Source organism: Enterobacter sp. MG-EB028 (assembly GCF_056673305.1).
Window position 1 is genome coordinate 857,787 of sequence record NZ_CP195079.1, and the last position, 229,452, is coordinate 1,087,238.

Genomic DNA, 229,452 nt, shown 5'->3' on the forward strand with positions numbered 1-229,452 from the left:
CGGATGCGTGCCGAAACCTGCGTCGGCCCGTCCACGCGTCTTGAGGTGGTCACCGAGGGCATTCTCACCCGCATGCTGCAAAACGATCCGGAGCTGACCGGCGTCGGGCTGGTGATTCTGGATGAGTTTCACGAGCGCAGCCTGCAGGCGGATCTGGCCCTGGCGCTGTTGCTGGATGTACAACAGGGACTGCGCGACGATCTCCGGCTGCTGATTATGTCGGCGACGCTGGACAACGAGCGGCTGCAGCAGACGCTGCCCGATGCGCCGGTTGTCGCCTCCGAAGGTCGAGCGTTCCCTGTTGAGCGCCGCTATCTGCCGCTTCCTGCCCATCAGCGCTTTGACGAAGCGGTGGCTGTTGCCACTGCTGACCTGCTTCGCCAGGAGCCCGGTTCGCTGCTGCTGTTTTTGCCCGGCGTGGGGGAGATTCAGCGCGTGCAGGAGCGGCTGGCCTCCAGGGTGGGCACTGACGTTATGCTTTGCCCGCTCTATGGTGCCTTGTCGTTGACCGAGCAGCGTAAAGCCATCCTTCCCGCCCCGGCGGGGCAGCGTAAAGTGGTGCTGGCAACCAACATTGCCGAAACCAGTTTGACCATCGAAGGCATTCGCCTGGTGGTGGATAGCGCGCAGGAGAGGGTGGCGAGCTTTGATCCGCGCACCGGGCTGACGAAATTGCTGACGCAGCGCATCAGCCAGGCGTCAATGGTGCAGCGCGCGGGCCGTGCGGGGCGTCTTGAGCCGGGGATTTGCCTGCACTTGACCAGCGCGGAGCACGCTGAACGCGCGGCACAGCAAAGCACGCCGGAGATTTTACAAAGCGATCTCTCAGGGCTGGTGATGGATCTTCTGCAGTGGGGCTGCCCGGACCCTGAACAGCTCACCTGGCTCAATCCGCCGCCCGTCGTGAACCTCGCCGCCGCGCGCAGCCTGCTGACTCAGCTTGGCGCGCTGGAAGGTGAACGTCTGACGGCGCGCGGTCAGAAAATGGCGGCGCTGGGCAACGATCCGCGTCTGGCGGCGATGCTGGTGGCCGCGCAGGGAGAAGATGAAATTGCCACGGCGGCGAAACTGGCGGCTATTCTCGAGGAACCGCCGCGCGGAGGCAGCAGCGATCTGGGGCAGGCGTTTTCGCGCAATCAGGGAAACTGGCAGCAGCGGGCGCAGCAGCTGTGCAAACGCTTGAACTGCCGGGGCGGTTCACCTGACGGCGATAAGATTGCCTCCCTGCTGGCGCTGGCCTTCCCGGACAGGATTGCGCGCCGCCGCGGGCTTGACGGTCGCTATCAGCTGGCAAACGGTATGGGGGCGATGCTGGACAGCGATGATGCCCTGACGCGTCACGAGTGGCTGATCGCCCCGCTGTTGCTTCAGGGCAGCCAGTCTCCGGATGCGCGTATCCTGCAGGCGATTGCCGTGGACGTAGACGCCCTGACGCGCACCTGCCCGCAGCTGCTCCAGCAATCGGACATCGTGGAATGGGATGACGCCCAGGGGACGCTGAAGGCGTTTCGGCGTAGCCAGATTGGCAAACTGATCCTCGGGACGAAACCGCTGGCGAAGCCGTCGGAAGAAGAGTTACACCAGGCAATGCTGAACGGCATCCGGGAAAAAGGGCTGGGCGTGCTGAACTGGACGCCGGAGGTCGAACAGTACCGTATTCGTCTGCACTGCGCCGCGAAGTGGCTACCGGAATACGGCTGGCCAGCGGTGGATGATGAGACGCTGCTGGCCACGCTTGAGCACTGGTTATTGCCACAAATGAGCGGCGTGCACTCTCTGCGCGCCCTTAAGGCGCTTGATGTTAAGACCGCGTTACAGAATTTACTGGACTGGTCATTACGTCAACGTCTGGATAGTGAGCTTCCAGGGCATTACACTGTGCCCACCGGGAGCCGGATTGCCATTCGTTATCATGAGGATAATCCTCCGGCGCTGGCGGTTCGGATGCAGGAGATGTTTGGTGAAGCCACCACGCCGTCTATTGCTGAAGGGCGTGTGCTGTTGGTACTTGAGCTGCTCTCGCCTGCGCATCGTCCGTTGCAGATCACCCGCGATTTGGGGGCGTTCTGGGCGGGAAGCTACCGTGAAGTGCAGAAAGAGATGAAAGGGCGCTATCCCAAACACGTCTGGCCGGACGATCCGGCGAATACGGCGCCGACGCGGCGCACGAAGAAGTATTCATGAGTTAGGTGAAAGAGGGGAGTGCGGCCTGATGAGTGCTGCACTGATGAGTGCGGCCTGATGCCCTCACCCCGGCCCTCTCCCACAGGGAGAGGGAGAAAACACTAAAGACTTTCCTGACAGGAAAGTCTTGCTGTTTATTTTGAGAGATTTCTTCTTTCACAGGCCTGTGGAAGAAAAGAAAATCTGGCCTTTGCGCCTGAAAGTTGCGGAGAAAAAGCATGGCGGGGAATGACCGCGAGCCAATTGGACGTAAGGGAAAACCCGCGCGTCCGGCGAAAGAAAAGATAAGCCGTCGTCGCCTCAGAGATGAGGACTATGACGATGACTATGAAGACGATTATGAGGATGAAGAACCTATGCCGCGTAAAGGGAAAGGCAAAGGGCGTAAGCCTCGGGGCAAGCGTGGCTGGTTCTGGCTGCTGCTGAAGCTGTTTATTGTTTTTGTGGTGCTGATCGCAATTTACGGCGTCTATCTGGATCAGAAGATCCGCAGCCGCATTGACGGGAAAGTCTGGCAGCTGCCTGCGGCAGTGTATGGTCGCATGGTGAACCTTGAGCCGGATATGTCCATCAGCAAGAACGAGATGGTGAAACTGCTGCAGGCCACACAGTATCGTCAGGTCACGAAGATGACGCGCCCGGGCGAGTTTACGGTGCAGGCGAAAAGCATTGAGATGATCCGTCGTCCGTTCGACTTCCCGGACAGCAAAGAAGGGCAGGTGCGCGCGCGTCTGACCTTTGACGGCGATCGGCTGGAAACCATCGAGAACATGGACAACAACCGCCAGTTCGGTTTCTTCCGTCTCGATCCGCGTCTGATCACCATGCTTTCGTCGGCGAACGGCGAGCAGCGTCTGTTCGTGGCGCGTAACGGCTTCCCGGACCTGCTGGTGGATACTCTGCTGGCAACCGAAGACCGCCACTTCTACGAGCACGACGGTATCAGCCTTTACTCCATCGGCCGTGCGGTGCTGGCGAACCTGACTGCTGGCCGTACCGTGCAGGGAGCGAGTACGCTGACCCAGCAGCTGGTGAAGAACCTGTTCCTCTCCAGCGAGCGTTCTTACTGGCGTAAAGCCAACGAAGCATACATGGCCGTGCTGATGGATGCGCGCTACAGCAAGGATCGTATCCTTGAGCTGTACATGAACGAGGTGTACCTCGGCCAGAGCGGCGATAACGAGATCCGCGGCTTCCCGCTGGCGAGCCTGTACTACTTTGGCCGCCCGGTGGAAGAGCTCAGCCTGGACCAGCAGGCGCTACTGGTGGGCATGGTGAAAGGGGCGTCCATTTACAACCCGTGGCGCAACCCTAAACTGGCGCTGGAGCGTCGTAACCTGGTGCTGCGCCTGCTGCAACAGCAGCAGGTCATTGACCAGGAGCTGTACGACATGCTGAGTGCACGTCCGCTGGGCGTGCAGCCGCGCGGTGGGGTGATCTCTCCACAGCCTGCCTTCATGCAGATGGTGCGTCAGGAGTTGCAGTCTAAGCTCGGGGATAAAGTCAAAGATCTCTCCGGCGTGAAGATCTTCACGACCTTTGATTCCGTGGCGCAGGACGCGGCAGAAAAAGCGGCGGTTGAAGGGATCCCGGCGCTGAAGAAACAGCGCAAGCTGAGCGATCTTGAAACCGCGATGGTGGTCGTTGACCGTAACACTGGCGAAGTGCGTGCGATGGTGGGCGGCGCCGAGCCGCAGTATGCGGGCTACAACCGTGCAATGCAGGCGCGTCGTTCGATTGGTTCTCTGGCTAAACCGGCGACCTATCTCACCGCGCTGAGCCAGCCGAATATGTATCGCCTGAACACCTGGATTGCCGATGCGCCAATCTCCCTGCGTCAGCCTAACGGCCAGGTATGGTCACCGCAGAACGATGATAAACAGTTCAGCGGCCAGGTGATGCTGGTGGATGCGTTAACCCGCTCCATGAACGTACCAACGGTTAACCTCGGTATGGCGCTGGGTCTGCCGGCCATTGTCGATACCTGGCAGAAGCTGGGCGTACCGAAAGATCAGCTGCACCCTGTTCCGGCGATGATTCTGGGGGCGCTTAACCTGACGCCGATCGAAGTAGCGCAGGCGTTCCAGACCATTGCCAGCGGGGGGAACCGCGCACCGCTCTCTGCCCTGCGTTCGGTGATTGCCGAAGATGGCTCCGTGCTGTATCAGAGCTTCCCGCAGGCGGAACGTGCCGTTCCCGCGCAGGCGGCCTATATGACGTTGTGGACGATGCAGCAGGTTGTGCAGCGCGGTACCGGTCGTCAGCTGGGGGCGAAGTATCCTGGTCTGCATCTGGCGGGTAAAACCGGGACCACCAACAACAACGTCGATACCTGGTTTGCCGGTATTGATGGCCGTGAAGTGGTGATTACCTGGGTAGGCCGTGACAACAACCAGCCGACCAAACTGTACGGGGCGAGCGGGGCGATGTCGATTTACCAGCGCTACCTGGCGAACCAGTCACCTGTGCCGCTAAATCTGGTTGCGCCGGAAGATATCGTCGATATGGGCGTGGATGGTTCCGGGAACTTTGTCTGCGGCGGGGGGATGCGTACCCTGCCGGTCTGGACGACCAACCCGGACTCGCTGTGCCAGCAGAGCCAGCCTGAACAGCCAACGGGCAACCCGTTCGATCAATCTTCTCAGCCGCAGCAGCCGCAGCAACAACCGGCTCAGCAGCAGAACGAGAAGAAAGACAGTGATGGCGTGGCCGGCTGGATCAAGGACATGTTTGGTGGAAACTAATTAATTTCCTGAATAAAAAAGCCGCTTTATATTAAAGCGGCTTTTTTTGTGATTTACACTTTGTAATTATTAAAAAAATTAAATCTTAAATTAAGTATTTTTAAGTTCATGTATTTTTCATTTAAAACATGCGGTTGTGGCTAACTGTATGTCTCGCCTCATTGTCCGCTCTGGACATAATGAAGAAAAATCTGATGTAATCTCCTCAAGAAATTCACTTTCTCTAAGGATATTTCTAAAGAGTTAGTGGCGTAACTGTCGGAGAACATTCTAACGCGAAATATTCGTAGCGAGAATGGATGCCTCTATCATCAAATATAAGGATATTATTATGAATAAGTATGTTGTTTCTTCGTTATTAGCCGGAAGCATAATGGCCGCGCTGTCTTTGCCTGTATTTGCATCGAACGATTCCGGTACGGTGAACTTTGCCGGAAAAATTGTTGCTGATACCTGCGAAATTAACGTGGATGGATCCGGAACTAACGCTTCCACCGTCACTTTCGCCGATACCTATCCTTCGGATTTTGGCGCTGATGGTACGGTTGGCACCTCAAAAGCCTTTAAGATTGAAGTGAAAAAATGTGACCCTCTGGTCGCTAAACTGAACCTCAAGTTCAGCGGCACGACGACAGACGCCGCGTACAAGCGTTTGAAGAACGATCTGACAGGCGCAGGTAATGCGACCAACGTAGGTATTATCGTCAGCAATGATAACGGCTCAAAAGGCGATGTTATTTTCGACGGTTCAGTACCGGATGCGGGTACCGATGTGAATAACGACGCGACCGGGGCAACGGCTTCTGTCTTTAACTACACCGCGAAAGTGATTCAGGTGGGGGATACCGCGCCAACTGCAGGCCATTACTCCTCCTCTGCAACATTCGAGGTTGTCTACCGCTAAGCAATGACTGGCAGCCTGAACGGCTGCCTTTTTGGAACATTGTATGAAGACTTTCTTTAAATTGTTATGTGGTTGTTTAATTGTTTCCTGCTGTTCAGTACAGGCAAGTGTTGTTCTCGGCGGTACGCGAATTATTTATCCATCGAATAAATCTGAAGTTCAAATAGCACTTAAAAATAAAGATCCTCATACGCGTTATCTGGTGCAAAGCTGGGTCAGTTATCCCAATGATGCAAAAGCGCCTTTCATTATTACGCCTCCTGTTTACAAATTGCAGGAAAATCGTCAAACCCTTTTGCACGTTATTTTTACCGGCGATAAAAAAAGCCTGCCCGCAGACCGGGAATCACTGTTTCTGGCGAACGTTAAATCGGTATCGGCACTTTCACCTGAGCTGAAAGAGAAAAATACGCTGCAGTTTGCGATGAAAACGCGCCTCAAACTGTTCTGGCGCCCCGCTCAGTTGAAAGAAACCGATGCGCTGAGTGCCTATGAAAAAATCACTTTCCATCGCCAGGGTGACACGCTTATCGCAAACAACCCGACACCGTTTTACGTCTCGTTTGGCGAGCTTGCCGTTGGCGGGAAAAGCGTGCCGGTGAAAGAGACCAAAACCACGCCTGGAGCCATTTCCATGATGGTGGCACCGTTCAGCGAGCAGCGTTTCGCGTTACCGAATTCAGCAAAGGGCGCGGTGACCTGGACGGCAATCAACGATTTCGGTGGACAGACCCCGCAACGCAAACAGGCTCTTTAAATAATCATGTTGGTATTTTATGTCGTCATCTCTGCTCCACAAACAGGTACTATCCGGGATCGCGCTGGCGCTGCTCGCCGCGATCCAGCCTGCAAGTGCCGATGACGAATTTAACCTGCGGATCCTTGAACTGGATACGCCGCTCGAAAATACCTCTACGCTACAAAACTTCATCAACGATAACGGGTTACTAGCCGGAAGCTACCTCACGACAGTTATGTGGGATCGGGACGTTGTGGATAAACGTCCCATCGCCTTCGTGCTCTCTGACGATAAACAGCGCCTGCTGCCGGAGCTAACGAAAGCGGACCTGCGTGATTACGGCGTGAAAGTCGACGCGATCCCGGACTTAAAAGATCTGGATGACGGCGCTTACGTTCGCGATATCTCCCATTTTATTGAAAATGCGCGTTACGAATACAATCAGGATGACCAGACCCTGAAGCTGATCATCCCGCAGGCGTATCGCGACCACACTGCCGCTGGCGCGATACATCCAAAATTCTGGGATGACGGCGCACCTGCCGCCTGGACAAGCTATCAACTCAGCGGTTCTCAGCAGCACTACAGCACGGGCAAAACTTCTTCGACCTGGCTTGGCCTGGAGTCGGGGATTAACCTTGGAGCGTGGCGGCTGCGTAATAACAGCACCTGGAGCGACGCTTCCGGCTGGGAGGCCATTGCCAGCACGTTACAACGCGACATCAAAACGCTAAAAAGCCAGCTTGAGATTGGCCAGACGTATACCAACGGCGAGCTTTTTGACAGCGTCCAGATGACCGGCGTGAAGCTGGAAACGGACTCCTCTATGCTGCCCGTCAGCCAGCAGGGCTTTGCGCCTGTCGTGCGCGGTATTGCCAATAGCGATGCGAAAGTCACTATTAAGCAAAACGGCTACATCATTTATCAAACGAACGTCTCGCCGGGGCCGTTTGAGATCCGCGATTTAAGCCAGGTAACATCCGGCGCCGATCTGGAAGTGACTGTCGAAGAGGCGGACGGCAGCGAGCATAGCTTCATCCAGGCCAGCGCCTCGGTGCCGGTGTTGCAGCGGGAAGGTGGTTTTAAGTATTCACTGGCAGCTGGGCGCTATCGCGGTAATGAAGGTGAAGATGAACCGATCTTTGCGCAAGGCACGGCCATCTATGGTCTGCCTTACGGCGTTACGGCGTATACCGGCGCGATGGGGGCGTCCCTGTATCATGCTTTGCTGTTGGGGCTCGGCGCCGACCTGGGACACTTCGGCTCGGCATCTGTCGATCTCACCGCCGCGCGTACCGCGTTTGATGACGGACGTGACGATGCCAGCGGTTTATCCTGGCGGGCTCAGTATTCGAAAGATATTCCTGACACGGATACGACCGTGACGCTTGCCAGCTATCGCTACTCCACCTCGGGTTTTTATACCTTTCAGGAAGCTCTCGATCAGCGTGACAGCGAGATCGATGACGGCATTTATACCTACCGCAGAACCAACAACCGCCGTAGCCGCATGCAGCTCAACCTTTCCCAGCGTATTTCAGACTGGGGCTCGGCCTATCTCAACGGCTATCAGCAGGATTACTGGGACATGGACGGCCACGAACGTAGCGTCAGCGCGGGGCTGAGCTCCAGCTGGCGCAATATCACCTGGTCGATAAGCTACAACCTGACCCGCACGCCAGATGCCGATACCGACCGGCAAATGGCGTTGACGGTCAATATTCCCTTATCGAAATGGCTGCCTGATGCCTGGGTAACCTACAGCGCTAACACCGCCAGCGGTGGGTTTGTTTCGCATCAGGTCGGGCTCGGCGGTACTGCTCTTGAGGACAATAAGCTGAGCTATAACCTCCAGCAGACCTACGCCAGCCAGGATACGGGCTACGGTGGCAGCCTGTCCGGGCGTTACCGCGGCGCTTCCGGTGAAGTGGGGATGGGGTACAGCTACGGCGGCGACAATCGACAGTGGAATTACAGCGCTCAGGGGTCAATCGTTGCTCACGAGCATGGCGTGACGCTGGGGCAACCCGTGCGCGACGCCTTCGCCATTGTGCACATTAAAGATGGCGATAACGTCAAAGTGCAAAACGGACGCGGCATTTCAACCGATCGTTTTGGTAACGCGATCGTTCCCTCCCTGACCGCCTATCGACACAACGTCATTACGGTCAACACTCAGGATCGGGAAGATATTGATATCGACGCGGCGACGAAGGATCTCGTCCCGACGAAAGGCGCCGCGCTGCACGCCACCTTCGATGCCCGCGTTGGACGACGCGCGCTGGTGACTTTGCTTTATGCGGGCAAACCCGTGCCGTTTGGTGCCGTCGTAGCGCTGGATAACACCACTGCCATCGTGGGTGATGACGGTGAGGTTTACCTGACGGGGCTGTCCGGCAAAACCATGTTTAGTGTGCAGTGGGGGGAAGAGCGCGATCGGCAGTGTCAGGGGACGCTGGATATTCCTTCAGAGAGCCCGGCAGGGATCGTCAAAGCAACGGTCAACTGCCATTAACAGAGGTATTTCATGATTCTCCACCGTTCAGTCAATACGTTTCTCTCGCCCGTGCTGCTTTTGCTGGCGGGCCTTTTTTTCCATTCAGCCCGGGCTGAATGTACCTTTAACGGCAGCGCTGGCGTGGATGCTGTCGTAACGTTTCAACTTCCTCCGGTGATTATTGTCCAGCCCGATACGCCCGTCGGCACCGTGATTTATGATGCCAGCGTTGAAAGTAAAGAGGTGCTGGTGGACTGTAGCGGTGAAGCGCAAATTCGGCGCGGATATCTGTATCTGACCGATACCGACGCGCGGGAGGATGTGATGACCGGGGTTTACCAGACCAACGTGCCGGGTATTGGCATCCGTGCGGCATCGTCGAACGAGCAGTTCCCCAGCTACAACGAGGAAGATATCCTCAGGCCGATGCACTATCTGGGATCGACACATGGAAGCTCGCAAAGCAAATCGGTATTTCGTGCCGCCGCACAGCTGGTGGTCACGGGCGATATCCAGGAAGGGTATCTCGATACCTCACGATTAACCTCAATGGACATTCTGGGCAACGCGGTGATAGGTGAGATGCGTTTTTCTCCTGCCAGCGTTCGCATTACAACCAACACCTGTAACCTGGTTGACCGAAACATTTATGTGCCGCTGAAAACGGTCAACACCCAGGACTTTAACGGCCAGTACTCAGACATACTCACGGACAGCAGCTTCAGGATTGAAATCACCGACTGTGCGACGGGCACAAAGGTTGATTATCAGTTTACCAGCGCGGGTTCAACGGGGGTCACGAACGGCAATATTCTCGGCATTGCTGCCGGAGACTCTGCCGCCGATGGCGTCGGCATACAGATCCTTGACCAGAATAATACGGTGCTGCACTTTGATCAGAACTACACGGCCATAACCAGTACGCAGGACAAAGTCCCTGTCGAGATCCCGCTCAAGGCCCGCTACATCAAGACGGGAGAGATTAAAGCCGGCAAAGTCGACTCTGTCGCGACGTTCGAAGTCTTTTACCGATAATCCATCCTGCCCGCTCCGGCGGGCTTAAACGATCATTTCACTACACTTATTAACCCCCTGTTTTCATCTGGTTAATTCTTAAACCCTTAAATCTTGTAGGGCCGCTTACTGCTTGCTATGCAACCAGCGTTTCGCATATTATTCTGCGGTCATAATAATAATTCTCGTTTACGTTATCATTCACTTTTCCATCAGAGATAAACATGGCGCTTTCCAATACTGCTCAGCCAATTACCACGTCGCTGCGTAAAGTCGCGGCGGTCGTAGCCACAGCGGTTGCCGGCATGTCGACTTACGCACATGCTGCCGAAACCCAGAAAAAAGAAGAAACCATTACGGTAACCGCAGCACCTGCTGCCCAGGAAAGTGCCTGGGGGCCCGCTGCGACTATCGCTGCAAGGCAATCCGCCACCGGCACGAAAACGGATACGCCAATCCAGAAGGTTCCGCAGTCTATTTCTGTGGTGACGGCCGAAGAGATGGCGCTGCACCAGCCGCGCTCGGTGAAAGAAGCCCTGAGCTACACGCCGGGCGTTGCGGTAGGCACGCGCGGTGCGTCTAATACCTATGACTATTTGATCATTCGCGGCTTCGCGGCGGATGGGCAGTCGCAGAATAACTACCTCGACGGCATGAAAATGCAGGGGAATTTCTACAACGACGCGGTAATTGACCCTTACATGCTGGAGCGCGCCGAGATCATGCGCGGTCCGGTTTCCGTTCTGTACGGCAAAAGCAGCCCTGGCGGTTTGCTGAACATGGTCAGTAAGCGCCCGACAACCGAACCGCTGAAAGAGATCCAGTTCAAGGTGGGTACGGACAGCCTGTTCCAGACCGGCTTTGATTTTAGCGATGCGATCGATGATGACGGTGTTTACTCGTACCGTCTGACGGGCGTTGCGCGTTCGAACAATTCGCAGCAGGAAGGTAAAGGCGAACAGCGTTATGCCATCGCGCCATCGTTCTCCTGGCGTCCGGATGAGAAGACCACCTTCACATTCCTCTCTTACTTCCAGAACGAGCCTGAAACGGGCTACTACGGTTGGTTGCCAAAAGAGGGGACGGTTGATCCGCTGCCTGACGGCGATCGTCTGCCAACGAACTTCAACGAAGGCGCGAAGAACAACACCTATTCCCGTAACCAGAAGATGGTGGGATACAGCTTCGACCACGAATTCAACGATACCTTTACCGTGCGTCAGAACCTGCGTTATGCGCAGAATAAAACCTCGCAAAACAGCGTCTACGGCTACGGTATGTGTTCTGACCCGCTCTATTCGAGTAATCCGGCATCCAGCCCTTGCGCCAGCATTCCTCAATCGCAGTGGGGTCATACGTTGACTCGCCAGTATGTGATCGATAACGAGAAGCTGGAAAACTTCACTGTCGACACGCAGTTGCAGAGCAAGTTCGCGACGGGTTCGCTCGATCATACGCTTCTGACCGGCGTTGATTTTATGCGCATGCGTAATGACATCGATTCGTGGTTTGGTTATGCCGGTTCCGTAGCTCCCTCTGATATCTATAACCTCGATCGTAGCGATTTCGATTTCGGTTCACATCCCGGGCCGTCAGGTGCTTATCAGGTGCTGAACAAGCAAAAGCAGACCGGTATTTATGCTCAGGATCAGATCGAGTGGGATAAAGTGCTGGTAACGCTGGGTGGTCGATATGACTGGGCCAATCAAGAATCTTACAACCGCGTGACAAATACGACTTCCGAGCGTAATGACACCCAGTTCACCTGGCGTGGCGGTGTTAACTACCTGTTCGATAACGGCGTCACCCCGTACTTTAGCTACAGCGAATCGTTCGAACCGGCTTCTCAGACCGGAGCGAACGGCAACGTCTTTGCACCGTCTAAAGGCAAACAGTACGAAGCGGGCGTGAAATACGTGCCGAACGATCGTCCGATCGTTGTCACCGGTGCGTTGTACCAACTGACTAAAACCAACAACCTGATGGCCGACCCTGCGGGTTCCTTCTTCTCCGTTGAAGGCGGCGAGATCCGCGCCCGTGGCGTAGAGCTGGAAGCGAAAGCGGCCCTGTCTGCGAGCGTGAACGTTGTCGGTTCTTATACCTACACCGATGCCGAGTACACCACGGACACCAACTACAAAGGCAACACGCCTGCTCAGGTGCCAAAACACATGGCGTCGCTGTGGGGCGACTACACGCTGTTTGATGGTGCACTGTCCGGTCTGACGCTGGGTACCGGCGTGCGTTATACGGGCTCCAGCTATGGCGATCCGGCGAACTCCTTCAAAGTAGGCAGCTACACCGTGGTGGATGCGCTGGTCAGATACGATCTTGCTCGCGTTGGCATGGCAGGCTCTAACGTTGCGCTTCACGTGAACAACCTGTTCGATCGTGAATACGTCGCCAGCTGCTTCAATACCTACGGCTGCTTCTGGGGTGCCGAACGTCAGGTTGTTGCCACCGCGACCTTCCGCTTCTAATCGCTTTTTGGGCACGGTTCGCCGTGCCCTTTTTATTTAAGTTGGCTGACATGCAGGATAATAAAACGCAATCCGACACCACCTTTACGCTCAATCAACTCTCCTTTCGCGTACCCGGGCGCACGCTGCTGCATCCGCTCTCTCTGACGTTTCCGGCCGGTAAAGTGACGGGCCTGATTGGCCACAACGGCTCCGGTAAATCCACGCTGCTCAAGATGCTGGGGCGCCATCAGCCGCCTTCAGAAGGCGCTATTCTGCTGGATGACCAGCCGCTGGAGAGCTGGAGCAGCAAAGCTTTTGCTCGCAAAGTGGCCTATCTGCCGCAGCAGTTGCCTCAGGCGGAAGGGATGACGGTGCGTGAGCTGGTGGCGATTGGGCGTTATCCGTGGCACGGTGCGCTTGGGCGCTTCGGCGTCGCCGACAGAGAAAAAGTGGAAGAGGCGATTGCGCTGGTGGGGCTAAAACCGCTGGCGCACCGTCTGGTGGACAGCCTGTCCGGCGGTGAACGTCAGCGGGCGTGGATTGCGATGCTGGTGGCGCAGGACAGCCGCTGCCTGCTGCTGGATGAACCGACCTCTGCGCTGGATATTGCCCATCAGGTGGACGTGCTGGCGCTGGTGCATCGCTTAAGTCAGCAACGTGGCCTGACGGTGATCGCGGTCCTGCACGATATCAACATGGCGGCACGCTACTGTGACTACCTCGTCGCGCTGCGTGGCGGCGAAATGATTGCCCAGGGCACGCCGTCTGAACTGATGCGCAGCGAAACGCTGGAACATATTTACGGTATTCCGATGGGGATTTTGCCTCACCCGGCCGGGGCTGCACCGGTGAGCTTCGTATACTGATGCTGGATAACATTTCCCTTAGCCGCCGTCGTCTTCTGACGTCAATGGCGCTCTCACCGCTGCTGTTTAAAATGAATGCGGCGCGCGCTGCCGCCGTCGATCCGCACCGCATTGTGGCTCTGGAGTGGCTGCCGGTCGAACTGATGATGGCGCTGGGCGTCACACCGTATGGCGTGGCGGATATTCCAAACTATAACCTCTGGGTGAACGAGCCTAAGCTGCCGGACTCGGTGATCGACATCGGCCTGCGCACGGAGCCAAACCTCGAACTGCTCACTCAGATGAAACCGTCGTTCCTGTTCTGGTCTGCGGGCTACGGTCCGTCAGAAGAGACCATGGCGCGGATTGCGCCCGGGCGCGGTTTTTCCTTCAGCGACGGTAAAAAACCGCTGACCGTGGCGAAAAACTCCATTAACGAGATGGCGCATTTCCTCAACCGCGAGGCGGAGGCCAAAAAGCATCTCGATGACTTCGATGCCCTGATTGCCGCCCTGAAGCCGCGTTTTGCCAACCGGGGAGATCGCCCGCTGCTGATGGTGACGCTGCTGGATGCCCGCCATATGCTGGTCTTCGGTAAAAACTGCCTGTTCCAGGAGGTGCTGGACAGCTTCGGCATTAGCAATGCCTGGGAAGGGGAGATGACCTTCTGGGGCAGCACCGCCGTCGGTATCGATCGTCTGGCGGCGTTTCGCGATGTGGACGTGCTGTGCTTCGACCACGGCAACGAACGCGAGATGCAAACGCTGATGGCGACGCCGCTCTGGCAGGCGATGCCGTTTGTGCGCGAGAAGCGCTTCCAGCGCGCACCTGCAGTATGGTTCTACGGCGCGACGCTGTCGGCCATGCATTTTGCCCGCGTGCTGGATAACGCGCTGGGAGGCAAATCATGAGTACGCGTATCGCCCGTTTCCCGGTGCTGCTGTTGTTCCTGCTTTTCCTGGTTGCGCTGGCTCTCACCGGGTTCAATCTCTCGACGGCATTACCGCGCGCACAGTGGGGCGCCGCGCTGGCCTCGCCGGATATCGACAATATTCAGCAGATGCTGTTCCACTACAGCCTGCTGCCGCGTCTGGCGATTTCACTGCTGGTCGGGGCCGGTTTAGGGCTGGTGGGCGTGTTGTTCCAGCAGGTGTTGCGTAACCCGCTGGCAGAGCCGACAACCCTGGGCGTCGCGACGGGGGCTCAGCTTGGGATCACGATAACCACGCTCTGGGCGTTACCCGGGGCGTTAACCGCGCAGTTTGCCGCTCTCGCGGGAGCGTGCGTGGTGGGGGCGCTGGTCTTTGGCGTCGCCTGGGGCAAGCGCCTTTCCCCGGTAACGCTGATCCTGGCCGGGCTGGTCGTCAGCCTCTACTGCGGCGCGATTAATCAGCTGCTGGTGCTGTTCCATCACGATCAGCTGCAAAGCATGTTCCTGTGGAGTACCGGTACGCTCACCCAGACCGACTGGAGCGTTGTGCAGCGCCTGTGGCCGCAGCTGGCGGGCGGCGTCGTGCTGACGCTGCTGCTGCTGCGTCCGCTGACGCTCATGGGGCTGGATGATGGCGTGGCGCGCAACCTGGGGCTGGCGCTGTCGCTGGCTCGCCTGGCGGCGCTCACCCTGGCGATTGTGCTCAGTGCTCTGCTGGTTAACGCGGTCGGCATCATCGGGTTTATTGGCCTTTTTGCGCCCCTGCTGGCGAAAATGCTCGGGGCGCGTCGCCTGCTGGCGCGTCTGCTGCTGGCGCCGCTGATTGGCGCGCTGATCCTCTGGCTTTCCGATCAGATCATTCTCTGGCTGGCGCGCGTCTGGATGGAAATGTCTACGGGGTCGGCAACGGCGCTTATCGGGGCGCCTCTGCTGCTGTGGCTGCTCCCGCGCCTGCGCAGTATCAGCGCGCCGGCGATGGACGCCGGTGATAAGGTCTATGCTGAACGTCAGTCGGTGCTGTGGTTCAGCCTTGCCGGTCTGGCGGTGTTGCTTATCGCCTCGTTTGCCGCCCTCGCGTTTGGGCGCGATGCCGCAGGCTGGCACTGGGCAACGGGTGACTTACTCAACGAACTATTACAGTGGCGCTGGCCGCGTATTCTCTCTGCGTTGTTTGCTGGCGTAATGCTGGCGGTCGCTGGCTGTATTATTCAGCGTCTCACCGGCAACCCGATGGCAAGCCCTGAAGTGCTGGGGATCAGCTCCGGCGCTGCCTTTGGCGTGGTGCTGATGCTGTTCCTGGTGCCGGGCAATGCGTTTGGCTGGCTGATGCCTGCCGGAAGTATCGGTGCGGCGGTCACGCTGATGATTATTCTGGTTGCCTCGGGCCGCGGCGGATTTTCTCCACACCGCATGCTGCTGGCCGGTATGGCCCTCAGCACCGCCTTTACCATGCTGCTGATGATGCTGCAGGCGAGCGGCGATCCGCGCATGGCGAAGATCCTGACCTGGATTTCCGGCTCAACGTACAACGCCACCGCCAGCCAGGTTGCCTGGTCAGGAAGCGTTATGATCGTGCTGCTGGCAATTGTGCCGCTGTGTCGTCGCTGGATGACCATTTTGCCGTTGGGGGGCGAAACCGCGCGTGCGGTTGGCTTAGCGCTGACGCCAACGCGCGTCGCGCTTCTGCTGCTGGCGGCGTGTCTGACGGCAACCGCCACCATGACCATCGGTCCGCTGAGCTTTGTAGGGTTGATGGCACCGCATATCGCCAGAATGATGGGTTTCCGCCGAACGATGCCGCATATTGTGATGTCGGCCCTGACGGGCGGGGTCATTCTGGTGTTTGCCGATTGGTGCGGAAGGATGGTGCTGTTCCCGTATCAGATCCCGGCGGGCCTGCTGTCGACCTTTATCGGTGCGCCGTACTTCATCTATCTGTTGAGAAAGCAGAGTCGGTAATAAAAGTAAACGGCAATCCTTGGATTGCCGTTTTAGTGTTTGCTCCCTCTCCCCGTGGGAGAGGGTTGGGGTGAGGGCACCAGGCCGCACATCTTACAACTTCGCAAACACCTTACGCGCAGCGTCGATGGTGTTATTGATATCTTCTTCGCTGTGCGCCACGGACATAAAGCCCGCTTCGAACGCGGACGGTGCCAGGTACACGCCTTCTTCCAGCATCAGGTGGAAGAAGCGCTTGAAGCGTTCAACGTCGCACTTCACCACGTCCTGGTAGCAGGTCACGGTTTTCGCATCGGTGAAGAAAATCCCGAACATGCCGCCGACGTGGTTAACAACCAGCGGAACCCCCGCTTCTTCTGCGGCTTCCAGCAGACCGTTTGCCAACTGCGTGGTGCGGTCCGTCAGGGTTTCATGAATACCCGGCTGCGCCACTTCGGTCAGACAGGCGAAGCCCGCAGTCATGGCAATTGGGTTACCGGAGAGCGTACCCGCCTGGTAAACCGGGCCGGTTGGCGCCAGGGCCTCCATCACGTCCTTACGACCACCGAAAGCACCGACCGGCATGCCGCCGCCGATGATTTTGCCGAGGCAGGTCAGGTCCGGCTCAACGCCGTAGTAAGACTGGGCACCCGCCAGCGCCACGCGGAAGCCGGTCATGACTTCATCGATGATCAGCAGCGCGCCGAACTCGTCGCACAGGGCGCGCAGGCCCGGCAGGAAGTCAGGCTGCGGAGGGATGCAGTTCATGTTGCCCGCAACCGGCTCAACGATAATGCAGGCGATCTCCTGCGGATACTGCTCGAACGCCGCGCGAACGGTGTTCAGATCGTTGTAGGTGCAGGTCAGGGTGTGCTTCGCGAAATCCGCAGGTACGCCAGGCGAGTTTGGCTGGCCGAGCGTCAGCGCGCCGGAGCCCGCTTTCACCAGCAGGCAGTCCGCATGGCCGTGGTAGCAGCCTTCGAACTTGATGATTTTGTCGCGACCGGTAAAACCGCGCGCCAGGCGGATGGCGCTCATGGTGGCTTCAGTACCGGAGTTCACCATACGCACCATGTCCATGGTAGGCACCAGTTCGGTCACCAACTCCGCCATTTTCACTTCCATCTCGGTTGGCGCACCGAAGCTCAGGCCGCGCTGCGCGGCTTCGATGACCGCGTTACGAATGGCAGGGTGGTTATGTCCGAGAACCATCGGCCCCCAGGAACCGACGTAATCGATATAGGCTTTGCCATCGACATCATACATATACGCGCCGTCAGCACGTTCAATAAACAGCGGCGTTCCGCCCACGCCGGTAAAGGCGCGAACAGGTGAGTTCACGCCACCTGGGATAAGCTCGCGGGCTGCACTGTAGAGGTTTTCAGACTTGCTCATGGCGTCGTTCCTGGTTCGTATAAAATGATTAAGCACACTATTCTAAGTGATTCGTGGAAGGTTATGAAATTTTTAGCCGGGTAATGCTTTAAGATTTGTTAAGTATTTTTCAGGCGACGCAGGGAAGGTCTCTGGTAAAATCTGCGCGGCTTTTTGTATGACGAATAAGAACAGGACATGAAATCAGATTCTCCGTCTTTTGAAGAACAACAGTTTACGCGCGCCCAGCACCGAATCAGCATTCGGCGGCTGCTCAATCGCGATAAAACGCCGCTGGCGATCCTGCTGGCCGCTGCCGTGGTGGGTACCCTTGCAGGTCTGGTTGGCGTGGCGTTTGAAAAAGCGGTTAATGCCGTACTCAACTGGCGAGTGGGAACCGTAGCCGGTTTCGCCGAGAGCGAATGGCTGGTATGGGTAGCGGCATTCGGCCTGTCTGCGCTGTTTGCCATGGTGGGGTATTTTCTGGTGCGTAAATTCGCTCCGGAAGCGGGCGGGTCTGGCATTCCGGAAATTGAAGGCGCGCTGGAGGAGCTGCGTCCGGTGCGCTGGTGGAGGGTGATCCCGGTTAAATTCATCGGCGGCATGGGGACGCTGGGCGCGGGGATGGTGCTAGGCCGGGAGGGGCCAACGGTGCAGCTGGGGGGGAACGTCGGCCGCATGGTGGGCGATCTGTTCCGTATGCGTAGCGCCGAGGCGCGCCATACGCTGCTGGCCACCGGTGCAGCGGCGGGGCTTTCTGCGGCATTTAACGCGCCGCTTGCGGGTATTTTGTTCATCATCGAAGAGATGCGCGCGCAGTTCCGCTACAACCTGATCTCCATTAAAGCGGTGTTTACTGGCGTCATTATGTCGAGCATTGTCTTTCGCATCTTTAATGGCGAAGGGGCGGTGATTGAAGTCGGTAAACTGACCAACGCACCGGTGAACACCTTGTGGCTATATCTGATCCTCGGCATGATTTTTGGCGTGGTGGGGCCGCTGTTCAATGCCTTTATCTTACGCGCTCAGGATATGTTTCAGCGCGTTCACGGCGGCAATACCACGAAATGGGTGCTGATGGGCGGCCTGCTGGGTGGCATTTGCGGCGTGCTCGGCTTTATCGAACCGAATGCCGCGGGCGGTGGCTTCGGGCTTATTCCCATTGCTGCAGCCGGAAACTTCAGCGTGGGTTTGCTGCTGTTTATGTTTATCTCCCGGGTTATCACGACGGTATTGTGCTTCTCCTCCGGCGCTCCCGGCGGGATTTTTGCCCCGATGCTGGCGCTGGGAACGCTGCTCGGCACCGCGTTTGGTATGGCGGCTGAGGCGGGTTTCCCCGCTTACCATCTGGACGCTGGCACCTTTGCCGTGGCCGGGATGGGGGCACTGCTGGCCGCGTCCCTGCGTGCGCCGTTAACCGGCATAGTGCTGGTGCTGGAGATGACGGATAATTACCAGCTCATTTTGCCAATGATCATTACCTGTCTCGGGGCGACACTATTAGCCCAATTCCTGGGTGGAAAACCGCTATACTCCACCATCCTCGCGCGTACCCTGGCAAAACAAGAGGCGGAGCGGGCCACCACGCAGAATACTTGAATGAATTACCAGGGTATTAGATAATGACGAAAAGAATTGGGTGAATTTTACCCAATAGCAGTATTCATGGGAGCATAAGATGAGTGATGACGTAGCTGTGCCGCTGGAATTTACCGAAGCAGCAGCCAACAAAGTGAAAACCCTGATTGCCGACGAAGACAATCCGGATCTGAAACTGCGTGTCTATATTACCGGTGGCGGCTGCAGCGGCTTCCAGTACGGTTTTACCTTTGACGATCAGGTGAACGACGGCGATATGACCATTGAGAAGCAGGGCGTCGCGCTGGTGGTTGACCCGATGAGCCTGCAGTATCTGGTAGGCGGCTCGGTGGATTATACCGAAGGTCTGGAAGGCTCGCGCTTTGTGGTGACCAACCCGAACGCAACAAGCACCTGCGGGTGTGGTTCTTCATTTAGCATTTAAGCCTGAATGCGGATTGTAGGCCCGGTAAGCGAAGCGCCACCGGGCTTATAAACGACGACTATCTTGAAGTTTCATCCAGCGCAAACGTCGGCAGCTTCAGGTGCCAGCGTATCGCCGCTAAACGTATCACCAGCGTAACGACCATCCCCAGCATGGCCGCATTTTCCAGCGGTATCGCGAAGGTGTAGTACGCCGTGGCGTGCACAATCCCGCCAATTATACAGGCCGTGGCGTAGATTTCAGTCCGCAGGATCATCGGTACTTCGCGCGCCAGGATGTCGCGAATGATCCCGCCGCCTACGCCGGTCAACACCCCCATGCAGATCGCCACCATCGGCCCTGTTCCGGCATTGAAGGCTTTATTCACCCCGATCCCCACAAACACGGCCAGACCCACGGCATCCAGCACCGGCAGGATCCATTTCGGTAATCTGCGGGGCTGGCGAACCAGTACAATGGTTAACAGACAGGTCACCATCGCCACCACCAGGTCGGTAGGATCTTTCACCCAAAACACCGGGCCATTATCCAGCGCCATATCGCGGATTGTCCCGCCGCCCACGGCGGTCACCACGCCCAGCACCAGCACGCCAAACGGATCCATGCGTAGTTTTCCGGCGAGCAGGACGCCGGAGATAGCAAAAACGGCTGTACCAAGAATATCCAGCCAATAAACGAGCATCGCTAAATCCTCGAACGTATGTTAGTGGCTCTCTGCCAGGGCGGCACAGAGCTGTTTTGCGGCGAGGATAATACGCGGGCTGGCGCGTTCAAACCAGTCGCTGTTAAGCGGGATCACCGGAATTTTTAGCTGGCTCTGCCAGAATTGTTTAATTTTAGGAATCTCGCTCGCATTTCCGACCACTACGATGGCCTGCGGCTGGCGCGCCAGAACCTGCTCACGGCTCACCTGAGGCCACGGTACCCGGCTGGCAGCAAAGATATTTTCACCGCCACAGACTTCAAGTACCTGGTTCTGAATCGAGCCTTTTCCGGTGGTGAACAGCGGCTGGCTGCCAAACTGCAGGAAGATGCGTTTTTTGGCTGGCGTATTGTATTGGGCTTTCAGCGCGGCATAGTCGCTGAGCATTTGGTTCGCCGCACTCTCGGCTTTTTGAGGCGCAGGGCTATAAGGGGTCAGGGCGCGGAGTGCCTGGGCGACTTGCTCAATACTTACCGCGTCAACCCACATGACTTTGATGCCAAGCGAGGTGAGCTGGTTAACCTGCCGCTCGGCGTTACCACCACGCCAGGCCAGCACGAGATCCGGTTTAAGCGCCACGATGCGCTCAAGGTTCATCCCTTGCCAGGTTGCCACTTGCTCAATGCCGGACGCCTGTGGGGGGTAATCCGAAAAGCTGCTGACGCCAACGGGCGTGATCCCGGCGGCAAACGCCAGTTCGGTATTGGCGGGGGAGAGGGTAATCACACGCGGCGCGGCGAAAAGCCACGCCGGTGCGAGCAGAAGCAGGGCGACCAGCGCCCTGAGGGACTGTTTAACCACGTGCCAGGTTCTGCACCAGGCGTTCCACCATCACGGTAGACTGTTTCGCTGCAACGGTCAGGAACTCGTCGAAGCTGATGTGAGACTGCTGGTCTGCCACGTCAGAGATGGCGCGAACCACTACGAACGGTACGCTGAAGTTGTAGCAAACGTGCGCAATCGCGGTCGCTTCCATCTCAACGGCAACCGCCTGCGGGAAGTTGTGGCGGATTTTCGCCAGACCGACGGAGCCATTGATGAACGCATCACCGCTGACAATCAGGCCGCGCACCGCGTTGAGGTTGAGCTCAGCAATACAGGTCTCTGCCGCCGCAATCAGTTTGTCGTCAGCTTTAAACCCTGCCGGGCAGCCCGGAAGCTGGCCGTATTCGTAGCCGAACGCGGTGACGTCAGCATCGTGGTAACGCGCTTCGTCGGAGACAACGATATCACCCACTTTCAGCGTCGGTGCCAGGCCGCCTGCCGAGCCGGTGTTAATGATGACGTCCGGCTTGCAGCGCTCAAGCAGCAGGGTCGCACCCAGCGCAGCAGCCACTTTACCGATGCCTGATTTCAGCAGAGCCACCTCAACACCGTTCAGCTGGCCGGTGTAGATCTCACAACCCCCGAGAGAGAGGGTCTGACGGTTCTCAATTTTGTCACGCAGGAGCGTAACTTCTTCTTCCATTGCACCAATAATGCCGATTTTCATAGATTTACTCGCGATGTGCCTTGTTAAGAGGCATAGTCTATCATGCGGTTAAGGGGAAACGCATTCTCACGCGGGGGAGCACATGTCACCAATCGATTTTCGTACCAAAATTAACTGGCACCGACGTTTCCGTTCGCCGCAGGGCGAAAAGAGCGAACATGAGATCCTGCGTATCTTCGAAAGCGATCGCGGCAGGATCATTAACTCACCCGCCATCCGGCGTTTGCAGCAAAAGACCCAGGTGTTCCCGCTGGAGCGTAACGCCGCGGTGCGCACGCGCTTAACCCACTCAATGGAAGTGCAGCAGGTCGGGCGTTATATTGCCAAAGAGATTTTAAGCCGCCTCAAAGAGCAACGTTTACTGGAAACCTATGGCCTGGATGAGCTGACGGGGCCCTTCGAGAGCATCGTTGAGATGGCCTGCCTGATGCACGATATCGGCAACCCGCCTTTTGGCCACTTTGGCGAGGCGGCTATTAATGACTGGTTTAAACAGCGGCTTCATCCGTCGGATGCGGTAAGCCAGCCACTCAGCGATGACCGCTGCATCGTGCGTGATTTACGCCTGCGTGAGGGCGAAGAAGGGCTAAACGATCTGCGCCGCAAAGTGCGCCAGGACCTTTGTCACTTTGAGGGCAATGCGCAGGGGATCCGGCTGGTGCACTCTCTGATGCGCATGAACCTGACCTGGGCGCAGGTCGGCTGCATTCTGAAATATACGCGTCCCGCCTGGTGGATGGGGGAAACGCCCGCGTCCCACAGTTATTTAATGAAAAAACCGGGCTATTACCTTTCCGAAGAGGCCTATATAGAACGGCTCCGTAAAGAACTTTCCCTGACGCCAAACGGCCGCTTCCCATTGACGTGGATTATGGAAGCCGCCGACGATATTTCCTATTGCGTGGCCGACCTGGAAGATGCCGTCGAGAAAAGAATATTCAGCGTCGAGGAGCTTTATCAGCATCTTTATGCAGCATGGGGAACCCATGAAAAAGGATCGCTGTTCGCGCAGGTTGTCGAAAATGCCTGGGAAAAATCGCGCTCAAATACGTTAAGCCGCAGTACGGAAGATCAGTTCTTTATGTATTTACGGGTCAATACATTAAATAAACTGGTGCCGTATGCCGCCTCTCGCTTTATAGATAATTTGCCGCAAATCTTCAGCGGGGAATTCAACCACGCGCTGCTGGAGGATGACAGCAGTTTCAGCCAACTCCTTGAGCTTTATAAGCATGTGGCGATGCGGCATGTATTTAGCCATCCGGATGTCGAGCAGTTAGAGCTGCAGGGCTATCGGGTAATCAGTGGGTTACTGGAAATTTATTCCCCGTTGCTCCAGCTGTCGGTGGACGATTTCAGCGAGCTGGTGGAGCACGAGCGCGTGCGCAGAATACCCATCGAATCGCGGCTTTATCAGAAACTCTCTACCCGGCATCGCCTGGCCTATGTCGAGGCGATCGGTAAGCTGGATCGCCATTCTCCCCAATGGCCGGTGATGGAATATTATTATCGCTGCCGTCTTATCCAGGACTATATCAGCGGCATGACGGATTTGTATGCCTGGGATGAATACCGCAAGCTCATGGCGGTGGAATAACCACGGAGTTTTGTAAAGACGGCCAATAAATTTTTACCTTTTCCATAAACTTATGGCCGGAACTAAGCGGTATAAAATGAATCTGAGTTACACAGCAATTTTGCGTTACCTGTAAATCGAGATTGAGAAACATGAAAAAAACCACATTAGCAATGAGTGCACTGGCTCTGAGTTTAGGTTTAGCGCTGTCTCCTCTGACTGCTACTGCAGCTGAGACCGCGTCGTCGGCAGCAACCGCGCAGCAGATGCCAAGCCTGGCACCGATGCTCGAAAAAGTGATGCCATCGGTGGTGAGTATTAACGTTGAGGGTAGCACGACCGTCAATACGCCGCGTATGCCGCGTAACTTCCAGCAGTTCTTCGGTGACAATTCACCGTTCTGCCAGGACGGTTCGCCATTCCAGAGCTCTCCGTTCTGTCAGGGCGGTGGCGCAGGGGATGACAGCCAGGGCGGCGGCCAGCAACAGAAATTCATGGCGCTTGGCTCGGGGGTGATTATTGATGCGGCGAAAGGCTACGTCGTCACCAACAACCACGTTGTGGATAACGCTAACAGCATCAAGGTTCAGCTGAGCGATGGCCGCAAGTTCGATGCGAAAGTGGTGGGTAAAGACCCGCGCTCCGATATCGCGCTGATCCAGATTCAGGATCCGAAAAACCTGACGGCGATTAAGATTGCCGACTCCGACGCACTGCGCGTGGGCGATTACACCGTCGCTATCGGTAACCCGTTCGGTCTGGGTGAAACCGTGACCTCCGGTATCGTCTCTGCGCTGGGCCGTAGCGGCCTGAATGCGGAAAACTATGAAAACTTCATCCAGACGGATGCGGCCATTAACCGCGGTAACTCCGGTGGTGCGCTGGTGAACCTGAACGGCGAGCTGATCGGTATCAACACCGCTATTCTGGCACCGGACGGCGGCAACATCGGGATTGGCTTTGCTATCCCGAGCAACATGGTGAAAAACCTGACTGCTCAGATGGTGCAGTACGGCCAGGTGAAACGCGGCGAGCTGGGTATTATGGGTACCGAGCTGAACTCTGAACTGGCGAAAGCGATGAAGGTGGATGCGCAGCGCGGCGCGTTCGTGAGCCAGGTTATGCCGAACTCCTCTGCGGCGAAGGCGGGCATTAAAGCGGGTGATGTGATTACCTCCCTGAACGGTAAACCGATCAGCAGCTTTGCCGCCCTGCGTGCGGAAGTGGGCTCGATGCCGATTGGCAGCAAAGTGACCCTTGGCCTGCTGCGTGACGGCAAACCGGTTAACGTGAGCCTTGAGCTGCAGCAGAGCAGCCAGAATCAGGTAGATTCCAGCACTATCTTCAGCGGTATTGAAGGTGCCGAGATGAGCAATAAAGGCGCAGATAAAGGCGTGGCGGTGAACAACGTGAAGGCGAATTCACCTGCTGCCCGTATCGGCCTGAAAAAAGGTGATGTGATTATTGGGGCTAACCAGCAGCCGGTGAAAAACATCGCTGAATTGCGCAAAATCCTCGACAGCAAACCGTCTGTGCTGGCGCTGAATATCCAGCGCGGTGACACCTCAATCTACCTGCTGATGCAGTAATCCCTTTAAGCCCCTGCGTGCAGGGGCTTTCTCGTTTCTGTGACGCCTACCGCAACTCCATACTTCCCCCTCTCACTTTGTGCATTCGCACAATGCAGCCGTCGCTGAACTTCCCTATGCTTGAGCTCTGCTCACAGGAGGGTTACATGGCTGGCTGGCATCTTGATACCAAAATGGCGCAGGATATCGTGGCGCGCACCATGCGCATCATTGATACCAATATCAACGTAATGGATGCCCGCGGGCGCATTATTGGCAGCGGCGATCGCGAGCGTATTGGGGAATTGCACGAAGGTGCGCTTCTGGTGCTCTCTCAGGGCCGCGTGGTTGATATCGACGATGCGGTAGCGAAACACCTGCACGGCGTGCGTCAGGGGATTAATCTGCCGCTGCGTCTGGAAGGGGAAATTGTTGGCGTCATTGGTCTGACGGGCGAACCGGAATCTCTGCGTAAATACGGCGAGCTGGTCTGTATGACGGCGGAAATGATGCTGGAGCAGTCGCGTCTGATGTATCTGCTTGCCCAGGACAGCCGTTTACGCGAAGAGCTGGTAATGAACCTGATTCAGGCGGAAGAGCATACCCCTGCTCTCAGCGAATGGGCGCAGCGTCTGGGGATCGATCTGAACCAGCCGCGCGTGGTGGCGGTGATTGAGGTCGATAGCGGACAGCTTGGCGTAGACAGCGCGATGGCTGAACTTCAGCAGTTGCAAAATGCACTGGCGACGCCGGAGCGCGACAACCTGGTGGCGATAGTCTCGCTGACGGAAATGGTGGTACTCAAACCTGCGCTCAATCCGTTCGGCCGCTGGGATGCTGAGGATCATCGTCGTCGCGTGGAACTGCTGATCTCCCGTATGCAGGAGAACGGCCAGCTGCGTTTTCGCGTTGCCCTGGGCAATTACTTTACCGGGCCCGGCAGCATCGCCCGGTCCTGGCGTACTGCGCGCACCACCATGATGGTGGGCAAGCAGCGAATGCCGGAGAGCCGCAGTTATTTTTATCAGGATCTGATGCTGCCGGTGCTGCTCGACAGCCTGCGCGGTGGCTGGCAGGCCAACGAGCTGGCGCGGCCGTTAGTGCGCCTGAAGGCAATGGACAATAACGGCTTGCTGCGCCGGACCCTGCAGGCGTGGTTCCGCCATAACGTGCAGCCGCTGGCGACCTCAAAAGCGCTGTTTATTCATCGCAACACCCTGGAGTACCGGCTTAACCGGATTTCGGAGCTGACCGGGCTGGATTTGGGAAACTTTGACGACAGGCTACTGCTGTACGTGGCGCTGCAGCTGGACGAGCAGAGATGATGCAGTGTGCGTTTTCACCCTCTCCCTGTGGGAGAGGGCCGGGGTGAGGGAATCAGACCGCACCTGACTTATTTATTGCGAGTTAATTTCTCAAGATCCGCTTCAATCTCGCTGATCTTGTTGGTGACAACGCTTTCAAGGTGACGCAGATCGTCGAGGATCTTACGCTTGAGATCGACTTCAGTGCGATCGCGCTGGCAAATCTGATCGAGTTCATCGATCACATAGCGCAGATTAGGGCTGATTTCCTGAACTTCTTTATAGCCTTGTCCTACGCCGTCGGCGACGACGGTCTTACGCTGGCGTGGATATTTAAACTTCACGCTCTTGGCGAAAAACTCTCCTTTATCCTTGTGAAAATAGATTTTTAAAATGTCGTTGTTGGCTTCCTGGCGAAGGCTGTAACGATCAATTTCATCAGGATTGGTAATGCCCAGACTTTTCAGATTATCGTACATAGCGGTACCCTTATCTCAACATAACCTTTGAATAATTAACGAAAAAATTCCTTTTTGCCACCCTCACATACAAAAAAAGCGGGGTCGATCCTGATTACATTTCACTGAAATTACCGGGCAGGGAAGGTGCATTGCCCCCACTCGTTTATTGTTGTTTTTAACGACTACGTCAAGTGGAAATCAATTTTATACCTTAATCGGCATTCTCAAGGCTTACGCAGCATAGCGATAGCCGCGAGAAAAGGAGGGCGAGACGGGTATTCAAAAGCGGGGAAATGAGGCAAAGTTATCGCACAAAAGCGTAGCCCGCGGGGATAATGACATGTCAGGACGCATTGATTATCAAATCGAAAAATACAGCTTTGGCGCCGTAGAGGAGAGCCCAAGGCTCACGCACCAGTGGGCAGAAGTTGCCGCTGAGTGCCGCCAACTGAAGGCGGGTGCGGAAGAGCGTTTACGCATTGCCTTACTGAACGTGGATTATGTCACCAGCTTCGAACTGCCATTCCGACTGGTGCTGACCCGTGCCCCTCAGCTCATCGCCGGGCTGCGCGATGAGTTTCAGCTAAGCCAGAAGAACGTTATCTTTAACGGCAAGCGCTTTGGCTGCGTGTATAGCCTGAAAGCCGATCTCAATGCGATTCCCGAGGCTTTTCAGTACCGCATGAGCACCCGCATTCGGCGGATCGATCCCACCGGACTTACGGCAGAGCCTTTCCGGCAGATTGCCAAAGAGGTAAAAGCGCCGCGTGAGCGACTGAAACTGGCGCTGGAGTCGGGGCTGGCGGTGACGGCTCTCGACGGGCTGTTCTGGCTGGGGAGCCAGCGTATGGCGGCGGATATCGCAGGGTTGCGAAAAAAGGGAATGGCAATCGCGACAGCGGAAACGGACGTTTTTGATGATTATACCGGGACGCACAGGCGGGTCCCGGTTTATCAACGCGTTGGGGATTAGTCGATGGTGCGCAGCAGTTCGTTGATGCCCACTTTACCGCGGGTTTTCGCATCCACTTTCTTCACGATAACCGCACAGTACAGGCTGTATTTACCGTCTTTTGACGGCAGGTTACCGGAAACCACCACGGAGCCCGCAGGAACGCGACCGTAGTGCACTTCGCCGGTTTCACGGTCGTAAATACGGGTGCTCTGACCGATGTAAACGCCCATGGAGATCACGGAGCCTTCTTCCACGATCACGCCTTCTACCACTTCTGAACGCGCGCCGATGAAGCAGTTGTCTTCAATGATGGTTGGGTTAGCCTGCAGTGGCTCCAGAACGCCACCGATGCCGACGCCGCCAGACAGGTGGACGTTTTTACCGATCTGCGCGCAGGAACCGACTGTCGCCCAGGTATCGACCATGGTGCCTTCGTCAACGTACGCACCGATGTTCACATAGGATGGCATCAGCACGGTGTTACGTGCGATGAATGCACCCTGACGTACTGCTGCCGGTGGTACCACGCGGAAACCTTCTTTCTGGAAACGCGCTTCGTCGTAATCCGCGAATTTCATTGGCACTTTATCGAAGTAGCGGCTTTCTGCTCCGTCGATAACCTGGTTATCGTTGATGCGGAAAGAGAGCAGCACGGCTTTCTTCAGCCATTGATGAGTGACCCACTGACCGTCGATTTTTTCTGCCACGCGCAGCGCGCCGGAATCCAGCAGGGAAATAACCTGGTTTACCGCTTCACGGGTCACGGTATCCACATTTGCCGGAGTGATCTCGGCGCGACGCTCAAAAGCGGACTCAATAACGTTCTGTAACTGCTGCATTGTTTACTCTTTCCATTTCACTAAAAAACACGTCACCCTTTATCGTTTGGATTGAGGGCTGCTGTCAACCGTTGTTGCACTTCAAGCTGCAGGTCATTATTAAGGGCACGCCGGTCGGCGGTGGCGATTATAAATAAATCTTCTACTCGCTCGCCAATGGTTGTAATTCGGGCCCCATGGAGCGAAATTCCCAGATCGGCAAAAACCTGGCCGACGCGGGCGAGCAACCCTGGCTGGTCGAGCGCGATCAGCTCCAGGAACGATTTACGGTCGGTATGGGTCGGCAGGAAGTTGACCTCGGTATCGACGGTAAAATGACGCAGTTTCGCCGGCTGACGGCGCGGCTGCGGTGGCTGCCAGCTGCGCTGGGTAATCGCCTGCTCCAGACCAAAGCGTATCCCTTCATGCCTGTCCGAGGACAGCGGGCTGCCATCCGGCTCCAGCACAATAAAGGTATCCATCGCCATGCCGTCGCGGGTGGTAAAAATCTGCGCGTCGTGAACGCTCAGGTTACGCCTGTCCAGCTCGGCGCAGACGGCAGCAAACAGATAAGGCCGGTCCGGGCTCCAGATGAATATCTCCGTTCCGCCGCGCGTGGCCTGCGGGCTCAGCAGGATCATCGGCTGAGACAGATCATGCTTCAGCAGGTGCCGCGCGTGCCAGGCAAGCTGGTTTGGGCTATGGCGCACAAAATAGTTGGCACGGCAGCGGGCCCAAATCTGATGCAGCGCTTCTTCATCAATGTTATCCATCCGCAGCAGCGCCAGCGCCTGCAGCTGGTGATGACGCACGCGCTCGCGCATGTCCGGGGTGTTTTGCATCCCGCGACGCAGCTGTTTTTCGGTGGCGAAGTACAGTTCGCGCAGCAGGCTCTGCTTCCAGCTGTTCCACAGGGTTTCGTTGGTGGCGCAAATATCGGCCACCGTCAGGCAGACCAGGTAGCGCAGGCGATTTTCCGTCTGGACTTCTTCGGCGAACTGCTTGATCACTTCCGGATCCTGAATATCACGACGCTGGGCGGTAACCGACATCAGCAGGTGATGGCGCACCAGCCAGGCGACCAGCTGCGTTTCACGCGAGTTGAGACCGTGCAGTTCGGCAAATTTCAGCACGTCCTGCGCGCCCAGCACCGAGTGATCGCCGCCGCGGCCCTTGGCGATGTCGTGGAACAGGGCGGCAATCAGGATCAGTTCAGGGTGGGTCAGGCGCGGCCACAGCTCCACGCACAGCGGGTGGCGGGGCCGCGTCTCTTCTTTCGCAAAGCTTTCCAGCTTGAGCATGACGCGGATCGTATGTTCATCCACCGTATAGGCGTGGAACAGATCAAACTGCATCTGCCCGACGATGTGCGACCACTGCGGCATATAGGCCCACAGCACGCTGTGGCGGTGCATCGGTAGCAGACCGCGGCTGACGGCGCCCGGGTGGCGGAGCATGCTCAGGAACAGCGACCGCGCTTCCGGGATATAGCACAGCGGCTGCGTCAGATGACGGCGCGCGTGGCGCAGATGGCGCAGGGTGGTGGAGTAGATCCCGGTGATGGTGCTGTTGCGCACCATGGTGTAGAACATCCGCAGGATTGCTTCCGGCTCGCGGATAAACAGCGTTTCGTCGCGCAGATCGATCAATGTGCCGCGCAGCTGGAATTCGTCATCAATCGGGCGCGGCTTTTCGTCCGCCGTCAGGGCGAGGATTGCTTCATCAAACAGCTGCAACAGCATCTGGTTCAGCTCGGTGACCCGGCGGGTGACGCGGAAGAAATCCTTCATCATCTGCTCAACCGGCTCGTTACCTTCGCCCTGATAATTCAGCCGCTGTGCCACGCTGAGCTGGCGGTCGAACAGCAGGCGGTTATCGTAGCGGGTAACTTCCAGATGCAGGGCAAAACGGATGCGCCACAGCAGGTGCAGACACTCGTTTAGCTCGTTACGTTCGGCCTCGGTCAGGAAGCCAAAGCCGACCATCTCGTCCATTGAGGTGGCGCCAAAGTGGCGACGGGCGACCCACTGTAACGTGTGGATGTCGCGCAGGCCGCCGGGGCTGCTTTTAATATCGGGTTCAAGATTATAGCTGGTGCCGTGGTAGCGCTGGTGGCGCTGGTTTTGCTCCTCGACCTTAGCGGCGAAGAATTTCTCAGATGGCCAGAAGCCGTCGCTGAAAATATGCTTTTGCAGCTCCAGGAACAGCGCGACGTCGCCAATCAGCAGACGGGTTTCAATCAGGTTGGTGGCGACGGTCAGGTCAGATAACCCCTCCAGCAGGCACTCTTCCAGGGTGCGCACGCTGTGGCCCACTTCAAGCTTGACGTCCCAGAGCAGGGTCAGCAGTTCGCCAATTTTTTGCGCCTGTTCGTCCGGCAACTTTTTGCGGCTTAAGATCAGGAGATCGATATCGGAGAGCGGATGAAGCTCTCCGCGGCCATAGCCCCCGACGGCAACCAGCGCAACATCACTGATTTGCCCAAATCCGTAATCGATCCACAAACGCTGCAGCAGCTGGTCGATAAATTCGGTGCGCGCTTCAATGAGCTGCTCGGCAGATACGCCCGCGTCGAACGCGCTGCCCAGCCAGCGATGGAAAACGTCCATATGGGCTTTTATGTGCGCGCAGGTCAGCTCGTGCGGCGGCCAGACGCCCGGGTTATCGGGCTGGTCGGGGAGGGTGGGAAGTGCTGTGTTAGCATACTGTTCGGGTAATAGATTACTCATCGTGCGCCACCCATAAGAAAAAGCTATCGCCATTAAAAAAGCCGGCATTTGCCGGCTTCTTATCACTCAATGTTCGTCAGTATCGCCGGGATGGTGTCATCCTTGCGCAACGTCATAATTTCGCAGCCGTTGTCCGTTACCACAATAGTATGCTCGTACTGGGCAGACAAGCTTCTGTCTTTGGTTTTCACCGTCCAGCCGTCTTTCATGGTGCGAATGCGGTAGTCACCGGCGTTGACCATCGGTTCGATGGTGAAGGTCATCCCTTTTTGCAGTACCACGCCGCCGTCATCGGCATCATAGTGCAGAACCTGCGGTTCTTCATGGAAGACGCGGCCAATGCCGTGACCGCAGTACTCGCGCACCACGGAGAAACCTTCCGCTTCCACAAATTTCTGAATTGCGGCACCGAGGGTGCGCAGGCGAATACCCGGTTTAACCATTTTCAACGCCAGGTAAAGGCTCTCTTGCGTCACTTTGCACAGACGCTCGCCCAGAATCGTTGGTTTGCCAACGATGAACATTTTTGAGGTGTCACCGTGGTACTCGTCTTTAATGACGGTCACGTCGATGTTGACGATGTCGCCATCTTTCAGCAGTTTTTCGTCGTCAGGAATACCGTGGCAAACCACTTCATTAATAGAGATGCAGACGGATTTCGGGAAACCGTGGTAGCCGAGACAGGCGGAAACCGCGTGCTGCTCGTTAACGATATAGTCATTACAGATGCGATCCAGTTCGCCGGTGCTGACGCCCGGCTTCACGAACGGCTCGATCATTTCCAGCACTTCCGCGGCCAGACGACCGGCGACGCGCATCTTTTCAATTTCTTCAGGTGTCTTAATAGAGATAGCCATGTAATCTGTCCATCGGTGTCGATTTTTTCGACAATACTAGTCTAAGTGTCGTCAATGGTATCAGTCAGGCACGCTCCGTGCCAAATTGAGAATCATTAACAGCACACTCCGCCAACAACTGTTGGTTTCTGGTCGTGTTTTGTGGTATAAAGCGCGCCGGACTTCCGATCCATCTCAGATACACAGGCTGGACGGAAGCGACAAATCTCACTTTGTGTAACAACACACACGTATCGGCACATATTCCGGGGTGCCCTTCGGGGTCGGTAATATGGGATACGTGGAGGCATAACCCCAACTTTCAATATAGAGGTTTTAAAACATGGCAACTGTTTCCATGCGCGACATGCTCAAGGCTGGTGTTCACTTCGGTCACCAGACCCGTTACTGGAACCCGAAAATGAAGCCTTTCATCTTCGGCGCGCGTAACAAAGTTCACATCATCAACCTTGAGAAAACTGTACCAATGTTCAACGAAGCCCTGGCTGAGCTGAACAAGATCTCTTCCCGTAAAGGTAAGATTCTGTTCGTTGGTACTAAGCGCGCTGCAAGCGAAGCTGTGAAAGATGCTGCTAACAGCTGCGACCAGTTCTTCGTGAACCATCGCTGGTTGGGCGGCATGCTGACCAACTGGAAAACTGTTCGTCAGTCCATCAAGCGCCTGAAAGATCTGGAAACCCAGTCTCAGGACGGTACTTTCGACAAGCTGACTAAGAAAGAAGCGCTGATGCGCACTCGTGAACTGGACAAGCTGGAAAACAGCCTGGGCGGTATCAAAGATATGGGCGGCCTGCCAGACGCGCTGTTCGTAATCGATGCAGACCACGAGCACATCGCTATCAAAGAAGCTAACAACCTGGGTATCCCGGTATTCGCTATCGTTGATACCAACTCCGATCCGGACGGTGTTGACTTCGTTATCCCGGGTAACGACGACGCAATCCGTGCTGTTAGCCTGTACCTGAGCGCTGTAGCTGCTACCGTTCGTGAAGGCCGTTCCCAGGATCTGGCTTCTCAGGCGGAAGAAAACTTCGTAGAAGCTGAATAATAAGGTTTTACCCCTTATTAGTACCGTGTATGAATAGGGGCCCATTATCGGCCCCTTTTTTCAATTTACACTGTTTGGCCTCCGGCCGGGCAGTTCACATCTCCCGAGGATTTAAGAATGGCTGAAATTACCGCATCCCTGGTAAAAGAGCTGCGCGAGCGTACTGGCGCAGGCATGATGGATTGCAAAAAAGCGCTGACTGAAGCGAACGGCGACATCGAGCTGGCAATCGAAAACATGCGTAAATCCGGTGCGATCAAAGCAGCTAAGAAAGCAGGCAACGTTGCTGCTGACGGCGTGATCATCACTAAAATCGACGGCACCTACGGCATCATTCTGGAAGTTAACTGCCAGACTGACTTCGTTGCTAAAGATGGCGGTTTCCAGGCATTTGCGAACAAAGTTCTGGACGCAGCTGTTGCTGGCAAAATCACTGACGTTGAAGTTCTGAAAGCACAGTTCGAAGAAGAACGTGTTGCGCTGGTTGCTAAAATCGGTGAGAACATCAACATCCGTCGCGTATCTTCCCTGGAAGGCGAAGTACTGGGTTCTTACCAGCACGGCGCACGTATCGGTGTTCTGGTTGCGGCTAAAGGCGCTGACGAAGAGCTGGTTAAACAGCTGGCTATGCACATCGCTGCAAGCAAACCAGAATTCGTTAAGCCAGAAGACGTGTCTGCTGAAGTGGTAGAGAAAGAGTACCAGGTTCAGCTGGACATCGCGATGCAGTCTGGTAAGCCAAAAGAAATCGCAGAGAAAATGGTTGAAGGCCGCATGAAGAAATTCACCGGCGAAGTTTCTCTGACTGGCCAGCCTTTCGTTATGGATCCAAGCAAGTCTGTTGCTCAGCTGCTGAAAGAGCACAACGCTGACGTAACTGGCTTCATCCGCTTCGAAGTGGGCGAAGGCATCGAGAAAGTTGAGACTGACTTCGCAGCAGAAGTTGCTGCAATGTCCAAGCAGTCTTAATGATTGAAAAGGAGCCGCCTGAGGGCGGCTTCTTTTTGTCACCCGTCACAGGAAATCAGACAGGCTCCAGTATCGCCGTGCTGATTTGCGGCATATTATGTCGCCAGAATTAACTCCCATCTTAATCGTTGACAGTCTCAGGAAAGAAACATGGCTACCAATGCAAAACCCGTGTACAAACGCATTCTGCTTAAGCTGAGTGGCGAAGCGCTGCAGGGATCGGAAGGCTTCGGTATTGACGCAAGCATCCTTGATCGCATGGCACAGGAAATCAAAGAACTGGTCGAACTGGGTATCCAGGTTGGCGTGGTCATTGGCGGTGGCAACCTTTTCCGTGGTGCTGGTCTGGCGAAAGCGGGGATGAACCGCGTTGTGGGCGACCACATGGGTATGCTGGCAACCGTGATGAATGGCCTGGCAATGCGTGACGCGCTCCATCGCGCTTATGTGAACGCCCGCCTGATGTCCGCGATTCCACTGAATGGCGTATGCGATAATTACAGCTGGGCAGAGGCCATCAGCCTGCTGCGCAACAACCGCGTGGTGATCCTCTCCGCCGGTACGGGTAACCCGTTCTTTACGACCGATTCCGCTGCCTGCCTGCGCGGTATCGAGATCGAAGCTGATGTGGTACTGAAAGCGACCAAAGTCGATGGCGTGTTTACTGCCGACCCGGCAAAAGATCCTTCTGCCACCATGTACGATCAGCTGAGCTACAGCGAAGTGCTGGATAAAGAGCTGAAAGTGATGGATCTTGCCGCCTTCACGCTGGCTCGCGACCACAAATTGCCGATCCGCGTCTTCAACATGAACAAACCTGGCGCACTGCGTCGCGTGGTCATGGGCGAAAAAGAAGGCACTTTGATCACGGAATAATTTCCGTTGACGATAAATACAGGTAAGATTCCGCTTTACTTTGTAGTGGTATCTTACCTGGACGCGCCTTTGGCGTTGTCATGAATTAAACGCGACTATACTTAGCACACCTGTAGCGCTGTGCTGGCGGATAGTCTGCCTGAGACAAGTTTTCAAGGATTCGTAACGTGATTAACGACATCAGAAAAGATGCTGAAGTACGCATGGACAAATGCGTAGAAGCGTTCAAAAACCAAATCAGCAAAATCCGTACTGGCCGTGCTTCCCCAAGCCTGCTGGATGGCATCATCGTAGAATACTACGGTACGCCAACGCCTCTGCGCCAGCTGGCGAGCGTGACGGTTGAAGATACCCGTACGCTGAAAATCAACGTCTTCGATCGCTCTATGAGCCCGGCCGTTGAGAAAGCGATCATGGCCTCTGACCTGGGTCTGAACCCAAGTTCTGCGGGCGCTGACATCCGCGTTCCGCTGCCTCCGCTGACGGAAGAACGTCGTAAAGACCTGATCAAAGTGGTTCGCGGTGAAGCTGAGCAGGGTCGTGTTTCCGTGCGTAACGTGCGCCGTGATGCGAACGATAAAGTGAAAGCACTGCTGAAAGAAAAAGAGATCAGCGAAGATGACGATCGTCGTTCTCAGGACGACATTCAGAAAATGACCGACGCTGCCATCAAGAAAATTGATGCGGCGCTGGCAGAAAAAGAAGCGGAACTGATGCAGTTCTGATTTCTGTCGTACACTGATAAACGCCGTTCAGAGGGACTTCGGGTCTTGCTGGCGGCGTTTTGCTTTTATCTGGTCTAACTTTTTTCGGGCATCTCATGAAGCATTTAACACTCCTCGGCTCAACCGGCTCCATCGGTTGCAGTACTCTCGACGTCGTCCGCCATAATCCTGAACTTTACACCGTGACAGCGCTGGTGGCCGGTAAGAATGTGCAGCGTATGGTCGAGCAGTGCCTGGAGTTTATGCCCCGCTACGCGGTGATGGATGACGAAGAGAGCGCGCGTCTGCTGAAAGCCCAGCTGCGGGAGAAGGGCAGCCGAACCGAGGTGCTGAGCGGCCAGCAGGCGGCCTGCGAGATGGCTGAGCTGGATGAAGTTGACCAGGTTATGGCGGCCATCGTCGGAGCGGCCGGGCTGCTGCCGACACTTGCTGCGATCGATGCCGGTAAAGACGTTTTGCTCGCCAATAAAGAGTCGCTTGTTACCTGCGGCCGCCTGTTTATGGACGCGGTAAAACAGCGTGGGGCGCGCCTTTTGCCGGTTGACAGCGAGCACAACGCCATTTTTCAGAGTTTACCGCAACCTTTTCAACAGAACCTGGGGTACGCTGACCTGGAGCAGAATGGCGTCGTGTCGATTCTGCTTACCGGGTCTGGTGGCCCGTTCCGTGAAACGCCACTGTCTGAACTGCGCGCAATGACGCCGGACCAGGCATGCCGTCATCCGAACTGGTCAATGGGGCGTAAAATCTCCGTTGACTCAGCCACCATGATGAACAAAGGTCTGGAATACATTGAAGCGCGCTGGCTGTTTAATGCGTCAGCGAAGCAGATGGAAGTACTGATCCACCCGCAGTCGGTGATTCACTCGATGGTGCGCTATCAGGATGGCAGCGTGCTGGCACAGCTCGGCGAGCCGGATATGCGTACGCCTATTGCCCATTCAATGGCGTGGCCAAACCGGGTGAAATCCGGCGTTAAGCCGCTTGATTTCTGTAAGCTCAGTTCCCTGACGTTCAGTGAACCAGACTACGATCGTTATCCTTGTCTGAAGCTTGCAATGAATGCCTTTGACCAGGGGCAGGCGGCGACGACGGCACTGAATGCAGCCAATGAAATTACCGTTGACGCATTTCTGAATCAGCAGATCCGTTTTACCGATATTGCGACGTTAAATTTATCGGTACTGGAGATGATGGATTTGCGCGAGCCACAAAGCGTGGAAGAGGTGCTGGCAGTGGATACAGCTGCTCGTGATATTGCGCGTAAACAGGTGACACGTCTTGCAAGCTGGTGATAAAGCAAGCACTAGTGGTCGTGCTATTTGTTAGCGTTGGGCTTCAGTGATATAGTCTGCGCCACCTGATCGCAGGAATTTGACTTTATGTGGTCAGGTAAGCCGTGGTTTGACACGGCTTTTTTATGTACAGGCTTAAGTATTCCTGAGTACCGTTAAATCCTTTTCAGGGACAAAAAACGCGTTATGTTGTCTGCGAATCAACCAATAAGCGAAAACTTGCCAGCTCATGGCTGCCGTCATGTAGCAATCATCATGGATGGCAACGGGCGCTGGGCGAAAAGACAAGGGAAAATACGAGCCTTTGGGCATAAAGCGGGAGCGAAATCTGTTCGCCGTGCCGTTTCTTTTGCCGCTAATAACGGCATTGATGCGTTAACGCTCTATGCTTTTAGCAGTGAAAACTGGAATCGACCTCCGCAGGAAGTGACTGCGTTGATGGAATTGTTTGTGTGGGCGCTAGACAGCGAAGTAAAAAGCCTGCACCGCCACAACGTTCGCCTGCGCATCATTGGCGATACCAGTCGTTTTAACTCACGTTTGCAGGAGCGGATTCGTAAAGCAGAAGCGCTGACTGAAAATAATACCGGTCTGACGCTCAACGTTGCGGCGAATTACGGTGGACGCTGGGATATTATCCAGGGCGTTCGGCATCTGGCCGAACAGGTTCAGGAAGGGCTGTTGAGACCCGACCAGATTGATGAAGAGGCGCTGAGCAAGCAAATCTGCATGAATGAACTGGCACCTGTGGATTTGGTAATTAGGACAGGGGGGGAACATCGCATAAGTAACTTTTTGATATGGCAAATTGCCTATGCTGAACTTTACTTTACGGATGTTCTTTGGCCCGATTTTGATGAACAAGACTTTGAAGGTGCGCTGCATGCCTTTGCCAATCGAGAGCGTCGTTTCGGCGGCACCGAGCCAGGTGGCGACAAAGCCTGATGGGGGTAGCTTTTGCTGAAGTATCGCCTGATTTCCGCTTTTGTTTTAATACCCATTGTCATTGCGGCGCTGTTTTTACTGCCCCCGGTGGGATTCGCCATTGTTACGCTGGTGGTGTGCATGCTCGCCGCGTGGGAATGGGGACAGTTTAGCGGCTTTACCTCGCGCAGCCAGCGAGTATGGCTTGCGGTACTCTGTGGCTTTATCCTGGCCATAATGCTGTTTACGTTGCCTGAATATCACCATGATATTCATCAACCGCTGGTTGCCGGCTCCTTGTGGATATCGTTGGCCTGGTGGGTTGCCGCGCTGTTGCTGGTTCTTTTTTATCCAGGCTCCGCGGCATTATGGCGTCATTCAAAAGTGCTGCGACTGATTTTTGGTTTGCTCACCATTGTTCCGTTTTTCTGGGGCATGGTCGCGCTGCGAGCCTGGCACTATGACGAAAACCATTACAGCGGTGCGATCTGGCTGCTTTATGTGATGATTCTCGTCTGGGGGGCTGACTCCGGGGCCTATATGTTTGGTAAACTGTTTGGCAAACATAAGCTGGCACCAAAAGTTTCTCCGGGTAAAACCTGGCAAGGCTTCATCGGCGGCTTGTTTACGGCAGCGATCATCTCCTGGGGCTATGGCGTCTGGGCAGATCTGGCCGTAGCACCGTCAATACTGCTGGTGTGCTCGATTTTTGCTGCACTTGCCTCAGTGCTCGGTGATTTAACCGAAAGTATGTTTAAGCGTGAAGCAGGGATTAAGGACAGCGGACATCTTATTCCAGGGCATGGCGGTATACTGGATCGCATTGACAGCCTGACAGCGGCTGTTCCAGTATTTGCTTGCCTGCTTTTACTGGTATTCGGGACGATTTAACGGAAGGTTTTATGCTGAGCATTCTCTGGAATCTGGCGGCGTTCATTGTTGCACTGGGTGTACTGATTACCGTGCATGAATTTGGCCATTTCTGGGTTGCTCGCCGTTGTGGTGTGCGGGTAGAGCGATTCTCCATTGGTTTTGGCAAATCACTCTGGACGCGCACCGACCGTCACGGCACGGAATTTGTCATCGCCCTTATCCCGCTTGGCGGCTACGTCAAAATGCTCGACGAACGCGTTGAGCCTGTCGCTCCTGAACTGCGACACAGTGCGTTTAACAACAAAACCGTTGGACAACGCGCCGCCATCATTGCTGCCGGACCGGTAGCCAACTTCATCTTTGCGATTTTCGCTTACTGGCTGGTGTTTATCATCGGCGTCCCTGGCGTGCGTCCGGTAGTGGGGGAGATTGCCCCTGACTCCATCGCGGCGAGTGCGCAAATTACGTCCGGGATGGAACTTAAAGCGATTGATGGCATCGAAACCCCTGATTGGGATGCCGTGCGACTGCAGCTGGTAGCCAAAATTGGCGATCCGCAGACAACCATCAGCGTATCGCCGTTTGGGTCAGACGCGCGTCAGGACAAAGTACTGGATTTACGCCACTGGCGTTTCGAGCCAGACAAAGAGGATCCCGTCGCTGCGCTGGGCATTCGTCCCCGCGGCCCGCAGATTGAGCCGGTGTTAGCCGAAGTACAGGCAAATTCGGCGGCGAGTAAAGCGGGTTTGCAAGCTGGCGACAGGATCGTTAAAGTCGATGGTCAACCATTAACAGAGTGGATGACCTTTGTTACTCTGGTGCGCGATAATCCGGGGACGTCCCTCGCGCTGGAAGTTGAAAGGCAAGGTAGTCCGCTTTCGCTGACGCTGATCCCGGATACGAAGTCGGTCGGCAAAAAGGCAGAAGGGTTTGCAGGCGTTGTGCCAAAAGTGATCCCGCTGCCAGATGAGTACAAGACAATACGCCAGTATGGGCCGTTCAGCGCCATTCTTGAAGCCACGGATAAAACATGGCAACTGATGAAGCTGACGGTCAACATGTTGGGGAAATTGATAACCGGTGATGTGAAACTGAACAACCTCAGTGGGCCAATCTCGATTGCTCAGGGGGCTGGGATGTCAGCGGAGTTCGGGGTGATTTACTATCTCATGTTCCTCGCGCTTATTAGCGTGAACCTTGGGATTATCAACCTGTTCCCGCTTCCCGTTTTAGACGGGGGTCATCTGCTGTTTTTAGCGATTGAAAAGCTAAAAGGCGGACCGGTATCCGAGCGAGTTCAAGACTTTAGTTATCGCATTGGCTCGATTTTGCTGGTGCTGTTAATGGGGCTTGCACTTTTCAATGATTTCTCTCGGTTGTAAGAGAGTTAGTTAGGAAGAACGCATAATAACGATGGCGATGAAAAAGTTGCTCATAGCGTCGCTGCTGTTTAGCAGCGCCACCGTATACGGTGCTGACGGGTTCGTAGTGAAAGACATTCATTTCGAAGGCCTTCAGCGTGTCGCCGTTGGTGCGGCCCTCCTCAGTATGCCTGTGCGCCCCGGCGATACGGTTAATGATGATGATATCAGTAACACCATCCGTGCTCTGTTTGCCACCGGCAACTTTGAGGACGTCCGCGTCCTGCGCGATGGTGATACGCTGCTGGTACAGGTAAAAGAACGTCCAACGATCGCCAGTATCACTTTCTCCGGTAACAAGTCGGTGAAAGATGACATGCTCAAGCAAAACCTTGAAGCATCGGGTGTTCGTGTGGGTGAATCTCTGGACCGCACAACCCTTTCAGACATTGAAAAAGGTCTGGAAGACTTCTACTACAGCGTCGGTAAATACAGCGCCAGCGTGAAAGCGGTTGTCACTCCGCTGCCACGTAACCGTGTTGACCTGAAATTGGTCTTCCAGGAAGGTGTTTCTGCGAAGATCCAGCAGATCAACATTGTGGGTAACCACGCGTTCAGCACCGACGAACTGATCTCGACCTTCCAGCTGCGCGATGAAGTGCCGTGGTGGAACGTAGTTGGCGATCGTAAATACCAGAAGCAGAAACTGGCGGGCGACCTTGAAACCCTGCGCAGCTACTATCTGGATCGCGGTTATGCCCGCTTCAACATCGACTCGACTCAGGTCAGTCTGACTCCGGACAAGAAAGGTATCTACATTACGGTTAACATCACTGAAGGCGATCAGTACAAGCTTTCCGGTGTTGAAGTGAGTGGTAACCTGGCGGGGCATTCTGCTGAGATCGAATCGCTGACCAAAATTCAGCCGGGCGATCTGTATAGCGGCTCCAAAGTCACCAAAATGGAAGACAGTATTAAGAAGCTGCTCGGCCGCTATGGTTACGCCTATCCGCGCGTACAGACTCAACCAGAAATCAACGACGCAGATAAAACCGTTAAGCTGCACGTTAACGTTGATGCGGGCAACCGTTTCTACGTGCGTAAGATCCGCTTCGTCGGTAACGACACCTCCAAAGACTCCGTTTTGCGCCGCGAAATGCGCCAGATGGAAGGTGCGTGGCTGGGCAGCGACCTGGTCGACCAGGGTAAAGAGCGTCTGAACCGTCTGGGCTATTTTGAAACTGTAGACACTGAAACCCAGCGTGTACCGGGGAGCCCGGATCAGGTTGATGTCGTTTATAAAGTGAAAGAGCGTAACACCGGTAGCTTTAACTTCGGCGTGGGCTACGGCACGGAAAGCGGCGTGAGTTTCCAGGTGGGCGTCCAGCAGGATAACTGGCTGGGTACGGGTTACTCTGTTGGTATTAACGGTACCAAAAACGACTACCAGACCTACTCTGAGTTCTCCGTTACTAACCCATACTTCACCGTTGACGGTGTGAGCCTGGGCGGTCGTATCTTCTATAACGACTTTAAAGCGGATGATGCAGATCTGTCTTCCTACACCAATAAAAGTTACGGTGTGGACGGAACGCTTGGCTTCCCGGTTAACGAATACAACACCCTGCGCGCGGGCTTAGGTTACGTGCATAACGACCTGTCCAACATGCAGCCGCAGGTGGCGATGTGGCGTTATCTGGACTCTATCGGCCAGTCTGCAAGCACGTCCAGCGATGACAACGGTTTTGCTGCAGATGACTTCACCTTCAACTACGGCTGGACTTACAACCGTCTTGACCGCGGTTACTTCCCAACGGAAGGCTCTCGCGTCAACCTGAACGGTAAGGTGACCATTCCTGGTTCCGATAACGAATTCTACAAGGTGACGCTGGATACCGCGTCCTACTTCCCAATTGATGACGATCACAAGTGGGTGGTTCTGGGTCGTACCCGTTGGGGCTATGGTGACGGTATCGGCAGTAAAGAGTTGCCGTTCTATGAGAACTTCTACGCGGGTGGTTCAAGTACCGTGCGTGGCTTCCAGTCCAACAACATTGGTCCGAAAGCGGTTTATTACGGCGGTAATGATGAAGATAACTGCGCAAGCCGTGATCCAAAACAAGTATGTAGCTCTGATGATGCGGTAGGCGGTAACGCCATGGCCGTGGCCAGCCTGGAGTTCATCACCCCAACGCCATTTATCAGTGATAAATACGCGAACTCCGTACGTACATCCTTCTTCTGGGATGCGGGTACGGTGTGGGATACCAACTGGCAGAATACTGAGCAGATGCGTCTGGCTGGCGTTCCAGACTACAGCGATCCGAGCAATATTCGCATGTCTGCCGGTATCGCATTACAATGGATGTCACCGCTGGGGCCGTTGGTCTTCTCCTACGCCCAGCCGTTTAAGAAATACGATGGAGACAAAGCGGAGCAATTCCAGTTTAACATTGGTAAAACCTGGTAATAATCCGCTGCAACGGAATGCGTTGGCAGTGTAGCGCTGACAACCGGCGATCGGTCAAACGGTCGCCTTGCCACGCAAAGAACGGTACCTTCTGGTGCCAATGGGATGGTAAGGAGTTAATTGTGAAAAAGTGGTTATTAGCTGCAGGTCTCGGTTTAGCGATGGCAACTTCTGCTCAGGCAGCAGACAAAATCGCAATCGTCAACATGGGTAATTTGTTCCAGCAGGTTGCACAGAAAACGGGTGTTTCTGCGACGCTGGAAAACGAATTCAAAGGCCGTGCGAGCGAACTGCAGCGTATGGAAGGCGATCTTCAGTCCAAAATGCAGCGTCTGCAGCGTGATGGTTCTACCATGAAAGCAAGCGATCGCAGCAAACTGGAAAAAGACGTTATGGCTCAGCGCCAGACCTTCTCCCAGAAAGCGCAGGCTTTCGAGCAGGATCGTCAGCGTCGTTCTAACGAAGAGCGTGGCAAGCTGGTGACTCGCATTCAGACTGCTGTTAAAGCAGTTGCTGCCGATCAGAGCATCGATCTGGTTGTTGATGCGAACGCCGTTGCTTTCAACAGCAGCGATGTTAAAGACATCACCGCTGATGTTCTGAAACAGGTTAAATAAGTAATGCCTTCAATTCGACTGGCTGATTTAGCTCAGCAGTTGGATGCAGAATTACACGGTGATGGCGATATCGTCATCACCGCTGTTGCGTCCATGCAATCTGCTAAAGCTGGCACGATTACCTTCATGGTAAGCCCTAAGTACCGTGAACAACTGGCTCAATGCCAGGCGTCAGCTGTTGTTCTGACGCAGGACGATCTTCCCTTTGCCACTGGAAGCGCGCTGGTAGTGAAAAATCCCTACCTGACGTATGCACGCATGGCTCAAATTCTTGATACCACGCCGCAGCCGGCGCAGAACATTGCTGCCAGCGCAGCGATTGATCCGACGGCTAAGCTGGGTAACAACGTGGCCGTTGGCGCGAGTGCGGTTATTGAATCTGGCGTTGAGCTGGGCGATAACGTCGTCATTGGCCCTGGATGCTTTGTTGGGAAAAATACGAAAATCGGCGCTGGAACCCGTTTATGGGCCAATGTGTCCGTTTATCATGAAGTTGAAATCGGCGAAAATTGCCTCGTCCAGTCCAGTACCGTGATTGGTTCTGATGGCTTTGGCTACGCGAACGATCGCGGTAACTGGGTTAAGATCCCGCAGCTTGGTCGCGTTATTATTGGCGATCGCGTGGAGATCGGGGCCTGTACAACGATCGACCGTGGTGCACTCGACGACACGATCATTGGTAATGGTGTTATCATCGATAACCAGTGCCAGATTGCGCATAACGTTGTGATTGGCGACAATACCGCGGTTGCGGGGGGCGTCATCATGGCGGGCAGCCTGAAAATTGGTCGTTACTGCATGATTGGCGGCGCGAGCGTGATTAATGGCCATATGGAAATATGCGACAAGGTGACGGTGACGGGTATGGGCATGGTAATGCGTCCTATCACTGAACCTGGCGTCTATTCCTCCGGTATTCCGCTGCAACCCAACAAGGTATGGCGTAAAACAGCAGCTCTGGTGATGAACATTGATGATATGAGCAAGCGACTCAAGTCTCTTGAGCGTAAGATCGATCAACAAGACTAAACGTCACCCGTTTAACGCTATCTTTCCCGGCCTGTCGGCTTTCTAATAAACCGGCAGGCCGTGTTATTATTGTTATCAGTACATTTTGACAGGAAGAGTATTTTGACTACTGACACTCATACTCTGCATATTGAAGAGATTTTAGAACTTCTGCCGCACCGCTACCCGTTTCTGCTGGTAGACCGCGTGCTGGATTTTGAAGAAGGTCGTTTTCTGCGCGCAGTGAAAAATGTTTCCGTGAATGAACCATTCTTCCAGGGACACTTCCCGGGTAAGCCTATCTTCCCGGGTGTGTTGATTCTGGAAGCGATGGCTCAGGCTACCGGTATTCTGGCGTTTAAAAGCGTCGGTAAGCTGGAGCCGGGTGAACTGTATTACTTCGCAGGTATTGATGAAGCGCGCTTCAAGCGTCCTGTCGTGCCTGGCGATCAGATGATCATGGAAGTCACTTTTGAAAAAACGCGTCGTGGCCTGACTCGCTTCAAAGGCGTAGCGCTGGTTGACGGCAAAGTTGTTTGCGAAGCGACGATGATGTGTGCTCGTAGCCGGGAGTCCTGATACGTGATTGATAAATCCGCCTTTATTCATCCTACCGCTATTGTGGAAACCGGTGCCATCATTGGTGCTAACGTCCACATTGGCCCGTTCTGTATTGTTGGACCCCATGTCGAAATTGGTGAGGGTACAGTACTGAAATCTCACGTTGTCGTGAATGGTCACACGACCATTGGCTGCAATAACGAGATCTATCAGTTCGCTTCCATCGGCGAAGTTAACCAGGATCTGAAATATGCTGGTGAGTCGACCCGTCTGGAAATTGGCGATCGTAACCGCATTCGCGAAAGCGTCACCATTCATCGTGGAACCGTGCAGGGTGGTGGGTTGACGAAGGTGGGCAGCGACAACCTGTTTATGGTTAATGCGCATATCGCGCACGACTGTACCGTGGGTGACCGCTGTATTCTTGCCAACAACGCAACGCTGGCAGGACACGTTTCGGTTGATGACTTCGCAATTATTGGCGGCATGACCGCAGTCCATCAGTTCTGCATCATTGGTGCACACGTGATGGTCGGCGGATGCTCCGGTGTGGCGCAGGACGTCCCACCGTATGTGATTGCGCAGGGCAACCATGCCACGCCGTTTGGCGTGAACATCGAAGGCCTCAAGCGTCGTGGTTTTAGCCGCGAAGCGATTACCGCCATCCGCAACGCGTACAAATTGCTGTACCGTAGTGGTAAAACGCTGGAAGAGGCGAAGCCGGAAATTGCCGAACTGGCGAACAAGCATCCTGAAGTGAACGCGTTCATGGAGTTCTTTGACCGTTCAACAAGGGGCCTGATTCGTTAATGGTCGACAGTCGTCCGCTTACGATAGCCCTGGTCGCCGGAGAAACCTCCGGCGATATTCTTGGTGCAGGTCTCATCCGTGCGCTTAAGGCGCGTGTACCCAATGCTCGCTTTGTGGGCGTAGCGGGCCCGCTGATGCAGGCCGAAGGCTGTGAAGCCTGGTATGAAATGGAAGAGCTGGCCGTTATGGGCATCGTTGAGGTGCTGGGGCGCCTGCGACGCTTGCTGCATATTCGTGCCGATCTCACCCGCCGCTTTACCGAACTCAAACCCGATGTGTTCGTCGGTATCGATGCACCCGATTTCAACATTACCCTCGAAGGTAATCTGAAAAAGCAGGGCATCAAAACCATTCACTATGTCAGTCCGTCCGTGTGGGCGTGGCGACAGAAACGCGTTTTCAAAATCGGACGGTCCACCAACCTGGTGCTGGCTTTCCTGCCTTTCGAAAAAGCGTTTTACGACAGATTTAATGTTCCGTGCCGTTTTATCGGTCATACCATGGCGGATGCGATGCCGTTGGATCCGGATAAAAACGCGGCGCGCGACGCGCTGGGCATCCCGCACGATGTGCACTGTCTGGCGCTGCTGCCGGGCAGCCGTGGCGCAGAGGTAGAGATGCTGAGCGCTGATTTCCTGAAGACCGCGCAGATTCTTCGCCAGACCTATCCCGATCTTGAAGTGGTTGTGCCGCTGGTGAATGCCAAACGCCGCGAGCAGTTTGAGCGCATCAAAGCCGAAGTCGCCCCCGGTCTTCACGTCCGTCTTCTCGACGGAAAAGGACGGGAAGCCATGTACGCGAGCGATGCCGCTCTGCTGGCCTCTGGTACGGCGGCGCTGGAGTGTATGCTGGCGAAATGCCCGATGGTGGTCGGTTATCGTATGAAGCCGTTTACCTTCTGGCTGGCAAAACGTCTGGTGAAAACGGATTATGTCTCCCTGCCAAATCTGCTTGCCGGGCGCGAGCTGGTAAAAGAGCTGCTGCAGGATGAGTGCCAGCCGCAGGCGCTGGCGGATGCCCTGCTGCCGCTGCTGGCCAACGGCAAGACCAGCCACCAGATGCACGATACCTTCCGTGAACTGCACCAGCTGATCCGCTGTAATGCTGATGAGCAAGCGGCTGATGCAGTGCTGGAGTTAGCAAAATGATGGAATTTATTTATCCCCACACGCACCTCGTTGCCGGAGTGGATGAGGTCGGACGCGGCCCGCTGGTGGGGGCCGTGGTGACCGCGGCGGTGATCCTCGATCCAACGCGCCCGATTATTGGTCTGAATGACTCAAAAAAACTGAGTGAGAAGCGCCGCCTGGCACTGTTCGATGAAATTAAAGAGAAGGCGCTGGCCTGGAGCGTTGGGCGCGCAGAGCCGAATGAGATTGACGATCTGAATATTCTCCACGCCACGATGCTGGCAATGCAGCGAGCTGTTGCTGGCCTGAAGGTTGTGCCTGAATATGTGCTGATCGACGGTAACCGTTGCCCGGCGCTGCCTATGCCTTCTATGGCCGTCGTTAAAGGCGACAGTCGCGTCGCAGAGATCAGTGCAGCTTCTATTATTGCCAAAGTGACGCGCGATGCCGAAATGGCCGCGCTGGACCTTACTTATCCTCAGTATGGTTTCGGCCAGCATAAGGGGTATCCAACGGCTTTCCATCTGGAAAAGCTGGCTGAACATGGCGCAACCGAACATCATCGGCGCAGTTTTGGCCCGGTGAAGCGCGCGCTGGGACTGGTGTCCTGAATCAATACGCAAGCAATTAAGTAACGCGGAATCTGAAGATGGCTGAACCACGTTTCGTACACCTGCGGGTGCATAGCGACTATTCCATGATCGATGGGCTGGCGAAGACCGGGCCGCTGGTAAAAAAGGCGGCCTCTCTGGGCATGCCCGCGCTGGCGATCACCGATTTTACCAACCTGTGTGGCCTGGTGAAGTTCTACGGAACGGCGCATGGCGCGGGAATGAAGCCTATCGTCGGTGCGGATTTTCATGTGCAGAGCGATCTCATCGGCGATGAGCTGACGCAAATCTCCGTGTTAGCCATGAACAATTCGGGCTACCAAAACCTTACCCTGCTTATCTCAAAAGCCTATCAGCGCGGTTACGGCGCACTGGGCCCGTGGATTGACAGGGAATGGCTGGCTGAACTGAACGAAGGGCTGCTGTTGATCTCCGGTGGCCGCATGGGCGATGTCGGTAAATCACTGCTGCGCGGTAACAGCGCGCTGGTGGATCAATGCGTCTCGTTCTATGAAGAGTACTTCCCGAATCGTTACTATCTGGAACTGATTCGAACCGGTCGGCAGGATGAAGAGAACTATCTGCACGCTGCTGTCGCGCTGGCAGAAGAGCGCGGCTTGCCCGTTGTGGCGACGAATGACGTGCGTTTCCTGGAGTCCGGTGATTTTGACGCGCACGAAATTCGCGTTGCTATCCACGATGGCTTCACCCTCGACGATCCGAAACGTCCACGCAACTACTCATCGCAGCAGTACATGCGCAGCGAAGAGGAGATGTGCGAGCTCTTCTCCGACATTCCGGAAGCGCTGGAAAACAGCGTGGAGATTGCCAAGCGCTGTAACGTGACCGTGCGCCTCGGCGAATATTTCCTGCCGCAGTTCCCGACGGGGGACATGACCACGGAAGATTTCCTGGTCATGAAATCGAAAGAAGGTCTGGAAGAGCGTCTCGAATTCCTGTTCCCGGATGAAGAAGAGCGTAAAAAACGTCGTCCGGAGTATGACGAACGCCTGGATATTGAACTTCAGGTGATTAACCAGATGGGCTTCCCCGGCTACTTCCTGATCGTAATGGAGTTTATCCAGTGGTCGAAGGATAACGGCGTTCCGGTTGGTCCGGGCCGTGGCTCGGGGGCGGGCTCGCTGGTGGCGTATGCGCTGAAAATCACCGACCTCGATCCGCTGGAATTTGACCTGCTGTTCGAACGCTTCCTCAACCCGGAACGTGTTTCCATGCCCGACTTTGACGTCGACTTCTGCATGGAAAAACGCGACCAGGTTATCGAGCACGTAGCCGATATGTACGGCCGTGACGCGGTTTCGCAGATCATTACCTTCGGCACCATGGCGGCGAAAGCGGTTATCCGCGACGTGGGCCGCGTGCTGGGTCACCCGTACGGTTTTGTCGATCGTATTTCTAAGCTGGTACCGCCCGATCCGGGCATGACGCTGGCAAAAGCGTTTGAAGCCGAGCCGCAGCTGCCGGAAATCTACGAAGCTGACGAAGAAGTCAAAGCGCTGATCGACATGGCGCGTAAGCTTGAAGGCGTGACGCGTAACGCCGGTAAGCACGCGGGGGGCGTGGTTATCGCCCCGACCAAAATCACCGACTTTGCACCGCTCTACTGCGACGAAGCGGGCCAGCACCCGGTCACCCAGTTCGATAAGAACGACGTGGAATACGCCGGGCTGGTGAAGTTCGACTTCCTCGGCCTGCGCACGCTGACCATCATTAACTGGGCGCTGGAAATGATCAACGCCCGCCGCGAGAAGAACGGCGAGCCGCCGCTGGATATCGCGGCCATCCCGCTGGATGACAAGAAAAGCTTCGACATGCTGCAGCGCTCGGAGACGACAGCCGTCTTCCAGCTTGAATCCCGCGGCATGAAAGACCTGATTAAACGCCTGCAGCCCGACTGCTTCGAAGATATGATCGCACTGGTGGCCCTGTTCCGTCCGGGCCCGCTGCAGTCAGGGATGGTAGATAACTTCATCGACCGTAAGCACGGACGCGAAGAGATTTCCTACCCGGATGTGCAGTGGCAGCACGAAAGCCTGAAGCCGGTACTGGAGCCAACCTACGGCATCATCCTGTATCAGGAACAGGTCATGCAGATTGCCCAGGTGCTTTCCGGCTATACCCTCGGCGGCGCGGACATGCTGCGTCGTGCTATGGGTAAGAAAAAACCGGAAGAGATGGCCAAGCAGCGCTCTATTTTTGAAGACGGTGCGAAGAAAAACGGCGTTGACGGCGAACTGGCGATGAAAATCTTCGACCTGGTGGAGAAATTCGCCGGGTACGGGTTTAACAAATCCCACTCCGCTGCCTATGCTTTGGTTTCGTACCAGACGCTGTGGCTGAAAGCGCACTATCCCGCTGAGTTTATGGCGGCGGTGATGACCGCCGATATGGACAACACCGAGAAGGTGGTTGGCCTCGTGGATGAGTGCTGGCGTATGGGTCTGAAGATCCTGCCGCCGGATATTAACTCCGGGCTTTACCATTTCCACGTCAACGATGACGGAGAGATCGTCTACGGGATCGGCGCGATCAAAGGCGTGGGTGAGGGGCCGATCGAGGCGATCATCGAAGCGCGTAACAACGGCGGCTACTTCCGCGAGCTATTCGATCTCTGCGCCCGTACCGATACCAAAAAACTGAACCGCCGCGTGCTGGAAAAGCTGATCATGTCCGGCGCGTTCGACAGGCTGGGGCCGCACCGCGCCGCGCTGATGAACTCTCTCGGCGATGCGCTGAAAGCAGCCGATCAGCACGCGAAAGCGGAAGCCATTGGCCAGGCGGATATGTTTGGCGTACTGGCGGAAGAGCCAGAGCAGATTGAGCAGTCTTACTCCAACTGTCAGCCCTGGCCAGAACAGGTGGTGCTGGATGGTGAACGTGAAACGTTAGGTTTGTACCTGACGGGACACCCGATCAACCAGTACATCAAAGAAATTGAGCGCTATGTCGGAGGCAACAGGCTAAAAGACATGCATCCGACAGATCGTGGTAAAATCACCACGGCTGCGGGGCTCGTGATTGCTGCAAGGGTTATGGTCACCAAGCGCGGCAATCGTATCGGCATCTGTACGTTAGATGACCGTTCCGGGCGTCTGGAGGTGATGCTGTTCACCGACGCGCTGGATAAATACCAGCAATTGCTGGAAAAAGACCGCATACTTATCGTCAGCGGACAGGTCAGCTTTGATGACTTCAGTGGGGGGCTTAAAATGACCGCCCGCGAAGTGATGGACATTGACGAAGCCCGGGAAAAATATGCTCGCGGGCTTGCTATCTCGCTGACGGACAGGCAAATTGATGACCAGCTTTTAAACCGACTCCGTCAGTCTCTGGAACCCCACCGCTCGGGGACCATTCCAGTACATCTCTACTATCAGAGGGCGGATGCACGTGCGCGGTTGCGCTTTGGCGCAACGTGGCGTGTCTCTCCGAGCGATCGTTTACTGAACGATTTGCGTGGCCTCATTGGTTCGGAGCAGGTGGAACTGGAGTTTGACTAATACAGGAATACTATGAGTCTGAATTTCCTTGATTTCGAACAGCCGATTGCTGAGCTGGAAGCGAAAATCGATTCTCTGACAGCGGTAAGCCGTCAGGATGAAAAACTGGATATTAACATCGACGAAGAAGTGCATCGTCTGCGCGAAAAAAGCGTAGAACTGACGCGCAAAATCTTTGCCGATCTCGGCGCATGGCAGATCGCCCAGCTGGCGCGTCACCCACAGCGTCCGTACACCCTGGATTATGTCCGCCTGGCGTTTGACGAATTTGACGAACTGGCAGGCGATCGCGCATACGCTGACGACAAAGCTATCGTCGGCGGTATCGCGCGTCTGGACGGACGCCCGGTGATGATCATTGGTCATCAGAAAGGCCGTGAAACCAAAGAGAAAATCCGTCGTAACTTCGGTATGCCAGCACCAGAAGGCTACCGTAAAGCCCTGCGACTGATGGAGATGGCCGAGCGTTTCAATATGCCTATCATCACCTTCATCGATACTCCGGGTGCATACCCTGGCGTGGGCGCGGAAGAGCGTGGCCAGTCTGAAGCCATCGCACGTAACCTGCGGGAGATGTCTCGCCTGAAGGTTCCGGTCATCTGCACCGTTATCGGTGAGGGTGGTTCCGGCGGTGCGCTGGCGATTGGCGTGGGTGATAAAGTGAATATGCTGCAGTACAGCACCTATTCCGTTATCTCTCCGGAAGGCTGTGCGTCCATTCTGTGGAAAAGCGCCGACAAAGCGCCGCTGGCCGCTGAAGCGATGGGCATCATTGCGCCACGTCTGAAAGAGCTGAAGCTGATCGACACCGTTATCCCGGAACCTCTGGGCGGCGCGCATCGTAAGCCGGAAGTGATGGCTGCTTCCCTGAAAGCACAGCTGCTGGCCGACCTGGCCGATCTGGACGTCCTGAGCAAAGAAGATCTGCTCAACCGTCGTTACCAGCGTCTGATGACCTACGGTTACGCATAAGCTTCACAATTATCTGAAAAGCCGCACGATGTTGCGGCTTTTTTTATACCTGCCGTTTACCTTAACTATGCTTATCTGATGTTTTTCAAGGAGGTAAACCATGAACATCATTGCCATCATGGGGCCACACGGCGTCTTTTATAAAGACGAGCCCATCAAGGAGCTGGAGCAAGCCCTTAAAGCACGCGGATATCAGCTAATCTGGCCGCAGAACAGCGCCGATCTGCTGAAATTCATCGAACATAATCCGCGCATCTGTGGCGTGATATTCGACTGGGACGAATACGACATGGAGCTGTGCAGCGAGATCAACAGGCTGAATGAATATCTTCCGCTCTACGCCTTTATCAACACTCACTCCACCATGGACGTCAGCGCTCACGATATGCGCATGGCGCTGTGGTTCTTTGAATACTCGCTCGGCGTGGCGGAAGATATTGCGACCCGCATTCAGCAATACACTGGCGAATATCTTGATAACATCACACCGCCGTTTACGCGCGCGCTATTCACCTATGTGAAAGAGGGGAAATACACCTTCTGTACGCCGGGACACATGGCCGGAACGGCCTATCAAAAAAGCCCGGTGGGGTGCCTGTTCTACGATTTCTTCGGCGGCAACACCCTGAAAGCAGACGTGTCGATTTCAGTGACCGAGTTAGGCTCTCTTCTGGATCACACCGGCCCGCATCTTGAAGCTGAAGAGTATATCGCCCGCACCTTTGGCGCCGAGCAGAGCTATATGGTGACCAACGGCACCTCGACCTCGAACAAAATCGTCGGAATGTACGCCGCGCCAGCCGGAAGCACGTTGCTGATTGACCGTAACTGCCATAAATCGCTGGCGCACCTGCTGATGATGAGCGACGTCGTCCCGATCTGGCTGTCACCCACGCGTAACGCGCTCGGTATCCTCGGCGGCATTCCGCGCCGGGAGTTCACTCATGACGCCATTGAAAGTAAGGTCGCGGCAACTCCTGGCGCAAGCTGGCCTGTTCATGCGGTGATTACCAACTCCACCTATGATGGTCTGCTCTACAATACGAACTGGATCAAGCAGACGCTGGACGTACCGTCGATCCACTTCGATTCCGCGTGGGTGCCGTACACCAATTTCCACCCGATTTATTCGGGTAAAAGTGGGATGAGCGGCGAGCGCGTGCCGGGCAAAGTGTTTTTCGAAACGCAGTCGACGCACAAAATGCTGGCCGCATTTTCGCAGGCGTCTCTTATTCATATCAAAGGCGAGTACGACGAGGATACGTTTAACGAAGCCTTTATGATGCACACCACCACCTCACCGAGCTATCCGCTGGTGGCGTCTATTGAAACGGCCGCGGCGATGCTGCGCGGTAATCCGGGTAAACGCCTGATTAACCGCTCGGTGGAACGGGCGCTGCATTTCCGTAAAGAGGTCCAGCGGCTGAAGGATGAGGTCGACGGCTGGTTCTTCGATATCTGGCAGCCGGAAGCGATCGACGAGGCGGAGTGCTGGGCCGTCGCGCCGGGAGAGAGCTGGCACGGCTTCCGGGATGCCGATGCGGACCACATGTTCCTCGATCCGGTTAAGGTAACGATCCTGACGCCGGGGATGGACGAGCAGGGTGTGATGGGAGATGAAGGGATCCCCGCCGCGCTGGTGGCGAAGTTCCTTGACGAGCGCGGCGTGGTGGTGGAGAAGACCGGCCCCTACAACTTGCTGTTCCTGTTCAGTATCGGGATCGATAAAACTCGGGCAATGGGGCTGCTGCGCGGGCTGATGGAGTTTAAGCGCGCCTACGATCTCAACCTGCGGGTGAAGAACATGCTGCCGGATCTCTACGCGGAAGATCCTGACTTCTACCGCACGATGCGCATTCAGGATCTGGCCCAGGGGATCCACAGGCTGATCCGCCAGCACGATCTGCCGCGCCTGATGCTCCAGGCGTTTGATGTCCTGCCTGATATGAAACTGACGCCTCACAAGGCCTGGCAACGGCAGGTGAAAGGTGAAATCGAAACCATTGAGCTGGAAAACCTGGTCGGGCGGATATCGGCCAACATGATCCTGCCGTATCCACCAGGCGTGCCGCTGCTGATGCCGGGTGAGATGATCACCGAGGAGAGCCGGGCAGTGCTCGATTTCCTGCTGATGCTCTGTTCGGTAGGACGCCACTATCCGGGCTTTGAAACGGATATCCACGGCGCGAAACGCGATGAAAACGGCGTGTACTGGGTGAGAGTCCTAAAATAAATGTGACCGCTTGCCAGGTGTGGGTTTTCGGTTGTAACGTTCAGGCATCATAAAAAGGAGAAGCTATGCTGGGTTTAAAAGCGGTTCACCATATTGCGATCATTGCCACCGATTATGCGAAAAGTAAGGCCTTCTACTGCGACATTCTTGGCTTTACGCTCATGAGCGAAGCCTACCGCGAGGAGCGCGACTCCTGGAAGGGCGATCTCGCGTTAAACGGGCAGTATGTGATTGAGCTGTTCTCTTTTCCTTTTCCGCCTTCGCGTCCGTCCCGCCCGGAAGCCTGCGGCCTGCGTCATCTGGCCTTCAGCGTTGATGACCTTGATAGCGCAGTAAAACATCTGGAAGCGCACGGCGTGACGTGCGAGGCGATTCGTGTCGATCCGTTTACCGACAAGCGCTTTACCTTTTTTAACGACCCGGATGGCCTGCCGCTGGAGCTTTACCAGCAGTAATGTTTGTCCTGTGTGATAATGCCCGCTCAGTTCGGGCATTTTTTATGTGTAATTTCCTATGACCTTACCCGCTATCGCACAAGCCGTTTCACCGTACCGCCAGCTGCTGGTGGGGTTTAGCGGTGGCCTGGATTCCACCGTGTTGCTGCATCGCCTTAGGCTCTGGCGCGACCGGGACCCTGACGTTCAGCTTCGGGCTATACACATCCATCACGGGTTAAGCCCACACGCGGAGGAGTGGGTGGCGCACTGTGAAGCCTTGTGTGAGGCGTGGGCTATCCCGCTCGTCGTTGAGCGCGTCACGCTTGCGGATGAAGGACTGGGTATTGAGGCGCAGGCGCGTAAAGTTCGCTACGCCGCGTTTGCCGGGGCATTACGTACTGGAGAAGCGCTGGTCACGGCGCAGCATCTGGACGATCAGTGCGAAACTTTTTTGCTGGCGCTTAAGCGGGGCAGCGGACCCGCTGGGCTTTCCGCCATGCCGGCGCTTTCTGAGTTTGCCGGGACGCAATTATTGCGTCCGCTGCTTGGCGAGACCCGCGCATCGCTGGAATCCTGGGCGCGGGAACATCGGCTGAGCTGGATCGAAGATGAGAGCAACCAGGACGACAGCTACGATCGTAACTTCCTGCGTCTGCGCGTCCTCCCGCTTTTAAGCGAGCGCTGGCCGCATTTTGCCGACGCGACAGCAAGAAGCGCCATGCTGTGCGCCGAACAGGAAAGCCTGCTGGATGAGTTACTCAGCGAAGAGCTGGCTGATCTGATCTCTGAAGACGGTGCGCTGGCGATCGCGCCGCTGGAGGCGGCAAGCCCGGTGCGTCGGGCCGCGCTGTTACGCCGCTGGCTCGCCTCTCATCATGCTGTGATGCCGTCGCGGGCAATGCTGAGCCGCATCTGGGACGAAGTCGCACAGGCGCGGGAAGATGCGTCCCCTTGCGTACACCTGAATGGCTTCGAGGTCAGACGCTATAAAGGAAAACTCTGGTGGGTAAAATCCTTCCCCCCGCTGACCAATGTGGTGCTCCACTGGCCGTCACCGGAGGCTCCGTTAATATTGCCCCAGGATGCGGGGAGTGTCTCTCTGATGCCGACGGGTCATGTGCGTCTGCCAAACCCCGGTGAACCGGTCAGCGTGCGCTTTAAGGCTGGCGGCTTGCTGCATATCGTCGGACGCAACGGGGGACGGAAACTGAAAAAGATATGGCAGGAATGCAACGTGCCGCCGTGGCTGCGCGACACCACGCCGCTGCTGTTCTACGGTGAAACGCTGATTGCTGCTGCAGGGGTGTTCATCACGGAAGCGGGGTGGACAGAAGAAGGGGCATGCTTCGAGTGGCGGAAAGCGTAACGGGCAGCCCGGCTGCCCGTTAGTGTCATCAGGATTCGCTCACCACGACGGTGCCGATTTGCGGGTGGCTGAAGCTGGCTATTTTGTCCAGACGCAGCTCACGCGTCGCACCGGCGTCTTCCACGACCAGGTATTCCACATTCTTGCGTGAAACCAGATCGCTGGCCTTCGCCTTCAACACTTCGCCATCTTTTAGCTCCAGCGTCAGTATTAAATGATGCTGGCAGGCGAGTTCGAGGTTGTCATAGTCATCACAATTGATGGGTTGATAAGTATCATTCATCGACATAATCGCTCACCAGTAAATTCGCCGCAGCATACGCTGCTTTTTCCCTGACCGACTCTGAAAGGCTCTCATCAGAGGCCACTTCATTAAGCACTTTCAATACACAGCCCAACGCGTCCGGGACATACCCCAGATCTCCGCTGGCGATTTCCGCATACCGTTTGCGAATTAACTCACAATAATTATTCACATCCCCTCCCGCCAGCGCACTGACTTACTGTGAGATATCATTAAGCCTACGAAGATAAACTCGGTTTAGCAAGGTGACTATACCATACTCATTTAAGCAATATCAGCGCCTTGATAGTGGTGTATTTATTACTCCGTAACAGCCTTTTGCCTCTGTTTTCGCTACAATGTGCGGCTGATTCGAATGGAGTTCTCTCATGGCGCTGAAAGCGACAATTTATAAAGCAGTGGTCAACGTGGCCGATCTTGATCGCAACCAGTTTCTGGACGCGTCGCTTACTCTGGCACGCCACCCCTCCGAAACTCAGGAGCGCATGATGCTGCGCCTGCTGGCGTGGATTAAATACGCCAACGAGCGGCTGCAGTTTACCCGCGGCTTAAGCGCGGAAGACGAGCCTGAAGCCTGGCTGCGCAACGATCATCTTGGGATCGATTTATGGATTGAACTCGGTCTGCCGGACGAGCGCAGGATTAAAAAGGCGTGTACTCAGTCCGCGGAAGTGGCCTTATTCGCCTATAACCAGCGCGCGGCGGAAATCTGGTGGCAACAAAATAAGAATAAATGCGCGCAGTTTAAAAATCTCGCCGTCTGGTATCTGGATGATGAACAGCTGGCGCAGCTGAGCGAGTTCGCCAGCCGAACGATGGCGTTGCAGGCAACGATTCAGGACGGCGCCATCTGGCTTTCTGATTCTCAGAATAATCTGGAAATTCATCTGACGGCCTGGCAGCCTGCGCCATGATCGTTTTGTCCCGAAACGTCAGCATCCCTGATAACGAGCTGGAGATCACCGCCATCCGTGCTCAGGGTGCGGGTGGACAGCACGTCAATAAGGCTTCAACGGCTATCCATTTGCGTTTTGACATTCGGGCATCAAGCCTGCCAGAGTATTATAAGGAAAGTCTGCTCGCTGCCAGCCATCACCTGATCACCAGCGAAGGTGTGATCGTGATTAAAGCCCAGGAGTACCGCAGCCAGGAATTAAACCGGGAAGCGGCGGTAGCCAGGCTGGTGGCGGTCATCAAAGAGTTAACGGCAGTACAAAAAAGCCGCCGGGCAACGCGGCCAACCCGCGCATCGAAAGAGCGTCGGCTGTCCTCGAAAGCTCAAAAATCCACAGTGAAAGCACTACGCGGTAAAGTTCGTCGCCCGATGGAGTGACGAAAGGGAACACAATTTTCATAAGGAATTCATTGTGAAAAAAGCATTATTTTCAGCGCTGGCAGTGAGTACGCTGTTTGCGCTTTTCGGGTGTAACAACCGTTCTGAAACGCAGGTTTTGCAGCCAGCGCAGAATGAAGAGTTAAAGCCAATGCAGCAGAGCTGGCGGGGCGTATTGCCTTGCGCGGATTGCGAAGGCATTGAAACGTCACTGTTCCTGCAAAAAGACGGTACCTGGGTGATGAACCAGCGCTATCAGGGCGCAAAAGAACCCTCTTCATTTGCGACTTACGGGACATGGGCGCGTACGGCTGAGAAGCTGGTGCTGACGGATACTTCCGGTGACAAAACCTGGTTCCGCCCTAAAGGCGAGAACATGGAAATGCTCGACCGGGAAGGCAATCCGATTGAATCCCAGTTCAACTACACGCTGACACCGGTGAAAGCGGCGCTGCCTGCCACGCCGATGGCGATGCGGGGGATGTATTTCTATATGGCGGATGTGGCGATCTTTACCGACTGCGCTACCGGTAAGAAAGTCAGCGTGGCAAACAATGCACAGCTTGAACGTGATTACGCCGTGGCGCGCGGCAATGACAGCAAGCCGATATTGTTGACGGTTGACGGTCACTTTACGCTGGAGCCAAACCCGGATAGCGGGGAGATGGTGAAAACGCTGGTGGCAGATAAAGACGCGAAATTTATTGCGGGCAAAGACTGTAGCAGCAAATAAGCTGACGTTGAGCCATTAAAAAACCCCGCCTGAGCGGGGTTTTTTGTTTAGCCTTTGATGGCTTTCACCAGGTAATCAAGAATGTCGCCGGTCTTGATCATCTGTTTTTCGCCGCTGCGACGGTATTTGTATTCAATCTCATCGCTGTCGAGGTTACGGTCGCCAATGACGACGGTGTGCGGGATACCGATCAGTTCCATATCGGCAAACATCACGCCCGGACGCTCTTTACGGTCATCCATCAGCACTTCAATACCCTGAGCGCGCAGCTCGGCGTACAGCTTCTCGGCCAGCTCCTGCACGCGGTAAGATTTGTGCATGTTCATTGGCAGAATAGCCACCTGGAACGGCGCAATGTTGTCCGGCCAGACGATGCCGCGCTCGTCGTAGTTCTGCTCGATGGCCGCAGCCACCACGCGCGTCACCCCGATACCGTAGCAGCCCATGGTCAGGATCTGGTTACGGCCATCTTCACCCTGAACGGCGGCGTTCAGCGCGCGAGAGTATTTATCACCCAGCTGGAAGATGTGGCCAACTTCGATGCCGCGCTTAATCATCAGGGTACCCTGACCATCCGGGCTTGGATCGCCTGCAACCACGTTACGGATGTCAGCCACTTCTGGCGTCGCCACGTCGCGATCCCAGTTGATGCCGAAGTAATGTTTACCGTCGATGTTCGCACCTGCAGAGAAGTCGCTCATTGCAGCAACCGTGCGGTCAATAACAACCGGCACAGGCAGGTTGACTGGACCCAGTGAACCTGGACCCGCATTCACTACGGCACGGATTTCCGCTTCCGTTGCGAACGTCAGCGGGCTGGCTACCTGCGGCAGCTTCTCGGCTTTTACTTCGTTCAGTTCATGATCGCCACGCACCAGCAGGGCAACCAGCGGGTAAGCGCTGCCTTCGGTGGATTTCACCAGCAGCGTTTTCACTGTTTTTTCGATCGGCAGACTGAACTGCTCAACCAGCTCGGCGATGGTTTTCGCGTTTGGTGTATCAACCAGCGTCATCTCTTGCGTGGCCGCGCCGCGTGGTTCTTTTGGTGCCAGCGCTTCTGCAAATTCGATGTTCGCCGCGTAGTCTGAAGAGTCAGAGAAGATCACATCGTCTTCACCGCTCTGTGCCAGTACCTGAAACTCATGGGACGCGCTGCCGCCGATGGAGCCGGTATCAGCCTGCACAGCACGGAAATCCAGACCCATGCGAGAGAAAATTTTGCTGTAAGCCTCGTACATTTTGTCGTAGGTCTCTTGCAGCGATTCCTGTGACGTATGGAAAGAGTAGGCATCTTTCATCAGGAATTCACGAGAGCGCATCACGCCGAAACGTGGGCGCACTTCGTCACGGAACTTGGTCTGGATCTGGAAGAAGTTCAGCGGCAGCTGTTTGTAAGAGCTCAGCTCATTACGAATCAGGTCGGTGATCACTTCTTCGTGCGTTGGGCCGAGAACGAACGGACGCTCGCCGCGATCGACGAAGCGCAGCAGTTCTGGGCCATATTGCTCCCAACGGCCGCTCTCCTGCCACAGGTCAGCGGGCTGAACCACGGGCATGGACACCTCGATAGCACCGGCGTTGTTCATCTCTTCACGCACGATGTTTTCGACTTTTTTCAGGACGCGCACGCCGGTCGGCAGCCAGGTGTATAACCCGGAGGCCAGCTTGCGGATCATCCCGGCGCGCAGCATCAGCTGATGGCTGATCACTTCGGCGTCGGCAGGCGTCTCCTTCAGAGTGGAGAGCAGATATTGGCTAGTACGCATGTTGTTACGGTTCCATTTCGACGATTGGAACAGGCTGAAACACCAGCCTGACACAAAAAAAGTGGTTTAGTTTACCAGTGTGGCAAAGATGCCAAAAGAGAGGAGAACAAAATTACCTGGGTTCAAGGGCAAACACTTCGAAACCTGCCCCGGTGACGCGCCAGCGCACGTTAAAATCCAGCAGCCAGACGGCGTACGTTTTTCCTGCTTCCTCTTCTTTACGGTAGGCCGGACGGGGGTCCTGTGCCAGAACTTCAGTGATGAAATCCCGTAAGCGAGGATAGCGTTTCTCCAGTTGACCAAGCTGCGCGGTTATCTCAGGCGTAAAATAAACAGGCATATCCGCCTGCGGTGCGTCCTGAGCATAGCTTGCACGCGCGTCCGGGAGGGCTTCGGCGAAGGGCAAATAGGGTTTGATGTCGATAACCGGCGTGCCGTCGACCAGGTCCAGACTGCCCAGCTCAAGTATGACCTGTTCCTTCTGGCAACGTATGCCCTTCAGTTCAACCAGCGACATCCCGATCGGATTTGGACGGAAGGTCGAGCGAGTCGCAAACACGCCCATTCTCGCATTTCCGCCCAGGCGCGGGGGACGCACGGTGGGACGCCAGCCGCCTTCCATTGTCTGGTGAAAGACAAATACCACCCATAAGTGGCTGAACGCCTCAAGCCCGCGTACTGCATCGGCCTGGTTATAAGGCGCCTGAAGATGAAGCTCGCCGCTGCCGCTGGTGACCAGACCAGGCTGGCGGGGTACGGCAAACTTCTCTTTATACGGAGAGTGGATAACGCCTATCTGCTCAAAATGAAATGCACTCATTTCGCCGTGATGTTCAGCGCAGAACCGATGCAAACCGCCTGACGGTAGCAGCCCGGCGTGCCGCTGGTGACTTCGCAGCTGTGCAGCAGCACCGCGTTAGCTTTCATTTTTGCGGCGTTAATCTGCATACGTTTGCGCGCTGTCGGGATATTCGGTGGAGAGTCCTGATTGGTTGCCTGACAGGATTCACCGCTCACTTCACCCAGTTCACGGAACGGTTTGCCGACCAGTTCGTCAGCTTTGGTGATAATGCGAACCGGCGCAGGGCGAACCACTTTCGGTTTCGCAGGCTCAGTTTTTGGCGGGGTTGCCGTGCTTTGAACAGGTTCAACAGGAGATCTGCTTAGCATAGAACAGCCGCTCAGCATGAGTGCTAAAAGACAGATCGGTAAAGCACGCATAATAATTCCTCAATGGATAATCAAAACGTCAGATATTGAATCAGGTGACTGCACAAATGACAAGACGGGCATAAGCCCGTCCTGATGATATTACACTGAGGTGAGATTACCAGCCTTTAACAGCGCCGCCGTTAAACACTTTGTTGGCTTCCTGGTAAACTTCATCAGACTGATAGGCCTGAACGAACTTCTTCACGTTTTCCGCGTCTTTGTTATCTTCGCGAGTCACGATCAGGTTAACGTACGGGGAGTCTTTATCTTCAACGAAGATACCGTCTTTTGCTGGCGTCAGGCCAATCTGGCTGGCGTAAGTGGTGTTGATAACGGCCAGGGCAATCTGTGCATCGTCCAGAGAACGCGGCAGCTGCGGTGCTTCCAGTTCAACAATTTTCAGATTTTTCGGGTTCTCGGTGACGTCCAGAACGGTTGGCAGCAGGCCAACACCGTCTTTCAGTTTGATCAGGCCCACTTTCTGCAGCAGCAGCAGGGAACGACCAAGGTTGGTTGGATCGTTAGGTACGGCAACCTGAGAGCCCGGCTGCAGTTCGTCCAGCGATTTAATTTTCTTAGAGTAACCGGCAATCGGGTAAACGAAGGTGTTACCCACACCCACCAGTTTATAACCGCGATCTTTGATCTGCTGATCCAGGTATGGCTTATGCTGGAAGGCGTTGGCGTCGATATCGCCCTTGCTCAGCGCTTCGTTCGGCAGAACGTAATCATTGAAGGTCACCAGCTCAACGTCCAGACCATATTTCTCTTTCGCCACTTTCTGAGCAACTTCAGCAACCTGCTGTTCGGCACCCACGATAACGCCCACCTTAATGTGGTTTGGATCTTTTTCGTCCTGACCGCAACCCACCAGTGCCAGAGAGCCAATCAGCGCGCCTACTGCTGCAAGGGTCTTTAATTTAAACGCCATGTTTTATCCTTAACTCGTCGAGTTTGTGTTGTGTGTAACGTTATTTGTGAGTAACGGTCCGGACGATGCGATCGCCGGAGAACTGGATTAAGTAAACCAGAACAACCAGCAATACCAGAACGGTATTCATCACGGTAGCGTTATATCCAATATAGCCGTACTGGTAACCAATCTGTCCTAAACCGCCAGCACCAACTGCACCGCCCATTGCGGAATAACCGACCAGGGTGATGAGCGTGATGGTTGCCGCGTTCACCAGGCCCGGCAGTGCTTCAGGCAGCAGAACCTTGCGGACGATCTGCATCGGCGTGGCACCCATCGCGCGGGAAGCTTCGATTAAACCGGTTGGGATCTCCAGCAGGGCGTTTTCCACCATACGGGCGATAAACGGCGCTGCGCCTACGGTCAGCGGAACGATAGCCGCCTGCAGACCGATAGAGGTTCCGACGATCACGCGGGTAAATGGAATCATCCACACCAGCAGAATAATGAACGGGATAGAACGGAAGATGTTCACCAGCGCAGAGAGCGTACGGTAAAGTTTCGCGTTCTCAATGATTTGACCTGGACGCGTCACGTACAGCAGTACGCCCACCGGCAGGCCAATTACAAAACCAAAGAAACCCGATACGAAGGTCATTGCCAGCGTTTCCCAAACGCCGCGAACCAGCAGCCACATCATCGGCTCAGACATAACCCAGTACCTCTACTTTTACGTGGTGTTCTTGCAGCCAGGCGATTGCTGCCTGGGTTTCTTCTTGGGTGCCGTGCATTTCCGTCAGCATGATGCCGAACTTCACGCCACCGGCGTAATCCATCTGCGCGCTAATAATGTTGTTGTTCACGTTAAAGCGACGCGCAGTTTCGGAAAGAAGGGGAGCGTCAACGGACTGACCGGTAAACTCCATGCGCAGCATCGGGACGCTGTCTGCTGTGGATTCGGTTTTCAAACGCTCCAGATAATCTTCCGGAATATCCAGATGCAGCGTGGACTGAATGAACTGCTGCGCCAGCGGCGTCTTCGGATGGGAGAACACTTCGCTTACCGTATCCTGCTCGATCAGCTCGCCGTTGCTGATGACCGCCACGCAGTCGCAGATGCGTTTCACCACGTCCATCTCGTGCGTAATAAGGAGGATCGTCAGGCCCAGGCGACGGTTAATGTCTTTCAGCAGTTCCAGAATAGAACGCGTGGTGGCCGGATCCAGCGCGCTGGTGGCTTCGTCGCACAGCAGTACTTTTGGGTTGCTGGCCAGCGCGCGGGCAATGGCGACACGCTGCTTCTGCCCACCGGACAGATTTGCCGGGTAGCTATCATGCTTATCGCCCAGACCCACGAGGTCGAGCAGTTCGGTAACGCGACGCTTCACTTCTTCTTTCGGCGTGTTATCCAGCTCCAGCGGCAAGGCGACGTTGCCGAACACGGTGCGGGACGCCAGCAGGTTAAAGTGCTGGAAGATCATGCCAATCTGACGCCGCGCTTTGGTGAGTTCTTTTTCTGAAAGGGCGGTAAGTTCCTGACCGCCAACTTCTACGCTGCCCTGGGTTGGGCGCTCAAGCAGGTTAACACAACGGATCAGCGTGCTTTTACCTGCACCCGATGCGCCAATGACGCCATAAATTTGACCAGCAGGAACATGCAGGCTGACGTTGTTCAGCGCCTGAATGGTTCGGTTCCCCTGCTGGAACACTTTGGTGATATTGGAAAGTTTAATCATTAGATTATTTTTATCGTATGTAAGTTAGCCGTGGCATTTTCTTCTGCCAGATACGGGTGATGACCGTAAACAAAACGGATGTTAAGGCATCCAGACGTCTAAATCAATCCAACTCTGTACGATGAGCACTTTATTGCGCTGCGATTCATGAGATACTAGCTCAACAGGCCTTTTTCAGGAGCAAACCGGTGGCAAAATCAGTACCCGCAATTTTTCTCGATCGTGATGGCACTATTAATGTGGATCACGGTTATGTGCATGAGATCGATGAGTTCGAATTTATCGACGGCGTTATAGAGGCAATGCGCCAGCTGAAAGAGATGGGCTATGCGCTGGTGGTGGTCACCAATCAGTCTGGTATTGCGCGCGGTAAATTCACTGAAGCACAGTTCGAGACGCTGACCGAATGGATGGACTGGTCGCTGGCCGATCGCGGCGTGGATCTCGACGGCATCTACTATTGTCCGCATCACCCGCAGGGTACGGTAGAAGAGTATCGCCAGACCTGTGACTGCCGTAAACCGCATCCGGGGATGTTCATCTCTGCGCAGGAGTTTCTGCACATTGATATGTCTGCTTCTTATATGGTGGGCGATAAACTGGAAGATATGCAGGCAGCAACAGCAGCGGGTGTAGGGACCAAAATATTAGTTCGCACCGGTAAGCCAGTGACGCCAGAAGCGGAAAATGCAGCGGATTGGGTGATTAATAGCCTGGCTGAGCTGCCGAATGAGATAAAAAAGCATCAAAAATAGCCTTTCTGGCGAAAAGGTGAGCGGTCGAAATAAAAATGTATATTTCCCCTTGTCATTCCTCGGCAGCTCCCTATAATGCGCCTCCATCGACACGGCGGATGTGAATCACTTCACAGACAACCCGGTCGGTTGAAGAGAAAAAATCCTGAAATAACGGGTTGACTCTGAAAGAGGAAAGCGTAATATACGCCACCTCGCAACGGTGAGCTGAAAGCCGCGTTGCAACTGCTCTTTAACAATTTATCAGACAATCTGTGTGGGCACTCAAAGTGACATGGATTCTTAACGTCGCAAGACGAAAAATGAATACCAAGTCTCTGAGTGAACATACGTAATTCATTACGAAGTTTAATTCACGAGCATCAAACTTAAATTGAAGAGTTTGATCATGGCTCAGATTGAACGCTGGCGGCAGGCCTAACACATGCAAGTCGAACGGTAGCACAGAGAGCTTGCTCTCGGGTGACGAGTGGCGGACGGGTGAGTAATGTCTGGGAAACTGCCTGATGGAGGGGGATAACTACTGGAAACGGTAGCTAATACCGCATAACGTCGCAAGACCAAAGAGGGGGACCTTCGGGCCTCTTGCCATCAGATGTGCCCAGATGGGATTAGCTAGTAGGTGGGGTAACGGCTCACCTAGGCGACGATCCCTAGCTGGTCTGAGAGGATGACCAGCCACACTGGAACTGAGACACGGTCCAGACTCCTACGGGAGGCAGCAGTGGGGAATATTGCACAATGGGCGCAAGCCTGATGCAGCCATGCCGCGTGTATGAAGAAGGCCTTCGGGTTGTAAAGTACTTTCAGCGGGGAGGAAGGCGATAAGGTTAATAACCTTGTCGATTGACGTTACCCGCAGAAGAAGCACCGGCTAACTCCGTGCCAGCAGCCGCGGTAATACGGAGGGTGCAAGCGTTAATCGGAATTACTGGGCGTAAAGCGCACGCAGGCGGTCTGTCAAGTCGGATGTGAAATCCCCGGGCTCAACCTGGGAACTGCATTCGAAACTGGCAGGCTAGAGTCTTGTAGAGGGGGGTAGAATTCCAGGTGTAGCGGTGAAATGCGTAGAGATCTGGAGGAATACCGGTGGCGAAGGCGGCCCCCTGGACAAAGACTGACGCTCAGGTGCGAAAGCGTGGGGAGCAAACAGGATTAGATACCCTGGTAGTCCACGCCGTAAACGATGTCGACTTGGAGGTTGTGCCCTTGAGGCGTGGCTTCCGGAGCTAACGCGTTAAGTCGACCGCCTGGGGAGTACGGCCGCAAGGTTAAAACTCAAATGAATTGACGGGGGCCCGCACAAGCGGTGGAGCATGTGGTTTAATTCGATGCAACGCGAAGAACCTTACCTACTCTTGACATCCAGAGAACTTTCCAGAGATGGATTGGTGCCTTCGGGAACTCTGAGACAGGTGCTGCATGGCTGTCGTCAGCTCGTGTTGTGAAATGTTGGGTTAAGTCCCGCAACGAGCGCAACCCTTATCCTTTGTTGCCAGCGGTTAGGCCGGGAACTCAAAGGAGACTGCCAGTGATAAACTGGAGGAAGGTGGGGATGACGTCAAGTCATCATGGCCCTTACGAGTAGGGCTACACACGTGCTACAATGGCGCATACAAAGAGAAGCGACCTCGCGAGAGCAAGCGGACCTCATAAAGTGCGTCGTAGTCCGGATTGGAGTCTGCAACTCGACTCCATGAAGTCGGAATCGCTAGTAATCGTGGATCAGAATGCCACGGTGAATACGTTCCCGGGCCTTGTACACACCGCCCGTCACACCATGGGAGTGGGTTGCAAAAGAAGTAGGTAGCTTAACCTTCGGGAGGGCGCTTACCACTTTGTGATTCATGACTGGGGTGAAGTCGTAACAAGGTAACCGTAGGGGAACCTGCGGTTGGATCACCTCCTTACCTTAAAGAACCTGCCTTTGCAGTGCTCACACAGATTGTCTGATGAAAAACAGCAGTAAAAATCTCTGCAGGCTTGTAGCTCAGGTGGTTAGAGCGCACCCCTGATAAGGGTGAGGTCGGTGGTTCAAGTCCACTCAGGCCTACCAAATTTTCCCTGATACTGCGTTGCGGCAACGCTCACATACTGATGTATGCTTCGCGTTTCCACGCCTTGTCTCAGGAAAAATTACCGGTACAGAGATTTGTAATACGATGGGGCTATAGCTCAGCTGGGAGAGCGCCTGCTTTGCACGCAGGAGGTCTGCGGTTCGATCCCGCATAGCTCCACCATCTTTTACTGCGAACACAAGAAAACTTCAGAGTGAACCTGAAAAGGTGCACTGCGAAGTTTTGCTCTTTAAAAATCTGGATCAAGCTGAAAATTGAAACGACACACAGTTAATGTGTGTTCGAGTCTCTCAAATTTTCGCAATCAGAAGTGAAACATCTTCGGGTTGTGAGGTTAAGCGACTAAGCGTACACGGTGGATGCCCTGGCAGTCAGAGGCGATGAAGGACGTGCTAATCTGCGAAAAGCGCCGGCGAGGTGATATGAACCTTTGACCCGGCGATGTCCGAATGGGGAAACCCAGTGCAATTCGTTGCACTATCGTTAACTGAATACATAGGTTAACGAGGCGAACCGGGGGAACTGAAACATCTAAGTACCCCGAGGAAAAGAAATCAACCGAGATTCCCCCAGTAGCGGCGAGCGAACGGGGAGCAGCCCGGAGTCTGAATCAGCTTGTGTGTTAGTGGAAGCGTCTGGAAAGTCGCAGGGTACAGGGTGATACTCCCGTACACGAAAGCACACAGGCTGTGAACTCGAAGAGTAGGGCGGGACACGTGGTATCCTGTCTGAATATGGGGGGACCATCCTCCAAGGCTAAATACTCCTGACTGACCGATAGTGAACCAGTACCGTGAGGGAAAGGCGAAAAGAACCCCGGCGAGGGGAGTGAAAAAGAACCTGAAACCGTGTACGTACAAGCAGTGGGAGCACCTTCGTGGTGTGACTGCGTACCTTTTGTATAATGGGTCAGCGACTTATATTCTGTAGCAAGGTTAACCGTATAGGGGAGCCGTAGGGAAACCGAGTCTTAACTGGGCGTTAAGTTGCAGGGTATAGACCCGAAACCCGGTGATCTAGCCATGGGCAGGTTGAAGGTTGGGTAACACTAACTGGAGGACCGAACCGACTAATGTTGAAAAATTAGCGGATGACCTGTGGCTGGGGGTGAAAGGCCAATCAAACCGGGAGATAGCTGGTTCTCCCCGAAAGCTATTTAGGTAGCGCCTCGTGAACTCATCTTCGGGGGTAGAGCACTGTTTCGGCTAGGGGGCCATCCCGGCTTACCAACCCGATGCAAACTACGAATACCGAAGAATGTTATCACGGGAGACACACGGCGGGTGCTAACGTCCGTCGTGAAGAGGGAAACAACCCAGACCGCCAGCTAAGGTCCCAAAGTCATGGTTAAGTGGGAAACGATGTGGGAAGGCACAGACAGCCAGGATGTTGGCTTAGAAGCAGCCATCATTTAAAGAAAGCGTAATAGCTCACTGGTCGAGTCGGCCTGCGCGGAAGATGTAACGGGGCTAAACCATGCACCGAAGCTGCGGCAGCGACGCTTATGCGTTGTTGGGTAGGGGAGCGTTCTGTAAGCCGTCGAAGGTGGCCTGTGAGGGCTGCTGGAGGTATCAGAAGTGCGAATGCTGACATAAGTAACGATAAAGCGGGTGAAAAGCCCGCTCGCCGGAAGACCAAGGGTTCCTGTCCAACGTTAATCGGGGCAGGGTGAGTCGACCCCTAAGGCGAGGCCGAAAGGCGTAGTCGATGGGAAACAGGTTAATATTCCTGTACTTGGTGTTACTGCGAAGGGGGGACGGAGAAGGCTATGTCAGCCGGGCGACGGTTGTCCCGGTTTAAGCGTGTAGGTGTGTGTTCCAGGCAAATCCGGTTCACTCTAACACTGAGGCGTGATGACGAGGCACTACGGTGCTGAAGTGATAAATGCCCTGCTTCCAGGAAAAGCCTCTAAGCATCAGGTAACACGAAATCGTACCCCAAACCGACACAGGTGGTCAGGTAGAGAATACCAAGGCGCTTGAGAGAACTCGGGTGAAGGAACTAGGCAAAATGGTGCCGTAACTTCGGGAGAAGGCACGCTGATATGTAGGTGAAGCCCCTGCGGGTGGAGCTGAAATCAGTCGAAGATACCAGCTGGCTGCAACTGTTTATTAAAAACACAGCACTGTGCAAACACGAAAGTGGACGTATACGGTGTGACGCCTGCCCGGTGCCGGAAGGTTAATTGATGGGGTTAGCGGCAACGCGAAGCTCTTGATCGAAGCCCCGGTAAACGGCGGCCGTAACTATAACGGTCCTAAGGTAGCGAAATTCCTTGTCGGGTAAGTTCCGACCTGCACGAATGGCGTAATGATGGCCAGGCTGTCTCCACCCGAGACTCAGTGAAATTGAACTCGCTGTGAAGATGCAGTGTACCCGCGGCAAGACGGAAAGACCCCGTGAACCTTTACTATAGCTTGACACTGAACACTGGTCCTTGATGTGTAGGATAGGTGGGAGGCTTTGAAGCGTGGACGCCAGTCTGCGTGGAGCCGTCCTTGAAATACCACCCTTTAATGGCTGGTGTTCTAACGTGGACCCGTAATCCGGGTTGCGGACAGTGTCTGGTGGGTAGTTTGACTGGGGCGGTCTCCTCCCAAAGAGTAACGGAGGAGCACGAAGGTTAGCTAATCCTGGTCGGACATCAGGAGGTTAGTGCAATGGCATAAGCTAGCTTGACTGCGAGAGTGACGGCTCGAGCAGGTGCGAAAGCAGGTCATAGTGATCCGGTGGTTCTGAATGGAAGGGCCATCGCTCAACGGATAAAAGGTACTCCGGGGATAACAGGCTGATACCGCCCAAGAGTTCATATCGACGGCGGTGTTTGGCACCTCGATGTCGGCTCATCACATCCTGGGGCTGAAGTAGGTCCCAAGGGTATGGCTGTTCGCCATTTAAAGTGGTACGCGAGCTGGGTTTAGAACGTCGTGAGACAGTTCGGTCCCTATCTGCCGTGGGCGCTGGAGAATTGAGGGGGGCTGCTCCTAGTACGAGAGGACCGGAGTGGACGCATCACTGGTGTTCGGGTTGTCATGCCAATGGCACTGCCCGGTAGCTAAATGCGGAAGAGATAAGTGCTGAAAGCATCTAAGCACGAAACTTGCCCCGAGATGAGTTCTCCCTGAGACTTTAAGTCTCCTGAAGGAACGTTGAAGACGACGACGTTGATAGGTCGGATGTGTAAGCGCAGCGATGCGTTGAGCTAACCGATACTAATGAACCGTGAGGCTTAACCTTACAACGCCGAAGGTGTTTTGGCGGTGAGAGACACAAACAATATTCAGCCTGATACAGATTAACAGAATTTGCCTGGCGGCTTTAGCGCGGTGGTCCCACCTGACCCCATGCCGAACTCAGAAGTGAAACGCCGTAGCGCCGATGGTAGTGTGGGGTCTCCCCATGTGAGAGTAGGGAACTGCCAGGCATCAAATTTAGTAGTAAGCCGGTGCATTAATCCGGTGGTTACAAGCAGTCTTCGGTGGAGCGGTAGTTCAGTCGGTTAGAATACCTGCCTGTCACGCAGGGGGTCGCGGGTTCGAGTCCCGTCCGTTCCGCCACTTATTAAAAGCCCTGAGCTAACGCTCAGGGCTTTTTTCTTATCTATCGTTTAATTATTGCTAAATTAGCAAAAATCCTCTGCATTTTGCGATCTTTTTCTCCATAACAGCGCCAGCGATAATCCTCCTCACTTTACGAACATAATGATTGAGGAATAGTATGACTCTCCCTGCATTTGGTCTGGGCACCTTCCGCCTGAAAGACGACGTTGTTATCGCATCAGTTAAAACCGCTCTTGAACTTGGCTATCGCGCAATTGATACGGCACAGATCTATGAAAACGAAGCTGCTGTTGGACAGGCTCTCGAAGAGAGCGGTGTACCGCGCAATGAGCTGTTCATCACCACCAAAATCTGGATAGAAAATCTCAGCAAAGACAAGCTCATCCCAAGCCTGATAGAGAGCCTGAAGAAACTGCGCACCGATTATGTCGATCTGACGTTAATTCACTGGCCATCGCCGAACGATGCCGTTTCAGTGGAGGAGTTCATGCAGGCGCTGCTGGAAGCGAAAAAGCAGGGCTTAACCCGCGAAATTGGGATCTCGAACTTCACCATTCCGCTGATGGAAAAGGCGATTACCGCTGTTGGCGCTGAGAATATTGCGACCAACCAGATTGAGCTCTCCCCCTATCTGCAAAACCGCAAAGTCGTTGACTGGGCAAAACAGCATGGGATCCACATCACCTCATACATGACGCTGGCCTACGGTAAGGCACTGAAAGATGAAGTGATTACGCGTATCGCAGAGAAACATAACGCCACTGCTGCGCAGGTGATTCTGGCATGGGCAATGAGTGAAGGTTATGCCGTGATCCCATCATCAACTAAGCGTGAAAACCTGGCCAGCAACCTGTTAGCAATGGATCTTCATCTGGATGCTGACGATAAAAAAGCGATCGCAGCTTTGGAGTGCAACGATCGCCTGGTCAGTCCGGAAGGTTTAGCTCCTGACTGGGATTAAGTTTGGCCCACCCTCTGTCACCTGAACCCTCACACAGCTCCTCCGGGAGCTGTTTTTATATGCTCGCTCAGAAAATCAATAAAGGCACGAATGCGCGTACTCACCGCTCTGTCGCTGTAATACACTGCGCTAAAAGGCATCTCTACCGGCAGACGTTTATCGGCCATCAGCTCTACCAGTTCACCCCGCGCTATCTCCTTATCAATCATATAGTCTGACAGGCAGGCGATCCCATTTCCTTCCAGGCAAAGCTGCTTCAGCGTTTCTCCGCTGTTAGACGATAATCCGCAGGTAATTTCATGAAGCTGACCATCGTGACAGGCAACAGGCCAGGTGTTCAGCGACACCGGCTCCGTAAAGCCCAGGCACAGGTGCTGCTTCAGTTCTTCAACCGTCTCCGGTTTACCATGTTCAGCAATATACTGTGGCGACGCGATAATTTTGCGGTAGCTGGCAAATAGCGGACGGGCCCGCAGGCTGGAATCCGTTAGCGTTCCTGCGCGAATAGCTACATCCACTTTTCGCTCGATGAGGTTAATAAACGTCTCGGACGAGACCAGAGAAAGCGTCATCTCCGGATAGCGTTCACGGAAAGGTTTGATTAGCGGCATCAGGAAATGAAGCACAACCGGCGTGGCCGCATCAATGCGCAGCAATCCACGCGGCGTGCTGCGGGTTTCCATAATCTCCGTCTCCGCTGCGGCCATCTCCTGCAGCACCGACTGCACGCGGCGGAAATAACGTTCTCCTTCTTCCGTCAGGCTCAGCTGCCGCGTCGTTCGGTTGAGCAGACTCACGCCAAGCTTCATCTCCAGCTTTTTCACTGAACGGCTAATGGCCGAGTTAGCCTGTCCCAGTTGCTCGGCTGCGCGGCTAAAGCTGCCGCTTTCGACGACGGCGACAAAGATTGTCAGCTCTTCCGACGTTGCTTTCATTGTTGCACCATCCGCAAAATTCTATTGATATTTTGACCATTTTTGTTATTTAAACACTGGCGCATACTGCCTGTCATCTTAATCCTGATGATACGGAGTATTTTATGCCACTGGCGCTACTTGCCCTGACGATCAGTGCCTTTGCAATTGGCACGACCGAATTTGTTATCGTGGGACTGGTTCCCACCATCGCTAACCAGCTTGCGATCTCGCTACCCTCAGCCGGGTTACTGGTGTCTATCTACGCCCTTGGTGTTGCCGTCGGCGCGCCGGTGCTGACGGCCCTGACCGGACGTTTTCCGCGTAAGCAGCTGTTAGTTGCGCTGATGGTGCTGTTTACCGCCGGCAACATTCTGGCCTGGCAGGCGCCGGACTACACTACGCTGGTGATTGCCCGTCTGCTGACCGGCCTGGCACACGGTGTGTTCTTCTCGATTGGCTCCACCATTGCAACCAGCCTGGTTCCCAAAGAGAAAGCGGCCTCGGCTATCGCAATCATGTTCGGTGGGTTGACCGTCGCACTGGTCACGGGCGTACCGTTGGGAACGTTTATCGGACAGCATTTCGGTTGGCGTGAAACGTTCCTGGCCGTCTCCTTACTGGGTGTTATTGCCCTCGTGGCTAGCCTGCTGCTGGTACCGTCGAATATCCCGGGCCGGGCAAGCGCAAGCCTGAGCGATCAGTTGAAGGTGCTTACCCATCCGCGTTTGCTGATCATCTACGCGGTCACGGCTCTGGGCTATGGTGGCGTATTCACCGCCTTCACCTTCCTGGCACCAATGATGCAGGACCTGGCGGGCTTCTCCCCCAATGCCGTGAGCTGGATTTTGCTGGGATACGGCATTTCTGTGGCCATTGGCAATATCTGGGGCGGCAAGCTTGCGGATAAGCATGGTGCGGTACCGGCGCTGAAGTTTATCTTCGCCGCCCTGGTCGTTCTGCTGATGATTTTCCAGTTCACGGCTTCAATGCAATACGCCGCGCTGATCACCGTACTGGTCATGGGGATCTTCGCCTTCGGTAATGTGCCCGGGCTTCAGGTTTACGTTGTCCAGAAAGCCGAACTCTATACGCCAAATGCGGTGGATGTTGCATCGGGTCTGAATATTGCCGCTTTCAATATCGGTATCGCGCTGGGCTCCATTATCGGCGGACAAACCGTCGAACACTTCGGATTAACCCAGACCCCATGGATTGGCGCGGTGATTGTCCTGGTGGCCTTCCTGCTGATTGGCCTGAGTGGACGCCTCGATAAGCCAGCCCGCGTCGCGCTGGGATAACATCAGTAAGTGCTTGCTTACAAAACTGGAAAGCGGTTTCTCAGAAATTGCGTTGAAAGTGTGACCTAAAGTCCCTATAACATTAGAACCAGTCCGTTTTCAGGGCTGGTTCATGTTACAGGGGCTGTTTCCAAAAGTGCGAAAAAATACCTATGCCATGCGTTATGTTGCCGGAATGCCCGCGGAGAGGATCTTGCCTCCGGGGTCGTTTGCGAGCATAAGCCAGGCATTACCCGCCGGCACACCGTTAAGCAGCGATGATAAAATCCGGGTGCTGGTCTGGAATATCTTCAAGCAGCAGCGTGCTGAATGGTTATCGGTACTCAAAAATTTTGGAAAAGATGCCCATCTGGTTTTGCTCCAGGAGGCGCAAACTACCCCTGAACTGGTACGGTTTGCCACCACTAACTACCTTGCCGCCGATCAGGTGCCGGCATTTGTCCTGCCGCAGCATCCCTCTGGCGTAATGACGCTTTCTGCTGCACATCCGGTCTACTGTTGCCCGCTCCGCGAGCGCGAACCTATCCTGCGTCTGGCAAAATCAGCCCTGGTGACGGTCTACCCGCTGCCGGATACCCGTATGCTGATGGTCGTGAATATCCACGCGGTAAACTTTAGCCTGGGCGTGGATGTCTACAGTAAGCAGTTACTTCCGATTGGCGATCAAATTGCCCATCACAGCGGCCCCATCATTATGGCAGGCGATTTTAACGCCTGGAGCCGTCCGCGCATGAATGCGCTGTATCGCTTTGCGCGCGAAATGTCGCTGCGTGAAGTTCGTTTTAGCGACGATCAGCGCAAAAAAGCGTTCGGTCGTCCTCTCGATTTTGTCTTCTATCGCGGTTTGAACGTGCACGATGCCTCTGTTCTGGTGACGCGCGCTTCGGATCACAACCCTCTACTAGTTGAATTCAGTCCCGGCAAACCTGATAAATAACGGTGTGTCAGGTCTGCCGTGGGGCAGGCCTGCGCGGGTGCTGCCCTTTTATTTTTAACCAACAAAGGACAGTACGATGACAACGACACACTCCCATCATGACAACGTAGAAAAACAGTTTGGTTCTCAGGCAAGTGCCTATCTGAGCAGCGCCGTGCATGCCTCAGGACGCGATCTGGTGCGTCTCGGTGAACGCCTGGCGGCGTTCCCTCAGGCCCACGTGCTGGATTTGGGCTGTGGGGCAGGGCACGCCAGCTTCACGGCTGCGCAGCAGGTGGCCCGCGTTACCGCGTATGATTTATCCAGCCAGATGCTGGACGTTGTTGCCGAGGCGGCGAAAGCGAAGGGGCTGGACAATATTGATACGCGCCAGGGCTACGCCGAATCCTTACCTTTTGATGATGCGTCGTTTGAGGTGGTTATCAGCCGTTACTCCGCGCACCACTGGCATGATGTCGGCCAGGCATTACGCGAAGTCAAACGTGTTCTTAAGCCGGGTGGCATCTTCATTATTATGGATGTGATGTCCCCTGGACATCCGGTGCGCAATATCTGGCTGCAGACGGTCGAAGCGCTGCGCGATACCTCCCACGTGCAAAACTACGCCAGCGGTGAGTGGTTATCGTTTATCACTGAAGCCGGGCTGATTGCGCGCTCGTTAATAACAGACCGTTTACCGCTGGAGTTCAGCTCGTGGATCGCGCGTATGCGTACCCCGGAAGCGTTAAGCCAGGCGATCAGGCTGTATCAGGAGAGTGCGTCCGCAGAGGTAAAGGCATACTTTGAACTGCAGGACGATGGCTCGTTTACCAGCGATACCATCATGGCTGAAGCGCAAAAAGCGGGATAAGCAAAAAGGCACCGAGGGGAATCGGTGCCTTTTTATCTTTCGAACGTGCTATCAGGAGTCTGGCGTGGCGCTGTTCTTCACAAACAGCGTCAGCTGGTCGCCCGGTTTCAGATTGTCAGTATCATTATTCCAGCGCATCACATCTTTGATGTTCACGCCGTGTCGTTTTGCGATACTGGACAGTGAATCACCTTTGCGCACGCGATAGGTAATGCTATCGCTGTTGCTGGCGAGACGCTGTGCGCTGCTACCTGCACCCACGGTCAAAGTCTGACCCACTTTCAGCCCTGAACTACGCAGATTATTCCACTGCTGCAGATCTTTCGCCGTCACGCCAAGACGTGAAGCAATGCCTGAAAGCGTATCACCTGAACGCACCTTATAGCTGCGGCTGCTAACGGATGAGGCATCGGCGATCAGCGTTGACTGAACGGCGGCAATCTCACCCGATGCTAAAGACTCACGTAACTGCGCAGCATGTTTCTGCGGAACCATTACATACTGCGGGCCGCTTGCCCCCAGCGTCGAGCCTTTAACGCCTGCATTAAAGGTTTTCAATTTACTTACCGACATACCCGTCATATCAGCAACCTGTTGGATATCAACCGGATTGCTGAGGCGAACGCGCGCCAGTGCACGACTTTCGTCTGGTGTTGGCAGTTGTACACCGTAACGCTTGCTGTTCTTGAGAATATCGCTCAAGGCCAGCATCTTCGGTACGTAAATCTTCGTTTCCTGTGGCAGTGAGAGCGACCAAAAATCGGTGGATTTACCCCGTGCTTTATTCGCTTTCATTGCCTTCAGTACACGACCTTCGCCACTGTTATACGCTGCGACCGTTAACAGCCAGTCGCCGTCAAACATCTTGTTCAGACGTTGCATCATGTCGAGAGCGGCTGTCGTTGAAGCGACAACATCGCGACGCGCATCATAGTTGCGGGTCTGTTTCAGACCATAGTTTCGCCCGGTGCTCGGAATGATCTGCCAAATACCTGCGGCATTGGCGCCAGACGTCGCGTGTGGGTCAAAAGCGCTCTCCACTATGGGTAGGAGTACCAGCTCCATAGGCATGTTACGTTTCTTAACTTGCCCGGCTATCCAGTACATATACGGCTCTGCCCGTAACGTTACATCGTGGAGATAGCTCTTATTTCTTAAATACTTCTGTTTCTGTTCGCGAATCCGGCTGTTTTCCGGAATTCCCATCTTTAGCTCGTCGCCAATAGAGGTCCACAAGTCTTGCTCCTGCGCGAAAGATGTCCCATCGTCCATCCAGCGCGCCGAACTTGTAAACTTCCCTGCTTCCCCTTGACCAGCTGCAGAAAGGCTCTGTGCGTGCTGTTGTACGTTGCTGCCGTTCTGCGACTGGCAACCTACAAGCAGGACAGAGGCGAGTAATATCGCTTTTGCCTTCATGTGTGTGTCAATAGTTGCTTAAAAGACGAGCGATGATAACGGCGAAATTTTGAAAAGGCAACCCGCATTTATCTGAAGTTATCTTTCTTTGACCTTAACCATGCAAATCGTTGTTCTGGTTGTTGCAAATTTGTTTCTTGGTTAATTTTATTAATTAAATCAATATCATCTGTTCGTAAAAATAAATTAATCTGGCGCTCATTTTTCAGAGTTACGGGCAGTGTATTTTGGTTTTTTGCACGTAACTCCTTCACTTTGTGATAATAATCCTGAATCGCTCGATCCTCGGGTAAGAGGCTCACAGCAAACTTCATATTCCCTAATGTATACTCATGGGCGCAACAAATAAGAGTATCGTCGGGTAATGCGCTAATTTTTTGTAAAGACTGGTACATTTGTTCTGGCGTGCCTTCAAACAGTCTTCCGCAGCCGCCAGAGAACAAGGTGTCGCCACAAAAAAGATAAGGTTTGCTGTAGAAACACAGATGTCCCAAAGTGTGACCCGGTGTAGCAAATACGGAAAACTCCCACTCGCGGATGAGGATATTTTCGCCCTCTTCGACTACTTGCGTCGTTCCTTTATTTTGTGTCTCAGCCGGTCCGTAAACCACAAGATGCGGGAAATGGGCGCAGAGTTCCTGCACGCCGCCGGTATGATCGTTATGGTGATGCGTCAACAGAATGGCTTCTGGCAGCCAGCCGTTCTCATTTATAGCGCGCAGTACAGGGGCGGATTCGCCGGGATCGACAATGACGCATCGGCGAGCGTCGTCGACTAAAACCCAGATGTAATTGTCCTCAAAAGCGGGAATACTGATAAGATTCATACATTACCTCTTATAGCGTGGCGGGTGTTTTGATGAAACCGGCAAGGATACCTCAGACTGTCGCAGCACCGGAACGTTGGGCCGAATTGCCCTGGGGTGAATACTATCGCGAGGCACTGGAGCAACAGCTGAAGCCCTGGCTCGCGAAAATGTATGGCTTTCACCTGCTTAAGATTGGCAATCTCAGCGCGGAAATCAATACCGAAAGCTGCGCTATCTCACATCAGGTTAATGTCTCGCTCGGCGGATCGCCGGTTCAGGTGAAGGCAGACCCGTTGCATCTGCCGTTTGCTGAGAAATCCGTGGATGCGTGCCTTCTTGCACACGCGTTACCCTGGTGCAGCGATCCTCACCGTATGCTGCGTGAAGCCGATCGCGTGCTGATTGACGACGGCTGGCTGATCCTCAGCGGATTCAATCCGCTGAGCCTGATGGGGCTGCGCAAGCTGGTGCCGGTGCTGCGCCGAACGCCACCCTATAACAGCCGGATGTTCACCATGATGCGCCAGCTCGACTGGCTTTCGCTGCTGAACTTTGAAGTGCTCTGCTACGGCGGTTTTCAGGTACTGCCGTGGGCGCGGCAGGGGGGAGTCTTGTTGAGCACGCATTTGCCCGCCTTAGGCTGCATGCAGTTTATCGTCGCGCGTAAGCGAACCATCCCCCTTACGCTTAACCCAATGAAGCAGAGCAAGTCGAAAACGCCTATCCGGCAGACCGTTGGCGCAACGCGACAGTACAGAAAACCCTGATCAGGATTCAGGCTGGTAGCCTGCATCCTCATGGGCCGGGTTCAAAGCCGCCGCGCGCGCCAGCTCGTCGCAGCGTTCGTTTTCCGGGTGGCCTGCATGTCCTTTTACCCATTCCCATTTGATTTGGTGCTGACCTAATGCCGCATCCAGACGCTTCCAGAGGTCGACATTTTTAACCGGTTTTTTATCTGCTGTTTTCCAGCCGCGTTTTTTCCAGTTATGGATCCACTGGGTAATGCCCTGGCGAACGTACTGGCTGTCGGTACTGAGCACCACGTCGCAGTGTTCTTTCAGGGCTTCCAGCGCCACAATGGCTGCCATCAACTCCATACGGTTGTTGGTGGTCAGGAAATAGCCTTCGCTAAAAGTTTTTTCATGCTGGCGATAGCGCATAATCGCGCCGTAGCCGCCGGGCCCTGGGTTGCCGAGACAAGATCCATCGGTGAAAATTTCTACCTGTTTACGCATCTCTGGTAGACTTCCTGTATTTGAAACGTTCAGTTAAACGATAAGTCTGACATAAATGACCGCTATGAGCACTGCAATTACTCGCCAGATTGTCCTCGATACCGAAACCACCGGTATGAACCAGATCGGCGCGCACTACGAAGGGCACAAGATCATTGAGATCGGCGCCGTTGAAGTGGTGAACCGTCGTCTCACGGGGAACAACTTCCACGTGTACCTCAAACCCGATCGATTGGTGGATCCAGAAGCGTTCGGCGTTCACGGTATTGCCGATGAGTTCTTGCTGGATAAACCGACCTTTGGTGAGGTGGCAGACGAGTTTCTGGAATACATCAGAGGCGCCGAGCTCATCATCCATAACGCCTCGTTCGATATCGGCTTTATGGACTATGAGTTTAGTAAGCTCCATCGCGATATTCCGAAAACAAACACCTTTTGCAAAGTAACCGATAGCCTGGCGCTGGCGAGGAAGATGTTTCCCGGCAAGCGTAACAGTCTCGATGCACTCTGTTCACGTTACGAAATAGATAACACCAAGCGAACGCTGCACGGGGCATTGCTCGATGCCCAGATCCTGGCCGATGTCTATCTGGCAATGACCGGCGGTCAAACGTCGATGAAGTTCAGCATGGAAAATGAGTCACAGCAGACGCAGGGTGAAGCGGGCATTCAGCGCGTTGTCCGCCAGGCAAGCCGCTTGCGGGTGGTTTTAGCCAGTGATGAAGAACTGCTTAATCATGAATCTCGTCTCGACCTGGTGCAAAAGAAGGGCGGAAGCTGCATGTGGCGCGCCTGAAAAAACGCCACAATGCCTGTAAAATCATCGGTTGGGTGAATTTTGCAGCAAACGATTCAAAACGTGAGAAAAAGCGTTGACGAGATCGGAGGCACACCGTAATATGCGCCTCGTTCCCCAAGCGGGAACAGTGGAGCGGTAGTTCAGTCGGTTAGAATACCTGCCTGTCACGCAGGGGGTCGCGGGTTCGAGTCCCGTCCGTTCCGCCACTATTCAGGCCCACGTTATTTATAACGTGGGCCTTTTTCATATCTGTACGTTTTCGTCTACGCGTTCAATCTTCACGACTTTCCTTTGCGAGGCGCGAGAGCAGAGTGCTATACCACACAGAATCAGTACCGTGCTGACCAGATGATACGAATGCAACGTAACGTGCAGGAACATCACGCTGAACAGACCGCCGCTCAGTGGAATGAGGTGTGAATAAATTTCCCCGCGGGTTGCACCGATAGCCGCAATGCCTTTATTCCACAGCAGGTAAGAGAGCCAGGAAGGAAAGACCACCAGGTACAGCAGTCCGCTTAAAAAGCCCGGCGCGGTATAGGCCGTCCAGTCTGGTAATCCTGTCTTTATCAACGATATCGCCAGTACCGGTAACAACACCAATGCACCGAAGATCGCGCTCACGGCCACAAAGGCATTCCCACCGACGTTATGCGGCTTCATCCGCAAGAAGGCACAATAAACGGCCCAGCTGGCGGCAGAACCCATGGTCCAGATATCGCCGCGATTAAGATTTTTAAGCGTATCCAGATGCAGCAGATCGCCCTGCATGACCAGCCAGACGACGCCCAATGAACTGAGAACAACGCCTGCAATATTCTGCACTGATATTTTCTCTTTAAATACCAGCTTATTTATCAATAAAACCAGGGCTGGCGTTGTAGATAAATAAATAGCTGCATTAAGAGATGAAGTATATTGCAGGCCGATATACAGCGTGAGTGGGAACATAACCTGTCCGCACAGCGCAAGAAATATAATCGTACCTCTCGCCTTTTTCATCATTGGCCACTGGGCGCGAATCTGTCTGATATAAAGCATAGATAAGAGAAGAGCCGTCAGTATCCAGCGTGCGGCGGATAATATAATCGGGTCTGCATGCGCCACCAGTAAATGACCGACGACATAATTTCCGCCCCAAAAACAGGCCGCGAGACTGAGTAAAAAATAGGGCATAGAGGCTCCTGAAAATAAACATTTTGTCTGCCTTAAGAGTACTGCCGGTGCAGAATTAAATGCTAATATAATATTTTCATCTTCCGGTATTGGCTGAAACTATGAAGTTTACTCTCAGGCAACTTGAGTTCTACATTGCGTTAGCGGAAACACTACAAATTTCCAAAGCGGCCAGCCGTTGTCATATATCGCAATCTTCCATGACGGTCTCCATGCGTAACCTGGAGGAGGCGGTAAATGCCCCCCTTTTTATCCGCCATGCAAAAGGGATCCAGTTGACGCCCGTGGGCGAGCGATTTCTTAACCATGCCCGCAAGATCCTCCACGATAGCCGCGCGGCGGTGGAGGATCTCCATCAGCAGCCAGAGGCGATCAACGGCGTCGTGCGCATTGGTATTGCCGAAACCCTTTCCGCTTATCTGCTGCCCAATCTCTGGGGCGATATCGCGCAGCGTTTTCCGCTGCTGGAGACGGCGTTCCATGAGGCGCCCGCATCACAGCTGCTTCAGGGTTTGCGTCAGGGAGAGCTCGATTTTTGTCTTTTGCTGACCTCTAATATTAGCCACGATAGTACGCTTGAGGTAGAAACGTGGATCCGTTCGCCGCGCCGGTTATGGACCGCCATCGGTCATCCTCTCCTCAGCGTGCCGGAGCTTCGGTTAAAAGAGGTGGAAAAGGTGCCATTCTTGTTGCTGGTGACGGACGACTATCCCGATGTAATATCCGACTACTGGCAAAGCCGGGGCTGCCATCCTGATATTCATTTTCGCACCAACTCCTTTGAGGCGATTCGAAGCCTGGTTGCACAGGGTAAGGGCGTTACGATTTTATCCGATCTGGTCTATCGCCCATGGGCGCTCAGTGGCCAGCGCGTGATCCGGCGAACCATTGATGACTGTATTACCTATATGGATGTGGGGATCGTCAAAAACGCCGGGCAGCCGCTCTCTCCGGCCTGCTTGCGGTTAATGGATTTTTTACGACAGCAAACGGCCCGCCTGGGCGAAGAGCTCTGAACAGCGCCCCTGAGATTTCCGTTAGACGCCAGATATTTCCTGATTTCCCTGAGGGCCTTCTTGCCCACAGGTCGTGTATTCCGTTACAGGGGATGAAGACAATAAGCGCCTTGCTTATTTTCTTTACCGAAACGGAATTGTGTTATGTCTGGTATCACCGCGAGCGGTATTCGCTCCCTGATCGCCTCCCGTCCACTATTATTGGCCCTCAGCTGTGCGGCCGCTTTGCCGGTATATGCTGAAGAGTCGATGACCGTTGAGGGGCACTATCGCGATCCCGCGTCATTTATCGCTCCGGCTCATACTCCAGCACAACAATTGCCAGCCAGCGACGGTGCGGGCGCGCTAAAAAACATACCAGGTTTTTCCGTGCTGCGCAGCGGCGGCAGTAACGGCGATCCGGTGCTGCGCGGGATGTTCGGCTCCCGTCTGACGTTGCTTGCGGATGGCGTCAGCACTCAGGGGGGCTGCGGTTCGCGCATGGATACCCCAACCGCCTATATCACCCCGCAAAGCTACGACACGATAACCGTCATTAAAGGCCCCCAGAGCGTACTGTGGGGGCCAATGGGCTCCGCCGGAACGCTGCTCTTTGAGCGTCAGCCGGACTATTTCAGCGCACCAGAGCTGGAAGGCAGCGCTGAGCTGCTGCAGGGCGCTAACGGACGCGCGGATCAAAACCTTAATCTTGCGTTTGGCGACCCGCGCGGCTATGTCCGCCTTGACGGTAATCATTCGGTGGCGGATGACTACCGGGATGGTCACGGCAACCGCGTGCCGGGCCTGTGGCGCAGATGGAACAGCGGCGTCACAGTAGGGCTCACGCCTGATGAGGACACGCTGGCGGAACTAAGCGTGGGGGCCAGCGACGGTAAAGCCCGCTATGCTGGTCGGATGATGGATGGTAGCCGCTTTACCCGCAAAAGCGCAGCGCTAAAACTGGAGAAGTATCACCTGAGCGAGCACGTCAGCAAACTTAGCTGGCAGCTCTATGCCAATGATACCGATCACATCATGGATAACTACAGCCTGCGTCAGCCCGTTGGACCGAAGCGTAAGTCTGAAGTGGGCGGCGTGGTAATGGGCAGTCGCCTTACCGGCGTGTGGGAAGATGAAGCCACCACGCTTACCGCTGGCGCAGACGTAATGCGCAAAAGCCACCGTAAAAAAAGCGCCGGAACGTGGCGTGACGATGCCCGTTTTACCCAGATGGGTTTGTTTAGCGAATGGCGCCAGTCCGTCACGGCGGATGATACGGTCATCGTGGGCGCGAGGCTGGACAGCCTCCGCGCGGACGATCGGCGCAGCGCGCAAAATACCTCCCGGCGCGATCTTCTGCCTGGGGTGTTCACCCGCTATGAGTATCGCGTGCCGGACGCACCCGTCATGCTTTATAGCGGTATCGGTTACACCGAACGTTTTCCTGATTACTGGGAGCTTTTTTCCGGTAAGGCCGGAGAACAAAGCTTTCGTCAGCTGAAAACAGAAAAGACCCTGCAATGGGATAGCGGCGTACAGTTTCACGGCGACAAGGTCAGCGCCTGGGCATCGGCCTATGTCGGGCGGACTGCCGATTACATTTTGTTTGATTATAGCCGCACGCCGTCGCAGGCCAGCAATATCAATGCCGCCGTAATGGGCGCGGAGACGGGCGCAAGCTGGAGCCTGACGCCCAACTGGGCAATGACGGGAAGCCTGAGCTACGCCTGGGGCGAGAATCGTAGCGATAAACAGCCGCTGCCGCAGATGCCCCCGCTCGAAGGGCGGCTGGCGCTGGACTATACCGGGCAAAAATGGCGTACCGGATTACAGTGGCGTGTGGTGGCGCCGCAGCATCGCGTGGCGCAGAACAAAGGTAACGTCACCGGCCAGGATCTTGGCCCGAGTGCGGGGTTTGGCGTGCTTTCGTGGAGCGCGGGCTACACATTTAACGACCATTTCGAGTCCCGCGTGGGTATTGAGAATCTGTTCAATAAATACTACAGCGAGCACCTCAATCTGGCGGGGGCCAGCCAGTTTGGATACGCCTCAGATCAGCAAATCCCTGAGCCGGGGCGCGTCTGGTGGCTGGCTGCGACATACCATTTCTGACCCTGAGTGTCATTGCTGAGAGCGACCGTTGAGGCGTTTGTTTGCCTCTACCGCCTGTTTACAGGCGGTTTTTTTATTTCAGATAGCAATATCGAACATCTGCGTTTTGGCAAGCAGGCAATAGAGCTGACAGTCGCTGTTTACCCCCAGTTTTTCCATCGCGCGCAGCTTATGGGCGCTGACGGTTTTATTACTCAAATGCAGCTGTCTGGCGATCTCTGTCAGACTCATCCCTTTGCAGAGCATCCGCAACACATCAATTTCACGGGGCGAGAGCTCCTGCTCCGTTTGCGCGCCGGTCTGGAACAGGGAATGCATCAGCTCGCGCTCAATATAGACTTCTCCATTGATCACTGACGTCAGCGTTCTGCTCAGGGTTTTCTCACAGGTATCCCGGCTAATATAGGCTTTGGCGCCTGCCTCCAGCGACATGCGGATAAGCTGCGTGTTTTTGTAGGGCGAAAGCACAATGATCTTAAGCTGCGGATATTTACGGCTGAGCCATTTAATCAGTAATACGCCGTCCATTCCGTTGAGCGGGTTAACGGTTTGGCTGGTGGCCAGAGAAAAGCCAAGAAACAGAATGTCGACAGGATGTTGGGACAGCAGTGAAAGCAGCTCAGATGGCGACGCCGTATCGCCCTGAATGCAAAACTCCGGGCGGGGGGAACCGTCGCTGAAAAGAGACGGCATATTGGTAATCATGGATAAGACGCCACGACGAATAATGGTGTGCTCATCGGCAATAGCGATACGAACTTTCATGGTTTCTCCTTCGAAAATGTGGGCGACGCCAGGGATAACGCCGCCGGATGACCAGAAAGATACAGATCCTATGCAGAGCATTCTTTAGTACTTGTCAGATAATTCCTTCAGTGCGGTATCGAGTTGCTGCAGATTGGCTTCCATGCGCGCGCAGAATCGCGATGTCAGCGCAGGCAGGGCTTCAGGCTCTATCATCCCTGCCGCCAGCATCTCCGGCAACACTTCCATCGCCTGACAGGTGCGGGTAGCGTCGTGCATGGCAAAGAGGCTCCACGAGGCCTTCAGACGATGCGCGAGCTGGCTTAGCGTTTGCGGTGACGGGGTGTTTTCCTCTAAATGACGAATATCAAGAGTAATGGCATCGCGCATTTGCTGGCGCATCAGGGTCATGATCTCCGGTTGACCATTGGCCAGACGCCGGAGTTCGCTGAGGTCAGGCACCTGATTGCGCAGGCTGTGATGCTGCGCCAGCGCCTGGTGCAGGGCGTTGAGGGAGAGCGGTTTTCGCAATAGCGCGTCCATCCCGGCATGTTTTGCCCGATCGTCCTCACTCTGCAGTGCGCTGGCGGTGTAGCCGAGGATAGCGGGCGGTGCGGTGATACTGCCGGCAATATCGCGCAAAAGTATCAACGAGGTGAGCTGATAGCCGTCCATGAGGGCCATCTGGCAGTCGGTTATCAGAATATCAACCGGCTCGTTTTCAAGGCGCGCAAGCGCTTCGCTTGCGCTAGCGCAAGGAATAACCTCCTGGCCCAACTCCTGCAGCTGAAGTGCTAACACCGTCAGGTTAGCCGGAAAATCGTCAACAATCATAATGCGATGCTGTGGCAGCGGGGTAATAACGGGTGTCTCATCGACCGTTGTCGCAGCGCTGGTAGCATGAAGCGGTATGCTGACCGTCACCTGCGTACCGCTTCCCGCTTCGCTGGCTATCGTCAGCTTCCCTCCCATCAGCTCGACTAGCTGATAACAAATCGCCAGGCCGAGTCCGCTGCTTTGCGGCGTGCTGCTGTCAGTCTGAAACCATGGCTGGCCGAGGTGTGGAAGGGCATCGGCCGGGATACCAATGCCTGTGTCACGAATCAACAGCTGCAAATGTTCACCGTGGAGCCGGGCGTGGAAGTCAATTTCTCCCTGCGGCGTATATTTAATGGCGTTGCCTAACAGATTGGCGATGACCTGATTCAGCCGGGCTTTATCGAACAGGAACCAGCCGTCGCGCGGCACGTTCAACTCGCTGCGCCAGTGGAGCCCTTTAGCGTTTGCGCTGCTGGCAAAAATCTCCGCGCTGGCGTTGAGCGTCTGCCACAGGGGCCAGGCCTGTGGCTCCAGCCTTAACTCGCCTGCTTCAATGCGCGACAAATCCAGTACGCCGCCAATCACGTCGCGCAATGACCCTGCTGCCTGCCAGGCGATGTTGAGAGATTCGCTTTTGTCGCGCTCCATCTCCAGCAGGCCCAGCATGGCGTTGAGCGGGGTACGAATGTCATGGCTCATGCGGGCGAGGAAGTTCGATTTTTCAGTGCTGGCCTGCTCCGCCTGTGCCAGTGCCCGATTGAGCGCAGCGGTCAGCGCGGCTTTTTCAGTGATGTCGATCCAGCCCCCGACCACGCCCTGAGGCCGCCCCCGCGTATCGGTATAGCGGCAAAGCCACCAGTAGAGGGTGGTGTTGTTCTGGGTGGTTTCACCCGTTAACGGTGTCGCGGCATGGAGCAGCGAGAGGCGATGCGGCAACGTAAACTGTTGGGCAAGCTCGCCCAGAGGCAGGCTGGAAAAGGGAGAGCCCTCTTCGGGCAATGCCGTGAGTAACGGTGAGTGAATAAAGGAGTCGTTATAGCGCGTCAGCCGCCCGGCCGGATCGCAGACGAACAGCGGCACCGGGACGTTGTTCATCAGGGTTTGCCAGAGAGAGAGCGCGTTGTGCAATTCAGCCGTGTCCCGCTCGCGCTGGCGCCGCTGGCTCTGCGCGGCGCTAAAGGTCAGCAGGGCGACTAATGCCGCACAAATCGCCACTACGGCGAGCATGACCAGCCATAGCGATTGCGCCGGGGCAGCGGCTGTCGTCTGTGCGGGCTTCGACAGGTTAAGGCTCGCGTAGATATCAGCCTGCGTGACGGACGCCATGACCGCATTCACCCTTTTGGCATCCGCCGGATCAGGCATATTCGGTACAAACCATAGCGGTACTTCCGGCAGCGCCAGCGGCGTCAGCGACAGGTTACTGGCGTTATGCTGGCGCAGCAGGTGATGGAGTATAAACGCGTCGCCCGCAAGCCCGTCCGCGCCTCCGGCTTTGAGCAACTCAAACCCCTGATCGAGTGAGTTAACCAGCACCAGGTTATCTGCCGGTAACACCTGACGCAGTAACGTGACGAGAGGTGAGATGCGCATGACGGCAATCCGCTTATGCCGTAATGCGGACAAGGCGCCGGAAAGCGGGTTGCTGTCTTCACTGAGCAGGGCCCAGCTCAGTGAGTCAAACGTGATGGCACTCTTTGACGGTGGCGTCGCGCTGGCGACAATGCGCAACGTGTTCTCCGCATACTGAAGCGGAGGCGCATCAAGGTTGAAGGTCAGGCTATACAGGTTGGACGGAAACAGGTTGAGCAGCAGATCGCGCCATACGCCCTGGATATGCCCGTCAGACGTGATCGTGACCATTGGCGGTGAAATGGCGGGAAGCAAAACGTGCAGCGTGATTTTGGGCGCATTTTCCTTCACGGGGGAATGGCGAGCGTCAAAGACGCTACCGTCCGGCAGAAGCCATTTTTGTTCCAGCCATTCAGCGTCTTCCGGGTTAACGGTGTGAATACGCTCGTTGAATATTTCCAGCGTGTTTGCCTGCTCAGGCAGAGCCCATGCGCGAAAATGCAGCGGCGGAGCGTCGCCCAGCGGCGTCAGGGTCAGCGTGGTGGCGGGAGAGTGGGTCAGCCAGTTACGCAAAACAAATTCCGGGGCAATGAATTCCCGCGCTTTCCCTGCTGCCAGCTGCCTGACGCTTTCACCCGGTGAAGCTGAACCTGTCGCAGAGCAGCGGGTCGCGACCTCTGGCGGTAATTCTGGAAAGCACAGCGTTCCGCCTTGACCCTCTTTTATGCTCAGAGAGGCCAGCGGGAAAGCGAGCATTGGCTCGCTGGCGACCAGATCGGCAGCAGGACGCTGGGCGGCAATTAACACATCGATGCGCTTTCGCTTCAACGCATCCAGCGCCGATGCCGGGTCGCTAAAGCGCTGAACGTCCGGCAGCGGCGTATTGCTAAACAATATGCTGAGCTCGTCATCCAGAATTCCCGGCGGCCGGTCGATGACGAGAAAAGGCGGCGCGGCGCTCAGCAGGCCTACACGCAGCACGCTACCCGCCGCGTGCCCGCTTATCAGCAAGAGGATAAATAATGTTGCCAGCCATCCTCTGCGCATGCTTAGCTAACCAGCCCCAGACTTTGCGCGCACTGGAGCAGCTCGAAATCATTTCTTGCGTTGAGTTTGCTCATGGCACTCTTTTTTTGCGTACTAATGGTCTGCTTTGTCCGGTTAAGCTGGGCACTGATCTCGTTCACGGTGAAACCACGGACCAGCAGGCGCAGCACTTCAGTTTCCCGTTCGGTCAATTGTGCATGGGGTTTCACCGGTTCAACATGCCCCTGTAGAGTGCTGCGCAGTGTCTGTAGCAGATTGTTGGACAAGCTGGCTTTGTTGAGAACGGCATGCACCCCGCTGCGACGCAGCGAGTCCAGAAGCTCAGGATTGGTGATCATGGTGACCACCACAATCATGCTCTGAGGATAATGGCGAATCAGCGAGCGGATCATGATGAGCCCGTCCGGGCTTCGCGTGCCGGGCATACTCAGGTCGGTGATAATGATATCGACAGGCTCGCGCGCCAGTTTACTCATAAGTTCATCAGCACTGAGCGCTTCATGAACGACCCGATAAAGGTCCGGGCGCGTCTGCAGCAATGTGCGCAAGCCTAATAAATAGACAGGGTGGTCGTCGGCAATCAGAACGGTTTTTTGCATGACATCCGATCCGGTTAGGAAAAGACAGGTGTTCACCGCACATCTTAGCGAATGGCGCTTTAGCATCACTCTTACAGTGTAGAGCAGAGTAAGGTGAAAAAGAGTAGCTAAAAAGTGGGGGGCTGTATAGCTGCTGGTGGGCATCAGCCGATCCTGATGGAAAACCGAAAGGTAAAGTAACGAAGCTTTCACATTCTACGAAATAGATTTTTTTCTGAGCAGCCGAATGGTTTGTTATTTATCACGAAATAGCGGCATGGAGGGCGATATTTCTCAGGTACGGAAAGGAATTCCTTATTGTTCAGGTTGAATATCAGGTATTGCTCAGGCGTTACTCAGAATAAACTTTCTGAAATCATGAATGGGCCGCGAAAAAATCAGGACGGGAAATAGCGCAAATGGCGAAGGTACTATCATTTATAGGGATATGTTGTTAATTTGTGCCTGAATTAGATAACAGACATGTAACTGTTAATACCTGCGCTTTTTCGTCATAACAATGTAAACGCTGTAATTTTAATATCCAGGACCTACCCGTGAATAACGAAGAAATATCTCTTTCAGCGTCAGTAACGTTCGTACCGGAAAAATCATCTCTGGCAACCGTGGAGCATGGTGATATACACCTGACGCCCAACGAGCGTCGTTTGCTGGAGTTGATCCTCAGCGGCAAATGTAAAAAAGAGACCATATTTGAAGAGATCTGGCTCAACCAGGGCATGATTGTTAGCGAATCCAGTTATCACCAGCTTATAAAAATGCTGCGCCGCAAGCTGCAAAATGCCGGCTTGCCGGGCTCGATCATTAAAACCATTCCCCGTTATGGTGTGGTACTGGCACCCTGCGAAACGCAGGGCAGTGAGGCAGCTTGCCCGCCAGAAGTGCCTGATAACGCGCCTTCTCCCACTCCCGTTGATTGCCCGTCGCTGCCTGCTATCACGGCGGAGCCAATGAAAACGCCGTCACGTCAATACGGGGCTTTGCTGACGGTGTTGTGCAGCTTGTTGATTATCCTTCCCACGCTGGTGGTGGTCTGCACGGCGGACACGCCGCAGGCCTTTCAGGAAAATATCTACGTGGATGGCGTCATGTTTCATCTCTCTTCGCTGCGCAGTGTCGATCGCCAGGCGCTGGCGCGAAAGCGGCATGACCTGCCGGCGGGTATCAATAATGTTTACATCGCGTCGAACGGCCCGAAAGTGTTTGTTGCGCAATGTGAAGGCGAACTATCTAAGGAGGGAAAATGCGGTTACGAATACTATTCGTCATATTAAGCGTTTGCATCAGCGTTTCGCTGGGTGGCGTGCTGGCTTACCTGACCAGCGGCTACCTGGAGAGCAGAATGGTGCCTGTCGAGCCCTGCAGCAGCGTCATTCGTAACGGCAAGTTTATCGATGAAAGCCTGGAACATTACCAGTTTAATGGTGTTATCACCTGGTGGCCTAAACTGCACAGGCTAACGTTATTTGGTGTAAAAACCGATGAGGCCGGAAATCGGGTATTCAACCGAACCCTGCAGTTAAAATCGGTGACACAGAAAGGAAACGTCATCAATGGTCGGGTGGCAGAATTAAAAATTGCCGTTGGCGATCAACTTCCGCAGAAGACTTTTCTGATAAGTGAAGATGATCAGTATATTAATCTGTTATTCAAGCCGATTAATAAAAATAGCTGGCTAATGAAAATTAACGATAACTGGGTAGCAATGTGTGAGTATAAGTAATCTCACGTGAATCTTATTATAAGACATATCCAGGCTGGCGAGTTTTAAATCTGCTGCTGCGGTTAGCTGTTCTCCTGTTTTCAGGGAGATGAATATCCTATCTTGCGGGACAGGATTTCATTATTAAACCTGGAGCAGGATATCTCCCATGTTAAAGAAAAATAAAATATCTCTGAGCGCTATTGCCGCAGGCCTGGCGTTAAGCGGAATGCTGTTCAGCACGTTTAGCCATGCGGCCGCAACCGACGCCGCCTCACAGATGCCGGATATCAGTCAGAAAAAAATTCTCGTCGGTTATTGGCACAACTGGGGAATTAACCCGGAAGAGATAGACAAAGCGCGCGGCTATCAGGGAGGCTTACCTTCTGATATGTCGCTGCGTGAAGTGCCGAGAGGCTACAACGTCGTCAACGTCTCCTTCATGAAAGTCATGGATGGGCAGAGCGGGAATATCCCCACCTTCAAACCCTACAACGCGAGCGATGAGGAGTTCCGCGCTCAGGTTGCAGAGCTGAACGAGCAGGGGCGCGCGGTGTTGATTTCACTGGGCGGCGCTGACGCGCACATTGCACTGAACAAAGACCAGACTGAAGCGCTTGCGGCGGAGATTATTCGCCTGACCGATCGCTATGGTTTTGATGGTCTTGATATCGACCTGGAGCAGACGGCCATTACTGCGGCTGACAACAGTACGGTGATCCCGGCGGCGCTGAAAATGGTGCGCGACCATTATCAGCAGCAGGGCAAACACTTCATCATCAGCATGGCACCAGAGTTCCCTTATCTTCAGTCCGATCGCGGGGTGAACTACAAAGCCTACCTGCAAAATCTTGAGGGCGTGTATGACTTTATCGCTCCACAGTATTACAACCAGGCGGGCGACGGCGTGAATATGATGACGCAGGAGGAGAAGGACGAAGTCGGTGAATGGTGGCTGCCGCAGGAATGGGGGAAGGGCTATAGCGATCGTCAAAAAGAGCTTTTCCTTTACTATCTCACCGACAGCCTGGCAAACGGGACGCGCGGGTATGTGAAGATCCCGGCGAACAAGCTGGTGATTGGTCTTCCGGCCAACCCGGATGCGGCAGGAACCGGCTATGTGCGAGACGCGCAGAGTGTCTTTAACGCACTTTCGCGACTGGAAGCGAAAAATGAAGCGGTAAAAGGGCTCATGACCTGGTCAGTGAACTGGGACAATGGCAACACTATAAATGGTCAACATTACGGCTATGAATTCCTGAACCGCTACCAGAGCATCCTTGACGGCAGTCTGCCGGATGGGGGCGACGAAACGGATACTCAGGCGCCAACACAGGTGCAGGGCGTGCAGGCCACGCTGAGGGGGCAGGATGTTTCGCTCAGCTGGCTGCCGGCTAAGGATAATACTGGCGTGGCGGGGTATGCCATCTGGCGCGGTCTGGAAAAGATCGGTGATACCCGTGAACTCAACTTTACCGACAGCCAAACCACGCCGGGTGTGACCTACCGCTACACGGTTATCGCCTATGACGCCGCCGATAACTACGCCGCCCCGAGCCAGGCGGTGACCGTTACCGTGCCTGAAGGTGACGAAGGCACTGGCGAAGAGGGCGGTCAGGGTGGCAACGCCACAGCGTTCACACCGGGAACCGTCTATGCGGTGGGGGATAAAGTGCTCTATGAGGGCAAGGTTTACCGCTGTCAGATTGGCCACACAGGTGCCAGCCATTGGTCGCCGGATCGGGCCCGCAACTTGTGGGTAGCTGAATAACCTCTTTTATAAACAGCATGGCTTCTCAGGGAGCCGTGCTGTTATGTTTTACAGGACAACGACTATGCAAACTTCTCTGGTTATTGCCAAACGTTACGATCGGTTTTCTCGCCTTCTGCACTGGGTGGTCGCAGCCGTCATTATCTACGCGATGTGCATGGGCTATATTCTGCACGCGCTGGAAGGAACCCGCTGGTTTACCTTCTTTTCCGTGCTGAATATGTCGCTTGGTACCATCGCCACGCCCATCATGATGGTGCGTTTCGTCTGGCGCTTCTTCCGCCCTTCGGTGCCCTATCCGGCCACGGTGGCCGGACGTAAAAAACAGCTGGTCGTATTTATTCATGAGCTGTTTTATCTGACCATAATGGTGGTGCTGGTTAGCGGTTTTCTGATGCTGCAAAAAGATTACAACCTGTTTGGTCTGGTGCCGGTTTCCCGCCCGATTGCCATCGCCGAAGTGAATGCGTTTTTCTTCCAGGTGCATCGCTATAGCTGCATTCTGCTGGGCGTAATTCTGCTTGGGCATGTCGCGGCGGTGTTGAAATACACCTTTAGCGGGCAGCGGGAGATCCTGCAGCGGATGCTGTGAGAAAGAGGCTCACTCCCCCCATCAGATGCGCGGTGTTATCGATCCTTTGAAACATCACCATCCCGCGCATCTGCCTTCCCTGCAGCGTTTGCAGAACAACTTCCCGGGCAAAGCTGTTTTCACCCTGTCGTGAGTACCAGGCGCGAAAATCGGGCAGGAACGACGTATCGCAGTGTGCGTCCAGAAGCGTCAGGGTGCTTAGCGTCTTTTCCTCATCCGGGAAGAGCGCTTCCGTGCTGCCTTGCCAGTGGATCTCCTCCTCCGGCATCGAAAGGCGAAACACGACGCATGAACCCGTTTGTGACAGGCGGATCATGATGGCACTGGCGCTGGTCGCGAGCGCCTGCTGCTGTTGGATCCAGCGGCGATACTGAAATAAGCAGTTCGCAAAAATCGCCGAAAATACCAGATACCACTGCGCCTGCCAGATTGCCGGGATGAGATCGGGCGTTAGCGTGTAAAAAATCCCTTCTCGCTGCTGGGTCGCCAGCACCACAATCAGGTACTGGATAAGCAGCAGAGCGCCGACACCGCGTCCGGAGAGCGCAAACACGCTCAGTAAAACCACCGTTGTTTGCACCAGCAGCAGGTTTAGCCCTTGCCAGAGCGGGGGCAGGAGAAAGTAGCCCGTAATCAGCGCAAGCGTATTCGCGGCAAGGATCAGAGCTTCCCGCCCGTTAACGTGCTGGCGCGACGGCATCTTGTTCTCCCGCAACAGCGGCAGAATGGCGAGAATGCCGGTTAACGCCGCCAGCACCCAGGAAAAAAAATGCAGTGGCGCAATCGGGTACCCTGACAGTAACAGCGCCAGATTAAGCAGCAGGCTGCCGCAAAAAATGCTGAGTATTAACTGCAGGGGATAGACCAGCTCACCAATAATCGGCCTGCGCGCAAAACGCAGCGCAGGCAGCTGCGCATTCAGACGAAAGACGGCGACGCAAAGCGGAAAAATCGCAACGTCGAAAAGGGCGAACAGGCACGCCAGTGCGAGCGGACGGCCTATCCAGACCCCAACAAACACATGCAGCAGGCCAGCGGTAGCCAGCCACAGCGGCCACTCGCGCGGGGCTGTTAGCCATAACGCGGCAAAAAGCAACGGCGCCGGGAACCAGAGCGTGGTGGAGAGGCTCCAGCTATCCCGCGTGTGAAAGCTCAGGAATGCCAGCAGGATATAGAGACCTGAAAAGGCCAGCCAGCGGATGATATTGGTAATCAGCGTTGTTCTCCCACTGAGGCGTTCAGCGTTAATCAGGTATTTATCATTTTAATCTCAATTATTTTATCGTCGCTATTGATACGCTGGGATTTTTTCAAAAGGAATTAACAATGGACTGGCAAAGCGACAAACACGATCCTGCTACCGTTTGGTTTTCACTTTCTTCCCGTGCGGCAGAGCATGAGCAGGGAAAGCAGTGGCATATCGCGGCATTATTGTGGAAAGAGGCGGCGCAATATGCAAAAGTGCATCTGAATATCGAGTGGGCAAACCTGCGCGGTGAATTTTGTGCTTTACGTGCAAACAGGATGCCTAAATATAACGAGTAGGCTCTGCTATTATCGGATATCGCATGTTCCTCAGAGTGTTGAACCATGGTAGAGAGTGTAATACTCGTTTTTAGTGTTTTACTGGGTGCCGTTATCGGCAGCTTTTGCAACGTCATTATTTATCGGCTCCCCTTGATTCTCCACGGTGAAGCACTTTCTTTATCGTGGCCTGCTTCCCATTGCCCCCGCTGTAAAAACCCCATTAAATTTCGTCACAATGTACCTCTGATTGGCTGGCTGCTGTTGCGTGGACGCTGCGCCAGCTGTGGTCAGGCGATATCGTGGCGCTATCCGCTGGTTGAAGCGCTTATGGCGCTGCTGTACGGGGTGATTATCTGGCAGCAGGGCGTCACGCCGCAAAGCCTGTTCGACGTGTTGGCGGTGACGTTTTTGCTGCCGCTGCTGTTTATCGACCTGCGCACCATGCTCCTGCCCGATCGTCTGACGTTCCCGCTGCTGGCGTTGTCGTTGGCGTTTGCCGCCAGCGGCTATAGCCATGTCGAGCCGATGCAGGCATTAATCGCCGCTCTGCTGGGCTTTGGTGTGCCCTGGACGCTCTCTTTACTGTTCCGTTTGTTGCGCGGTCATGAAGGTATGGGGATGGGGGATATGAAACTGCTGGCGGCGCTCGGGGCGTGGCTTGGCCCGCTGGCGCTGCTGGATGTTTTTGTTGCCTCTACGCTGCTGGCGCTGGTCACGGCGCTGATTCTGTTGCGGATCAAGCCCGGTCAACCGTTTCCCTTCGGCCCGTATCCGATTATCGCCGCGATAGGGTGGGTGGTGTTATACCGATAAAAAAGCGCCGGAAGGAAGGGGCGATTTCCGGCGCAAAAATGATAACGAAAGTGTAGGCAGGGAATGATAATGTGAGGCACGGGTCAGTGAAGACCCGGCCAGAGTTAACTTACAGTATTATTTGCAATCTTTAGGCATGTTGGATGCACCTTCTTTCTTCCAGACGCCCCATTCGCCATCGGAGCCAGGCTTAACGCCTCGGGTTTCCCAGCTGTTCAGCCAGATGTTGCCTTCATAGCTCACTTTTTCACAAGGTGTCTTATAAGTCTTGCTGTGGTCCCAGGCTTTGACATCGGTTTGTGCCGGGCGCAGTTTAATCACCTTCGTTGCCGTGGAGACTTTACCGGTATCAGGCGTCGTCACTTTCACCTGCAGCGTCACGTCCACATTGTCGGTATACGGATGTTTACCCATGAGGTTGGTGCTGAAGTTATTCGGTGACGAGATCTGAATCTTATCGGCGTGATTCAGTGCGGACCATTCAATTTTTGCCCCCTTTAACGAGTCATTATTTTTGGACACGACTGCGGCAGCAATAACGTCACTGCCAACGATGGTGTCCTGGTTGTTGCCCGTATTGATCTGCACATCAGAAGCCTGCTGCGCTTCCTTCACGGTCACCGTGATATCGTCGGAGCTGGTTTTGCCATTTTTGGCCGTAACCGTCAGGCGATAGGTCACTTTACCGATTTTGCCGGGCTTAATCAGCGCACGGGCTTTTGCCGCGTGGACGGTTGAAACCCATTCGCCACCGTTAGCGACCTGCAACGCACCAATGTCCTGACCAGAGACGATAGTCCATTGATATTTTTCAGCATTGACGCTTGCGGAACCGTTGAGGTCATAACCACGAGAATCACTGTTGCTGGTCACGGTGAAGTCACTGCCTGCCTTCGCCTCCGGTGCCGTGTTACCCGCGTCCGCTTTGGCATTCAGGGTCACGGTTTTTGAATCACTCTCGTTTTTGGCGTTGGTGACGGTCAGCTTCACATTTACGCTAAAATCGTTCTCAGGTTTAGCCTTCAGGCGAATGCTGGCCTTAGCACTGGTGCTGTTCTCCAGAATGACCTTGTCGGCATTGCTGGTGACGGCCCAGCTGTACTTCAGCTCTTTCCCCGTAGAGGCGCTACCGTCCAGCGACAGCGCGCTGGTTGACAGGTTATGGCTGGATGGCGTGACGTTGGCCACCGGTTTGCTAATGACTTCACCGCCGAAATCGACGTCGATCATCTGATAAAATGCGTTATCGGTATCACGCACGCGCCAGACGGCATAAATTTTCTGTTTACCTTCACGCTCCGGTACATCACAGGTGTGGGTTTCGAAGCCTGTCGGGATAGAAATATCGGCAGAAGGGTTGCCTGGTGCGTAGGTATAAACCTTGTGGCAGAAAGGTTTATCTTCAAACATCGCTCTGGTCAGGCGCGAATCCGCTCCCGGCATAGAGTGCCAGTCCGGCTTCGTAATGTAATAGGTAAAATAGGTGGTACGGTGCTTAGCCGGTAAATGCCATTTAAACTGGTGCGGGCCCGCAGACATCGGGTTGTTATAGGTATTCTGCTTTTCGTCATCCAGCTTGCTGAAGGCAGGAGTAGCCGTGGAGCCACCGCTTGCGAGTTTTCCATCCTGCGGGAACTGGAACAGCTGTTCGTTAGCGATCGGGGTTGGGCTCATATCGTTGCCAGCCGGGAGCTTTGGCGCTTCCACGGCGTCAGCAGGCCAGACGTTACTATGTTCACCTTTATCATTCATCGGCGGGAAATGAATCACCGAACGGGATTTTGGTTCAAAAACATAGCCATGTGCCAGCGCGCTCGTGGAATACATGCCAATCAATGCCACGGCTAACGCCGACGTAATATTATTCATCTTGAGTAGTTTCAAAATAATCTTCCCTGAATTAATTGAAGGACACTTCTACGTGAGTGAGGGGATTGTTCCCTTTGGCATACACCTTATTCGGCTGAGACTCATCGGGCGTAATCTCGCCGTTGCTGTGCTGGAAACCGGCACGCAGATCGGGATGCTGCTGGTTGATGGCCTGGGCAAGAGCGTAGGACCAGTGTGCCTCTTCGCCAGCAAGAATGGTGACGCGGGTTTCCAGGGCGGGCAGTTCGGTTGCGTCGTTAAAGAAGCGCGCGCGAATCGTTTGCCCTTCAACGACCTTCACTTTCGCACCGTTGACGGCGCGTTCCAGTGAACCAAGTTCTTTCATGCAGTTCTGGTGACCCTGTTCGCAGTTTGCCGCTGGCGAGGTCGTGGCGGCGTTGGCTGAAACGCTGACGCCCGCCCCTGCCAGTAATGAGGCAAGGACAAAAGCAGATCCTGTTAATTTCATAAGTTCCCTTATTAATGACTGAACAATAACGAAAGGTAAATCTCACCTGCAGAGCAGGTAAAAAATGGCGTTATTACCGTGTGATAACAGGGACAAATAGTACCGGGAGGAGACAACTGGCTTGAATAAGAGACTTCTCTGGGCCATTAAGAGTCGGGGAGTTTCGGCAGAGAAGAGCGGCCGGTCATGCTGTTAAGAGGCTTGAGAGCGATATGGGGGGAAATGGCCAATATCAATCCTTTACTCTTTATATTCAAATATGAGCGTATATCGTTTTTTTAAATGTCTTTTTTACGAATTTCCTGCGTGTTGAGTTAATAAAATAAAGCCTGGCTTACATCCAGGCTTTACAATTATGTTAACCAAACAGGTATTTAAGGGCAGCTATTATTGGCTGCATCCGACGCTCGCCATGCCCCCCACTCACCGCCGCGTCCCGGCTCCTCTTGTCCGGCATTGACATACCACTGATTCAGCCAGATTTTGCCGTTATGCGATACGCGGGTACATTTCACCGGGTAGGCTATGCGTGGGTTATACGCTTCTACGTTGTCGTCAGGAATATCAGGTAATTGCGGTTTTTTCACCGTTACGGTGATCTTCTCAGCGCTCACGCTTCCGTCTTTGCCCGTAACGGTTAACCAGTAGGTCGCTTCCCCGTCTGTATTGGCGGGTATAAGCGCCCGGGCGGCAGGGCCTGAAACTTCACGTACCCAGCCTCCGGCCTGTTTCTCCTGTAGCCAGAATTTGCCTGTACTGTTTTTGTCGATGGTCCATTTCCAGGAGACGGCATTCTTGCTGGCGCTGCCGTCTAACTGATACGCCCGTGAGGAATCGGTCGTGCCGGTAACGGTAAAGCTTTCTCCAGGCACAGCCTTTACTTCCTCCTTATCTTCCTCTTTAAGTTCCATAATCCTGGCCACCGCTTTCGCCATATTTGGGTGAGTACCCACTTTCGCTGAATCGCCTGCCGCTAAAGATGTACCGGTTTCCTGCAGGATGGTACGCATCTGTTGAGGCGTGACGGTGATATTGTGAGCTTTTGCAATGGCCGACAGGCTGGCGACCACGCCTGCGATAATCGGGTTCGCGGAGGAGGTGCCGGAGAAACTTGAGGTGTATTCCGCGTTTTTTATGCTATGCAAACCGCCATAACCCGTAGTAACCACATCCCAGCATCCCCAGCTGGCGCTGGTCACGCGTGAACCATAGGTACTGAAAGAGGCTTTTTTGCCATTGTCAGCGCAGAATGCACCCGCGATGATCGCACCGGAATCCCGTTTTTTAACGTCAAATTTTCCGTTAAATCCAGCATGATCGAGGTTGATATTGCCATTGCCTGCTGCCTCGATAACGTGCACGCCTTTGTCCGTCAGCGCTTTAATCACGTCATAATAGGCAGGGGCGTTTTCCTGGGGGACGTAGCAAGAGGAGGTACAGCCTGTCACATCCCCTCCGCCGGTCTGCATGCCAATTTGCACCACATCTCCTGCCTGGAGTCTGGGGATCATGTTGTAGAGGTGATTGGCCTGCCATTTGACGTATCCCATACGAGCGTTCCACGTCAGGCCTTTGATGCCCGCATTGATATCTTTCGCCGCCATAATCCCGACGGAGCTGGTGTCGTGATCTTCGCCCGGCGTATAGCGCGTATCACCTTCATGGAAATCGATCGGCGGCAAATTCACATGGCTGGTATTCCACGCATTGTTTTCCATTGAGACCAGCGAAATGCCGCTTCCATCGTGTCCTGAATACTGGCTCACGCTGTCGCGATTTACGCCACCCATGTAATAGCCGGGCCGTTTTTCATCTGGTGATTTGGTGTAATCCTGCAGTCCACGAAAATCCGGGACGGTGGTCCGGTTGGGACTATTCAGGGCATAGCTCAGTCCGGAATAGGGCGGCACGTCAGGAATGTTGGCACCCTTCTCCAGCGACACCGGCATGGATTCCGGGTAAGCCAGCTCAATATCTTGTCGCGTCGCCAGTTCATTAATTACGTTATTGATATATGCCGTGTCATGTTGCTTATTGGCTGGCAGCGCTATACGTAAGTAACGATTAAAGCCATAGCGTTCATTAAGCGCATCCATCTCGCTTAATTCACTGCTGCGCAAATTATTTGCCGTAAATAACGGACTCACAGACAGGGTGCTGTCGCGTAATGAAAAGGGCGATGACTTATTGAGCGTCGTCCCGGGTTTTAATTTCACGATAACGGAGAGATACGAAGTGCCTTCCCAGGCTTGCTCATGCGTGACGGAGTTCTGCGCAAAAGAGGGGGCACTCAGTAGTGCACAAATTAGCAGGGCCAGTCCAGTTTTATTCATGTCAACGATCGTCCTTATAAAATGCCATCCAGAGTATTGCGGGAACCATCCTGCCATGCGGGGAAATTCCCCTTAAGAAGAAGGTCAGCGATGAAATTGCGAGATGTCTGGCCCGTGTAGAGAATTTCCTGCTCCGGAAAATATAAGGCTGAAATTTGGCTGATGGATTTATGAGGTGGGCTGAAAAAGTTGTTAATCATCAATGCATAAGTATTGAATTTAATGAGGAACGGAAAATCTCATGAACATCTCCTGAGTGCTGTATGGAGTTTAAGAATTATCTGGAACTTAATATCACTAACCAGGGAGTTTAATTAATAAGGGATGCGTCACAATGCCCGGTGTTTCATATTGTTCTTTACGTCAAAAATTATCCGTGTGGGTAATCCTCTTACATTATTTATTTTCCATCTTTTTGCTTACGGTCCCTCCCGTCGCGCGGGCGCAAAATGAAACCCGTGCGACCGTTGAAAGCGAAAGCAATCAACCCCTGCGGGATAAAATGGCCGGTATATGGGGAAGCGCCCAACAAAACGGCGCGGGTGATGCCTTGCGCGGCGCGGCAAACAGCGAGGTAAATGCCGCATTAACGCAGGAGGTGGAAGCGTGGTTAAACCATACCGGCGGGAAAGCCCGCGTTACGGCAGATGTCGGTATTGGCGGGAGCGATAGTCGCGATTTTGGGCTGGACTATCTGTGGCCGGTTAAAATCTGGCAACACGACATTCTGTTCACTCAGATGAGCGCACACCGCTGGAACGAGCGCGATATCCTTAACGTTGGCCTGGGCTGGCGACATACCTTTAACCCGCATTTGATGGCGGGTGGAAACCTCTTTTTCGATCAGGATGTCACGCGCCACCATAACCGAATGGGGGCGGGCGCCGAGCTGTGGAGCGATGGGATTCGTGCGTCAGCGAACTACTACCTGCCCCTGAGCGGCTGGCGTCATTCTGACGACAGCATGTTTAATGACGATCCCGACCGCTATGAACTGTATGAACGTGCCGCCCGCGGCTGGGATCTCAATCTTGAGACGGCGCTTTCACAGCACGTCGCGCTCAAAATGGGCTGGTTCCAGTGGTATGGCGACAAAGTAGACGTTAACGGCAGCCGCAGCGAGGCCAGCCGCAATCCTCACGGGCTTAACCTCGGGCTTAAGTGGCAACCTGTGCCGCTGGTAGGGGTCAGCGCGGAGCAGAGCATGATTAGCGGGCAGCGGGATAACTTCTCTGTGGGACTCAATTTCCACTGGGAGTTTGGCCGCAAACTCTCCGAAATGCTGGCAAGTGAAAATGCGGCGGCTTTACCATCGCTGATGCAGTCCCGCACAGAGTTCGTTACCCGTAATAACAACATCGTTCTTGCCTATAAGCAGGAAGAAAAAGACAGACGCCTCTATTTCACCCCTACGGAAAAAACCACGCAGGCTGGCGTGCCGCTGCTTCATGTGGTGAAAGGTGGGCAGGGGGGCGTCATTCGCTACATCTCCTCCAACACGACGATCGCGACCGTGGAGCCGGGCAGCGGTCTGGTGAACCCAACGCATCGGGGCGATGTCACCATCACCGCGACGGAAACGTCACCTGTCGATCCGGAGCACGTGCTAAGTTCCGCCAGCTATCACCTGACCGTAACGCCGGGGGATTTTGCCCCTTCCGTTGAAGGCGTTGCCATTAAAGGGGACATGTCACCCGGCAAGATCCTGGAGGGAAGTTACCTCTATAAATCCAATGAAGGGGAAGATGAAGATCCCGAGCAAACCCGGCTGCGCTGGTATGACGCAGATTCAGGCGAGACGCTGAAGGAAGGGAGTGCCACGTATGAGGTGCAAACGCGTGATATGGCCCGAAGCGTGATCTTCGAAGTCACGCCGGTCAACAAAAAAGGGATCGCGGGGGAGAGTGGGGCGGCGAAAGTTTCCGGTAGCGCAACGATAACCGCCCTGCGTATCGATCATCTGCTTTCACCGGGCGAGATCCGTCGTGACGGCAGCGTGAAGTTCTTCGAAGAAAGTCACGGTGCGTTGCTGCTATTAGCCGAGGTAAAAGACGGTCAGGGCTCTCCGCTGACCGATCAGATGGTGTACTGGCAGAGCAGGAACTCGCTTGGCTCGTTGTCACAAAACAGCGTACGCACCGATGAGCACGGTCAGGCGCTGGTCAAAATAGAAAACATCATGGCGGATGGCGAGGATGAAATCACGGCCTCGTTGATCCCGCCTGCCGGGATCCAGAGCAAAGCCAGTGATAACAGTGTTCAGCAGGAGAAGATGGCGCTGGTTGTCGATTTTGCCCACCCGCTTGCCATCCGCTTCGTGGCGTCTCCCGGGCGTGCAGAAGTTGCCACGGAAAATACGTTCACTATTGAAGTTACCGATCAGGATGGTAAGCCTCTGACGGTTGAAAAAAACGTTACGTGGAGCAGCAACGGTGAAACCCTGAGCGGCAAAACGGATAGCGAGGGAAGAGCGTCCATCGCGCTCACCGCGCCGCAAAAAACAGCAGATAAGTGGGTGGTGAATGCCACGGTGGATACCGTGAGTAGCCCGTCCGATCCCGTAAGCCTTGAGCCGGGGTCGGTGGCAAAAGTGGTGCTGGAAGTCCCGGAAAACGCGGTTGCTGGCAGCGCGGATCAAACCGTCAGCGCGCAACTGTATGACCGGTTTGATAACGCGGTTATCAGCCGTAAACAGGCTATCGCCTGGCGGATTGAAGGGAGCCAGTTCCGGGAAGCGCCCACCGGAGACAGCGATGAGCGCGGTATTGTCAGTGCAACCGTCGTGGTGCCTGAAAAAGCGCCATCGCAGGTGAAAGTCTACGCCGGTGATGAGCATAAGACTATCAATGTGAATGTCGGGAAGGTGGATCATGTCGAGCTGAAAGGCACGCCAGATACGCTGAATGCCAATGGCAGCAGTACCTCTACTCTAACCGCCATCGCGCTGGATGAGCACAACAATAGCGTGTCGGAGGTTCCCGTGAAGTGGACCCTCATCACGCAGCAGTTTGGCGCGCTGAGTAAAACGATTGAAAAAACGGATGCGGATGGCAAAGCGACGGCCACGTTTACGACCGCATCAGCGGGGGGCAATGCGCTAATTGAGGTCGACATCGACGGCAAAAAACAAACGACGCAGCTGACGCTCAACGGTTACCCGATTATCCGCAGCATCACCCTGAATAAAACCGCCGGGCTGAAGGTCGGCGACACGGTAAGCGTGGAAAAGGTGGACGTGGAGCAAAACGGCGGTGGCGAGGTGACGCTGAGCTACCAGTGGCATCGTGACGGTGGCGCGATCGATGCCGCCACGTCGGACAGTTATCGCCTGACGGAGCAGGACACGGGGGCGACCCTCTTTGTGGCGGTAACTGCCACCAACGCGGCCAAAAATGAAGGGTATAAGGCGTCGTCGAAAACGGAGCCGGTGGTCGGGAAGGCATCGACCGTGACGGTGAGCGCCAGCGCGGACAGCGTGGACGCGAACGGGCTTAACACCATCACCTACACCACCACGGCGAAGGACACCTTCGGCCGTGCGGTCGTGGGCGAGGCGATTACCTGGGATATCGACAAGCCGGAGCTGGTGAGCCGGGGAGAAGCCAGCGCTGTTACCGATCCGGAAGGCACGGGAACGATGACCGTCACCACGAAAAAGACCGGCGGAACCGTCACGGTGAGCGCCACGGTCAATGGTAAAAAAGGCGAGTCCGGCGCGGTGCTGAAAGGGATTCCAACAATTAAAAGCATCACCCTGAACAAAACCGCCGGGCTGAAGGTCGGCGACACGGTAAGCGTGGAAAAGGTGGACGTGGAGCAAAACGGCGGCGGCGAGGTGACGCTGAGCTACCAGTGGCATCGTGACGGTGGCGCGATCGACGGTGCCACGTCGGACAGTTATCACCTGACGGAGCAGGACGCGGGGGCAACCCTCTTTGTGGCGGTAACCGCCACCAACGCGGACAAAAATGAGGGGTATAAGGCGTCGTCGAAAACGGAGCCGGTGGTCGGGAAGGCATCGACCGTGACGGTGAGCGCCAGCGCGGACAGCGTAGAGGCGAACGGGCTGAACACCATTACCTACACCGCCACGGCGAAGGACCGCTTTGGCCGTGCGGTAGTCGGCGAGGCGATTGTCTGGGATATCGACAAACCGGAGCTGGTAAGCCGGGGAGAGGCCAGCGCTGCTACCGGCGCGGAAGGCGCGGGAACGATGACCGTCACCACGAAAAAGACCGGTGGAACCGTCACCGTGAGCGCCACGGTTAACGGGAAAAAAGGTGAGTCCGACGTTGAGGTTTATGGCACACCGTGGGTGACAGACCTGCATATCTCCGGCACACCGGAGGTGGGGCAGACCCTGAGGGCGGAATACACCTTCACGGCAAACGGGGCCGGTACGGATGCCTCCACCTGGCAGTGGCAGTGGAAGGAGGGGGAAGCATGGAAAAATGCTGAAGACGGAACGGCAAAAACCTTCACGCTACCGGACAGCTATGCGGGTTACAGCGTGCGGGTGGTGGTGACGCCGAAGGGCAGCAGTCACCCGTCGCTGACCGGGACGGTACAGGAGAGCCAGGCGGTGGCGGCGTACGGCGCCCCAGCGGTGGAGGGCCTGCGTATCTCCGGCACGCCGGAGGTGGGGCAGAACCTGAGAGCGGATTATACCTTTATGGCGAACGGAACCGGTGCGGATGCCTCAACCTATATCTGGGCGAGGTACGAGAAAACCAGCTGGATGCCGATCGAGGGGGCCACCGATCGGGAATATACCCTCCGGGCCGAAGATGCGGGTTACAGCATTAAAGTGACGGTAATACCGAAGGGCAGCAGCCAGCCGACGCTGGCCGGCGCGGTCCAGCATAGCTCCGCACAGGATGTTTATGGCGCGCCCTCGGTGACAGATCTGCGTCTATCGGGCACGCCGGAGGTGGGTCAGGCCTTAAGGGCAGAATACACCTTCATAGCGAACGGAACCGGTGCGGATGCCTCAACCTATATCTGGGCGAGGTACGAGAAAACCAGCTGGATGCCGATTGAGGGGGCCACCGATCGGGAATACACCCTTCGGGCCGAAGATGCGGGTTACAGCATTAAAGTGACGGTAATACCGAAGGGCAGCAGCCAGCCGACGCTGACCGGGACGGTTCAGAGCAGCCCGGAGGTGAACGCTTTTGGGGCGCCTTCGGTGACGAATCTGAGGATTTCCGGCACGCCGGAGGTGGGTCAGGCCTTAAGGGCAGAATACACCTTCACGGCGAACGGAACCGGTACAGATGCCTCAACTTATATCTGGGCGAGGTACGAGAAAACCAGCTGGATGCCGATCGAGGGGGCAACGGGTCGGGAATATACCCTCCGGGCCGGAGATGCGGGTTACAGCATTAAAGTGACGGTAATACCGAAGGGCAGCAGCCAGCCGATGCTGACCGGGACGGTACAGAGCAGCCCGGAGGTGAACGCTTTTGGGGCGCCTTCGGTGACGAATCTGAGGATTTCCGGCGCGCCGGAGGTGGGTAAGGTCCTCAGGGCTGAATACACCTATACGGCAAACGGAAGCGGTACGGATAACTCTACCTATATCTGGGGGAGGTACGAGAAAACCAGCTGGATGCCGATCGAGGGGGCAACCGGCCGGGAATATACTCTGCGGGCCGGAGATGCAGGTTACAGCATTAAAGTGACGGTAATACCGCAGGGCAGCAGTCAGCCACAGCTGCAGGGCGAGACACAACATAGCCCGGCGGTAGATGCGTATGGCGCGCCGACGGTGACGAACCTGAGTATTTCCGGTACGCCGGAGGTGGGGCAGACCCTGAGAGCGGATTACACCTTTACGGCGAACGGTACCGGTGCAGATGCGTCTACCTACATCTGGGGGAGATACGAGAAAACCAGCTGGATGCCGATTGAGGGGGCAACGGATCGGGAATATACCCTTCAGGCCGGGGATGCTGGGCACAGCATTAAAGTGACGGTAGTACCGGGAGGCAGTACTCAGCCGTCGCTGCCCGGCGCGGTGCAGAACAGCCCGGCGGTAGACGTTTATGGTGCGCCTTCGGTAACTGATCTGCACATCTCCGGGACGCCGAAGGTGGGGCAGACCCTGAGGGCAGAATACACCTTCAAGGCAAATGGGGCCGGGACGGATGCGTCCACCTTCCAGTGGCAATGGCAGGACGGTGCTGCATGGAGGAATGCGGCAGGCGGCACGGCAAGTACGTTCACGCTGCCGGACAGCTATGCGGGCTATAGCGTGCGCGTGGTGGTAACGCCGAAGGGAAGCAGTCACCCGTTGCTGACCGGTGTGGCACAGGAAAGTCCGCCGATGGCAGCCTATGGTGCGCCAGTAGTAACGGGGCTACGTATTTCCGGCACGCCGAAGGTGGGGCAGACCCTGAGGGCGGAATACACCTTCAAGGAAAACGGGGCCGGTACGGACGCCTCCGGCTTCCAGTGGCAGTGGCAGGACGGGGCAACATGGAAGAACGCCGCAGGCGGCACGGCAAGCACGTTCACGCTGCCGGACAGCTATGCGGGTTACAGCGTGCGGGTCGTCGTAACGCCGAAGGGCGCTGGCCAGCCGTTGCTGCCCGGAACGGTACAGAATAGCCCGGCGGTAGCGGTATATGGCGTGCCGTCTGTGGTGGGGCTGAGGATCTCCGGCACGCCGGAGGTGGGGCAGACGCTGAGCGCGGAATATACCTTCACGGCAAACGGATCGGGTTCGGATGCCTCCACCAGGCAGTGGCAGTGGAGGGATGGTCAAACGTGGAGAAATGTTGCAGGCGGCACGGCAAAAACGTTTACGCTGCCGGACAGCTATGCGGGCTATGACGTGCGGGTAGCCGTAAAGCCTAAAGGTTCAGGGCAACCTGAGTCCGGCAATGAGGTCTTTAGTAATGCTGTTACCATAAGATCTAAGCCCGTGCCTTTCGTTACAAATTTGGGATACAGCGGCAAAACCGGGGCCTGTAACAGAATAACGGCAACCTACACTTATAATGCTAATGGCGGAGCATCTGAAGGCAACACTATATTTCAGTGGAAATGGGGAAGCACCGTCGTTTCCAACGTACAAGGCGTTACTTTAGGCTATTGGGGTGAGGTCACACTGTATGTGACGCCAGTAAATAAAGACGGTATCAGAGGTAAGACGGAATCAAAAACGTTTAAAAACACGGGATCAAGTACCTGTGATTGGTAAGTAGGTTAATTCTTTCTGAGGTACTTTTGTAAACAGGGGGGCATAAGCCCCCCTGAATCCTACCTGTCGAATATTTGTTTACGGAGCACAGGGATAAAATTCATGAATAATGTTTATCCTGAAAAGCAAGCATCACTACTCATCGGTGATGCAGCCACGCATTTATCCTTGCAGGGTATTAATATTGATCATGTTTCGCTCAGTCATTACCTGAGTAAAAAACTTGAGTATGCCAGGCGTATTGATGATTGCCTGTATGCTGAGGTGATTTATCTGGCACTTTCAATGTTGAAGGAAAACGCTCAGCCCTGCGGGCAATGCTGTTGTCAATATTATGAGTGGCTTGATACATCTAACGGTTAAAGGCATGGCTTTTAATTCGCTTTCAAAGCTGATTATTACTGCTTCGGGCAATTTTCACTTCTTCAGCAAAATCCAACGCTTCTTTGTAATCAAAACGACGCGTCTTTGCGTTATGCCTGCCGGGTAACGGTGCCGGTATTTTCACGCCGAATAGCTCACCTGTCGTCATCAGCGCATAAACTAATTCAGCTTCAGTGACATCGGCCATCTTCGCCATAATATTCGTCCTGATACAAAAACTTAACTTCACGTTTAGTCCTCCGTTTGCAAAAGCGTTTCAGTCATGTTGCCTTCTGTAAAAATCGATAATGCTGTCGAGATTGGGTCGCATAAAGTTCATGGCGTCGATGGTTTCACACCAGCCCGAAAGGGATTCATTTGCTTTTACATACCATGCATGCTGTTCGCTTCGGGGGTGATGACCTGTAATCAAAACAAGCATGTCGGGTTTAATTCTTCTGATGAACTCCAGATACTTCACCAGATGCACCTTCGTGCCAAACGTGTCGGCATCAATAATGCAAAGTATTTTATCTCTGGCGATAAAGTAATAACGTGCAATTTCTGCAAGCCCTTTTTCAAATAAAAAAGAGTTTGTTCGCACGCAAACCCGAATTTTTTCAGGGGGTTGTTTAACTGAATGATCCATCTTTTGTCTCGCTCATCATGGTACAAAATATGAGATGGCTTTCAAGGCTACTATTCCAGACTAAAGGCTGGCAAGGCATTATATTCATTACTCAGAACAAAATAAGATGGGATTGGTATTGTGATTATTAAGAATCCTCTCTTTGTCTATGAGCTAATAATAAATAACTGCTGATATTATTCAGAGCCATGTTCTACTGACTGGCACATTAAGATATGGTCAGTGTTGTGCAAAGTTGTAATTTTTATTTTTTTCAAAGAGGATTTTTTCATGACAAAGGACATCGAAAGTCTTAGCATTAGCAATGCTTAGCATTTTTTTTCACAGCATCAGGATGTGCCAGTGATTACGCGCGTATGATCAACATTGAAAATCCTGACCATCTGAAAATCAGGATTTATAATGCTATCTATGAAGAGGGTAACAATAATGATTTTATTACCCATGTCTGGTTTGGTAACGAAGAAAACGGCGTCAACTTACAGGCAAACGGTAAAAACTGTAGTTATAAGAAAAAGAATTACCGTTTCGTTAACTCTCCCGTGGTCACCATTATTAATGATTCATCTTTAAATCTGCGACCCTATTTTTCTGTTAACGGGAGCGATTTTTTTGCTGCCGGCAGCTCGATCATCCCCAACGGGATCCGAATGTTTACCGGGGACAGTGGCACATGGAAAAAACAGGGCGTTCGCCACGGTGATAACCTGAAAGTGAAGTTTAGCTACGCGCTGGCTGAGCCGGGTTCACAAAAAGAGGTCATCTGTCCCTCGCTGGACTCCTTAACAGAAAACCAGCTTTATCGTCTTCAGGGTGGGGAGCAAAATGCGCTCTGCGTCCTTGAGAGTAACGAGATTCAGATAAAAAACGATCGTATTCAAAAAGCTAACAAAGCCGTCAGGCAACATCTCAAAAGCGTGTTGCCTGACGCGTCATAGTCTTATGGAATGGCGGTCATCACCCATTGTGGTCGATATTTTTGCTCCCCACCTTTGATATCACACCAGGCCATTAGCGGGTCGGTAACAGCGCCAGTTTTTTCATAGAGTAACATTGTACTGCTCTCCGGGTTGGGTTCGGATGCTTTAACCCCTGCGGGTAGCCACCATTTGCATGCAAACTGGGAAACATCGGGTATGGAGCCCGGATCCGGAATGACCTGCGCCACATTGACGCTCGCATAACCTTTCAATGATTTCTGGACGGCAGCCACCTGGTCATTGATGATAAAAGACGTATCGGGAATCGCGCCGTCAGGAAAGAATGCTTTAATCTGCGGCCAGATCCGGGCAATCGGCATTGCCTGGTTATAACCATTCACCAGCTCACCGCTGGTACTGAGCGCCAGAACGCGCTGCGTGTAGTTATCGATCAACGGCGCACCTACGCCCGGCTTCATAGGGTTGTTCTTATTACCCATATCGTTGTTGTATGTGCTACAACGATGCCGGAACTGACCCGCTTCGCGGTCGTATAGCTCAATAGCACAGTGGGTGCCATCTGACTTATTCACTGCAGCATACAAACGCGCATTATCTTTTTTAAACTGCGCCTGCGGCAGATAAAATTCGGTTTTTTGGGTGGCAATGTCGTTAGCCTTCGTCTCATCTCTTGGATCAATTCCTAAATAACCCAGTGATTTGACGAAATCTTCCTGCGCTTTATCCCCCGCAAAATCTAACGACAATAAACGATATTTACCGTCTCTGCTGGATGACTTGCCAAACGCTTTCACTTTGGCCGTTTTCTTTATCTGATAACTGGTGCAATCATTTGGATTGACCTCAACCTCCTGAACAAACCAGACCTCTGTGGTTCTCACCTTTTTATCTTCTTTTAACGGGAAACTGCTCAATACCAGCAGGTCACCATCAACCCCTTTTTCGCCGATGCGCCATCCGGTATTGTAATGCGGTTTTTCTCGGTCATAGGTATCGCGGATCACCGCGACGGGTTTTGTATAGTTATAGATAAAAGGTGAGTCTTTAAAGCAGGAGTGCGGGAGCGGGTTTTTGTCACCCGGAATGATATTAAACAATGACATATCCTGAAGCGCTGGCTCGCCCCTGACCTGGAAGGCAATTTCGGCCTGTCGGGAAGAGGGAAGTGCAGAACCATCGGCAGCTAACAACCGTACCGTTACGCTATCACCAAAGATGGATAATGCATCGAAACTGACATGGTGCTCATCTGAGCCGCTCAGAATTTTCTCAGCCGCATAACGGTAAACTTCGTTGTTATTTTTACCTGCAATTTCCACTATCGCATCGGCGGGCAGGTTAGCATACGAGATATGGACATCAAGCAGCGCCGCATCTTCTATAACAACCGTCTCCTGCGTTTTATTTTGATTAAGATAATTATCAGCGACCTCCAGTGGGGTATTCGTTGCATGATTATTTACCGTTATTGCCTGCTCGCCTGCAAATACAGGAAGGATGCTTTGAGATCCCACGGCCAGTGAAATAAGAAGGTAAGCCAGTCGTTTTTTTGGCATATACGCACTCTCCAGTTTGTGTATTTCCGCACGTCCAGAGTGACGATCAATAACATGCCCGCCATGGCCCCGCTGGTAAGAAAAAGATATATTTTTATGATATTGTGTCTAACACCGTATTATTCCATTAGCGACCACAGGACGCAGGCAGCGGGGCCTGCGGATCGCTCTCTACCTGAAATTTCCAGTCGTAATACGTTTTGGCTTTGGCAAACTGTTTTGGATCGTGACGAAAGCCGGTTTTTTTCCGTGGTGTACCTTTTCCGAGACTGCGCACGCCAATCCATCGCCCCTGAGGGTCGAGGATCATTCCCCAGTTTTTACTCCCGGTTAGCGGGTCGGCGTATTGCTGGCGCAGGTGATAAAGCGGTTTTCGCCCGCGTTTATCAATAAGTAGCTGTTCAAAACGCACGGGAAAACAGCCATCACCGTTGCCGCGGTAGGCTTGTATTGCTGCGCGGATTTGATCGCCGCGAAATAAAAGCTCAGCCTCCTGCTGCGCCTGATAACGCATCTGCACCTCGTCGCGGCTTTTCAGCAGCGACAACGCCAGCGTGGAGAGCGCAATCAGCAGCAAAAGATAGGTAAAGCCTCCCTGTTGTTTAATCGAACGCATCGGGATGATCCTGCCCGGGTTTAGGTGGCGTCTCGACGTCAATAATTTGCCCTTCGTCATCGGTCTTCGCTTCCCAGATATCGCGGCGGTTGGTGATCGGATCCAGCGGCATCTGGCGCAGGTAACCGGCCTCGATCAGATCCTCCAGGCTGTACGGCCCCGCCAGGCGATCGCGGCGGTAGTGATCGATCGCGCTGCGCAGCGCATGCAGGTTATGCTCGCGCACCACCTCTTTGGCTCTGTCCGCGTGCTGGAAAAATCGTGGGGCGACAAGGGTCATCAATGTCGCGATGATTGCCATCACCACCAGCAGCTCGATGAGCGTAAAACCTTTTTCACCATTGCGCATAGGGCACTCCATTCAAACCGCTGGCCGTACTGGTGCTGCTGACATCAAACACGTCTTTCCCTCCGCCGCTGAAATCGCCGGGTGGCTGTGTGGATGCGCGTAACCGCCAGGTCTCTTCATCATTTTTTCCCTCGCAATCGCACATCGGATCGCGCGGAATATGGCGCAGAAAGTAGATCATCGCGCCTGTGGGCGACGTCTTATCCCGCACGCCTTCCACCAGGCTTTTTAGCGACGGCGGGTATCCGGATTCGCTGGTTTTTTTCTCAATGATGCCGTCCACGCTTGCCTGGTGATAACGGTCAATGGCATCGCGCAGCGTGCGCAGCGACTCGCGTAGCTGCGTCTCCTGCTGCCGCTGGTGATAGTTACGCATCAGCGGCGCAGCGGCAGCGGCAAGCGTGGCGAGTAGCGCCAGCGTGACGATCATCTCAATCAAGGTAAAACCGCGCTGGCGCTGCATTACGATGCTCCGTTTTCCGTTTCAGACTCATCGAGGATCGGTGGCGGCAGGGTTGCCGCGCGGTCAGGGAAATGAGCCGGCGGCGCAAGCGCCGGTGCGGTAAACCCGCTGCCAGGCTCGTCGCGCTGCAGGTCGCGCAGCTGGATGCTGTCGCCCGTTAAATCGTCGCTACCCATCTCAATGGTACTGACGTGGCTTCCCGGTAAATCGAGGTTGCGTTCGATGGTCGGCGTAATTAACAGCACGACCTCCGTGCGCTCTTTATTGTCGGAATTGCTGCTAAACAGGCGGCCCAGCCCTGGGATGTCACTTAATAATGGCGTTCCTTTTTGGGTCGTGGTTTCATCCTGCTTGATCAGCCCTGCCAGCATCTGGGTCTCGCCGTTCATACTGCTGAGCGTGGTATTGGCTTCGCGTTTCGTGGTGCGGTAATACTTTGCGCCGTTCTCACCGGGTTCCTCGGCACCCAGGGCACTGAGCGTGAACTTCACCTCCATTGAGATATTGTCATCCATACTGACTTCCGGAGTGACTTCCAGCTTCAGGCCGACATCCTGATAATCCACTTTCTGTTGCGAAATACCGTCGTTGACGGTTGTGGTCAGTACCGGGATAGTTTGACCAATATCGACCAATGCTTTTTTATTGTTTTTCACCCGGATCCGCGGGTTTGCCAGCACTCTGGCGTTGCTCAACACCTTTTTCATGTCAATGGTCATATTGTCGACATCGACCATGATATTTTTGGCGCTCAGGTCGCCCAGCGGGATCCCACTTCCCTTTAAATCACCGTCTTTACTTTTGGCAAAACCCGCGCTGATGGTTTGCGGCAGCTTCACGCCAAGCGCTTCAAGATCGTTGGTATTCACCTCCAGCACCTCAACGGCCAGCGTGACCTCCGCTTCAGGCCGGTCGAGCGTCACTAACAGGCGCTCCGCTTTTTCCACGCTCTCTTTTGGTCCGCGCAGGGTGACGGAGTTGGTTCGCTCATCAACGTGCACATCCTTCAGCTTGACCATGTTGCGCAGGGCGACATTGACATCTTTCGCTTTCGCGTAGCCCAGGAAGATGGTTTTGACGACCACGTCACGATAGATCTTCTCTTTTTGCGCGGTAGCGGGGTAGATCAGCAACGTATTGCTGTTCAGCACTTTTTTCCGCAGGTTATTCGACAACAGCAGCACGTTGATGGCATCTTCCGCAGTGGTGCGTTTGGCGATAAGGCTGCCGGTGGTGCTGGAAGAAATATCTTTGTCGAAGATGATATTGACCCCGGTCATCTGGCTGATGGTGTTAAAGATGGCCATCAGGCTGTGCTCGCGAAAATTAAGCGCAATCGTTTTTTGCAGCTCCCGGTTCAGACGCTGCTCCGGCTGGTTGATCCGTGAAACCTCACGCATCAGATGATCGCGCAGGGCGCGCGCCTGTGGCCAGTTAGGGTCCTCTTCCAGCACCTGCTGGATTTTGTGCAGCGCGCGTGCCGGGTCGCGGGTGCTGTTAGCCACCGCCTCCTTATACAACGCGTCCAGCGCCCGACGGGCATCGAGTTTACGTAGCCCCTGCAGGGCGCGCAGATTGCCGGGCTCATAGGTAAGCGCATCGCGCCACATTTGCGTCGCCAGGGTGTAGTTGTTCTGACGCACCGCGAGATCGGCATTTTTCAGGTAGTCATTTACCAGCTTTTTGCTGATATCAGCCTGCTCGGCGCGAAGCGCAATATCCTGCGGACTGGCGATGCGCTGTTGGTCTATTTCCTTCAGCCGCTTAACCAGTACCTGTGGCGAGGCGGTCACCGATTCCCGGGCCGGAGGCGCCGCACGTTGTGCACAGCCGCTCAGTAGCGCGCATGACAACAAAAAAGTGAGAGCAATTGTTTTTTTCATGATTAATGTGTCGGTTCCGATTGCAGTTCATCCAGTTCCAGCCGCTGCTGGGTATGGGTGGGCTGCCATTCAAACAGGAGGTGGTCGTTCGCCACCGCTTTTAAAATCCAGTTGTTGACCGGCGAGCTACCGATCCAGATCCTGCCGTCCGCTCTGCAGCGCTCGCAGACCGGCCAGGTCTCTTTGCCATCCGTCAGCACAACGATCCTCTGACGGTTTTCCCACCAGGCGCCGAGAAGCTGGAACGGTAGCGGCGGTGCGGTCGGTATCGCCTCTTCAGGCCGATCGCTGTCCGGCTGCTCTTCTGCCGCGTCTTGCGCCCTGCTGTGTGGGGTTGAAAAGAGATCGACGCGCGTTGGGTGAGCCGTCTCAGGCTTTGCCGGCGCGGGGCGCGGGCGTGAGACCGGCTGCACCTCAGGCGGCGCTTGCGATATCTCTTCATCGGCAAACTGGCTCCAGAACACAGCACCGGCTGTCAGCACCAGTGCGAGCTGTAAATAGCGCGGCAGTTTCATGGCGACTCCTTCAACAGACGAAGCTGCACGGTGGCACTGAGCTGGCTTTCCGATGGCCCGGCGCGCCGCAGGCTTAGCTGCTCAATGCGTAACGGCAGGGTGCGGCTCAGCGTTTCCAGCGCGTCCACCAGCGGCAGATATTCACCGCGCAGCGGAATATCCAGCCGTAGCGCGGTTTTACCGTCGTCGTTTTCCAGCTGGTAGCGGCTGGCGTCCACCTTCATTCCCCGGCTCCTGAGCTGCTCAAAAATGAGCCTGACCTGCTGATATTCTCCGAGGCTGATGCGGTTCTGGAGTTCCGGCTGCTGTTTATCCAGCGGCAGCGCGGTTTGTAGCTGCGTCTGGATCCGGGCAAGGTTCTCCTGCAAATGAATGGTGTGCGGCCGCACGCCGCCAAGCCATAACACCAGCAGCCCAGCGGGAAGCCCGGCGAGCACGAGCGGAAGCGTTCCGATGCGTCCGGCAAACAACGCCGCCTGCCAGCGCAGCACGGCGGATTTATTCTGAAGCCGCATGGTGCTCCTCCGTCGTCACCTTGACGTCAAGTACCGCGTTAATCGGCCAGGCAGGATCGCCCTGCGCCGACTGGCGATGGTTCTCCAGCACCACATGCGCGGGCAACTGCTGTAGCCGCTCGCTAAAGGCGAGCAGGGCGTCAAGATTGCTTGCATTCACCGTCAGTCGCGCATCGCCTTTACTGGCAATGACGTCAATGCTCAGTAGCGCAATATCAGGAGTTAGCACGCTGCCGATGTTGTCCAGCAATTTGATAGCTGGTGGGACGGCCTGTAGCTGCTGAGACATGCGCAACCGGCGCTGCTCTGCTTCACGCAGCTGGCGCAGAGCCTGCTGCCGTTGGGCGAGCTGCTGCTGTACCTTCGACGTCTCCAGCTCAATGCGCTGGTGCTCAAACAGGCCATACACTACGGCGCTGGCGAGCGGTAAACAGAGGAGTCCGGTTAACAGCAGCGTGCGTGCGGCCCACGGGGTGCTACGCGTAAACAGCGGTGCCATGTGGACTCTCCTGTAGCGCGACTTCCTGGTGATGCTCGCCGTCGGTATGAATGACGTAGCCTGGACATTCCTGCATTCCGCTTAGCCGGGCGATAACCCGCAGCTGGGCGTCCATCTCCTGCTGTGGAAGAGTCAGTGTCCAGACGTCACGCCAGCTGTGATGCTGACGGCTGGCAATCCGGCTATGGTGGGGACTCATCGCCACAAACAGGCCGTTTTCCGGCAGGGCGCGGGCGAAGTGGCTTAACAGCTTTTGAAACGGCGTGACAACCCCGCGAAAACGCAGCCGCTCCCGACGCGCCAGCGCGCCAAGCAGATGCCAGCAAGGTTGCTTCAGGCACGCGGCCAGCGCCGACTGCTGCCAGTTCAGGGTCTCGAAGCGCACCAGCCAGTCGACGGGCGGACTCGCGCGATGAACCGCCTGTTGTCGGGCGAGTTGGAGCAGCTCCTGCGGTGTGGTCACGCCGTCATGCCAGGGCTGGATTAAAAACGTCAGATCGTCGGTATCGAGGTGAAATTCCACCGCGTCACGCCACGGTAAGGCGGCGGGGCGCAGGCGCAGCAGCGTTTCGAGCGCGGCCTCCAGAGGCTGATCGGGCTGGCGTTCATGCGTGGCAAGTACCACATTGTTGCGGCGCAACCGCACGGCATGAGGCCAGATGTCGCACTGCCAGGTGTTAGTGAGTGATAACACGGTTCACCTCCTCCCAGGTGGTTTTGCCTTCGACCACGGCGCGCAGCGCGATGGTTGAGAGCGGAACAAAACCGTCATTCAGCGCCACCTCCTTTAACTTGCGCCGGGGCGAGCGCGCCAGCATTGCTTCTTTCATCGCATCACTGAAATGCAGCACTTCCGCCAGCGCCAGCCTGCCGCGAAAGCCGCTGTCGCGGCAGGTATCGCAGCCCCGCCCTCGACGCCAGCGGGGCGTAAGCTGCTGTAGCGGGCCGGATTGCCACGCCGCGAGAAGGTCATCCGTGGGCGTGGTGTCATCAATACAGTCCGGGCAAATCTGGCGAACCAGCCGCTGCGCCACGACGCCGTTAAGGGCGGTGATCAGGCTGGCGGGCTCGACCTGCATATATAAAAAACGTTCCAGTACGCTAAAGACGTCATTGGCGTGAACCGAGGAGAGCACCACGTGGCCGGTGAGCGCCGCCTGCACGGCAATGCCGGCGGTTTCGCCATCGCGGATCTCACCCACCAGGATGATGTCCGGGTCGTGACGCAAAATGGCGCGCAGGCCTCGGGCGAAGGTGAGCCCTTTTTTATCGTTGACCGGAATTTGCAGCACGCTGTTGAGCTGGTACTCCACGGGATCTTCAATGGTGATGATTTTGCATTCACCGCTGTTGAGTTCGCTGAGTGCCGAATAGAGGGTGGTGGACTTCCCGCTCCCAGTAGGTCCGGTGACGAGCACCATACCGTGGGGCAGATGGGTTAACTGACGAATGGCGCCCAGCGTGTGCTCATCAAAGCCGAGCGTCTCCAGGCGCAGGTTTTGATCGTGTGATTTATCCAGCACGCGCAGTACGGCATCCTCGCCGTACACGCCCGGCATAATGGACACGCGAAAATCGACGGGACGCTGGAGAATTAACGCCTTAAAGCGTCCGTCCTGAGGCGTGCGCCGTTCGGAAATGTCCATACAGCTCAATACCTTGAGACGGGATATCACCTGTTCCGCCTGCTGAAGCCCGGCGCAGTGGCGAATGCTGTGCAGGACGCCATCGATGCGGTACTTCACCATCAATCCATCCGCTACGGCGCAAAGGTGAATATCGCTGGCCCGGCTTTGCAGGGCATCAAACAGCGTGGCGTTAACCAGCTTAATGACGGCATGGGGTTCACTGGCAATGGCCGCAGGGGTGATCTCCAGCCACCGGGCCTCTTTATTCTCTTCACTCTGCTGCTGTTCCAGCTGATCGAGCGTGCGCTGCTGTTTGGCGAGCTCATCAAGCCGGGCATTAAGCTGAGAAAGCGGAGCCAGCGCGGGTAACGCATTCACGTTATAGGCCCACTGGCGCAGCGCCAGCGAAAACGGATCGCCCAGCGCAACGTGGAGCTGACCGTTCACGCGCAGCGGCAATGCCCGCTGGCTGAGTGATTCGGTCAACGGTACGGCTTCGAAATCCTCTTCGCTGTCGGCGAGCTGTGTGGGTGAGAGCGGCGTGAGCCCCAGGGAACCGGCGGCTTCTTCTAACGCGCCGGGGAAACTGTCCAGCAGTTCCGCCAGGGCCTGACAGCGCTGCTCGTCCGGCAGGTCGAAAAGGGGGTCTACAGACGGTGAGTGAGACATTATTGCAATCCTCCTGCCAGTTCAAAAATGGGCATGTACAGTAAAAACACGACGAGCCCAACGATGCCGCCAACGACCATCATCAGAATCGGTTCAAAAATTTTGCTAAAGGTTTCAATCGCGCGTTCCAGCGATTCATCATAAAAAGCGGCGATCCGCTCGCACATGGCAGGCAGTTCGCCGCTGCGCTCGCCGACCTGCAGCAGACGGCTGGCGACAGGAGTCGTCATCTGCTGGGCTTCCAGCATGCGGGAGAGCGACTCGCCGGCGGCGACGTCGCGGATAACCTGTTCAACCTGCTGACGATGCGTGGCGGGCAGGATCTCCCGGCTCAGCATTAACGCATCAGGCGCGGGGAGGCCGCCCTGCAGCAGCAGGCCCAGCGTGCGGTAGAAACGCACCAGCACAGAAAGCTGATGCTGCTGGCGTAAGGCGGGAATGCGCAGCAACAAACCGAGCGCACGCTGGCGCAGGCGCGGGCTACGCACCGCCATCACGATGCCTGCAACCGCTGCCGCACAACCGGCCAGCAGCAGTGAACCATGGGTTTGCGTCAGACGTCCCCACCAGAGGATAAGCTGTGCGCTGGCGGACGGGTTCTTCATCCCGTCAAACACCACGGAAAAACGCGGAATAATAAAGCCGAGCAGAAAGAACAGAATTATCCCGCCGGCGGCGATCACAATCGTCGGATAGAGCAGGGTTGATTTAATCCGCTTGCGCAGAATTTCCATTCTTGATTCGTAAAACTGAAAACGCTTTAGCGCTTCGGGTAAGTGTCCGGTTTGCTCAGAAGAGGCGACGGTATTAATCAGCAGAGGCGGAAAGAGCGCCGGTAGCGCCATCATCGCCTGGGATAGCTGTGCTCCTTCATAGAGCTTTTTAACCAGCGTATCCAGAACCAGCGAGGTGCCACCGTCGCGGCTGCTTTCGCGCAGCGCTTCGACGGCCTCGACCACGACCAGCCCGGCCTCCAGCAGGGCGATAAGCTCCTGCAAGAACAGATTCAATGGAAAGCGTTTCTCCTTGCGGGCAGGGCGTTCCTGTACCTGCAAAACGATGCCGCCGGCGGCAATAATGCGGGCGCTGGCATCATCAGGCGACGCGGCAAGCACGGTTTGATTGACGCGCTTCCCCCCCTGAAGGATGGTGACGATATATGGTTTCATTTTGGCGACAGTGTATGGCTCTGCCTTTTAAGGCGGGCATAATGCGGAGCCACTTTTTTTATATATTGTTGACGAAGCGCGCGGCGCTGCGGCGTATTTGCCGTTCCGGCGTTATATGCGCCCACCGCGTCCCAGGTATAACCAAAGCGCTGGATTTGACCAGCCAGGATCCAGGCGCCGGTCATGACACTTTGGCAAGGGTCGGTCAGCAGATCTTTTTGACTAATACGAAATTTACGCAGCGCATCGAAGTGAATGCTATTGATCTGCATCAGCCCGACATCCAGTGAGCCATCACGGTTTTTGTTGATGGCCCGCGTGTTGCCGTTGGATTCCACTATCGCTATCGCCTGTAATAGCTCTGGCTCAATACCGTAACGTTCTCCCGCCAGCTGCCAGCAATCGGCATGGCAGGAAAATACGCTGAAGATAAACAGCGAATATAAGGACAGGCGCAGCATGTTCAGAACCCGTACGTGACAGGCTTACCGTCTTTACCGCCGGAGGTAATTTCGACTTCATTAATAGCGTCTTTTGTCCGGGCGGGGTTATGCCACTGGTACGGATTGCCCCAGGGATCTAACGGCACATGCTGGCTGAGATAAGGGCCATTCCAGTTTTGTACGTTGGACGGTTTTTCAGTCAGGGCTTTCAGCCCTTGCGTTTCACTTGGATAACTGCCGGTGTCGAGGCGATATTGCCCTAGCGCCTCCGCAAGTGAGCGCATCTGTCGGGCGGCGGTTTTCTCTTTAGCCGAGTCGACATTGGAGAAGACCTTAGGTCCGACGAACCCTGCCAGCAGCGCAATAATCATCAGTACGACCAGCAATTCAAGCAGGGTGAAACCACCCTGTTTTCGCATCACGTTTGTTGCGTATTTCATTGAGAGCGTCCTTATTGGATATAAGTTGTGATTAATTTCTGAATTTTCCCTGAAAAAAGAGAGGGCACACAGGTATGCCATCTTTTTTAATTAGTGAAGATGGGAAAACTAAATAAAGAAGCGTCTTACAGGATGCGAGAATTTTCCCGGGCTGTCGTTGAGGTATTTATTATAAATACGAGAGATATTTCTGAGTGAAGCCGTAGGTTTTTGATGGTGTTCGATATACATCGAGCAAATAAATATGAATAACGCGATTTTTTTTGGCAAAAGAAATTTCTTATTTAACGCGGATGGATTCCTGATTCGCCACTCTTTAATCCCCAACGATCTCAGCGCTAAAAAAAAAGACAATTTGAGAGGTAATCCACAGGACTATCATCACAAAGCAATAAGGAACTTTGATGAAAAAACTTACATTATCTCTGTTAATTGGTAGCGCATTAATGGCGCAGTCGGCTTTCGCGGCGCAGGCACCGCGAGCGGTCACCTATCTGACCTCCTGGGGGGTTCCGGTTGAGTCCGTTGAGGATATGAAAGAGGTGAAAGCGGATACGTTCCTGCTTTCATTTGGTGGCTGGGATGCAAGCGGTAAGCTGTCCAGTTCAGATAATATTGTTGCAGTACCACAATATGATCCCTGGTACATTAATGCGCCAGCCTATGTCGTGTGGAGTCAGTTGAAGCTGGCGCATCCGGAGAAAAAAATGATGCTGGCGCTCGGCGGTGAGACTTATTCCTCCATGTGGTCTTATCTGAATAACGCGCAAACGCGAGAAACGCTGGCGCAGAACCTGGTGAATCTGCTGAACACCAACTTCCCGGTGTATAAAAAGAACCTGAAGCCGGAAGAGATGGTCGGCGAATGCCTGAGCGCCGACTGGCAAGGCAAATGTAATATGGCGAACTACCAGAAGGCGGGTACCGTTCAGCTTGACGGCATCGATTTTGACTTTGAAAAACCCGAGCGCGTCACGCCAGAGGAAAACGCAAACCTGTTGGATCTGGCTGAACGGGTTCGTAGCAAGCTCAATGCGTCCGGCAGCAAAAAGCTGCTGAGCCTGACCACCTATCACGTTGGTGCTGACCCGGAGAACTGCGCAAACAGCGCGGTAACCGAGAATTGTTCCTTCGTTGAGGCGGCTCGCTCTTCACACCACGGCGAAGTTCTGCCGCTGCTGACGCAGGGGAAAAACGTTTTCGATTTCTTCAACGTCATGGCCTATGACGCCGGCCCGCGCTTTAAGTATGACGTGGCGATGGCCAACTACGCCCGGGCGGTGGGTGATAAGAGTAAAATCGTTCTCGGCCAGACTATCAATTCCCAGTGGGGGCCAGAAGGCCGCTTTGTTGAGAGCCGGCAGAACAACGTAAATCGTGCGGGATGGCAGGCGCAGAACGGCTATGGCGGTTTCTTTATCTGGACATTGGGTTCAAACGATCAGCAGCTTTCCATGTCGCAGCAGGTTGACTACTTCAATGAAATGAAAGAGCGCGCGGACCTGATGTCGCCCGAACGCCCGCAAGACACCGTCGCGCCAACTGCACCAACAGGACTGAAGGTGCTGAACAATGGCTTGACGATCACCCTTGCCTGGCAGCCCTCCACCGATGACCATGGCGTGGTGGGATATGACATCTACCGTAATGACAAAAAAGTCGGAACTTCAACGGACACCCAGTGGACCGATAGTGCGGTTGAAACCGGTGGTGTGGTGTACCGCTACAGCGTGAAAGCACATGATGCAGCGAACAATATTTCCGAAAGCAGCAACGTGGTTGAGGTTGAAACCGTCCAGGTCGAAGAGGGACGCCCGGGCGCGCCAACCGGTCTGACCCTGGTTTCTTCGACGGAAAACAGCCTGACGGTGAAATGGAATGCGGTAGATAAGGCGGTGAAATATCGCGTACTGCGCGATGGTGCGGAGTTGCTTACCGTGAGCGAAACGCAGATTTCCGACAGCGGCCTGCGCGCGGGAACAACTTACAGCTACCAGGTAATCGCCGAAAATGCCAAAGGTCATCAGTCTCTTGCGAGTGCGCCGCTTAAAGCCACGACGAAAGAGGGTTCAGTGACGCCTGAGCCGGAAGGCGAGTGGAAAGTCGGTACGAGCTATAAGACCGGAGAAATCGTTACCTATAACGGCACACAGTATCGCTGCGTGCAGGGTCATACGTCTCAGTCCGACTGGACTCCTTCAGCGGTTGCGACGCTTTGGCAGCCTGTACCTTAATCTTTCCCGGCCCTCGCAAGGGGGCCTTTTTCAGGCGTGAGCGCGACTTACCAATTACTTTTTGTTAACTAATTGTTATCATTTATAGTGCAATAAATTAACATAAGCGCTATTTTGGTGCAATAATTGCACTGTTTTTGTGCGTTTTGTGTTCTTTTCTGGTCTCTGCCGTCTTCGGAACCCGCCTGCATCTGTAACAATACGTTGCTGTAACCCCTTCATTTCCTGTCGTTTTTCAAAATCTATTTTGAACCAATTCAAAATTGGTTCGTTTATTGCTTAATCATTAGCACGATAAGTAGCACCTCATATCAATAACTTATCGTTCATAACAAGAAAATAATGATGATAGTGAGCGAACCAATATGGAAAAACCGTCACGGTTTCTGGCCAATTCCAGCACCGCGCTTGAGCAGCTGCGCGGGCTAATCAACCAGCATGAGTCAACACCAGGCATTCCGCTGCCCACGGAACGTGAGCTGTCGGAAACACTCGGCGTAGGACGACGCGAAGTGCGTCGCGCGCTGGACGTGCTGGAAGAAGAGGGGCGGATCTGGCGTAAACAGGGGAAAGGCACCTTTATTGGTCCGGCTGCCCCGGTTGAACCGCTGGCCCTTCAGGGATTGGTTCAGCAGACCAATCTGCTGGAAGTGATGGAAGCTCGTATACAGATCGAACCCGGCTTAGCCCGGCTTGCGGCACTGCGTGCCACCAGGGAAAACCTCGCGCTCATGCAGCGCATGCTGGAACGCATCGACAAGGTCAGCCCGGATGACCGCGATCTCAACGAACTGTGGGATAGCGCCTTTCACCGCGCTATTGCCGAGGCGGCGGGTAATCGCCTGATGCTCGGTCTGTTTGATGCCATTGATGCCGTGCGGCGCGAACCCGGCTGGCAGCATCTGCGTGAATTGGCCCGCACGCCCGAACGTGTCGACAGCTACAACGACCACCATCACAAGATCATGTTCGCGATTATCCATCGCCAGCCTAATGAAGCAGCGGCCGCCATGCGCGAACACCTGCTCAGCCTGCAAACCGCCCTGATTCAGGCGATCCATCTTGAGGACGACTTCACGCTATGACGACGATCCCGTTTAAGGACTCCGCGCCTGTACTCCGGCTGAATAATCTCAACGTTAAATTTTCCGGCTCGCCGGTCAGCGTCCTGGACGGCATTTCCCTGACGGTCAAAGCGGGCGAAACGCTGGCGCTGGTGGGCGAGTCCGGCTGCGGAAAAAGTATCACCTCACTGGCGCTGATGGGGCTACTGCCCGCCAGTGCGCAGATCGTCAGCGGCGAGATGCAGTTTCGCCGCCACGACCTGCGCAAGCTCTCGCCGCGGGAGTATGCCGACCTGCGCGGCAGCGAGCTGGCGATGATATTCCAGGAGCCGATGACCTCACTCAATCCGGCGTTTACCCTGGGGGATCAGCTGAGCGAAGCGGTGATGCGGCACCAGAACGTTTCGCGCGCCGAGGCGATGAAGGTCGCGCTGCAGATCCTCGAGAAGGTACAGATCCCGGCGGCGGAGATGCGCCTCAAGGCGTATCCGCACCAGCTTTCCGGCGGCATGCGCCAGCGCGTGATGATTGCGATGGCGCTGATCAACCATCCTAAACTGCTGATTGCCGATGAACCGACCACCGCGCTGGACGTCACCATTCAGGCGCAAATCCTGACCCTGCTGAACACCCTTAAAGAAGAAACTGGCACGGCGGTGCTGATGATCACCCACGATTTGGGCGTGGTGGCGGAAGTCGCCCAGCAGGTGGCGGTGATGTACGCCGGGCAGGTGGTGGAGCAGGGAAGCGTGGAGGCCATCTTTGCCGACCCGCAGCACCCGTACACCATCGGCCTGATGGGCTCGATCCCCTCGCTGGGGGCACGCAAAGGCCAGCTCTCCACCATTCCCGGATCGGTTCCGCTCCCGGAGTCCATGCCGAAAGGCTGTCGTTTCGCGACGCGCTGCCCGTTTGCGCAGTCGCGCTGCCATGATGAAAAACCGCAGCTCACCACGCTCGGCGCGGGCCATCAGGTTGCCTGCTTCCGCGTGCCGCTCGAACACCACATTGCCCTGGGAGAGACCGCATGACCACGCCCATCCTTGAAGCCCGGGACCTCAGCAAGCTTTTCCCCGGCCCGAAAAAACTCTTTTCTCCGGCCCGGTCTGTCACGGCGGTCGATCGCGTTTCGCTTGCCGTGATGCCGGGCGAAACGCTGGCGATTGTCGGCGAGTCCGGCTCCGGGAAATCCACCCTCGGTCGTCTGCTGCTGCGCCTTCTGGCCGCCAGCGAAGGGCGCGTGTTTTATCAGGGGGAGGATATCACCGACGCCTCCGGCGCCCGTTTGAACCAGCTCCGGCGCGAGCTGCAGATTATCTTCCAGGACCCTTTTGCCTCGCTGAACCCGCGCATGACGGTGGAGCAGATCGTCGGCGAGCCGCTGTGGCTGCACCAGAACATGAAGAAAGCGGATCGTCAGTATCGCGTCGCGGAGCTCCTCAAGACCGTTGGCCTGCCTGCCGCCTGGGCCGGGCGCTATCCGCACGAGTTTTCCGGCGGGCAGCGCCAGCGTATCGGCATTGCGCGCGCGCTGGCCTCGGGGCCAAAGCTGCTGCTGGGCGACGAGCCGGTTTCCGCGCTGGATGTGTCGGTGCAGGCGCAGGTGGTCAACCTGCTGGAGAGCCTGAAGCACCAACTGGGGCTGACGATGGTGATTGTCGCCCACGGTCTGGCGGTGATCCGCCACATGAGCGACCGCGTGGCGGTCATGTATCTTGGGCAAATCGTTGAGCTTGCTACCGTTGACGAGATCTTTGACGCACCGCTGCACCCTTACACGCAGGCGCTGATCGCCTCGGCTCCCCAGATGCAGCCCGGCGTGGAACGCGACGCGCCGCTGCTGCAGGGGGATCTGCCGAACCCGGCTAACCCGCCGTCCGGCTGTCGCTTCCACACCCGCTGCCCGTACGTCACCGATGAATGCCGGCAGGTCGAGCCGATTAATCAGGTGCTCGACGGCGGGCGTCAGGTTGCCTGCCACCGCTGGCAGGACATTAATCGCGATCGCAGCGTTATCCAGATCGCACCGCCATCCGCAGCCTTTCTGCGCCGCCGCGCGCTGTTTGAACACGCGGCTACTCACTCCTCCCTTCCTTCAAGGAACTCATGATAATGACAATGCGTAATTCTCTTTTGACCGTACTGGGAAGTGTTATGTTGCTTGGCGCGGCGCTGCCCGCCCATTCTGAAAGTGTGCTGCGGATCGGTCTGGGGGCAGACCCGGACATGCTCGACCCACATCTGGCGCGCACCTACTATGGCCGCTTCGTGTTTGCCTCCCTGTGCGACAGGCTGGTGGACGTCGACGAGCGCCTTAAGGTGGTGCCGGGTCTGGCGAAATCCTGGGCCTGGAGCGAAGACGGAAAAACCCTGACCATGGATCTGCGTGAAGGCGTGACCTTCCACGACGGTGAAAAATTTGATGCCGCCGCCGCGAAATACAACCTCGACCGCGCCCTGACCCTCAAAGGCTCCCTGCGTAAAAGCGAGATCTCTTCCGTGGAGTCGATAGAGGTCACCGGCCCGATGCAGATTGCGCTGCACCTGAAAACCCCTGACGCCGCGCTGCTGATGCAGCTTACCGACCGTGCGGGCGCGATGATGGCACCCGAAGCCGCGAAGAAGCCTGACTTTGCCGCCCATCCGGTCTGTTCCGGCCCGTATAAGTTCGACAGCCGCGTGTCGCAGGACCGCATTGTTCTGACCCGCTTCGACAATTACTGGAATAAAGACGCCTACCACTTCGACAAAATTATCTATCTGCCGATCCCGGACGCCTCCGTGCGCCTCGCGAACCTGCGCGCGGGCGATCTCGATCTGACCGAAGGCATCGCCGCCAGCGACGTTAAAACCGTCGAAGCCGACAGCAAGCTGGCGCTGGCGAAGATAACCGGTCTGGGCTATCAGGGCATCACCTTCAACATCAACAATGGCAAGGTGCCGGCGAACGATCCGTTCAGGGATGCCCGCGTGCGCGAGGCGTTTTCTCAGGCCATCGACCGTGAGGCGTTAAATCAGGTGGTCTTTGAAGGCCTCTACACCCCGGCAAACCAGGCGTTTTCTACGGTGAGCCCGTATCACGTCAACCTGCCGGTGCCACCTCGTGACGTCGAGAAGGCCAAAGCGCTGCTGAAAGCCGCAGGCGTCACCGCGCCGCTGACCGTCAACCTGCTGGTGCCGAACAACCCAACCTCGCAGCAGGTGGGACAGGTGCTGCAGGCGATGGTTGCTGAGGCGGGCTTCACGCTGAACCTGCAGATGACCGAATTCGCCACGCTGCTGGATCGCCAGCAGAGCGGTGACTATCAGCTGAGCTTCTCCGGCTGGTCGGGACGCCCGGACCCGGACGGCAGCATCTACGGCTTTATCCACAGCAAAGGTACCCTGAACGACGGCCGCTACAGCAACGCTCAGGTCGACGAGTGGCTGACCCAGGCGCGTCAGAGCACCGACCAGGCCGCGCGCCAGCCGCTGTACGACAAGGTGGTGAAGCAGCTGCAAACCGACATGCCGATTGCCTACCTCTACTTCGAGCCGCGCATTTTTGGCCTGAACAAAAGCGTGCAGGGCTTTAAGCCGTACCCGGACGGCATCGTGCGTCTGGCCGGTTTGACGCTGGCGAAATAAAGGTCCTGAGGAGAACCCATGCTGGAACTGATTTGCAAACGTCTGCTGCTGGCCGTCCCGACGCTGTTGCTGGTGAGCATGATGGTGTTCGGCCTGCAAAAGCTGCTGCCCGGCGATCCGCTGATCGCCATGGCCGGGGAAGAGCGCGATCCGGCGGTGATCGCCCAGCTGCGCGCGGAGCTGAACCTGGATGCGCCGATCCCTGTGCAGTATTTCCACTGGCTGACGCGGGCGCTGCAGGGCGATCTGGGCGTCTCCTTACGCACGCACGAACCGGTGACTGAGCTTATCGCCAGCAAGCTGCCGGTTACGCTGGAGCTGTCCCTGCTGGCGATGATTATCGCGCTGGTGTTTGGTATTAGCATGGGGATCCTCGCGGCGGTGAATAAAAACAGCTGGGTGGATCACGGGGCGAACTTCGTGGCGATCTCGGGGATCTCGATCCCCCACTTCTGGCTGGGGATCCTGCTGATTCTGGTCTTTTCGGTGAACCTGCAGTGGCTGCCCGCATCCGGCTACGTGCCGTTCAGTGAAGATCCGCTCCAGAACCTGCGCACGCTGCTGTTGCCCGCGTCCGTGCTCGGAACCGGCCTCGCGGCGACGCTGATGCGCCACACCCGCGCGTCGATGATTGCGGTGCTGAAGGCAGATTATATCCGCACCGCCCGGGCCAAGGGGCTGCTGCCGAAAGCGGTGATCCTGAAGCACGCGTTTCGCAACGCGCTGGTACCGGTGATCACCCTCACCACGCTGCTGTTTGGCGAGCTGCTGGGCGGCGCGGTGCTGACCGAGCAGGTCTTCACCATTCCGGGCTTTGGCAAGATGATCGTCGATTCGGTGTTCAACCGTGACTACGCGGTGGTGCAGGGCGTGGTGCTGATCGTGGCGATCGGCTTTCTGCTGCTCAACCTGCTGGCCGACGTGCTCTACGTCCTTATCAACCCGAAAATGCGAGGTTAACGATGGCGGAACTGACGACGCAAACCGTTGCGCCCGCGCTGCCGCGCGCGGAAAACCGGGTGCTGAAGAAATTCCTCGCCAACAAAAGCGCGGTGATTGGCGCGCTTGTGGTGGGCTTCTTTGTGCTGGTGGCGCTGCTGGCTCCGTGGATTGCCCCGTTCGATCCGGTCAAAGCCAACTTCCTGGCGGTGCGTAAAGCGCCGTCGGCGATGTACTGGTTCGGCACCGACGAGCTGGGACGCGACATTTTGTCCCGCATTATCTGGGGGGCTCGCACCTCGCTGATGGCGGGCTGTATGTCGGTGGTTATCGCCGTGGTCATCGGCGTGCCGCTGGGGCTGGTGGCGGGCTACTTCCAGAAGATGTGGGACGGCGTGATATCGCGCTTTATCGAGGCGCTGCTGGCCTGTCCGTTCCTGATCATGGCGATCGCGCTGGGGGCATTTTTGGGCCCAAGCCTGACCAATGCCATGATCGCCATCGGTCTTTCGGCAATGCCGATCTTTGCCCGCCTGACGCGCGGGCAGGTGATCGCCATCCGCAACGAAGAGTACATCGACGGCGCGCGGGCGATTGGCCTGCCGGATCGCTGGATCATCATTAAATACGTTTTGCCAAACGTGATGTCGCCGATCCTGGTGCAGGCCACGCTGGCCATCGCCTCGGCGATTATCGCCGAAGCCAGCCTGTCGTTTTTGGGGCTAGGGCAGCAGCCGCCCAATCCGTCCTGGGGCTCCATGCTCAACACCGCGAAAGGGTTTCTTGAGCAGGCACCGTGGATGTCTGTTTTCCCCGGCGTGGCGATTTTTCTTGCCGTGCAGGGCTTTAATTTACTTGGCGACGGGCTGCGCGATGCGCTCGATCCGCGCCATGACTAAGGAGTCATGATGACCAAAGCGCTTGATTTTACGTCCGGTTACGATTCACGACGCCCACCGATGATGGGCCATAATGCCGTTGCCACGTCGCAGCCGCTGGCGGCGCAGGCGGGAATGAAAATGCTGCAGCTGGGTGGCAACGCCGTCGATGCGGCCATTGCTGCCGCGATGGCGCTGACGGTGGTTGAGCCGACCGGCAACGGGATCGGCAGCGACGCCTTTGCCATCGTCTGGGACGGTGAAAAACTTCACGGCCTGAACGCGTCCGGGCGCTCGCCGGCCAGCTGGCATGCGGATCTGTTTGCCGGCAAAAAGGCGGTACCGGAAATCGGCTGGGACGCGGTGACGGTGCCCGGAGCTGTGTCCGGCTGGGTTGCCCTGGCGGAACGTTTTGGCACGCTGCCGCTGACCACGCTGGCGCAGCCTGCGATTGACTACGCGCGCGACGGTTTCCCGGTCTCACCGCTGATTGGTCATCTCTGGCAGCGTGGCTATAACAAGCTGAAAGATCAGCCGGGCTTTAGCGCCTGCTTTGCGCCGGAAGGCCGCGCTCCGCGCGTGGGAGAGATCTTCCGTAACCCGGCGCAGGCTAATTCGCTGGAGCTGATTGCCAAAACCAACGGCGACGCGTTTTACCGCGGCGAGCTGGCGCAGAGAATTGCCGACTTCGCCCGGGAGCACGGCGCGCACCTGACGGCTGAAGATCTGGCAAACCACCGCGTGGACTGGGTTGACCTGCTATCGCGCGACTTCGCGGGCGGCTCGGTACAGGAGCTGCCGCCAAACGGGCAGGGGATCGCCACGCTGATTGCGCTCGGTATTCTGGAGCAGTGCGGCATTGAGAAGCATCATCCGGACTCCGTGCAGTCCCTTCACCTGTCCATCGAGGCGATGAAGCTGGCGCTGGCGGATCTCGACCGCTACGTGGCGGATGAAGAACACATGGAGTTCGCCGCAAAAGAGCTGCTGAGTGACCATTATCTGAAGTCGCGCGCGGCGCTTATCGACCACGATAAAGCCTCTGATTTTGTCTACGGCTCCCCGACGCAGAGCGGCACGGTCTACATCAGCACCGCCGACGCCAGCGGGATGATGGTTTCGTTTATCCAGTCCAACTTTATGGGCTTTGGATCAGGCATCGTGGTGCCGGACACCGGGATCAGCCTGCAAAACCGGGGCTGTGGATTTGTGCTGGATCCGAATCACCCGAACGCGCTGGCGGGCAGCAAGCGTCCGTTCCACACCATCATTCCGGGCTTTGCGATGGACGGCAGCGGCAAGCCGCTGATGTCCTTCGGCGTGATGGGCGGCCCGATGCAGGCGCAGGGGCACATGCAGATGGCGCTGCGCATTATGCTGCACGGGCAAAACCCGCAGGCGGCCATCGACGCGCCGCGCTGGCGCGTGGTGCAGGGCAGGGAGGTGATCGTCGAATCGACGTTCGATCGCAATACGATTGCGGCGCTGCGCGAGCGCGGGCATCAGATCGTAGTGGAAGATCCGCTCCAGGATTACAACTTCGGCGGAGCGCAGGTGATTTACCGCATGCCGGAAGGGCACTACGTGGCCGCGACGGAAAGCCGCAAAGACGGGCAGGCGTTAGTGAGTTAATGTTTTATCCCCCTAATGCGAGCAGCGAACAATCCCCTCTCCCCTTTGGGGAGAGGGTCAGGGTGAGGGGAAAATTTCACCCAATGCTAAACGGATCCGCATCCTGCCACGCCGGAAACTTCTCCCGATACTCCTTCAGCGCCGTTAACGACAGCTCGGCATCAATGCGCGTCGCCTGATGCGGCTCGGCGGTGGCAATAATCTCGCCCTGCGGATTCACCACCCGGCTGTCGCCGCGGTAGTGATGCCCGTTGCCGTCCGTTCCCACGCGGTTACAGCCCACCACGTACGCCTGGTTCTCAATCGCGCGGGCCACCAGCAGCGCCTGCCAGTGCAGCGAGCGCGGCGCGGGCCAGTTGGCGACGTACAGCGCCAGGTCGTAATCGTTGCGGTTGCGCGACCACACCGGGAAGCGCAGGTCGTAGCAGACCAGCGGCAGGATGCGCCAGCCGCGCCACTCGAACACCACGCGTTCGTTACCGGCTTCATAGTGATGATGTTCATCGGCCATGCGGAACAGGTGGCGTTTATCGTAAAAATGCACTTTTCCTTCCGGCTCCACCAGCAGGAAGCGGTTCACCGGTCCGCGCTCCGTCTGCAGGGCGGCGCTACCGGCGATCAGCGCGTTGGTCTGCTGCGCTTTGGCATGCATCCAGGCGACCACCTCTTCCTGCGGCATCGACTGTTTAGCCGCTTCCATCGCGAAGCCGGTGGTAAACATCTCCGGCAGGACAATCACATCTCGCCCGGTAATTTCTTCCAGTTGACGATCAAAGTGGCGCAGGTTGGCAGGGCCATCCATCCACACTAAAGGCTGCTGCAAAATCGAAATCTTCAAACCAGGCACGATACAGACTCCTCAAACGACCCCTTTTTGACACTGTAGCACGTCATTACGAGAAAATGTGGCAATAAAAAACCCCGCACCGGGCGGGGTTTGTCAGAGCGAAGCGGGTTATGCCGCTTCAGGTTTGCGGTGCTTCTCCGGCAGCTTTACCGGCTGCGTCGCCAGCTCTTCCGGTTCGAAATCATCCACGTTAATACTGCGCAGACGGCTCTCTTCGGCTTTCACCAGCAGCGCAGCTTCGTCGTTATTGATAATGCCACCGGCCAGCGCCTGTTTCGCCAGTTCGTCCAGACGGGTAAACGGCAGGTTTTTACCCAGCTGTTTACAAATTTTCTGGTGAATCGGATCGGCGGCCATCACGTCCAGCAGCGCCTCTTCCAGCAGGCCCACCGGGTTATGCGGCGTTGGCGCCAGATACTGACCGCGGCCGATACGGGAGCGGGTTGCGCTCGGAACCTGCAGGATCTTCGCCACCTTGTGGTCCAGTTTGTCCGACGGCGCCAGATGATGGCGACCGGTCGGGAAGATCACCGCGCGCAGGGCGCCCGCCACGAAGCGGTTCGGGAAGTTGGCCAGCAGGTCGTCAATCGCCTGTTCCGCCTGATACATTGCATCTTGTACGCCCCAATGCACCAGCGGCAGATCCGCTTCCTGACGGCCTTCGTCGTCGTAGCGCTTCAGGACCGCAGAGGCCAGGAAGATCTGGCTCAGCACATCACCCAGACGGGCAGAGATACGTTCGCGACGCTTCAGGCTACCGCCCAGCACCGCCATAGAGACGTCAGACAGCAGAGCCAGGTTGGCGCTCAGTCGGTTCAGATGCTGGTAGTAACGTTTGGTCGCATCCCCGGTTGGCGTTGCGCTGGTCAGGCCGCGCGTCAGGCCGAGCCAGAAGCTGCGCACCTTGTTGCTGCCCACGTGACCGATATGTTTGAACAGCAGCTTGTCGAAGGCATCCACGTCGTTGTTCTGCGCGGCGGCCATCTCTTCCAGCACGTATGGATGGCAGCGAATCGCCCCCTGGCCGAAGATCATCATGCTGCGGGTCAGGATGTTTGCCCCTTCCACGGTGATAGCAATCGGTGCGCCCTGATAGCCACGCGCCAGGAAGTTGCCTTCGCCGAGCATAATGCCTTTACCGCCTGCGATATCCATCGCGTCAATAATCGACTGCTGCGCGCGGTGGGTACAGTGGTACTTCACAATCGCGGACAGCACGGCCGGTTTTTCGCCCAGCATAATGCCGTAGGTAATCAGGGATGCAGCGGCGTCCATCACGTAGGCGTTGCCTGCGATACGCGCCAGCGGCTCTTCGATACCTTCCATCTTGCCGATGGAGATTTTGAACTGACGGCGAATGTGGGCGTACGCGCCAATCCCCATTGCCACCGACTTCAGACCGCCGGTTGAGTTCGACGGCAGGGTGATCCCGCGGCCCACCGACAGACATTCAACCAGCATGCGCCAGCCCTGACCGGCCATTTTCGGGCCGCCGATGATGTAGTCAATCGGCACGAAGATATCCTGACCGCGGGTCGGACCGTTCTGGAACGGCACGTTCAGCGGGAAGTGACGACGACCAATTTCAACGCCCGGAGTAGAGGTTGGGATCAGCGCACAGGTAATGCCCAGATCTTCTTCTCCGCCCAGCAGTTTTTCCGGGTCGGAGAGCTTAAACGCCAGGCCGAGCACCGTGGCGATAGGCGCCAGGGTGATATAACGTTTGTTCCAGGTCAGGCGCATGCCCAGTACCTGCTGGCCCTGCCATTCGCCCATGCACACTACGCCGGTATCCGGGATTGCGCCTGCATCGGAGCCCGCTTCCGGGCTGGTCAGCGCGAAGCAAGGGATTTCCTGACCGCGCGCCAGGCGCGGCAGGTAGTGATCTTTCTGCTCTTCCGTACCGTAGTGCTGCAGCAGCTCGCCCGGCCCTAAGGAGTTCGGCACGCCGACGGTAATCGCCAGGATCCCGGAGACGCCCGCCAGCTTTTGCAGGACGCGAGCCTGAGCGTAAGCGGAGAATTCCAGACCGCCGTACTCTTTCTTAATGATCATCGCGAAGAAGCGATGCTCTTTCAGGTACGCCCACAGCTCCGGCGGCAGGTCGGCCATCTCGTGGGTGATAGCGAAGTCGTTTGCCATGCGGCACGCTTCTTCCACCGGGCCGTCGATAAAGGCCTGCTCTTCGGCGGTCAGACGCGGCTGTGGATAGTTGTGCAGCTTTTTCCAGTCCGGGTTGCCCTGGAACAGATCGCCTTCCCACCAGGTGGTACCGGCGTCAATCGCTTCTTTCTCCGTGCGCGACATCGGCGGCATCACTTTACGGAAGCCCTTGAACACCGGCGCGGAGATCATCGACTTGCGCATCGGGGCCAGGTTAAACGGCAGAAGAATGATGGCAAGAGGGACTAAAATCCAGATATTCCAGAGGCCTGCGACGCCAAGCGCAGCCGTCCAGGCCAGAAGAATCAGGCTGCTCAGGAATAAACTGACGCGGTGATAGAACAACACACCGAGCAGTACAACGGTTGCGAGAATGCTCAAAATCATCATAAAGAAAAGCTCCCTTGCTTGTAGGAGGTCTGACCACTTGTGATGATATGGTTGTAGTTGATGTGAATTCCTTTAGCAATGTGTTTACAAAATAATTACAACCTGGTTCACATTGTTCGTGTTTTCGCCGGCACAAAAAATCAAAACGCCGGACGATTCGCATGGCTTTAGCTTCTCGCTTTTCCCGCTATCCGGTACACTCCCCTATGTTATTTCATCAATACTGAAGGATTATCCTCATGTACCAGGATCTTATTCGTAACGAACTGAACGAAGCGGCGGAAACGCTGGCGAACTTTCTGAAAGATGATGCCAATATTCACGCTATTCAGCGCGCAGCGGTCCTGCTGGCCGACAGCTTCAAAGCCGGTGGCAAAGTACTCTCCTGCGGTAACGGCGGTTCCCACTGTGACGCCATGCACTTCGCCGAAGAGCTGACCGGACGCTATCGCGAAAACCGTCCGGGCTACCCGGCGATTGCGATTTCCGACGTGAGCCACATCTCCTGCGTAGGCAACGACTTCGGTTACGACCACATCTTTTCCCGCTACGTTGAGGCAGTAGGCCGTGAAGGCGACGTGCTGCTGGGTATCTCTACCTCCGGTAACTCCGCGAACGTGATCAAAGCGATCGCCGCCGCGCGTGAAAAAGGGATGAAGGTCATCACCCTGACCGGTAAAGATGGCGGTAAGATGGACGGTACGGCGGATATCGAAATTCGCGTTCCGCACTTCGGCTATGCAGACCGCGTTCAGGAAATTCACATCAAAGTGATCCACATCCTGATCCAGTTGATCGAAAAAGAGATGGTTAAGTAAGGCTTCGCTGGGGGGCACCAGCGCCCCCCGCAGTTGTGGAGTGGAGGTAATCTATGTGCGAACTGCTCGGGATGAGCGCCAATGTGCCAACCGATATCTGCTTTAGTTTCACCGGGCTGGTTCAGCGCGGTGGAGGAACCGGGCCGCACAAAGACGGCTGGGGCATCACCTTCTACGAAGGCAAAGGGTGTCGCACGTTCAAAGATCCGCAGCCCAGCTTTAACTCACCGATTGCCAAACTGGTGCAGGATTACCCCATTAAATCCTGTTCGGTGATCGCGCATATTCGTCAGGCAAACCGCGGCGAAGTGGCACTGGAAAATACCCATCCCTTTACCCGTGAGCTGTGGGGCCGTAACTGGACCTACGCGCACAACGGGCAGCTTACGGGCTATAAGTCGCTGGAGACGGGGAACTTCCGACCGGTTGGCGAAACGGACAGTGAAAAGGCCTTCTGCTGGCTGCTGCATAAGCTGACGGAACGTTATCCGCGTACGCCCGGCAACATGGCCGCCGTATTCAAATACATCGCGACGCTGGCCGCTGAACTGCGAGAAAAAGGCGTGTTTAACATGCTGCTGTCTGACGGGCGCTACGTGATGGCGTTCTGCTCGACGAATCTCTTCTGGATCACGCGCCGCGCGCCGTTTGGCGTCGCTACGCTGCTCGATCAGGATGTGGAGATAGATTTTCAGAAAGAGACCACACCCAACGATGTGGTCACAGTCATTGCAACGCAGCCGCTGACGGGCAACGAAACCTGGCAAAAGATTATGCCAGGCGAGTGGGTGCTATTTTGTCTCGGGGACCGTGTAATTTGACGCCAGCTGTGGATGGACAACTTCGTGGCTCAGCGGTTTGCTGACCACGTAACGGCCATCGACGATAGAGACCACTGGTGGTTTGTGGGTCTGCTCAAAGTAGTCATAACCTGGCTTCAGCTGTTTCCAGAAATCGGCGTAGTAAGAGTACTTATGGCGCGCCATGTTGGCATCCGTCATGCGGAACGGGTAGATGCTGACCTGAACGTTAGGCTGCCCAAAGACCAGTGCGCCGGTCACGAACTGGAAAATCTCATCAATGCCGGAATCGGTCATCGCGTAGCAGCCGACAGACACGCAGGCACCGTGGATCATCAGGTATTTCCCTTCATAACCGTGAGCACGGTCATAGGCGTTCGGGAAACCGATGTTGATCGCTTTATAGAAGCGGCTATCCGGCTTTAACTGGTTGCGCTGAACGTTGTAAAACCCTTCCGGACTCTTGAAATCGCCCTGACGCTGTTTCGGGCCCAGCCCGCCGGAATAGTTACAAATCTTGTAGCTATCAAGCAGCTGATACGTCTCGCCCATTTTTACAAACAGATCGAGCGTGCGCTCTTCCTTGAAGATTTGAATATAAACCGGGGATCCCATTAACTGCTGTTTATATTCTTTGCTGATCGGCGTCGTGGAGCTGTTGCTGCTGAGCAGCCCGGCAAACGACATGCACGGAATCAGAAGCATCGCAATGAACAATGCGATTTTACGCATACTACTAGTTCCTTGATAAAACCATGACCAACTTGCCAGGACGGCAAAAGAGACCCGAAATCAGATTATTCTGTTAGGAGCGCTCACATTAGCACCGCTATAGATTTTCGCAAGAGCCGGGCGGTGAGTTTACAAATTAGTTTTACTTTATAAACCATCAAATACCCGCTGGCTCCAGGAACTTTGCGTAATAGCTCGCATTTTGGCGCGCCCGACGGCGGATTACCTGCCCGTCAGAAGGGGAAAATGTTACACTTCGCGCCCACTGGATTGTTGTTTATGGAAACCTGCTAACCACATGTTTAAAATAAAAAAAGGACTTAATCTGCCGATTGCAGGCGTGCCTGAGCAGCACGTCTCGTCTGGCGTAAGCGTCCGTCATGTCGCAATTTTAGGTGACGATTATCTGGGAATGCGTCCTTCAATGCTGGTGCAGGAGGGCGATCGCGTGCTCAAAGGGCAGGCGCTCTTTGAGGACAAAAAAAATCCCGGCGTCATGTTCACGGCCCCCGCCAGCGGCACCGTTGTGGCGATCAACCGCGGCGAGCGTCGCGTGTTGCAGTCGGTGGTTATCCGCATCGAAGGCGATGAACAGCGTGAGTTTGCTCGTTATGATGCGGCAGACCTCGCGACGCTTAGCCGCGAAGATGTGCAGGCTCAGCTGCTCGCGTCCGGCCTGTGGACGGCGCTGCGTACGCGTCCTTTCAGCAAATCGCCCGTTCCTGATACCGCCCCGGCCGCTATTTTCGTTACGGCCATCGACACCAACCCGCTCAGCGCGGATCCGCAGCCCATTATTCTGGCGCAGCGTAAAGCCTTTGATGCCGGGCTGACCGTTCTGACTCGCCTGACGCCCGGAAAAGTGCACGTTTGCCAGGCCGGGGGCGGCAAGCTTGGCGGCCATCCTCAGGGGCAGGTCACGTTTAATGAATTTTCCGGTCCGCATCCGGCGGGGCTGGTCGGGACCCATATCCACTTCCTTGAGCCGGTGAGCCTGAAGAAACAGGTCTGGCACCTTAATTATCAGGACGTCATTGCCATCGGTAAGCTCTTTACCACGGGTGAACTCTGCGCTGAACGGATCGTCGCTATCGGCGGGCCTCAGGCCGCCAACCCGCGTCTGGTTAAAACGCTTCTGGGAGCAGACATTAATGAACTGCTTGCGGGGGAAACGAAAGAGGGTGAAAACCGCCTGATTTCCGGTTCGGTACTCAGCGGCCGCCGCGCTGTAAATGCGTACGCGTACCTGGGACGTTTCCATCTTCAGGTGAGCGTAGTTATGGAAGGGCGCGAGAAAGAGCTGTTCGGCTGGGTTCTGCCAGGTGCAGAAAAATACTCCGTCACCCGCACCACGCTGGGCCACTTCCTGCGGCACAAGCTGTTTAACTTCTCTACCAGCACGAACGGCGGCGAGCGCGCGATGGTCCCGATTGGCAACTACGAACGTGTAATGCCGCTGGATATTCTACCCACCGTGCTGCTGCGCGATCTCCTGGCCGGCGACACCGACGGCGCGCAGGCGCTCGGTTGTCTTGAACTGGATGAAGAAGATCTGGCGCTCTGTACCTATGTGTGTCCAGGTAAATACGAATATGGACCCGTATTGCGCGAGGTGTTAACCCGCATTGAGCAGGAAGGATAACCATGGGATTAAAACACCTCTTCGAAAAAATTGAGCCGCACTTTACCGAAGGGAAGCTCAAAAAGTACTACCCGCTGTATGAAGCAACGACGACCATTTTCTACACCCCGGGTCTGGTAACGAAAGGGGCAGCGCACGTTCGCGATGCCATCGATCTGAAACGCATGATGATCCTGGTGTGGTTTGCGGTCTTCCCGGCCATGTTCTGGGGCATGTACAACGTCGGCCTGCAGACCATTCCGGCGCTGCACCATATGTACGACGCCCAGCAGCTGGCGCAGGTGATCCAGTCCGACTGGCACTATCGTCTGGCCCAGTCGCTGGGGGTAAGCTTTGCTGCAGACGCGGGCTGGCTGAGTATGATGACGCTGGGCGCGGTCTTCTTCCTGCCGATCTACATGACCGTCTTTATCGTGGGCGGCTTCTGGGAAGTGCTGTTCGCCATCATCCGTAAACACGAGATCAACGAAGGTTTCTTTGTTACCTCCATTCTGTTTGCCCTGATTGTTCCGCCTACGCTGCCGCTCTGGCAGGCGGCAATGGGAATCAGCTTTGGCGTGGTGATTGCCAAGGAGATCTTCGGCGGGACCGGACGGAACTTCCTCAACCCGGCGCTGGCGGGGCGTGCGTTCTTGTTCTTTGCTTACCCGGCGCAGATTTCGGGCGACCTGGTATGGACGGCGGCGGACGGTTTCTCCGGCGCGACGCCGCTTTCTCAGTGGGCGGCAGGCGGCGGTGAAACGCTGGTCAACAATGCTACCGGCCAGCCTGTGACCTGGTTCGACGCGTTTATTGGCAACATTCCGGGCTCCATTGGTGAAGTGTCTACCCTGATGATTTTGATCGGCGGGGCCATCATCCTCTTTGGCCGCGTGGCGTCCTGGCGCATCGTCGCGGGCGTCATGCTCGGCATGGTGCTTACCGCCACGCTGTTCAATCTCATTGGTTCAAACACGAACCCGATGTTCTCCATGCCGTGGTACTGGCACCTCGTGCTGGGAGGCTTTGCGTTTGGCATGATGTTCATGGCCACCGATCCCGTCTCGGCCTCCTTTACCGACAGAGGTAAATGGTGTTACGGGGCGCTCATTGGCGTGATGTGTGTACTGATTCGCGTGGTCAACCCGGCCTATCCGGAAGGGATGATGTTGGCCATTCTGTTTGCCAACCTGTTTGCGCCGCTGTTCGACTACCTGGTCGTGCGCGCCAACATTAAGCGGAGGAAGGCGCGTGGCTGAGGTTAAAAATAACGACAGCATCAGCAAAACGCTGCTGGTGGTTTTGGTACTGTGTCTGGTTTGTTCCATCGTGGTTGCCGGTTCTGCCGTAGGGTTGAAACCGCTGCAGCAGGAACAGCGCGCGCTGGATAAACAGCGCAACATCCTGGCCGTAGCCGGGCTGATGCAGAAAGGCATGACGAAGGACGACGTCGCGGCCGTGTTTGCTGAACGTATTACCGCAAGGTTGGTGGATTTAAAAACCGGCGAGCTGATGGATAAAGACCCGGCGAAATACAACCAGGCGCTGGCGCTGAAAGATCCGCAGATGAGCACCGCGCTTGACGCCTCGCAGGATCCGGCAGGTATTAAGCGCCGCAGCAACATCGCGGAGATTTACCTGGTGCGTGACGAGCAAAAGCGTGTGCAGGAAGTGGTTTTGCCCATCTACGGCAACGGCTTGTGGTCAATGATGTACGCCTTTGTGGCACTGGATACCGATGGCCGCACGGTCAAAGGCATCACCTATTACGATCAGGGCGAAACGCCGGGGTTGGGGGGGGAAGTTGAGAACCCTAACTGGCGTGCGCAGTTTGTCGGTAAAAAAGTCCTCGACGACAGCGGCCAGCCTGCGCTGAAGGTGGTGAAAGGAGGCGCGCGTCCCGGTGATGAATTCGCCGTTGACGGCCTTTCCGGCGCCACGCTCACCTCTAACGGGGTACAGCACAGTTTTGATTTCTGGATGGGTGAACTGGGCTTTGGTCCCTTCCTGAAAAATGTACGTGAAGGAGCGCTGAACAATGGCTGATACGGGTGAACTGAAAGAAGTTAAAAAAGTGCTGATTGGCCCACTTTTAGCCAATAACCCGATAACTCTGCAGGTGCTGGGCGTCTGTTCTGCCCTGGCGGTGACCACCAAACTGGAAACGGCGGTGGTGATGACGCTGGCGGTAACGCTGGTAACGGCGTTCTCCAGCATGTTTATCTCGATGATTCGCCACCACATCCCCAACAGCGTGAGGATCATCGTGCAGATGGCGATCATCGCCTCGCTGGTGATCGTGGTTGATCAGCTGCTGCGCGCTTTCGCCTACGAAACGTCGAAGCAGCTTTCGGTGTTTGTCGGCCTGATTATCACCAACTGCATCGTGATGGGGCGCGCTGAAGCCTACGCCATGAAAATGCCGCCGCTGGCGAGCTTTATGGACGGTATTGGCAACGGCCTGGGTTACGGCGTAATCCTGCTGACGGTCGGTTTCCTGCGCGAGCTTATTGGCAGCGGCAAGCTGTTTGGCGTTCAGGTACTGGATACGGTACAGAACGGCGGCTGGTATCTGCCGAACGGCCTGTTCCTGCTGGCCCCAAGCGCATTTTTCATTATCGGTTTGCTGATCTGGCTGATTCGTACGTTGAAGCCTGAACAGCAGGAAAAGGAGTAACCGACGATGGCTCATTACCTGAGTTTATTTGTGCGCGCGGTGTTTGTTGAAAACATGGCGCTCGCCTTCTTCCTGGGCATGTGTACGTTCCTTGCCGTTTCTAAAAAGGTTTCGACGGCATTTGGCCTGGGCGTGGCGGTCACCGTTGTGCTGGGGCTTTCGGTTCCGATTAACAACCTGGTGTTCAACTTCGTGCTGCGGGACAGCGCGCTGGTGGAGGGGGTTGATCTTAGCTTCCTGAACTTCATCACCTTTATCGGGGTGATTGCGGCGCTGGTGCAAATCCTGGAGATGATCCTCGATAAGTATTTCCCGTCGTTGTACAACGCGCTGGGGATCTTCCTGCCGCTGATCGCGGTGAACTGCGCCATCTTTGGCGGCGTCTCGTTTATGGTGCAGCGCGATTACAACTTCAGTGAATCGGTGGTGTACGGCTTCGGTTCCGGTATCGGCTGGATGCTGGCGATTGTCACCATGGCGGGGATCCGTGAAAAAATGAAATATGCCAACGTGCCCGCTGGGCTGCGCGGCTTAGGGATCACCTTTATCACCACCGGCCTGATGGCGTTGGGCTTTATGTCCTTCTCCGGTGTGCAGCTATAAGGGCTAACAGATGGAAATTATTCTTGGCGTGGTAATGTTCACGCTGATAGTACTGGTGCTGTCAGGGCTGATTCTGGCGGCGCGCGCAAAGCTGGTCAATTCCGGGGATGTGATCATTGATATCAATGACGATCCGCAGAACCAGATCCGCACCCCGGCAGGGGATAAACTGCTTAATACGCTCTCGGGGAACGGGATTTTTGTCTCATCAGCCTGCGGCGGCGGCGGCTCGTGCGGACAGTGTCGTGTGACGGTGAAAGAGGGGGGCGGTCATATTCTGCCAACTGAACTGTCGCATATCACGAAGCGTGAAGCGAAAGAAGGTTGCCGCCTGGCATGCCAGGTTGCGGTGCGCCAGAACATGAAGATTGAGCTGCCGGAAGAGATATTCGGCGTGAAAAAATGGGAGTGCGAGGTTATCTCGAACGATAACAAAGCGACGTTCATTAAAGAGCTTAAGCTGCGTGTCCCTGAAGGGGAGAGCGTCCCGTTCCGCGCGGGGGGCTATATCCAGATTGATTGTCCGGCGCACACCGTGGCGTATGCCGACTTCGACGTGCCTGAAGAGTACCGGGCCGACTGGGATAAATTTAACCTCTTCCGCTTTGTTTCCGAGGTAAAAGAGCCAGCGCTTCGCGCCTATTCCATGGCTAACTACCCGGAAGAGAAGGGCATTATTATGCTCAACGTGCGTATCGCCACGCCGCCACCGAATGTGCCTGATGCGCCGCCGGGCGTCATGTCGTCATATATCTGGTCCCTCAAGCCAGGCGACAAGGTGACGATCTCCGGCCCGTTCGGTGAGTTCTTTGCCAAAGATACCGACGCGGAAATGGTCTTTATCGGCGGCGGTGCTGGTATGGCCCCGATGCGCTCGCACATCTTCGACCAGCTCAAACGTCTTAGCAGCAAGCGTAAAATCAGCTTCTGGTACGGTGCGCGTTCCCTGCGCGAAATGTTCTACGACGATGAGTTCGAGCAGCTGGCGCGTGAGAACCCTAACTTTACCTTCCACGTGGCGCTTTCCGATCCGCAGCCGGAAGATAACTGGACGGGCTATACGGGCTTCATCCACAACGTGCTGTATGAAAACTACCTCAAACAGCACCCGGCACCGGAAGACTGCGAGTTCTATATGTGTGGTCCGCCAATGATGAACGCCGCGGTGATCAAGATGCTAAAAGATCTCGGCGTGGAAGATGAGAACATCCTCCTTGATGATTTCGGAGGCTGATCGTGTTGACCTTTCTGGCAACCTTCGCGGTGTTTGTGCTGGTGATCTTCGGGATGTCGCTGGGCTGGATCATCAAGCGTAAAAGTATTCAGGGCAGCTGTGGAGGCATCTCTTCCATCGGGATGGAAAAGGTGTGCGACTGCCCGGAACCGTGCGATGCGCGTAAAAAACGGATGGCTCGGGACCAGCAGAGGATCATCTAGAAAAAGGCCGCTTTGAGCGGCCTTTATCATTTATTTCCAGCTTTTGGCTTTAGCTGGCGAGTCCACCAGAACTCCTTCGGCACCCAGTGTTTTCGCCTTCTGGTAGTCCTCTTCAGAGTTCACGCCGATAAAAATCAAATGGGCATTGCCCTGAGAGCGGAAGCAGTCAACGGCCTCTTTGTCCCACGTTAATGTTGCAGGAGAGACACCTTCGCCTAAGGTGAATTTCTCGACTACCTCTATTTTTCGGTTTAACTCAAGCCCATACCAGTAATCGGCCATTTTTTGTGAAGGAGGCAGACATTCGTGGCTCAACGAAATCGTGGCCAGACGCGTGCGAGTCTCGCTGCGTGTGACAAAGCGGGGGATTTCGGCAGGCAATGCTTCCATATAGCGATCTTCGGTTGAATAGACGCGAACGCGGTTCAGGCTGTTGGTCTCTTTCAATACGTTAAGCAGCGTGTTGCCCATGGTCGCTGGATCTGCATCCGGCGATTTGATGTCAATGAAAAATCGCGTATCTGGCCAGGCGGTCAGTACCGACTTCAGCGTCGGTATCGGGGTATTAAGCAGGTTTTCCGGCAGGCCTTTATCTTTCCACTTCACGCTGGCATCCGCCTTTGCCAGTTCTTCAGCGGTATACTGTGACACCTTTCCCTGCAAATTGGTTAACGCCTTCAGGTCGGCAGGCCGAAAGAGAACCGGTACGTTATCCCGGCTTAACTGCACGGTTATCCAGACGATATCTGCTTTGTTTTCGAGCGCGAGCTTTATGGCTGGCAGGGTGTTTTCAGGTGCATCCGCGGTACCGCCCCGGTGGGCGACGATTTCTGGATTTGCTGATGCGGCACTCGCCAGAAACAGTAGCGAAACCGATAATATTTTCTTCATGAATGATTGCTCTCCATTTATTAGCTAACTCTATGTAAATAAAGGATTTGTCTTGAGCGTTTGTAACACGTTTTTATGACAACTGTGAGTAAGGAAAATTGCTGACGCATTTTTTGCCTTTTGTTATACTGTATATAAATACATGTGTGGTATGACCGATGCGCAAAATAATCCATGTTGATATGGACTGCTTTTTTGCCGCAGTGGAGATGCGTGACAACCCGGCGCTGCGGGATATTCCCATCGCCATTGGCGGCAGCCGCGTTCAGCGCGGTGTGATAAGCACCGCCAACTATCCTGCGCGCAAATTTGGCGTGCGCAGCGCCATGCCGACGGCGATGGCGCTGAAACTGTGTCCGCACCTCACCCTTTTGCCCGGTCGCTTTGACGCCTATAAAGAAGCCTCAAACCATATTCGGGAAATTTTCTCCCGCTACACCTCACTGATTGAACCGCTATCGCTGGACGAAGCCTATCTTGACGTCACCGATAGCCTGCACTGTCACGGCTCCGCTACTCTGATGGCGCAGGAGATCCGACAGACCATTTTTAACGAGCTGAATCTCACCGCATCGGCAGGCGTCGCGCCGGTAAAATTTCTCGCCAAAATCGCCTCCGATTTAAATAAACCCAACGGCCAGTACGTCATCACCCCTGAAGAGGTCCCGGCGTTTTTAAAAACGCTGCCGCTTGGCAAAATCCCCGGCGTAGGCAAAGTCTCCGCCGCTAAGCTGGAAAGTATGGGGTTACGCACCTGCGAAGATGTGCAGCGAAGCGACCTGGCGATGCTGCTCAAGCGCTTTGGGAAGTTTGGTCGCGTACTGTGGGAGCGCAGTCAGGGCATCGATGAGCGCAGCGTAAGCAGCGAACGGTTACGTAAATCGGTCGGGGTTGAACGCACGCTGAGCGAAGACATCCATGACTGGTCGGAATGCGAAACCATTATTACGGAACAGCTCTATCCGGAGCTGGAACGACGCCTGAGCAAAGTAAAGCCTGATTTACTGATTGCCCGACAGGGCATCAAACTGAAATTTAACGACTTTCAACAGACAACGCAGGAGCACGTCTGGCCGCGCCTGAACAAGGAGGATCTTATCGCAACGGCGAAAAAGGCGTGGGAAGAACGACGAGGCGGACGAGGGGTGAGGCTGGTGGGACTGCATGTCACATTACTGGACCCGCAGTTAGAACGTCAGTTGGTTTTGGGATTGTAATAGCCCCGTGGCACGAGGTTGTTCACCCTCTCCCTTGAGGGAGAGGGCTGGGGTGAGGGGATTACTTAGCAGGAATCGCCTTCAGCAGTTCTGTCAGCAGCGTCCAGTAATGGCCGACGCTTTCGATATGAACCTGCTCATCAGGAGAGTGCGGACCGGTGATGGTCGGCCCGATGGAAACCATGTCCATATCCGGGTACGGTTTCTTGAACAAACCACACTCCAGACCCGCGTGGATCACCTGGATGTTCGGGGTGCTGTTGAACAGACGCTGATAGGTTTCACGCACCAGCGCCATTACCGGAGAACTTGCATCCGGCTGCCAGCCCGGGTAGCTGCCTTTTGCAGACGTTTTCGCGCCCGCCAGCGTACCCAGAGATTCCAGCATGCTCACCACGTACTCTTTACCGCTGTCGATCAGGGAGCGGATCAGGCAGATGATTTCCGCGCTGTCGTCGCTCATGGTCACCACGCCCACGTTAAGGGAGGTTTCCACCACGCCTTTCGCCACGTCAGAGTTGCGAATAACGCCGTTTGGCGTCGCATTCAGCAACTGAACGAAAGTGTCACGAGACTGCGCGGTCAGCGCGGCTTTATCCGTAGAAACGGATTCCAGCACCACGGTCAGGTTCTTCTCTTTCGCCGACAGTTCGTTTTTCAGGATATCCAGGTAGACGCTGGAGAGTTTTTTCAGCTCGTCCGCTTTTGCCGCTGGCACCGCCACGGTGGCAAAGGCTTCGCGTGGGATTGCGTTGCGCAGGGTACCGCCGTTGAAGTCCACCAGACGAAGATCCAGCTCGGCCGCGTGGCCCGCCAGGAAGCGCGCCAGCAGCTTGTTGGCATTACCCAATCCCAGGTGAATATCACCGCCCGAGTGACCGCCTTTCAGCCCTTTCAGCGTCAGCTTGAAGGTCTGGAAGCCTGCAGGAATCGCTTCGCGAGACAGCGGCAGAGTAGAGATGAAATCAATCCCTCCCGCGCAGCCCATGTAGATCTCACCTTCTTCTTCGGAGTCGGTGTTGATCAGGATGTCGGCCTGCAGCCAGTTCGCCTGCAGACCGAACGCGCCGTCCATGCCCGCTTCTTCTGTCATGGTCAGCAGCACTTCCAGCGGACCATGCTCAACGCGGTCGTCGGCCAGCACCGCCAGCGCAGAGGCCATACCGATACCGTTATCCGCGCCCAGCGTGGTGCCACGCGCTTTCACCCAGTCGCCGTCGATGTACGGCTGGATTGGGTCTTTAGTGAAGTCGTGAACGGTGTCGTTGTTTTTCTGCGGCACCATGTCCAGGTGCGCCTGCAGCACAACCGGTTTACGGTTTTCCATGCCTGCGGTGGCAGGTTTGCGGATCAGAATGTTGCCAACCTGGTCGCGCTCAGCGTGCAGGCCTTTTTCCTTCGCCCAACCCATAATATGTTCGGCAAGCTGTTCTTCATGGTAGGAAGGGTGTGGAATGGAGCAAATTTTGGCAAAAATATCCCACAGCGGCTGCGGAGATAATTGAGACAGTTCAGACACGATAAGTCTCCTTGTCGAGGCGCTGCAAACAGGGTTGCAGGCCACAGGGTTAGCAGGTTAATAGTTACCACAAGACAGGCTTGCGAGATGCAACTGAGAATACCACTTTCTCTGCTGGCGGGTAGCATAAAGCATGTAAAAACTCAGGCAGAGGGCGCTAAACACTGGTTTTTAGTGCGTCAGATCTCTATAATCTCGCGCAACCTATTTCCCCCTCGAACACTTTTTAAGCCGTATAAAAACAGGCTGGGACACTTCACATGAGCGAAAAATACGTCGTCACCTGGGACATGTTGCAGATTCACGCACGCAAACTGGCTGCGCGTCTGATGCCTTCCGAACAGTGGAAAGGCATTATTGCCGTCAGCCGTGGCGGTCTGGTACCGGGGGCGCTGCTGGCACGTGAGCTGGGTATTCGTCATGTCGATACCGTCTGCATCTCCAGCTATGACCATGATAACCAGCGTGAGCTGAAAGTGCTGAAACGCGCTGAAGGCGACGGTGAAGGCTTCATCGTTATCGACGATCTGGTGGACACCGGCGGTACCGCGGTGGCTATCCGCGAAATGTATCCAAAAGCGCACTTCGTGACGATCTTTGCTAAGCCGGCGGGCCGTCCGCTGGTTGACGATTACGTAATTGATATCCCGCAGGATACCTGGATTGAACAGCCGTGGGATATGGGCGTGGTCTTCGTACCGCCTATTTCAGGCCGTTAATTTCAGTACGTAACTTTACACGCCCGGCTATGCCGGGCGTTGTTCTTTTTATCCCGCCACGCGTTACAATGGGCACTATATGACGTATCCATGGAGGCAACGCAATGACGCAGGCGAATCTCACCGAGACTCTTTTCAAACCCCGTTTCAAACACCCTGAAACGTCGACGCTGGTCCGTCGGTTTAATCCGGGTACCATGCCTGCCGTCCAGTCTGCGTTAGACGGTAAAAACGTGCCCCACTGGTACCGCATGATTAACCGCCTGATGTGGATCTGGCGCGGTATAGACCCCCGTGAAATCCTCGACGTGCAGGCGCGTATCGTGATGAGCGAGTCGGAGCGTACCGACAGCGAGCTTTACGATACGGTGGTGGGCTACCGGGGCGGAAACTGGATCTACGAATGGTCTAAACAGGCGATGCTCTGGCAGCAAAAAGCCAGTCAGGAAGAAGATGCCACGCGCAGCGGCAAGCACTGGCTGCATGCAGCCAATCTCTACGCCATCGCCGCCTATCCGCATTTGAAAGGGGATGAGCTGGCCGAGCAGGCTCAGGCGCTGGCGAACCGTGCCTATGAGGAGGCGGCTCAACGCCTGCCGGGTCAGATGCGCGAGCTTGAGTTCGCCGTTCCGGGCGGTGCGCCCGTCACCGGGTTCCTGCACATGCCTGAAGGCGATGGCCCGTTCCCGACCGTGCTGATGTGCGGCGGTCTGGATTCCCTGCAAATTGACTATTACAGCCTGTATGAGCGCTACTTCGCACCAAAAGGGATCGCGATGCTGACGCTCGATATGCCATCCATTGGCTTCTCGTCGAAGTGGAAGTTAACGCAGGATTCCAGCCTGCTACACCAGCATGCGCTTAAAGCGCTGGAAAATGTTCCGTGGGTTGACCACACCCGCGTTGCGGCATTCGGCTTCCGTTTTGGGGCAAACGTCGCGGTGCGTCTGGCTTATCTTGAATCTTCGCGGCTGAAGGCCGTCGCCTGCCTGGGCCCGGTGGTTCACGCCCTGCTCAGCGATCCTGCCCGTCAGGGGAGCGTGCCGGAGATGTACCTTGACGTGCTGGCCAGTCGCCTTGGCATGCATGATGCATCAGACGAAGCGCTGCGTGTCGAACTCAATCGTTACTCGTTAAAAACGCAGGGGTTACTGGGCCGCCGCTGCCCGACGCCGATGCTTTCCGGTTTCTGGAAAAACGATCCGTTCAGCCCTGAAGAAGAGTCACGCTTAATCACTTCGTCATCTGCGGATGGCAAATTGCTTGAGGTGCCGTTCAGCCCGGTGTATCAGAATTTTGACAAAGCCTTGAAAGAGATCACGCGCTGGATCGCCCAGAGAGTGTGTTAATAGATTGCTAAATTTCGCTGGTTTGGTAAAACAGTGGCTTCACAAAAGGAGATCGCAATGACGTTACCGAGTGGACACCCGAAAAGTAGGCTGATTAAGAAATTTATGGCTCTCGGCCCGTATATTCGAGAAGAGCAGTGTGAAGAGAATCGCTTTTTTTTCGACTGCCTGGCTGTTTGCGTCAACGTGAAGCCTGCACCCGAAAAACGTGAATTCTGGGGCTGGTGGATGGAAATGGAAGCAGAGGAGAAGCGTTTTACGTATAGCTACCAGTTTGGCCTGTTTAATAAAGACGGCAACTGGCAGGCGACCACCATTAAAGATCAGGAAGTAATCGATCGCCTGGAATATACCCTGAAAGAGTTCCACGACAAAGCGAGCGCACTGCTGGCCACCCTGGACCTTAAGTTCGAGCCAGCGGATGACTTTTCCAGCGAAGCGGTGAAGCTGACCGCGTAATGGTTTTCTCCCTCTCCCTGTGGGTGAGGGCATCAGACCGCATTTATCTTGGGCAAAAAAATCCCGGCTTATATGCCGGGATTTTCTTATTTGGATAATCTTAGAACTGGTACGTCACGCCCAGCGCAACGATATCATCGCTGCTTACGCCCAGTTTATTATCGTCGTCAATCTGGTTGATTTTATAATCAACAAACGCGGACATATTCTTGTTGAAGTAATAGGTCGCGCCAACATCAATGTATTTCACCAGATCTTCATCACCAATACCTTCGATATCTTTGCCTTTAGACTGGACATAACCCAGCGACGGGCGCAGACCAAAATCGAACTGATATTGCGCAACAACTTCAAAGTGTTGTGCTTTATTTGCAAAGCCGCCTGAAATTGGCGTCATATTGCGGGTTTCAGAATACATCGCTGCCAGATAAATATCGTTCGCGTCGTATTTCAGACCGGTAGCCCAGGCCTCTGCTTTCTGCCCCTGGCCACGCGCCAGCAGGTTCTGCGCGTTGGTGCGGTCAGAGTTGGTGTACGCGCCGCTGACCGCGAAATCGCTGCCGCCGAAGTCATAGGTCAGAGACGTACCGAAACCGTCACCGTTCTGTTTCTTGGCGTCACGGTTTTCGTTTTTACCCTGGTACTGCAGCGTCATGTCCAGGCCGTCAATCGCACCGAAGAAATCCGTGTTACGGTAGGTGGCAAGACCGGACGCACGCTTGGTCATAAAGTTGTCGGTCTGCGCGGAAGAGTCGCCGCCGAACTCCGGGAACATATCGGTCCACGCTTCGACGTCGTACAGGGCACCCAGGTTACGACCGTAGTCCAGTGAGCCAAAGTCTTTCACTTTCAGACCAGCAAACGCCAGGCGTGTTTTCTGCGAGGAGTCGCTTTCCGCTTTATTACCGGCAAATTCTGCTTCCCAGCGGCCATAGCCCGTCAGTTGATCGTTAATCTGGGTTTCGCCTTTAAAACCGAAACGAACGTACGTCTGGTCACCATCTTTGGTGTCATCATCACTGATATAGTGCATAGCTTTCACTTTGCCGTACACGTCCAGTTTATTACCGTTTTTATTATAAACTTCTGCTGCGTGAACAGATGCGGAAGCCACCACGCCCATAACCACTAATGCCAGAGTGCTCTTTTTCATTTTCGATCCTGTCTTATAAACGCGCTTAAAAAATTCGCTGGACGATAAGCTCATGCTTAAGTCCCGTGAAAAAACAGGAAGGGTTTTATCGTTCTGGAATGAAACTTTTATGACAAACTAAGAATAATTTTAAAAAACTGTGATTTATTATTACGGTAATAAATTTGTCAAATTCTGCCGCTACGCTTCCTGATCCCGCGCAACAAAGTGCCTGGTGATGCACTAAGGCAGTTGGCAACCGGGCTGACTCCTGTTAAAACGTTCGTTCGACATTACTTTCCCTTATCGTTGAACGGCAGAGAATCATGAGTGACAGCCAGACGCTGGTGGTAAAACTCGGTACCAGTGTGTTAACAGGCGGATCGCGCCGCCTAAATCGCGCCCACATTGTTGAGCTTGTACGTCAGTGCGCTCAGCTGCATGCCGCAGGGCACCGTATTGTGATTGTGACCTCCGGGGCGATTGCCGCCGGGCGTGAACACCTGGGTTACCCCGAACTCCCCGCGACGATCGCCTCTAAGCAGTTGCTGGCCGCCGTGGGACAAAGCCGACTCATTCAACTCTGGGAACAGCTGTTCTCTATCTACGGTATTCACGTCGGGCAGATGCTGCTGACGCGTGCGGATATGGAAGACCGGGAGCGTTTCCTTAACGCGCGCGATACGCTGCGCGCGCTGCTGGACAACAACATTGTTCCCGTTATTAACGAAAATGATGCCGTTGCCACCGCTGAAATTAAAGTGGGCGATAACGATAACCTCTCTGCGCTGGCCGCCATTCTGGCCGGTGCCGATAAATTGCTGCTGCTGACCGATCAGCAGGGGCTATTTACCGCCGACCCGCGTTCCAACCCGGATGCCGAACTGATCGCCGACGTTCACGGCATCGACGATGCCCTGCGCGCCATCGCCGGTGACAGCGTTTCAGGCCTGGGTACGGGTGGCATGGGCACTAAGCTGCAGGCCGCTGACGTGGCCTGTCGTGCCGGTATCGACACTATTATTGCTGCGGGCAGCCGCCCTGGCGTGATTGGCGATGTGATGGAAGGCATTTCCGTCGGCACCCGCTTCCATGCCCAGGAATCCCCGCTGGAAAACCGCAAGCGCTGGATATTTGGCGCGCCTCCCGCTGGCGAACTCGTCGTCGATGAAGGGGCAACCGCTGCGATTCTGGAACGAGGGAGTTCATTGCTTCCTAAAGGAATTAAAAGCGTGACAGGCAACTTCTCCCGTGGTGAAGTGATCCGCATCCGTAACCTTGAAGGTCGCGACATCGCCCACGGCGTAAGCCGCTATAACAGCGATGCCCTGCGCCGCATTGCGGGCCACCACTCGCAGCAGATCGACGCCATTCTGGGCTATGAATATGGTCCGGTTGCCGTACATCGCGATGACATGATTATTCGTTAAGGAGCCAGAACATGCTGGAACAAATGGGCGCCGCCGCGAAGGCCGCCTCTTACAAACTGGCGCTCCTTTCCAGCCGCGAGAAAAACCGCGTGCTGGAAAAAATCGCTGATTATCTGGAATCACAGTCCCAGGAAATTTTGCTCGCCAACGAGCAGGATCTGCTGGAAGCGCGTCGCAACGGCCTGAGCGAAGCGATGCTCGACCGCCTGGCGTTGACCCCGGCCCGCCTGAAGGGCATCGCCGACGATGTGCGTCAGGTCTGCAATCTGGCCGACCCGGTAGGGCAGGTGATTGACGGTGGGCTGCTCGACAGCGGTTTACGCCTGGAGCGCCGTCGCGTGCCGCTCGGCGTCATCGGCGTGATTTATGAAGCCCGTCCAAACGTGACGGTTGACGTCGCTTCCCTGTGCCTGAAAACCGGTAACGCCGCCATTCTGCGCGGCGGGAAAGAGACCTGGCGCACTAATGCCGCGACGGTAAAGGTCATCCAGCAGGCGCTGGAAGAGTGCGGCTTGCCGGCGGGTGCCGTGCAGGCGATAGAAAGTCCTGACCGCGCGCTGGTCAACGAAATGCTGCGCATGGACAAATACATCGACATGCTGATCCCACGCGGTGGCGCGGGCCTGCACAAGCTTTGCCGCGAGCAGTCGACCATTCCGGTGATCACCGGCGGCATCGGCGTATGCCATATCGTGGTCGACGACAGCGCTGAAATTGAACCGGCGCTGAAGATTATCGTGAACGCGAAAACCCAGCGTCCAAGCACCTGTAATACGGTGGAAACGCTGCTGGTGCACCAGGATATCGCAAACACCTTCCTGCCGGCCCTGAGCAAGCAGATGGCGGAGAGCGGCGTGACGTTGCATGCTGACGCCAACGCGCTCGCACTGCTTCAGAATGGCCCGGCTAACGTGGTTCCCGTAAAAGCGGAGCAGTACGATGACGAGTTCCTGTCACTGGATCTGAACGTGAAAATCGTGAGCGATCTCGACGACGCCATTGCGCACATCCGTGAACACGGCACCCAGCACTCGGACGCCATTCTGACGCGGACGCTGCGCAATGCCGATCGCTTCGTGAACGAAGTGGACTCATCCGCTGTGTATGTGAATGCCTCTACCCGCTTCACCGACGGTGGACAGTTTGGGTTGGGCGCAGAAGTGGCGGTCAGCACGCAGAAACTGCACGCGCGCGGTCCGATGGGCCTCGAAGCACTCACCACTTACAAGTGGATCGGCTTCGGTGACGATACGATTCGTGCGTAAATAATCACGGGTGATGCAAAAATAGCCGTTTGATTCAAAAGGGCATTGACGCATCACCCGGATAGATCTAACCTTTTGCCCCGTGGTTACACTCGTAACCGGCCTCTCAGGGCCGATATAGCTCAGTTGGTAGAGCAGCGCATTCGTAATGCGAAGGTCGTAGGTTCGACTCCTATTATCGGCACCATCTTTTCCAATAAAATCATATAATTACTGTTGCATTGTTTTGCTTTACTTAACACGAATGTGCATTTTTGCGCGTTGTGAGTGTGGCAAAATTGTGGCAGGTACAGTGAGATTGTGTGTGGCTCAATGCAAGAGTATGCTAACAGCATGTGTTACCTTGTAGTCATACCTGTTTTGTCTTTTAAGCAATATTGCTACTTTGATGGCTGCTGGTTACGGATGTTATTAGTTTAGTTCACCGCCTCAACTGTGAGGTCGAGAGGATGTCGCGACACCTTTAGGTATTGTTTCTCGATTGATTGCTATCATCCCTGAAATGGCTATCAAATTTTCAGCTGTAATCGGCAGAACACACGCACTATGGTTACGTATATAAGGTGCTTATGACCTAGACTATGAGAAAAACGGTCGACCTATCTGTGTTGAATACAAGTTATAAGCCTGCTACTTTACAAGGTATTAATAAGTAGTTTATGTGGCATTAAACGCCGTATATTGTAAAATGTATCAATGATTACACTTTATTCTGTATCTTTATCATAACACTATGAATTTATTGGACATTAATCTGAAGAAATCACTTGGAAAGTACTTTACCCGTGATCTAATAAGTGATTTGTTAATTTCTTCTTTGTCAATCGAAGAACCTAATTCAGTTTTGGATTTGGGAAGTGGTGATGGATCGCTGTCCAAGGCTGCAGCAAGACGGTGGGATAAAGCAAATTTTTTCACGGTTGATATACATGTTCATACAGCTATCAATGAGAAAGAAACCACTCAGCCACTAACAAACCACAAGCATTTTTTACTCGATGCTCTCGAACCTACCTTGGTCAGTAGCATGGGGATCAATCATGAGGCTTTCGACCTAGCACTCTGCAACCCCCCCTTTGTGAAACCCAAATGGAATAAAAAACATTTAGAATTTCTAGTCTCATCAGGCTATTCACCTGATATAAAAGGTGTAATGAATGTTTCTGCAGAAGTTTTTTTTATAATTCAGAATTTGCTTTTTTTAAAAAAAGGCGGAAAGCTTGGCATAATTATTCCTGATGGATTCATTAGTGGGGAAAAAAGTAAAAGTTTTAGAGAATACCTTTTGTCTAAAAATTCAATCGATAAAGTCATTAAGCTACCAAAAAATGCTTTTATCGGTACGCATGTACAAGCTCATATTTTAATAATTACCAAGGGGCGTGTTAAAGATGATATTTCAATTGAGACACTTTCATCATTGGGTTGTCTTAAAGAAAAAATCATAATAAATAGAGATGACGCTGTGGAATCATTGGATTATGACTTTCATAAGCATAAAAAACCCTTGAGCATTATTTATAAAACCTTGGGTGAGATAGGGTGTAAGCTATACCGAGGTCGATACAACTCTAAAGAGTGCAGGGAATCAAAATTTCCAATTTTTCATACCGTTGACTTTAAAAGTCATGAGAGATTTATTTCTTTTGGCAGTACTGAAATTGACATGAAGTCAATTGGTGAAAATCAAATCATAGCAGAGGAAGGTGATATTCTCCTGTGTAGGGTTGGAAGAAATCTCGCTAGTAAAATATCATTAGTTACTGCGGGTAAAATGCCAATTTCCGATTGCATTTATAAACTATCTGTCCCCCTTGAATGGAGAGAAATAGTATTTGATTTTCTATGTAGTGAAAAGGGACGATTATCGCTACAAGCTAGATCAAAAGGAACAGGGGCTATGTATTTAGCTAGGGAAATGCTTCTCAATCTACCAGTGCAACATGCTGAATTGGAAAAGAAATGAACAACAATACACAAGACTTATTAGAAAAAGCCATTGAGCAAAGAGCTGACTTCATACCATATGATGAACTTAAAAACGAAACTTCTGAGTCAGACTATTTCAATAAAATAATTAATAATCTTATTGGAAAAAAAACAGTTTTAATTGTTGGCCCACGTGGTTGCGGCAAAACACATATGATGCGCTACACTTCTCTATTGTGTAAAGAAGACTCAGCCAAACCTTTTGCTGTTTATGTTTCCTTTAATAAATATTATCGCTTAGAACCTCTGTTGACATCTAAAATTGATGCCATAGAACTATTTCATTCTTGGATGTTAGCACAAATTTTAGTTTCAGCAAAAAATGCACTGATAGATTTAGCAATTGAAGAAAAACTAATATTAGATCATTTCGAAGGCTTCAGTGTAGGTGCATTAAATTCTTTGATTACTCAATTAGAGAAAGGAGCTGCATTAAATGAAGATGAGCAAATTGTTGCTCGAAAGTTATCAGTATCCAATGTAAAGATAACTCTCGAAAACCTTAGGGTGTTAAGTGGTAGAAAAAGAATAGTACTTTTATTTGATGATGCTGCATTAACACTTACTCCTGATTATATGAAGGAGTTTTTTGATGTATTCAAAAATTTAAAAAGCATAAATATTACACCAAAGGCCTCTGTTTATCCGGGGACTACAGAATATGGTGCCCGATTCCATCCAACTCAAGAAGGTGAGCTTTTACCTGTCTGGTTATCCGTCGAAGATGATTCATACATCGAATCGATGGAGAAGATTGCAAGTAAAAGGATTTCAAATTTTCAAGATATACCTAAAGACGTTAATGAATATATTAAAATGGCCTCTTTTGGAATTCCTCGAGCCTATTTGAATATGTTGCAAGAGTACCAAAATGGAGACTTTAAGACTGTACAACAGGGCTTAAATAGGCTAATTCAGCAAAACATTGAAAATAGAATAACTGAATTTAAATCAATATCATTTAAATCCCCGAAGCTAAAAAATATCATAGAAGTTGGAGAGGTTGTATTTGATAGGATTTGTCAGGACTTGAAATCCGCCAACAGTGAGGCTCTTGGTAAACAGCAGAAGCAGATAAAGATTGGCATCTCAAATATTGATAAATATCCATTTGTCGAGAGGATGTTTAATTTACTTATTGAAGCGGGGCTGCTATACGAAGTTCCTGAAAATGTTTCTCATGGTAATATGAGAGATTATATTCGGTATATCCCACACTTTTCTGCTTTACTAAATAAAAAAATCTTCTCTGAAAATGACAGAGGATTTTCTGTTAAGAAAATAATTGAAAAAATCAACCTCCCCTCATCAAAACACCCATTAAGACGTTCTGTTTCAACCCTTATCAAAAAAGACACTCTAAACTCTCTTACTTTTAACTTACCGAAGTGCTCTGCCTGCGGAAAAGATAGAATAAATACAACGCAAAAGTTTTGTCATAATTGTGGCGCTGAACTTATTTCGGCTTCTACATTCGAGCAATGTATGTCTCTTCCTTTACACGATGTACCTGGGTTAACAAATTGGCAGATAAGTAAAATTAAAAATGAAATCTCAAAATTTAAAAACATCGGCGATTTTTTGTCATCTCAGGATCCAAGCAAGGAACTAAGAAAAGCTCAACGTATAGGTGTAGTTCGAGCGGAAAAAATCATAAATTTAGTTTTAGGCTATGTTGACGAGTTTTTACAATGAATAATGCTATCCCTATTTTTTCAGAAATCGTGACAGTTCAAGCTATAACTCAGTCAGTTAATACTGAAGAGTTATTTGATCGAAATCATAAAGAAACAAACATTTCACCAATTGATGCATTCTTGACTAATGTCAATAAGATAAACATGCTATGGGTCTCAGAAGAAGAAATATCTTCAGAAATGGCTAATATAGTTTTTCTTGGGTATATGTCTGCTGTTGAAAGCTATATTCGAGCGCTTGTTAGAGGGCTTATTCAAATCGATGCACTTTCTCAAAAGATTGCATCTGTAAAAGAAATAACTTTTGGCGCTGCTTTACATCACTCTAAGGAATTGCTCCCTGAAGCGCTTATGGACGAGTTTTCATTTACACATAGTGATAACATTAAAGAAACTTTTAAAGAGTTGCTAGGCATTAGAATAGGATTGAATAATCAAACTGAACTTGAATTCAATAACATTTGTCAGTTAAGACATTGCTGCGTCCATAGATTTGGTAAATTAGGTGCAAAAAATGCAATGAAATTGGGGATTGAAAAACATAATTCTCTATTTGAAAAGCCAATGAAACTTTCAGTGGAAAATTTAAATTTAATAGCCAAGAATTTAAGATCTATAGTTAAGCAGATTAACAACTCTACTTATAAAGAAATAATGATTAGGACCTTTCCGGTTCCCAAGAATAAAGAGCAGCGAAAAGAATTTGAGCAGCAGGGAATTAAAGTTATATGGAAAAAAATTTACGCAGATGATAAAGCTTTATTTAAGCTATATTATAACTTATTCGCTACTAAAGTTGATGCTATAAAATCTGACACAATGCATAATAGTTATAAGTCTTTTATGGCTAGCCGTAACGCTGAGTTAGCTCTCAAAGCCGCCTCTAACGCCTAAATTATAGGTGGCCATGTTATAAAAGACTTGGTCACTTTTAATTATGTTATTGGTTGGCTCCACGTTAAACAACGCAAAGTTATGACATCAACGTCAGCTCCCGGCACATAGCAGTCATTCAGGTTTATGACAAATAGCTCAACACTTCCGCATCTGAGCGGTCGAATTTTATTGGCGATGGTCGAGTAATCTGCAAATGGGGAGTCAAGTTAAGTGCAACTACGTATCCACTAGTATTTTCAACTAATTATATGTAAGATTTTAACGTCTAATGTAGGATGTCCCATTCGGTCCAGAGTGCCAAAACAAAAAAGCCCGATCTTACCAGTCGGGCTTCTTTATGTCGGTTTTCAGTGTCGCCTGTACCACTGCTAAAATGATTTGTCCGGTCAGGGCTGTGTTCCATCATCCAGGATACGATTTTTTAACCCTCAGTCCTCCTATTGTTATCTTATTTTAATAAGTCACTAGTAATACATGAGTATTTTTCAAAGCAAATTATGCATTACGATTAAGAAATCTAATTGAATACCCTTACTTTTGTTTATTAAACCATGTCTTATATAGCTCTTGCAGTTTCATCCAAAAAGATGCATCTGTGTTGAAAATTATCGAGAGTTGAGTAGCTTCTTCATGAGTTATATCTCGCTCATTTTTAATTATTTCCCACATTTTTTCATATGTTGTATCCATCAGTTCAGCAAGTCTTGCGGGAGGCATATCCAACGGTTTCAAGAATTCATCGTATAAAATCTCTCCGACAGTTGAAGGTGCAGCATTTATCGTCCTCATATCTCCCCCTTTTTTTCAAACGTCATAGAATTCCTTGTAGTAATTTGTTTAGCTAAACAAATCAGCGAGTAAGGTTAGTTGAAGTATTGTTCTTACTAAAATTCGATATATCCGTTGTCAGAAATGAAAAATTTACCAACAGTGTTTGTTATAAAGGTTAGCTAACCAAATTTCTAAATCATGTACAACCCCTTGTTGTTTACATTTTGTTTCATTTTATTTGTAGCCATTTAGTTTAGCTAAACAATTTATATTTATCTTGTATAAGCTGTGTATTTATCCACAGATTCTGTTAATAATGTTGTGTATAACCTGTTTCTTTATTTTCTATATTATTGACATATGAAGTAGGGTTTATTGACATTTGAAGTAGAGTTTCATGACATATGAGGTACGCTACTAATCAAAAATTATCATAATAAACAATTAAATGTATCTCTTTTCCACACCCTTCTAACCAGATCTTTAACCCTATATATAACCAAAAAGATTAAAAGAATTATTAAAACCTTAGCGTCGTTCAAAAAACGCCTAAAAAAACAAATTTCCTGCAGAATAAGAACCCACTGAATAAAAAACTCTGTTGACATAATTATTTTTGCCAGTAAGTTTTAATTATTCTCAATTCATAACGTTGGTTTGCAAATTTTAGCAGCTAAAATTTTAGCCGCTAAAATCCTCTAATTTTTACTGAGAGATAGGTTCTTCGATGAAATCAGTTATGCCAGAACTTATAACCGTTGAAGAGTTGGCTTTTGCGTTAAAGAAAACCGTAAAAAGTATACGCAGTGATGCAACGCGAAATCCAAAATGTCTGCCACCAAGGTGCCGTCTTCCAGGTAATAAACGCCTTCTCTGGCGTAGAGAAGATGTCAAGGACTGGATAGATAAATCCGTTGAGTCAAAGAAAGAGAATGATGATATATCGAAAGAGATAAATAAGTCTCAAAGGAAACGTGGCAGACCACCAAAGCTCAAGCCGCAAGAATAAAAATATTCCTTGGGGTATTCAAATAAGTTTCCTTTCAATAAACACATATGCTGCACACTTTTACACGACTAATCCTGCACAAATGCTTTAGGAAAACACACTGAGTACACAGTAATACACAATACGTACACAGATTCACAACGGCAAATGTAGGGCAGGACATGTAAAGTAGGCCCACCGTAAACGGTGCTTCTACTTTACCTTCCCTTATTCGCAGCTGAGCTGCTCAACGGAGTCCTGCTCTGCGAGGCTGATCGGCTACCGCCTGTATGGAGAATGATATGACCGTTTCTCAGACTAGAAAAAATAGTACACCAATTAAAGTTTATTGTTTGCCAGATGAAAAAGCGCAAATCCAGGAAAATGCAGAAGCATCTGGCTTAAGTGTAGCGAGTTTCATTCGTAAAGTAGCAATGGGTTATCAGGTTGAGTCTATGGTAGATATTGAACAGGTTGTAGAGCTTAGCCGAGTAAATGCTGATCTTGGTCGACTTGGTGGGTTACTTAAACTGTGGTTAGCTAACGATCCACGCACAGTTGATTTTTCACCCTCATTGATAAAAACGTTGCTTGCTAAAATAGAATCAACCAGACAAGAACTAAGAAATATTATGGATAGAATCTTGGATAAATAAATTTATGGTTTCCTAAATATCTGTATTTGTTAAAAGTACGAGTTTTCAATATTAATAATCAGTTAAATTTGAGGTGGGCAAATGAAGTTAATGCTCCGAGTGTTTTCATCACTGAGAGGGATTTTAGCAGCTAAAAAATCATTAGCAGCTTCCTTCCTGGCGTCCATCATGGCATTACCGGCGACAGCCGGTATCCCTGTAATCGATGGTACTAATGTGGTGCAGACCACAATCAGCGCAGTCAACAACGTTCAGGCTGTGGCAAAACAGATCCAGCAGTACCAGACGCAGCTGCAGCAGTATGAAAACATGCTCAAAAATACAGTCGCACCTGCAGCCTATATCTGGGATCAGGCCAATTCGACCATCAACAAATTGTTGCAGGCGCAGGACACCCTTAATTACTACAAAAACCAGGCCGGGAGTCTTGATTCATATCTGAGACGTTATCAGGACGTGAATTACTACCGCTCATCACCGTGCTTTAACAGTAATGTTGAATGTACTGCGGATGAAATTAGCGCACTGCGCAAAGCTGAACAGAACAGCTCTGAGGCACGTAAAAAGGCCAATGACGCTGTATTTAAGGCTCTTGACGAACAGCAGGAAACACTGCAAAGCGATGCTGACAACCTTGCAGATTTGCAAACGCAGGCAACCGGCGCACAAGGGCAAATGGAAGCTATTCAGGCCGCTAACCAGCTTGCTAGTGCTCAAACGAACCAGTTGCTGCAAATCCGCTCGCTTTTGGTAGCTCAGCAAAACGCTGCAGCAACACTGGCACAGGCTGAGGCTGATAAAGAAGCCCAACAAATAGTCGCTGATGAAAAAGCGTTAGCTGGCGAGAACACACCAAGCCCGAAGCGAATTTGGTGAGGGAGAGCTGAATGAAAGATAAACTTTTGGTCATTTTTATTCTAATAATTTCATTAATTCTATGCTCTTGCGATAAAAAAGATGAAGATTGTTTATCGACGCCAGAGAATAAATTGAACGAACATAACTACGATAAATGTGCCCTGCGTGGCAATAACAATCCTAGCCCTAAGCGAGAATGGTAATTATGAGAATAGTAAGCAAGCTCACTTTTTTAGGAATGGTTTTTTTGTTTTCTGTAAATGCTTATGCTGGTCAATTAGATAGTAGCGGATTACTGGATACGTTATTAGATAAGTTTCAGCAAGTAGCCAGCACATGGTCATTAGTAATTGGTGATTATGCAAATTGGCTCTTCTGGGGGCTGGTATTAATAAGTATGGTTTGGACATTTGGTATGTTGGCGATGCAAGGGGAAGGTTTAATCAGTGCACTTGCAGAAATAGTTCGTTTTTTTGCCGTGATTGGTTTTTTTTATTATCTTTTAATCAACGGCCCAGCCATATCACAATCTATAATTAACTCAATGAGACAACTTGCAGCAAATGCTTTAGGAACAAGTACTGGTATTTCACCCTCCAGCATAGTGGATATGGCTTTTGTGATATTAACAAAGGTCAGTTCAGCAGCATCAATTTGGTCTCCAATGATTTCGACCATTATGATAACCGTCGCGATAATAGTATTAGTAGTAATGGCGCTTATCGCGATAAATATGCTAATAATGTTAGTTTCTGCATGGGTGTTGTGTTATGCAGGAGTTATTTTGCTTGGGTTTGGTGGCTCGAAATGGACTTCTGATATAGCAATAAATTACTTACGCACAGTATTATCGATTGGTATTCAGTTATTTACGATGACATTAATCATTGGGATTGGGCAATCATTTATAGATCAGTATTTTTCTATTATTAAAAATGATATTCCTGATCTTAATAGTCTTATTGTTTTACTTCTGGCGTCAATTATTCTTTTAGTATTGACGAATAAATTACCGTTGTTGTTATCAGGCGTTGTTGGAGGAGCGTCCTTACAAGGGATCGGTGGTTTTGGAGCAGGTATGATTACTGGCGCTGCTACTACTGCAATCAGTGGCGCTGGGGCAATGGCAATGAGTGCTACAGCTCAAGTCAGTGGTGGTGCTTCCGCTCTAAAAGCAGCATTTGAATCTGCACAAGCGGCGATGGCCGAAGAATCTGGTTCTGGTGATAAAGGTGGTTCAGGTGGAGGATTTGGCGGAGGGGAAGATACCGGTTCCGTAGATACTTCTGGAGGACAACCATCAGGCGGTTCCGGTGGTTCTTCTGCAGGGAGTAATACAGGTAGCGTCAGCGGAGGAAGCCAGGGGTTTGCTTCATCATTCTCACGAGTTGGCCGCATGGCTTCTCACATGGCGAGCGGGCTGTCTAACGGAGCTTCGGAGTATCAGATGATGAAGGGAAGTACTAATTCTATCCGAAGACAACAGACCGTTGGTGGGGAAATAGCGAATCAAATACGTAAACACACAGCCGATCGTCAGACTAACCACGAACAGGATGAGTTTGAGGGTGATAGTTTAACAGGCAGTAAAAAATCTTGATTTAGGCGCGTCAGTTAGCGCGGTAACGTTAACTGACGCTTCCACTAAACGCCTGTAAGGAGGTGGATAATGGCTGATTATAATAGCTTTGTTTTGGAAGGAATAAAAATTATTTTTGCCGATAACAACAAGGAGTTTATTAAAGAGATTTGTGAACCATTGATAAATATTCTTTGCATCGAAGAGTATTATTCTGCTACCGGAATTTATAATTATGATGATGCTGATGTGCAAACTGAGTTGCTTAAAAATGCATTAAGGGACTATAAAATAGCTCACTAGTGAGAAGAGGCTAACTAAATGTTAGCCTTTTTTATTTTGATTTTTAGATTGTTCAATGTGATAATTTAATACTTCTCTCTTTGCCTCTTCATAGGTTAGCTCTCCATTGATCACCTTATTTTTTATTTCATTAAAAAATGAGGAGCCTTTAGGATCTTTACTTGATAAAAAAAGACTGGCTTCAGCCCTCCGAAAAGCTTCTTTCCTTGCTTTTATAGAAAATGAATTTGCAGGGTTATTTTTGTTCATAAGTTGAAGTGCCCTTATTATTTATATTCGAGATGTTTTTATCTACAAGCGTTAGTCTTAACTCCGAGAATTTATTTCCTGATATTCTATAACACTGATTTTCATTTTTTTCAATATAAAGCGATTTGCTTTCTGAGCTATCACATGTCGTAGATGTTCTTGCATCAAGAAAAATAAACTTTTCTTGAAATCTTTCAATATATTTCATTGCTGTCATGCTAATAATAAAAAGAGCAACTGACACAGCAAAAAGGGATAAGCCTGATACTAAACGATTAAAATTAAATTTCCTTTTAATAACTAACGAACTGGCTAGATTGACCATGTTATAGGGGACCATAATTATGAGTCCTATTAATAATATTTTTTCAGGAAGATTGTTCATTTGCATATGATGTTGAGCCAAGTTTCCAATATATACTGATATCATAGAGGATATTACTACTTTTGCTGGGGATACATCTCGCAAAAATATGTATATATAGACTGTAATTGCACAAATCATTGCTCCTATTGGAAATGAGAGCATGAAAGCATAAGCTAATGTCGAGTAATTAAGATTTTCTGGGACTATACCATAAGCTATGTCAAGCTTAAACTTTGCGATCCATAAGCATACGGAATATGTAAAGCCAGTTACGCCCCATTTAACTACTGCATTATTAAATACTTTATTTAATAAATCACGATATCCTATGTATACACTGGTTAATAAAGCTATGGATGATAGGAAAATTGGAGCGGCAACGTATATATTTTCTAGCCATAATGGGTTTTCTACAATCAAGTATCCAAAAGGTATTAAGTATATTATAGCCAATAGTTGAGGGTTGTTTAATTTTGGTGATGCATCAACTAACTTATTTTTATAATCCATACAACGTCCTTATTTCAACTTTAACGCCAAATCTTCAGCTTTTGGATGATAATACCGCATTAGCATTCTTGGATCTTTATGTCCTGTAATTTTGGTTAGTTCATGCATAGGGAAAATTTCAGCAAGTCGAGAAGTTGCTTCATGTCGAAGGTCATGAAATCTTAAATCTTTAAGGAAAGATTCCTCACATAATGAGTTTGTTTTCTCGTATCGTTCTCTGGCTCGTTTTACAGCTCGGTCAAAAGCTCGGGTAATCGCGTCTGCACGCATATCAAAAACCTTATCAGCAGCTGGCTTAGAATGTTCCTTGAGACTGGACAGTATCGTAATGGCTTTCGTTGATAAAGGGACATCGCGGGCATTACCATTCTTAGTATCCGGCAGATGTGCAACTCGCCGATCAAGATCGATAAAGCGCCATCGAAGCTCTGCGATTTCGCTACGGCGCATGGCTGTCTCTAACGCCAGAAGAATGATTGCTGGCAATACTAATGAATGTGTTGCGGCGATGATATGTTCGATCTCGTTGGCTATTTCCTTTCCTGACGTAACACCGGTTTTCTCAGAAACTACAGGCAGCGCTTCCAGGCGTCTGGTCCTGGAGTTCTTGGGTTGGGGTTTGCGAATGGCCTCTACGGGGTTCAGCAGGCTCTCCATGCCCCATTCTTTCCGCGAAACATTGAATACATGAGAAAGTAAGGCCAAACGCCTTAAAACGGTTGCAGGAGCATAAATTTTCAACCATTCATCTCTTAGCTTGGCGACATCGGCACTCCTGATGCTGGCCATATAGTTTTTCGCCAGCTGAGTGCCTTTTAGTATCCGCACCAATGATCGGTCTTGCACTGCCCCTTTTTTGTCGGGAACAATCTCTTTTTCATATCGCGTTAGGGCTTCATACAATGTCGTAGATTCCGCTTCGCTGCGGCTAAGCCAAACTCCTCTCGCCATTTCTGACTCGATCATTTTGGCCCAAGCTTCTGCTTCTACTTTGGTGTTAAAGGTTTTGGTTTGAGAGGGAAAACCTCGTTTACGGATTTGAGCTTCCCATTGGTAGTTACCACGTTTGCGTATAGTCGCCATTTCTGTCTGATTCCTAACGAACTGTGGCAATATTGTGGCAAAAAATCCATTTAAATTCGATAGGTATTGATTTTACAAGATCAATTTACGCATTCGTAATGCGAAGGTCGTAGGTTCGACTCCTATTATCGGCACCATTTCTTCCTCATAAGTCTATAATTCCTCTAATTTATAAAGCTTTATATACACAGCTAGCGGTAGTGCTTTCAGATAAGAGTGTGACAGAAGCGGAAACGCTGAATACCCTGTTACCGGGTGAGCCTGGCATTTTACTCGGAGCGGTAGAAATGGCCGGTGCAATGGCATTATGTATTGCTCGAAAACTGACTGGATTGATGAAGGCATGATGTGATGTCATTGCAACTTAAATTCTTACCCGGCGTTGGAAAAACGTTGGACGTTTTTTGGGTTTCTTGATGACCGTGCGTCGGTTTGCCTTTGAATAGCAATAAGTGTTGCGGCATTAGCAACTTAAGCCTCGTCTTCACTCTGTAATATCTCACGCAGGATGCGGCTCGATTCCAGTATCGGCAGATCTTCCATTAATAACGACGATCTCGATGGCAATTTATTAAACAAGCGCTCCGTTTGCGAGGCGAGATAGGCCACCAGAGGATGTGCGTCAGGGTCGGCTGAAATCAACTCCACGTTGTATTGCGTGATCGTGCCTTCACCAAAGACCCCCGAGCAGTAGTTGGTCCCGCCCATTTATCTGAAGTCTTCAATAAAAAAGCTGAACATATGCATTATTTTGTGAATGTCGCGTTGGTTAGTACGGTTATCCGCTATCCGAAACAGTATGGTATTACCTTCAATGTCATATTGATAACGAAGGCGCTGCTGCTTAAACAGCAAGATAAGCAGTAAGCGATTTATCCTGCTGAACTGTTCCGTCACCCTGACAACGTTGCTAATCATTGCATCTGACCGCTTTTTCATTTTCCCGTGACGGTGCGCCGCGCTTTTACCGGGGCGAAGCTGTGGCTTTTCGATCCCCTGCAGTAGCTGAGCATTAATGACGCCATGCTCAATAACGTAATGAATATGCTTAATTGCGGGCTCCAGCGCCTCAATGGAAAACAGCTCGGTATAGCCGTCGCCGGCATCAATACCCGTTTGATATTTGGCCAAAAGAAAATGCAGCATTTTCTCCAGCTTAAAAACCTCGGACTGCGGCAAGGCAATACGGTAAGAATGGGCATAATCCACATCGCCCCAGAACCGTTTTAGCGACTGAATTCGGTTATAGATGTTGTTGGCTTTACCCACTTTCATCATTTTTTTGGCCGGGAAAAGTAATAAATAGAGAAAAGAAGGGGTGTCCATAAGGCGCCTGTGATTACGGTAACCGAAAAAGCAATGATAGAAGTTTTTCATGTCAGGCGTAGCGCAGCGTTCACAACGCTGAGCGCTTCCTGCCTAAGGCGGTATAGCCCCAAAAGGCTATACCACTCGTTCCCTCCTATCGTGCAATTAACGCAAACACGCCCCAGCCAACATATTCCCTTGTGTAAGCCACGTGGCGCTTGGGCGCTACCGTCAGCTCCGCGCGCACCTCCTGTGCAAAATCATCGTCGGGGTTGTGATCCAGCCAGCGGCGCATTGTCATCCATTTCGCGGCTTCGTATCTGTCCCAGCCCTCCTGGTCTGCCAGCACCATTTCGACCAGGTCATAACCCTGCTGATCGAAAGACGCGACGAGATCGGGCAGGGTGAGAAAGTCTGCGGTGGACGAGACGCCGCAAGCCCGAGCCGTCTCCTCCGTTGCGGGAACCTGTCGCCAGTAAGGTTCGCCGATGAGCATGGTTCCCCCAGGCTTAAGGCTTTGTGCCAGCAGGTCCATCGTCCCGGCAACGCCGCCCGCAATCCACGTGGCGCCAACGCAGGCCGCCACGTCGCATTGTTCATCAGCCACGTAGCCTGCCGCGTCGTTATGAACAAAATGGACGCGTTCGCTGACGCCGAGCGCCTCTGCGCGCCGCGTTGCCTGCGCGGTAAAGAGCGGGCTCATGTCGATGCCGATACCAGTAATCCCGTAATCACGTGCCCAGGTGCACAGCATCTCTCCTGAGCCGCTGCCGAGATCGAGAATGCGTGCGCCTGGCTTCATGCGTAACACGCGCCCCAGCGTGGCGTACTTTTCTGGCGTGAAGGGGTTATGAATGCGATGTTCGCTTTCGCTAATGGTAAAAATACGTGGGATATCCATCATCCTCTCCTTAACGATTATCAGGCTGGGCACGGACGTTATTCAGCCCGGTGGTATTGATGCGGTAGGGCTGACCGTTCACGGATTTGATCAGCTTTTTGGTTTTGAGTTTTTTGAAGACGGCGAGCGTGCAGTCGCTGAGCAGCAGACCTTCGCGGCTGTAGCATTCAACGGCGGTGACGCGGCCGGACGTATCGCGGACGTGCACAATACGGCCACCTTTGGCGAGAACGTGTAAGGTACGCTGTTCCTGACGGGATAAATTCATACTGGAAAACCTGTTTCATCATCATGTGCAAAACGTGCAAACACACAGCGGTGTCCGCATTCGATTTCGGCGCAGTGATAATCAGTCCGGCCTGAAAAGGTCGGGGAAACTGATTATCGGATGATGACATTCTCCAGCATCAAAGCCTCGGGTTGAGTAGAAAGGTATTTACGGGGTGAATGGTAACACCGGGTTATTGTATGTGAATACCCAGAGCTGAAAAGTGTGATCCCGGTAGGATCACACGGTACCGTTTTTTATTTTTCTGTCGATTTCAGCCTGCGGCTTGCCGAAAAGATAGCCCTGCACGAGATCGCAGCCCAGCGCCTGAAGGCGTTCAAGCTGCGCTTCGGTTTCCACACCTTCTGCAATAACCCGCATATTCAGGCTCTTTGCCATGCCGGTAATCAGTTTAACGATATTAAGCGCATCATCCTGCGTGGATATCGGATTCACAAAGGATTTATCTATCTTAATTTTATCAAAATTCAGTTCACTCAGTCGCGAGAGCGATGAATATCCCGTTCCGAAATCATCGATGGAAATTTTGACACCCAGTGCTCGGAGTTTTTTGAGAATAGTGATCGGCATGTTGCTGTCACTGAAGAGCGAAGACTCTGTTACCTCTAACTCAAGTCGGCTGGCCGGCAGGCCTGTCTCTTTCAGGATGGACTGAACCATCGTCGTAAACGATTTTGTGCCTAACTGAACGGGTGAGACGTTCACCGAGATTCTGGCCGGCACCGCCCAGGACACCGCTTCCCGGCAGGCAAGTTCAAGCACATTTTTGCCGATCTCATTGATCATGCCGGTTTTTTCAGCAACAGAAATAAAGTAATCAGGTGACAATATCCCCTTCACCGGGTGTATCCAGCGAATAAGCGCTTCATAGCCGTAAATTTCATTGCTGAATGAATCGACAATAGGCTGGTAATAAACAACGAATTCATGGTTATCGATCGCGAGAGCCATATCATGCTCAAGGGTTCTGCTTTCCTGCAGCTTCTGCAGCATCCACTGGCGGAAGACTTTTATCTGCTGTGAGCCCTCTTTTTTGGCTTCGTAGAGGGCAAGATCGGCGAATTTATAGAGATAATCCGAGCGCCGTTCATTATCAGATAAAACGATACCCACACAGGTGGCAATTTTTATCAGCTGGTTATTAATCGTGTAGGGCTGACTGATACGATCGCTGATCTCTTTAGCGCGCGAAACCGCAGCGCTTTCGGTCAGGCCGCTCGAGAGAAGTGCAAATTCGTCACCGCCCAGGCGGTAAAACGTATCTGTCGCGTTGCTCATTGAGGTAAGCCGTCGGGATACCTGATTCAGCAGTAAATCGCCCGCATCATGGCCATAGGTATCGTTGACCTCTTTAAATCGGTCTAAATCAAATAACATCACCGTAACAGGGGTATGGTTTTTATCTGCCTGAAGGTTAATTTTATTGAGGTCGTCCCAGAAGAAAAGACGGTTTTTCATGCCGGTGAGGGAGTCATGATACACATCGTATTCCAGCTTCGAATTCTGGATTTGCAGCGTTTCTTTTGACAGCTGAAGTTCGTCAGCGAGGGTTTTCACCTGCATATGGGCTTTAAGGATATTTTTATTCTGGTAGATCATTAAGAATCCCAGAATAAAGCTTAATATCACCAGCAGTAACGAAAGTGCTGAGTAAATATAATAAAGAATCTGTATTTTATGGTTGGATTCATTAATCGTGTTAATATCTTTTGTTAACGCACTTGAAGACAGTTGACTTAGCGGCGCGTCGAGCAGGTGCATATTTGCCAGGTATTTTTTTAACTCTGCATGGCTCATTTTTTCCAGATTACTGTCCAGATACGCCAGTATTTCTTCCAGGCGTGCAGCAAGCTCTTGATGCGTTTTATCGCTCCCAATATAGCGGCCTAAATCTCCTCCTTTCAGCAATTCGCCCTGGCTGAGCATAATTTCGAGACGCATGCGGGCCTGGTCTATCGTAACGTCATCGGTATCGGTTGCGTATAGACCAAGCCATGATTCAAATCGGTAATACTCGGATACCAGTTGAGCCACGGACCAGGACTCGGTGTAATGAGTTAATTTTTGCAGCTCTTGCTGACGATCGTAAACAAGAAAGGCAATATATCCCGTCGTGATAAAAAGAGAAAAAATGATACCAACCAGTATCCTGTTCATTATGTTCTCCTGAACTGCTACTCAATCTTCATTTTGCTAACCTGCCATGCTGAACGCGAGTAATAAATCTGATTATTCAACTCAGGAAGACTGTCATAAGGGTATACAATGAATGAGGGTCCTTTATCGCGGATGCGCATATATTCGCCATTAATCTTTAAGGCAAGAATGGCATTATATTTTTTAAAATCACTAAGAGGTATAGCGGTAGCGTAATCATTGAGCGCAATCACATTTACGTTAGTCCCTTTTGCCCCAACATAATCCATGAGCTTGCTCATTGGAACACCCTCAAACTTCGTGCGGCCCGTATACCAGGGAGAGGTCGTCTCGAAGCTCACCATACCCAGTTTTTCAAGGCTGGCGAGATCAAACACTGCTTTTCCAGCTTCGTTCGTATTTTCTATATTACCGTAAATCGTCAAAATGGGTTTTCCCGCGGGTTTCGGCAACTCACCCGCCCAGGCTAAACTCTGAACCAGACAGCATACCAGCATTAGGGTTAATCGCATTATGGCCTCCACTTTTGAACAGAAGTATATGAATTATAATTTAGTAATCCTACTAGTTTATATATTTTGTTGAGCCACCCTTATCTTTGCAGTGGTTTTCTTTTAAATTTCTTACTAATCATATGGTTAGCGTGTTTTTGCAATGGTGGGAGTAAGGGGCCTTAAACGCGTCATTTTTTTTAGATACGCTGGCTTTACTTGAATAAACTCTCTGGCGTTTAAAAAACGATCGTTTTTATTGACTCTCGTTTTTCTCTCCGCAGATTCATCTGTGATACAAACCCTTTAAACGTACTTAACGCCTGAAAGCGGTGCCGTTATCCGCCCGGGCAGGCGCCGGGATGCTACCCGCTCATGCGCTATGCTATCCTGCTAAATCGTGCCACTGCATACCTGACAACGGGGCGACAGGCGACAGTCTTTTTTTAGAAGTTTGTTGGGTGCGCGAACAGTAATCTTTATTTGTCACGCCTGAAATTATGACCTGACTTTGTACCGACGGCGAAAGAGTAAAAATGTCGTAGAGCTGCTTCCATTTTTCCAGGAAAAATCTTAGACCTTCGTCTGTGGATATTATCCATTTCTTTAATATATCAGTCGCGTTTATTCTGGCAGGGGAGCCCCGGAATGTTCGGAATAATATCGGGAGTGTCGATAATATTTTCATGGTATTTCAAGGTGTACCCAGAGCGAAAACAATATGCCTCGCTCAGGTTGCTAAATGATGCGCCACCCGATTTCCATCCGGGTAGCGAACAGGGGAATTAAACAAACGGACGCGGTTGGGCGATGGCGATGTTAGCGCTCTTGAGGCGGCTGACTCGCCGATTTGCCACTTTTCGCCATGCTGGCAAAAACGCTGTCCCGGTAGATCCAGGCATGAACTAATGCGGCTGAAATATGTAAGAGCACCACGGCAAAAAGGAGTTTCGCCAGAAGGCTATGGGCATCGTGGCACCATGCGAAAAGCGTTGGGCTTGTTGGCACAATCGGTGGGAGGTTAAAACCCTCAAACATAACGACGGGCAAGCCTGCTGCCGACAGCTGCGCCCAGCCCAAAAATGGCATTGCCAGCATGAGCGCATACAGCAGCCAGTGCGACGCCTTTGCCGCAAATACCTGCCAGAAGGGCAAATCTGCAGGGAGCTGGGGGGGCTGGCTACGCAGGCGGTTCATCAGACGGAGCAGCGCCAGCAGTAGTATGGCAATCCCCAGAGGGCGATGCAGGTCGATTAGCGCTATCCGATGATGGAGCGTCGTCATCATTGCCGTACCAATGAACAGCATTGCCAGAATCATCGCCGCCATGAGCCAGTGCAGCCCTCGAGCCAGCGCGTTGAAATGCTGGGGCGTTTTTTCTTGTCCTTCACGGTTCGGGTTCATTTAACCTCCTGCATTTGAACGGCCTCGGTTGCCTTGCCGTAGCCAATTTCCCGCTCGCGGCGGCTGAAAGAGTGTGAATACGCGGCAGAACGCGCGTTCAGGACAGGATCGGCAGACACTTCCACACCCGCTGGAACCGTCGATGGGTCGAAGTTAACGTCGCGGCAGGGACCCTCTGCCTGGGCTTCCACCTGCGTTACCTCCAGCGTTCCGGCCACTATTTGCTTGCGATCGTTCGGCCACGGCTGGGAAGGGTCATCCACCGGGTCACCCGGCTGCGCGAGCTGAAGAACGAAATCCCAGTAGAGTGGTTTCTGAGCAAGTCTCTGGCTGACGCCCTCGAACATGGCGTTGCGATCGGCTGTCTGACGCTGCGCCTCGCTCAACGATATAAAAGGATCGTGCGGGCGCATCATCCAGCGCACCGCCTGGCGATTACCGTGGGCGTCAACAAGGTAGAAGGCGTTAATGCTGTAGAACGTTGCGCCAGCAAAACTGCCGGGTGCGGGTTTTTGTGCCGCCCATTTAAGGTATTTCGCTGCTTCCGGATAGGCTTTTAAGAATGCAGCGAGCCGCTGCGGATCCGGTTTGCCGGTTGCTGCATCTGGCGCGGTTGCTTTGCGAAGAGCCAGAAAGCCTTCTGGATCCCGGGTGGCAAAGTAGGGCTCGTTGTTCATCGCCATACGCCACTGCTGTTTGTCGTCTGTGCTGAACATCAGTGCCATGCTCAGGGTTTTCGTTGAGTTATCCGCCGCGTAGGGGTTGCCAGTGCCAATAGAGAACCGGCCGACAACGCGCGTTTCCGTTTGTGAAAAGAGACGCGCAGTAGACAGTGACCTCGCAGCTCCTTCAGGAACGAAGTTTCCGGTAAAGCACATCCCTTTGCCGTGCGCACGGCGAAATCCAGGAGGAAACGGCGTTGGCGTTTCCGGGACTAATGTCTCGCTGATGGTGCGTGAACCAAGCCAGCCCGCCGTCCACGCAAATGCGGAAGCCATCGCCCCCGCGATCGCGGCAATTAAGGCCAGCGCTCCCCAGGTTTTTTTGGATCGTAAATCCACTTTAGACATAGACGTTTTTCCATTGTGAAGAATAATGCCTGCCACGCTCACAATCTTCTGCGCTGCATGCATTAATACAGGGGTAAAGATGAGGCGATTATTTTTTTATAATCGCGGTAACATTAACGCCGTGGTTAATATGCCAGAGGATATTTTTATGATGAGGCGGCCACCTACGCGCTAAATAATAACGGACTGAAAAGTCAGTATTTTTATAACGTGCGTTTGTCCGCTCTGAGAAGAGTATATGAGGTAAACCCGATCAAAAAAGAATATCACGAAAAGTTTATCATTTTCTGATACCCGACATTCTTGCGTCTGCCACCCGGCGGGTGGCCTAGCCCGCCTCCAGCATCCCAAAACTCACAATTCGCGAGCGTCCCAGCTCTTTCGCCCGGTACAGGGCCACGTCCGCGGCGCGCAGCAGGTTGTCGCTCTGAGCATGCTCTGGATAGCTGGCGATGCCAATCGACACGTCCACCGGCCCAATCTCGGTCAGCCCGTAGCGAAGCGACAGTTCATGCACGGCGTTGTAGATCTTCTGCGCGCAGGCGTGCGCCTCTGCTTCACCGGCATTGGGAAGCAGAACCAGAAACTCCTCACCCCCGTAGCGGAAAGCCAGCCCGCTGTCGTGCGCGGCCCGCTGAACAATCGACGCCACGTTTTTGATCACCCCATCGCCGGCCTCGTGACCAAAGCGGTCATTGATGCTTTTGAAGTGATCGATGTCGATCATCATGCAGCTTAACGGCTCGCCGTTGCGCATGGCCTGCGTCATTTGAGTATGCAGGGTATCTTCCAGATGATGACGATTACGCAGGCCGGTAAGCGGGTCAAATAAGGCTTTTTCCAGCAGCGCGTCGCGCAGGCGCTGGTTTGCCAGCGCCAGCCCGAGCGCCTCGGCCATCAGTTCCAGATACGCGCGGGAAGGGGCATTTTCCGGGGTGATGTTCTGGAACGAGAGCAGGCCAATAGCCTCTCCCTGGGCGATAAGCGGCACGCACAGCGCGCTTTCCGCCTGTGACGCCGGGAGATGATAGCAGGCGACATCCGGCTCACCGTTAACCGGCGGGTGGCTCTGACCGCGACGCACGGCCCAGCACGCATCGGGGTGGAACGTGGTCTCATCACCGGTCGGTGAAAGCCATTGGGCGGCGCAGCGCATTTGCCACGGATCGCGATCGAAAACGTAGAGCCGTCCCGCTATACCCGGCGCGATGTTGGGAGCAAACATCTCAGCCACGTTAATGACATCGTTAAAGTTTTCACACCCCTGCAGCCGCTGCGTCATGCGCGCCAGCAGCTCGCGGATGGCCCAGTCGGCGTCGCGCTCTTTTTCCAGCCGCTGTCGCGCAAGGCCGTTTTCGCGGAAGATGCGGATGGCCTGAGCCATATCGCCTATCTCATCAACCTGGGTGAAGTTCGGGGGTTGGACGGCGTAATCCTGTGATGCCAGACGATGAACGACGTCGCTCAGGCGTACCACCGGACGCAGCACGCGACGCTTGAGGATAAAGCCCATCACAAACAGGAAGAGCACGGCGGTCAGTCCGACCATCACCTCTGAAGCGGTACGAAGCGCTTTTGACGTTCTGGTGGCAGCCTGCACGTCGGCGATAATGCGCTTGTCCAGCAGCAGGCGAAAGCGGTCGATGTTACTCTGCGCCCGCTCTAATTCCAGTTCATAACTTTTACCGAAGAGTAACGCAACGGCTTGCCGATCTTCGCCCCGGGTGATGCCGTCAATGGCTGCCTGTTGCTCATCCTGCAGTTCGTCAACAATCTTCAGTCCGTCATACAGCAGCGCCAGCTCCTCACCCGATGCTCCCATGTTTTTGAGCTGCTGCAGCGTATGTTCAATATTCTTCAGTTCAGCTTCTTTCGCCTGATATTTCTCCAGCACATCAGGCTCTTTTTTAATGGCGTAAAGTCGCGCCAGATCAGAGAGCATCCAGGCGTCTGTTTCGATCTCTTCCGTAATCTCATCAAACACTTGCCGTTGTTTTACGGCCTCACGTTCTATGTTGTCGGCATGGGAAGCCATCACCATGACGATGCCGGAAGCAATGGTCAGGCACACCGTGACCCCATAAGCCCAGTTTGTGATCGTGGCGATTCGCACCTGTTGGTTTCCTCTACGGCAAAAATGGAAGAACGTTCTTTCAGATTATAGAAAACCTCTGATTCAGAGCGAAAAAAAAGGCGGCACAGCGCCGCCTTTCAGAACGCCTGTTCTTACAAATCAGGAGAGTTTTTTCCCTCTTCGATGAAATCCGCGTCCAGCTCTTCGGCGTTGCCTTCGTGATCGCGTCCGGAGAAGAGGTTCCAGCAGGCGATAAACAGCGCGGCAATAAGCGGCCCAATCACAAAGCCGTTAATGCCGTACAGCTCCATACCGCCGAGGGTAGTGATCAAAATCAGGTAGTCCGGCATTTTGGTGTCTTTCCCCACCAGCAACGGGCGCAGGATATTGTCCACCAGCCCGACGATTATCACGAAGAAGCCGACAATAAACAGCCCCTGCCACAGCTGGTGCGTGGCGAACAGGTAGATGGCGGCTGGCACCCAGACAATCGCCGAGCCGACGGCGGGGACCAGCGAGAGGAACGCCATCAGCGCGCCCCAGAGCACGCTGCCGTCGATGCCCGCGATGGCAAACGCGATCCCGCCGAGCGTGCCCTGAACGACGGCCACTACCGCCGTTCCTTTCACCGTCGCCCGGGAGACGCCGACAAACTTGGCGAACAGGTGCTGTTTAACAAAATCGGACAGCGGCAGGGAGTCGAGGATCTGGCGCACCAGATACGGTCCATCCTTCAGGAGGAAGAACAGCAGATAAAGCATGATGCCGAAGCTAATGGCAAAGCCAAACGTGCCTTTGCCGATCAGGAACGCGCTGCCCGCCAGATACTGCCCGCCCTGCAGCGCGACGTCGGAGAGTTTTTTCTGGATCTGCGCCGCGTTAGTCAGGTTGTGGTCCGCCAGGAAGCCGCTGGCCCAGTCCGGCAGGTGGTTAAAAATGCTCGCTACCACTTCCGGGAATTGCGTGTTGTTCTCCTGGAGCTTCGTGTAAACCACGTTCAGCTCAATGGCGAGCGAGGAGAGGATCACCATCAGCGGGATGAAGACGATCAGGCAGATAATGCCAATCGTCAGCAGCGAGGCCAGCCCGTTGCGATCCCCCAGCGCGGCGCGCAGCCTGTTTTTTACCGGGTTGAAGATGACGGTCAGAATAGCGGCCCACAGTATCGCGGAGAAGTAGGGCGACAGCACGTCGAAGAAGGCCCAGGTCACAAGGGCGAGAATGAAAATAAAGAAACCTTTGGTCAGTCCGTTAAAGCGCATCAGTCAGTCCTGGTTACTAATAAACTGTGTCGACTATAGAACTGATTGTGAGAATTACCAACCTTTGCGCCGGGTGGTGGCCTGTAGGGCACTATAACGGTATGAATTCGCGCTTCACGGATAGCACTTTCGACTGACCGAAGATCGCACGCTCCCGCACCATGCTGTAAGTATCTGCTTGCGGAGGTGCTTATGGCCTGGCGTCCGATTCTCTATGTGATCCTCACAACCCACCCCAGACTCAGCGCGCGGCGCGCCCGCTTGCGTCTGGTCATCTAGCTTTTTGTTAATAATCGCGGTATAACACCTTCTTTGGATGTTTAGATGTCCATACGTATAGAAGGTAATATGCAAACACAACAAGAAAATGGGCAGCTTAAGCGCACCATGAAAACACGCCACCTGGTTATGCTCTCCCTGGGCGGCGTGATTGGGACAGGGTTGTTTTTCAATACGGGATACATCATCTCCACCACCGGTGCGGCGGGCACGCTGCTGGCGTACCTGATCGGCGCGCTGGTGGTCTGGCTGGTGATGCAGTGTCTGGGCGAGCTTTCCGTGGCGATGCCGGAAACCGGCGCGTTCCACGTCTATGCCGCCCGCTATCTTGGCCCGGCGACGGGCTACACCGTGGCGTGGCTCTACTGGCTGACCTGGACGGTGGCGCTCGGGTCGAGCTTTACCGCCGCCGGGTTCTGCATGCAGTACTGGTTCCCGCAGGTGCCCGTCTGGGCGTGGTGCGTGGTCTTCTGCGTGGTGATTTTTAGCCTTAATGTCATCTCCACGCGCTTCTTTGCCGAAGGGGAATTCTGGTTCTCGCTGGTGAAGGTCATCACCATCGTCGCCTTTATCATCCTCGGCGGGGCGGCGGTCTTTGGTTTCATCCCGATGCAGGACGGTTCACCCGCGCCGGGCTTAAGCAACCTCACTGCCGAGGGCTGGTTCCCGCACGGCGGCCTGCCGATCCTGATGACCATGGTGGCGGTGAACTTTGCCTTCTCCGGGACCGAGCTTATCGGCATCGCGGCGGGTGAAACGGAAAATCCGCACAAGGTCATTCCGGTTGCGATCCGCACCACCATCGCGCGGCTGATCATCTTCTTTATCGGCACCGTGTTTGTGCTGGCGGCGCTGATCCCGATGCAGCAGGCGGGCGTGGAAAAGAGCCCGTTCGTGCTGGTGTTTGAGAAGGTCGGTATTCCTTATGCGGCTGATATCTTTAACTTCGTGATCCTGACGGCGATCCTCTCGGCGGCGAACTCCGGGCTGTACGCGTCTGGCCGCATGCTCTGGTCGCTCTCGAATGAGAAAACGCTCCCGCGCTGCTTTGCCCGCGTGAACAAAAACGGCGTGCCACTGACGGCGCTCTCGGTTTCCATGCTCGGCGGCGTGCTGGCGCTGTTCTCTAGCGTGGTGGCCCCGGACACGGTGTTTGTCGCGCTCTCAGCTATTTCTGGCTTTGCGGTGGTGGCAGTGTGGATCAGCATCTGCGCGTCGCACTTCGTTTTCCGCCGTCGTCATCTGCAGTCCGGCCAGCCGCTCTCTGCGCTGCAGTACCGCGCGCCGTGGTATCCGCTGGTGCCGGTGCTCGGTTTTATCCTCTGCGTGGTGGCCTGCGTCGGCCTGTGGTTTGACCCCAGCCAGCGGATTGCCCTTTATTGCGGGCTTCCGTTCGTCGCCCTGTGTTATGGTGCCTACTATCTGACCCGAAATATGACATCGCAGGAGCCTGAACATGTCGCAGAATAATCCGCTTACCGCCATCCTTGAAAAACAGCCGTTTGTGGTGCTGGATGGCGCAATGGCAACGGAGCTGGAAGCGCGCGGCTGTAACCTTGCAGACAGCCTCTGGTCTGCCAAAGTGCTGGTGGAAAACCCGGATCTTATTCGCGAAGTGCATCGTGATTATTACCGCGCGGGCGCGCAGGTGGCGATCACCGCCAGCTACCAGGCCACGCCTGCGGGCTTTGCGGCACGCGGTCTGGACGAGGCGCAGTCCCGCACGCTGATTGGCAAAAGCGTGGAGCTGGCGCGCAAGGCGCGCGAAGCGTATCTGGCTGAAAATCCGCATGCGGGCACGCTGCTGGTGGCGGGATCCGTTGGGCCTTACGGCGCGTATCTGGCGGATGGCTCAGAGTATCGCGGCGACTACGTGCGTAGCGCCGAAGAATTCACAGAATTCCATCGCCCGCGCGTGGAAGCGCTGCTGGATGCGGGCGCTGACCTGCTGGCCTGCGAAACCCTACCGTCCTTTGAGGAGATTAAGGCGCTGGCGGCACTGCTGACCGAGTATCCCCGCGCCCGGGCGTGGTTCTCATTTACCCTGCGCGACAGCGAGCACCTGAGCGACGGTACGCCGCTGAGTGACGTAGTCAACGTGCTGGCAAACTACCCGCAGATTGTCGCGCTGGGCATTAACTGCATCGCCCTGGAAAATACCACCGCGGCGTTAAAACATCTGCAAAGCCTGACGGCGCTGCCGCTGGTGGTTTACCCGAACTCGGGCGAGCATTATGACGCGGTAACCAAAACCTGGCATCACCACGGCGAAGCGTGCGAGACGCTGGTGGGGTATCTGCCGCAGTGGCTGGCGGCGGGAGCGAAGTTAATCGGCGGATGCTGTCGCACCACGCCGAAGGATATTGCGGAACTGAACGCACAGCGCTGATGCCCTCACCCTGACCCTCTCCCACGGGGAGAGGGAAAAAAACCAACTGCACAAAATTCGCTATCCTTTCCCGCTTTTTTTCTAAAAACGAATCGTCATTAACGATTCTTTTTTATTCCTTTATCAAAATTCCCGTGCCGGAAATACTGCCCTCATAACAACAAGGGGAGCAGGCACTATGGCAAATTCATCGCGAATCACACTTCTCGGCGCGCTGGCGCTGTGGGCATTTCAGGCGCAGGCGGTGGACGTTACCGTCGCGTATCAAACCTCTGCGGAGCCAGCGAAGGTTGCGCAGGCAGACAATACCTTTGCGAAAGAGAGCGGCGCGAAAGTCGACTGGCGCAAGTTCGACAGCGGCGCGTCCGTCGTGCGTGCGTTAGCCTCCGGCGACGTGCAGATTGGCAATATCGGTTCCAGCCCGCTGGCGGTCGCGGCCAGCCAGCAGGTGCCGATTGAGGTTTTCCTGCTCGCCTCGCAGCTTGGTAACTCTGAAGCGCTGGTGGTGAAGAAAAACATCACCAAACCGGAAGATCTGATCGGCAAACGCATCGCTGTGCCGTTTATCTCCACCACTCACTACAGCCTGCTGGCGGCGCTGAAACACTGGGGCATCAAGCCGGGTCAGGTACAAATCATCAACCTGCAGCCGCCGGCGATTATCGCCGCCTGGCAGCGCGGCGATATTGACGGGGCCTACGTGTGGGCACCGGCAGTGAACGAACTGGAAAAAGACGGCACCGTGCTGACCGACTCCGAAAAAGTGGGCCAGTGGGGGGCGCCGACGCTCGACGTGTGGGTAGTGCGCAAAGACTTTGCCGAGAAACATCCTGAGGTGGTGAAAGCCTTCGCCAAAAGCGCGATTGACGCCCAGCAGCCGTACATCAGCAATCCGGAAGAATGGCTGAAGCAGCCCGCCAACCTGGAAAAACTCTCCCGCCTGAGCGGCGTGCCGGAATCGGACGTGCCGGGGCTGGTGAAGGGCAATACCTATCTGACCCCCGCGCAGCAGGTGCAGCAGCTGAACGGGCCGGTGAGCAAAGCGATTGTTGATACCGCCACCTTCCTGAAAGAGCAGGGCAAAGTGCCCGCGGTGGCGGCAGATTACAGCCAGTACGTGACCGACCGCTTTGTGAAATAAGGAGTCCGCCATGCTGAATATTACGAACCTGTACGCCGATTACGGTGGGAAACCCGCGCTGGAGGACATCAACCTGACGCTGGACAGCGGTGAACTGCTGGTAGTGCTCGGCCCGTCCGGCTGCGGAAAAACCACGCTGCTGAATCTGATCGCCGGGTTTGTACCGTATCAGCACGGCACCATTCAGCTGGAAGGCAAAAAGGTGGAAGGCCCGGGCGCCGAGCGCGGGGTGGTCTTTCAGAACGAAGGGTTGCTTCCCTGGCGTAACGTGCAGGAAAACGTAGCGTTTGGGCTACAGCTTGCGGGTATTAACCGCGAACAGCGGCTGGAAACGGCGCGGGTGATGCTGAAAAAGGTCGGGCTGGAAGGGGCGGAAAAACGCTTTATCTGGCAGCTTTCCGGCGGTCAGCGCCAGCGCGTCGGCATTGCCCGCGCGCTGGCGGCCAATCCGCAGCTGTTGCTGCTGGACGAGCCGTTCGGGGCGCTGGATGCCTTCACCCGCGAGCAGATGCAAACCCTGCTGCTGCGCCTGTGGCATGAGACGGGCAAGCAGGTGCTGTTAATTACCCACGATATCGAAGAGGCGGTGTTTATGGCGACGGAGCTGGTGCTGCTCTCGCCGGGGCCGGGGCGCGTGCTGGAGCGCTTGCCGCTGGATTTCGCCCGCCGCTACGTCGCGGGCGAACCCGTGCGCAGCATCAAATCCGACCCGCGGTTTATTGAGCAGCGCGAATATGTCTTAAGCCGCGTGTTTGAGCAGCGGGAGGCCTTTTCATGAGCATCGTTTTCAGTGAAAAAACGCGCCGCACGCGTCTGGCGCTGCGCTGGCCTTTCTCGCGCCAAATCACCTTGAGCGTCGGTACGCTGCTTGTACTGTGGGCATTGTGGTGGGCGGTTGCGGCCCTGCAGTGGGTCAGCCCGCTGTTTCTTCCGCCGCCGGGACAGGTGCTGGACAAACTCATTACCATCGCCGGGCCGCAGGGCTTTATGGATGCCACACTCTGGCAGCATCTTGGGGCAAGCCTGACGCGCATTCTGGTGGCGTTGCTGGCGGCGGTGATTATCGGTATTCCGGTCGGGATCGCGATGGGCCTAAGCCCGACGGTGCGCGGCATCCTCGACCCGCTGATTGAGCTTTACCGTCCGGTGCCGCCGCTGGCCTATCTGCCGCTGATGGTGATCTGGTTCGGCATCGGTGAAACGTCAAAAATCCTGCTGATTTATCTGGCGATTTTCGCCCCGGTTGCCATGTCGGCGCTGGCGGGCGTGAAGAGCGCCCAGCAGGTGCGGATCCGCGCGGCGCAGTCGCTGGGGGCCAGCCGCACGCAGGTGCTGCTGTTCGTGATTTTACCGGGCGCGCTGCCGGAGATTTTAACCGGGATACGCATCGGGCTTGGCGTGGGCTGGTCCACGCTGGTGGCGGCAGAGCTGATCGCCGCCACGCGAGGATTAGGGTTTATGGTGCAGTCGGCGGGGGAGTTCCTGGCGACTGACGTGGTGCTGGCAGGGATTGCGGTAATTGCTGCGATCGCCTTCGGATTAGAACTGGGGCTGCGCGCGTTACAGCGCCGCCTGACGCCCTGGCATGGAGAAATACAATGAGTGAACGTCTGACCATTACCCCGCTGGGGCCGTACATTGGCGCGCAGGTGTCGGGCCTGGATGTGACCCGTCCGCTGAGCGATAACCAGTTCGAGCAGCTGTACCACGCGGTGCTGCGCCATCAGGTGGTGTTCCTGCGCGAACAGGCGATCACCCCGCAGCAGCAGCGCGCGCTGGCCCTGCGCTTTGGCGATCTGCATATCCACCCGGTTTATCCGCATGCGGAAGGGGTGGAGGAGATTATCGTTCTGGACACCCACAACGATAACCCACCGGATAACGACAACTGGCACACCGATGTGACCTTTATCGAGACGCCTCCCGCCGGGGCGATTCTGGCGGCGAAGCTGCTGCCGGAGACGGGCGGGGATACGCTGTGGGCCAGCGGGATTGCGGCGTATGAGGCGCTTTCCGCACCGCTCCGGGTGCTCCTGAGCGGGCTGCGGGCGGAGCACGACTTCAAAAAATCGTTCCCGGAATACAAGTACCGTAAAACCGAAGAGGAGCACCAGCGCTGGCTGGAGGCGGTGGCGAAGCATCCGCCGCTGCTGCACCCGGTGGTGCGCACCCATCCGGTCACGGGCAAGCAGGCGCTGTTCGTGAACGAAGGATTTACGACGCGCATTGTGGACGTGACGGAAAAAGAGAGCGAAGCGCTGTTAGGTTTCCTGTTCGCACATATCACTAAACCGGAGTTTCAGGTGCGCTGGCGCTGGCAGGAGAACGACCTGGCGATCTGGGATAACCGCGTGACGCAGCACTATGCCAATGCGGACTATCTGCCGCAGCGAAGGATTATGCAGCGGGCGACGATTTTAGGGGATAAGCCGTTCTATCGTGCGCCTTGATCCCTCACCCTAACCCTCTCCCCAAAGGGGCGAGGGGACTGTAGGGTGCGGTTTTCACCCTCTCCCTTTCAGGGAGAGGGCTGGGGTGAGGGTGTTAAATGCGCCTCAATATACCGCTGATAGCGGTTCGCCTTCAGGTAACATAAATCCACCAGCACCAGACCGTCTACGCAGTTGTTAAACGCCGGGTCGCTGCCAAAATCAATAAACTGCACGCCGCCGGGTTCACAGAGTTCGGAATACTGCTTGTAGAGCGGCGGTATACCACAGCCCAGATTACCGAGCAGGGATTTCAGCTTTGTCAGGTCATCCACGTAATCCACGCCGCCAAACTGTGCCAGTACGTCCGGCAGCGACGCCGGGTAAGGCTGGCGCGAGGCGGCGAGCGGATGCGTCGCCGGGAACCACAGGCGGTAAAAGGCGACCAGCAGATCCCGCGCCGCAGGCGGTAAGCCGCCGGAGATGGAGACGGGCCCAAACAGGTAGCGGTAGTGAGGGTAACGCGCCAGGTAAGCCCCGATGCCGGACCACAGATAGTCCAGACCGCGACGCCCCCAGTAGCGCGGCTGAATAAAGCTGCGCCCCAGCTCAATGCCGTGTTCCAGCACGTCCTGCATTTTGTCGTCGTAGTGGAACAGGCTATAGCTGTACAACCCCTCAACGCCGCGCTTTTCGATCTGCATGGCCGTCGGCATAAAGCGATACGCCCCGACGATCTCCAGATCGTCCTCATCCCACAGGATCAGGTGCAGATAATCATCATCGTAGCTGTCGGTGTCCCGGCGTTTACCGCTCCCTTCCTCCACCGCGCGAAAGGCAATCTCGCGCAGGCGGCCCAGCTCCCGCAGCAGCGGGGCGTCTTCCTGACCGTTGCGCTGCCACAGGTAGATGGTTTTGCCGTCGCTGGTTTTACCCAGACACTCGGCCTGCGCCAGTTCACGTCTCAGCGTGGCCCGGTCTTCCGGACGGGCAATCGCACACTGGGTTTTAAAAACGCCAGGCAATCCCTTGCCAAGACGCATCACGTGCTGACGGCACTGCTCGGCCATCTCACGAGACGAAAGGGTAGCGCTAAACCAGCTGTTCCACGCAATCTGCTGGCCGATTTTAATCGGCAGCTGGCTGTGGCGGCGGCGGAACATCTGCTGCATCAGCAGCAGCATCGACAATGTCGGTGACACCAGCGTGCTGGCATAAAAGAGCAGGCTGTTGTGCGCCTGAATATGCACCGGCAGCAGCGGGGCGCGCAGCTTGCTGGCGAGTTTGATAAAGCCTGAGTGCCATTTTTTATCGCGAATGCCTTTGCGCGTGGGCCGTGAAACTTCTCCCGCCGGGAAGAAGATCAGCACGCCCGCGTTTTGCAGATGCTGCTCCATCTGAATCAGGGACGACTTCGCCGTCCTGCCGCCCATATTGTCGACCGGAATAAACAGAGAACTGAGGGGCTCAAGGTGGGTCAGCATCCGGTTGGTCACGACTTTAACGTCGCGTCGCACGCGGGAGACGGCGTACATCAGCGCCAGCCCGTCCAGGGGGCCCGTCGGGTGGTTGGCAATAATGACCAGCGGGCCATGTTCGGGGATTTGTTCGAGATCGCGGGCGGAAACGGTGCAGAGAATATCAAGGTGTTCCAGAACTTGCTCCACCATATCCAGTCCTTTCAGGTGGCGGTGAGCGGCGGCAAACTGCTGGAATTCGTCTTCGTAAAACAGCCTTTTTAACAGACTTTTTTGCCAGGGTGCAGGCCTCGCCTGAGGCCAAAGATCGTCGAGAACGCTATCGAGGCTAAACATGATTACTCCTCCTGCCGTCTTGCGAAGACAGTAGAAGGAGCAGATGTCGGTTGTATTGCAGTTTGGTGAAGATTAGCGGAGGATTTTTTTCTCAGCCAGATCCAGCGCGAAGTAGCTGAAGATCAGATCCGCGCCCGAGCGTTTGATCGCCCCCAGGCTTTCGAGGATCACTTTCTCTTCGTCGATAGCCCCTGCCAGCGCGGCGAATTTGATCATCGCGTACTCGCCGCTCACCTGGTATGCCCCCAGCGGCAGTTCGGTGCGCTCGCGGATGTCGCGCAGGATGTCGAGATACGCGCCCGCTGGTTTCACCATCAGGCAGTCTGCGCCCTGAGCTTCATCGAGCAGGGATTCACGAATTGCTTCGCGGCGGTTCAGCGGGTTCATCTGATAGGTCTTACGATCGCCCTTCAGCGCCGTACCAGCTGCTTCACGGAACGGGCCGTAGAACGAGGAGGCAAATTTGGTGGAGTAGGACATGATGGCGGTGTCGGTAAAGCCTGCCGCATCCAGCGCCTGACGGATCGCCTGAACCTGGCCGTCCATCGCCGCAGACGGCGCGATGAAATCCGCACCCGCAGCGGCAGCGACCACAGCCTGCTTGCCGAGGTTCAGCAGGGTGGCATCGTTATCCACGCCATGATCGCACAGCACGCCGCAGTGGCCGTGGGAGGTGTATTCGCAGAAACAGGTGTCGGACATGACCACCATTTCCGGCACGGTCTCTTTGCAGATGCGGGACATGCGGGCCACGAGCCCGTCTTCTTTCCACGCATCGCTGCCGGTCGCGTCAGTATGGTGGGAGATGCCGAAGGTCATCACCGAGCGGATCCCCGCGTTGGCGATGCGTTCGATCTCGCGCGCCAGATATTTTTCAGGAATGCGCATCACGCCCGGCATGGCTTCGATGGCTTTGTAGTCATCAATCTCTTCTTCAACAAAAATCGGCAACACCAGATCGTTTAAGGTCAGTGTTGTCTCTTCAAACATAGCGCGCAGTGCAGGTGACTTGCGCAGGCGGCGGGGGCGTGCAATTAAATCGGTCATGGTATGCCTGATGTTTGTGGAACAAAGAAGGTTAGTGTAACCGAAAGCACCGTGAGGTGTTTATTAAAGTGGGCGGTTTAGCGGTAGATAATGCAAGACTGCGGAAGGGGGAGCGTTCGGGGCAAACGGTTTAACATCAACCGCTTGCCCTGAAATTATTAAGATCAGTTAGATGCGGTAAGCACCTGGGCTTTATTGGCGCTCAGCTCAGCCACCAGGTTATTAATGCCGTCACTCATATTAACGAAGCGCGTGTTAGGAGAACGGGTGACCACCACAAACGCGCCCACGTTGGACTGCGGAATCATCGCCATGTAGGTGATGAATCCGCCGCCGCCGCCAGTTTTCTGAATAATGCCCGGACGGCCATTTTTCGGCGCCATATAGACCCAGCCCAGGCCGAGCGCATCGGCTTTACCCGGCACGTCCATCCCGATGACGCGGTGCAGCTGAGTACGCTGATAAATGAGGGTCTGCATACGATCGGCCTGGCTGCTGCGGGAGTAGAAATCCGAAGAAAGGAACTGCTGCATCCAGCGCATCATGTCGCCAGGGGTGGAATAGACCCCGCCGCTGCCCACGGCCGCCAGCGTGTTGTTACACGGGCTTGCGCCTTTCTCTGCCACCATCAGGCGTTTGCACTGGTCCGGGGAAGGGGTAAAGGTGGTGTCTTTCATGCCCAGCGGACGCGTGATCTGCTCTTCAAACAGCTGCGGATAAGGTTTGCCCGCCGCCGCTGAGAGCGCATCCGCCAGCAGATCAAACGCCAGGTTCGAGTAAGAGGCCTGCGATCCCGGGGCGGATTTCAGCGTGGCGGTACTCAGGTAGTTCCAGCGCTGTTGGCGCGTTGGCCAGACAAAAACGTCGCGGTGCGCTGCACCGCCCGGCTGCTCGCGCGGCAGAGCGCTGGTGTGGGTTGCCAGGTTCACAAGGCGGATTGGCGTGCCCTGATACGTCGGAACACGGGCACCCGGCGGGGCGTATTTGCTGAGCGGATCGTCGAGCTTCACCACGCCCTGGTCGAGTAGTTTCACCAGCATTTCACTGGTCATCAGCTTGGTTAAGGACGCGACGCGCACAACGGAATCCAGCTGCGGGCGAACGTTATTACCTGGACGCGTTTCACCAAAACTGCGAAAAACGCGCTGGTTGCCGTCGATGACCACCATTGCCATCCCGGTCGCGCCGCTGCCGTAATAGATAAGGTTCGCGTAGCGATCGGCAATATCTGAAGCCAAAACGGGCGCCGTCAGCGGCTGGGCTGCCTGGGCGGTGGAGAAGCTCACCGCACACAGCGCGGCAAAAGAGAGCAGACAACGTTTCAACGAAAAGCATCCATGAAGTGAATGAGGAAAGTAATGGGTATTTATACTACTAATCGGCACCGTGCAATGCCCCGATTAGCATAACCATAGCGAGAAAAACGTAACCATGGGTAAATATGAAGAATTTCCCTGCGAGCGCTCTCCCATTTTGTGACATCGGGCTTATGATAGGTACCAGTGTTACTCAATCTTGCGGAGAACGGTATGTCTGAAAAGCGTGTGGTAATGGTGGTTGATATGCAGAACGGGGTGTTTGAAACCCCTCGTCATCAGCGCAAGAACTGTGTCTCTTTGATCAACCAGCTTACGCAGGCAGCCGACACGGTGATTTTTATTCAGCATGCCGAGGCCGGGGGGCTGGAAGAGGGAAGTGAAGGGTTTGCGTTGCTGCCTGAACTCCATCAGCCCGCTGGCGCGCTGTACGTGACCAAGACCGCGTGTGATGCTTTTTACAACACCACGCTAGAAACGCTATTACGCGAGCAGGGCATTCGTGAGTTTGTCATTTGCGGCTGCGCCACCGACTACTGCGTTGACGCCACGGTCAAAAATGGCGTCAGCCGGGGTTACCACATTACCGTGGCGGAAGATGCCCATACCACCGCCAACCGCCCGGCAGCTGAAGCACACATCCTGATTAACCATCACAACGACGTCTGGCGAAACTTCATTGCGCCGGCGAACCCTGTCGCGGTGAAACGCACCGAAACAATTCTCGAAAACTGGAAAGCGAACTAATAATCAACCCACGGGTCTGACCTTTTTGCCCGAGCCGGGAGACCGGCCCGGGCAAGGTATTCGTGTGGTAATGCGTTGAGCACAGCAACAACCATAACAACAAGAAGGAAGCATCATGTTTAAGTCTTTTTTCCCAAAGCCGGGGCCTTTTTTCCTGTCGGCATTTATTTGGGCACTGATCGCGGTCGTGTTCTGGCTGGCGGGCGGCGGTGCATGGCTGGCACGCATCGTGGGGGCGACAGGCGAGGTGCCAATTAGCGCGGCGCGCTTCTGGTCGTTCAGCTATCTGCTGTTTTATGCCTATTACGCGCTGTGCGTGGGGCTGTTTGCGCTGTTCTGGTTTAATTATTCCCCTCATCGCTGGCAGACGTGGTCCATTCTGGGAACGTCGCTGATTATTTTTGTCACCTGGTTTCTGGTCGAAGTGAGCGTAGCAATTAACGCGTGGTATGCCCCGTTCTACGATCTCATCCAGAAAGCGCTGAGCGCCCCTAACAGGGTGCCAATCGGCGAGCTTTATAATCAGTTAAAAATTTTTATGGGCATTGCGATGATCGCTGTCACCGTGGCGGTGCTGAATAATTTCTTCGTCAGCCATTACGTCTTCCGCTGGCGTACGGCGATGAACGAATTCTACATGACGCACTGGGAGCGTCTGCGTCATATTGAGGGTGCTGCTCAGCGCGTTCAGGAAGACACCATGCGTTTCGCGTCAACGCTTGAGGATATGGGCGTCAGCCTGCTTAATGCCATCCTGAAACTGTTTGCGTTCTTACCGATTCTGGTCGCGCTTTCTCCCCATATTTCAGCATTGCCGATTGTCGGACATTTACCGTACGGCCTGCTCATCCCGGCGCTGATTTGGTCGCTTATGGGCACAGGCCTGCTTGCCGTCGTCGGGATTAAGCTGCCGGGCTTAGAGTTTAAGAATCAGCGTGTTGAAGCGGCCTATCGTAAGGAACTGGTCTACGGAGAGGACGACCCAACGCGCGCTGCGCCCCCGACGATAAAAGAGCTGTTCCGCAACGTCCGTTTCAACTACTTCAGGCTCTATTTTCACTACATGTATTTCAATATTGCCCGTATTTTCTATCTGCAGGTCGATACTGTTTTTGGACTATTCCTGTTGTTCCCGTCTATTGTTGCGGGAACAATCACGCTGGGCTTACTGACCCAGATTACGAACGTGTTCGATCAGGTCAGAAACTCATTCCAGTATCTGATCAACTCCTGGACCACGCTGGTAGAGTTGATGTCTATCTATAAACGTCTGCGCAGCTTTGAACATGAGCTGGGCGATCGTGACCTGCAGGAAGTCACCAACACATTTAGCTAATACAGGAAGTTGCTATGTCTTTTGCCTTACCGCGTGCGTTACCGTTGTCCTTGCTGGCTGCCCTCGTTCTGGCGGGCTGTGCCGAAAAAGGGGCGACTCCGCTTAAAAAGGGTGAGAAGCCCGTGGATGTGGCAAGCGTTGTGCGGCAAAAAATGCCCGCCAGCGTGAAGGATCGCAATGCGTGGGCCGATGCGCTGGCAAAAACCTTCGAAAGCCAGAAGATTGCCCCTACCGAGGAGAATATCTGCTCGGTGCTGGCGGTGGCGCAGCAGGAGTCGATGTACCAGTCAGACCCGGTGGTGCCGGGTCTCAACAAAATTGCCTGGAAAGAGATTGACCGCCGCGCGGAATCAATGCATATCCCGGTGTTCCTCGTGCATACCGCGCTGAAAATCACCTCGCCAAACGGCAAAAGCTACAGCGAACGGCTGGACACGGTGAAAACCGAAAAACAGCTCAGCGCCATCTTTGATGATTTCATTAACATGGTGCCGATGGGACAGAAACTGTTTGGCTCGCTGAATCCGGTTCACACCGGCGGCCCGATGCAGGTGAGCATTGCGTTTGCTGAGAAGCATACCGACGGCTACCCGTGGGAAATTGACGGTACGGTGCGTCAGGAGGTCTTCTCACTGCGCGGCGGGCTGTGGTTCGGCACGTATCATTTGCTGAACTATCCGGCGAACTACAGCGAGCCGCTGTACCGCTTTGCAGACTTTAACGCGGGCTGGTATGCCAGCCGTAACGCGGCGTTTCAGAGTGCGGTCAGCCGCGCAAACGGCGTCAAGCTGGCGCTGGACGGCGATCTTATCGCCTACGGCAGCAGCGAGGCGGGAAGCACCGAGCGGGCGATTCGGAAATTATCGACAGCGCTTGATATGAGTAATAGCGACATTCGGCGTCAGCTTGAGAAAGGCGACAGCCTGGCGTTTGAGAAAACGGATCTCTACAAGAAGGTATTTGCCCTTGCAGAGAAGAAGAGTGGGAAAACGTTACCGAGGGCTATTCTGCCGGGTATTCAGCTGGAAAGCCCTAAGATCACGCGTAACCTGACAACAGCATGGTTCGCGAAACGCGTGGACGATCGCCGGGCTCGCTGTATGGGGCTTTAATGGCGACGACGAAAGCGCAGGACGAGCGCGACAACGCCTAAAATCATACACCCCGCGAGGAAGGGAACGAGGCCAAACAGCGTGCTCACGCCAAACCCGATTTCAACCCGCGGGCGTCCGTTATCCTGCACCTGCATCAGGTGTTCATAAACGCCTGGCGCGTGCACCAGCATATTGAGCAACTGGGAGCCAGCCCAGAAACAGAACAGGACAAACAGGGCATACGCGATATTACCCGCCGTGGAGGTTTTTGGTTTGCCGCCAAAAATCGGTTTCGACAATGTAAAGTCAGCCATGTTGACCTCCCGAGATATCACTCTGTTTTAATACGCGTCTTACGGAGTGAGTTTGACAGGTCATCGCATTTGTCAATATCAGAATCGTGGTAATTTTCGCTCAGGAATTCTCCTGGATTGTTGATTTCTGCAGCATGTCACAATTTGTTAACTTAAATGAAACTGCGCCGCGTTTCAGAATTTCCGCATCTGCCACAGACCTGGCGGTAAAACTGTGAGAGGATGTCTTTTTTTCCCTGCCGGAGTTGTTATGAAGCTCACGTCCAAACTTCGCCGTGACTGGCACTACTACGCCTTTGCTATTGGCCTGATTTTTATTCTTAACGGCGTCGTGGGGCTGTTGGGATTTGAGGCAAAAGGCTGGCAAACCTATGCCGTGGGCCTGGTGACCTGGGTAATCAGTTTCTGGCTCGCAGGGTTGATTATCCGCCGTCGTCCGGAAGAGACGACAGCGGAGGAGACGGCTAAGGGTGCCGATTAACCGTTAACGGAACTTTTCAGGGCGCTGTCGGCGGCGTGACGCTCCAGCGCCAGTTCGATCAGGCGGGTGATCAGCTCAGAGTAGCCTAGCCCGCTGGCCTGCCACAGTTTTGGATACATGCTGATGTTGGTAAAACCCGGCAGCGTGTTGATTTCATTGATAACAACTTCGTTCTCCGGCGTCAGGAACACATCTACGCGCGCCATGCCGCTGCAGCCGAGCGTCTGATAGGCGCGAATGGCGATCGCCCGGATCGCGTCGTTGATCACCGGATCGATATTCGCCGGAACGACAACCTGTGCGCCTTTATCATCAATGTATTTGGTGTCATAGGAGTAGAAGTCGCTGTTTAAGACCACTTCACCGCAGGTGCTCGCCTGTGGAAAATCGTTGCCCAGCACGGCGCACTCAATTTCGCGGCCTTTGATCCCCTGCTCAACCACCACTTTATGGTCGAACTCAAACGCCATACGAACGGCCTGCGTGAACTCTGCTTCGCTGGTGACTTTGCTGACGCCCACGGAGGAGCCCTGATTGGCCGGCTTAACAAACAGCGGCAGACCCAATTCAGCGCTGATCTGCGCGAAGCTGTGCTTATCGCGGTTGGCGCGGGTGAGCGTCACGAACGGTGCGATATTCAGCCCGGCATCACGCAGCAGGCGTTTGGTGACGTCTTTGTCCATGCAGGCGGCGGAGCCCAGCACGTCCGAGCCGACGAACGGCAGGTTGGCCATGCGCAACATCCCCTGCAGGGAACCATCTTCGCCCAGGGTGCCGTGCACGATAGGGAAGACCACGTCGATCTGGGCGAGAGCCTGCGCGTTGCCTGCGTCGATGAGCTGTCCCTTCATGACGCCGGGTACGGTGGCGACGCTGATCTCCGAAGGGTTGAGGGCGATGTGCGCCGGATCGTGGGCATTCAGCAGATACTGGCTGGCATCGTTAACGTGCCACTGGCCCTGTTTATCAATGCCCAGCAGCACCACGTCGAAACGGCTTTTATCGATCGCATCAACGATATTTTTAGCCGATTGCAATGACACCTCGTGCTCTGCTGATTTTCCCCCAAAGACAATACCTACGCGCTGCTTTGCCATCTCACTCTCTTCCAGTCTGACGAAAAGCCAATAACATACCACGATGCCCTGCGGGTTTCGCGGCCTTCTGCCATAATGTTTTGGGTAACAGTGAGGGGGGAGAGTGAAAGGAAAAACGCTGCTGATCGTTTTCATCCTTGGGGTAATCGCAACGGCGGGCTATCGCTGGTTGCCGTCTTACTACAACCCCTTCACGCCGCTGACCCTGGACGACCCGCCTGGCCGCATTACCCAGTATAAACTTCGGCGCTTAACGCCCGAAGCCTGCTCGAGCCTGTTAGCGCAGGCTAATCAAAGAAACCTTATTCGCACCCAGGCGGTGGCTGACAGCGGCGGGGAATGTCCGCTGAGCGACGTCGTGCGCGTGCGAGACTTCGGCCCGGTGAGCCTGAACGGCAGTTTTCTTGCCAGCTGTCCGCTGGCGCTCAGCTCGGCCCTGTTTGTCAGCCAGCAGGCCCGGCCCCTGACTAAACGCTTCACCGGCAGTGAACTGACCCGCATTGAGCACCTCGGCAGCTTTGCCTGCCGCAATATCTACCACCGGCCCGATGCGCGGCGCAGCGAGCATGCCACGGCAGAGGCGCTGGATATCGCCGCTTTTCGGCTGGCGAACGGGGAGCATGTTACGGTGCTGAAGGGCTGGAAATCGGCAAAAACGCAGCCCTGGTTGAAGGCTCTGCTGGCGGCAAGCTGCGGCTACTACGGTAACGGTCTTGGGCCGGAGTATAACGCGGCGCACGCCAGCCATTTTCATCTGGGAATGCGCGGTTTTGGCCTCTGTCGCTGAAGCATAATCTTCCGCCAGAAAATGGATGATTTGTGACTTATTTCACAAATATGATGACTGGGAAGATAAAACACCAAAGTCAGCAAGGCCGCATCTCTGGTGCGACGTTAAGGCGCGTAACTTGCTAATCTGACGCCGAATTCGCCTAAAAATGAAGACTATTTCTGTATGGAATCCTGGAAAGTTAATCTCATCTCGGTCTGGTTCGGCTGCTTCTTTACAGGGCTTGCCATCAGCCAGATCCTGCCGTTCCTGCCGCTGTACGTCTCGCAGCTGGGGGTCACCTCGCATGAAGCGCTCTCCATGTGGTCCGGCCTGACGTTCAGCGTCACGTTTCTGGTTTCCGCCATTGTGTCACCAATGTGGGGCAGCCTGGCCGACAGGAAAGGGCGCAAGCTGATGCTGCTGCGCGCCTCGCTCGGGATGGCGATAGCTATTCTGCTCCAGGCCTTTGCCACCAACGTCTGGCAGCTGTTTTTCCTGCGGGCGGTAATGGGGCTGACGTCCGGGTATATTCCCAACGCCATGGCGCTGGTTGCCTCTCAGGTGCCGCGCGAGCGCAGCGGCTGGGCGCTGAGTACGCTCTCTACCGCCCAGATCAGCGGCGTTATCGGCGGCCCGCTGCTGGGGGGCTTTCTGGCTGACCACGTCGGGCTGCGCGCGGTGTTCATCATCACCGCGATCCTGCTGGTGATCAGCTTTCTGGTTACGCTCTTTCTTATCAAAGAGGGTGGCCGCCCCGTTATCAGTAAATCTGAGCGCCTGAGCGGCAGGGCCGTCTTCGCCTCGCTGCCTTACCCGGGACTCGTGATTAGCCTGTTTGTCACCACCATGGTGATCCAGCTCTGCAACGGTTCGGTCGGCCCGATTCTGGCGCTGTTTATTAAGTCGATGGAGCCGGACAGCAACAATATCGCCTTTCTCAGCGGCATGATTGCCGCCGTGCCGGGCGTTTCCGCGCTGATCTCTGCCCCGCGCCTGGGGAAGTTAGGTGACAGGATCGGCACGGCGCGCATCTTGATGGCGACGCTGATTTTTGCGGTGGTGCTCTTCTTCGCCATGTCGTTTGTTACCTCTCCGCTTCAGCTGGGCGTGCTGCGATTTTTACTCGGCTTTGCGGATGGCGCTATGTTGCCTGCCGTACAGACGTTGCTGGTCAAATATTCCAGCGACCAGGTCACGGGGCGTATTTTTGGTTATAACCAGTCTTTTATGTATTTAGGCAACGTTGCCGGTCCGCTTATTGGCGCATCCGTTTCTGCAATGGCGGGTTTTCGCTGGGTATTTGCCGCGACGGCGATAGTCGTTTTAATCAATATTATTCAGCTGGCTATTGCCCTGCGTCGCCGCAGGCAAATAGCGGAGGCGAAATCGGCGAAATAACCGCTGACAGATGTATTATATATTCTTATGGTTGCCGCATTTTTATATAACAAAATGCGGCGTTTGTTTTATAGAAAAACGTTTCGCTGAAAATGCCGGGGCGCTAATTTGGCGGCAACGTCACTTTTGCATAAGATAATACTTTTCTCCGCTTTGCATATTTCATTCCTGGTGTTAATTTCAGAGAAAATCCCATAAGGAAATAGCACGATGAAGAATCTCATTGCTGAGTTGCTGGTCAAGCTTGCACAAAAGGAAGAGGAGTCGAAAGAGCTGGTCGCCCAGGTCGAAGCGCTGGAAATCGTTGTCACGGCGCTGCTGCGGCAGATGGCAACATCTGACCAGCAGGCGTTGATTGATAGCATCGAAGGGGCGCTGGACAAGGCGCGGCCCGATACGCAGGTTCCGCCAGAGGATGCCGAGTTGCTGCAGCAATACGTAAAGAAGCTGTTGAGGCATCCGCGCAGTTAAGCCGTTATGGACGGTGCTGACATGTCATAAAATTGTCATGCCGGATGCCTGTAGTCGCTCTGTTTTATTTTTTATGTATTGGGACCTGGATAAAATAAATTGAAACAGAGCGCATGTTTCATCGCGTTACTTCCCCTGTTAATTACCCCGGCTATTTATGCCGAGACCGTCCATTTCGGCGCGCTGGATATGAAATGATAAATTCCCGGCGGAAATCACATCTGCCGGGTGGTTTTTTTTCTGTCACGAACCAGACTTACAGGGAATGTTCACAAAAGGATGGTGCAATGAAAACAACATTACTGGTTACTCTGTTCTCCGGCCTGTTCCTGATCTCCTCGGCGAATGCGGAAGAGAAAACGCTCACGCCGCAGCAGCAACGTATGACCACCTGCAATCAACAGGCGACGTCCCAGAGTCTCAAGGGGGATGCGCGTAAAACCTACATGAGCGACTGCCTGAAAAACGGCGCCACGAAACCCGGCGAAAAAAGCCTGACGCCGCAGCAGCAAAAAATGCGCGAGTGTAATGCGAAAGCGACCGAACAGTCCCTGAAGGGAGACGATCGCAGCAAGTTCATGAGTGCCTGCCTGAAGAAAAAAGTGTAGTTCTAACGGGTGAGCGGCGCGGGCTGCTCACCCGAAATTTCATACTTTCCTTGCAGACCCCCTCTCTATAATTTGGGAAAATGTTTCAGAATATTCCCAAAAATGATGAATGATGAAACGTATTACACCAAAAAGCGCATTCGGGAAGAGTGGAGTTTAACTCTTTCTCAGGATGACCCTCACCGCGCCGGCTTCCAGCTCGCCAGGCGAGTTCGGCTGGCGCGCGCTGTCGGGCTGGCGGCGATGTTTTTCCCCGTGGCAGAAATGCTGGTCAGCCATTTTTTACCCGGCGGCTGGTGGTTGTTACTGGTGGGGTGGGCATTCGTCTGGCCGCACTTCGCCTGGCAGTTATCCTGCCGCGCCGCTTCACCTCTTCAGCAGGAGATCTTCAACCTTAAGATGGATGCCATTATCGCCGGGCTATGGATTGGCGTGATGGGAGTTTATGCGTTACCTGCGGCAGCGTTGTTGATGATGGTGGGTATAAATATGATGGGCTCAGGCGGCTGTCGTCTGTTTATTTCAGGGATGGCACTCACCACGCTTTCCGTGCTGGTCACATTACCTCTCGTTGGCCGCGTGGTGCCCTTTAATCCGGGAGCGCTGGAGTGGGGCTTAACGCTTCCCGTCCTTATGCTTTATCCCATGCTGTTTGCCTGGCTTAGCCATCGTACTGCCGTCAGGCTGGCGGAACATAAGCGGCGGCTGGAAATGATGAGTACCCGTGACGGCATGACCGGGGTCTTTAACCGTCGACATTGGGAAATGCTGCTGCGCAATGAGTTTGAGCTCTGTCGCCGGAGCCACTGCACTGCCACGATATTGCTGATTGATATCGACCACTTTAAAAACATCAACGATACCTGGGGGCACGACGTGGGCGACAAGGCTATCGTGGCCATTACCCGCCAGCTCCAGATGTCGGTGCGGTCAGGCGATGCGATAGGCCGGTTTGGCGGGGATGAATTCGCGGTGATTATGTCCCAGACGGCCGCTGAAAGCGCCATCGCCGTCATGTCGCGGGTTCACGCGCGGCTGGAAACGCTATCGTTACCATGTGCGCCGAAAGAGCCTCTGCGCATCAGCGTGGGCGTGGCTCCCTGGGGACCGCAGTTTGTGCACTATCGGGAATGGCTGAAGGCGGCAGATGTGGCGCTGTATAAGGCGAAAAATGCCGGGCGCGGCCGCACCGAAGTGGCGGCCTGACGCCCGACCAGACATCAGGATTTACTCAGCTTCTCTGACTTTTCCATGCATTTGGCCATCGCCTCGATGACGGCCGAACGGAACCCGCGCTCTTCCAGCACCCGCACCGCTTCGATGGTGGTACCGGCCGGGGAGCAGACCATATCTTTCAGTTCTCCCGGGTGTTTACCGGTCTCCAGCACCATTTTGGCGGAGCCCATCACTGCCTGTGCGGCGAATTTATACGCCTGCGCGCGCGGCATACCGCCAAGCACGGCGGCGTCCGCCATCGCTTCTAAAAACATGAAGACGTACGCGGGGGCTGAACCGCTCACGCCGACCACCGGATGGATCATCGATTCCGCAATCACTTCCGCCTCGCCGAAGCAGCGGAAGATGTTCAGCACGTCCGCTACCTCTTCTGAGGTCACCAGCGCGTTAGGGGTGACGGAGGTCATGCCGGCGTTGACCAGTGAGGGGGTATTCGGCATTGCGCGGACGATTTTACGGTCGTGGCCCAGCGCGCGGGCCAGCTGATCGAGCGTCACGCCCGCGGCAATCGACACGACCAGCGTCTCTTTATTCAGGCTGGAGGTGATGTCGCTTAACACTTTGATCATGATGTTCGGCTTAACGGCACCAAAGACGATATCGGCAACCTGGGCCACCTCCTGCGCGCTTTCGGCGGCGTTGATCCCGTATTGATCGCGCAACGCGGCGACGTTATCCGGTGACGGGGTATAGACCCAAATCTGACCCGGCAGGACCTGCCCGCTGGCGATCAGGCCGCCCAGGATGGCTTTGCCCATGTTACCGCAGCCGATAAACCCGATTTTCTTATCCATCACGATTCTCCGTCATTATGCGTTGTTTTCTCTGATTGATAGCTTAACAACGAAATGCAGGCGACAATAGTCGGCAGAGTCATTATGGGGAGACAATATGGCGATTTGGGTTGATGCGGACGCGTGTCCGAATGTGATTAAAGAGATTTTATTCCGCGCCGCCGAGCGCGTTCAGATGCCGCTGACGCTGGTGGCGAACCAGAATATTCGCGTACCGCCTTCGCGGTTCATCCGCTCCTTGCGCGTGCCGGCCGGGTTCGACGTAGCGGATAACGAAATAGTTCGTCTGTGCAGCGCGGAGGATCTGGTTATTACCGCCGACATACCGCTGGCGGCTGAAGTGCTGGAGAAAGGGGCGGCGGCGCTCAACCCACGCGGTGAACGTTATTCGCCTTCAACCATTCGTGAAAAGCTCACCATGCGCGATTTTATGGATACGATGCGGGCCAGCGGCGTGCAGACCGGTGGACCGGACAGCCTGTCCCAGCGCGATCGCCAGCAGTTTGCCGCCGAACTGGATAAATGGCTGCTGGAAGTGAAGCGCCGTACAGCGTAATGATAATTATTGTCAATTTGTGGTACAGTGTGGCTTCCACAGGGTTGTCATCCCGTACCGCTTTGCAGTAAAGTAATCGACACATCTTCTGCAATTATTTCTTTACACTCTTCAGCCATTCGGCATCAAGGGGAACACCTGGCTATGACCCAACCCATCTTTTTAGTTGGCCCCCGCGGCTGTGGGAAAACCACCGTTGGCCTGGAACTGGCACGCGCGTGTCATCGTCAGTTTATTGATACCGACCACTGGCTGCAGACCGAGGCCGGCAAAACCATTGCAGACATCGTGGAGCAAGAGGGATGGGAAAGCTTTCGCGCCCGCGAAACGGCCGCGCTGAAAGCGGTCACCACGCCGTCAGCCGTCATTGCGACGGGAGGCGGCATTGTTCTGGCCGAATGTAATCGTCACTTTATGCGCGAAAAAGGCATTGTGATCTATCTCTGCGCGCCGGTGGCGGCGCTGGTCGGGCGCCTTGAGGCATTTCCTGAAGAGGGACAACGCCCGGCGCTGACGTCAAGGCCGCTCAGCGAAGAGGTGAGCGAAGTGCTGGCCGAGCGCGATGCCCTGTACCGTGAAGCGGCGCACCATGTTGTGGATGCCTCTGCGGCCCCGGAAGATGTGGTAATTCAGATTATTACCGCCCTGCGTCTGGCGTGTGCCAGCTAACCGCCGTCTATACTGATAGCTCAGACATAAAAAAAGGATGAGCTATGCCAACCAGACCTCCCTATCCGCGCGAAGCACGTATTGTTACCGTTGAAAAAGGCAATGGCGACCAGACTGTCACCTGGTACCAGCTGCGTGCCGATCACCCCAAACCGGACTCGCTGATCAGTGAACATGAGACTGAACAGGAAGCGCTGGATGCCAAACGGCGCTACGAAGATCCCGATAAGTCATGAATGTTTTCCTAAACGCTCCAATACCGTGCCTGAATCACACTTTTTACTCATCGCAAATGTTAAGCAGGAGTTAATATTTAGTTATTACAGGTAGCTCCGTTACCGGCAGGCGATCTTTACATTTCGGGACAAAGATCGCCTGCTACGCTTGGTGCTGTTTTGTTGAAAAAACGAACTGTGCAGCGTAGTGAGCCTGTACCTGTGTACACGTTTTTGTAGTGATGGAAGGCGAAGAAGATGAAGGCAACGTTGGCGATCCTCACCATTGGTGTGGTCCCTGTAAGCGAAGTGTTACCGCTCTTAACCGAGCATGTATCTGAACAACAGATCACGCATCTTAGCCTGCTGGGTAAGATGAGTCGGAAAGAGGTCATGGAAGACTACGCTGTAGAGGCGGGGGAGGATCCCCTGGCGACGTTATTAAGCGACGGTAAACTGGCGCATGTTTCTCGACAGAAAATTGAGCGTTCGCTGCAGGCTGTAATAGAAGTCCTCGATAATCAAGCGTATGACGTTATTTTGCTGATGAGTACCGCCCCCATTAAGGGACTCATTGCGCGTAATGCGATTCTGCTTGAGCCAATGCGAATTATTCCTCCGCTGGTTGCCTCCATTGTTGACGGGCACCAGGTTGGGGTTATTGTGCCCATTGAGGAGCTCATGGACAACCAGGAAGCAAAATGGCATGTGCTCGAAAAAACGCCCCTGTATGCGCTGGCAAATCCCTTCTGGGACAGCGAGGCTAAACTCATTGCTGCCGGGAAGGCGCTGCTGGAGAGAGGGGCAGATGTGTTGATTCTGGACTGTCTTGGTTTCCACCAGCATCACCGCGATTTACTGCAAAAGGCGCTGGACGTGCCGGTGCTGTTATCCAACGTTCTGATGGCTCGCCTGGCCTCAGAGCTTCTGACGTAATGATTTTGCGTGACAGGTGATGAGCATGGCCCCTATAGTGAATTTTTATCTCTGAATATAAGGGCCAGTTCATGCTTCAAAGTAACGAATACTTTTCCGGTAAAGTGAAATCCATCGGTTTTACCAGCAGCAGCACTGGCCGCGCCAGTGTGGGCGTGATGGCTGAAGGGGAATACACCTTTGGCACGGCTGAAGCGGAAGAGATGACGGTGGTCAGCGGCGCGCTGAACGTCTTACTGCCGGGTGAAACGGAATGGAAAGTTTACGCTGCCGGGCAAGTTTTCAACGTACCTGGCCACAGCGAGTTCCATTTGCAGGTTGCTGAGCCGACCTCTTATCTGTGCCGCTACCTGAAATAAAAAATAAGCCGGGTGGCGCTCACGCTTACCCGGCCTACGTTTTGCCTGTTATCTCTGCGCTTCGCCGCCAAGACCTTCCACCAGATTCTGAATTAACGCGGCCAGCTCGCCGGTCATCAGGATAAAGTCCGCGTCAAAGCGCTGGGCGTAATCTTCCCGGTCGATATCTTCGTTCTGATCGCGCAGTTCATCGCAGAACTTCAGACGCTTCACGGAGCCGTCGTCACACATCACGAACTGAATGCGCTGCTGCCAATCGAGCGCCAGTTTGGTGACCACTTTACCAGCCTCAATGTGTACGGCGATCTCGTCGCTCACCAGATCCTGCTTCTTCGCGCGGATCACGCCGCCATCTTCCAGCAGGGCTTTCAGCTCGGCCTCGTCCAGGATCTGGAAACCTTGCGCCGCGGTACCGCTGCGGACCCATTCGGTCAGGGTCAGCTCAATCGGCGTTTCCAGCGCCAGCGGAACGACCGGTAAAGAGCCGATGCTTTTACGCAGCAGGGCCAGCGTATCTTCGGCTTTTTTGGCGCTGGAGCAGTCCACCATAATCAGCCCGTTAACGGTATCGATCCACATCATCGTCTGGCTGAAGCGGCTAAAGGCACGCGGCAGCAGAGAGTGCAGCACTTCGTCTTTCAGCGAATCTTTTTCGGTTTTTTTCAGCTTGCGGCCCTGTTCGGCTTCCAGCTTGAAAATTTTTGCTTCAAGCGCCTGCTTAACCACCGGCGTGGGCAGAATTTTCTCTTCTTTGCGGGCGCAGACGATGATTTGACCCGTGCTGCTGGCGTGGGTCAGTGCATCGCTTTGTGAGCCCATTGGCGGAACCCAGCCGGTTTTCGCCATATCCTGGCTACCGCAAGGGGAAAAGCTATAAGCGGCTAACTGTTTTTCCATCTCTTCTGCGCGCAGCGAAACGTCGCGGCTGAGACGGTAAACCATCAAATTTTTGAACCACAGCATGATAATTTCCACGGCCTTGTCGTTAAATCAGCGGGCATGATAACGAATTGTCGCATCGCTTGCATTGCTAATCGGGAAGCGTGCTTCTACTCTGTTGATAATCAAAATAATGAGGAGAGTCTTGTGCGTATTGGGATTGATTTGGGCGGCACCAAAACAGAAGTCATCGCACTGAGCGAGCAGGGGGAACAGCTGTTTCGCCATCGTCTGCCGACGCCGCGCGATGACTATCACCAGACGATCGAGACGATTGCCCGGCTGGTCGATATGGCCGAGCAGGCGACAGGACAAACCGGCAGCGTCGGGATGGGGATCCCGGGGTCGATCTCGCCGTATACCGGGGTGGTAAAAAACGCCAACTCCACCTGGCTCAACGGTCAGCCGTTTGATAAAGATTTAAGCGTGCGCCTGAACCGGGAAGTGCGTCTGGCCAACGACGCTAACTGCCTGGCGGTCTCTGAGACCATCGACGGCGCGGCAGCCGGGGCGCAGACCGTGTTTGCGGTGATTATCGGTACCGGCTGCGGCGCGGGTGTGGCCTTTGGCGGACGTGCCCATATCGGCGGCAACGGCACGGCGGGCGAGTGGGGACACAACCCGCTGCCGTGGATGGATGAAGATGAGCTTAAATACCGCGCCGAGGTGCCGTGCTACTGCGGCAAGCAGGGCTGTATCGAGACGTTTATCTCTGGCACCGGTTTTGCGACCGACTACCATCGCCTGAGCGGTCAGCCGCTCAAGGGGAACGAGATTATGCGTCTGGTGGAAGAACAGGATCCCGTGGCCGAACTGGCGCTCAGCCGCTACGAAATGCGTCTGGCGAAATCGCTGGCGCACGTGGTGAATATTCTTGACCCGGACGTGATTGTGCTCGGCGGCGGCATGAGCAACGTTGATCGACTGTACGCCACGGTACCGAACCTGGTGAAACAGTGGGTCTTCGGCGGCGAGTGTGAAACCCCGATCCGCAAAGCCGTCCACGGCGACTCCAGCGGCGTGCGAGGCGCGGCGTGGTTATGGCCGGAATAAACGCATGTTGTGTTAGTACCCTCTCCCTGTGGGAGAGGGCCAGGGTGAGGGCATCAGACCGAACGATCCCCCCATTTATTCCACCGCAAACACCCTATCCAGCCTGCTATACCCCAGCCCGTTGATTTTCTTCACCTTAATCTGCACCGGAATGCGTTCTTTCATCGCTTCAACGTGGCTGATCACCCCGATGGTTTTTCCAGTGGCGTTCAGCGCGTCGAGCGCATCCAGCGCGGTATCCAGCGTTTCACTGTCGAGCGTGCCGAACCCCTCATCCAGGAACAGGGAATCAATTCGCGTTTTATGGCTCACCAGATCGGACAGCGCTAACGCCAGCGCCAGGCTGACCAGGAAGCTTTCGCCGCCGGAGAGCGTACGCGTATCGCGCACCGCATCGGCCTGCCAGGTGTCGACCACTTCCAGCTCCAGCGCCTCGCTGGCTTTGCGCTGCAGTAGATAACGCCCGTGCAGGCGGTTGAGCTGCTGGTTAGCGAGCCAGACCAGGTTATCCAGCGTCAGCCCCTGCGCGAACTTGCGGAATTTGTCGCCGGTGCTGGAGCCAATCAGCGCGTTCAGATATCCCCAGTCATCTGCCTGGCGCGCGGCCTCTTCAATTTGCAGCATTAACGCCTGCTGATGCTGGCGGTTATCGCTGTCCTGCTTAAGCTGCTGGCGGATCTCGCCCTGATGCGTGGTGTTCTCGCGAAGCCGTTGCGCCAGCTGCTGCAGCTGGCTTTGCAGAGTTGACGCATCCGCATCAAGTTCTTCCGGGCGCAGCGCAAGGTGCGCCTGCAGCTGCTGATTAGCCTGGCCGGAAAGGGCTGCGGCCTGCTGTATCTGGTTTTCCAGCGACTGTTTCAGCTGCTGGAGGTGACTGATAGCGTCGTCGTCCAGCAGGGCCGCAAGGAACGCCTCCCGATCGGCAAAACAGCTCGCTGCGATCGCCGCGGTGAATTGCGTCTGCGACTGCTGCAGGCGCTCGTGCTCCAGCGCTTCCTGCTGCTGCTGGGCGGTGAGCTGGCTTTGCAGCGACACGCATTCATTGTGGATGTCGCGCCAGCCATCAGGAATGGCCGGTTCAGCCTCTTCGCTGTTTGTTGCCGGAAGCGTGTCGAGCAGCGGCTTCAGCGCGTTTATATGTTCCTGAAGCACGCCGTGCTGCGTTTGCTTCTCCTGCCATTGAGAGAATTCCGCTTCGCGGGCGTGCAGCCAGCCGGCTTCATTACCCTCTTCGGGAATGCTAAGCGAGAGTGCGAGCAGGGTGTGTTCCAGCGCCTGGCGGGCGGCCGTCAGCTGCTGCTGATACTGGCGCTCCTGCGCTTCCTGCTCGTTCAGCTGGTTTTGCAGGGTCAGGCGCTGGCTGAGCTGATAAAGCTGCCGCTCGTACTGTTCCTGCTCGTTCATCCATGGCGCGATATCCTCCTGAATATTCAATGCGATATTCAAAGACGCGCAGGCCTCCACCCACGCTTTAGTGAGTGCTTGCTCCTCCTGAGACAAGGCCTGCGCTTCGTCTGTCTCACGCTGGATTTGCTGAGCCAGGGCATTCACCTGCCCCAGCACCAGCAGGCCTTCCTCTTTAAGCGCGGCGACCTCTTTTTCCAGCGCATCACGGCGGCGCTGGTTATCCGTCAGCTCAAGCGACCGGTATTGCTCAACGGCAGGATGGTCACTGGAGCCGCACAGCGGACAGGGTTTGCCTGCCTCAAGCTGTGAGCGATAGCTTTCCAGATCTTTAATCGTCGCTTCACGTTCGCACAGGGCCTTCAGGTCCAGATAGTGCTGGTGTTTCTCTTTGTACCGCTGGCGGCGCAGCGCCAGCGTTTCATTGAGCTTGCTCTGCTCAGCCTGGGCTTTTTGCGCGCTTTCACCGCTCTGGCGCAGGCGTTTTTGCAGCGGCTGATAGCGGGCATGGAGCGACGTCAGCTGCTGACGCAGCGTTCGGGACCGGGACTGCTGCTCCATGGCCGCGCTGACCTCATCCGCCGTCAGCGTCAGCGTATTTTCCGGCATCTCCGCCAGCTTCTGACGTAGCTCAGTCATCCGCGCAGCAAGTGCGGCGAGCTGACTTTTGTCACGGTTTAGCTGTGAGAACTGGGCGCGCCAGCCGGCAATTTCCTGTCCCAGCAGGCGATAACGCTCGTGCTCCGCCAGCCACTGCGCCAGTGCCGTCAGTTCGGCCTGTAGCCGCTCATGGGTACGCAGGGCGGTATTGCGGATCCGCGCGCGCAGTGCGGTTTTAGTCTGTAAGCGAGTATTTACTTCGTTAATTCGCTGCTGGGTTTGCGTCAGACGTGAGGTTTGCTCCTGCTGGTGCTCCCAGAGCGGACGAAGCTGGGCGGCGGGCAGAGCAAGCTGGAGCTTTGCCAGTTCCGGCGCCGCGTTCGTTAGCGCCTGTTGCGCCTGCTGCTGCAGGGCGGTGACGCGCTGCTGCTCCTGCACAAGCTCGTCATGGCGCGTAAGCCACTGAAAATCTTTCTGCTGTCGCTGCTGTTGGGCCAGCAGGGTTTTCTCTTCGTCAGTAAGTGCCTGCAAACTTTGCTGCAACTGCTGCTGTTGCGCTTCGCTGAGCAGCACGACGCCCGCCGCCTGCGCCTCGTACTTTTCCAGCACGCCGCGTGCAGCTTTGTGTTTTTCAAACACCATGGCGGAAATCTGACCGTAGATCTCGGTGCCGGTTAGCTCTTCCAGCAATTCTGCGCGATCGCCCGGTTTGGCATTAAGGAAGGCGGCAAACTGCCCCTGCGAGAGCAGCATCGAGCGGGTAAAGCGGCCGTAGTCCAGCCCGGTGAGCGCCGCGGTTTGCTCCAGTTTATCCGAAACTTTATCGGCCAGAATCTTGCCGTCCTCGCAGCGGGCCAGCTCCACGCGCGGTGCCTGTAAGTTCCCGTCCGGCTGGTTGCGCGCCCGGTTCTGGCTCCAGAAGGCGCGATAGGCAACGCCTTTCACCTCAAACTCCACTTCCGCCAGGCACTCGGCGGTGTCGCGCGTCATCAGGTCGTTTTGCGCCTGAGAGACTTTATTCAGGCGCGGCGTTTCGTGGTAGAGCGCAAGGCAGATGGCGTCGAGCAGGGTGGTTTTGCCCGCACCGGTTGCGCCGGTGATGGCAAACAGGCCGTTGCTGGCAAACGGCTCTGCGGTGAAGTCAATTTTCCACTCGCCCTTGAGGGAGTTGAGATTTTTCAGACGCAGGCTCAGAATTTTCATGCGTTTTCTTCCTCGTCATTGAGGGCGTGCAGGGTATGGCTGAACAGCTCGTTGAGCCGGACGCGCTTCGCATCATCGATCTCTTCCTGCGACAGGCGGCGTTCAAATACCTCTTCTACCCGCAGTTCACTGAGGGTTTCGCGCTGGGTGCCGAGCAGAATTTTCTCGCGCTGCTCGCGGCTGCGGCGCACCAGCAACACCTCTACCGGCAACTCTTCGGTCAGCGCCTGAATTTTCCGCTGTATATCGTGGAGATAGTCGTAGGTGGTGATTTCGATATCCAGCCAGACGGGCGGGTTAAGCTCCGCGCCGCGCCACTGCTCAAGCTGGGCGGTAATGGCGTCCAGATCGCCCTTCAGCACCGCCAGCGGCTGGGTGACCGGTACCTCCAGCGTCTCGACGGCGCTGAGTTTACCCTCGCTGAAGCTCACCAGATGCACGGACTTGGCTTTCCCGGTTTCATCGAAGCTGAGCGAAATAGGGGAACCACAGTAGCGGATATGCTCGCAGCCGCCGATGACCTGGGCACGGTGAATGTGCCCGAGCGCGATGTAGTCGGCTGGCGGGAAGTTTTGCGCCGGGAACGCATCCAGCGTGCCGATATAGATCTCGCGGACAGCGTCACTTTTACTGGCCCCGACGGTGGTGAGGTGCCCGGTGGCAATGACCGGAATGGCCTGTTCACCGCGCAGGGCGCAGGCATCGGCATGCTGCTGGTGGTAATAATCGGTGATGGCCTGTAATAAATGCTGCTGCTTTTCCGCACCCGACAGCCCCGCCTGGCTTTGCAGGATGTCGCGCGGCCGTAAAAACGGAATGGGGCACAGTACCGCCCCCGGGGTGCCGTCGCGTTTTTTCAGGATCTGGGGCGCGTGCCCGGCGCTGGCGACCACGGTGGTATTGAGAAACGCCAGGATGTCGCGGGATTCATTGAGCGTCGCGACGGAATCATGGTTGCCGGCAACAATCACCAGATGACAGCCGGTCTGCTGCAGGTTGACCACGAAGCGGTTGTACAGCTCACGCGCATAGCTGGGGGGCGAGCCGGTATCAAAGATGTCACCCGCCACGATAATCGCGTCCACCTCGTGCGTCCGGGCCGTTTCCAGCAGCCAGTTCAGGAACGCTTCATGTTCAGCCGCACGGCTTTTGCTGTAAAAATTTTGACCCAGATGCCAGTCCGAGGTGTGAAGTATGCGCATAGGAGATCCGTGGCGAAAAACGATGCGGGCGATTATAAACTGTCAGGGAGAGGAAAATAACCGCTGTAATAAAACAACAGTTTGCCATTTGTAGTGGTACTGTTTTTCATAAATCTGTCATAAAACTGACGCATAATGGCGCCGCATTACAAACTTGTAACTTAAATAAGATAAGACAGGGCAAAGTATGGCGAGACGTATTCTGGTCGTAGAAGATGAAGCTCCAATTCGTGAAATGGTGTGCTTCGTGCTCGAACAAAATGGCTTCCAGCCGGTTGAAGCGGAAGATTATGACAGCGCGGTGAACCAGCTGAATGAACCCTGGCCCGATCTGATTCTGCTTGACTGGATGTTGCCCGGCGGCTCCGGACTGCAGTTTATCAAACACCTGAAGCGTGAAGCGCTGACCCGCGATATTCCGGTTGTGATGCTCACGGCGCGCGGAGAGGAAGAGGATCGCGTGCGCGGTCTGGAGACCGGCGCGGACGATTACATTACCAAGCCTTTCTCCCCGAAAGAGCTGGTTGCGCGCATTAAAGCCGTGATGCGCCGAATTTCGCCGATGGCGGTGGAAGAGGTGATCGAAATGCAGGGCCTCAGCCTTGACCCCACCTCACACCGCGTGATGACCGGCGAAAACCCCCTCGACATGGGGCCTACCGAATTTAAACTCCTGCACTTCTTTATGACCCATCCGGAACGCGTTTACAGCCGCGAGCAGTTGCTGAATAACGTCTGGGGAACTAACGTGTATGTCGAAGACCGGACGGTTGACGTACATATCCGCCGCCTGCGAAAAGCGCTGGAACTGAGCGGCCACGATCGCATGGTACAGACGGTCCGCGGCACGGGTTATCGTTTCTCGACCCGTTTCTGAACAATGACAGGAGTGTGACGCGTGCTGGAACGTCTGTCATGGAAAAGGCTCGTCTTTGAACTGATCTTATGCTGTATTCCGGCCCTTCTTCTGGGGGCCTTTCTTGGGCATCTGCCGTGGTTTCTGCTGGCGGCGGTCACCGGGCTGTTAGTCTGGCATTTCTGGAACCTGCTGCGTCTCTCATGGTGGCTGTGGGTTGACCGCAGCATGACGCCGCCGCCGGGAAGCGGCAGCTGGGAGCCGCTGCTGTACGGTCTGCACCAAATGCAGATGCGTAATAAAAAGCGCCGTCGCGAGCTGGGAAGCCTGATCAAACGCTTTCGCAGCGGTGCAGAGTCGCTGCCGGATGCGGTGATCCTGACGACCGAAGAAGGAACGATCTTCTGGTGTAACGGCCTGGCGCAACAGCTGCTGGGTCTGCGCTGGCCGGACGATAATGGTCAGAACATCCTCAACCTTCTGCGTTATCCCGAGTTCACGCTGTATCTGAAAAAGCGTGATTTTACCCGTCCCCACAATCTGAAGCTGAATAACGGTCGCCATCTGGAAATCCGCGTTATGCCCTACAGCGATCGCCAGTGGCTGATGGTGGCGCGCGACGTTACCCAGATGCACCAGCTGGAAGGGGCGCGTCGTAACTTCTTCGCCAATGTGAGCCACGAGCTACGCACTCCGTTGACCGTGCTGCAGGGCTACCTGGAGATGATGCAGGAGCAAACCCTGGAAGGCGCGCCGCGTGAAAAAGCGCTGCACACGATGCGTGAGCAAACGCACCGTATGGAAGGGCTGGTGAAACAGCTGCTGACGCTCTCGAAGATTGAAGCGGCGCCGTCGCTTGCGCTGAATGACACCATAGATGTGCCAATGATGCTGCGCGTCGTTGAGCGTGAAGCGCAGACGTTAAGCCATAAAAAACATCAGCTGACCTTTGAGGTCGACAATACGCTGAAGGTGCTGGGCAGCGAAGATGAACTGCGTAGCGCCATCTCCAACCTGGTGTACAACGCGGTAAACCATACGCCGGAAGGGACGGATATCGTAGTGCGCTGGCAGCATACGCCGACAGGCGCCGAGTTTAGCGTGGAGGATAACGGGCCGGGGATTGCCCCGGAGCATATTCCGCGCCTGACCGAGCGTTTCTACCGGGTGGATAAAGCGCGATCCCGGCAAACGGGGGGGAGCGGACTGGGGCTGGCGATTGTGAAACACGCGGTGAATCACCATGAAAGCCGTCTTGATATCCAGAGTACCCTGGGTAAGGGAACCCGCTTCAGTTTCGTTATCCCGGAACGATTAATTGCCAAAAAGAGCGCCTGACGGCAGGTATGTCATTTTACCTTTCCACGGGTCAGCGTTTGCTGGCCCGTTTGCTTTGCAGTCAAGCGAAACGCGTGTGAATTTTATACGGCTGTCTGTTTTTTGTTCGCATGATTAGCCATGGGTTTTTCTTATAATTAGCGTATTGTGCTGGAGTATATTTTCATGCTGGCATATTGTTCTGGTTTTACGATCCCACCTTGCCTTTAAACGTTATAAGCGTTTAAATTGCCCCCCAGATACTGTCAGACCGACTGTATTTGCGTGGTAAATCGAAAAACTATTCTTCTCCACGCCAGGACGGGAGCATTTCCCGCTGAAATTGAGCAAATTTTCGGCTGTATCGTCCCGTCAGGGGAATCGAAAATCTCAACGTTTTCAACACCACATCCACAGGCAGTAAGGTTTTATGACCCATCACTTAAAATCGCGTGACATTATCGCGCTGGGCTTTATGACATTTGCGCTGTTCGTTGGCGCAGGCAACATCATTTTCCCTCCAATGGTTGGCTTACAGGCGGGTGAACACGTCTGGACCGCCGCGTTTGGTTTCCTGATTACTGCCGTGGGTCTGCCGGTCCTGACCGTTGTCGCGCTGGCGAAAGTCGGCGGCGGCGTGGATAGCCTCAGCACCCCGATTGGTAAAGTGGCGGGCGTACTGCTGGCTACCGTCTGCTATCTGGCCGTTGGCCCGCTGTTTGCGACCCCGCGTACCGCGACCGTTTCCTTCGAAGTAGGTATTGCTCCTCTGACCGGCGACGGCGCGATGCCGCTGTTTATCTACAGCCTGATTTACTTTGCCATCGTGATCCTGGTTTCCCTCTATCCGGGCAAGCTGCTGGACACGGTCGGTAACTTCCTGGCACCGCTGAAAATTGTGGCGCTGATCGTGCTGGCCGTGGCGGCCATCATCTGGCCAGCCGGTCCAATTAGCGACGCGATGGACGCCTATAAAAACGCCGCGTTCTCTAACGGCTTTGTGAACGGCTACCTGACGATGGATACGCTGGGCGCGATGGTGTTTGGTATCGTTATCGTTAACGCCGCGCGTTCCCGCGGTGTGACCGAAGCGCGTCTGCTGACCCGCTATACCATCTGGGCTGGCCTGATGGCCGGCGTGGGGCTGACGCTGCTGTATCTGGCACTGTTCCGCCTGGGCTCTGATAGCGCGATGCTGGTTGATCAAAACGCCAACGGTGCGGCTATCCTGCACGCTTACGTTCAGCACACCTTCGGTGGTGCGGGCAGTATGCTGCTGGCGGCACTGATCTTCCTGGCGTGCCTGGTAACCGCGGTTGGCCTGACCTGCGCCTGCGCAGAGTTCTTTGCGCAGTATCTGCCGCTCTCATACCGTACCCTGGTGTTTATCCTCGGTATCTTCTCCATGGCGGTGTCCAACCTCGGTCTGAGCCACCTGATTCAGGTCTCGATTCCGGTGCTGACGGCGATTTATCCGCCGTGCATCGTGCTGGTGGTGTTGAGCTTCACCCGTCCGTGGTGGCATAACTCCTCACGAATTATTGCGCCAGCCATGTTTATCAGCCTGATTTTTGGTATCCTTGACGGGATTAAAGCATCAGCGTTCGCTGAAATTCTGCCAGCCTGGACACAGCGTCTGCCGCTGTCCGAGCAGGGCCTGGCCTGGCTGATGCCTACCGTTGTTGCACTGGTTCTGGCGGTTATCTGGGATCGTGCTGCAGGGCGTCAGGTCGCATCTAACGCTCATTAATCAACGGCAACAAACTGTTTAACCACGGGGCTTAAGGCCCCGTGGTTTTTTGTTTTTTTCGTGTTGAATGGCAAGATTTAAATGGAAAGCACTAACAAACTTAAACGTGGATTGAGCACGCGCCACATCCGCTTTATGGCGCTGGGCTCTGCTATCGGCACCGGTCTTTTTTATGGCTCGGCAGATGCCATCAAAATGGCCGGTCCCAGCGTTCTGCTGGCGTACATTATCGGCGGCGTGGCGGCGTATATCATCATGCGCGCCCTCGGCGAAATGTCGGTTCACAACCCGTCTGCCAGCTCCTTCTCCCGCTACGCGCAGGAAAACCTCGGCCCGCTGGCCGGGTTTATCACCGGCTGGACCTACTGCTTTGAAATTTTGATTGTGGCGATTGCCGACGTGACGGCATTCGGCATCTATATGGGCGTCTGGTTCCCGGCGGTGCCGCACTGGATTTGGGTGCTGAGCGTGGTGCTGATCATTTGCGCCGTCAACCTGATGAGCGTGAAGGTGTTCGGCGAGCTGGAGTTCTGGTTCTCCTTCTTCAAGGTCGCCACCATCATCATCATGATTGTGGCCGGTTTCGGGATCATTATCTGGGGAATTGGCAACGGCGGGCAGCCGACCGGTATTCACAACCTCTGGAGCAACGGTGGCTTCTTCAGCAACGGCTGGCTCGGGATGGTCATGTCGCTGCAAATGGTGATGTTCGCCTACGGCGGTATCGAGATTATCGGTATCACCGCCGGGGAAGCGAAAGATCCAGAGAAGTCCATTCCGCGCGCCATCAACTCGGTGCCGATGCGTATTCTGGTGTTCTATGTGGGTACGCTGTTCGTGATTATGTCCATCTACCCGTGGAATCAGGTGGGTACCAACGGTAGCCCGTTTGTTCTGACCTTCCAGCATATGGGGATTGCCTTTGCGGCCAGCATTCTTAACTTTGTGGTGCTAACCGCGTCTCTCTCCGCGATAAACAGTGACGTCTTTGGCGTGGGCCGCATGCTTCACGGCATGGCGGAGCAGGGCAGCGCGCCGAAGGTGTTCGCCAAAACCTCACGCCGCGGTACGCCGTGGGTGACGGTGTTGGTGATGACCGTAGCGCTGCTGTTCTCGGTTTACCTGAACTACATCATGCCGGAGAACGTTTTCCTGGTGATTGCGTCCCTGGCGACCTTCGCGACGGTATGGGTATGGATCATGATCCTGCTGTCGCAGATTGCCTTCCGCCGTCGTCTGTCGCCGGATGAGGCGAAAGCGCTGAAGTTTAAGGTGCCGGGCGGGGTGGCGACAACCGTGGTCGGGCTGATCTTCCTGGTGTTTATTATTGGCCTGATTGGCTACCACCCGGATACCCGCATTTCCCTGTACGTGGGCTGTGCGTGGATCGTTCTGTTGCTGATCGGCTGGGTGTTTAAGTGCCGCCGCGACCGCCAGCTGGCGGAAGCGCAGTAATATCCATTTTCCCTCTCCCCGTGGGAGAGGGTTAGGGTGAGGGCATCAGGCCGCACAGATGCCTCCTCCCCCGTCCTCCTCCCCCAATAAATCACGTCATGGTGAGCTATCCTTAACCACCCTGTGGCAAGGTGACGTCAATTTCATCAGAGGGGATTCGTGATGTTAAACGCCTGGCACCTTCCGGTTGCCCCATTTGTTAAGCAAAACAAAGACAACCTTGTGATTACGCTCTGGCTGGCGGGGGAAAACCAGCCTGAACGCGTGACGCTTCGCGCCGAAATTGATAACGAAGAGACCGGGCTGAAAATGCACAAGCTGCGCAGCCAACCGCAGCCGGGGATCACCGCGTGGCGGGCGAATATCGATTTGCGCAGCGGGCAGCCGCGCCGTCGATACAGCTTCAAGCTGCTGTGGAACAACCGTCAGCTGTGGTTTACCCCGCAGGGGTTTAGCCGTTTCCCGCCCGCGCGGCTGGAGCAGTTTGCCGTCGATTATCCTGATAACGGCCCGCAGTGGGTTAACGAACAGGTCTTTTACCAGATTTTCCCGGACCGCTTTGCGCGCAGCGAAAAACGCACCGCCGACCAGGACAAGGTCTATTTCCATCATGCGGCCGGTCACGACATCATCCTGAAAAAATGGGATGAACCGGTGACGGCGCAGGCAGGTGGCTCGACGTTCTACGGCGGCGATCTCGACGGCATCAGCGAAAAGCTGCCGTACCTGAAAAAACTGGGCGTGACGGCGCTGTACCTCAACCCGGTGTTTAAAGCCCCGAGCGTGCACAAATACGATACCGAAGATTATCGCCACGTTGATGAGCAGTTTGGCGGCGACGAGGCGTTGCTGCGCTTGCGTAAGAATACGCAAAAAGAGGGGATGCGCCTGATCCTGGACGGCGTGTTCAACCACAGCGGCGATTCGCACGCCTGGTTTGACCGCCATAACCAGTCGATGGGCGGGGCATGTCATAACCCGGACTCGCCGCAGCGCGACTGGTACAGCTTTAACGAAGAGGGCCGCGCGCTGGACTGGCTGGGCTACCCGAGCCTGCCGAAGCTGGATTTCCAGTCGCCTTCTCTGATTGATGAAATTTACGGCGGTGAAGACAGCATCGTCCGTCACTGGCTGAAGGCACCGTGGAATATGGACGGCTGGCGCCTGGACGTGGTGCATATGCTCGGTGAAGCGGGCGGGGCGCGGAATAACCTTCAGCACGTCGCCGGGATCGCGCGCTCGGCAAAATCGGCCCAGCCGGAGGCGTTTGTGTTTGGCGAACACTTTGGCGACGCGCGCCAGTGGCTGCAAAACGATGCGGAAGATGCGGCGATGAACTATCGCGGCTTTACCTTCCCGCTGTGGGGATTCCTGGCAAATACCGATATCTCATACGATCCGAACCATATCGATGCCGAAACCTGCGCAGCGTGGATGGATAACTATCGCGCAGGCCTGTCGCATCAGCAGCAGCTGCGGATGTTTAACCAGCTCGATAGCCATGATACCGCGCGCTTTAAATCCCTGCTCGGCAAGGATGTGGCGCGTCTGCCGCTGGCGGTCACCTGGCTCTTCACCTGGCCGGGTGTGCCGTGCATTTACTACGGAGATGAAGTGGGGCTGGACGGCAACAACGATCCGTTCTGCCGCAAAACCTTCCCGTGGGAGGAAGAGAAACAGGACAAGGTGCTGTTCAGCCTGTATCAGCGGCTGGCGAAACTGCGCAAGCAGAGCCTTGCCCTGCGCTACGGTGGCTGTCAGGTGGTGTACGCCCACGATAACGTGGTGGTGTTTGTCCGCGTCTATAACCAGCAGCGCGTGCTGGTGGCGATCAACCGGGGCGAGGGCTGCGAAGTGGTGCTGGATGATTCACCGCTGCTAAAGGTGGCGATGTGGAAGAACAAAGAGGGCAAGGCGACGATGCAGGACGGCGTGCTGGCGCTGCCTGCGGTATCCGCGACGGTCTGGCTCGGCAGCTAATCCGCTAATGTTTCCACCTTTTAAGATGGCGCAAATGCAACGATTTGTGTCAATCTTAACGGATTGTATACGGTGAAGGTGGAAACATGGACGAGCTTTACATCCTTGGCTGTTTGTTCCTGGTTTTTGCGCTGCTGGTTGCGCCCGTGCTCGCGGTTATCGGGTTTAATCGAAGCACGGCGGCACAGCAGGAGATCGCCCGGCTACGCCAGCGCATTGAGGCGCTTGAGCAGCGCGGCGCGGCAGAGATAGCGCCGGAGCCAGAACAGGTGCAAGCTGCTACTCCGGCGGTCGTGACCGCGCTGGTGGCTGAGGACGCTCCCGCGCCTGTCGATCCCTGGCGTCCCGAAATTCCCGCTATCGAGGCCGAACCCGCTCCGGCCCCTGCGTCAGCGGCTAAACAGCCTTCTGCCTTTGGTGGCATAGTGACGTCGCTGGCGCGCTGGTTTATGCAGGGTAATCCCCTGGCGAAGCTTGGCATTCTGCTGCTCTTCCTCGGCCTCTCTTTCCTGCTGCGCTATACCGTTGAACACTCCCTGTTCCCGCTTGAGCTACGCCTGGTGGCGACGGCGCTGTTTGCCATCGTGCTGCTGGCGGTTGGGTGGCGGCTGCGGCACAAGCAGCTGGTCTACGCGCTTATCTTACAGGGCGGGGCGACGGGCATTCTCTACCTGACGGTCTTCGGCGCCTTCCGGCTCTGGCAGATGCTGCCGATGACGCTGGCCTTTGCGCTGCTGGTGGTGATTTGCGCCGCGAGCGTCGGGCTGGCGGTGCTGCAAAAGGCGTTGAGCCTTGCCATGCTGGCGAGCCTCGGTGGATATCTCGCGCCGCTGCTGCTATCTACCGGGGGCGGCAACTTTGTGGCGCTGTTTTCCTTCTATCTCCTGCTTTCCATCGGCATTCTCGCCATCAGCATCTGGCAGCACTGGCGCGAGCTTAACCTGCTCGGACTGCTCTTTACCTTTGGCGTGGGCGGCCTGTGGGGGCTGAGTGATTACCAGCCTGAAGACTATTGGATCTGCCAGCTGTTCCTGATTGCCAATACGCTGATCTTCGGCGTGCTGAGCGTAGCGCTGTCGCTGAGGGCGCAGGAGAAAGGGAAGCAGATTATTGACGGCGTGCTGCTGTTTGCCCCGCCGCTGGTGGGTTTTGGGATGCAGTACGGCATGACCCGACACTGGGAATATGGCCCGGCCCTGAGCGCGCTGGGATACGGGGCGTTTTATCTTACCCTCGCGTTCCTTGCGCTGCGGCGCTATCCCTCCATCGGACGACCGCTGGTGATGGCGGCGCTGGCCATCGGCGGCGGATTTGCCACGCTCGCCATTCCGCTGGCGCTCTCCGCGCGCTGGACGGCGATGGCCTGGGCGCTTGAGGGGCTGGGTATCCTCTGGCTGGGCGTGCAGCAGCACCAGCGACGCATGAGCTATAGCGGGACGGCGCTGCTGGTGCTGGCGCTCGGCAGCGCGCTGTGGGCGCAGATGAATGGCGTTACGTCGCTGAGCCTGCTGCTGATCTTCACCATCCTCAGCCTTTGCTGGCTGGCTGCTGCCTGGCTGTGGCGGAACCTCTTTCTGCCGGTTAGCTGGGCGCTGCTGGCAGGCGGGCTGCTGTTCTGGCTCGTGGCGCTATTTGGCGCGTCGCGGCTGGTGTTGAAGCAGGAATTACCTGTTCTGGCAGGCGTGCTGGCGCTGACGGCGGCGTCGGTCTGGGGCTGGCGGCAGGCTGCGGCTCGTCTGGCGTGGCGGGAACTGGATGCCAGCAAATGGCTGCTGTGGCCGCTGATGCTGGTGATGGTGGGCTATCAGCTCTTGCACCAGCAGATGTTTGCCGCCGGCTGGTCAAATCTGGCCTGGGGAATCGCGCTTCCTGCCGCGCTGATGCTGCTGCGGCGCGACGGCGCCCGTTTAGCGCCGCGCATCTCTGGGGGGCTGCATCTGTCTCTGTTCTGGATGATTTTACTGGCGCTGGCGGCGGAGCTTTACTGGTTTGCCCGGTCGCTGCCGTGGGGCATGGCGGCCTGGGGCAGCGGGCTGGCAATGGCCGCAGGCGGCGGGGTGATTATGGCGCTCTCTGCGGCGGTACGCCGTCGCGGGTGGCCGTTCCGGGAGTGGCCCGCACTCTACGCGTGTATAGCACCGATCCCCGTGGTCGCGGCGCTGCTGGTATTGCTGGTGGTGACCAATTTCCAGGACGGCGTGGTTTACCGTCAGACCTGGCTGCCGCTGGTGAATCCGCTTGAGGAAGGCGCGGCGTTCGCGCTGCTGGGGCTGGTGGTCTTTTATCAGATGGTGGAACGCTACTACCCGGCGCTGCTCTCGCAGGCACGTCCGTGGCCTGCCGTCGCGATTATGGCGTTTGGCTTCTGGTGGCTTAACGGTGCGCTGATGCGCGCCCTGGCCTGGTACGGCGACGTGGCCTGGAATATGGCATCACTGTGGGATTCGCGGCTTATCCAGACCTCGTTTGCCCTGTTCTGGATGCTGAGCGCGCTGGTGATCATGGTCCACGCCACCCGCCGGGCTTCCCGTCAGGAGTGGCTTGGCGGTGCCGCGCTGCTGGGGGTGGTGATGGTTAAACTGATGCTGGTAGACAGTGCGGGCGGAGGCGGTCTGTCACGCGCGGTGGCGTTTATCGGCGTGGCAATACTGGTGCTGATCGTGGGGTATTTCTCGCCGCTGCCGCCCAAAACAGGAGACGAAAAATGAAATGGATGAAAGCGGTAGCCTGTACCGCGCTGCTGGCGCTTGCCGCCCCGGGGTTCTGCGAAGAGGTACAAACGGAATCGCCCCGGGACTATGCCTTTGGCCGCTCGCTGGATACGTCTGCTCCTTCCCAGTGGTATCGGGTGACGCTGCCGCTCGCCGTCTATGCGCAGAGCACGTCGCCGGATCTGCATGACGTTCGCGTCTTTAATCAGTCGGGCGAGCCGGTTCCCTTCAGCCTGGTTACCGCGACGCGCCCGCAGGCGGCAGTGCAATCCACGGCGCTGCGCCTCTTTCCGCTGGACGCGTCGCCCCTTGCGCCTGCGCGAGGGGGTGAGGAGAGCGATAAGATCCTGCTCCGTTCCGCAAACGGCGTTGAGATTGTGCTTGAAGGACAAAATGCCGCCGCAACCGGCCAGCATTATCTGCTGACTCTGCCGGAGCAGGATACGGGGGAAATAAGGCTGTCCCAATTACAGCTGCTCTGGAATACCCCTCAGACGCCGTGGCAGGGAACGGCGTCGGTCTATTACAGCGAGGATCTTAAGCGCTGGTATACCCTGCGTGAGGATATGCCGCTGCTGGACGTGGTGAGCGGGCAGGATCGTCTTAAGCTGGACCGGATCGATACCGATATTGTTTTGTCTCCCGATACGAACCGCTATCTCCTGGTGGTGCTGAACGCGCAGAGCCAGGGAATAACCTTGACCGGCGTAAACGCAATCAGCGCACCTGCCCAGGCGGCCCCGGAAGCGATCGACCTTGAGGGGGAAGGGGAGCAGCTATCGACAAGCGAAGCGCAGTGGCGCTGGGCGCGTCCGCAGCCGCTGAGTGCTGTCAGCATCTCACTGAACGGCGATGGCGTCCTTCCCGTGGAGATAGCGTGGCGGAGTTCGGATAAAGACGCATGGCACCCCCTGAAAAAAGAGGTTCTTTACCGTCTGGAGGGAAAAACGTCTCCACCAGTTTCGCTTAACGGGGGCCTGGTGCAGGCGGTGAAAGTCACGACGCTGAATGCGCGCCTGCCGGAGTACCTGCCGAGCGTCACCGGGCATCGCGATCGCTATGACCTGGTGTTCAACGCGCAGGGAAAAGCACCGTACGTGCTCGCCTGGGGTAACGGGGCGGCAAAACCTGCCAGCGTGGAGCCGGGCATGCTGATCCCTGCCGGGCTGCGCAAGACCTATGATATGGCGAACCTGCCGCAGGCCGACATTCTGGATGATGTCGCGTTAGGCGGCGAGGGGCGTCTGACCGCGACCTCTGCGTCCGAGCGGGAGAGCAGGATGAACGCGCTGCTGGTGTGGGGTGTGCTGATTGCGGGCGTGATTCTGTTGGCGGTCATGGCCTGGCGCATCTGGCGAGAGACGCAGCGTAAGGCATAAAAAAGGCCCGCATAAGCGGGCCTCTTCCGTAAACCGTGCCGATTACAGGCTGGATACGTTCTCAGACAGGTATTTAGCTACGCCGTCTGGGGAAGCTGCCATACCTTCTTTACCTTTTTCCCACTGAGCCGGGCACACTTCGCCGTGCTCTTCGTGGAACTGCAGCGCGTCAACCATGCGCAGCATTTCGTCGATGTTACGACCCAGCGGCAGATCGTTCACAACCTGGTGACGAACGATGCCGTTTGCGTCGATCAGGAAGGAGCCGCGCAGCGCAACGCCAGCGTCCGGATGTTCGATACCGTAAGCTTGCTGGATTTCGCGTTTGATGTCCGCAACCATTGCGTATTTCACCGCACCGATGCCGCCGTTTTCGACAGGGGTGTTACGCCATGCGTTGTGTACAAATTCAGAGTCGAAGGAGACGCCAACCACTTCCACGCCACGCTTCTGGAATTCTTCATAACGTTTGTCGAACGCGATCAGCTCAGACGGGCAAACGAAAGTGAAGTCCATTGGCCAGAAGAACAGAACGGTCGCTTTACCGTTGGTGTGCTGTTTGAAGTTGAAGTTTTCAACGATTTCACCGTTGCCCAGAACTGCTGCAGCTGTAAAATCCGGAGCCGGACGAGTTACCAGAACCATATGATTCTCCTGTAGATACTAAGGTTATTTGGAACGCAACGCGAGCCAGTATAGAGAGTGTTCCTGGATAAGACAAAGAGGTGGTGACAATCGTTCCACCAGCTTTTACCTATCAATGTGAATTCTGTTACAGCTGTTTGTTTTTCGCCTGCGCCATCATGCGTGGATAGAACTGCCAGAATTGGCTCTCCAGCGCATCGTAATGTTCATCCAGGTCATACCAGGAGTCGCGCAGCGCATCCAGCCGCGGGCGGCGGCTTGCCATCCCATTCAGCACATTCTGGATGAAATCCATCTCGCGATAGCGCTCCAGCCAGCGTTCTGACCACAGGTAGTTATTCAGATTCACAAAGCGCGGCGGCGAGTCGGGCAGAATAATCGACACCTGCTGGTGAGCGTAGCGCACAAACGCCGGCAACGGCATCTCCGGCGACAGCTGTTCCCAGTGGCGCGACAGGAAGTGGTCCCACATCACGTCGAGCGTGATCGGCGCAACGCGGCGCGTTTCAGGGCGAAACCACGCTTTGGCTTCCGTCACTTCCGGCAGCTTATCCGTCAGCACGTCGATGCGGCGGTGCATAAAAATCCCGTCGACAACCTCAGGGGAATAGTCCTCTGCGGGGTTGCCGCGCACAAAATCGGCCAGCAAATTGCCGGAAAGGGAGCTGTCAGCGAGATGAGCGAGATGCAGGTGAGCGAGAAAATTCATGCGTTTTATTTGTCCAGTGGCGGCTAGTTGTTGCAGCAAAAGGGTGTGAGCACTAGACTATGCCGCCTGTTTTTAAGTCACGAGTATACGTCATGCGCGTCGCCGATTTCTCCTTTGAACTACCTGAATCCCTGATTGCTCACTATCCCATGCCTGAGCGCAGCAGCTGTCGCTTACTGTCACTGGATGGGCCAACGGGCGAGCTGACGCACGGTACTTTCACCGATTTGCTCGACAAGCTCAACCCTGGCGATCTGCTGGTCTTTAACAATACCCGCGTGATCCCGGCGCGCCTGTTTGGCCGTAAGGCCAGCGGCGGCAAGATTGAAGTGCTGGTCGAACGTATGCTCGATGATAAACGCATTCTGGCACATATTCGCGCCTCCAAGGCACCGAAGCCGGGCGCGGAGCTGCTGCTCGGCGATGACGAGAGCATTAAAGCGACCATGACCGCGCGCCACGATGCGCTGTTTGAGGTGGAATTCAACGACGAGCGTACGGTGCTCGATATCCTGAACGCCATCGGCCATATGCCGCTGCCGCCGTACATTGAGCGCCCGGACGAAGAGGCTGACCGCGAGCTATACCAGACCGTTTACAGCCAGAAGCCAGGCGCGGTGGCTGCACCCACGGCGGGTCTGCACTTTGATGAGCCGCTGCTGGAAAAGCTGCGTGCCAAAGGCATTGAGATGGCGTTTGTGACGCTGCACGTTGGCGCGGGCACCTTCCAGCCGGTGCGCGTGGACAGCATTGAAGACCACATCATGCACTCCGAGTATGCCGAAGTGCCGCAGGATGTGGTGGACGCGGTGCTGGCGGCGAAAGCGCGGGGTAGCCGCGTCGTGGCCGTCGGTACGACGTCCGTGCGTTCACTGGAGAGCGCCGCGCAGGCGGCGAAAAACGATCTTATCGAGCCGTTCTTTGGCGATACGCAGATCTTTATCTACCCGGGCTATCAGTACAAAGTAATTGATGCGCTGGTGACCAACTTCCATCTGCCTGAATCGACGCTGATTATGCTGGTCTCCGCGTTTGCCGGTTATCAGCATACGATGAACGCCTACAAGTCTGCGGTAGAACAAAAATATCGCTTTTTTAGCTACGGGGACGCGATGTTTATCACGTACAATCCGCTGGCTTTGAATGAGCGTGTCGGGGAATAAGTCCGCGGCACCGTATTACAACGTTGGACTGTTTTTCTGACGTCGGAGAAAAAATGAAATTTGAACTTGATACCACCGATGGCCGCGCGCGTCGCGGTCGCCTGGTGTTTGATCGCGGCGTGGTGGAAACCCCCGCGTTTATGCCTGTGGGCACATACGGCACCGTAAAAGGGATGACGCCGGAAGAAGTTGAAGCCACTGGCGCACAGATTATCCTCGGCAATACCTTCCACCTGTGGCTGCGTCCGGGTCAGGAGATCATGAAGCTCCACGGCGATCTGCACGATTTTATGCAGTGGAAAGGCCCGATCCTCACCGACTCCGGCGGCTTCCAGGTCTTCAGCCTGGGCGATATCCGCAAGATCACCGAGCAGGGCGTACACTTCCGTAACCCGATCAACGGCGATCCGATTTTCCTCGATCCAGAAAAGTCGATGGAGATTCAGTACGATCTCGGTTCTGACATCGTGATGATCTTCGACGAATGTACGCCATACCCGGCAGACTGGGACTACGCGAAACGCTCTATGGAGATGTCTCTGCGCTGGGCGAAGCGCAGCCGCGACCGTTTTGACTCCCTGCAGAACAAAAATGCGCTGTTTGGCATTATTCAGGGCAGCGTTTACGAAGATTTACGCGATATCTCTGTTAAAGGTCTGGTAGAGATAGGTTTTGATGGCTACGCTGTCGGCGGTTTGGCTGTGGGTGAGCCGAAGGAGGACATGCACCGCATTCTGGAGCACGTCTGCCCGCAAATCCCGGCGGATAAACCACGATACCTGATGGGTGTGGGTAAACCCGAAGATCTGGTGGAAGGCGTACGTCGCGGCATTGATATGTTCGACTGCGTGATGCCAACCCGCAACGCGCGTAACGGTCATCTGTTCGTTACCGATGGCGTGGTGAAAATCCGTAACGCGAAGCATAAGAGTGACACCAGCCCGCTCGATTCCGAGTGCGATTGCTATACCTGTCGCAATTATTCTCGCGCGTATCTGCATCATCTCGATCGTTGTAACGAGATTTTGGGCGCGCGTCTCAATACGATTCATAATCTTCGCTACTATCAGCGCTTAATGTCTGGTTTACGCAAGGCTATCGAAGAGGGTAAATTAGAGAGCTTCGTGACCGATTTTTACCAACGTCAGGGGCGGGATGTTCCACCGTTGAACGTTGATTAATATTAATAATGAGGGAATTTGAATGAGCTTTTTTATTTCTGATGCGGTAGCGGCAACAGGTGCTCCGGCGCAGGGCAGCCCGATGTCTCTGATCCTGATGCTGGTTGTGTTCGGTCTGATCTTCTACTTCATGATCCTGCGCCCACAGCAGAAGCGTACCAAAGAGCACAAAAAGCTGATGGACTCCATCGCGAAAGGCGATGAAGTGCTGACCAACGGTGGTCTGGTCGGCCGCGTAACCAAAGTGGCTGAAAGCGGCTACATTGCTATCGCCCTGAACGACACCACTGAAGTGGTTATCAAACGTGACTTCGTAGCTGCCGTTCTGCCGAAAGGCACTATGAAGGCGCTGTAATCCCAACTTTTCCCAAAGGGAACTGCCGTGTTAAACCGTTATCCTTTGTGGAAGTACATCATGCTGGTCGTCGTGATTATCGTCGGCCTGCTGTACGCGCTTCCCAACCTGTATGGTGAGGATCCGGCTGTTCAAATCACTGGCGCGCGCGGTGTCGCCGCCAGTGAGCAAACGCTGATCCAGGTCCAGAAAACGTTACAAGAAGAAAAAATTACCGCTAAGTCTGTGGCTCTGGAAGAGGGTGCAATTCTTGCTCGCTTCGACACCACCGACACGCAGCTCCGCGCTCGCGAAGCGCTGATGGGCGTGCTGGGTGACAAATATGTCGTGGCGCTTAACCTTGCTCCTGCAACCCCTCGCTGGCTGGCTGCGCTGAACGCAGAGCCAATGAAACTCGGTCTTGACCTGCGTGGCGGCGTTCACTTCCTGATGGAAGTGGATATGGATACCGCGCTCGGCAAGCTGCAGGAACAGAATATCGACAGCCTGCGCAGCGATCTGCGTGACAAAGGCATCCCATACACTACCGTGCGTAAAGAAGATAACTACGGCATGAGCATCACGTTCCGCGACAGCGCGGCGCGCGATCAGGCTGTAGATTACCTGACCCAACGTCACCGTGACCTGGTGATCACCTCTCAGGGCAGCAACCAGCTGCGTGCGGTGATGACCGATGCGCGTCTGAAAGAAGCGCGTGAATATGCCGTTCAGCAGAACATCAACATTCTGCGTAACCGTGTGAACCAGCTGGGTGTGGCTGAGCCGTTGGTACAGCGTCAGGGTGCTGACCGTATCGTGGTTGAACTGCCGGGTATCCAGGATACCGCGCGTGCGAAAGAGATTCTCGGTGCGACCGCGACGCTGGAATTCCGTCTGGTGAACTCCAATGTTGACCAGTCCGCCGCGGCGTCTGGCCGTATTCCGGGTGACTCCGAAGTGAAACAGACCCGCGAAGGTCAGCCGGTTGTGCTGTACAAGCGCGTGATCCTGACCGGTGACCACATCACCGACTCCACGTCGAGCCAGGATGAGTACAACCAGCCGCAGGTTAACATCTCGCTGGATAGCGCGGGTGGTAACATCATGTCTAACTTCACTAAGGACAACATCGGTAAACCGATGGCGACCCTGTTCGTGGAGTACAAAGACAGCGGTAAGAAAGATGCAAACGGTCGTGCGGTGCTGGTGAAAGAGGAAGAGGTGATTAACATCGCCAACATCCAGTCTCGTCTGGGTAACAGCTTCCGTATTACCGGTATTAACAACCCGAACGAAGCGCGTCAGCTCTCTCTGCTGCTGCGTGCCGGTGCGCTGATTGCGCCAATTCAGATTGTTGAAGAACGTACTATTGGTCCAACGCTGGGTATGCAAAACATCCAGCAGGGTCTGGAAGCGTGTCTGGCCGGTCTGGCGGTCTCTATCCTCTTCATGATCTTCTTCTATAAGAAGTTTGGTCTGATTGCGACGTCCGCGCTGATCGCGAACCTGGTGCTGATCATCGGCATTATGTCCCTGCTGCCGGGGGCGACGCTGACCATGCCGGGGATTGCGGGTATCGTTCTGACCCTTGCGGTGGCGGTCGACGCCAACGTACTGATTAACGAACGTATCAAAGAAGAGTTGAGCAACGGTCGCTCTGTTCAGCAGGCGATTGACGAAGGCTATAAAGGCGCGTTCAGCTCCATTTTCGATGCGAACGTAACAACACTGATTAAGGTTCTTATCCTGTATGCAGTGGGTACTGGCGCGATCAAAGGCTTTGCGATTACAACCGGTATCGGTGTCGCAACGTCAATGTTTACCGCTATTGTCGGCACCCGTGCCATCGTGAACCTGCTGTACGGCGGCAAGCGCGTCAAAAAGCTGTCTATCTGAGGAGTGCGTTGTGGCACAGGAATATACTGTTGAACAATTGAACCATGGCCGTAAAGTCTGGGACTTTATGCGCTGGGACTACTGGGCCTTCGGCATTTCAGGTTTACTGCTGATTCTGTCCATCATCGTTATGGGCGTGAAAGGCTTTAACTGGGGTCTGGATTTCACCGGTGGTACGGTCATCGAGATCTCCCTGGAAAAACCGGTCGATATGGACCAGATGCGTCTGTCTTTGCAGAAAGCGGGCTTTGAAGAGCCGCTGCTGCAGAACTTCGGCAGCAGCCGCGACATCATGGTGCGTATGCCGCCGGTGCACGATGCCAACGGCAGCCAGGAGCTGGGCAGTAAGGTCGTACAGGTCATTAACGAGACCACCAGCCAGAGCGCGGCGGTCAAGCGTATTGAGTTCGTCGGCCCGAGCGTGGGTGCAGACCTGGCGCAGACCGGCGCCATGGCGCTGCTGGTGGCGCTGATCTCCATCCTGGTGTACGTCGGTTTCCGCTTCGAGTGGCGACTGGCGGCCGGTGTGGTTATCGCTCTGGCGCACGACGTGGTGATCACCATGGGCATACTGTCTCTGTTCCACATTGAGATTGACCTGACTATCGTGGCATCCCTGATGTCCGTTATCGGTTACTCACTGAACGACAGTATCGTGGTATCTGACCGTATCCGTGAAAACTTCCGTAAGATCCGTCGCGGCACGCCGTACGAAATCTTTAACGTGTCGTTGACCCAGACGCTGCACCGTACCTTGATCACATCCGGTACCACCCTGATGGTGATCCTGATGCTGTTCCTCTTCGGTGGCCCGGTGCTGGAAGGCTTCTCGCTGACCATGCTGATCGGTGTCTCCATCGGTACGGCGTCGTCCATCTACGTCGCGTCCGCTCTGGCCCTGAAACTCGGTATGAAGCGCGAGCACCTGCTCCAGCAGAAAGTCGAAAAAGAAGGGGCGGATCAGCCGTCCATTCTGCCGTAAGGCGACGTTTAGTGCGTTATCGGAATCCCGGTCTGTTGACCGGGATTTTTTTTATCTGCTCCTGACAAACACTCCTGACAGTATGCTGTCAGGAGCCCTGTCGTAGACTCCTTCTGAACCCAAACAACAGGCAGGAGGATGTATGAAAAGCGTAATTAACTGGTTTGAAATTCCGGTCTCGGATATGGATCGCGCCATCAAATTTTATGAGCCGGTCATGCAGCTCGCGCTGCGTCGCGAGAAAATGGATTGCGCAGAGCTGGCGGTTTTTCCGCATGAGGATCCCGCCACCGGTGGGGCGCTGGCAAAATTTGACGGCGTTACACCGTCTTTGCAGGGCGCTATTATTTACCTGCATACTGACAATCTGGCGGCGACGCTCGATCGCATTGCCTCCGCGGGCGGCGAGTGCGTGTTTGGCCCGCTGGAACTGCCGCATGGTATCGGCACTATCGCACTGTTTACCGACAGCGAGGGTAACCGCGTCGGCCTCCATCAACCTGCCTGAGAGCGGAATGAGATATGACCCGACGCGCTGACCGTTTGTTTCAGATTGTGCAGATCCTGCGGGGCAGGCGTCTGACAACGGCAGCGCATCTGGCGGACCGGCTTGGCGTGTCCGAGCGCACGGTCTACCGCGATATCCGCGACCTGTCGCTTTCCGGCGTGCCGGTGGAAGGCGAGGCAGGAAGTGGATATCGGCTAATGTCGGGTTTTGATCTACCGCCGCTGATGCTGACAAATAAAGAATCCGAAGCGCTGATGGTCGCGATTCGCCTGCTCAAAACCTGGGGAGGCGAATCGCTGTCGCGCGAGCTGGAGTCGGCCCAGGAGAAGGTGCTGGCTATCCTGCCCGAGGAGAACCGTCGAAAGGCGGAGCAGACGCGGATCTACGCCCCGGATTTTTGCATGCAAAGCCACTCCCGCAGCGATTTTGACATGATCCATCAGGCGATTTCCGCCCAGCGCGTATTGGCGCTGCATTATCGTGATGAAGCCGGGCAGCTCTCAAAACGTGAGGTTCAGCCGCTGGGCTTGTTCTTCTGGGGGGAGCGCTGGCTGCTGGCAGCGTGGTGTGAACGGCGCGATGACTACCGCTGTTTTCGGCTCGACCGGTGTCTCAATATTGTGCAGACGGAGAGGCGTTTCAGCGAGAGTGCGGACAGGTCTTTGGCGGATTTTTTGCGGAAGGTGAGGCAGTAAAAAGCCGGGTGGCGAGGTAAAAGCAAAACGGCAACGTGTGTTGCCGTTTTTAGTATTTGTTCCCTCTCCCTGTGGGAGAGGGGCAGGGTGAGGGCATCAGCCCGCACGGTCCCGCACTGATTAGAAGTTGTAACCTACGACCAGGTAACCACCCCAGCCGGTAGAACGAACGTGTTCGTTCATCCATACCAGTTTAGCGTCGTCGTTCCACTGGCCGCCGTTGTGCCAGTAACGTGCCACAACAGAGTAGTGCCAGTGATCGTAGTTCAGCGCCAGGATGTGACTGGAGGCGATGGAGTCATTGGTACGCTGCTTAATACCGTTCTCTGCGTAACCGCTCTTATCGCCCAGATCTGAACCCCAGTCGAAGTTGGTGAAGCCGATGTAGCTCAGGTTACCGCCCCAGAGTTGGGTAATTGGAACAAAGTATTTCACTTTGAAACGGTAGCCATCCCACTCGTTCTGGTTTTCAGCACCGTAGTTCTGCCACTGATATTTCGCGTATACGTTCAGGGACAGGCTCATTGGCAGGCCCGTGTCGATGTCGGTACCCAGACCCATATACCAGGTGCTCTGACGACCGGACTCGTTGCGGCCCATGTCGTAGATATAGTTGTTCGCGAAGTACCACTCTTTAAACGGACCGAAGCTTAGATTGGTGCCGGTCAGCTTGTCGATGGAGAAGCGCGGTTCGATCTCCATGAACAGTGGGGAACCGTGGTTCCAGATACCTTTAGCCTGAGAGTTACCACCGAAGAAGACCGGTGCATCCATATAGCCATAGAAATCAAACCAGTCTTTCTTGGCGAATGCTTCGTACTCCAGGTAGGTATCGTTGCGGATCTGTGGTCCGAAACGGGTGTGGTAGCTGCCTACCACGTTAACGCTCTGGTGCCACCAGTCGGAGAGGTATTGTGGTTTCTCGTTTTCCGCTGCGTTAACAGTGAAAGAGGAGGAAAGTGCCAGAACTGCACCGGCTGCGAGTAATGTTTTTTTCATAATCATGCCACTGATTGAAATTCCCTTCCGGGAGTGAAAAATGCGCGAATTGCGTTTCTAAATATTTCGTGTTTCTGCGGTGCCTATTATAGGAATCCCTGCTCACAAAAATATGTGTTGTTTCACATATCTCTCACACGCGTAATCGATTGCGTTCACGTTTGCGTACTTTAAACGGCCGGGATTGTAGCGGCAATCATTTCTGTTGCCAATCCATACGAAATGTAAATGTTAGCGGAGTGACATTTCACTCCGCTCAAAAGGAGGGGATTACTGCGCGGCGGGTTGGATATCGTGAATGCGGATAAAGCCTAACTGCTCAGGCGTAAGGCCGCTTAACTGAAGCGGAATATCCACATCGCTGGGCGCTAACACGCTGGCCGGAGCGGTGAACAGCTGATTCTTCACATTCACCTCCTGGTAATTCTCCGTGGTGCCCTGGATCTGTCCCCATTCGACGGTACCGCTAAAGGCTGGCAGCGGATCGTTAGATTCGCCATGAATACGCAATGTTGCGCGCGTACCATCCGCATTCGCCGCCACGTTCACCAGCGACATTTTCAGCGTGCCAATCTGGCTGTTGAGCAGAGCAGGCGTGTTTGCCCCCGGCAGCAGGTACACCCCGCTGCTGGATTTGGCGTTCAGCGCGTTTTGCTGGGTGATCTTCACCGTTTCTTTGTTCAGTTTGTCCATCGCCGTGTTGAGCGTATTCACGCTTTGTTTCATCTGACGAACTTCGGTTTGCTGTGCACAGGCACTGAGGGTGAAGAGGCTCCCCACCAGTAAAATTCTCAGGTAACGTCTTGTCATAGCGTTTATTTCCTTGAAATAACGGATCCCCATAATGGTAGCCAGCAACGCGTCGCCAGACATAGATCCTTTGTCTCAAAAAAGCTCTTCCTTTGTTGTCAGGCCAGATCAGGGTAAAATGAAAATCAGTTAACCAGATAACAGGGATACCGTATGCATTGCCCATTCTGCTCCGCTGTGGATACCAAAGTCATCGACTCTCGTCTTGTGGGCGAAGGGTCTTCAGTGCGCCGTCGTCGGCAGTGTCTGGTGTGCAACGAGCGTTTCACGACCTTTGAGGTTGCAGAGCTGGTAATGCCGCGCGTGGTAAAAAGTAACGACGTGCGCGAGCCGTTTAACGAAGAGAAACTGCGCAGCGGAATGCTGAAGGCCCTCGAAAAACGGCCCGTCAGCGCGGATGACGTCGAAATGGCGCTAAACCACATTAAATCTTACCTGCGTGGCCTTGGCGAGCGTGAAGTGCCGAGCAAAATGATCGGCAACCTGGTGATGGAGCAGCTGAAAAAGCTCGATAAGGTCGCCTATATCCGCTTCGCTTCGGTCTACCGCAGCTTCGAAGACATCAAAGAGTTTGGCGAAGAGATCGCCCGCTTACAGGATTAAGCTCATGCACGATGAGATGTACATGGCGCGAGCCATGAAGCTGGCGCAGCGCGGTCGTTTTACCACCCATCCCAACCCGAACGTCGGGTGCGTTATCGTGAAAGATGGCGAGGTCGTGGGGGAGGGTTTTCACTATCGCGCAGGCGAGCCGCATGCGGAGGTTCATGCGCTGCGCATGGCCGGCGAGAAGGCGCGCGGCGCCACCGCCTATGTGACGCTGGAGCCCTGCAGCCATCACGGGCGTACGCCGCCGTGCTGTGAAGCGCTGATTGCTGCGGGCGTTTCACGCGTGGTCGCATCGATGCAGGACCCGAATCCGCAGGTGGCCGGACGCGGCCTGTATCGCCTGCAGCAGGAAGGGATTGACGTCAGCCATGGGCTGATGATGCAGGACGCCGAAGCCCTCAACAAAGGCTTCCTGAAGCGCATGCGCACAGGGTTCCCGTATATTCAGCTCAAGCTGGGCGCCTCGCTGGACGGCCGTACGGCGATGGCAAACGGCGAAAGCCAGTGGGTAACTTCGCCACAGGCAAGGTGCGATGTGCAACGTCTGCGCGCGCAAAGCCATGCTATCCTCACCAGCAGTGAAACGGTCCTGGCTGACGATCCGGCCATGACCGTGCGCTGGGATGAACTGAATGCCGATACCCAGGCGCTTTATCCGCAGGAGAACCTGCGTCAGCCGCTGCGTATTGTTATTGATAGCCAGAACCGCGTAACGCCGCAGCACCGCATCGTCCAGCAGCCGGGTGAAACCTGGATTGCGCGCACGAGGGAAGATACGCGCGACTGGCCGGAAGGCGTGCGCAGCGTTATGGTGCCGGAGCATAACGGGCATCTGGATCTGGTGGTGCTGATGATGCTGCTCGGCAAGCAGCAGGTGAACAGCATCTGGGTCGAAGCTGGTCCGACGCTTGCCGGCGCGCTGCTTCAGGCGGGGCTGGTGGATGAACTGCTCGTCTACGTTGCACCTAAACTGTTAGGTCACGACGCGCGCGGCTTGTTTGTGCTGCCCGGCCTTGAAAAACTGGCCGACGCACCGCAACTCACATTCAGCGAGATTCGTCCGGTGGGTCCGGATGTCTGCCTCCATTTAACGACAGCGTAATTGCTCCCGAAATAGGGAAGCAGTGCGCAAAGTATTATGATAAAATCCGCCCCCCTGCGGGGCCAAATGAACCCGTAAAGGAAGAGTATGAACATTATTGAAGCTGCTGTAGCTACCCCGGACGCTCGCGTCGCCATCACCATTGCGCGTTTCAACAACTTCATCAACGACAGCCTGCTGGAAGGTGCGATTGACGCCCTGAAACGTATCGGCCAGGTTAAAGATGACAACATTACCGTTGTTTGGGTTCCAGGCGCTTATGAACTGCCACTGGCGGCGGGCGCGCTGGCGAAAACCGGTAAATACGACGCGGTGATTGCGCTGGGTACTGTTATTCGTGGCGGCACTGCGCACTTCGAATACGTTGCGGGCGGTGCAAGCAACGGTCTGGCACACGTTGCGCAGGATGCTGAAATTCCTGTCGCGTTCGGCGTGCTGACCACCGAAAGTATTGAACAAGCCATCGAACGTGCTGGCACCAAAGCCGGTAACAAAGGTGCAGAAGCTGCACTGACCGCGCTTGAAATGATCAATGTATTGAAAGCCATCAAGGCCTGATTTTTTTGTAAGGGGAATTCCGTGAAACCTGCTGCTCGTCGCCGCGCCCGTGAATGTGCCGTCCAGGCACTTTACTCCTGGCAGTTGTCCCAGAACGACATCGCTGATGTTGAATACCAGTTCCTGTCAGAACAGGACGTGAAAGACGTTGACGTTCTGTACTTCCGTGAACTGCTGTCGGGAGTGGCGACTAATAGCGCGTATCTCGATGGCCTGATGAAGCCATACCTGTCCCGTCTGCTCGAAGAGCTGGGCCAGGTGGAAAAAGCAGTGTTGCGTATCGCGCTGTTTGAGCTGTCTAAACGTGATGATGTCCCGTACAAAGTGGCCATCAACGAAGCGATCGAACTGGCGAAAACCTTCGGCGCTGAAGACAGCCACAAGTTTGTTAACGGCGTACTTGATAAAGCAGCACCTGCGATCCGTCCCCACAAAAAGTGATCCGCAAACCGGAGTCCTGCATTGCCTGACGGGCAGTGCGGCTCCGGTTTTTTCTTTTATTTGCTGAGGCATAACGTATGGCATGCGGCGAATTCTCCCTGATTGCCCGTTATTTCGACCGTGTCAGAACCTCTCGTCTTGATGTTGAAACCGGCATTGGCGATGACTGTGCACTTCTCAATATTCCTGAAAAGCAGACGCTGGCAATCAGCACCGACACCCTGGTGTGCGGACGTCATTTCCTGCCCGATATCGATCCTGCCGATCTGGCGTATAAAGCCCTGGCGGTGAACGTCAGCGATCTGGCGGCTATGGGGGCCGATCCTGCCTGGCTGACGCTGGCTCTGACGCTACCAGAGGTGGATGAAGCCTGGCTGGAAGCCTTTAGCGATGCGCTGTTTGAGCAGCTTAGCTACTATGATATGCAGCTGATAGGCGGTGATACCACTGCCGGGCCGCTGTCGATGACGCTGGCGATCCACGGCTATGTGCCGTTCGGTCGCGCGCTGAAGCGCTCGGGCGCTAAACCGGGCGACTGGATCTAT

Annotated in this window: 205 protein-coding genes, 6 tRNA genes and 3 rRNA genes (2 of these 214 running past the window's edge); 138 read left to right on the plus strand and 76 right to left on the minus strand. The window is 54.7% G+C overall.

What is annotated here, in order from left to right; all coding sequences use genetic code 11:
- The 10 genes from hrpB to fhuB all read left to right on the plus strand — a co-directional run.
- Positions 1-2,184, plus strand: partial view of an ATP-dependent helicase HrpB gene (gene hrpB / locus ACR42C_RS03965; RefSeq protein WP_479984788.1) — the 3' portion only. It extends 246 nt beyond the left edge of the window; only the last 2,184 of its 2,430 coding nucleotides appear in the window; the start codon falls outside the window, past its left edge; the stop codon is at positions 2,182-2,184.
- A gap of 218 nt (positions 2,185-2,402) precedes the next feature.
- Positions 2,403-4,928, plus strand: a complete 2,526-nt coding sequence (gene mrcB / locus ACR42C_RS03970; RefSeq protein ID WP_166710151.1) for a bifunctional glycosyl transferase/transpeptidase — start codon at positions 2,403-2,405, stop codon at positions 4,926-4,928.
- 295 nt (positions 4,929-5,223) lie between these two features.
- The gene (locus ACR42C_RS03975; RefSeq protein WP_166710153.1) at positions 5,224-5,832 is read left to right on the plus strand and encodes a fimbrial protein; all 609 of its coding nucleotides are present in this window, start codon (positions 5,224-5,226) and stop codon (positions 5,830-5,832) included.
- 43 nt (positions 5,833-5,875) lie between these two features.
- On the plus strand, positions 5,876-6,589 hold the full coding sequence (locus tag ACR42C_RS03980; RefSeq protein WP_479984789.1) for a fimbrial biogenesis chaperone: 714 nt from the start codon (positions 5,876-5,878) through the stop codon (positions 6,587-6,589).
- A 19-nt stretch (positions 6,590-6,608) separates the two neighbouring features.
- Entirely contained in the window at positions 6,609-9,086 is a 2,478-nt protein-coding gene (locus ACR42C_RS03985; RefSeq protein WP_479984790.1) for a fimbria/pilus outer membrane usher protein, read from the plus strand.
- Positions 9,087-9,098: 12 nt separating this feature from the next.
- A complete protein-coding gene (locus ACR42C_RS03990; protein ID WP_479984791.1) occupies positions 9,099-10,103 on the plus strand; it encodes a fimbrial protein in 1,005 nt (334 codons plus the stop codon).
- A 203-nt stretch (positions 10,104-10,306) separates the two neighbouring features.
- A complete protein-coding gene (fhuA, locus tag ACR42C_RS03995) occupies positions 10,307-12,562 on the plus strand; it encodes a ferrichrome porin FhuA (protein WP_316380917.1) in 2,256 nt (751 codons plus the stop codon).
- Positions 12,563-12,612: 50 nt separating this feature from the next.
- Positions 12,613-13,410, plus strand: a complete 798-nt coding sequence (gene fhuC, locus ACR42C_RS04000) for a Fe3+-hydroxamate ABC transporter ATP-binding protein FhuC (RefSeq protein WP_116342589.1) — start codon at positions 12,613-12,615, stop codon at positions 13,408-13,410.
- Positions 13,410-14,300: a Fe(3+)-hydroxamate ABC transporter substrate-binding protein FhuD gene (gene fhuD / locus ACR42C_RS04005; protein ID WP_479984792.1), complete on the plus strand. Its 891-nt coding sequence runs from the start codon at positions 13,410-13,412 to the stop codon at positions 14,298-14,300. Before fhuC ends, fhuD begins: the two co-directional genes overlap by 1 nt.
- On the plus strand, positions 14,297-16,279 hold the full coding sequence (gene fhuB, locus ACR42C_RS04010) for a Fe(3+)-hydroxamate ABC transporter permease FhuB (RefSeq protein WP_479984793.1): 1,983 nt from the start codon (positions 14,297-14,299) through the stop codon (positions 16,277-16,279). The genes fhuD and fhuB overlap by 4 nt, the downstream gene beginning before the upstream one ends.
- Positions 16,280-16,372: 93 nt before the next feature.
- Here the strand turns inward: fhuB and hemL are convergent, their stop codons facing one another.
- Positions 16,373-17,653: a glutamate-1-semialdehyde 2,1-aminomutase gene (hemL, locus tag ACR42C_RS04015; protein ID WP_479984794.1), complete on the minus strand. Its 1,281-nt coding sequence runs from the start codon at positions 17,651-17,653 to the stop codon at positions 16,373-16,375.
- A 177-nt stretch (positions 17,654-17,830) separates the two neighbouring features.
- Between hemL and clcA the strand changes: the two genes are divergently transcribed.
- Both clcA and erpA read left to right on the plus strand, forming a co-directional pair.
- The gene (gene clcA, locus ACR42C_RS04020; protein WP_479984795.1) at positions 17,831-19,231 is read left to right on the plus strand and encodes a H(+)/Cl(-) exchange transporter ClcA; all 1,401 of its coding nucleotides are present in this window, start codon (positions 17,831-17,833) and stop codon (positions 19,229-19,231) included.
- Positions 19,232-19,310: 79 nt separating this feature from the next.
- The gene (gene erpA, locus ACR42C_RS04025) at positions 19,311-19,655 is read left to right on the plus strand and encodes an iron-sulfur cluster insertion protein ErpA (protein WP_008501923.1); all 345 of its coding nucleotides are present in this window, start codon (positions 19,311-19,313) and stop codon (positions 19,653-19,655) included.
- 58 nt (positions 19,656-19,713) lie between these two features.
- On the opposite strand, the gene ACR42C_RS04030 is transcribed toward erpA, so the two are convergent.
- The 3 genes from ACR42C_RS04030 to mtnN are packed head-to-tail and all read right to left on the minus strand — an operon-like array spanning position 19,714 to position 21,850.
- Entirely contained in the window at positions 19,714-20,337 is a 624-nt protein-coding gene (locus ACR42C_RS04030) for a TRIC cation channel family protein (RefSeq protein ID WP_320720896.1), read from the minus strand.
- Between the two features lie 21 nt (positions 20,338-20,358).
- Positions 20,359-21,159 (minus strand): vitamin B12 ABC transporter substrate-binding protein BtuF, encoded by an 801-nt coding sequence (btuF, locus tag ACR42C_RS04035; RefSeq protein ID WP_192982034.1) that lies wholly within the window; start codon positions 21,157-21,159, stop codon positions 20,359-20,361.
- On the minus strand, positions 21,152-21,850 hold the full coding sequence (mtnN, locus tag ACR42C_RS04040) for a 5'-methylthioadenosine/S-adenosylhomocysteine nucleosidase (protein ID WP_479984796.1): 699 nt from the start codon (positions 21,848-21,850) through the stop codon (positions 21,152-21,154). Before mtnN ends, btuF begins: the two co-directional genes overlap by 8 nt.
- An 82-nt stretch (positions 21,851-21,932) precedes the next feature.
- Between mtnN and dgt the strand changes: the two genes are divergently transcribed.
- The 3 genes from dgt to ACR42C_RS04055 all read left to right on the plus strand — a co-directional run bounded on the left by dgt (position 21,933) and on the right by ACR42C_RS04055 (position 26,319).
- Entirely contained in the window at positions 21,933-23,447 is a 1,515-nt protein-coding gene (dgt, locus tag ACR42C_RS04045) for a dGTPase (RefSeq protein WP_316380906.1), read from the plus strand.
- Between the two features lie 131 nt (positions 23,448-23,578).
- Complete coding sequence (degP, locus tag ACR42C_RS04050; RefSeq protein ID WP_320720899.1) at positions 23,579-25,015, plus strand: serine endoprotease DegP; 1,437 nt, start codon at positions 23,579-23,581, stop codon at positions 25,013-25,015.
- Positions 25,016-25,161: 146 nt separating this feature from the next.
- The gene (locus ACR42C_RS04055; RefSeq protein ID WP_166710167.1) at positions 25,162-26,319 is read left to right on the plus strand and encodes a CdaR family transcriptional regulator; all 1,158 of its coding nucleotides are present in this window, start codon (positions 25,162-25,164) and stop codon (positions 26,317-26,319) included.
- 68 nt (positions 26,320-26,387) lie between these two features.
- Here the strand turns inward: ACR42C_RS04055 and ACR42C_RS04060 are convergent, their stop codons facing one another.
- Entirely contained in the window at positions 26,388-26,777 is a 390-nt protein-coding gene (locus ACR42C_RS04060) for a DUF3461 family protein (protein ID WP_008501916.1), read from the minus strand.
- Between the two features lie 322 nt (positions 26,778-27,099).
- On the opposite strand from ACR42C_RS04060, the gene ACR42C_RS04065 reads away from it, so the two are divergent.
- On the plus strand, positions 27,100-27,732 hold the full coding sequence (locus ACR42C_RS04065; protein WP_116342611.1) for an ECs1377 family protein: 633 nt from the start codon (positions 27,100-27,102) through the stop codon (positions 27,730-27,732).
- Here the strand turns inward: ACR42C_RS04065 and dapD are convergent.
- The 3 genes from dapD to map form a co-directional block, all read right to left on the minus strand.
- Entirely contained in the window at positions 27,729-28,553 is an 825-nt protein-coding gene (gene dapD, locus ACR42C_RS04070) for a 2,3,4,5-tetrahydropyridine-2,6-dicarboxylate N-succinyltransferase (RefSeq protein ID WP_008501915.1), read from the minus strand. The two genes, ACR42C_RS04065 and dapD, sit on opposite strands and share 4 nt — an antisense overlap.
- A gap of 32 nt (positions 28,554-28,585) precedes the next feature.
- The gene (gene glnD / locus ACR42C_RS04075) at positions 28,586-31,261 is read right to left on the minus strand and encodes a bifunctional uridylyltransferase/uridylyl-removing protein GlnD (RefSeq protein ID WP_163330353.1); all 2,676 of its coding nucleotides are present in this window, start codon (positions 31,259-31,261) and stop codon (positions 28,586-28,588) included.
- Positions 31,262-31,323: 62 nt separating this feature from the next.
- Positions 31,324-32,118 (minus strand): type I methionyl aminopeptidase, encoded by a 795-nt coding sequence (gene map / locus ACR42C_RS04080; RefSeq protein ID WP_028015578.1) that lies wholly within the window; start codon positions 32,116-32,118, stop codon positions 31,324-31,326.
- A gap of 322 nt (positions 32,119-32,440) precedes the next feature.
- Between map and rpsB the strand changes: the two genes are divergently transcribed.
- The 20 genes from rpsB to tilS all read left to right on the plus strand — a co-directional run bounded on the left by rpsB (position 32,441) and on the right by tilS (position 55,925).
- Positions 32,441-33,166: a 30S ribosomal protein S2 gene (gene rpsB, locus ACR42C_RS04085; RefSeq protein ID WP_479984797.1), complete on the plus strand. Its 726-nt coding sequence runs from the start codon at positions 32,441-32,443 to the stop codon at positions 33,164-33,166.
- Positions 33,167-33,283: 117 nt separating this feature from the next.
- The gene (tsf, locus tag ACR42C_RS04090; protein WP_028015579.1) at positions 33,284-34,135 is read left to right on the plus strand and encodes a translation elongation factor Ts; all 852 of its coding nucleotides are present in this window, start codon (positions 33,284-33,286) and stop codon (positions 34,133-34,135) included.
- 150 nt (positions 34,136-34,285) lie between these two features.
- Positions 34,286-35,011, plus strand: coding sequence for a UMP kinase (gene pyrH / locus ACR42C_RS04095; RefSeq protein ID WP_008501910.1), 726 nt, complete (start codon positions 34,286-34,288; stop codon positions 35,009-35,011).
- A 167-nt stretch (positions 35,012-35,178) separates the two neighbouring features.
- Positions 35,179-35,736, plus strand: a complete 558-nt coding sequence (gene frr, locus ACR42C_RS04100; protein WP_003856180.1) for a ribosome recycling factor — start codon at positions 35,179-35,181, stop codon at positions 35,734-35,736.
- Between the two features lie 95 nt (positions 35,737-35,831).
- Positions 35,832-37,031 (plus strand): 1-deoxy-D-xylulose-5-phosphate reductoisomerase, encoded by a 1,200-nt coding sequence (gene ispC, locus ACR42C_RS04105; protein WP_320720900.1) that lies wholly within the window; start codon positions 35,832-35,834, stop codon positions 37,029-37,031.
- 186 nt (positions 37,032-37,217) lie between these two features.
- Positions 37,218-37,976 carry a (2E,6E)-farnesyl-diphosphate-specific ditrans,polycis-undecaprenyl-diphosphate synthase gene (gene ispU / locus ACR42C_RS04110; protein WP_028015581.1) on the plus strand — a complete coding sequence of 253 codons (759 nt, stop codon included), beginning with the start codon at positions 37,218-37,220 and terminating at the stop codon, positions 37,974-37,976.
- 12 nt (positions 37,977-37,988) lie between these two features.
- On the plus strand, positions 37,989-38,846 hold the full coding sequence (cdsA, locus tag ACR42C_RS04115; protein ID WP_116343998.1) for a phosphatidate cytidylyltransferase: 858 nt from the start codon (positions 37,989-37,991) through the stop codon (positions 38,844-38,846).
- A gap of 11 nt (positions 38,847-38,857) precedes the next feature.
- Positions 38,858-40,210 (plus strand): sigma E protease regulator RseP, encoded by a 1,353-nt coding sequence (gene rseP / locus ACR42C_RS04120; RefSeq protein WP_320720901.1) that lies wholly within the window; start codon positions 38,858-38,860, stop codon positions 40,208-40,210.
- 31 nt (positions 40,211-40,241) lie between these two features.
- Positions 40,242-42,659 carry an outer membrane protein assembly factor BamA gene (gene bamA / locus ACR42C_RS04125; RefSeq protein ID WP_316380902.1) on the plus strand — a complete coding sequence of 806 codons (2,418 nt, stop codon included), beginning with the start codon at positions 40,242-40,244 and terminating at the stop codon, positions 42,657-42,659.
- Positions 42,660-42,781: 122 nt separating this feature from the next.
- Positions 42,782-43,276 (plus strand): molecular chaperone Skp, encoded by a 495-nt coding sequence (skp, locus tag ACR42C_RS04130; protein ID WP_014882635.1) that lies wholly within the window; start codon positions 42,782-42,784, stop codon positions 43,274-43,276.
- Between the two features lie 3 nt (positions 43,277-43,279).
- On the plus strand, positions 43,280-44,305 hold the full coding sequence (gene lpxD, locus ACR42C_RS04135; RefSeq protein ID WP_479984798.1) for a UDP-3-O-(3-hydroxymyristoyl)glucosamine N-acyltransferase: 1,026 nt from the start codon (positions 43,280-43,282) through the stop codon (positions 44,303-44,305).
- A 102-nt stretch (positions 44,306-44,407) separates the two neighbouring features.
- A complete protein-coding gene (gene fabZ, locus ACR42C_RS04140) occupies positions 44,408-44,863 on the plus strand; it encodes a 3-hydroxyacyl-ACP dehydratase FabZ (protein WP_010426706.1) in 456 nt (151 codons plus the stop codon).
- A 3-nt stretch (positions 44,864-44,866) separates the two neighbouring features.
- Complete coding sequence (gene lpxA / locus ACR42C_RS04145; RefSeq protein WP_023310462.1) at positions 44,867-45,655, plus strand: acyl-ACP--UDP-N-acetylglucosamine O-acyltransferase; 789 nt, start codon at positions 44,867-44,869, stop codon at positions 45,653-45,655.
- Positions 45,655-46,803, plus strand: a complete 1,149-nt coding sequence (lpxB, locus tag ACR42C_RS04150; protein WP_316380901.1) for a lipid-A-disaccharide synthase — start codon at positions 45,655-45,657, stop codon at positions 46,801-46,803. The genes lpxA and lpxB overlap by 1 nt, the downstream gene beginning before the upstream one ends.
- Complete coding sequence (gene rnhB / locus ACR42C_RS04155) at positions 46,800-47,396, plus strand: ribonuclease HII (protein ID WP_061099164.1); 597 nt, start codon at positions 46,800-46,802, stop codon at positions 47,394-47,396. Before lpxB ends, rnhB begins: the two co-directional genes overlap by 4 nt.
- A 38-nt stretch (positions 47,397-47,434) precedes the next feature.
- Positions 47,435-50,917, plus strand: a complete 3,483-nt coding sequence (gene dnaE / locus ACR42C_RS04160) for a DNA polymerase III subunit alpha (RefSeq protein WP_479984799.1) — start codon at positions 47,435-47,437, stop codon at positions 50,915-50,917.
- A 12-nt stretch (positions 50,918-50,929) separates the two neighbouring features.
- Complete coding sequence (accA, locus tag ACR42C_RS04165) at positions 50,930-51,889, plus strand: acetyl-CoA carboxylase carboxyl transferase subunit alpha (protein WP_013095666.1); 960 nt, start codon at positions 50,930-50,932, stop codon at positions 51,887-51,889.
- Between the two features lie 100 nt (positions 51,890-51,989).
- Positions 51,990-54,122, plus strand: a complete 2,133-nt coding sequence (locus ACR42C_RS04170; protein ID WP_479984800.1) for a lysine decarboxylase LdcC — start codon at positions 51,990-51,992, stop codon at positions 54,120-54,122.
- A 65-nt stretch (positions 54,123-54,187) separates the two neighbouring features.
- A complete protein-coding gene (locus ACR42C_RS04175; protein WP_028015591.1) occupies positions 54,188-54,577 on the plus strand; it encodes a VOC family protein in 390 nt (129 codons plus the stop codon).
- Between the two features lie 58 nt (positions 54,578-54,635).
- On the plus strand, positions 54,636-55,925 hold the full coding sequence (gene tilS / locus ACR42C_RS04180) for a tRNA lysidine(34) synthetase TilS (protein WP_316380895.1): 1,290 nt from the start codon (positions 54,636-54,638) through the stop codon (positions 55,923-55,925).
- 28 nt (positions 55,926-55,953) lie between these two features.
- Here the strand turns inward: tilS and rof are convergent, their stop codons facing one another.
- A complete protein-coding gene (rof, locus tag ACR42C_RS04185; protein WP_148420153.1) occupies positions 55,954-56,214 on the minus strand; it encodes a Rho-binding antiterminator in 261 nt (86 codons plus the stop codon).
- Complete coding sequence (locus ACR42C_RS04190; protein ID WP_008501889.1) at positions 56,201-56,401, minus strand: YaeP family protein; 201 nt, start codon at positions 56,399-56,401, stop codon at positions 56,201-56,203. The genes rof and ACR42C_RS04190 overlap by 14 nt, the downstream gene beginning before the upstream one ends.
- Positions 56,402-56,597: 196 nt before the next feature.
- Here ACR42C_RS04190 and ACR42C_RS04195 point away from each other — a divergent pair, with 196 nt between their 5' ends.
- From ACR42C_RS04195 to nlpE, 3 genes are read left to right on the plus strand one after another with little or no spacing between them, the layout of a single operon-like run.
- Complete coding sequence (locus ACR42C_RS04195) at positions 56,598-57,143, plus strand: YaeQ family protein (RefSeq protein ID WP_320720902.1); 546 nt, start codon at positions 56,598-56,600, stop codon at positions 57,141-57,143.
- Positions 57,140-57,562 carry an alternative ribosome rescue aminoacyl-tRNA hydrolase ArfB gene (arfB, locus tag ACR42C_RS04200; RefSeq protein ID WP_116344003.1) on the plus strand — a complete coding sequence of 141 codons (423 nt, stop codon included), beginning with the start codon at positions 57,140-57,142 and terminating at the stop codon, positions 57,560-57,562. Before ACR42C_RS04195 ends, arfB begins: the two co-directional genes overlap by 4 nt.
- A gap of 34 nt (positions 57,563-57,596) precedes the next feature.
- Positions 57,597-58,295 carry an envelope stress response activation lipoprotein NlpE gene (gene nlpE / locus ACR42C_RS04205; protein ID WP_479984801.1) on the plus strand — a complete coding sequence of 233 codons (699 nt, stop codon included), beginning with the start codon at positions 57,597-57,599 and terminating at the stop codon, positions 58,293-58,295.
- A 47-nt stretch (positions 58,296-58,342) separates the two neighbouring features.
- Here the strand turns inward: nlpE and proS are convergent, their stop codons facing one another.
- From proS to metN, 6 genes are all read right to left on the minus strand, one after another.
- Positions 58,343-60,061 carry a proline--tRNA ligase gene (proS, locus tag ACR42C_RS04210; RefSeq protein WP_163330364.1) on the minus strand — a complete coding sequence of 573 codons (1,719 nt, stop codon included), beginning with the start codon at positions 60,059-60,061 and terminating at the stop codon, positions 58,343-58,345.
- A 112-nt stretch (positions 60,062-60,173) separates the two neighbouring features.
- Positions 60,174-60,881 (minus strand): tRNA (N6-threonylcarbamoyladenosine(37)-N6)-methyltransferase TrmO, encoded by a 708-nt coding sequence (gene tsaA / locus ACR42C_RS04215; protein WP_116344005.1) that lies wholly within the window; start codon positions 60,879-60,881, stop codon positions 60,174-60,176.
- Positions 60,878-61,282 (minus strand): Rcs stress response system protein RcsF, encoded by a 405-nt coding sequence (gene rcsF, locus ACR42C_RS04220; RefSeq protein ID WP_008501883.1) that lies wholly within the window; start codon positions 61,280-61,282, stop codon positions 60,878-60,880. The genes tsaA and rcsF overlap by 4 nt, the downstream gene beginning before the upstream one ends.
- A gap of 106 nt (positions 61,283-61,388) precedes the next feature.
- A complete protein-coding gene (gene metQ, locus ACR42C_RS04225) occupies positions 61,389-62,204 on the minus strand; it encodes a methionine ABC transporter substrate-binding lipoprotein MetQ (RefSeq protein ID WP_116344006.1) in 816 nt (271 codons plus the stop codon).
- Between the two features lie 40 nt (positions 62,205-62,244).
- A complete protein-coding gene (locus tag ACR42C_RS04230) occupies positions 62,245-62,898 on the minus strand; it encodes a methionine ABC transporter permease MetI (RefSeq protein WP_014168730.1) in 654 nt (217 codons plus the stop codon).
- The gene (metN, locus tag ACR42C_RS04235; protein ID WP_048990396.1) at positions 62,891-63,922 is read right to left on the minus strand and encodes a methionine ABC transporter ATP-binding protein MetN; all 1,032 of its coding nucleotides are present in this window, start codon (positions 63,920-63,922) and stop codon (positions 62,891-62,893) included. Before metN ends, ACR42C_RS04230 begins: the two co-directional genes overlap by 8 nt.
- 188 nt (positions 63,923-64,110) lie before the next feature.
- Between metN and gmhB the strand changes: the two genes are divergently transcribed.
- The 8 genes from gmhB (at position 64,111) to dkgB (ending at position 71,276) form a co-directional block, all read left to right on the plus strand.
- Positions 64,111-64,677, plus strand: a complete 567-nt coding sequence (gene gmhB / locus ACR42C_RS04240; protein WP_163330367.1) for a D-glycero-beta-D-manno-heptose 1,7-bisphosphate 7-phosphatase — start codon at positions 64,111-64,113, stop codon at positions 64,675-64,677.
- Positions 64,678-65,047: 370 nt separating this feature from the next.
- A 16S ribosomal RNA gene (locus tag ACR42C_RS04245) occupies positions 65,048-66,587 on the plus strand.
- 69 nt (positions 66,588-66,656) lie between these two features.
- Positions 66,657-66,733, plus strand: a tRNA-Ile gene (locus ACR42C_RS04250).
- 108 nt (positions 66,734-66,841) lie between these two features.
- Positions 66,842-66,917, plus strand: a tRNA-Ala gene (locus tag ACR42C_RS04255).
- A gap of 170 nt (positions 66,918-67,087) precedes the next feature.
- Positions 67,088-69,992 (plus strand): 23S ribosomal RNA (locus ACR42C_RS04260).
- A gap of 71 nt (positions 69,993-70,063) precedes the next feature.
- Positions 70,064-70,179: ribosomal RNA gene (gene rrf / locus ACR42C_RS04265) — 5S ribosomal RNA — on the plus strand.
- Together the 16S, 23S and 5S rRNA genes with 3 tRNA genes alongside form the textbook arrangement of a ribosomal RNA operon.
- A gap of 56 nt (positions 70,180-70,235) precedes the next feature.
- A tRNA-Asp gene (locus ACR42C_RS04270) sits at positions 70,236-70,312 on the plus strand.
- Between the two features lie 160 nt (positions 70,313-70,472).
- Positions 70,473-71,276 carry a 2,5-didehydrogluconate reductase DkgB gene (dkgB, locus tag ACR42C_RS04275; RefSeq protein WP_479984802.1) on the plus strand — a complete coding sequence of 268 codons (804 nt, stop codon included), beginning with the start codon at positions 70,473-70,475 and terminating at the stop codon, positions 71,274-71,276.
- Between the two features lie 29 nt (positions 71,277-71,305).
- Here the strand turns inward: dkgB and yafC are convergent, their stop codons facing one another.
- Positions 71,306-72,211, minus strand: a complete 906-nt coding sequence (yafC, locus tag ACR42C_RS04280; protein ID WP_028015603.1) for a DNA-binding transcriptional regulator YafC — start codon at positions 72,209-72,211, stop codon at positions 71,306-71,308.
- A 104-nt stretch (positions 72,212-72,315) separates the two neighbouring features.
- Between yafC and ACR42C_RS04285 the strand changes: the two genes are divergently transcribed.
- From ACR42C_RS04285 to ACR42C_RS04295, 3 genes are all read left to right on the plus strand, one after another.
- Entirely contained in the window at positions 72,316-73,491 is a 1,176-nt protein-coding gene (locus ACR42C_RS04285; protein WP_116344030.1) for an MFS transporter, read from the plus strand.
- A gap of 136 nt (positions 73,492-73,627) precedes the next feature.
- Positions 73,628-74,428: an endonuclease/exonuclease/phosphatase family protein gene (locus ACR42C_RS04290; RefSeq protein ID WP_061099701.1), complete on the plus strand. Its 801-nt coding sequence runs from the start codon at positions 73,628-73,630 to the stop codon at positions 74,426-74,428.
- A 76-nt stretch (positions 74,429-74,504) separates the two neighbouring features.
- The gene (locus tag ACR42C_RS04295; protein WP_116344031.1) at positions 74,505-75,278 is read left to right on the plus strand and encodes a class I SAM-dependent methyltransferase; all 774 of its coding nucleotides are present in this window, start codon (positions 74,505-74,507) and stop codon (positions 75,276-75,278) included.
- Positions 75,279-75,329: 51 nt separating this feature from the next.
- Here ACR42C_RS04295 and mltD read toward each other — a convergent pair whose 3' ends face one another.
- Complete coding sequence (gene mltD, locus ACR42C_RS04300; protein WP_028015607.1) at positions 75,330-76,694, minus strand: murein transglycosylase D; 1,365 nt, start codon at positions 76,692-76,694, stop codon at positions 75,330-75,332.
- 68 nt (positions 76,695-76,762) lie between these two features.
- A complete protein-coding gene (gene gloB / locus ACR42C_RS04305; protein ID WP_316380288.1) occupies positions 76,763-77,521 on the minus strand; it encodes a hydroxyacylglutathione hydrolase in 759 nt (252 codons plus the stop codon).
- 32 nt (positions 77,522-77,553) lie between these two features.
- Here gloB and ACR42C_RS04310 point away from each other — a divergent pair, with 32 nt between their 5' ends.
- Positions 77,554-78,270 carry a class I SAM-dependent methyltransferase gene (locus ACR42C_RS04310; RefSeq protein WP_050863228.1) on the plus strand — a complete coding sequence of 239 codons (717 nt, stop codon included), beginning with the start codon at positions 77,554-77,556 and terminating at the stop codon, positions 78,268-78,270.
- Here ACR42C_RS04310 and rnhA read toward each other — a convergent pair whose 3' ends face one another.
- Positions 78,271-78,738: a ribonuclease HI gene (gene rnhA / locus ACR42C_RS04315; protein ID WP_028015610.1), complete on the minus strand. Its 468-nt coding sequence runs from the start codon at positions 78,736-78,738 to the stop codon at positions 78,271-78,273.
- Between the two features lie 64 nt (positions 78,739-78,802).
- Between rnhA and dnaQ the strand changes: the two genes are divergently transcribed.
- Both dnaQ and ACR42C_RS04325 read left to right on the plus strand, forming a co-directional pair.
- A complete protein-coding gene (gene dnaQ, locus ACR42C_RS04320) occupies positions 78,803-79,534 on the plus strand; it encodes a DNA polymerase III subunit epsilon (protein WP_204320751.1) in 732 nt (243 codons plus the stop codon).
- A 132-nt stretch (positions 79,535-79,666) separates the two neighbouring features.
- A tRNA-Asp gene (locus ACR42C_RS04325) sits at positions 79,667-79,743 on the plus strand.
- A gap of 37 nt (positions 79,744-79,780) precedes the next feature.
- On the opposite strand, the gene ACR42C_RS04330 is transcribed toward ACR42C_RS04325, so the two are convergent.
- On the minus strand, positions 79,781-80,713 hold the full coding sequence (locus tag ACR42C_RS04330) for a DMT family transporter (protein ID WP_316380289.1): 933 nt from the start codon (positions 80,711-80,713) through the stop codon (positions 79,781-79,783).
- A gap of 101 nt (positions 80,714-80,814) precedes the next feature.
- Here ACR42C_RS04330 and ACR42C_RS04335 point away from each other — a divergent pair, with 101 nt between their 5' ends.
- Together ACR42C_RS04335 and ACR42C_RS04340 are read left to right on the plus strand one after the other, a co-directional pair.
- Entirely contained in the window at positions 80,815-81,729 is a 915-nt protein-coding gene (locus tag ACR42C_RS04335; protein WP_116344035.1) for a LysR family transcriptional regulator, read from the plus strand.
- Between the two features lie 144 nt (positions 81,730-81,873).
- Positions 81,874-83,820, plus strand: coding sequence for a TonB-dependent copper receptor (locus tag ACR42C_RS04340; protein WP_479984803.1), 1,947 nt, complete (start codon positions 81,874-81,876; stop codon positions 83,818-83,820).
- Positions 83,821-83,898: 78 nt separating this feature from the next.
- Here the strand turns inward: ACR42C_RS04340 and ACR42C_RS04345 are convergent, their stop codons facing one another.
- The 3 genes from ACR42C_RS04345 to ACR42C_RS04355 form a co-directional block, all read right to left on the minus strand.
- The gene (locus ACR42C_RS04345) at positions 83,899-84,585 is read right to left on the minus strand and encodes a LuxR C-terminal-related transcriptional regulator (RefSeq protein WP_163331089.1); all 687 of its coding nucleotides are present in this window, start codon (positions 84,583-84,585) and stop codon (positions 83,899-83,901) included.
- A gap of 84 nt (positions 84,586-84,669) precedes the next feature.
- Complete coding sequence (locus ACR42C_RS04350; RefSeq protein ID WP_479984804.1) at positions 84,670-88,002, minus strand: ATP-binding protein; 3,333 nt, start codon at positions 88,000-88,002, stop codon at positions 84,670-84,672.
- Between the two features lie 2 nt (positions 88,003-88,004).
- Complete coding sequence (locus ACR42C_RS04355; protein WP_116344039.1) at positions 88,005-88,601, minus strand: response regulator; 597 nt, start codon at positions 88,599-88,601, stop codon at positions 88,005-88,007.
- Between the two features lie 536 nt (positions 88,602-89,137).
- On the opposite strand from ACR42C_RS04355, the gene ACR42C_RS04360 reads away from it, so the two are divergent.
- The 4 genes from ACR42C_RS04360 (at position 89,138) to ACR42C_RS04375 (ending at position 92,666) form a co-directional block, all read left to right on the plus strand.
- Positions 89,138-89,875, plus strand: a complete 738-nt coding sequence (locus tag ACR42C_RS04360) for a winged helix-turn-helix domain-containing protein (RefSeq protein WP_162875008.1) — start codon at positions 89,138-89,140, stop codon at positions 89,873-89,875.
- On the plus strand, positions 89,845-90,324 hold the full coding sequence (locus tag ACR42C_RS04365; RefSeq protein ID WP_166710189.1) for a hypothetical protein: 480 nt from the start codon (positions 89,845-89,847) through the stop codon (positions 90,322-90,324). Before ACR42C_RS04360 ends, ACR42C_RS04365 begins: the two co-directional genes overlap by 31 nt.
- A gap of 148 nt (positions 90,325-90,472) precedes the next feature.
- Positions 90,473-92,074 (plus strand): glycosyl hydrolase family 18 protein, encoded by a 1,602-nt coding sequence (locus ACR42C_RS04370; protein ID WP_479984805.1) that lies wholly within the window; start codon positions 90,473-90,475, stop codon positions 92,072-92,074.
- A gap of 64 nt (positions 92,075-92,138) precedes the next feature.
- A complete protein-coding gene (locus ACR42C_RS04375; RefSeq protein ID WP_028015621.1) occupies positions 92,139-92,666 on the plus strand; it encodes a cytochrome b in 528 nt (175 codons plus the stop codon).
- Here ACR42C_RS04375 and ACR42C_RS04380 read toward each other — a convergent pair.
- Positions 92,629-93,762 (minus strand): hypothetical protein, encoded by a 1,134-nt coding sequence (locus tag ACR42C_RS04380; protein ID WP_479984806.1) that lies wholly within the window; start codon positions 93,760-93,762, stop codon positions 92,629-92,631. The two genes, ACR42C_RS04375 and ACR42C_RS04380, sit on opposite strands and share 38 nt — an antisense overlap.
- 230 nt (positions 93,763-93,992) lie before the next feature.
- Between ACR42C_RS04380 and ACR42C_RS04385 the strand changes: the two genes are divergently transcribed.
- Entirely contained in the window at positions 93,993-94,211 is a 219-nt protein-coding gene (locus ACR42C_RS04385; RefSeq protein ID WP_116344043.1) for an ANR family transcriptional regulator, read from the plus strand.
- A gap of 45 nt (positions 94,212-94,256) precedes the next feature.
- On the plus strand, positions 94,257-95,006 hold the full coding sequence (locus ACR42C_RS04390; protein ID WP_479984807.1) for a prepilin peptidase: 750 nt from the start codon (positions 94,257-94,259) through the stop codon (positions 95,004-95,006).
- Between the two features lie 117 nt (positions 95,007-95,123).
- Here ACR42C_RS04390 and ACR42C_RS04395 read toward each other — a convergent pair whose 3' ends face one another.
- The 3 genes from ACR42C_RS04395 to ACR42C_RS04405 form a co-directional block, all read right to left on the minus strand.
- Positions 95,124-96,890, minus strand: coding sequence for a lytic polysaccharide monooxygenase (locus ACR42C_RS04395; RefSeq protein WP_479984808.1), 1,767 nt, complete (start codon positions 96,888-96,890; stop codon positions 95,124-95,126).
- 16 nt (positions 96,891-96,906) lie between these two features.
- Positions 96,907-97,344, minus strand: coding sequence for a hypothetical protein (locus ACR42C_RS04400; RefSeq protein ID WP_479984809.1), 438 nt, complete (start codon positions 97,342-97,344; stop codon positions 96,907-96,909).
- A 374-nt stretch (positions 97,345-97,718) separates the two neighbouring features.
- On the minus strand, positions 97,719-99,491 hold the full coding sequence (locus ACR42C_RS04405) for a S8 family serine peptidase (protein ID WP_479984810.1): 1,773 nt from the start codon (positions 99,489-99,491) through the stop codon (positions 97,719-97,721).
- A gap of 688 nt (positions 99,492-100,179) precedes the next feature.
- Here ACR42C_RS04405 and ACR42C_RS04410 point away from each other — a divergent pair.
- Together ACR42C_RS04410 and ACR42C_RS04415 are read left to right on the plus strand one after the other, a co-directional pair.
- Positions 100,180-106,884 carry an inverse autotransporter beta domain-containing protein gene (locus ACR42C_RS04410; RefSeq protein ID WP_479984811.1) on the plus strand — a complete coding sequence of 2,235 codons (6,705 nt, stop codon included), beginning with the start codon at positions 100,180-100,182 and terminating at the stop codon, positions 106,882-106,884.
- Between the two features lie 102 nt (positions 106,885-106,986).
- Positions 106,987-107,247, plus strand: a complete 261-nt coding sequence (locus tag ACR42C_RS04415; protein ID WP_316380298.1) for a hypothetical protein — start codon at positions 106,987-106,989, stop codon at positions 107,245-107,247.
- Positions 107,248-107,269: 22 nt separating this feature from the next.
- On the opposite strand, the gene ACR42C_RS04420 is transcribed toward ACR42C_RS04415, so the two are convergent.
- Positions 107,270-107,464, minus strand: a complete 195-nt coding sequence (locus tag ACR42C_RS04420; RefSeq protein ID WP_316380299.1) for a hypothetical protein — start codon at positions 107,462-107,464, stop codon at positions 107,270-107,272.
- A gap of 60 nt (positions 107,465-107,524) precedes the next feature.
- Positions 107,525-107,896, minus strand: a complete 372-nt coding sequence (locus ACR42C_RS04425) for a hypothetical protein (RefSeq protein WP_320719722.1) — start codon at positions 107,894-107,896, stop codon at positions 107,525-107,527.
- A gap of 356 nt (positions 107,897-108,252) precedes the next feature.
- Between ACR42C_RS04425 and ACR42C_RS04430 the strand changes: the two genes are divergently transcribed.
- Positions 108,253-108,834 (plus strand): hypothetical protein, encoded by a 582-nt coding sequence (locus ACR42C_RS04430; RefSeq protein ID WP_479984812.1) that lies wholly within the window; start codon positions 108,253-108,255, stop codon positions 108,832-108,834.
- A 2-nt stretch (positions 108,835-108,836) separates the two neighbouring features.
- Here the strand turns inward: ACR42C_RS04430 and ACR42C_RS04435 are convergent, their stop codons facing one another.
- The 13 genes from ACR42C_RS04435 to gspG all read right to left on the minus strand — a co-directional run bounded on the left by ACR42C_RS04435 (position 108,837) and on the right by gspG (position 119,582).
- On the minus strand, positions 108,837-110,393 hold the full coding sequence (locus ACR42C_RS04435; RefSeq protein WP_479984813.1) for a hypothetical protein: 1,557 nt from the start codon (positions 110,391-110,393) through the stop codon (positions 108,837-108,839).
- Positions 110,394-110,520: 127 nt separating this feature from the next.
- The gene (locus ACR42C_RS04440; RefSeq protein ID WP_479984814.1) at positions 110,521-111,009 is read right to left on the minus strand and encodes a hypothetical protein; all 489 of its coding nucleotides are present in this window, start codon (positions 111,007-111,009) and stop codon (positions 110,521-110,523) included.
- Complete coding sequence (locus tag ACR42C_RS04445; protein ID WP_080442026.1) at positions 110,996-111,358, minus strand: type II secretion system protein; 363 nt, start codon at positions 111,356-111,358, stop codon at positions 110,996-110,998. Before ACR42C_RS04445 ends, ACR42C_RS04440 begins: the two co-directional genes overlap by 14 nt.
- On the minus strand, positions 111,345-111,821 hold the full coding sequence (locus ACR42C_RS04450) for a type II secretion system protein (protein ID WP_061099126.1): 477 nt from the start codon (positions 111,819-111,821) through the stop codon (positions 111,345-111,347). The genes ACR42C_RS04445 and ACR42C_RS04450 overlap by 14 nt, the downstream gene beginning before the upstream one ends.
- The gene (locus tag ACR42C_RS04455; protein ID WP_370552286.1) at positions 111,821-113,614 is read right to left on the minus strand and encodes a secretin N-terminal domain-containing protein; all 1,794 of its coding nucleotides are present in this window, start codon (positions 113,612-113,614) and stop codon (positions 111,821-111,823) included. The genes ACR42C_RS04450 and ACR42C_RS04455 overlap by 1 nt, the downstream gene beginning before the upstream one ends.
- Positions 113,615-113,706: 92 nt before the next feature.
- On the minus strand, positions 113,707-114,219 hold the full coding sequence (locus ACR42C_RS04460) for a hypothetical protein (protein WP_116341759.1): 513 nt from the start codon (positions 114,217-114,219) through the stop codon (positions 113,707-113,709).
- The gene (locus ACR42C_RS04465) at positions 114,216-114,734 is read right to left on the minus strand and encodes a hypothetical protein (RefSeq protein ID WP_163330377.1); all 519 of its coding nucleotides are present in this window, start codon (positions 114,732-114,734) and stop codon (positions 114,216-114,218) included. The genes ACR42C_RS04460 and ACR42C_RS04465 overlap by 4 nt, the downstream gene beginning before the upstream one ends.
- Entirely contained in the window at positions 114,718-115,233 is a 516-nt protein-coding gene (locus ACR42C_RS04470) for a hypothetical protein (RefSeq protein WP_166710205.1), read from the minus strand. The genes ACR42C_RS04465 and ACR42C_RS04470 overlap by 17 nt, the downstream gene beginning before the upstream one ends.
- A complete protein-coding gene (locus ACR42C_RS04475; RefSeq protein WP_163330379.1) occupies positions 115,211-115,927 on the minus strand; it encodes a hypothetical protein in 717 nt (238 codons plus the stop codon). The genes ACR42C_RS04470 and ACR42C_RS04475 overlap by 23 nt, the downstream gene beginning before the upstream one ends.
- A complete protein-coding gene (locus ACR42C_RS04480) occupies positions 115,911-117,530 on the minus strand; it encodes a GspE/PulE family protein (protein ID WP_116341751.1) in 1,620 nt (539 codons plus the stop codon). Before ACR42C_RS04480 ends, ACR42C_RS04475 begins: the two co-directional genes overlap by 17 nt.
- Complete coding sequence (locus ACR42C_RS04485) at positions 117,530-118,699, minus strand: type II secretion system F family protein (RefSeq protein ID WP_116341749.1); 1,170 nt, start codon at positions 118,697-118,699, stop codon at positions 117,530-117,532. Before ACR42C_RS04485 ends, ACR42C_RS04480 begins: the two co-directional genes overlap by 1 nt.
- Entirely contained in the window at positions 118,696-119,160 is a 465-nt protein-coding gene (locus ACR42C_RS04490) for a lytic transglycosylase domain-containing protein (protein ID WP_479984815.1), read from the minus strand. Before ACR42C_RS04490 ends, ACR42C_RS04485 begins: the two co-directional genes overlap by 4 nt.
- 2 nt (positions 119,161-119,162) lie before the next feature.
- On the minus strand, positions 119,163-119,582 hold the full coding sequence (gene gspG, locus ACR42C_RS04495; protein ID WP_116341745.1) for a type II secretion system major pseudopilin GspG: 420 nt from the start codon (positions 119,580-119,582) through the stop codon (positions 119,163-119,165).
- Positions 119,583-119,986: 404 nt separating this feature from the next.
- Here gspG and ACR42C_RS04500 point away from each other — a divergent pair, with 404 nt between their 5' ends.
- The 8 genes from ACR42C_RS04500 to ACR42C_RS04535 all read left to right on the plus strand — a co-directional run bounded on the left by ACR42C_RS04500 (position 119,987) and on the right by ACR42C_RS04535 (position 129,956).
- Positions 119,987-121,816, plus strand: coding sequence for a glycosyl hydrolase family 18 protein (locus ACR42C_RS04500; RefSeq protein ID WP_116341743.1), 1,830 nt, complete (start codon positions 119,987-119,989; stop codon positions 121,814-121,816).
- 365 nt (positions 121,817-122,181) lie between these two features.
- Positions 122,182-122,901 carry a FadR/GntR family transcriptional regulator gene (locus ACR42C_RS04505; protein WP_395313712.1) on the plus strand — a complete coding sequence of 240 codons (720 nt, stop codon included), beginning with the start codon at positions 122,182-122,184 and terminating at the stop codon, positions 122,899-122,901.
- Entirely contained in the window at positions 122,898-123,911 is a 1,014-nt protein-coding gene (locus ACR42C_RS04510; protein ID WP_116341739.1) for an ABC transporter ATP-binding protein, read from the plus strand. The genes ACR42C_RS04505 and ACR42C_RS04510 overlap by 4 nt, the downstream gene beginning before the upstream one ends.
- On the plus strand, positions 123,908-124,990 hold the full coding sequence (locus ACR42C_RS04515) for an ABC transporter ATP-binding protein (protein ID WP_233003107.1): 1,083 nt from the start codon (positions 123,908-123,910) through the stop codon (positions 124,988-124,990). The genes ACR42C_RS04510 and ACR42C_RS04515 overlap by 4 nt, the downstream gene beginning before the upstream one ends.
- Before the next feature lie 2 nt (positions 124,991-124,992).
- Positions 124,993-126,507 carry an ABC transporter substrate-binding protein gene (locus ACR42C_RS04520; protein WP_479984816.1) on the plus strand — a complete coding sequence of 505 codons (1,515 nt, stop codon included), beginning with the start codon at positions 124,993-124,995 and terminating at the stop codon, positions 126,505-126,507.
- A gap of 18 nt (positions 126,508-126,525) precedes the next feature.
- Complete coding sequence (locus ACR42C_RS04525) at positions 126,526-127,467, plus strand: ABC transporter permease (RefSeq protein ID WP_028012068.1); 942 nt, start codon at positions 126,526-126,528, stop codon at positions 127,465-127,467.
- A 2-nt stretch (positions 127,468-127,469) separates the two neighbouring features.
- Positions 127,470-128,345, plus strand: a complete 876-nt coding sequence (locus tag ACR42C_RS04530; RefSeq protein ID WP_116341735.1) for an ABC transporter permease — start codon at positions 127,470-127,472, stop codon at positions 128,343-128,345.
- A 9-nt stretch (positions 128,346-128,354) separates the two neighbouring features.
- Positions 128,355-129,956: a gamma-glutamyltransferase family protein gene (locus ACR42C_RS04535; protein ID WP_479985180.1), complete on the plus strand. Its 1,602-nt coding sequence runs from the start codon at positions 128,355-128,357 to the stop codon at positions 129,954-129,956.
- Positions 129,957-130,032: 76 nt separating this feature from the next.
- Here the strand turns inward: ACR42C_RS04535 and ACR42C_RS04540 are convergent, their stop codons facing one another.
- Entirely contained in the window at positions 130,033-130,803 is a 771-nt protein-coding gene (locus tag ACR42C_RS04540; RefSeq protein WP_041911141.1) for an amidohydrolase, read from the minus strand.
- Positions 130,804-130,911: 108 nt separating this feature from the next.
- Positions 130,912-133,356, minus strand: coding sequence for an acyl-CoA dehydrogenase FadE (fadE, locus tag ACR42C_RS04545; protein WP_048957586.1), 2,445 nt, complete (start codon positions 133,354-133,356; stop codon positions 130,912-130,914).
- A gap of 239 nt (positions 133,357-133,595) precedes the next feature.
- Here fadE and lpcA point away from each other — a divergent pair, with 239 nt between their 5' ends.
- Both lpcA and ACR42C_RS04555 read left to right on the plus strand, forming a co-directional pair.
- On the plus strand, positions 133,596-134,174 hold the full coding sequence (gene lpcA, locus ACR42C_RS04550) for a D-sedoheptulose 7-phosphate isomerase (protein WP_003863232.1): 579 nt from the start codon (positions 133,596-133,598) through the stop codon (positions 134,172-134,174).
- A gap of 53 nt (positions 134,175-134,227) precedes the next feature.
- On the plus strand, positions 134,228-134,995 hold the full coding sequence (locus ACR42C_RS04555) for a class II glutamine amidotransferase (RefSeq protein WP_028012073.1): 768 nt from the start codon (positions 134,228-134,230) through the stop codon (positions 134,993-134,995).
- On the opposite strand, the gene dpaA is transcribed toward ACR42C_RS04555, so the two are convergent.
- Positions 134,966-135,706, minus strand: a complete 741-nt coding sequence (gene dpaA / locus ACR42C_RS04560; RefSeq protein WP_041911140.1) for a peptidoglycan meso-diaminopimelic acid protein amidase — start codon at positions 135,704-135,706, stop codon at positions 134,966-134,968. The two genes, ACR42C_RS04555 and dpaA, sit on opposite strands and share 30 nt — an antisense overlap.
- Positions 135,707-136,004: 298 nt before the next feature.
- Between dpaA and ACR42C_RS04565 the strand changes: the two genes are divergently transcribed.
- The 7 genes from ACR42C_RS04565 to nqrM are packed head-to-tail and all read left to right on the plus strand — an operon-like array spanning position 136,005 to position 142,044.
- On the plus strand, positions 136,005-137,348 hold the full coding sequence (locus ACR42C_RS04565; protein WP_316380311.1) for a Na(+)-translocating NADH-quinone reductase subunit A: 1,344 nt from the start codon (positions 136,005-136,007) through the stop codon (positions 137,346-137,348).
- 2 nt (positions 137,349-137,350) lie between these two features.
- Complete coding sequence (locus tag ACR42C_RS04570; RefSeq protein WP_116341729.1) at positions 137,351-138,586, plus strand: NADH:ubiquinone reductase (Na(+)-transporting) subunit B; 1,236 nt, start codon at positions 137,351-137,353, stop codon at positions 138,584-138,586.
- Complete coding sequence (locus tag ACR42C_RS04575) at positions 138,579-139,373, plus strand: Na(+)-translocating NADH-quinone reductase subunit C (protein ID WP_316380312.1); 795 nt, start codon at positions 138,579-138,581, stop codon at positions 139,371-139,373. Before ACR42C_RS04570 ends, ACR42C_RS04575 begins: the two co-directional genes overlap by 8 nt.
- Positions 139,366-140,004: an NADH:ubiquinone reductase (Na(+)-transporting) subunit D gene (locus ACR42C_RS04580; protein ID WP_028012078.1), complete on the plus strand. Its 639-nt coding sequence runs from the start codon at positions 139,366-139,368 to the stop codon at positions 140,002-140,004. Before ACR42C_RS04575 ends, ACR42C_RS04580 begins: the two co-directional genes overlap by 8 nt.
- Positions 140,005-140,010: 6 nt before the next feature.
- Complete coding sequence (gene nqrE / locus ACR42C_RS04585) at positions 140,011-140,607, plus strand: NADH:ubiquinone reductase (Na(+)-transporting) subunit E (RefSeq protein WP_061099102.1); 597 nt, start codon at positions 140,011-140,013, stop codon at positions 140,605-140,607.
- A 10-nt stretch (positions 140,608-140,617) separates the two neighbouring features.
- Positions 140,618-141,841 (plus strand): NADH:ubiquinone reductase (Na(+)-transporting) subunit F, encoded by a 1,224-nt coding sequence (gene nqrF / locus ACR42C_RS04590; protein WP_479984817.1) that lies wholly within the window; start codon positions 140,618-140,620, stop codon positions 141,839-141,841.
- 53 nt (positions 141,842-141,894) lie between these two features.
- The gene (gene nqrM / locus ACR42C_RS04595) at positions 141,895-142,044 is read left to right on the plus strand and encodes a (Na+)-NQR maturation NqrM (RefSeq protein ID WP_192845943.1); all 150 of its coding nucleotides are present in this window, start codon (positions 141,895-141,897) and stop codon (positions 142,042-142,044) included.
- Positions 142,045-142,074: 30 nt separating this feature from the next.
- On the opposite strand, the gene ACR42C_RS04600 is transcribed toward nqrM, so the two are convergent.
- A complete protein-coding gene (locus tag ACR42C_RS04600) occupies positions 142,075-142,935 on the minus strand; it encodes a glycerophosphodiester phosphodiesterase family protein (RefSeq protein ID WP_479984818.1) in 861 nt (286 codons plus the stop codon).
- Positions 142,936-143,093: 158 nt separating this feature from the next.
- Between ACR42C_RS04600 and dinB the strand changes: the two genes are divergently transcribed.
- On the plus strand, positions 143,094-144,152 hold the full coding sequence (gene dinB / locus ACR42C_RS04605; RefSeq protein ID WP_116341719.1) for a DNA polymerase IV: 1,059 nt from the start codon (positions 143,094-143,096) through the stop codon (positions 144,150-144,152).
- Between the two features lie 61 nt (positions 144,153-144,213).
- Here dinB and pepD read toward each other — a convergent pair whose 3' ends face one another.
- Positions 144,214-145,671 (minus strand): cytosol nonspecific dipeptidase, encoded by a 1,458-nt coding sequence (pepD, locus tag ACR42C_RS04610; protein ID WP_116341717.1) that lies wholly within the window; start codon positions 145,669-145,671, stop codon positions 144,214-144,216.
- A 260-nt stretch (positions 145,672-145,931) separates the two neighbouring features.
- Here pepD and gpt point away from each other — a divergent pair, with 260 nt between their 5' ends.
- The 3 genes from gpt (at position 145,932) to crl (ending at position 148,198) form a co-directional block, all read left to right on the plus strand.
- Positions 145,932-146,390 carry a xanthine phosphoribosyltransferase gene (gpt, locus tag ACR42C_RS04615; protein WP_003863205.1) on the plus strand — a complete coding sequence of 153 codons (459 nt, stop codon included), beginning with the start codon at positions 145,932-145,934 and terminating at the stop codon, positions 146,388-146,390.
- 104 nt (positions 146,391-146,494) lie between these two features.
- Positions 146,495-147,739 carry an esterase FrsA gene (frsA, locus tag ACR42C_RS04620; RefSeq protein WP_028012084.1) on the plus strand — a complete coding sequence of 415 codons (1,245 nt, stop codon included), beginning with the start codon at positions 146,495-146,497 and terminating at the stop codon, positions 147,737-147,739.
- Positions 147,740-147,796: 57 nt separating this feature from the next.
- Positions 147,797-148,198 (plus strand): sigma factor-binding protein Crl, encoded by a 402-nt coding sequence (gene crl, locus ACR42C_RS04625; protein ID WP_008500249.1) that lies wholly within the window; start codon positions 147,797-147,799, stop codon positions 148,196-148,198.
- Positions 148,199-148,298: 100 nt separating this feature from the next.
- Here the strand turns inward: crl and phoE are convergent, their stop codons facing one another.
- Positions 148,299-149,351 (minus strand): phosphoporin PhoE, encoded by a 1,053-nt coding sequence (gene phoE, locus ACR42C_RS04630; RefSeq protein ID WP_116341713.1) that lies wholly within the window; start codon positions 149,349-149,351, stop codon positions 148,299-148,301.
- Positions 149,352-149,656: 305 nt separating this feature from the next.
- Between phoE and proB the strand changes: the two genes are divergently transcribed.
- From proB to ACR42C_RS04660, 6 genes are all read left to right on the plus strand, one after another.
- Positions 149,657-150,760 carry a glutamate 5-kinase gene (gene proB / locus ACR42C_RS04635; RefSeq protein WP_116341711.1) on the plus strand — a complete coding sequence of 368 codons (1,104 nt, stop codon included), beginning with the start codon at positions 149,657-149,659 and terminating at the stop codon, positions 150,758-150,760.
- An 11-nt stretch (positions 150,761-150,771) separates the two neighbouring features.
- Positions 150,772-152,025 carry a glutamate-5-semialdehyde dehydrogenase gene (proA, locus tag ACR42C_RS04640; RefSeq protein WP_116341709.1) on the plus strand — a complete coding sequence of 418 codons (1,254 nt, stop codon included), beginning with the start codon at positions 150,772-150,774 and terminating at the stop codon, positions 152,023-152,025.
- A 111-nt stretch (positions 152,026-152,136) separates the two neighbouring features.
- Positions 152,137-152,212 (plus strand) — tRNA-Thr (locus ACR42C_RS04645).
- A gap of 546 nt (positions 152,213-152,758) precedes the next feature.
- Positions 152,759-153,991, plus strand: coding sequence for an HsdM family class I SAM-dependent methyltransferase (locus ACR42C_RS04650; protein WP_302378266.1), 1,233 nt, complete (start codon positions 152,759-152,761; stop codon positions 153,989-153,991).
- Positions 153,988-155,709, plus strand: coding sequence for an ORC-CDC6 family AAA ATPase (locus tag ACR42C_RS04655; protein WP_058676040.1), 1,722 nt, complete (start codon positions 153,988-153,990; stop codon positions 155,707-155,709). The genes ACR42C_RS04650 and ACR42C_RS04655 overlap by 4 nt, the downstream gene beginning before the upstream one ends.
- The gene (locus tag ACR42C_RS04660; RefSeq protein WP_085192983.1) at positions 155,706-156,605 is read left to right on the plus strand and encodes a hypothetical protein; all 900 of its coding nucleotides are present in this window, start codon (positions 155,706-155,708) and stop codon (positions 156,603-156,605) included. The genes ACR42C_RS04655 and ACR42C_RS04660 overlap by 4 nt, the downstream gene beginning before the upstream one ends.
- Before the next feature lie 534 nt (positions 156,606-157,139).
- On the opposite strand, the gene ACR42C_RS04665 is transcribed toward ACR42C_RS04660, so the two are convergent.
- Positions 157,140-157,397: a HigA family addiction module antitoxin gene (locus ACR42C_RS04665; protein ID WP_302378265.1), complete on the minus strand. Its 258-nt coding sequence runs from the start codon at positions 157,395-157,397 to the stop codon at positions 157,140-157,142.
- Positions 157,398-158,106: 709 nt separating this feature from the next.
- Here ACR42C_RS04665 and ACR42C_RS04670 point away from each other — a divergent pair.
- The 6 genes from ACR42C_RS04670 to ACR42C_RS04695 all read left to right on the plus strand — a co-directional run bounded on the left by ACR42C_RS04670 (position 158,107) and on the right by ACR42C_RS04695 (position 161,763).
- A complete protein-coding gene (locus ACR42C_RS04670; protein WP_077258730.1) occupies positions 158,107-158,388 on the plus strand; it encodes a hypothetical protein in 282 nt (93 codons plus the stop codon).
- A 281-nt stretch (positions 158,389-158,669) separates the two neighbouring features.
- Positions 158,670-159,023: a conjugal transfer transcriptional regulator TraJ gene (gene traJ / locus ACR42C_RS04675; protein ID WP_000218774.1), complete on the plus strand. Its 354-nt coding sequence runs from the start codon at positions 158,670-158,672 to the stop codon at positions 159,021-159,023.
- Positions 159,024-159,104: 81 nt separating this feature from the next.
- Positions 159,105-159,899: a P-type conjugative transfer protein TrbJ gene (trbJ, locus tag ACR42C_RS04680; protein WP_479984819.1), complete on the plus strand. Its 795-nt coding sequence runs from the start codon at positions 159,105-159,107 to the stop codon at positions 159,897-159,899.
- 11 nt (positions 159,900-159,910) lie between these two features.
- Positions 159,911-160,084 (plus strand): hypothetical protein, encoded by a 174-nt coding sequence (locus tag ACR42C_RS04685; protein ID WP_001575473.1) that lies wholly within the window; start codon positions 159,911-159,913, stop codon positions 160,082-160,084.
- A gap of 2 nt (positions 160,085-160,086) precedes the next feature.
- Complete coding sequence (trbL, locus tag ACR42C_RS04690) at positions 160,087-161,481, plus strand: P-type conjugative transfer protein TrbL (RefSeq protein ID WP_479984820.1); 1,395 nt, start codon at positions 160,087-160,089, stop codon at positions 161,479-161,481.
- 69 nt (positions 161,482-161,550) lie between these two features.
- Positions 161,551-161,763, plus strand: a complete 213-nt coding sequence (locus ACR42C_RS04695; RefSeq protein ID WP_001460380.1) for a hypothetical protein — start codon at positions 161,551-161,553, stop codon at positions 161,761-161,763.
- A gap of 21 nt (positions 161,764-161,784) precedes the next feature.
- Here the strand turns inward: ACR42C_RS04695 and ACR42C_RS04700 are convergent, their stop codons facing one another.
- Genes ACR42C_RS04700 through ACR42C_RS04710 form a run of 3 tightly spaced genes read right to left on the minus strand, consistent with a single transcriptional unit; the run spans position 161,785 to position 163,972 of the window.
- A complete protein-coding gene (locus tag ACR42C_RS04700; RefSeq protein WP_138013088.1) occupies positions 161,785-162,012 on the minus strand; it encodes an antitoxin VbhA family protein in 228 nt (75 codons plus the stop codon).
- On the minus strand, positions 161,999-162,889 hold the full coding sequence (locus ACR42C_RS04705) for a hypothetical protein (RefSeq protein ID WP_479984821.1): 891 nt from the start codon (positions 162,887-162,889) through the stop codon (positions 161,999-162,001). Before ACR42C_RS04705 ends, ACR42C_RS04700 begins: the two co-directional genes overlap by 14 nt.
- A gap of 9 nt (positions 162,890-162,898) precedes the next feature.
- A complete protein-coding gene (locus ACR42C_RS04710) occupies positions 162,899-163,972 on the minus strand; it encodes a site-specific integrase (RefSeq protein WP_049097211.1) in 1,074 nt (357 codons plus the stop codon).
- Positions 163,973-163,997: 25 nt separating this feature from the next.
- Here ACR42C_RS04710 and ACR42C_RS04715 point away from each other — a divergent pair.
- A tRNA-Ser gene (locus ACR42C_RS04715) sits at positions 163,998-164,109 on the plus strand.
- Between the two features lie 334 nt (positions 164,110-164,443).
- On the opposite strand, the gene ACR42C_RS04720 is transcribed toward ACR42C_RS04715, so the two are convergent.
- The 10 genes from ACR42C_RS04720 to ACR42C_RS04765 form a co-directional block, all read right to left on the minus strand.
- A complete protein-coding gene (locus ACR42C_RS04720; RefSeq protein WP_479984822.1) occupies positions 164,444-164,680 on the minus strand; it encodes a hypothetical protein in 237 nt (78 codons plus the stop codon).
- Entirely contained in the window at positions 164,681-165,298 is a 618-nt protein-coding gene (locus tag ACR42C_RS04725; protein WP_479984823.1) for a GIY-YIG nuclease family protein, read from the minus strand.
- 136 nt (positions 165,299-165,434) lie between these two features.
- The gene (locus ACR42C_RS04730; protein ID WP_166712672.1) at positions 165,435-166,181 is read right to left on the minus strand and encodes a class I SAM-dependent methyltransferase; all 747 of its coding nucleotides are present in this window, start codon (positions 166,179-166,181) and stop codon (positions 165,435-165,437) included.
- A 10-nt stretch (positions 166,182-166,191) separates the two neighbouring features.
- On the minus strand, positions 166,192-166,449 hold the full coding sequence (locus tag ACR42C_RS04735; protein ID WP_028012097.1) for a YjhX family toxin: 258 nt from the start codon (positions 166,447-166,449) through the stop codon (positions 166,192-166,194).
- 240 nt (positions 166,450-166,689) lie between these two features.
- Entirely contained in the window at positions 166,690-168,627 is a 1,938-nt protein-coding gene (locus ACR42C_RS04740) for a putative bifunctional diguanylate cyclase/phosphodiesterase (protein WP_479984824.1), read from the minus strand.
- Between the two features lie 17 nt (positions 168,628-168,644).
- A complete protein-coding gene (locus ACR42C_RS04745; RefSeq protein ID WP_116341701.1) occupies positions 168,645-169,139 on the minus strand; it encodes a putative pterin-binding protein in 495 nt (164 codons plus the stop codon).
- Between the two features lie 798 nt (positions 169,140-169,937).
- Positions 169,938-170,522 (minus strand): cytochrome b, encoded by a 585-nt coding sequence (locus tag ACR42C_RS04750; protein WP_163330393.1) that lies wholly within the window; start codon positions 170,520-170,522, stop codon positions 169,938-169,940.
- On the minus strand, positions 170,519-171,592 hold the full coding sequence (locus ACR42C_RS04755) for a catalase family peroxidase (protein WP_479984825.1): 1,074 nt from the start codon (positions 171,590-171,592) through the stop codon (positions 170,519-170,521). The genes ACR42C_RS04750 and ACR42C_RS04755 overlap by 4 nt, the downstream gene beginning before the upstream one ends.
- A 328-nt stretch (positions 171,593-171,920) precedes the next feature.
- Positions 171,921-173,705, minus strand: a complete 1,785-nt coding sequence (locus tag ACR42C_RS04760) for a diguanylate cyclase (RefSeq protein ID WP_479984826.1) — start codon at positions 173,703-173,705, stop codon at positions 171,921-171,923.
- A 113-nt stretch (positions 173,706-173,818) separates the two neighbouring features.
- Complete coding sequence (locus ACR42C_RS04765) at positions 173,819-174,928, minus strand: AI-2E family transporter (protein ID WP_116341693.1); 1,110 nt, start codon at positions 174,926-174,928, stop codon at positions 173,819-173,821.
- 348 nt (positions 174,929-175,276) lie between these two features.
- On the opposite strand from ACR42C_RS04765, the gene mmuP reads away from it, so the two are divergent.
- The 6 genes from mmuP to tauD all read left to right on the plus strand — a co-directional run bounded on the left by mmuP (position 175,277) and on the right by tauD (position 181,187).
- Complete coding sequence (gene mmuP, locus ACR42C_RS04770) at positions 175,277-176,677, plus strand: S-methylmethionine permease (RefSeq protein ID WP_479984827.1); 1,401 nt, start codon at positions 175,277-175,279, stop codon at positions 176,675-176,677.
- Entirely contained in the window at positions 176,664-177,596 is a 933-nt protein-coding gene (gene mmuM, locus ACR42C_RS04775; protein WP_479984828.1) for a homocysteine S-methyltransferase, read from the plus strand. Before mmuP ends, mmuM begins: the two co-directional genes overlap by 14 nt.
- Positions 177,597-177,774: 178 nt before the next feature.
- Positions 177,775-178,737 (plus strand): taurine ABC transporter substrate-binding protein, encoded by a 963-nt coding sequence (gene tauA / locus ACR42C_RS04780; protein WP_166710245.1) that lies wholly within the window; start codon positions 177,775-177,777, stop codon positions 178,735-178,737.
- 10 nt (positions 178,738-178,747) lie between these two features.
- Positions 178,748-179,515: a taurine ABC transporter ATP-binding subunit gene (gene tauB / locus ACR42C_RS04785; RefSeq protein ID WP_316380319.1), complete on the plus strand. Its 768-nt coding sequence runs from the start codon at positions 178,748-178,750 to the stop codon at positions 179,513-179,515.
- A complete protein-coding gene (tauC, locus tag ACR42C_RS04790) occupies positions 179,512-180,339 on the plus strand; it encodes a taurine ABC transporter permease TauC (protein WP_163330399.1) in 828 nt (275 codons plus the stop codon). Before tauB ends, tauC begins: the two co-directional genes overlap by 4 nt.
- The gene (gene tauD, locus ACR42C_RS04795) at positions 180,336-181,187 is read left to right on the plus strand and encodes a taurine dioxygenase (protein ID WP_116341681.1); all 852 of its coding nucleotides are present in this window, start codon (positions 180,336-180,338) and stop codon (positions 181,185-181,187) included. The genes tauC and tauD overlap by 4 nt, the downstream gene beginning before the upstream one ends.
- A gap of 68 nt (positions 181,188-181,255) precedes the next feature.
- Here the strand turns inward: tauD and olsF are convergent, their stop codons facing one another.
- The 3 genes from olsF to ampH form a co-directional block, all read right to left on the minus strand.
- Entirely contained in the window at positions 181,256-182,980 is a 1,725-nt protein-coding gene (gene olsF / locus ACR42C_RS04800; RefSeq protein ID WP_479984829.1) for a bifunctional ornithine lipid synthase OlsF, read from the minus strand.
- Between the two features lie 72 nt (positions 182,981-183,052).
- Positions 183,053-184,027, minus strand: coding sequence for a porphobilinogen synthase (gene hemB, locus ACR42C_RS04805; RefSeq protein ID WP_061099078.1), 975 nt, complete (start codon positions 184,025-184,027; stop codon positions 183,053-183,055).
- 164 nt (positions 184,028-184,191) lie between these two features.
- Complete coding sequence (gene ampH / locus ACR42C_RS04810; protein ID WP_061099077.1) at positions 184,192-185,352, minus strand: D-alanyl-D-alanine-carboxypeptidase/endopeptidase AmpH; 1,161 nt, start codon at positions 185,350-185,352, stop codon at positions 184,192-184,194.
- A 204-nt stretch (positions 185,353-185,556) separates the two neighbouring features.
- On the opposite strand from ampH, the gene ACR42C_RS04815 reads away from it, so the two are divergent.
- From ACR42C_RS04815 to ACR42C_RS04825, 3 genes are all read left to right on the plus strand, one after another.
- Complete coding sequence (locus ACR42C_RS04815) at positions 185,557-186,090, plus strand: isochorismatase family protein (RefSeq protein ID WP_116341677.1); 534 nt, start codon at positions 185,557-185,559, stop codon at positions 186,088-186,090.
- Between the two features lie 115 nt (positions 186,091-186,205).
- The gene (gene sbmA / locus ACR42C_RS04820) at positions 186,206-187,426 is read left to right on the plus strand and encodes a peptide antibiotic transporter SbmA (protein ID WP_163330402.1); all 1,221 of its coding nucleotides are present in this window, start codon (positions 186,206-186,208) and stop codon (positions 187,424-187,426) included.
- A 14-nt stretch (positions 187,427-187,440) separates the two neighbouring features.
- Positions 187,441-188,538: a DUF1615 domain-containing protein gene (locus ACR42C_RS04825; RefSeq protein WP_479984830.1), complete on the plus strand. Its 1,098-nt coding sequence runs from the start codon at positions 187,441-187,443 to the stop codon at positions 188,536-188,538.
- On the opposite strand, the gene ACR42C_RS04830 is transcribed toward ACR42C_RS04825, so the two are convergent.
- Positions 188,535-188,834 (minus strand): DUF2755 family protein, encoded by a 300-nt coding sequence (locus ACR42C_RS04830; protein WP_014882725.1) that lies wholly within the window; start codon positions 188,832-188,834, stop codon positions 188,535-188,537. The two genes, ACR42C_RS04825 and ACR42C_RS04830, sit on opposite strands and share 4 nt — an antisense overlap.
- A 250-nt stretch (positions 188,835-189,084) precedes the next feature.
- Here ACR42C_RS04830 and ACR42C_RS04835 point away from each other — a divergent pair, with 250 nt between their 5' ends.
- Entirely contained in the window at positions 189,085-189,315 is a 231-nt protein-coding gene (locus ACR42C_RS04835; protein WP_028012119.1) for a DUF2754 domain-containing protein, read from the plus strand.
- Here the strand turns inward: ACR42C_RS04835 and ddlA are convergent.
- Positions 189,312-190,412, minus strand: coding sequence for a D-alanine--D-alanine ligase (gene ddlA / locus ACR42C_RS04840; protein ID WP_116341671.1), 1,101 nt, complete (start codon positions 190,410-190,412; stop codon positions 189,312-189,314). The genes ACR42C_RS04835 and ddlA overlap by 4 nt on opposite strands.
- Before the next feature lie 103 nt (positions 190,413-190,515).
- On the opposite strand from ddlA, the gene ACR42C_RS04845 reads away from it, so the two are divergent.
- The 5 genes from ACR42C_RS04845 (at position 190,516) to adrA (ending at position 194,867) form a co-directional block, all read left to right on the plus strand.
- Positions 190,516-191,199, plus strand: a complete 684-nt coding sequence (locus ACR42C_RS04845; RefSeq protein ID WP_163330404.1) for an extensin family protein — start codon at positions 190,516-190,518, stop codon at positions 191,197-191,199.
- A 168-nt stretch (positions 191,200-191,367) separates the two neighbouring features.
- Entirely contained in the window at positions 191,368-192,582 is a 1,215-nt protein-coding gene (locus ACR42C_RS04850; protein WP_192983487.1) for a multidrug efflux MFS transporter, read from the plus strand.
- A gap of 210 nt (positions 192,583-192,792) precedes the next feature.
- Entirely contained in the window at positions 192,793-193,053 is a 261-nt protein-coding gene (iraP, locus tag ACR42C_RS04855) for an anti-adapter protein IraP (RefSeq protein ID WP_061099070.1), read from the plus strand.
- A gap of 287 nt (positions 193,054-193,340) precedes the next feature.
- Positions 193,341-193,661, plus strand: a complete 321-nt coding sequence (gene psiF, locus ACR42C_RS04860; protein WP_116341665.1) for a phosphate starvation-inducible protein PsiF — start codon at positions 193,341-193,343, stop codon at positions 193,659-193,661.
- A gap of 102 nt (positions 193,662-193,763) precedes the next feature.
- A complete protein-coding gene (gene adrA, locus ACR42C_RS04865; RefSeq protein ID WP_166710257.1) occupies positions 193,764-194,867 on the plus strand; it encodes a diguanylate cyclase AdrA in 1,104 nt (367 codons plus the stop codon).
- Between the two features lie 14 nt (positions 194,868-194,881).
- On the opposite strand, the gene proC is transcribed toward adrA, so the two are convergent.
- Positions 194,882-195,691, minus strand: coding sequence for a pyrroline-5-carboxylate reductase (gene proC / locus ACR42C_RS04870; RefSeq protein WP_041911103.1), 810 nt, complete (start codon positions 195,689-195,691; stop codon positions 194,882-194,884).
- A 97-nt stretch (positions 195,692-195,788) separates the two neighbouring features.
- Between proC and ACR42C_RS04875 the strand changes: the two genes are divergently transcribed.
- From ACR42C_RS04875 to ppnP, 5 genes are all read left to right on the plus strand, one after another.
- Positions 195,789-196,247 carry a YaiI/YqxD family protein gene (locus ACR42C_RS04875; protein WP_010428006.1) on the plus strand — a complete coding sequence of 153 codons (459 nt, stop codon included), beginning with the start codon at positions 195,789-195,791 and terminating at the stop codon, positions 196,245-196,247.
- 144 nt (positions 196,248-196,391) lie between these two features.
- Positions 196,392-196,916 carry a shikimate kinase AroL gene (gene aroL, locus ACR42C_RS04880; protein WP_163330408.1) on the plus strand — a complete coding sequence of 175 codons (525 nt, stop codon included), beginning with the start codon at positions 196,392-196,394 and terminating at the stop codon, positions 196,914-196,916.
- 44 nt (positions 196,917-196,960) lie between these two features.
- Positions 196,961-197,152 carry a protein YaiA gene (gene yaiA / locus ACR42C_RS04885; RefSeq protein WP_013095817.1) on the plus strand — a complete coding sequence of 64 codons (192 nt, stop codon included), beginning with the start codon at positions 196,961-196,963 and terminating at the stop codon, positions 197,150-197,152.
- 237 nt (positions 197,153-197,389) lie between these two features.
- On the plus strand, positions 197,390-198,067 hold the full coding sequence (locus ACR42C_RS04890; protein WP_479984831.1) for an AroM family protein: 678 nt from the start codon (positions 197,390-197,392) through the stop codon (positions 198,065-198,067).
- A 71-nt stretch (positions 198,068-198,138) separates the two neighbouring features.
- Positions 198,139-198,426: a pyrimidine/purine nucleoside phosphorylase gene (gene ppnP, locus ACR42C_RS04895; protein ID WP_008503270.1), complete on the plus strand. Its 288-nt coding sequence runs from the start codon at positions 198,139-198,141 to the stop codon at positions 198,424-198,426.
- Between the two features lie 48 nt (positions 198,427-198,474).
- On the opposite strand, the gene rdgC is transcribed toward ppnP, so the two are convergent.
- Complete coding sequence (rdgC, locus tag ACR42C_RS04900; RefSeq protein ID WP_479984832.1) at positions 198,475-199,389, minus strand: recombination-associated protein RdgC; 915 nt, start codon at positions 199,387-199,389, stop codon at positions 198,475-198,477.
- 123 nt (positions 199,390-199,512) lie between these two features.
- On the opposite strand from rdgC, the gene mak reads away from it, so the two are divergent.
- Positions 199,513-200,418: a fructokinase gene (gene mak / locus ACR42C_RS04905; protein ID WP_479984833.1), complete on the plus strand. Its 906-nt coding sequence runs from the start codon at positions 199,513-199,515 to the stop codon at positions 200,416-200,418.
- A 75-nt stretch (positions 200,419-200,493) separates the two neighbouring features.
- Here the strand turns inward: mak and sbcC are convergent, their stop codons facing one another.
- Together sbcC and sbcD are read right to left on the minus strand one after the other, a co-directional pair.
- Entirely contained in the window at positions 200,494-203,625 is a 3,132-nt protein-coding gene (gene sbcC, locus ACR42C_RS04910) for an exonuclease subunit SbcC (RefSeq protein WP_479984834.1), read from the minus strand.
- Positions 203,622-204,827, minus strand: a complete 1,206-nt coding sequence (gene sbcD / locus ACR42C_RS04915; protein ID WP_479984835.1) for an exonuclease subunit SbcD — start codon at positions 204,825-204,827, stop codon at positions 203,622-203,624. Before sbcD ends, sbcC begins: the two co-directional genes overlap by 4 nt.
- Positions 204,828-205,014: 187 nt before the next feature.
- Between sbcD and phoB the strand changes: the two genes are divergently transcribed.
- From phoB to ACR42C_RS04950, 7 genes are all read left to right on the plus strand, one after another.
- Positions 205,015-205,704 (plus strand): phosphate response regulator transcription factor PhoB, encoded by a 690-nt coding sequence (gene phoB / locus ACR42C_RS04920; protein WP_008503265.1) that lies wholly within the window; start codon positions 205,015-205,017, stop codon positions 205,702-205,704.
- Positions 205,705-205,725: 21 nt separating this feature from the next.
- On the plus strand, positions 205,726-207,021 hold the full coding sequence (gene phoR, locus ACR42C_RS04925; RefSeq protein WP_116341651.1) for a phosphate regulon sensor histidine kinase PhoR: 1,296 nt from the start codon (positions 205,726-205,728) through the stop codon (positions 207,019-207,021).
- A 409-nt stretch (positions 207,022-207,430) separates the two neighbouring features.
- Positions 207,431-208,750 carry a branched-chain amino acid transporter carrier protein BrnQ gene (gene brnQ / locus ACR42C_RS04930; RefSeq protein WP_116341649.1) on the plus strand — a complete coding sequence of 440 codons (1,320 nt, stop codon included), beginning with the start codon at positions 207,431-207,433 and terminating at the stop codon, positions 208,748-208,750.
- Between the two features lie 81 nt (positions 208,751-208,831).
- A complete protein-coding gene (proY, locus tag ACR42C_RS04935) occupies positions 208,832-210,205 on the plus strand; it encodes a proline-specific permease ProY (RefSeq protein ID WP_479984836.1) in 1,374 nt (457 codons plus the stop codon).
- A gap of 162 nt (positions 210,206-210,367) precedes the next feature.
- Positions 210,368-212,185, plus strand: a complete 1,818-nt coding sequence (gene malZ, locus ACR42C_RS04940; protein WP_479984837.1) for a maltodextrin glucosidase — start codon at positions 210,368-210,370, stop codon at positions 212,183-212,185.
- 86 nt (positions 212,186-212,271) lie between these two features.
- The gene (locus ACR42C_RS04945) at positions 212,272-214,893 is read left to right on the plus strand and encodes a DUF2339 domain-containing protein (protein ID WP_479984838.1); all 2,622 of its coding nucleotides are present in this window, start codon (positions 212,272-212,274) and stop codon (positions 214,891-214,893) included.
- Complete coding sequence (locus ACR42C_RS04950; protein WP_479984839.1) at positions 214,890-216,275, plus strand: DUF3999 domain-containing protein; 1,386 nt, start codon at positions 214,890-214,892, stop codon at positions 216,273-216,275. The genes ACR42C_RS04945 and ACR42C_RS04950 overlap by 4 nt, the downstream gene beginning before the upstream one ends.
- Positions 216,276-216,317: 42 nt before the next feature.
- On the opposite strand, the gene ACR42C_RS04955 is transcribed toward ACR42C_RS04950, so the two are convergent.
- Both ACR42C_RS04955 and acpH read right to left on the minus strand, forming a co-directional pair.
- Positions 216,318-216,920 (minus strand): peroxiredoxin C, encoded by a 603-nt coding sequence (locus ACR42C_RS04955; RefSeq protein WP_003859113.1) that lies wholly within the window; start codon positions 216,918-216,920, stop codon positions 216,318-216,320.
- A 127-nt stretch (positions 216,921-217,047) separates the two neighbouring features.
- A complete protein-coding gene (gene acpH / locus ACR42C_RS04960; protein WP_116341640.1) occupies positions 217,048-217,629 on the minus strand; it encodes an ACP phosphodiesterase in 582 nt (193 codons plus the stop codon).
- Between the two features lie 92 nt (positions 217,630-217,721).
- Between acpH and queA the strand changes: the two genes are divergently transcribed.
- From queA to ACR42C_RS04995, 7 genes are all read left to right on the plus strand, one after another.
- Positions 217,722-218,792, plus strand: coding sequence for a tRNA preQ1(34) S-adenosylmethionine ribosyltransferase-isomerase QueA (queA, locus tag ACR42C_RS04965; RefSeq protein ID WP_479984840.1), 1,071 nt, complete (start codon positions 217,722-217,724; stop codon positions 218,790-218,792).
- A gap of 53 nt (positions 218,793-218,845) precedes the next feature.
- Complete coding sequence (tgt, locus tag ACR42C_RS04970) at positions 218,846-219,973, plus strand: tRNA guanosine(34) transglycosylase Tgt (protein ID WP_045259930.1); 1,128 nt, start codon at positions 218,846-218,848, stop codon at positions 219,971-219,973.
- A 22-nt stretch (positions 219,974-219,995) separates the two neighbouring features.
- Complete coding sequence (gene yajC / locus ACR42C_RS04975; RefSeq protein ID WP_000007630.1) at positions 219,996-220,328, plus strand: preprotein translocase subunit YajC; 333 nt, start codon at positions 219,996-219,998, stop codon at positions 220,326-220,328.
- 27 nt (positions 220,329-220,355) lie between these two features.
- Positions 220,356-222,203 carry a protein translocase subunit SecD gene (gene secD / locus ACR42C_RS04980; protein ID WP_071888278.1) on the plus strand — a complete coding sequence of 616 codons (1,848 nt, stop codon included), beginning with the start codon at positions 220,356-220,358 and terminating at the stop codon, positions 222,201-222,203.
- A gap of 10 nt (positions 222,204-222,213) precedes the next feature.
- Positions 222,214-223,185: a protein translocase subunit SecF gene (gene secF / locus ACR42C_RS04985; protein ID WP_028012143.1), complete on the plus strand. Its 972-nt coding sequence runs from the start codon at positions 222,214-222,216 to the stop codon at positions 223,183-223,185.
- A gap of 142 nt (positions 223,186-223,327) precedes the next feature.
- Positions 223,328-223,693, plus strand: a complete 366-nt coding sequence (locus tag ACR42C_RS04990; RefSeq protein WP_008503341.1) for a VOC family protein — start codon at positions 223,328-223,330, stop codon at positions 223,691-223,693.
- Between the two features lie 14 nt (positions 223,694-223,707).
- Positions 223,708-224,388 (plus strand): helix-turn-helix transcriptional regulator, encoded by a 681-nt coding sequence (locus ACR42C_RS04995; RefSeq protein WP_116341636.1) that lies wholly within the window; start codon positions 223,708-223,710, stop codon positions 224,386-224,388.
- Between the two features lie 120 nt (positions 224,389-224,508).
- On the opposite strand, the gene ACR42C_RS05000 is transcribed toward ACR42C_RS04995, so the two are convergent.
- A complete protein-coding gene (locus tag ACR42C_RS05000; protein ID WP_116341805.1) occupies positions 224,509-225,387 on the minus strand; it encodes a nucleoside-specific channel-forming protein Tsx in 879 nt (292 codons plus the stop codon).
- A gap of 270 nt (positions 225,388-225,657) precedes the next feature.
- On the minus strand, positions 225,658-226,197 hold the full coding sequence (locus ACR42C_RS05005; RefSeq protein ID WP_116341803.1) for a SadB/YajI family lipoprotein: 540 nt from the start codon (positions 226,195-226,197) through the stop codon (positions 225,658-225,660).
- A gap of 153 nt (positions 226,198-226,350) precedes the next feature.
- Here ACR42C_RS05005 and nrdR point away from each other — a divergent pair, with 153 nt between their 5' ends.
- From nrdR to thiL, 5 genes are all read left to right on the plus strand, one after another.
- The gene (gene nrdR, locus ACR42C_RS05010) at positions 226,351-226,800 is read left to right on the plus strand and encodes a transcriptional regulator NrdR (protein WP_008503337.1); all 450 of its coding nucleotides are present in this window, start codon (positions 226,351-226,353) and stop codon (positions 226,798-226,800) included.
- A 4-nt stretch (positions 226,801-226,804) separates the two neighbouring features.
- A complete protein-coding gene (gene ribD, locus ACR42C_RS05015; RefSeq protein WP_479984841.1) occupies positions 226,805-227,908 on the plus strand; it encodes a bifunctional diaminohydroxyphosphoribosylaminopyrimidine deaminase/5-amino-6-(5-phosphoribosylamino)uracil reductase RibD in 1,104 nt (367 codons plus the stop codon).
- Positions 227,909-227,995: 87 nt separating this feature from the next.
- Positions 227,996-228,466 (plus strand): 6,7-dimethyl-8-ribityllumazine synthase, encoded by a 471-nt coding sequence (ribH, locus tag ACR42C_RS05020; protein ID WP_006176874.1) that lies wholly within the window; start codon positions 227,996-227,998, stop codon positions 228,464-228,466.
- A 21-nt stretch (positions 228,467-228,487) separates the two neighbouring features.
- Positions 228,488-228,907, plus strand: a complete 420-nt coding sequence (gene nusB / locus ACR42C_RS05025; protein ID WP_006809908.1) for a transcription antitermination factor NusB — start codon at positions 228,488-228,490, stop codon at positions 228,905-228,907.
- Between the two features lie 77 nt (positions 228,908-228,984).
- Positions 228,985-229,452: the 5' end (the start) of a thiamine-phosphate kinase gene (gene thiL / locus ACR42C_RS05030; protein ID WP_479984842.1), read on the plus strand. Its footprint extends 504 nt past the window's final position; the window shows 468 of its 972 coding nt (coding positions 1-468); it begins with the start codon at positions 228,985-228,987; the stop codon falls past the right edge of the window.

What these genes read in the sequence shown, in the direction of transcription:
- ACR42C_RS04990 (WP_008503341.1), top strand. Translation starts at nt 223,328, where the DNA reads ATGAAAAGCGTAATTAACTGGTTTGAAATTCCGGTCTCGGATATGGAT.
- crl (WP_008500249.1), top strand. Translation starts at nt 147,797, where the DNA reads ATGACGTTACCGAGTGGACACCCGAAAAGTAGGCTGATTAAGAAATTT.
- ACR42C_RS04370 (WP_479984805.1), top strand. Translation starts at nt 90,473, where the DNA reads ATGTTAAAGAAAAATAAAATATCTCTGAGCGCTATTGCCGCAGGCCTG.
- ACR42C_RS04410 (WP_479984811.1), top strand. Translation starts at nt 100,180, where the DNA reads ATGGCCGGTATATGGGGAAGCGCCCAACAAAACGGCGCGGGTGATGCC.
- ACR42C_RS04400 (WP_479984809.1), bottom strand. Translation starts at nt 97,344, where the DNA reads ATGAAATTAACAGGATCTGCTTTTGTCCTTGCCTCATTACTGGCAGGG.
- ACR42C_RS04055 (WP_166710167.1), top strand. Translation starts at nt 25,162, where the DNA reads ATGGCTGGCTGGCATCTTGATACCAAAATGGCGCAGGATATCGTGGCG.
- ddlA (WP_116341671.1), bottom strand. Translation starts at nt 190,412, where the DNA reads ATGGCAAAGCAGCGCGTAGGTATTGTCTTTGGGGGAAAATCAGCAGAG.
- ACR42C_RS04745 (WP_116341701.1), bottom strand. Translation starts at nt 169,139, where the DNA reads ATGCGATTAACCCTAATGCTGGTATGCTGTCTGGTTCAGAGTTTAGCC.
- ACR42C_RS04065 (WP_116342611.1), top strand. Translation starts at nt 27,100, where the DNA reads ATGTCAGGACGCATTGATTATCAAATCGAAAAATACAGCTTTGGCGCC.
- ACR42C_RS04170 (WP_479984800.1), top strand. Translation starts at nt 51,990, where the DNA reads ATGAACATCATTGCCATCATGGGGCCACACGGCGTCTTTTATAAAGAC.
- yafC (WP_028015603.1), bottom strand. Translation starts at nt 72,211, where the DNA reads ATGAAAGCAACGTCGGAAGAGCTGACAATCTTTGTCGCCGTCGTCGAA.
- nqrF (WP_479984817.1), top strand. Translation starts at nt 140,618, where the DNA reads ATGGAAATTATTCTTGGCGTGGTAATGTTCACGCTGATAGTACTGGTG.
- sbcC (WP_479984834.1), bottom strand. Translation starts at nt 203,625, where the DNA reads ATGAAAATTCTGAGCCTGCGTCTGAAAAATCTCAACTCCCTCAAGGGC.
- hemB (WP_061099078.1), bottom strand. Translation starts at nt 184,027, where the DNA reads ATGACCGATTTAATTGCACGCCCCCGCCGCCTGCGCAAGTCACCTGCA.
- ACR42C_RS05005 (WP_116341803.1), bottom strand. Translation starts at nt 226,197, where the DNA reads ATGACAAGACGTTACCTGAGAATTTTACTGGTGGGGAGCCTCTTCACC.
- ACR42C_RS04720 (WP_479984822.1), bottom strand. Translation starts at nt 164,680, where the DNA reads ATGGGCGGGACCAACTACTGCTCGGGGGTCTTTGGTGAAGGCACGATC.
- mmuP (WP_479984827.1), top strand. Translation starts at nt 175,277, where the DNA reads ATGCAAACACAACAAGAAAATGGGCAGCTTAAGCGCACCATGAAAACA.
- clcA (WP_479984795.1), top strand. Translation starts at nt 17,831, where the DNA reads ATGAAATCAGATTCTCCGTCTTTTGAAGAACAACAGTTTACGCGCGCC.
- ACR42C_RS04700 (WP_138013088.1), bottom strand. Translation starts at nt 162,012, where the DNA reads ATGAACAAAAATAACCCTGCAAATTCATTTTCTATAAAAGCAAGGAAA.
- lpcA (WP_003863232.1), top strand. Translation starts at nt 133,596, where the DNA reads ATGTACCAGGATCTTATTCGTAACGAACTGAACGAAGCGGCGGAAACG.
- rnhA (WP_028015610.1), bottom strand. Translation starts at nt 78,738, where the DNA reads ATGCGTAAACAGGTAGAAATTTTCACCGATGGATCTTGTCTCGGCAAC.
- ACR42C_RS04685 (WP_001575473.1), top strand. Translation starts at nt 159,911, where the DNA reads ATGAAAGATAAACTTTTGGTCATTTTTATTCTAATAATTTCATTAATT.
- acpH (WP_116341640.1), bottom strand. Translation starts at nt 217,629, where the DNA reads ATGAATTTTCTCGCTCACCTGCATCTCGCTCATCTCGCTGACAGCTCC.
- psiF (WP_116341665.1), top strand. Translation starts at nt 193,341, where the DNA reads ATGAAAACAACATTACTGGTTACTCTGTTCTCCGGCCTGTTCCTGATC.
- glnD (WP_163330353.1), bottom strand. Translation starts at nt 31,261, where the DNA reads ATGAGTAATCTATTACCCGAACAGTATGCTAACACAGCACTTCCCACC.
- ACR42C_RS04825 (WP_479984830.1), top strand. Translation starts at nt 187,441, where the DNA reads ATGTCTTTTGCCTTACCGCGTGCGTTACCGTTGTCCTTGCTGGCTGCC.
- tauC (WP_163330399.1), top strand. Translation starts at nt 179,512, where the DNA reads ATGAGCATCGTTTTCAGTGAAAAAACGCGCCGCACGCGTCTGGCGCTG.
- trbL (WP_479984820.1), top strand. Translation starts at nt 160,087, where the DNA reads ATGAGAATAGTAAGCAAGCTCACTTTTTTAGGAATGGTTTTTTTGTTT.
- proS (WP_163330364.1), bottom strand. Translation starts at nt 60,061, where the DNA reads ATGCGTACTAGCCAATATCTGCTCTCCACTCTGAAGGAGACGCCTGCC.
- ACR42C_RS04660 (WP_085192983.1), top strand. Translation starts at nt 155,706, where the DNA reads ATGAATAATGCTATCCCTATTTTTTCAGAAATCGTGACAGTTCAAGCT.
- ACR42C_RS04735 (WP_028012097.1), bottom strand. Translation starts at nt 166,449, where the DNA reads ATGAATTTATCCCGTCAGGAACAGCGTACCTTACACGTTCTCGCCAAA.
- dnaQ (WP_204320751.1), top strand. Translation starts at nt 78,803, where the DNA reads ATGAGCACTGCAATTACTCGCCAGATTGTCCTCGATACCGAAACCACC.
- ACR42C_RS04440 (WP_479984814.1), bottom strand. Translation starts at nt 111,009, where the DNA reads ATGCGTTCGATTAAACAACAGGGAGGCTTTACCTATCTTTTGCTGCTG.
- metN (WP_048990396.1), bottom strand. Translation starts at nt 63,922, where the DNA reads ATGATTAAACTTTCCAATATCACCAAAGTGTTCCAGCAGGGGAACCGA.
- ACR42C_RS04330 (WP_316380289.1), bottom strand. Translation starts at nt 80,713, where the DNA reads ATGCCCTATTTTTTACTCAGTCTCGCGGCCTGTTTTTGGGGCGGAAAT.
- fhuC (WP_116342589.1), top strand. Translation starts at nt 12,613, where the DNA reads ATGCAGGATAATAAAACGCAATCCGACACCACCTTTACGCTCAATCAA.
- proC (WP_041911103.1), bottom strand. Translation starts at nt 195,691, where the DNA reads ATGGATAAGAAAATCGGGTTTATCGGCTGCGGTAACATGGGCAAAGCC.
- ACR42C_RS04890 (WP_479984831.1), top strand. Translation starts at nt 197,390, where the DNA reads ATGAAGGCAACGTTGGCGATCCTCACCATTGGTGTGGTCCCTGTAAGC.
- malZ (WP_479984837.1), top strand. Translation starts at nt 210,368, where the DNA reads ATGTTAAACGCCTGGCACCTTCCGGTTGCCCCATTTGTTAAGCAAAAC.
- degP (WP_320720899.1), top strand. Translation starts at nt 23,579, where the DNA reads ATGAAAAAAACCACATTAGCAATGAGTGCACTGGCTCTGAGTTTAGGT.
- dgt (WP_316380906.1), top strand. Translation starts at nt 21,933, where the DNA reads ATGTCACCAATCGATTTTCGTACCAAAATTAACTGGCACCGACGTTTC.
- ACR42C_RS04445 (WP_080442026.1), bottom strand. Translation starts at nt 111,358, where the DNA reads ATGCGCAATGGTGAAAAAGGTTTTACGCTCATCGAGCTGCTGGTGGTG.
- ACR42C_RS04815 (WP_116341677.1), top strand. Translation starts at nt 185,557, where the DNA reads ATGTCTGAAAAGCGTGTGGTAATGGTGGTTGATATGCAGAACGGGGTG.
- ACR42C_RS04755 (WP_479984825.1), bottom strand. Translation starts at nt 171,592, where the DNA reads ATGTCTAAAGTGGATTTACGATCCAAAAAAACCTGGGGAGCGCTGGCC.
- ACR42C_RS04765 (WP_116341693.1), bottom strand. Translation starts at nt 174,928, where the DNA reads ATGCGCTTTAACGGACTGACCAAAGGTTTCTTTATTTTCATTCTCGCC.
- ACR42C_RS04365 (WP_166710189.1), top strand. Translation starts at nt 89,845, where the DNA reads ATGCGGTTACGAATACTATTCGTCATATTAAGCGTTTGCATCAGCGTT.
- ispU (WP_028015581.1), top strand. Translation starts at nt 37,218, where the DNA reads ATGTTGTCTGCGAATCAACCAATAAGCGAAAACTTGCCAGCTCATGGC.
- pyrH (WP_008501910.1), top strand. Translation starts at nt 34,286, where the DNA reads ATGGCTACCAATGCAAAACCCGTGTACAAACGCATTCTGCTTAAGCTG.
- traJ (WP_000218774.1), top strand. Translation starts at nt 158,670, where the DNA reads ATGACCGTTTCTCAGACTAGAAAAAATAGTACACCAATTAAAGTTTAT.
- dinB (WP_116341719.1), top strand. Translation starts at nt 143,094, where the DNA reads ATGCGCAAAATAATCCATGTTGATATGGACTGCTTTTTTGCCGCAGTG.
- aroL (WP_163330408.1), top strand. Translation starts at nt 196,392, where the DNA reads ATGACCCAACCCATCTTTTTAGTTGGCCCCCGCGGCTGTGGGAAAACC.
- ACR42C_RS04500 (WP_116341743.1), top strand. Translation starts at nt 119,987, where the DNA reads ATGAAAAAACTTACATTATCTCTGTTAATTGGTAGCGCATTAATGGCG.
- tauD (WP_116341681.1), top strand. Translation starts at nt 180,336, where the DNA reads ATGAGTGAACGTCTGACCATTACCCCGCTGGGGCCGTACATTGGCGCG.
- rnhB (WP_061099164.1), top strand. Translation starts at nt 46,800, where the DNA reads ATGATGGAATTTATTTATCCCCACACGCACCTCGTTGCCGGAGTGGAT.
- yaiA (WP_013095817.1), top strand. Translation starts at nt 196,961, where the DNA reads ATGCCAACCAGACCTCCCTATCCGCGCGAAGCACGTATTGTTACCGTT.
- fhuB (WP_479984793.1), top strand. Translation starts at nt 14,297, where the DNA reads ATGAGTACGCGTATCGCCCGTTTCCCGGTGCTGCTGTTGTTCCTGCTT.
- hemL (WP_479984794.1), bottom strand. Translation starts at nt 17,653, where the DNA reads ATGAGCAAGTCTGAAAACCTCTACAGTGCAGCCCGCGAGCTTATCCCA.
- sbmA (WP_163330402.1), top strand. Translation starts at nt 186,206, where the DNA reads ATGTTTAAGTCTTTTTTCCCAAAGCCGGGGCCTTTTTTCCTGTCGGCA.
- gloB (WP_316380288.1), bottom strand. Translation starts at nt 77,521, where the DNA reads ATGAATCTTATCAGTATTCCCGCTTTTGAGGACAATTACATCTGGGTT.
- ACR42C_RS04875 (WP_010428006.1), top strand. Translation starts at nt 195,789, where the DNA reads ATGGCGATTTGGGTTGATGCGGACGCGTGTCCGAATGTGATTAAAGAG.
- ACR42C_RS04430 (WP_479984812.1), top strand. Translation starts at nt 108,253, where the DNA reads ATGATCAACATTGAAAATCCTGACCATCTGAAAATCAGGATTTATAAT.
- lpxB (WP_316380901.1), top strand. Translation starts at nt 45,655, where the DNA reads ATGGTCGACAGTCGTCCGCTTACGATAGCCCTGGTCGCCGGAGAAACC.
- ACR42C_RS04740 (WP_479984824.1), bottom strand. Translation starts at nt 168,627, where the DNA reads ATGAACAGGATACTGGTTGGTATCATTTTTTCTCTTTTTATCACGACG.
- rdgC (WP_479984832.1), bottom strand. Translation starts at nt 199,389, where the DNA reads ATGCTGTGGTTCAAAAATTTGATGGTTTACCGTCTCAGCCGCGACGTT.
- ACR42C_RS04450 (WP_061099126.1), bottom strand. Translation starts at nt 111,821, where the DNA reads ATGCAGCGCCAGCGCGGTTTTACCTTGATTGAGATGATCGTCACGCTG.
- ACR42C_RS04995 (WP_116341636.1), top strand. Translation starts at nt 223,708, where the DNA reads ATGACCCGACGCGCTGACCGTTTGTTTCAGATTGTGCAGATCCTGCGG.
- dapD (WP_008501915.1), bottom strand. Translation starts at nt 28,553, where the DNA reads ATGCAGCAGTTACAGAACGTTATTGAGTCCGCTTTTGAGCGTCGCGCC.
- mmuM (WP_479984828.1), top strand. Translation starts at nt 176,664, where the DNA reads ATGTCGCAGAATAATCCGCTTACCGCCATCCTTGAAAAACAGCCGTTT.
- yajC (WP_000007630.1), top strand. Translation starts at nt 219,996, where the DNA reads ATGAGCTTTTTTATTTCTGATGCGGTAGCGGCAACAGGTGCTCCGGCG.
- ACR42C_RS04230 (WP_014168730.1), bottom strand. Translation starts at nt 62,898, where the DNA reads ATGTCTGAGCCGATGATGTGGCTGCTGGTTCGCGGCGTTTGGGAAACG.
- ACR42C_RS04420 (WP_316380299.1), bottom strand. Translation starts at nt 107,464, where the DNA reads ATGGCGAAGATGGCCGATGTCACTGAAGCTGAATTAGTTTATGCGCTG.
- lpxD (WP_479984798.1), top strand. Translation starts at nt 43,280, where the DNA reads ATGCCTTCAATTCGACTGGCTGATTTAGCTCAGCAGTTGGATGCAGAA.
- ACR42C_RS04710 (WP_049097211.1), bottom strand. Translation starts at nt 163,972, where the DNA reads ATGGCGACTATACGCAAACGTGGTAACTACCAATGGGAAGCTCAAATC.
- phoB (WP_008503265.1), top strand. Translation starts at nt 205,015, where the DNA reads ATGGCGAGACGTATTCTGGTCGTAGAAGATGAAGCTCCAATTCGTGAA.
- brnQ (WP_116341649.1), top strand. Translation starts at nt 207,431, where the DNA reads ATGACCCATCACTTAAAATCGCGTGACATTATCGCGCTGGGCTTTATG.
- iraP (WP_061099070.1), top strand. Translation starts at nt 192,793, where the DNA reads ATGAAGAATCTCATTGCTGAGTTGCTGGTCAAGCTTGCACAAAAGGAA.
- ACR42C_RS04460 (WP_116341759.1), bottom strand. Translation starts at nt 114,219, where the DNA reads ATGAAACTGCCGCGCTATTTACAGCTCGCACTGGTGCTGACAGCCGGT.
- arfB (WP_116344003.1), top strand. Translation starts at nt 57,140, where the DNA reads ATGATCGTTTTGTCCCGAAACGTCAGCATCCCTGATAACGAGCTGGAG.
- ACR42C_RS04835 (WP_028012119.1), top strand. Translation starts at nt 189,085, where the DNA reads ATGAAGCTCACGTCCAAACTTCGCCGTGACTGGCACTACTACGCCTTT.
- ispC (WP_320720900.1), top strand. Translation starts at nt 35,832, where the DNA reads ATGAAGCATTTAACACTCCTCGGCTCAACCGGCTCCATCGGTTGCAGT.
- ACR42C_RS04525 (WP_028012068.1), top strand. Translation starts at nt 126,526, where the DNA reads ATGCTGGAACTGATTTGCAAACGTCTGCTGCTGGCCGTCCCGACGCTG.
- ACR42C_RS04750 (WP_163330393.1), bottom strand. Translation starts at nt 170,522, where the DNA reads ATGAACCCGAACCGTGAAGGACAAGAAAAAACGCCCCAGCATTTCAAC.
- ACR42C_RS04510 (WP_116341739.1), top strand. Translation starts at nt 122,898, where the DNA reads ATGACGACGATCCCGTTTAAGGACTCCGCGCCTGTACTCCGGCTGAAT.
- ACR42C_RS04955 (WP_003859113.1), bottom strand. Translation starts at nt 216,920, where the DNA reads ATGGTTCTGGTAACTCGTCCGGCTCCGGATTTTACAGCTGCAGCAGTT.
- metQ (WP_116344006.1), bottom strand. Translation starts at nt 62,204, where the DNA reads ATGGCGTTTAAATTAAAGACCCTTGCAGCAGTAGGCGCGCTGATTGGC.
- trbJ (WP_479984819.1), top strand. Translation starts at nt 159,105, where the DNA reads ATGAAGTTAATGCTCCGAGTGTTTTCATCACTGAGAGGGATTTTAGCA.
- dpaA (WP_041911140.1), bottom strand. Translation starts at nt 135,706, where the DNA reads ATGCGTAAAATCGCATTGTTCATTGCGATGCTTCTGATTCCGTGCATG.
- map (WP_028015578.1), bottom strand. Translation starts at nt 32,118, where the DNA reads ATGGCTATCTCTATTAAGACACCTGAAGAAATTGAAAAGATGCGCGTC.
- ACR42C_RS04650 (WP_302378266.1), top strand. Translation starts at nt 152,759, where the DNA reads ATGAATTTATTGGACATTAATCTGAAGAAATCACTTGGAAAGTACTTT.
- sbcD (WP_479984835.1), bottom strand. Translation starts at nt 204,827, where the DNA reads ATGCGCATACTTCACACCTCGGACTGGCATCTGGGTCAAAATTTTTAC.
- ACR42C_RS04335 (WP_116344035.1), top strand. Translation starts at nt 80,815, where the DNA reads ATGAAGTTTACTCTCAGGCAACTTGAGTTCTACATTGCGTTAGCGGAA.
- ACR42C_RS04670 (WP_077258730.1), top strand. Translation starts at nt 158,107, where the DNA reads ATGAAATCAGTTATGCCAGAACTTATAACCGTTGAAGAGTTGGCTTTT.
- ACR42C_RS03975 (WP_166710153.1), top strand. Translation starts at nt 5,224, where the DNA reads ATGGATGCCTCTATCATCAAATATAAGGATATTATTATGAATAAGTAT.
- nqrM (WP_192845943.1), top strand. Translation starts at nt 141,895, where the DNA reads ATGTCGCTGGGCTGGATCATCAAGCGTAAAAGTATTCAGGGCAGCTGT.
- ACR42C_RS04355 (WP_116344039.1), bottom strand. Translation starts at nt 88,601, where the DNA reads ATGCAAAAAACCGTTCTGATTGCCGACGACCACCCTGTCTATTTATTA.
- ACR42C_RS04665 (WP_302378265.1), bottom strand. Translation starts at nt 157,397, where the DNA reads ATGAGGACGATAAATGCTGCACCTTCAACTGTCGGAGAGATTTTATAC.
- rseP (WP_320720901.1), top strand. Translation starts at nt 38,858, where the DNA reads ATGCTGAGCATTCTCTGGAATCTGGCGGCGTTCATTGTTGCACTGGGT.
- ACR42C_RS04570 (WP_116341729.1), top strand. Translation starts at nt 137,351, where the DNA reads ATGGGATTAAAACACCTCTTCGAAAAAATTGAGCCGCACTTTACCGAA.
- ACR42C_RS04655 (WP_058676040.1), top strand. Translation starts at nt 153,988, where the DNA reads ATGAACAACAATACACAAGACTTATTAGAAAAAGCCATTGAGCAAAGA.
- proA (WP_116341709.1), top strand. Translation starts at nt 150,772, where the DNA reads ATGCTGGAACAAATGGGCGCCGCCGCGAAGGCCGCCTCTTACAAACTG.
- ACR42C_RS04385 (WP_116344043.1), top strand. Translation starts at nt 93,993, where the DNA reads ATGGACTGGCAAAGCGACAAACACGATCCTGCTACCGTTTGGTTTTCA.
- proB (WP_116341711.1), top strand. Translation starts at nt 149,657, where the DNA reads ATGAGTGACAGCCAGACGCTGGTGGTAAAACTCGGTACCAGTGTGTTA.
- olsF (WP_479984829.1), bottom strand. Translation starts at nt 182,980, where the DNA reads ATGTTTAGCCTCGATAGCGTTCTCGACGATCTTTGGCCTCAGGCGAGG.
- ACR42C_RS03980 (WP_479984789.1), top strand. Translation starts at nt 5,876, where the DNA reads ATGAAGACTTTCTTTAAATTGTTATGTGGTTGTTTAATTGTTTCCTGC.
- ACR42C_RS04565 (WP_316380311.1), top strand. Translation starts at nt 136,005, where the DNA reads ATGTTTAAAATAAAAAAAGGACTTAATCTGCCGATTGCAGGCGTGCCT.
- rpsB (WP_479984797.1), top strand. Translation starts at nt 32,441, where the DNA reads ATGGCAACTGTTTCCATGCGCGACATGCTCAAGGCTGGTGTTCACTTC.
- ACR42C_RS04480 (WP_116341751.1), bottom strand. Translation starts at nt 117,530, where the DNA reads ATGTCTCACTCACCGTCTGTAGACCCCCTTTTCGACCTGCCGGACGAG.
- tilS (WP_316380895.1), top strand. Translation starts at nt 54,636, where the DNA reads ATGACCTTACCCGCTATCGCACAAGCCGTTTCACCGTACCGCCAGCTG.
- ACR42C_RS04060 (WP_008501916.1), bottom strand. Translation starts at nt 26,777, where the DNA reads ATGTACGATAATCTGAAAAGTCTGGGCATTACCAATCCTGATGAAATT.
- ACR42C_RS04520 (WP_479984816.1), top strand. Translation starts at nt 124,993, where the DNA reads ATGACAATGCGTAATTCTCTTTTGACCGTACTGGGAAGTGTTATGTTG.
- mrcB (WP_166710151.1), top strand. Translation starts at nt 2,403, where the DNA reads ATGGCGGGGAATGACCGCGAGCCAATTGGACGTAAGGGAAAACCCGCG.
- dkgB (WP_479984802.1), top strand. Translation starts at nt 70,473, where the DNA reads ATGACTCTCCCTGCATTTGGTCTGGGCACCTTCCGCCTGAAAGACGAC.
- rcsF (WP_008501883.1), bottom strand. Translation starts at nt 61,282, where the DNA reads ATGCGTGCTTTACCGATCTGTCTTTTAGCACTCATGCTGAGCGGCTGT.
- ACR42C_RS04425 (WP_320719722.1), bottom strand. Translation starts at nt 107,896, where the DNA reads ATGGATCATTCAGTTAAACAACCCCCTGAAAAAATTCGGGTTTGCGTG.
- queA (WP_479984840.1), top strand. Translation starts at nt 217,722, where the DNA reads ATGCGCGTCGCCGATTTCTCCTTTGAACTACCTGAATCCCTGATTGCT.
- ACR42C_RS04695 (WP_001460380.1), top strand. Translation starts at nt 161,551, where the DNA reads ATGGCTGATTATAATAGCTTTGTTTTGGAAGGAATAAAAATTATTTTT.
- mltD (WP_028015607.1), bottom strand. Translation starts at nt 76,694, where the DNA reads ATGAAGGCAAAAGCGATATTACTCGCCTCTGTCCTGCTTGTAGGTTGC.
- ACR42C_RS05000 (WP_116341805.1), bottom strand. Translation starts at nt 225,387, where the DNA reads ATGAAAAAAACATTACTCGCAGCCGGTGCAGTTCTGGCACTTTCCTCC.
- nqrE (WP_061099102.1), top strand. Translation starts at nt 140,011, where the DNA reads ATGGCTCATTACCTGAGTTTATTTGTGCGCGCGGTGTTTGTTGAAAAC.
- nrdR (WP_008503337.1), top strand. Translation starts at nt 226,351, where the DNA reads ATGCATTGCCCATTCTGCTCCGCTGTGGATACCAAAGTCATCGACTCT.
- tsaA (WP_116344005.1), bottom strand. Translation starts at nt 60,881, where the DNA reads ATGAGTGCATTTCATTTTGAGCAGATAGGCGTTATCCACTCTCCGTAT.
- ACR42C_RS04490 (WP_479984815.1), bottom strand. Translation starts at nt 119,160, where the DNA reads ATGCTGCGCCTGTCCTTATATTCGCTGTTTATCTTCAGCGTATTTTCC.
- frsA (WP_028012084.1), top strand. Translation starts at nt 146,495, where the DNA reads ATGACGCAGGCGAATCTCACCGAGACTCTTTTCAAACCCCGTTTCAAA.
- ACR42C_RS04470 (WP_166710205.1), bottom strand. Translation starts at nt 115,233, where the DNA reads ATGGCACCGCTGTTTACGCGTAGCACCCCGTGGGCCGCACGCACGCTG.
- ACR42C_RS04555 (WP_028012073.1), top strand. Translation starts at nt 134,228, where the DNA reads ATGTGCGAACTGCTCGGGATGAGCGCCAATGTGCCAACCGATATCTGC.
- bamA (WP_316380902.1), top strand. Translation starts at nt 40,242, where the DNA reads ATGGCGATGAAAAAGTTGCTCATAGCGTCGCTGCTGTTTAGCAGCGCC.
- ACR42C_RS04730 (WP_166712672.1), bottom strand. Translation starts at nt 166,181, where the DNA reads ATGGATATCCCACGTATTTTTACCATTAGCGAAAGCGAACATCGCATT.
- ribH (WP_006176874.1), top strand. Translation starts at nt 227,996, where the DNA reads ATGAACATTATTGAAGCTGCTGTAGCTACCCCGGACGCTCGCGTCGCC.
- rof (WP_148420153.1), bottom strand. Translation starts at nt 56,214, where the DNA reads ATGTCGATGAATGATACTTATCAACCCATCAATTGTGATGACTATGAC.
- tauA (WP_166710245.1), top strand. Translation starts at nt 177,775, where the DNA reads ATGGCAAATTCATCGCGAATCACACTTCTCGGCGCGCTGGCGCTGTGG.
- ACR42C_RS04390 (WP_479984807.1), top strand. Translation starts at nt 94,257, where the DNA reads ATGGTAGAGAGTGTAATACTCGTTTTTAGTGTTTTACTGGGTGCCGTT.
- ACR42C_RS04175 (WP_028015591.1), top strand. Translation starts at nt 54,188, where the DNA reads ATGCTGGGTTTAAAAGCGGTTCACCATATTGCGATCATTGCCACCGAT.
- accA (WP_013095666.1), top strand. Translation starts at nt 50,930, where the DNA reads ATGAGTCTGAATTTCCTTGATTTCGAACAGCCGATTGCTGAGCTGGAA.
- tsf (WP_028015579.1), top strand. Translation starts at nt 33,284, where the DNA reads ATGGCTGAAATTACCGCATCCCTGGTAAAAGAGCTGCGCGAGCGTACT.
- ACR42C_RS03990 (WP_479984791.1), top strand. Translation starts at nt 9,099, where the DNA reads ATGATTCTCCACCGTTCAGTCAATACGTTTCTCTCGCCCGTGCTGCTT.
- ACR42C_RS03985 (WP_479984790.1), top strand. Translation starts at nt 6,609, where the DNA reads ATGTCGTCATCTCTGCTCCACAAACAGGTACTATCCGGGATCGCGCTG.
- ACR42C_RS04295 (WP_116344031.1), top strand. Translation starts at nt 74,505, where the DNA reads ATGACAACGACACACTCCCATCATGACAACGTAGAAAAACAGTTTGGT.
- ACR42C_RS04350 (WP_479984804.1), bottom strand. Translation starts at nt 88,002, where the DNA reads ATGCGCAGAGGATGGCTGGCAACATTATTTATCCTCTTGCTGATAAGC.
- ACR42C_RS04285 (WP_116344030.1), top strand. Translation starts at nt 72,316, where the DNA reads ATGCCACTGGCGCTACTTGCCCTGACGATCAGTGCCTTTGCAATTGGC.
- ACR42C_RS04725 (WP_479984823.1), bottom strand. Translation starts at nt 165,298, where the DNA reads ATGGACACCCCTTCTTTTCTCTATTTATTACTTTTCCCGGCCAAAAAA.
- ACR42C_RS04485 (WP_116341749.1), bottom strand. Translation starts at nt 118,699, where the DNA reads ATGAAACCATATATCGTCACCATCCTTCAGGGGGGGAAGCGCGTCAAT.
- ACR42C_RS04340 (WP_479984803.1), top strand. Translation starts at nt 81,874, where the DNA reads ATGTCTGGTATCACCGCGAGCGGTATTCGCTCCCTGATCGCCTCCCGT.
- tgt (WP_045259930.1), top strand. Translation starts at nt 218,846, where the DNA reads ATGAAATTTGAACTTGATACCACCGATGGCCGCGCGCGTCGCGGTCGC.
- ACR42C_RS04535 (WP_479985180.1), top strand. Translation starts at nt 128,355, where the DNA reads ATGACCAAAGCGCTTGATTTTACGTCCGGTTACGATTCACGACGCCCA.
- ACR42C_RS04435 (WP_479984813.1), bottom strand. Translation starts at nt 110,393, where the DNA reads ATGCCAAAAAAACGACTGGCTTACCTTCTTATTTCACTGGCCGTGGGA.
- fhuD (WP_479984792.1), top strand. Translation starts at nt 13,410, where the DNA reads ATGCTGGATAACATTTCCCTTAGCCGCCGTCGTCTTCTGACGTCAATG.
- ACR42C_RS04465 (WP_163330377.1), bottom strand. Translation starts at nt 114,734, where the DNA reads ATGCGGCTTCAGAATAAATCCGCCGTGCTGCGCTGGCAGGCGGCGTTG.
- tauB (WP_316380319.1), top strand. Translation starts at nt 178,748, where the DNA reads ATGCTGAATATTACGAACCTGTACGCCGATTACGGTGGGAAACCCGCG.
- gpt (WP_003863205.1), top strand. Translation starts at nt 145,932, where the DNA reads ATGAGCGAAAAATACGTCGTCACCTGGGACATGTTGCAGATTCACGCA.
- ACR42C_RS04310 (WP_050863228.1), top strand. Translation starts at nt 77,554, where the DNA reads ATGAAACCGGCAAGGATACCTCAGACTGTCGCAGCACCGGAACGTTGG.
- fhuA (WP_316380917.1), top strand. Translation starts at nt 10,307, where the DNA reads ATGGCGCTTTCCAATACTGCTCAGCCAATTACCACGTCGCTGCGTAAA.
- ACR42C_RS04530 (WP_116341735.1), top strand. Translation starts at nt 127,470, where the DNA reads ATGGCGGAACTGACGACGCAAACCGTTGCGCCCGCGCTGCCGCGCGCG.
- proY (WP_479984836.1), top strand. Translation starts at nt 208,832, where the DNA reads ATGGAAAGCACTAACAAACTTAAACGTGGATTGAGCACGCGCCACATC.
- ACR42C_RS04705 (WP_479984821.1), bottom strand. Translation starts at nt 162,889, where the DNA reads ATGGATTATAAAAATAAGTTAGTTGATGCATCACCAAAATTAAACAAC.
- dnaE (WP_479984799.1), top strand. Translation starts at nt 47,435, where the DNA reads ATGGCTGAACCACGTTTCGTACACCTGCGGGTGCATAGCGACTATTCC.
- adrA (WP_166710257.1), top strand. Translation starts at nt 193,764, where the DNA reads ATGATGAATGATGAAACGTATTACACCAAAAAGCGCATTCGGGAAGAG.
- ACR42C_RS04950 (WP_479984839.1), top strand. Translation starts at nt 214,890, where the DNA reads ATGAAATGGATGAAAGCGGTAGCCTGTACCGCGCTGCTGGCGCTTGCC.
- ACR42C_RS04345 (WP_163331089.1), bottom strand. Translation starts at nt 84,585, where the DNA reads ATGAAAGTTCGTATCGCTATTGCCGATGAGCACACCATTATTCGTCGT.
- ACR42C_RS04415 (WP_316380298.1), top strand. Translation starts at nt 106,987, where the DNA reads ATGAATAATGTTTATCCTGAAAAGCAAGCATCACTACTCATCGGTGAT.
- ACR42C_RS04030 (WP_320720896.1), bottom strand. Translation starts at nt 20,337, where the DNA reads ATGCTCGTTTATTGGCTGGATATTCTTGGTACAGCCGTTTTTGCTATC.
- ACR42C_RS04375 (WP_028015621.1), top strand. Translation starts at nt 92,139, where the DNA reads ATGCAAACTTCTCTGGTTATTGCCAAACGTTACGATCGGTTTTCTCGC.
- mtnN (WP_479984796.1), bottom strand. Translation starts at nt 21,850, where the DNA reads ATGAAAATCGGCATTATTGGTGCAATGGAAGAAGAAGTTACGCTCCTG.
- ACR42C_RS04850 (WP_192983487.1), top strand. Translation starts at nt 191,368, where the DNA reads ATGGAATCCTGGAAAGTTAATCTCATCTCGGTCTGGTTCGGCTGCTTC.
- phoE (WP_116341713.1), bottom strand. Translation starts at nt 149,351, where the DNA reads ATGAAAAAGAGCACTCTGGCATTAGTGGTTATGGGCGTGGTGGCTTCC.
- ACR42C_RS04600 (WP_479984818.1), bottom strand. Translation starts at nt 142,935, where the DNA reads ATGAAGAAAATATTATCGGTTTCGCTACTGTTTCTGGCGAGTGCCGCA.
- ACR42C_RS04580 (WP_028012078.1), top strand. Translation starts at nt 139,366, where the DNA reads ATGGCTGATACGGGTGAACTGAAAGAAGTTAAAAAAGTGCTGATTGGC.
- gspG (WP_116341745.1), bottom strand. Translation starts at nt 119,582, where the DNA reads ATGAAATACGCAACAAACGTGATGCGAAAACAGGGTGGTTTCACCCTG.
- ribD (WP_479984841.1), top strand. Translation starts at nt 226,805, where the DNA reads ATGCACGATGAGATGTACATGGCGCGAGCCATGAAGCTGGCGCAGCGC.
- erpA (WP_008501923.1), top strand. Translation starts at nt 19,311, where the DNA reads ATGAGTGATGACGTAGCTGTGCCGCTGGAATTTACCGAAGCAGCAGCC.
- ACR42C_RS04945 (WP_479984838.1), top strand. Translation starts at nt 212,272, where the DNA reads ATGGACGAGCTTTACATCCTTGGCTGTTTGTTCCTGGTTTTTGCGCTG.
- ACR42C_RS04515 (WP_233003107.1), top strand. Translation starts at nt 123,908, where the DNA reads ATGACCACGCCCATCCTTGAAGCCCGGGACCTCAGCAAGCTTTTCCCC.
- ppnP (WP_008503270.1), top strand. Translation starts at nt 198,139, where the DNA reads ATGCTTCAAAGTAACGAATACTTTTCCGGTAAAGTGAAATCCATCGGT.
- ACR42C_RS04195 (WP_320720902.1), top strand. Translation starts at nt 56,598, where the DNA reads ATGGCGCTGAAAGCGACAATTTATAAAGCAGTGGTCAACGTGGCCGAT.
- ACR42C_RS04830 (WP_014882725.1), bottom strand. Translation starts at nt 188,834, where the DNA reads ATGGCTGACTTTACATTGTCGAAACCGATTTTTGGCGGCAAACCAAAA.
- ACR42C_RS04505 (WP_395313712.1), top strand. Translation starts at nt 122,182, where the DNA reads ATGGAAAAACCGTCACGGTTTCTGGCCAATTCCAGCACCGCGCTTGAG.
- fadE (WP_048957586.1), bottom strand. Translation starts at nt 133,356, where the DNA reads ATGATGATTTTGAGCATTCTCGCAACCGTTGTACTGCTCGGTGTGTTG.